Origin of the sequence: Pseudoclavibacter helvolus (genome assembly GCF_014191305.1) — a bacterium.
In the GTDB taxonomy this organism is placed as follows: Bacteria; Actinomycetota; Actinomycetes; order Actinomycetales; family Microbacteriaceae; genus Pseudoclavibacter; species Pseudoclavibacter helvolus.
The window spans coordinates 454,724-685,409 of record NZ_JACHWJ010000001.1 but is presented as its reverse complement, the minus strand read 5'-3'; the positions used below and the strand labels follow the sequence as shown (position 1 = coordinate 685,409).

202 protein-coding genes, 1 tRNA gene and 5 pseudogenes (2 of these 208 cut by a window edge) are annotated in these 230,686 nt (G+C 67.0%); 98 read left to right on the top strand and 110 right to left on the bottom strand.

Translation table 11 applies throughout. The features are described from left to right. Positions 1–179 carry the final stretch of a 30S ribosomal protein S1 gene (rpsA, locus tag FHX72_RS03105; RefSeq protein WP_068481838.1) on the top strand. 1,279 nt of this gene lie to the left of the window's left edge, so the window shows 179 of its 1,458 coding nt (coding positions 1,280–1,458); the start codon falls outside the window, past its left edge; its stop codon occupies positions 177–179. A 159-nt stretch (positions 180–338) separates the two neighbouring features. On the opposite strand, the gene FHX72_RS03100 is transcribed toward rpsA, so the two are convergent. Beyond that, on the bottom strand, positions 339–983 hold the full coding sequence (locus tag FHX72_RS03100; RefSeq protein WP_068481841.1) for a DUF4126 domain-containing protein: 645 nt from the start codon (positions 981–983) through the stop codon (positions 339–341). 155 nt (positions 984–1,138) lie between these two features. On the opposite strand from FHX72_RS03100, the gene coaE reads away from it, so the two are divergent. Beyond that, positions 1,139–1,774, top strand: coding sequence for a dephospho-CoA kinase (gene coaE, locus FHX72_RS03095; RefSeq protein ID WP_068481845.1), 636 nt, complete (start codon positions 1,139–1,141; stop codon positions 1,772–1,774). Positions 1,775–1,863: 89 nt separating this feature from the next. Here coaE and FHX72_RS03090 read toward each other — a convergent pair whose 3' ends face one another. Further along, complete coding sequence (locus tag FHX72_RS03090; protein WP_068481848.1) at positions 1,864–2,589, bottom strand: IMPACT family protein; 726 nt, start codon at positions 2,587–2,589, stop codon at positions 1,864–1,866. Between the two features lie 145 nt (positions 2,590–2,734). Between FHX72_RS03090 and FHX72_RS03085 the strand changes: the two genes are divergently transcribed. The 11 genes from FHX72_RS03085 (at position 2,735) to FHX72_RS03035 (ending at position 16,215) form a co-directional block, all read left to right on the top strand. After that, positions 2,735–3,271 (top strand): Dps family protein, encoded by a 537-nt coding sequence (locus FHX72_RS03085; RefSeq protein ID WP_068481851.1) that lies wholly within the window; start codon positions 2,735–2,737, stop codon positions 3,269–3,271. Between the two features lie 91 nt (positions 3,272–3,362). Beyond that, the gene (gene uvrB / locus FHX72_RS03080; RefSeq protein WP_183622965.1) at positions 3,363–5,441 is read left to right on the top strand and encodes an excinuclease ABC subunit UvrB; all 2,079 of its coding nucleotides are present in this window, start codon (positions 3,363–3,365) and stop codon (positions 5,439–5,441) included. A gap of 64 nt (positions 5,442–5,505) precedes the next feature. Continuing rightward, positions 5,506–8,379: an excinuclease ABC subunit UvrA gene (gene uvrA, locus FHX72_RS03075; RefSeq protein WP_183622964.1), complete on the top strand. Its 2,874-nt coding sequence runs from the start codon at positions 5,506–5,508 to the stop codon at positions 8,377–8,379. After that, a complete protein-coding gene (gene uvrC, locus FHX72_RS03070; RefSeq protein WP_068481861.1) occupies positions 8,379–10,301 on the top strand; it encodes an excinuclease ABC subunit UvrC in 1,923 nt (640 codons plus the stop codon). The genes uvrA and uvrC overlap by 1 nt, the downstream gene beginning before the upstream one ends. A 58-nt stretch (positions 10,302–10,359) precedes the next feature. After that, positions 10,360–11,247, top strand: a complete 888-nt coding sequence (gene rapZ, locus FHX72_RS03065; RefSeq protein ID WP_068481863.1) for an RNase adapter RapZ — start codon at positions 10,360–10,362, stop codon at positions 11,245–11,247. A 71-nt stretch (positions 11,248–11,318) separates the two neighbouring features. Continuing rightward, positions 11,319–12,296: a DNA-binding protein WhiA gene (whiA, locus tag FHX72_RS03060; protein ID WP_068481866.1), complete on the top strand. Its 978-nt coding sequence runs from the start codon at positions 11,319–11,321 to the stop codon at positions 12,294–12,296. Between the two features lie 184 nt (positions 12,297–12,480). Then, a complete protein-coding gene (gene gap, locus FHX72_RS03055) occupies positions 12,481–13,482 on the top strand; it encodes a type I glyceraldehyde-3-phosphate dehydrogenase (RefSeq protein WP_068481869.1) in 1,002 nt (333 codons plus the stop codon). A gap of 31 nt (positions 13,483–13,513) precedes the next feature. Then, positions 13,514–14,725 (top strand): phosphoglycerate kinase, encoded by a 1,212-nt coding sequence (locus FHX72_RS03050; RefSeq protein ID WP_068481874.1) that lies wholly within the window; start codon positions 13,514–13,516, stop codon positions 14,723–14,725. Continuing rightward, positions 14,719–15,507, top strand: coding sequence for a triose-phosphate isomerase (gene tpiA / locus FHX72_RS03045; protein ID WP_183622962.1), 789 nt, complete (start codon positions 14,719–14,721; stop codon positions 15,505–15,507). Before FHX72_RS03050 ends, tpiA begins: the two co-directional genes overlap by 7 nt. Positions 15,508–15,588: 81 nt before the next feature. Further along, the gene (gene secG, locus FHX72_RS03040; protein WP_068481882.1) at positions 15,589–15,846 is read left to right on the top strand and encodes a preprotein translocase subunit SecG; all 258 of its coding nucleotides are present in this window, start codon (positions 15,589–15,591) and stop codon (positions 15,844–15,846) included. Beyond that, positions 15,847–16,215 (top strand): RNA polymerase-binding protein RbpA, encoded by a 369-nt coding sequence (locus FHX72_RS03035; protein WP_183622960.1) that lies wholly within the window; start codon positions 15,847–15,849, stop codon positions 16,213–16,215. Between the two features lie 144 nt (positions 16,216–16,359). Here the strand turns inward: FHX72_RS03035 and pgl are convergent, their stop codons facing one another. The 6 genes from pgl to tkt all read right to left on the bottom strand — a co-directional run bounded on the left by pgl (position 16,360) and on the right by tkt (position 24,603). Further along, positions 16,360–17,115: a 6-phosphogluconolactonase gene (pgl, locus tag FHX72_RS03030; RefSeq protein WP_068481887.1), complete on the bottom strand. Its 756-nt coding sequence runs from the start codon at positions 17,113–17,115 to the stop codon at positions 16,360–16,362. Next, positions 17,112–18,095 (bottom strand): glucose-6-phosphate dehydrogenase assembly protein OpcA, encoded by a 984-nt coding sequence (locus FHX72_RS03025; protein WP_068481889.1) that lies wholly within the window; start codon positions 18,093–18,095, stop codon positions 17,112–17,114. Before FHX72_RS03025 ends, pgl begins: the two co-directional genes overlap by 4 nt. After that, a complete protein-coding gene (zwf, locus tag FHX72_RS03020; RefSeq protein WP_068493981.1) occupies positions 18,092–19,633 on the bottom strand; it encodes a glucose-6-phosphate dehydrogenase in 1,542 nt (513 codons plus the stop codon). Before zwf ends, FHX72_RS03025 begins: the two co-directional genes overlap by 4 nt. Positions 19,634–19,741: 108 nt before the next feature. Continuing rightward, entirely contained in the window at positions 19,742–21,328 is a 1,587-nt protein-coding gene (locus FHX72_RS03015) for a glucose-6-phosphate isomerase (RefSeq protein WP_183622958.1), read from the bottom strand. A gap of 11 nt (positions 21,329–21,339) precedes the next feature. Beyond that, complete coding sequence (gene tal, locus FHX72_RS03010) at positions 21,340–22,458, bottom strand: transaldolase (protein ID WP_068481908.1); 1,119 nt, start codon at positions 22,456–22,458, stop codon at positions 21,340–21,342. Positions 22,459–22,512: 54 nt separating this feature from the next. Further along, on the bottom strand, positions 22,513–24,603 hold the full coding sequence (gene tkt / locus FHX72_RS03005; protein ID WP_068481911.1) for a transketolase: 2,091 nt from the start codon (positions 24,601–24,603) through the stop codon (positions 22,513–22,515). 245 nt (positions 24,604–24,848) lie between these two features. Between tkt and FHX72_RS03000 the strand changes: the two genes are divergently transcribed. Next, the gene (locus FHX72_RS03000; protein ID WP_244157503.1) at positions 24,849–25,751 is read left to right on the top strand and encodes a heme o synthase; all 903 of its coding nucleotides are present in this window, start codon (positions 24,849–24,851) and stop codon (positions 25,749–25,751) included. A gap of 79 nt (positions 25,752–25,830) precedes the next feature. Here FHX72_RS03000 and FHX72_RS02995 read toward each other — a convergent pair whose 3' ends face one another. Then, the gene (locus FHX72_RS02995) at positions 25,831–26,796 is read right to left on the bottom strand and encodes a COX15/CtaA family protein (protein ID WP_338110027.1); all 966 of its coding nucleotides are present in this window, start codon (positions 26,794–26,796) and stop codon (positions 25,831–25,833) included. 262 nt (positions 26,797–27,058) lie between these two features. On the opposite strand from FHX72_RS02995, the gene sufB reads away from it, so the two are divergent. The 6 genes from sufB (at position 27,059) to FHX72_RS02965 (ending at position 32,892) form a co-directional block, all read left to right on the top strand. After that, positions 27,059–28,477, top strand: a complete 1,419-nt coding sequence (sufB, locus tag FHX72_RS02990; protein ID WP_068482031.1) for a Fe-S cluster assembly protein SufB — start codon at positions 27,059–27,061, stop codon at positions 28,475–28,477. Next, positions 28,478–29,683 carry a Fe-S cluster assembly protein SufD gene (gene sufD / locus FHX72_RS02985; protein ID WP_183622956.1) on the top strand — a complete coding sequence of 402 codons (1,206 nt, stop codon included), beginning with the start codon at positions 28,478–28,480 and terminating at the stop codon, positions 29,681–29,683. Beyond that, positions 29,680–30,012 carry a non-heme iron oxygenase ferredoxin subunit gene (locus FHX72_RS02980; protein ID WP_183622954.1) on the top strand — a complete coding sequence of 111 codons (333 nt, stop codon included), beginning with the start codon at positions 29,680–29,682 and terminating at the stop codon, positions 30,010–30,012. Before sufD ends, FHX72_RS02980 begins: the two co-directional genes overlap by 4 nt. 3 nt (positions 30,013–30,015) lie before the next feature. Next, entirely contained in the window at positions 30,016–30,780 is a 765-nt protein-coding gene (sufC, locus tag FHX72_RS02975; RefSeq protein ID WP_068481926.1) for a Fe-S cluster assembly ATPase SufC, read from the top strand. A 9-nt stretch (positions 30,781–30,789) separates the two neighbouring features. Beyond that, positions 30,790–31,122, top strand: coding sequence for a metal-sulfur cluster assembly factor (locus FHX72_RS02970; protein WP_068481929.1), 333 nt, complete (start codon positions 30,790–30,792; stop codon positions 31,120–31,122). 171 nt (positions 31,123–31,293) lie between these two features. Beyond that, positions 31,294–32,892 carry an ABC-F family ATP-binding cassette domain-containing protein gene (locus FHX72_RS02965; RefSeq protein ID WP_068481932.1) on the top strand — a complete coding sequence of 533 codons (1,599 nt, stop codon included), beginning with the start codon at positions 31,294–31,296 and terminating at the stop codon, positions 32,890–32,892. 92 nt (positions 32,893–32,984) lie between these two features. Here the strand turns inward: FHX72_RS02965 and FHX72_RS02960 are convergent, their stop codons facing one another. Genes FHX72_RS02960 through FHX72_RS02950 form a run of 3 tightly spaced genes read right to left on the bottom strand, consistent with a single transcriptional unit; the run spans position 32,985 to position 34,382 of the window. Further along, entirely contained in the window at positions 32,985–33,839 is an 855-nt protein-coding gene (locus FHX72_RS02960) for an SURF1 family cytochrome oxidase biogenesis protein (protein ID WP_183622952.1), read from the bottom strand. Beyond that, positions 33,836–34,114, bottom strand: a complete 279-nt coding sequence (locus FHX72_RS02955; protein WP_235812763.1) for an acetone carboxylase — start codon at positions 34,112–34,114, stop codon at positions 33,836–33,838. The genes FHX72_RS02960 and FHX72_RS02955 overlap by 4 nt, the downstream gene beginning before the upstream one ends. Next, positions 34,107–34,382, bottom strand: a complete 276-nt coding sequence (locus FHX72_RS02950; RefSeq protein WP_156475790.1) for a DUF3099 domain-containing protein — start codon at positions 34,380–34,382, stop codon at positions 34,107–34,109. The genes FHX72_RS02955 and FHX72_RS02950 overlap by 8 nt, the downstream gene beginning before the upstream one ends. An 80-nt stretch (positions 34,383–34,462) precedes the next feature. On the opposite strand from FHX72_RS02950, the gene FHX72_RS02945 reads away from it, so the two are divergent. Beyond that, positions 34,463–35,173 (top strand): beta-ketoacyl-ACP reductase, encoded by a 711-nt coding sequence (locus tag FHX72_RS02945; RefSeq protein WP_183622950.1) that lies wholly within the window; start codon positions 34,463–34,465, stop codon positions 35,171–35,173. 82 nt (positions 35,174–35,255) lie between these two features. Here the strand turns inward: FHX72_RS02945 and serB are convergent, their stop codons facing one another. Together serB and FHX72_RS02935 are read right to left on the bottom strand one after the other, a co-directional pair. Next, positions 35,256–35,915, bottom strand: coding sequence for a phosphoserine phosphatase SerB (gene serB / locus FHX72_RS02940; protein ID WP_338110026.1), 660 nt, complete (start codon positions 35,913–35,915; stop codon positions 35,256–35,258). Further along, on the bottom strand, positions 35,912–37,153 hold the full coding sequence (locus tag FHX72_RS02935; RefSeq protein WP_183622948.1) for a glucose-1-phosphate adenylyltransferase: 1,242 nt from the start codon (positions 37,151–37,153) through the stop codon (positions 35,912–35,914). Before FHX72_RS02935 ends, serB begins: the two co-directional genes overlap by 4 nt. A gap of 47 nt (positions 37,154–37,200) precedes the next feature. Between FHX72_RS02935 and glgA the strand changes: the two genes are divergently transcribed. The 3 genes from glgA (at position 37,201) to FHX72_RS02920 (ending at position 39,570) form a co-directional block, all read left to right on the top strand. Further along, complete coding sequence (gene glgA, locus FHX72_RS02930) at positions 37,201–38,385, top strand: glycogen synthase (protein WP_068481952.1); 1,185 nt, start codon at positions 37,201–37,203, stop codon at positions 38,383–38,385. 50 nt (positions 38,386–38,435) lie between these two features. Continuing rightward, positions 38,436–39,221: an ABC transporter ATP-binding protein gene (locus FHX72_RS02925; protein ID WP_068481955.1), complete on the top strand. Its 786-nt coding sequence runs from the start codon at positions 38,436–38,438 to the stop codon at positions 39,219–39,221. Between the two features lie 88 nt (positions 39,222–39,309). After that, positions 39,310–39,570 carry a type B 50S ribosomal protein L31 gene (locus tag FHX72_RS02920; protein ID WP_068481959.1) on the top strand — a complete coding sequence of 87 codons (261 nt, stop codon included), beginning with the start codon at positions 39,310–39,312 and terminating at the stop codon, positions 39,568–39,570. Positions 39,571–39,708: 138 nt separating this feature from the next. Here FHX72_RS02920 and FHX72_RS02915 read toward each other — a convergent pair whose 3' ends face one another. After that, positions 39,709–40,404 (bottom strand): exonuclease domain-containing protein, encoded by a 696-nt coding sequence (locus FHX72_RS02915; RefSeq protein ID WP_068481962.1) that lies wholly within the window; start codon positions 40,402–40,404, stop codon positions 39,709–39,711. 106 nt (positions 40,405–40,510) lie between these two features. Here FHX72_RS02915 and FHX72_RS02910 point away from each other — a divergent pair, with 106 nt between their 5' ends. Beyond that, entirely contained in the window at positions 40,511–41,458 is a 948-nt protein-coding gene (locus FHX72_RS02910; RefSeq protein ID WP_183622946.1) for an alpha/beta fold hydrolase, read from the top strand. Beyond that, a complete protein-coding gene (locus FHX72_RS02905) occupies positions 41,455–42,534 on the top strand; it encodes a glycosyltransferase (RefSeq protein WP_183622944.1) in 1,080 nt (359 codons plus the stop codon). Before FHX72_RS02910 ends, FHX72_RS02905 begins: the two co-directional genes overlap by 4 nt. 15 nt (positions 42,535–42,549) lie before the next feature. On the opposite strand, the gene FHX72_RS02900 is transcribed toward FHX72_RS02905, so the two are convergent. Beyond that, positions 42,550–43,425 (bottom strand): Sir2 family NAD-dependent protein deacetylase, encoded by an 876-nt coding sequence (locus tag FHX72_RS02900; RefSeq protein ID WP_183622942.1) that lies wholly within the window; start codon positions 43,423–43,425, stop codon positions 42,550–42,552. Between FHX72_RS02900 and FHX72_RS02895 the strand changes: the two genes are divergently transcribed. Beyond that, positions 43,424–44,263 (top strand): TrmH family RNA methyltransferase, encoded by an 840-nt coding sequence (locus FHX72_RS02895; RefSeq protein WP_183622940.1) that lies wholly within the window; start codon positions 43,424–43,426, stop codon positions 44,261–44,263. The genes FHX72_RS02900 and FHX72_RS02895 overlap by 2 nt on opposite strands. Here the strand turns inward: FHX72_RS02895 and FHX72_RS02890 are convergent. Beyond that, positions 44,253–45,059: an SGNH/GDSL hydrolase family protein gene (locus FHX72_RS02890; RefSeq protein ID WP_183622938.1), complete on the bottom strand. Its 807-nt coding sequence runs from the start codon at positions 45,057–45,059 to the stop codon at positions 44,253–44,255. The genes FHX72_RS02895 and FHX72_RS02890 overlap by 11 nt on opposite strands. 97 nt (positions 45,060–45,156) lie before the next feature. Between FHX72_RS02890 and FHX72_RS02885 the strand changes: the two genes are divergently transcribed. Both FHX72_RS02885 and FHX72_RS02880 read left to right on the top strand, forming a co-directional pair. Next, the gene (locus FHX72_RS02885) at positions 45,157–46,335 is read left to right on the top strand and encodes an acyl-CoA dehydrogenase family protein (protein ID WP_183622936.1); all 1,179 of its coding nucleotides are present in this window, start codon (positions 45,157–45,159) and stop codon (positions 46,333–46,335) included. 58 nt (positions 46,336–46,393) lie between these two features. After that, complete coding sequence (locus tag FHX72_RS02880; RefSeq protein WP_068481973.1) at positions 46,394–48,223, top strand: DEAD/DEAH box helicase; 1,830 nt, start codon at positions 46,394–46,396, stop codon at positions 48,221–48,223. Between the two features lie 66 nt (positions 48,224–48,289). On the opposite strand, the gene FHX72_RS02875 is transcribed toward FHX72_RS02880, so the two are convergent. The 3 genes from FHX72_RS02875 to FHX72_RS02865 all read right to left on the bottom strand — a co-directional run bounded on the left by FHX72_RS02875 (position 48,290) and on the right by FHX72_RS02865 (position 49,966). Next, positions 48,290–48,991 (bottom strand): VTT domain-containing protein, encoded by a 702-nt coding sequence (locus tag FHX72_RS02875; protein WP_183622934.1) that lies wholly within the window; start codon positions 48,989–48,991, stop codon positions 48,290–48,292. A 106-nt stretch (positions 48,992–49,097) separates the two neighbouring features. Then, positions 49,098–49,646, bottom strand: coding sequence for a flavin reductase family protein (locus tag FHX72_RS02870; RefSeq protein ID WP_068481977.1), 549 nt, complete (start codon positions 49,644–49,646; stop codon positions 49,098–49,100). A gap of 234 nt (positions 49,647–49,880) precedes the next feature. Then, positions 49,881–49,966 (bottom strand) — tRNA-Leu (locus FHX72_RS02865). A 149-nt stretch (positions 49,967–50,115) separates the two neighbouring features. Here FHX72_RS02865 and FHX72_RS02860 point away from each other — a divergent pair. From FHX72_RS02860 to FHX72_RS19870, 6 genes and pseudogenes are all read left to right on the top strand, one after another. After that, positions 50,116–51,426 carry a M20/M25/M40 family metallo-hydrolase gene (locus tag FHX72_RS02860; RefSeq protein ID WP_183622932.1) on the top strand — a complete coding sequence of 437 codons (1,311 nt, stop codon included), beginning with the start codon at positions 50,116–50,118 and terminating at the stop codon, positions 51,424–51,426. A 161-nt stretch (positions 51,427–51,587) separates the two neighbouring features. Continuing rightward, on the top strand, positions 51,588–52,430 hold the full coding sequence (locus FHX72_RS02855) for an undecaprenyl-diphosphate phosphatase (RefSeq protein WP_068482016.1): 843 nt from the start codon (positions 51,588–51,590) through the stop codon (positions 52,428–52,430). 63 nt (positions 52,431–52,493) lie between these two features. Continuing rightward, on the top strand, positions 52,494–53,813 hold the full coding sequence (gene mshC, locus FHX72_RS02850; protein ID WP_183622930.1) for a cysteine--1-D-myo-inosityl 2-amino-2-deoxy-alpha-D-glucopyranoside ligase: 1,320 nt from the start codon (positions 52,494–52,496) through the stop codon (positions 53,811–53,813). A gap of 274 nt (positions 53,814–54,087) precedes the next feature. After that, positions 54,088–54,603: pseudogene (locus FHX72_RS19875) on the top strand (FAD-dependent oxidoreductase); the annotation flags it as partial. A gap of 132 nt (positions 54,604–54,735) precedes the next feature. After that, the gene (locus FHX72_RS02845; protein WP_244963966.1) at positions 54,736–56,181 is read left to right on the top strand and encodes a hypothetical protein; all 1,446 of its coding nucleotides are present in this window, start codon (positions 54,736–54,738) and stop codon (positions 56,179–56,181) included. Positions 56,182–56,183: 2 nt separating this feature from the next. After that, positions 56,184–56,477: a DUF3850 domain-containing protein gene (locus FHX72_RS19870; RefSeq protein ID WP_183622926.1), complete on the top strand. Its 294-nt coding sequence runs from the start codon at positions 56,184–56,186 to the stop codon at positions 56,475–56,477. Between the two features lie 218 nt (positions 56,478–56,695). Here the strand turns inward: FHX72_RS19870 and FHX72_RS02835 are convergent, their stop codons facing one another. After that, on the bottom strand, positions 56,696–58,015 hold the full coding sequence (locus FHX72_RS02835; protein ID WP_420892888.1) for an ISL3 family transposase: 1,320 nt from the start codon (positions 58,013–58,015) through the stop codon (positions 56,696–56,698). Positions 58,016–58,151: 136 nt separating this feature from the next. Here FHX72_RS02835 and FHX72_RS02830 point away from each other — a divergent pair, with 136 nt between their 5' ends. After that, a complete protein-coding gene (locus FHX72_RS02830; RefSeq protein WP_183622924.1) occupies positions 58,152–58,298 on the top strand; it encodes a hypothetical protein in 147 nt (48 codons plus the stop codon). A gap of 45 nt (positions 58,299–58,343) precedes the next feature. On the opposite strand, the gene FHX72_RS02825 is transcribed toward FHX72_RS02830, so the two are convergent. Beyond that, entirely contained in the window at positions 58,344–59,468 is a 1,125-nt protein-coding gene (locus FHX72_RS02825) for a proteasome assembly chaperone family protein (protein WP_338110023.1), read from the bottom strand. An 86-nt stretch (positions 59,469–59,554) separates the two neighbouring features. On the opposite strand from FHX72_RS02825, the gene FHX72_RS02820 reads away from it, so the two are divergent. Genes FHX72_RS02820 through lnt form a run of 11 tightly spaced genes read left to right on the top strand, consistent with a single transcriptional unit; the run spans position 59,555 to position 70,949 of the window. Beyond that, the gene (locus FHX72_RS02820) at positions 59,555–60,295 is read left to right on the top strand and encodes an HAD family hydrolase (RefSeq protein WP_167349066.1); all 741 of its coding nucleotides are present in this window, start codon (positions 59,555–59,557) and stop codon (positions 60,293–60,295) included. Beyond that, positions 60,292–61,362 (top strand): tRNA (adenine-N1)-methyltransferase, encoded by a 1,071-nt coding sequence (locus FHX72_RS02815; RefSeq protein WP_183622920.1) that lies wholly within the window; start codon positions 60,292–60,294, stop codon positions 61,360–61,362. The genes FHX72_RS02820 and FHX72_RS02815 overlap by 4 nt, the downstream gene beginning before the upstream one ends. Beyond that, the gene (locus FHX72_RS02810; RefSeq protein ID WP_183622918.1) at positions 61,359–62,354 is read left to right on the top strand and encodes an FKBP-type peptidyl-prolyl cis-trans isomerase; all 996 of its coding nucleotides are present in this window, start codon (positions 61,359–61,361) and stop codon (positions 62,352–62,354) included. The genes FHX72_RS02815 and FHX72_RS02810 overlap by 4 nt, the downstream gene beginning before the upstream one ends. 49 nt (positions 62,355–62,403) lie before the next feature. Further along, entirely contained in the window at positions 62,404–63,321 is a 918-nt protein-coding gene (locus tag FHX72_RS02805) for an FKBP-type peptidyl-prolyl cis-trans isomerase (RefSeq protein WP_183622916.1), read from the top strand. A gap of 9 nt (positions 63,322–63,330) precedes the next feature. Next, positions 63,331–64,368, top strand: coding sequence for a WYL domain-containing protein (locus FHX72_RS02800; RefSeq protein WP_183622914.1), 1,038 nt, complete (start codon positions 63,331–63,333; stop codon positions 64,366–64,368). Continuing rightward, a complete protein-coding gene (locus tag FHX72_RS02795) occupies positions 64,365–65,336 on the top strand; it encodes a helix-turn-helix transcriptional regulator (RefSeq protein ID WP_068479699.1) in 972 nt (323 codons plus the stop codon). The genes FHX72_RS02800 and FHX72_RS02795 overlap by 4 nt, the downstream gene beginning before the upstream one ends. A 30-nt stretch (positions 65,337–65,366) precedes the next feature. Then, the gene (locus FHX72_RS02790) at positions 65,367–65,759 is read left to right on the top strand and encodes an Asp23/Gls24 family envelope stress response protein (RefSeq protein ID WP_156475696.1); all 393 of its coding nucleotides are present in this window, start codon (positions 65,367–65,369) and stop codon (positions 65,757–65,759) included. 4 nt (positions 65,760–65,763) lie between these two features. After that, positions 65,764–66,093, top strand: a complete 330-nt coding sequence (gene tatA, locus FHX72_RS02785; protein ID WP_183622912.1) for a Sec-independent protein translocase subunit TatA — start codon at positions 65,764–65,766, stop codon at positions 66,091–66,093. A gap of 1 nt (position 66,094) precedes the next feature. After that, positions 66,095–66,961 (top strand): twin-arginine translocase subunit TatC, encoded by an 867-nt coding sequence (gene tatC / locus FHX72_RS02780; protein WP_244157559.1) that lies wholly within the window; start codon positions 66,095–66,097, stop codon positions 66,959–66,961. Next, positions 66,958–69,408 carry a DEAD/DEAH box helicase gene (locus tag FHX72_RS02775; RefSeq protein WP_183622910.1) on the top strand — a complete coding sequence of 817 codons (2,451 nt, stop codon included), beginning with the start codon at positions 66,958–66,960 and terminating at the stop codon, positions 69,406–69,408. The genes tatC and FHX72_RS02775 overlap by 4 nt, the downstream gene beginning before the upstream one ends. After that, on the top strand, positions 69,405–70,949 hold the full coding sequence (gene lnt, locus FHX72_RS02770) for an apolipoprotein N-acyltransferase (RefSeq protein ID WP_183622908.1): 1,545 nt from the start codon (positions 69,405–69,407) through the stop codon (positions 70,947–70,949). Before FHX72_RS02775 ends, lnt begins: the two co-directional genes overlap by 4 nt. 117 nt (positions 70,950–71,066) lie before the next feature. On the opposite strand, the gene FHX72_RS02765 is transcribed toward lnt, so the two are convergent. Together FHX72_RS02765 and FHX72_RS02760 are read right to left on the bottom strand one after the other, a co-directional pair. Continuing rightward, positions 71,067–71,435 (bottom strand): RNA polymerase-binding protein RbpA, encoded by a 369-nt coding sequence (locus FHX72_RS02765; RefSeq protein WP_068479689.1) that lies wholly within the window; start codon positions 71,433–71,435, stop codon positions 71,067–71,069. A gap of 99 nt (positions 71,436–71,534) precedes the next feature. Next, a complete protein-coding gene (locus tag FHX72_RS02760) occupies positions 71,535–72,305 on the bottom strand; it encodes a glycerophosphodiester phosphodiesterase family protein (RefSeq protein ID WP_068479687.1) in 771 nt (256 codons plus the stop codon). A gap of 52 nt (positions 72,306–72,357) precedes the next feature. Between FHX72_RS02760 and FHX72_RS02755 the strand changes: the two genes are divergently transcribed. After that, positions 72,358–73,134: an SDR family oxidoreductase gene (locus FHX72_RS02755; RefSeq protein WP_183622906.1), complete on the top strand. Its 777-nt coding sequence runs from the start codon at positions 72,358–72,360 to the stop codon at positions 73,132–73,134. Between the two features lie 102 nt (positions 73,135–73,236). On the opposite strand, the gene FHX72_RS02750 is transcribed toward FHX72_RS02755, so the two are convergent. Together FHX72_RS02750 and FHX72_RS02745 are read right to left on the bottom strand one after the other, a co-directional pair. Further along, complete coding sequence (locus FHX72_RS02750) at positions 73,237–73,701, bottom strand: SRPBCC family protein (RefSeq protein WP_068479686.1); 465 nt, start codon at positions 73,699–73,701, stop codon at positions 73,237–73,239. Positions 73,702–73,721: 20 nt separating this feature from the next. Further along, positions 73,722–73,901, bottom strand: coding sequence for a hypothetical protein (locus FHX72_RS02745; RefSeq protein ID WP_068479684.1), 180 nt, complete (start codon positions 73,899–73,901; stop codon positions 73,722–73,724). A 307-nt stretch (positions 73,902–74,208) separates the two neighbouring features. On the opposite strand from FHX72_RS02745, the gene FHX72_RS02740 reads away from it, so the two are divergent. From FHX72_RS02740 to FHX72_RS02720, 5 genes are all read left to right on the top strand, one after another. After that, complete coding sequence (locus FHX72_RS02740) at positions 74,209–75,078, top strand: GyrI-like domain-containing protein (protein ID WP_183622904.1); 870 nt, start codon at positions 74,209–74,211, stop codon at positions 75,076–75,078. Positions 75,079–75,224: 146 nt separating this feature from the next. Beyond that, on the top strand, positions 75,225–76,274 hold the full coding sequence (locus FHX72_RS02735; protein ID WP_183622903.1) for an LLM class flavin-dependent oxidoreductase: 1,050 nt from the start codon (positions 75,225–75,227) through the stop codon (positions 76,272–76,274). A 117-nt stretch (positions 76,275–76,391) separates the two neighbouring features. After that, the gene (locus FHX72_RS02730) at positions 76,392–78,407 is read left to right on the top strand and encodes an AarF/UbiB family protein (RefSeq protein ID WP_183622901.1); all 2,016 of its coding nucleotides are present in this window, start codon (positions 76,392–76,394) and stop codon (positions 78,405–78,407) included. Between the two features lie 93 nt (positions 78,408–78,500). After that, entirely contained in the window at positions 78,501–78,908 is a 408-nt protein-coding gene (locus FHX72_RS02725) for a hypothetical protein (protein WP_183622899.1), read from the top strand. A 3-nt stretch (positions 78,909–78,911) separates the two neighbouring features. Beyond that, positions 78,912–79,853 carry a DUF222 domain-containing protein gene (locus FHX72_RS02720; RefSeq protein ID WP_183622897.1) on the top strand — a complete coding sequence of 314 codons (942 nt, stop codon included), beginning with the start codon at positions 78,912–78,914 and terminating at the stop codon, positions 79,851–79,853. A 36-nt stretch (positions 79,854–79,889) separates the two neighbouring features. Here FHX72_RS02720 and FHX72_RS02715 read toward each other — a convergent pair. Together FHX72_RS02715 and FHX72_RS02710 are read right to left on the bottom strand one after the other, a co-directional pair. Continuing rightward, positions 79,890–81,141, bottom strand: a pseudogene (locus FHX72_RS02715) (IS3 family transposase). Positions 81,142–81,262: 121 nt separating this feature from the next. Further along, positions 81,263–82,726 carry an amino acid permease gene (locus tag FHX72_RS02710; RefSeq protein ID WP_183622895.1) on the bottom strand — a complete coding sequence of 488 codons (1,464 nt, stop codon included), beginning with the start codon at positions 82,724–82,726 and terminating at the stop codon, positions 81,263–81,265. Positions 82,727–82,813: 87 nt separating this feature from the next. Between FHX72_RS02710 and FHX72_RS02705 the strand changes: the two genes are divergently transcribed. Beyond that, the gene (locus FHX72_RS02705; protein WP_082774965.1) at positions 82,814–84,757 is read left to right on the top strand and encodes a potassium transporter Kup; all 1,944 of its coding nucleotides are present in this window, start codon (positions 82,814–82,816) and stop codon (positions 84,755–84,757) included. Here the strand turns inward: FHX72_RS02705 and FHX72_RS02700 are convergent. The 6 genes from FHX72_RS02700 to dhaK all read right to left on the bottom strand — a co-directional run bounded on the left by FHX72_RS02700 (position 84,754) and on the right by dhaK (position 89,842). Beyond that, positions 84,754–85,245, bottom strand: a complete 492-nt coding sequence (locus tag FHX72_RS02700; protein WP_183622893.1) for a hypothetical protein — start codon at positions 85,243–85,245, stop codon at positions 84,754–84,756. The two genes, FHX72_RS02705 and FHX72_RS02700, sit on opposite strands and share 4 nt — an antisense overlap. Before the next feature lie 94 nt (positions 85,246–85,339). After that, complete coding sequence (locus tag FHX72_RS02695) at positions 85,340–86,815, bottom strand: flotillin family protein (protein WP_183622891.1); 1,476 nt, start codon at positions 86,813–86,815, stop codon at positions 85,340–85,342. A gap of 90 nt (positions 86,816–86,905) precedes the next feature. Beyond that, the gene (locus tag FHX72_RS02690; RefSeq protein ID WP_068476327.1) at positions 86,906–87,373 is read right to left on the bottom strand and encodes an NfeD family protein; all 468 of its coding nucleotides are present in this window, start codon (positions 87,371–87,373) and stop codon (positions 86,906–86,908) included. Between the two features lie 139 nt (positions 87,374–87,512). Beyond that, positions 87,513–88,208, bottom strand: coding sequence for a dihydroxyacetone kinase phosphoryl donor subunit DhaM (gene dhaM, locus FHX72_RS02685; protein WP_068476328.1), 696 nt, complete (start codon positions 88,206–88,208; stop codon positions 87,513–87,515). Beyond that, positions 88,205–88,837, bottom strand: a complete 633-nt coding sequence (dhaL, locus tag FHX72_RS02680) for a dihydroxyacetone kinase subunit DhaL (RefSeq protein ID WP_068476330.1) — start codon at positions 88,835–88,837, stop codon at positions 88,205–88,207. Before dhaL ends, dhaM begins: the two co-directional genes overlap by 4 nt. 3 nt (positions 88,838–88,840) lie before the next feature. Beyond that, the gene (gene dhaK / locus FHX72_RS02675) at positions 88,841–89,842 is read right to left on the bottom strand and encodes a dihydroxyacetone kinase subunit DhaK (RefSeq protein ID WP_183622889.1); all 1,002 of its coding nucleotides are present in this window, start codon (positions 89,840–89,842) and stop codon (positions 88,841–88,843) included. Between the two features lie 188 nt (positions 89,843–90,030). Between dhaK and FHX72_RS02670 the strand changes: the two genes are divergently transcribed. Beyond that, positions 90,031–90,816 carry an aquaporin gene (locus tag FHX72_RS02670; RefSeq protein ID WP_183622887.1) on the top strand — a complete coding sequence of 262 codons (786 nt, stop codon included), beginning with the start codon at positions 90,031–90,033 and terminating at the stop codon, positions 90,814–90,816. 154 nt (positions 90,817–90,970) lie between these two features. Beyond that, entirely contained in the window at positions 90,971–92,485 is a 1,515-nt protein-coding gene (glpK, locus tag FHX72_RS02665; protein WP_068476334.1) for a glycerol kinase GlpK, read from the top strand. A 102-nt stretch (positions 92,486–92,587) separates the two neighbouring features. On the opposite strand, the gene trpD is transcribed toward glpK, so the two are convergent. Next, on the bottom strand, positions 92,588–93,646 hold the full coding sequence (trpD, locus tag FHX72_RS02660; RefSeq protein ID WP_068476336.1) for an anthranilate phosphoribosyltransferase: 1,059 nt from the start codon (positions 93,644–93,646) through the stop codon (positions 92,588–92,590). Between the two features lie 106 nt (positions 93,647–93,752). On the opposite strand from trpD, the gene ctaE reads away from it, so the two are divergent. From ctaE to qcrB, 4 genes are all read left to right on the top strand, one after another. Next, positions 93,753–94,385 carry an aa3-type cytochrome oxidase subunit III gene (ctaE, locus tag FHX72_RS02655; protein WP_235812562.1) on the top strand — a complete coding sequence of 211 codons (633 nt, stop codon included), beginning with the start codon at positions 93,753–93,755 and terminating at the stop codon, positions 94,383–94,385. Positions 94,386–94,407: 22 nt separating this feature from the next. Beyond that, positions 94,408–95,241, top strand: coding sequence for a cytochrome bc1 complex diheme cytochrome c subunit (gene qcrC, locus FHX72_RS02650; RefSeq protein ID WP_183622885.1), 834 nt, complete (start codon positions 94,408–94,410; stop codon positions 95,239–95,241). A gap of 72 nt (positions 95,242–95,313) precedes the next feature. Then, positions 95,314–96,393 (top strand): cytochrome bc1 complex Rieske iron-sulfur subunit, encoded by a 1,080-nt coding sequence (qcrA, locus tag FHX72_RS02645; RefSeq protein WP_183622883.1) that lies wholly within the window; start codon positions 95,314–95,316, stop codon positions 96,391–96,393. Beyond that, positions 96,377–97,981, top strand: a complete 1,605-nt coding sequence (gene qcrB / locus FHX72_RS02640) for a cytochrome bc1 complex cytochrome b subunit (RefSeq protein ID WP_183622881.1) — start codon at positions 96,377–96,379, stop codon at positions 97,979–97,981. The genes qcrA and qcrB overlap by 17 nt, the downstream gene beginning before the upstream one ends. A gap of 574 nt (positions 97,982–98,555) precedes the next feature. Here qcrB and istB read toward each other — a convergent pair. From istB to FHX72_RS02605, 7 genes are all read right to left on the bottom strand, one after another. Next, complete coding sequence (gene istB / locus FHX72_RS02635) at positions 98,556–99,368, bottom strand: IS21-like element helper ATPase IstB (protein WP_068476904.1); 813 nt, start codon at positions 99,366–99,368, stop codon at positions 98,556–98,558. Next, positions 99,365–100,672, bottom strand: coding sequence for an IS21 family transposase (istA, locus tag FHX72_RS02630; protein WP_478219663.1), 1,308 nt, complete (start codon positions 100,670–100,672; stop codon positions 99,365–99,367). Before istA ends, istB begins: the two co-directional genes overlap by 4 nt. Before the next feature lie 857 nt (positions 100,673–101,529). Then, positions 101,530–101,952 carry a cytochrome c oxidase subunit 4 gene (locus FHX72_RS02625; protein ID WP_068476343.1) on the bottom strand — a complete coding sequence of 141 codons (423 nt, stop codon included), beginning with the start codon at positions 101,950–101,952 and terminating at the stop codon, positions 101,530–101,532. Next, positions 101,949–103,670, bottom strand: coding sequence for an aa3-type cytochrome oxidase subunit I (gene ctaD / locus FHX72_RS02620; RefSeq protein WP_068476345.1), 1,722 nt, complete (start codon positions 103,668–103,670; stop codon positions 101,949–101,951). Before ctaD ends, FHX72_RS02625 begins: the two co-directional genes overlap by 4 nt. A gap of 11 nt (positions 103,671–103,681) precedes the next feature. Beyond that, complete coding sequence (gene ctaC / locus FHX72_RS02615; protein ID WP_183622877.1) at positions 103,682–104,635, bottom strand: aa3-type cytochrome oxidase subunit II; 954 nt, start codon at positions 104,633–104,635, stop codon at positions 103,682–103,684. Between the two features lie 128 nt (positions 104,636–104,763). After that, a complete protein-coding gene (locus FHX72_RS02610; protein ID WP_068476349.1) occupies positions 104,764–105,129 on the bottom strand; it encodes a HesB/IscA family protein in 366 nt (121 codons plus the stop codon). Positions 105,130–105,229: 100 nt separating this feature from the next. Then, complete coding sequence (locus tag FHX72_RS02605) at positions 105,230–106,648, bottom strand: dipeptidase (RefSeq protein WP_068476351.1); 1,419 nt, start codon at positions 106,646–106,648, stop codon at positions 105,230–105,232. 41 nt (positions 106,649–106,689) lie between these two features. Here FHX72_RS02605 and FHX72_RS02600 point away from each other — a divergent pair, with 41 nt between their 5' ends. Next, a complete protein-coding gene (locus FHX72_RS02600; protein WP_183622875.1) occupies positions 106,690–107,274 on the top strand; it encodes a DUF3043 domain-containing protein in 585 nt (194 codons plus the stop codon). 165 nt (positions 107,275–107,439) lie between these two features. On the opposite strand, the gene FHX72_RS02595 is transcribed toward FHX72_RS02600, so the two are convergent. From FHX72_RS02595 to FHX72_RS02480, 24 genes are all read right to left on the bottom strand, one after another. Then, on the bottom strand, positions 107,440–108,471 hold the full coding sequence (locus tag FHX72_RS02595) for a quinone-dependent dihydroorotate dehydrogenase (RefSeq protein WP_183622873.1): 1,032 nt from the start codon (positions 108,469–108,471) through the stop codon (positions 107,440–107,442). Further along, positions 108,468–108,977 carry a transcriptional regulator NrdR gene (gene nrdR / locus FHX72_RS02590; RefSeq protein ID WP_068476357.1) on the bottom strand — a complete coding sequence of 170 codons (510 nt, stop codon included), beginning with the start codon at positions 108,975–108,977 and terminating at the stop codon, positions 108,468–108,470. The genes FHX72_RS02595 and nrdR overlap by 4 nt, the downstream gene beginning before the upstream one ends. Next, positions 108,977–110,281, bottom strand: a complete 1,305-nt coding sequence (hisD, locus tag FHX72_RS02585; protein ID WP_183622871.1) for a histidinol dehydrogenase — start codon at positions 110,279–110,281, stop codon at positions 108,977–108,979. The genes nrdR and hisD overlap by 1 nt, the downstream gene beginning before the upstream one ends. Positions 110,282–110,342: 61 nt before the next feature. Then, positions 110,343–113,852, bottom strand: coding sequence for a DNA polymerase III subunit alpha (dnaE, locus tag FHX72_RS02580; protein WP_183622869.1), 3,510 nt, complete (start codon positions 113,850–113,852; stop codon positions 110,343–110,345). 76 nt (positions 113,853–113,928) lie between these two features. Continuing rightward, positions 113,929–114,855 (bottom strand): RluA family pseudouridine synthase, encoded by a 927-nt coding sequence (locus tag FHX72_RS02575; protein WP_183623970.1) that lies wholly within the window; start codon positions 114,853–114,855, stop codon positions 113,929–113,931. Then, positions 114,855–115,406 carry a signal peptidase II gene (gene lspA / locus FHX72_RS02570; RefSeq protein WP_235812564.1) on the bottom strand — a complete coding sequence of 184 codons (552 nt, stop codon included), beginning with the start codon at positions 115,404–115,406 and terminating at the stop codon, positions 114,855–114,857. Before lspA ends, FHX72_RS02575 begins: the two co-directional genes overlap by 1 nt. A gap of 10 nt (positions 115,407–115,416) precedes the next feature. Then, positions 115,417–116,055, bottom strand: a complete 639-nt coding sequence (locus tag FHX72_RS02565) for a DivIVA domain-containing protein (protein WP_183622867.1) — start codon at positions 116,053–116,055, stop codon at positions 115,417–115,419. A 288-nt stretch (positions 116,056–116,343) separates the two neighbouring features. Then, positions 116,344–116,628 (bottom strand): YggT family protein, encoded by a 285-nt coding sequence (locus FHX72_RS02560; protein ID WP_068476366.1) that lies wholly within the window; start codon positions 116,626–116,628, stop codon positions 116,344–116,346. Between the two features lie 119 nt (positions 116,629–116,747). Further along, positions 116,748–117,254 (bottom strand): cell division protein SepF, encoded by a 507-nt coding sequence (locus FHX72_RS02555; protein WP_068476368.1) that lies wholly within the window; start codon positions 117,252–117,254, stop codon positions 116,748–116,750. A gap of 33 nt (positions 117,255–117,287) precedes the next feature. After that, positions 117,288–118,007, bottom strand: a complete 720-nt coding sequence (locus tag FHX72_RS02550; RefSeq protein ID WP_068476369.1) for a YggS family pyridoxal phosphate-dependent enzyme — start codon at positions 118,005–118,007, stop codon at positions 117,288–117,290. Between the two features lie 7 nt (positions 118,008–118,014). After that, positions 118,015–119,241, bottom strand: coding sequence for a cell division protein FtsZ (gene ftsZ / locus FHX72_RS02545; RefSeq protein ID WP_068476371.1), 1,227 nt, complete (start codon positions 119,239–119,241; stop codon positions 118,015–118,017). A 266-nt stretch (positions 119,242–119,507) separates the two neighbouring features. After that, a complete protein-coding gene (locus FHX72_RS02540; RefSeq protein ID WP_183622865.1) occupies positions 119,508–120,230 on the bottom strand; it encodes a cell division protein FtsQ/DivIB in 723 nt (240 codons plus the stop codon). Then, the gene (murC, locus tag FHX72_RS02535) at positions 120,227–121,636 is read right to left on the bottom strand and encodes a UDP-N-acetylmuramate--L-alanine ligase (protein WP_183622863.1); all 1,410 of its coding nucleotides are present in this window, start codon (positions 121,634–121,636) and stop codon (positions 120,227–120,229) included. The genes FHX72_RS02540 and murC overlap by 4 nt, the downstream gene beginning before the upstream one ends. Before the next feature lie 89 nt (positions 121,637–121,725). After that, positions 121,726–122,811, bottom strand: a complete 1,086-nt coding sequence (gene murG / locus FHX72_RS02530; RefSeq protein WP_068476377.1) for an undecaprenyldiphospho-muramoylpentapeptide beta-N-acetylglucosaminyltransferase — start codon at positions 122,809–122,811, stop codon at positions 121,726–121,728. Further along, complete coding sequence (ftsW, locus tag FHX72_RS02525) at positions 122,808–124,088, bottom strand: putative lipid II flippase FtsW (protein WP_183622861.1); 1,281 nt, start codon at positions 124,086–124,088, stop codon at positions 122,808–122,810. Before ftsW ends, murG begins: the two co-directional genes overlap by 4 nt. Further along, positions 124,048–125,559, bottom strand: coding sequence for a UDP-N-acetylmuramoyl-L-alanine--D-glutamate ligase (gene murD / locus FHX72_RS02520; RefSeq protein WP_183622859.1), 1,512 nt, complete (start codon positions 125,557–125,559; stop codon positions 124,048–124,050). Before murD ends, ftsW begins: the two co-directional genes overlap by 41 nt. After that, positions 125,556–126,653 (bottom strand): phospho-N-acetylmuramoyl-pentapeptide-transferase, encoded by a 1,098-nt coding sequence (gene mraY, locus FHX72_RS02515; protein ID WP_183622857.1) that lies wholly within the window; start codon positions 126,651–126,653, stop codon positions 125,556–125,558. The genes murD and mraY overlap by 4 nt, the downstream gene beginning before the upstream one ends. Beyond that, a complete protein-coding gene (locus FHX72_RS02510) occupies positions 126,650–128,068 on the bottom strand; it encodes a UDP-N-acetylmuramoyl-tripeptide--D-alanyl-D-alanine ligase (protein ID WP_183622855.1) in 1,419 nt (472 codons plus the stop codon). The genes mraY and FHX72_RS02510 overlap by 4 nt, the downstream gene beginning before the upstream one ends. Positions 128,069–128,072: 4 nt before the next feature. After that, positions 128,073–129,605, bottom strand: coding sequence for a Mur ligase family protein (locus FHX72_RS02505; protein ID WP_183622853.1), 1,533 nt, complete (start codon positions 129,603–129,605; stop codon positions 128,073–128,075). A gap of 23 nt (positions 129,606–129,628) precedes the next feature. Next, entirely contained in the window at positions 129,629–131,398 is a 1,770-nt protein-coding gene (locus FHX72_RS02500; protein ID WP_183622851.1) for a penicillin-binding transpeptidase domain-containing protein, read from the bottom strand. A gap of 36 nt (positions 131,399–131,434) precedes the next feature. Then, a complete protein-coding gene (ftsL, locus tag FHX72_RS02495) occupies positions 131,435–131,998 on the bottom strand; it encodes a cell division protein FtsL (protein WP_183622849.1) in 564 nt (187 codons plus the stop codon). Continuing rightward, complete coding sequence (gene rsmH, locus FHX72_RS02490; protein ID WP_068476391.1) at positions 131,995–132,996, bottom strand: 16S rRNA (cytosine(1402)-N(4))-methyltransferase RsmH; 1,002 nt, start codon at positions 132,994–132,996, stop codon at positions 131,995–131,997. The genes ftsL and rsmH overlap by 4 nt, the downstream gene beginning before the upstream one ends. 191 nt (positions 132,997–133,187) lie before the next feature. Continuing rightward, complete coding sequence (mraZ, locus tag FHX72_RS02485; protein WP_068476394.1) at positions 133,188–133,619, bottom strand: division/cell wall cluster transcriptional repressor MraZ; 432 nt, start codon at positions 133,617–133,619, stop codon at positions 133,188–133,190. 349 nt (positions 133,620–133,968) lie between these two features. After that, positions 133,969–134,352 (bottom strand): DUF3040 domain-containing protein, encoded by a 384-nt coding sequence (locus FHX72_RS02480; protein ID WP_183622848.1) that lies wholly within the window; start codon positions 134,350–134,352, stop codon positions 133,969–133,971. 87 nt (positions 134,353–134,439) lie between these two features. Between FHX72_RS02480 and FHX72_RS02475 the strand changes: the two genes are divergently transcribed. Then, positions 134,440–135,522 (top strand): polyprenyl synthetase family protein, encoded by a 1,083-nt coding sequence (locus tag FHX72_RS02475; protein ID WP_183622846.1) that lies wholly within the window; start codon positions 134,440–134,442, stop codon positions 135,520–135,522. Positions 135,523–135,576: 54 nt separating this feature from the next. On the opposite strand, the gene FHX72_RS19585 is transcribed toward FHX72_RS02475, so the two are convergent. After that, a complete protein-coding gene (locus FHX72_RS19585; protein ID WP_183622844.1) occupies positions 135,577–135,921 on the bottom strand; it encodes an Rv2175c family DNA-binding protein in 345 nt (114 codons plus the stop codon). Positions 135,922–136,055: 134 nt separating this feature from the next. Here FHX72_RS19585 and pknB point away from each other — a divergent pair, with 134 nt between their 5' ends. Then, positions 136,056–138,056 (top strand): Stk1 family PASTA domain-containing Ser/Thr kinase, encoded by a 2,001-nt coding sequence (gene pknB, locus FHX72_RS02465; RefSeq protein ID WP_183623968.1) that lies wholly within the window; start codon positions 136,056–136,058, stop codon positions 138,054–138,056. 165 nt (positions 138,057–138,221) lie between these two features. Here pknB and FHX72_RS02460 read toward each other — a convergent pair whose 3' ends face one another. Both FHX72_RS02460 and FHX72_RS02455 read right to left on the bottom strand, forming a co-directional pair. Continuing rightward, entirely contained in the window at positions 138,222–139,607 is a 1,386-nt protein-coding gene (locus FHX72_RS02460) for a class II 3-deoxy-7-phosphoheptulonate synthase (RefSeq protein ID WP_183622842.1), read from the bottom strand. A gap of 132 nt (positions 139,608–139,739) precedes the next feature. Continuing rightward, a complete protein-coding gene (locus tag FHX72_RS02455; protein WP_068478256.1) occupies positions 139,740–140,459 on the bottom strand; it encodes a lysophospholipid acyltransferase family protein in 720 nt (239 codons plus the stop codon). Positions 140,460–140,633: 174 nt separating this feature from the next. Between FHX72_RS02455 and FHX72_RS02450 the strand changes: the two genes are divergently transcribed. Further along, positions 140,634–142,454 carry an AMP-dependent synthetase/ligase gene (locus FHX72_RS02450; protein ID WP_068493306.1) on the top strand — a complete coding sequence of 607 codons (1,821 nt, stop codon included), beginning with the start codon at positions 140,634–140,636 and terminating at the stop codon, positions 142,452–142,454. A 126-nt stretch (positions 142,455–142,580) separates the two neighbouring features. Here the strand turns inward: FHX72_RS02450 and def are convergent. The 3 genes and pseudogenes from def to FHX72_RS02435 form a co-directional block, all read right to left on the bottom strand. Continuing rightward, positions 142,581–143,069: pseudogene (gene def, locus FHX72_RS02445) on the bottom strand (peptide deformylase); the annotation flags it as partial. Then, positions 143,066–144,472, bottom strand: coding sequence for a mycothione reductase (locus FHX72_RS02440; protein WP_068478252.1), 1,407 nt, complete (start codon positions 144,470–144,472; stop codon positions 143,066–143,068). The gene FHX72_RS02440 and the pseudogene def, both read right to left, overlap by 4 nt. Next, the gene (locus FHX72_RS02435; protein WP_183622837.1) at positions 144,465–147,887 is read right to left on the bottom strand and encodes a pyruvate carboxylase; all 3,423 of its coding nucleotides are present in this window, start codon (positions 147,885–147,887) and stop codon (positions 144,465–144,467) included. Before FHX72_RS02435 ends, FHX72_RS02440 begins: the two co-directional genes overlap by 8 nt. A 78-nt stretch (positions 147,888–147,965) precedes the next feature. Here FHX72_RS02435 and FHX72_RS02430 point away from each other — a divergent pair, with 78 nt between their 5' ends. Next, positions 147,966–148,829, top strand: a complete 864-nt coding sequence (locus FHX72_RS02430; protein WP_183622835.1) for an AAA family ATPase — start codon at positions 147,966–147,968, stop codon at positions 148,827–148,829. 31 nt (positions 148,830–148,860) lie between these two features. Here the strand turns inward: FHX72_RS02430 and FHX72_RS02425 are convergent, their stop codons facing one another. The 3 genes from FHX72_RS02425 to FHX72_RS02415 form a co-directional block, all read right to left on the bottom strand. Next, positions 148,861–149,403, bottom strand: coding sequence for a MerR family transcriptional regulator (locus FHX72_RS02425; protein ID WP_068478247.1), 543 nt, complete (start codon positions 149,401–149,403; stop codon positions 148,861–148,863). 272 nt (positions 149,404–149,675) lie between these two features. Beyond that, positions 149,676–150,365, bottom strand: a complete 690-nt coding sequence (ftsR, locus tag FHX72_RS02420) for a transcriptional regulator FtsR (protein ID WP_183622833.1) — start codon at positions 150,363–150,365, stop codon at positions 149,676–149,678. A 2-nt stretch (positions 150,366–150,367) separates the two neighbouring features. Continuing rightward, positions 150,368–150,868: an FHA domain-containing protein gene (locus FHX72_RS02415; RefSeq protein ID WP_068478243.1), complete on the bottom strand. Its 501-nt coding sequence runs from the start codon at positions 150,866–150,868 to the stop codon at positions 150,368–150,370. 256 nt (positions 150,869–151,124) lie between these two features. Between FHX72_RS02415 and FHX72_RS02410 the strand changes: the two genes are divergently transcribed. Further along, positions 151,125–151,940 carry a DUF3097 family protein gene (locus FHX72_RS02410; protein WP_068478303.1) on the top strand — a complete coding sequence of 272 codons (816 nt, stop codon included), beginning with the start codon at positions 151,125–151,127 and terminating at the stop codon, positions 151,938–151,940. Here FHX72_RS02410 and FHX72_RS02405 read toward each other — a convergent pair. Further along, positions 151,912–152,484 (bottom strand): CDP-alcohol phosphatidyltransferase family protein, encoded by a 573-nt coding sequence (locus FHX72_RS02405; protein WP_068478241.1) that lies wholly within the window; start codon positions 152,482–152,484, stop codon positions 151,912–151,914. The genes FHX72_RS02410 and FHX72_RS02405 overlap by 29 nt on opposite strands. Positions 152,485–152,561: 77 nt before the next feature. On the opposite strand from FHX72_RS02405, the gene FHX72_RS02400 reads away from it, so the two are divergent. The 3 genes from FHX72_RS02400 to FHX72_RS02390 all read left to right on the top strand — a co-directional run bounded on the left by FHX72_RS02400 (position 152,562) and on the right by FHX72_RS02390 (position 157,245). Beyond that, positions 152,562–153,713, top strand: coding sequence for an exonuclease SbcCD subunit D (locus FHX72_RS02400; protein ID WP_183622831.1), 1,152 nt, complete (start codon positions 152,562–152,564; stop codon positions 153,711–153,713). Continuing rightward, positions 153,710–156,709, top strand: a complete 3,000-nt coding sequence (locus tag FHX72_RS02395; protein ID WP_183622829.1) for an AAA family ATPase — start codon at positions 153,710–153,712, stop codon at positions 156,707–156,709. Before FHX72_RS02400 ends, FHX72_RS02395 begins: the two co-directional genes overlap by 4 nt. Positions 156,710–156,816: 107 nt before the next feature. After that, positions 156,817–157,245 (top strand): RNA-binding S4 domain-containing protein, encoded by a 429-nt coding sequence (locus FHX72_RS02390; RefSeq protein WP_068478234.1) that lies wholly within the window; start codon positions 156,817–156,819, stop codon positions 157,243–157,245. 487 nt (positions 157,246–157,732) lie between these two features. On the opposite strand, the gene FHX72_RS02385 is transcribed toward FHX72_RS02390, so the two are convergent. The 8 genes from FHX72_RS02385 to FHX72_RS02350 form a co-directional block, all read right to left on the bottom strand. Further along, on the bottom strand, positions 157,733–158,521 hold the full coding sequence (locus tag FHX72_RS02385) for a DUF1684 domain-containing protein (RefSeq protein WP_183622827.1): 789 nt from the start codon (positions 158,519–158,521) through the stop codon (positions 157,733–157,735). Further along, positions 158,448–160,490: an FAD/NAD(P)-binding protein gene (locus FHX72_RS02380; RefSeq protein WP_221186690.1), complete on the bottom strand. Its 2,043-nt coding sequence runs from the start codon at positions 160,488–160,490 to the stop codon at positions 158,448–158,450. The genes FHX72_RS02385 and FHX72_RS02380 overlap by 74 nt, the downstream gene beginning before the upstream one ends. After that, positions 160,487–162,157 carry a dipeptide ABC transporter ATP-binding protein gene (locus FHX72_RS02375; protein ID WP_183622825.1) on the bottom strand — a complete coding sequence of 557 codons (1,671 nt, stop codon included), beginning with the start codon at positions 162,155–162,157 and terminating at the stop codon, positions 160,487–160,489. The genes FHX72_RS02380 and FHX72_RS02375 overlap by 4 nt, the downstream gene beginning before the upstream one ends. After that, positions 162,154–163,125, bottom strand: a complete 972-nt coding sequence (locus tag FHX72_RS02370; protein WP_183622823.1) for an ABC transporter permease — start codon at positions 163,123–163,125, stop codon at positions 162,154–162,156. Before FHX72_RS02370 ends, FHX72_RS02375 begins: the two co-directional genes overlap by 4 nt. Continuing rightward, on the bottom strand, positions 163,122–164,159 hold the full coding sequence (locus FHX72_RS02365; RefSeq protein ID WP_068478226.1) for an ABC transporter permease: 1,038 nt from the start codon (positions 164,157–164,159) through the stop codon (positions 163,122–163,124). Before FHX72_RS02365 ends, FHX72_RS02370 begins: the two co-directional genes overlap by 4 nt. Before the next feature lie 4 nt (positions 164,160–164,163). Further along, positions 164,164–165,765, bottom strand: a complete 1,602-nt coding sequence (locus FHX72_RS02360; protein ID WP_183622822.1) for an ABC transporter substrate-binding protein — start codon at positions 165,763–165,765, stop codon at positions 164,164–164,166. A 119-nt stretch (positions 165,766–165,884) separates the two neighbouring features. Then, positions 165,885–166,532 carry an alpha/beta hydrolase gene (locus tag FHX72_RS02355; RefSeq protein WP_068478222.1) on the bottom strand — a complete coding sequence of 216 codons (648 nt, stop codon included), beginning with the start codon at positions 166,530–166,532 and terminating at the stop codon, positions 165,885–165,887. Next, complete coding sequence (locus FHX72_RS02350; protein ID WP_183622820.1) at positions 166,529–167,413, bottom strand: VOC family protein; 885 nt, start codon at positions 167,411–167,413, stop codon at positions 166,529–166,531. The genes FHX72_RS02355 and FHX72_RS02350 overlap by 4 nt, the downstream gene beginning before the upstream one ends. A gap of 60 nt (positions 167,414–167,473) precedes the next feature. On the opposite strand from FHX72_RS02350, the gene FHX72_RS02345 reads away from it, so the two are divergent. After that, entirely contained in the window at positions 167,474–168,172 is a 699-nt protein-coding gene (locus FHX72_RS02345; RefSeq protein WP_082775131.1) for a MarR family transcriptional regulator, read from the top strand. Positions 168,173–168,210: 38 nt separating this feature from the next. On the opposite strand, the gene aceB is transcribed toward FHX72_RS02345, so the two are convergent. Then, positions 168,211–169,872 carry a malate synthase A gene (gene aceB, locus FHX72_RS02340; RefSeq protein WP_183622818.1) on the bottom strand — a complete coding sequence of 554 codons (1,662 nt, stop codon included), beginning with the start codon at positions 169,870–169,872 and terminating at the stop codon, positions 168,211–168,213. A gap of 89 nt (positions 169,873–169,961) precedes the next feature. Then, positions 169,962–171,272, bottom strand: a complete 1,311-nt coding sequence (aceA, locus tag FHX72_RS02335; RefSeq protein ID WP_183622816.1) for an isocitrate lyase — start codon at positions 171,270–171,272, stop codon at positions 169,962–169,964. Positions 171,273–171,406: 134 nt separating this feature from the next. Between aceA and FHX72_RS02330 the strand changes: the two genes are divergently transcribed. Next, a complete protein-coding gene (locus FHX72_RS02330; RefSeq protein ID WP_183622814.1) occupies positions 171,407–172,858 on the top strand; it encodes an XRE family transcriptional regulator in 1,452 nt (483 codons plus the stop codon). Here FHX72_RS02330 and FHX72_RS02325 read toward each other — a convergent pair. Together FHX72_RS02325 and FHX72_RS02320 are read right to left on the bottom strand one after the other, a co-directional pair. Continuing rightward, entirely contained in the window at positions 172,822–174,219 is a 1,398-nt protein-coding gene (locus FHX72_RS02325) for an NtaA/DmoA family FMN-dependent monooxygenase (RefSeq protein ID WP_068493291.1), read from the bottom strand. The genes FHX72_RS02330 and FHX72_RS02325 overlap by 37 nt on opposite strands. Continuing rightward, positions 174,216–175,487: an LLM class flavin-dependent oxidoreductase gene (locus FHX72_RS02320; RefSeq protein WP_183622812.1), complete on the bottom strand. Its 1,272-nt coding sequence runs from the start codon at positions 175,485–175,487 to the stop codon at positions 174,216–174,218. Before FHX72_RS02320 ends, FHX72_RS02325 begins: the two co-directional genes overlap by 4 nt. Before the next feature lie 192 nt (positions 175,488–175,679). On the opposite strand from FHX72_RS02320, the gene FHX72_RS02315 reads away from it, so the two are divergent. Next, complete coding sequence (locus tag FHX72_RS02315) at positions 175,680–177,386, top strand: cation:proton antiporter (RefSeq protein WP_183622810.1); 1,707 nt, start codon at positions 175,680–175,682, stop codon at positions 177,384–177,386. 85 nt (positions 177,387–177,471) lie between these two features. Here FHX72_RS02315 and FHX72_RS02310 read toward each other — a convergent pair whose 3' ends face one another. Then, positions 177,472–178,602 (bottom strand): baeRF11 domain-containing protein, encoded by a 1,131-nt coding sequence (locus FHX72_RS02310; protein WP_183622808.1) that lies wholly within the window; start codon positions 178,600–178,602, stop codon positions 177,472–177,474. 110 nt (positions 178,603–178,712) lie between these two features. Between FHX72_RS02310 and FHX72_RS02305 the strand changes: the two genes are divergently transcribed. The 3 genes from FHX72_RS02305 to FHX72_RS02295 are packed head-to-tail and all read left to right on the top strand — an operon-like array spanning position 178,713 to position 183,390. After that, the gene (locus tag FHX72_RS02305) at positions 178,713–179,735 is read left to right on the top strand and encodes a 3-oxoacyl-ACP synthase III (RefSeq protein ID WP_183622806.1); all 1,023 of its coding nucleotides are present in this window, start codon (positions 178,713–178,715) and stop codon (positions 179,733–179,735) included. After that, positions 179,729–182,398, top strand: a complete 2,670-nt coding sequence (locus FHX72_RS02300) for an alpha/beta fold hydrolase (protein ID WP_183622804.1) — start codon at positions 179,729–179,731, stop codon at positions 182,396–182,398. Before FHX72_RS02305 ends, FHX72_RS02300 begins: the two co-directional genes overlap by 7 nt. After that, complete coding sequence (locus FHX72_RS02295; RefSeq protein WP_183622802.1) at positions 182,395–183,390, top strand: NAD-dependent epimerase/dehydratase family protein; 996 nt, start codon at positions 182,395–182,397, stop codon at positions 183,388–183,390. The genes FHX72_RS02300 and FHX72_RS02295 overlap by 4 nt, the downstream gene beginning before the upstream one ends. A gap of 16 nt (positions 183,391–183,406) precedes the next feature. Here FHX72_RS02295 and FHX72_RS02290 read toward each other — a convergent pair whose 3' ends face one another. After that, complete coding sequence (locus tag FHX72_RS02290) at positions 183,407–185,959, bottom strand: helix-turn-helix transcriptional regulator (protein ID WP_183622800.1); 2,553 nt, start codon at positions 185,957–185,959, stop codon at positions 183,407–183,409. Between the two features lie 339 nt (positions 185,960–186,298). Next, a pseudogene (gene mgtE / locus FHX72_RS02285) lies at positions 186,299–187,642 on the bottom strand (magnesium transporter). 110 nt (positions 187,643–187,752) lie between these two features. On the opposite strand from mgtE, the gene FHX72_RS02280 reads away from it, so the two are divergent. Then, complete coding sequence (locus tag FHX72_RS02280; RefSeq protein ID WP_183622798.1) at positions 187,753–190,002, top strand: ATP-binding cassette domain-containing protein; 2,250 nt, start codon at positions 187,753–187,755, stop codon at positions 190,000–190,002. An 11-nt stretch (positions 190,003–190,013) separates the two neighbouring features. Here FHX72_RS02280 and FHX72_RS02275 read toward each other — a convergent pair whose 3' ends face one another. Next, positions 190,014–190,964 (bottom strand): DUF4031 domain-containing protein, encoded by a 951-nt coding sequence (locus FHX72_RS02275; protein ID WP_183622796.1) that lies wholly within the window; start codon positions 190,962–190,964, stop codon positions 190,014–190,016. Positions 190,965–191,007: 43 nt separating this feature from the next. Between FHX72_RS02275 and FHX72_RS02270 the strand changes: the two genes are divergently transcribed. The 3 genes from FHX72_RS02270 to FHX72_RS02260 all read left to right on the top strand — a co-directional run bounded on the left by FHX72_RS02270 (position 191,008) and on the right by FHX72_RS02260 (position 194,184). After that, a complete protein-coding gene (locus FHX72_RS02270; RefSeq protein WP_068478192.1) occupies positions 191,008–192,093 on the top strand; it encodes an S-(hydroxymethyl)mycothiol dehydrogenase in 1,086 nt (361 codons plus the stop codon). After that, positions 192,090–192,731 carry an MBL fold metallo-hydrolase gene (locus tag FHX72_RS02265; RefSeq protein ID WP_183622794.1) on the top strand — a complete coding sequence of 214 codons (642 nt, stop codon included), beginning with the start codon at positions 192,090–192,092 and terminating at the stop codon, positions 192,729–192,731. The genes FHX72_RS02270 and FHX72_RS02265 overlap by 4 nt, the downstream gene beginning before the upstream one ends. Before the next feature lie 67 nt (positions 192,732–192,798). Further along, positions 192,799–194,184 (top strand): dihydrolipoyl dehydrogenase family protein, encoded by a 1,386-nt coding sequence (locus tag FHX72_RS02260; RefSeq protein WP_338110069.1) that lies wholly within the window; start codon positions 192,799–192,801, stop codon positions 194,182–194,184. 203 nt (positions 194,185–194,387) lie between these two features. On the opposite strand, the gene FHX72_RS02255 is transcribed toward FHX72_RS02260, so the two are convergent. Continuing rightward, on the bottom strand, positions 194,388–194,966 hold the full coding sequence (locus tag FHX72_RS02255; RefSeq protein ID WP_068478190.1) for an MOSC domain-containing protein: 579 nt from the start codon (positions 194,964–194,966) through the stop codon (positions 194,388–194,390). Positions 194,967–194,973: 7 nt separating this feature from the next. Beyond that, a complete protein-coding gene (locus tag FHX72_RS02250) occupies positions 194,974–195,390 on the bottom strand; it encodes a DUF5997 family protein (RefSeq protein WP_244963964.1) in 417 nt (138 codons plus the stop codon). A gap of 30 nt (positions 195,391–195,420) precedes the next feature. Between FHX72_RS02250 and FHX72_RS02245 the strand changes: the two genes are divergently transcribed. From FHX72_RS02245 to FHX72_RS02235, 3 genes and pseudogenes are all read left to right on the top strand, one after another. After that, a complete protein-coding gene (locus FHX72_RS02245) occupies positions 195,421–196,230 on the top strand; it encodes a substrate-binding domain-containing protein (protein WP_183622790.1) in 810 nt (269 codons plus the stop codon). A gap of 1,162 nt (positions 196,231–197,392) precedes the next feature. Next, positions 197,393–198,704 (top strand): annotated as a pseudogene (locus tag FHX72_RS02240) (ISL3 family transposase). Between the two features lie 117 nt (positions 198,705–198,821). After that, entirely contained in the window at positions 198,822–200,132 is a 1,311-nt protein-coding gene (locus FHX72_RS02235) for an ISL3 family transposase (RefSeq protein WP_183622788.1), read from the top strand. Here the strand turns inward: FHX72_RS02235 and FHX72_RS02230 are convergent. After that, on the bottom strand, positions 200,120–200,536 hold the full coding sequence (locus tag FHX72_RS02230) for a hypothetical protein (RefSeq protein ID WP_183622786.1): 417 nt from the start codon (positions 200,534–200,536) through the stop codon (positions 200,120–200,122). The genes FHX72_RS02235 and FHX72_RS02230 overlap by 13 nt on opposite strands. 157 nt (positions 200,537–200,693) lie before the next feature. Between FHX72_RS02230 and FHX72_RS02225 the strand changes: the two genes are divergently transcribed. Beyond that, positions 200,694–201,257: a dihydrofolate reductase family protein gene (locus FHX72_RS02225; RefSeq protein WP_068478184.1), complete on the top strand. Its 564-nt coding sequence runs from the start codon at positions 200,694–200,696 to the stop codon at positions 201,255–201,257. Positions 201,258–201,276: 19 nt separating this feature from the next. On the opposite strand, the gene FHX72_RS02220 is transcribed toward FHX72_RS02225, so the two are convergent. After that, positions 201,277–202,320: an LLM class flavin-dependent oxidoreductase gene (locus FHX72_RS02220; RefSeq protein WP_183622784.1), complete on the bottom strand. Its 1,044-nt coding sequence runs from the start codon at positions 202,318–202,320 to the stop codon at positions 201,277–201,279. A 276-nt stretch (positions 202,321–202,596) separates the two neighbouring features. Between FHX72_RS02220 and FHX72_RS02215 the strand changes: the two genes are divergently transcribed. Beyond that, positions 202,597–203,016 carry a dihydrofolate reductase family protein gene (locus FHX72_RS02215; RefSeq protein WP_244963963.1) on the top strand — a complete coding sequence of 140 codons (420 nt, stop codon included), beginning with the start codon at positions 202,597–202,599 and terminating at the stop codon, positions 203,014–203,016. On the opposite strand, the gene FHX72_RS02210 is transcribed toward FHX72_RS02215, so the two are convergent. The 3 genes from FHX72_RS02210 to FHX72_RS02200 form a co-directional block, all read right to left on the bottom strand. After that, a complete protein-coding gene (locus tag FHX72_RS02210; protein WP_183622782.1) occupies positions 203,001–204,467 on the bottom strand; it encodes a hypothetical protein in 1,467 nt (488 codons plus the stop codon). The two genes, FHX72_RS02215 and FHX72_RS02210, sit on opposite strands and share 16 nt — an antisense overlap. Beyond that, entirely contained in the window at positions 204,457–205,116 is a 660-nt protein-coding gene (locus FHX72_RS02205; protein WP_183622780.1) for an ABC transporter ATP-binding protein, read from the bottom strand. The genes FHX72_RS02210 and FHX72_RS02205 overlap by 11 nt, the downstream gene beginning before the upstream one ends. 105 nt (positions 205,117–205,221) lie before the next feature. Next, entirely contained in the window at positions 205,222–206,400 is a 1,179-nt protein-coding gene (locus FHX72_RS02200; protein WP_183622778.1) for an aminotransferase class I/II-fold pyridoxal phosphate-dependent enzyme, read from the bottom strand. A 95-nt stretch (positions 206,401–206,495) separates the two neighbouring features. Between FHX72_RS02200 and FHX72_RS02195 the strand changes: the two genes are divergently transcribed. Further along, positions 206,496–207,404 carry an NAD-dependent epimerase/dehydratase family protein gene (locus tag FHX72_RS02195; RefSeq protein ID WP_082805513.1) on the top strand — a complete coding sequence of 303 codons (909 nt, stop codon included), beginning with the start codon at positions 206,496–206,498 and terminating at the stop codon, positions 207,402–207,404. Between the two features lie 97 nt (positions 207,405–207,501). Here the strand turns inward: FHX72_RS02195 and FHX72_RS02190 are convergent, their stop codons facing one another. Continuing rightward, positions 207,502–208,098, bottom strand: a complete 597-nt coding sequence (locus FHX72_RS02190; RefSeq protein WP_183622776.1) for a hypothetical protein — start codon at positions 208,096–208,098, stop codon at positions 207,502–207,504. 201 nt (positions 208,099–208,299) lie between these two features. On the opposite strand from FHX72_RS02190, the gene FHX72_RS02185 reads away from it, so the two are divergent. The 4 genes from FHX72_RS02185 (at position 208,300) to FHX72_RS02170 (ending at position 211,584) form a co-directional block, all read left to right on the top strand. Continuing rightward, positions 208,300–209,136 carry an AfsA-related hotdog domain-containing protein gene (locus FHX72_RS02185; protein ID WP_183622774.1) on the top strand — a complete coding sequence of 279 codons (837 nt, stop codon included), beginning with the start codon at positions 208,300–208,302 and terminating at the stop codon, positions 209,134–209,136. Between the two features lie 67 nt (positions 209,137–209,203). After that, a complete protein-coding gene (locus FHX72_RS02180; protein ID WP_082775302.1) occupies positions 209,204–209,878 on the top strand; it encodes a ScbR family autoregulator-binding transcription factor in 675 nt (224 codons plus the stop codon). 131 nt (positions 209,879–210,009) lie between these two features. Next, positions 210,010–211,074 (top strand): DNA alkylation repair protein, encoded by a 1,065-nt coding sequence (locus tag FHX72_RS02175; RefSeq protein WP_244963962.1) that lies wholly within the window; start codon positions 210,010–210,012, stop codon positions 211,072–211,074. A 9-nt stretch (positions 211,075–211,083) separates the two neighbouring features. Continuing rightward, complete coding sequence (locus FHX72_RS02170; RefSeq protein WP_068492386.1) at positions 211,084–211,584, top strand: SRPBCC family protein; 501 nt, start codon at positions 211,084–211,086, stop codon at positions 211,582–211,584. Here FHX72_RS02170 and FHX72_RS02165 read toward each other — a convergent pair. After that, on the bottom strand, positions 211,554–212,600 hold the full coding sequence (locus FHX72_RS02165; protein ID WP_183622770.1) for an NADP-dependent oxidoreductase: 1,047 nt from the start codon (positions 212,598–212,600) through the stop codon (positions 211,554–211,556). The two genes, FHX72_RS02170 and FHX72_RS02165, sit on opposite strands and share 31 nt — an antisense overlap. Before the next feature lie 92 nt (positions 212,601–212,692). On the opposite strand from FHX72_RS02165, the gene FHX72_RS02160 reads away from it, so the two are divergent. Then, a complete protein-coding gene (locus FHX72_RS02160; protein WP_183622768.1) occupies positions 212,693–215,395 on the top strand; it encodes a phosphoenolpyruvate carboxylase in 2,703 nt (900 codons plus the stop codon). Positions 215,396–215,505: 110 nt separating this feature from the next. Here the strand turns inward: FHX72_RS02160 and FHX72_RS02155 are convergent, their stop codons facing one another. Together FHX72_RS02155 and FHX72_RS02150 are read right to left on the bottom strand one after the other, a co-directional pair. Further along, complete coding sequence (locus FHX72_RS02155) at positions 215,506–215,934, bottom strand: YchJ family protein (protein WP_338110018.1); 429 nt, start codon at positions 215,932–215,934, stop codon at positions 215,506–215,508. Then, positions 215,931–216,230 (bottom strand): DUF4287 domain-containing protein, encoded by a 300-nt coding sequence (locus FHX72_RS02150; RefSeq protein ID WP_068492380.1) that lies wholly within the window; start codon positions 216,228–216,230, stop codon positions 215,931–215,933. Before FHX72_RS02150 ends, FHX72_RS02155 begins: the two co-directional genes overlap by 4 nt. 440 nt (positions 216,231–216,670) lie before the next feature. Between FHX72_RS02150 and FHX72_RS18755 the strand changes: the two genes are divergently transcribed. Continuing rightward, positions 216,671–217,024, top strand: coding sequence for an alpha/beta hydrolase family protein (locus tag FHX72_RS18755; RefSeq protein WP_244963961.1), 354 nt, complete (start codon positions 216,671–216,673; stop codon positions 217,022–217,024). Positions 217,025–217,166: 142 nt separating this feature from the next. Then, a complete protein-coding gene (locus tag FHX72_RS18750; RefSeq protein ID WP_244963960.1) occupies positions 217,167–217,544 on the top strand; it encodes a hypothetical protein in 378 nt (125 codons plus the stop codon). Positions 217,545–217,695: 151 nt separating this feature from the next. On the opposite strand, the gene FHX72_RS02140 is transcribed toward FHX72_RS18750, so the two are convergent. Beyond that, positions 217,696–219,423, bottom strand: a complete 1,728-nt coding sequence (locus FHX72_RS02140; RefSeq protein WP_338110017.1) for a long-chain-fatty-acid--CoA ligase — start codon at positions 219,421–219,423, stop codon at positions 217,696–217,698. A 184-nt stretch (positions 219,424–219,607) separates the two neighbouring features. Between FHX72_RS02140 and FHX72_RS02135 the strand changes: the two genes are divergently transcribed. Next, positions 219,608–220,309 (top strand): YceI family protein, encoded by a 702-nt coding sequence (locus FHX72_RS02135; RefSeq protein WP_068492372.1) that lies wholly within the window; start codon positions 219,608–219,610, stop codon positions 220,307–220,309. A gap of 286 nt (positions 220,310–220,595) precedes the next feature. Here the strand turns inward: FHX72_RS02135 and FHX72_RS02130 are convergent, their stop codons facing one another. Both FHX72_RS02130 and FHX72_RS02125 read right to left on the bottom strand, forming a co-directional pair. Further along, positions 220,596–222,047: an RNA polymerase sigma factor gene (locus tag FHX72_RS02130; protein WP_183622765.1), complete on the bottom strand. Its 1,452-nt coding sequence runs from the start codon at positions 222,045–222,047 to the stop codon at positions 220,596–220,598. Between the two features lie 34 nt (positions 222,048–222,081). Next, positions 222,082–222,510 carry a YciI family protein gene (locus FHX72_RS02125; protein ID WP_183622763.1) on the bottom strand — a complete coding sequence of 143 codons (429 nt, stop codon included), beginning with the start codon at positions 222,508–222,510 and terminating at the stop codon, positions 222,082–222,084. A gap of 173 nt (positions 222,511–222,683) precedes the next feature. Between FHX72_RS02125 and FHX72_RS02120 the strand changes: the two genes are divergently transcribed. Then, positions 222,684–223,163, top strand: coding sequence for an SRPBCC domain-containing protein (locus FHX72_RS02120; protein WP_183622761.1), 480 nt, complete (start codon positions 222,684–222,686; stop codon positions 223,161–223,163). Next, positions 223,160–223,600 (top strand): VOC family protein, encoded by a 441-nt coding sequence (locus FHX72_RS02115; RefSeq protein ID WP_183622759.1) that lies wholly within the window; start codon positions 223,160–223,162, stop codon positions 223,598–223,600. The genes FHX72_RS02120 and FHX72_RS02115 overlap by 4 nt, the downstream gene beginning before the upstream one ends. A gap of 82 nt (positions 223,601–223,682) precedes the next feature. Here FHX72_RS02115 and FHX72_RS02110 read toward each other — a convergent pair whose 3' ends face one another. Both FHX72_RS02110 and FHX72_RS02105 read right to left on the bottom strand, forming a co-directional pair. Further along, a complete protein-coding gene (locus FHX72_RS02110; RefSeq protein WP_183622757.1) occupies positions 223,683–224,465 on the bottom strand; it encodes a hypothetical protein in 783 nt (260 codons plus the stop codon). A 122-nt stretch (positions 224,466–224,587) separates the two neighbouring features. Further along, positions 224,588–225,193, bottom strand: a complete 606-nt coding sequence (locus FHX72_RS02105; protein ID WP_183622755.1) for a hypothetical protein — start codon at positions 225,191–225,193, stop codon at positions 224,588–224,590. 96 nt (positions 225,194–225,289) lie between these two features. Between FHX72_RS02105 and FHX72_RS02100 the strand changes: the two genes are divergently transcribed. From FHX72_RS02100 to FHX72_RS02090, 3 genes are all read left to right on the top strand, one after another. Then, entirely contained in the window at positions 225,290–225,646 is a 357-nt protein-coding gene (locus FHX72_RS02100) for a hypothetical protein (RefSeq protein WP_338110016.1), read from the top strand. Positions 225,647–225,932: 286 nt separating this feature from the next. Next, positions 225,933–226,775, top strand: coding sequence for an alpha/beta fold hydrolase (locus tag FHX72_RS02095; protein ID WP_183622753.1), 843 nt, complete (start codon positions 225,933–225,935; stop codon positions 226,773–226,775). 413 nt (positions 226,776–227,188) lie between these two features. Beyond that, complete coding sequence (locus FHX72_RS02090) at positions 227,189–228,397, top strand: IS110 family RNA-guided transposase (protein WP_068483986.1); 1,209 nt, start codon at positions 227,189–227,191, stop codon at positions 228,395–228,397. Between the two features lie 249 nt (positions 228,398–228,646). Here the strand turns inward: FHX72_RS02090 and FHX72_RS02085 are convergent, their stop codons facing one another. Together FHX72_RS02085 and FHX72_RS02080 are read right to left on the bottom strand one after the other, a co-directional pair. Beyond that, positions 228,647–230,191, bottom strand: a complete 1,545-nt coding sequence (locus tag FHX72_RS02085; RefSeq protein ID WP_183622751.1) for a DUF222 domain-containing protein — start codon at positions 230,189–230,191, stop codon at positions 228,647–228,649. Between the two features lie 296 nt (positions 230,192–230,487). Then, positions 230,488–230,686, bottom strand: the 3' end of a protein-coding gene (locus tag FHX72_RS02080) for a TrpB-like pyridoxal phosphate-dependent enzyme (RefSeq protein WP_338110015.1). 1,112 nt of this gene lie beyond the right edge of the window; the window shows 199 of its 1,311 coding nt (coding positions 1,113–1,311); the start codon falls outside the window, past its right edge; its stop codon occupies positions 230,488–230,490.

Here is a 230,686-nt window from a genome sequence, read left to right as displayed (position 1 = left end):
AGACTCGCTGGGAAGCGCACAAGAAGCAGGTCGCTTCGGCAGCCGAGATCGAGCAGAACGTCAGCGCCGTTGCGCCGTCGAGCTCCTCGAACTCGTTCACGAGCGAAGCAGCTGGCGCAGGAACGCTTGCCGACGACGAGTCGCTTGCAGCCCTCCGCGAGAAGCTCGCTGGGAACTAGTTCCCAGCAGCATTCGCTGCACCGAAGGCCGGTCCCAACTCTGGGGCCGGCCTTCGGCCGTATGTGGGCAAGTCCTGCGTCGGTCACCAGGCACCAGCAACAACGCCCGGCCACACAGTGACCGGGCGTTGTTTGGTTGCCACGACGGCTGACGTGGAGTCAGGCGGTGAAGCCAGGGGCCGGAGGAACCGGGGGAGCGGCGGACTTGCCCTTGGCGGCTCGCGCATCTCTCACGCGCTTGAAGCTCCTGAAGAGGAACCAAGCGAGCACGCCCAGCATGGCGAGCATCACCAGGACAAAGAGCGGCACGAGGATCGCGGAGAAGAGCAGCCCGACGCTGATTGCATCCTCGCCAACGCTGAGCACCGGGGCAGCGGCGCCGGCCGTCACGACGTTCGCGGCGGCACGTGTGCTGCTCTTCGTGAGGTGAGTCAGCAGTGCGATGCCGATGCCTATGACCACCGGCACCCAGGCGTTGCTCGTGAAGAAGGACGCCGGGTCCTGGATCGCCGCGGTCGAGCTCGCCGTGCCCGCGCCGAAGACGATGCCGCCGGAGGTCGGGCGGATGACCGTCTGTATCCAGTCGTTGACGTGGTCGAGCGCGGGGATCTTGTCGGCGACGAGCTCGAGCACGAGCAGGACGCCGACGATGATGAGCACCCAGTCGTTGCTCAGCCAGGCCCAGCCAGCTGGGAGCGTGATGAGGTCCGTGAAGCGGGCGAGAAGCCCGATGCCCAGCAGGGGGATGAACGCGTTCAGGCCACTCGCCGTCGCGAGCCCCAGGCCGGTCAGAATTTCAAGCATGTGTCTAGTGCCTCCTGCGTCTCAGTCTGGCACGCGAGGTGCGCTCAAGCAGGTCGGGAATGCCGCAGGGCGCTCACGGCCTCCGCGCAGTAGCGTTGGCCTCAACCAAGATGCCCAAGTGAGCAAGGCATCCGCAGACGAGAGGACGGCACATCATGGTCACCATCGCTCTGACCGGGGGGATCGGATCCGGCAAGACGACCATCGCGAAGCGCCTGGCCGAACTCGGCGGCGTGATCCTCGACGCCGACGTCTTCGCGAGGGAGGCCGTCGCCGTCGGCTCTCCCGCGCTCCGACAGATCTCCGCGCGTTTCGGGGAGGACCTGATCCAGGCCGACGGCACGCTCGACCGCCAGGCACTCGGCGCGCTGGTCTTCGGTGACGACGAGGCACGCAGCGCGCTCAACGACATCGTGCATCCCGAGGTGCGCCGCATCACCGGGGAGCGGCTCGAGGAGGTGCTGGCCGAAGACCCGACGGCCCTGGTTGTTCACGTCATACCGCTGCTGGTCGAGTCGAAGAGCAATTACGACTACGAGGAGATCTGGGTCGCGGATGCACCGGCCTCCGTCCGCGAGGAACGTCTCGTGGAGGGCCGTGGGATGTCGCTGGCGGAGGCCAGGGCCCGGATTGCGTCGCAGGCGAGCGACGAGGAGAGACGACGCATCGCGGACGTGCTCATCGACACGAGCGCCCCGCTCGACGAGACACTCGAGCAGGTCGATGCAGAGTGGCGCCGACTCGCCGGGGCGGCCCTGCGGGCCCCCGAGACGCAGACCTACGGGGTGTGACCCGGGCGACCGCGGTGCGGCGCACGCATCCGTCGGGGCCGGTCGGGCAACTCAGTCGAGGTCTTGTTCCCCAGGCTTGATCGGGCAACTCAGGCGAGGTCGACCCACTCGGTGCCGAGCGCGACGAGCGAACCTCGACCTGCCGTGACGGCGGCGACCTCGGAGGAGAGCCGTGCGCGGGAATCGGCCGAGTCCGGCACTGCAAGACTCAGCAGGGCCGAGGCGCCTGCGTACTCTGTCCCAGACACGAGAATCCCGCGTGCGCGAAGTTCGTTCTCCCACCGGCCCGCCGTCGCGTGTGGGGCCTCGAGGCCGTAGATCGCCCTCGCCTCTCGAGTCACGACCCGCGCGAGCTGCAGCGTCGACGAAACGGATTCCGAGTACGCACGGACGAGGCCACCCGCGCCGAGCAGGACACCCCCGAAATAGCGCGTGACCACCGCGACCACATCGCTGAGGTCCGCCGCCGCTTCCGCCCCCTCTCGCGGGCGCTCGGCGAGCACCAGGGCGTCGAGCATGGGGGTGCCCGCCGTGCCCGCGGGCTCGCCGTCGTCGTTCGAGCGCTGGATGCCGCGCCCTGCGCCGATCGCGAACGCGCTGCAGTGGTGGCGCGCGAGGCGGTGAGCTGCGCGCCGGCCGGCGATGACGTCCCTCGCTTGCGCCTCGCTCTCGACACGCTGCAGGCGGCAGATGAACCTGGACCTGCGGATCTCGAGCTCGTGGTCGATAGGGGCGGACTCGGCAAGGACCCCGTAGCTCTGCGCGACCGCGGAGCGAGCGTCAGGCTCGGGACCCTCTGACCGTTCGGCGCGCATCCTGGCATTCTACGGCGGGTGCAGTACGGGCCGGTCCGCGCTCCGATCAAACGTTCAGATCTGGCTGACATGGTTGACGTTCCCCCGATACGCATGGGGTTCATTGACCGGGAGACGCGTCACGCGCTCCCAAGAGAGGACTGACATGACCACGACAGCCTCAAGCCAGCAGACAGAGAACGGCGAGTACACGGTTCCCGGGCTCTCGCTCGACAAGGGCCACGAGATCGGCGAGCTCCTCCAGCTCCGCCTGCACGCGCTCAACGACCTGCACCTCACCCTCAAGCACGCGCACTGGAACGTCATCGGGCGCGACTTCATCAGCGTTCACGAGATGCTCGACCCGCAGATCGAGCTCGTGCGCGGCTATGCGGATGAGGTCGCCGAGCGCATGGCGACGCTCGGAGTTCCCCCGAACGGCCTCCCGGGCGCGCTCGTGGAGGCTCGCACCTGGGGTGACTACGAGGTGTTCCGCGCGGGCACCCGCCAGCACCTCGAGGCGCTCGACCACGTCTACGTTGGTGTCATCACCGACCACCGCGAGGCCATCAAGCGGCTCGACGACCTCGACCTCGTGACCCAGGACCTTGTCATCGGCCAGGTCTCCGAGCTCGAGAAGTTCCAGTGGTTCATCCGCGCCCACCTCGAGAACACGCAGGGCGTTCTCTCGAGCGAGAACTAGTCCGCGAAGACTGCAAATCGGGGCCTTCGTGATCGCGCAGAGCGCATCACTGAGGCCCCGAAATGTCGCAGCCTGCACGTACACTTGTTCTATGCAAGCAACACGCAGCGTACGTCCCTTCGAAGTCGTCAGCGAGTACACGCCGAGTGGCGACCAGCCGAAGGCCATCGAAGAGCTTGCGAGCCGAATCAACGCGGGCGAACCGGACGTCGTCCTGCTCGGCGCCACGGGAACCGGTAAATCGGCGACAACCGCCTGGCTCATCGAAAAGCTCCAGCGCCCGGCGCTTGTCCTCGCGCACAACAAGACGCTAGCGGCCCAGCTCGCCACGGAGTTCCGCGAGTTGATGCCGAACAACGCCGTCGAGTACTTCGTTTCCTACTACGACTACTACCAGCCTGAGGCATACGTCCCGCAGACCGACACCTTCATCGAGAAGGACAGCTCGGTCAACGAGGAGGTCGAGAGGCTCCGCCACTCGACGACGAACTCGCTGCTGAGCCGCCGCGACGTCATCGTCGTGTCCACGGTCTCCTGCATCTACGGGCTCGGCAAGCCGGAGGAGTACTTCAACTCCATGCTGGCCATGCACGTCGGCGACCGCATCCCGCGGCAAGAGCTGCTCAGGCGCTTCGTGACGATGCAGTACCAACGCAACGACGTCGCCTTCCAGCGCGGGACGTTCCGGGTGCGCGGCGACACGATCGAGATCATCCCGGTCTACGAAGAGCTCGCGATCCGCATCGAGATGTTCGGGGACGAGATCGAGGCGCTCACCGCGCTCAATCCGCTCACTGGTGACGTCGTCCGCTCGATGGACTCCGTCAGCGTGTTCCCCGGTTCGCACTACGTCGCCGGCGCCGATGCCATGCAGCGCGCGATGGGGCAGATCCGCGACGAGCTCGACGACCGCCTCGGTGTCTTCGAGCGCGAGCAGAAGCTGCTCGAGGCCCAGCGACTGCGGATGCGCACGTCCTTCGACCTCGAGATGATGGAGCAGATCGGCTTCTGCTCCGGCATCGAGAACTACTCGCGCCACATGGACGGCCGCGCGCCCGGTGAGGCCCCGCACTGCCTCATCGACTATTTCCCAGACGACTTCATCACCGTCATCGACGAGTCGCATGTCACCGTGCCCCAGATCGGCGCGATGTACGAGGGCGATGCGTCCAGGAAGCGCACGCTCGTCGACCACGGCTTCCGCCTGCCGAGCGCACTCGACAACCGGCCGCTCCGCTGGGACGAGTTCAGCGACCGCGTCGGCCAGACGGTCTACCTTTCCGCAACACCCGGCAAGTACGAGCTCGCCCAGGCCGACGGCTTCGTCGAGCAGATCATCCGCCCGACCGGACTCGTCGACCCGCAGATCGTCGTCAAGCCCTCCAAGGGACAGATCGACGACCTGCTCGAGGAGATCCGCGTGCGGGCCGACCGCGACGAGCGAGTCCTCGTCACGACCTTGACCAAGAGGATGGCAGAGGAGCTCACCGACTTCCTCGGCGAGAACGGCGTGCGAGTGCGCTACCTGCACGCGGACGTCGACACGCTCCGCCGGGTCGAGCTGCTCTCCGAGCTTCGGGCAGGCATCTACGACGTCCTGGTCGGCATCAACCTCCTGAGGGAGGGCCTCGACCTTCCAGAGGTCTCGCTCGTCGCGATCCTGGATGCTGACAAGGAGGGCTTCCTGCGCTCGAGCACGTCCCTCATCCAGACGATCGGTCGAGCGGCCCGAAACGTCACCGGCGAGGTACACATGTACGCCGACCGCATCACCGACAGCATGGCGAAGGCGATCGAGGAGACTGACCGGCGTCGCGACCGGCAGCTCGCGTACAACAAGGAGCACGGCATCGACCCGACCCCGCTGCGCAAGAAGATCGCCGACATTACCGAGTCACTGATGCGCGAGGGCCAGGACACGGAGAAGCTCCTCGCTGCCAGAGGCAAGGGCGACAACAAGCGCCAGACGACACCTAAACTCAAGCGCGAGGGACTCGCCGCGTCCGGCGCAAGGGAGCTCGAGAACATGATCTCGGATCTCAACGCGCAGATGCTCGACGCCGCCGCCGAGCTCAAGTTCGAGCTCGCAGCGCGCCTCCGCGACGAGCTCTCAGCACTCAAGCAAGACCTGCGGACCATGGAACGTGCCGGGCACGTCACCAAGGGCTGACCACGGCCGCCCGCAGAACTCGGGCGCACAGAGCATCCACACGAATAGAGAACCCGAAAGAGCTATGGCCGTCCTTCCTCCTTCTTCACAGCTGCGCGTCCAAGGCGCCCGCGTGCACAACCTCAAGAACGTCGACCTCGAGATCCCACGCGACAGTCTCGTGGTGTTCACCGGCCTCTCCGGGTCAGGCAAGTCGTCACTTGCGTTCGACACGATCTTCGCCGAGGGGCAGCGCCGCTACGTGGAGTCGCTCTCGGCGTACGCGAGGCAGTTCCTCGGGCAGGTCGATCGCCCAGACGTCGACTTCATCGAGGGCCTGAGCCCCGCTGTCTCGATCGATCAGAAGTCGACCAACCGGAACCCTCGCTCGACCGTCGGCACGATCACGGAGATCTACGACTACCTGCGCCTCCTGTGGGCGCGCATCGGCGTACCGCACTGCCCGGTCTGCGGTGAGGTCATCCAGCGACAGACCGTCCAGCAGATCGCGGATCACCTCATGGAGCTCGAGGAGGGCACGCGGTACCAGGTCCTCGCACCGGTCGTCCAGCAGAAGAAGGGCGAGTTCGTCGACCTCTTCCAGTCGCTCTCCGGTCAGGGCTACGCCCGCGCGATGGTCGACGGCGATCGGGTCCAGCTCACCGACCCACCGAAGCTCAAGAAGTCCTTCAAGCACGACATCTCCGTGATCGTCGACCGCCTCGTCGCCTCCGACGACGTCCTCGGTCGCCTGACCGACTCACTCGAGACGGCGCTGAGGCTCGCGGACGGCCTCGTCCAGATCAACTTCGTCGATGCGGAGGGCGACGATGCGTGGACCACGTTCTCCGAGCAGCTCTCCTGCCCGAACAACCACCCCATCGCGCTCACTGAGATCGAGCCGAGGACCTTCTCCTTCAACGCGCCGTTCGGCGCCTGCCAGACGTGCGACGGGTTGGGAACGCGGATGTCCGTCGACCGTGAGCTCCTCATCGGCGACCCCCTCGACTCGATCGCAGACGGGGTCATCCTGCCGTGGAGTGGGCAGGGCAAGAGCCTGTACCAGTACTACGAGCGCCTCCTGCTCGGTCTCTCCGAGCAAATCCAGTTCAAGCTCACAACGCCCTGGAAGAAGCTCCCGGAAGAAGTCCGCGAGGCGATCCTCGAGGGGCGCGAGTACGAGGTCAGAGTCAAGTACCGCAACCGTTTCGGGCGGCAGATGACCTACAGCTCCGGCTTCGAGGGCGTCATGCCGTACATCGAGCGCCAGTACGCAGAGGCCGAGACCGACGCCACGCGTGCCCGTTGGGCACAGTACCTGCGCGAGATCCCCTGCTCCGCCTGCAACGGTGCGCGACTGCGCCCAGAAGTGCTCGCCGTCAAGGTGCACGGTCGTTCCATCGCAGACGCCACGGCCCTGAGCCTCGCCGACTGCCTCGACTTCATGAACACCGTCGAGCTCACCGACCGCGAGGCCAAGATCGCGGCGCAGGTGCTCCGCGAGATCCGCGCTCGCCTCGACTTCCTCATCGAAGTCGGCCTCAGCTACCTCGACCTCGCGCGGGCCGCCGGCACGCTCTCAGGCGGGGAGGCGCAGCGCATCCGCCTCGCGACGCAGATCGGATCCGGGCTCACCGGAGTGCTCTACGTGCTCGACGAGCCTTCCATCGGACTCCACCAGAGAGACAACCGCAGGCTCATCGAGACGCTCATCAAGCTGCGCGACCTCGGCAACACGCTCATCGTCGTCGAGCACGACGAGGACACCATCCGCACCTCGGACTGGATCGTGGACATCGGTCCAGGCGCAGGCGAGCACGGGGGAGAAGTCGTGCACAGCGGCTCCGTCGCCGACCTCGAAAAGAACACCAAGTCGATCACTGGCGACTACCTCTCGGGGCGCGTCGGCATCGAGACACCGAAGAAGCGCCGAAAGTACGACAAGAAGCGCGAGCTCACCGTCGTCGGCGCGCGTGCCAACAACCTGCAGAACGTGCAGGTCAGCTTCCCACTCGGCATCCTGACGGCCGTCACCGGAGTCAGCGGGTCCGGCAAGTCCTCACTCGTGAACGACATCCTTTACCGAGTGCTCGCTGCCAAGCTCAACGGCGCCCGCGCCGTTGCAGGCAAGCACACTCGCATCACGGGAGTCGACCAACTCGACAAGGTCATCCACGTCGACCAGAACCCCATCGGCCGCACGCCCCGCTCGAACCCCGCAACGTACACGGGTGTGTTCGACCGCATCCGTACGCTCTTCGCCGAGACAAGCGAGGCGAAAGCCCGCGGCTACCTGCCAGGCCGTTTCAGCTTCAACGTCAAGGGCGGTCGCTGCGAGGCCTGCTCGGGCGACGGCACACTCAAGATCGAGATGAACTTCCTGCCGGACGTCTACGTGCTCTGTGAGGTGTGCGGTGGGTCGCGCTATAACCGCGAGACACTGAGCGTGCACTACAAGGGCAAGAACATCGCCGAGGTCCTGCAGATGCCGATCGCGGAGGCCGCGGACTTCTTCGAGCCGATCACGGCCATCCACCGCTACCTGTCGACGCTCGTCGAGGTCGGGCTCGGCTACGTGCGCCTTGGACAGTCTGCAACGACCCTCTCTGGCGGCGAGGCGCAACGAGTGAAGCTCGCCACCGAGCTGCAGCGGCGGTCAAACGGGCGCAGCGTCTACGTGCTCGACGAGCCGACAACAGGACTGCACTTCGAGGACGTCCGCAAACTCCTCACGGTGCTCGGCGGACTGGTGGACAAGGGCAACACCGTCATCGTCATCGAGCACAACCTTGACGTCATCAAGTCGGCGGACTGGCTCATCGACATGGGGCCGGAGGGTGGTTCCGGCGGCGGAACCGTCGTCGGCGTCGGCACGCCGGAGAAGATCGCCGGCATCGCCGAGAGCCACACCGGCCAGTACCTCAAGGAGATCTTCGAGCGGGAGGCAGCTGCGCGCTGATGGCGAACGTCCTGCCATACCGCCCCGCGACGAGCGACATTCCGACGGCCCCGGGGGTCTACAGATTCCTCGGGGATGACGACCGTGTCCTCTACGTCGGCAAGGCCAAGAACCTCCGCGCGAGGCTGAGCAACTACTTCGCTCCGCTTGAGCGACTCCACGAGCGCACCCGTCACATGGTGACGACGGCGACTCGCGTCGAATGGACCGTCGTGCGCACGGAAACCGAGGCGCTGCAGCTCGAGTACACCTGGATCCAGGAGTTCTCGCCGCCCTTCAACGTGAAGTTCAAGGACGACAAGAGCTACCCGTTCATGGCCGTGACGCTCGGCGACGAAGCGCCCAGAGTGCTGGTCACGCGCAACGCTCGTATCCGAGGCGCCCGCTACTTCGGCCCATATCCCAAAGTCTGGGCGGTCAACGAGACCATCGATCTCATGGTCAAGGCGTTCCCCATCCGCACGTGCAATGACTCGAACTACACACGGGCCATGCAGAGCGGTCGCCCATGCTTCCCCGGTCAGATCGGCCGCTGCGGCGGCCCGTGCAGCGGGCGAGTGACGATAGGAGAGCACCGTCAGATCGTCGACGAGTTCGTGCGATTCATGGAGAGCTACGATCGCAGCCTGCTGACGACGCTGCAGGACGAGATGAAGCTCGCGGCCAGCGAGATGAGGTTCGAAGACGCGGCCAGGCTTCGCGACCGCATCGGGGCTCTCGAGAACGTCTTGGAGAAGAGCGCCGTCGTGCTTCCCGACAACGTCGACCTCGACCTCTTCGGCGTCGCAGAGGACGAGCTGAGCGCTTCCGTCCAGCAGTTCACGGTGCGCGGCGGGCGCATCCGCGGCGTGCGCAACTGGGTCCTCGACAAGGAACTCGACACAGATCTTGGAACGATCATCGATCAGACCATGCAGCGCGTGTACGGCAAGGAAGGCCTCTTCCCTCCAGGCGAGATCATCGTGCCGGCCCTCCCGGACGACTCCGAGGCACTCTCCGAGTGGCTAGAGGCAACCAGGCAGGCCAAGGTGAACCTGCGAACGGCGCAGCGGGGGCCAAAGTCCGAACTGCTCAAGACCGCGACCATCAACGCCATGGGGTCGCTCGCGCAGTACAAGCTCAAACGCAGCAGCGACTATGTCGCTCGCTCGGACGCGCTCACCGAGCTGCAGAACGCGCTGGGGCTCTCTGAGGCCCCACTGCGCATCGAGTGCTACGACATCTCGCACCTTCAGGGCACCGGGATCGTCGGGTCGATGGTGGTGTTCGAGGACGGCCTCGCACGCAAGTCCCATTACCGGCGCTTCAACATCGCGTCCTCGACGGACGACACCGACTCCATCCACCAGGTGCTCACCCGCCGACTGGCTTACCTGCGCGATGATGCGACACCTGCGGACATCGCCGAAGACGCGGCGCTCTCAGCTGACCCCGCCAAGGCAGCGGGCCAGGAATCGACGCGCGCCAAGTTCGCCTATCGCCCGCAGCTCCTGCTCATCGACGGCGGCGTCCCACAGGTGAATGCCGCGCAGCGAGCCCTGGAAGAGTCAGGCGTCCGTGGGATCGCGGTGGTCGGCATCGCCAAGCGCCTCGAGGAGCTCTGGCTCCCGGACGATGACTTCCCGGTCATCCTCCCTCGCGGCTCCGAGGCGCTTTTCCTCGTGCAGCGGCTCCGCGACGAGGCCCACCGCTTCGCGATCCGGCATCAGCGCACGAAGCGCAAGGCCGACATCAGTACCGTACTGGCAGACATCCCCGGCCTCGGGCCGACACGAGTGGCCGCGTTGCTGAAGAAGTTCGGTTCGGTCAAGCGCCTCAGGGCCGCCACCGTCGACGAGCTGACAACCGTGCAAGGTATCGGGGCAGCAACTGCAACAGCTATTTCCGAGCGATTCGCGCGAGAACAATCGGCGGAAGAGTGAGAGACGCTCGCTCCGGCTATGTAGGCTGGTGTTTTAGTCCATGGGAGGTGACCTGCGCATGAGTTCGGCGGAGATCGACGGCGAAGGACGCCAGCACATCATGATCGTCACTGGCATGTCCGGTGCGGGACGGTCGACAGCTTGTAAGGCGTTCGAAGACCTCGACTGGTTCGTGGTGGACAACCTGCCCCCGCAGATGATCAGGCCCCTCATCGAGGTCGCTGGCAAGGCTCGTGACTCGCTCCCGAAGCTCGCCGTCTCGGTTGATGTGCGCGGCGGTCACCTGCTGGAGGAATTCACTGCCCTCGTCGGTGGTCTGCGCGAGACACACGAAGTCGACGTGCTCTTCCTGGACGCCACTGACGGAACGCTCGTCCGGCGCTTCGAGGCCGTGCGCCGCCCGCACCCGCTGCAGGGCAACGGGACGATCCTCGACGGCATCGCGCGCGAGCGCAGCCGCCTCCAGGAGATCCGCGAGGCGAGCGATATCGTTATCGACACCTCGGAGCTCAACGGGCACCAGCTCGTGACCCGCATCGTGAAGCGCTTCGGGGAGGCTGACCAGAATAAGGTCGCCGTGACGGTGCAGAGCTTCGGCTTCAAGTACGGGATCCCCACGGATGCCGACCTCGTCGTCGACATGCGCTTCCTCCCCAACCCCTTCTGGGAGCCGGAACTCCGCGCCTTCAACGGCCGAGACAAGCGCGTTTCCGACTACGTCTTCGACCAAGAAGGTGCAGACGAGTTCCTGACCCACTACATTGAGATGCTTGACCCCGTCCTGCGGGGTTACGAGCGAGAGAACAAGCGGCACGTCACGCTCGCCGTCGGATGCACCGGCGGCAAGCACCGCTCGGTCGCCATGACCGAGCGCATTGCGAGCCTGCTGCGCGAACGCGATGACACGATCATCAGCGTGCGCCACCGCGACCTCGGTCGCGAGTGACTCTCGTTCCATCTCGCACCCGCGACGACGCTTCGTCGCGCCCACTCACTCTGATCCATGGAGGTACCCCGGTGACGCTCACCGCCGATGTCAAGCACGAGCTTTTGCGCACGCGCGCAGCCACAACCCAAGCTCGTGCTGCCGAGGTCGCGTCGCTCCTGCGGTTCGCGGGTGGTCTGCAGCTCATCTCGGGGCGTATCGCCGTCGAGGCCCAGCTGGACTCTGAGATGCTCGCCCGTCGACTCGGTCGCGAGCTGCTCGAGTTGTACGGCGTGCGCGCCAAGATCTCCATCGTCGCCGGTTCCGGCGCAAGGCCGGGGGAGAGCTACCTTCTTCGCGTGCTCGAGAACGGCGAGACGCTCGCCAGGCAGACCGGACTCATGGACGCGCGCAGGCGCACGGTCCGCGGCCTCCCGAACCGACTCACGACGGGAAGCCAAGACGACCTGACGGCCGTCTGGCGCGGCGCATTCCTGGCCGCCGGGTCGCTCACGGATCCCGGCAGGTCCGCCTCGCTGGACATCATCACGCCGAACTCGGAGACGGCGATGGCGCTCGTCGGGGCCGCTGGTCGCCTCGGGGTCTCCTCGAAGGCGCGTGAGGTGCGCGGAGTGCACCGCGTCGTCATCCGCGACGGGGACGCCATCAGCGCCATGCTGACCGTCATCGGCGCGCACGCGACCGTCGAGAGCTGGGAGAGCCTGCGTCAGCGCCGCGAGACCCGCGCTACCGCAAATCGTCTCGTGAACTTCGACGACGCCAACCTGCGTCGCTCCGCTCAGGCGGCCGTCACGGCCTGCACGCGCGTCGAGCGTGCTCTTGAGATCCTGGGCGAAGGGGCCCCCGACCACCTCAAGTACGCAGGACAGCTGCGCCTCGCCCATCGCGAGGCCTCACTTGACGAGCTCGGCCGCTACGCGGACCCGCCCATGACGAAGGACGCGGTCGCCGGCCGCATCCGCCGCCTACTCGCCCTCGCGGACAAGCAGGCTTCGGACCGGGGCATCCCTGGTACGGAGTCGAATCTGCCCGTCCTCGACGAGCTCTGATTCCGGCACAGATCACCTCATTCCATTTAGTCACCTCGGTGACCTTCCATGGGACTAGGCTGACGATGTTGAACGGGCTCGCCGCGCAGACCGTTCCCACGAACTCGGTGCGATGGTGCACCCGGCCCCCAGTGGCCAAACAGTCCTGTCAAATCGGAGAAACAACAGGAAAAAGGAGCATCACGTGACGAAAATCGCCATCAACGGTTTCGGACGCATCGGACGCAGCTACGCACGCGCACTGCTGCAGGATGACAACAACCTCGAGCTCGTTGCTATCAACGACCTCACCGACAACAAGACGCTTGCACACCTCCTCAAGTACGACTCCACTGGTGGCAAGCTGAAGAACGACATCTCGTACGACGACGACGCCATCTACGTCGACGGCAACAAGATCACCGCAACGGCAGAGCGCGACCCCGCGAACCTGCCTTGGGCTGAGCTCGGCGTCGAAATCGTCATCGAGAGCACGGGCCACTTCACGGATCCAGAGAAGGCCCGCGCGCACATCGCCGCAGGCGCCAAGAAGGTCATCCTCTCGGCCCCCGCTTCCGGCCCGGCCCCGACGTTCGTCTTCGGCGTCAACCACACCGAGTACGACCCCGAGAATGACGACGTCATCTCGAACGCCTCGTGCACGACGAACTGCCTCGCGCCGCTCGTCAAGGTCTTCAACGACAAGTTCGGCATCGAGTCTGGCCTCATGACCACGGTTCACGCCTACACGTCAGACCAGAACCTGCAGGACGGCCCCCACAAGGACCTCCGCCGCGCACGCGCAGCAGCCCTGAGCATCATCCCCACCTCGACGGGTGCTGCGAAGGCTATCGGCCTCGTCATCCCAGAGCTCGCGGGCAAGCTCGACGGCTTCGCGCTTCGCGTCCCCACCGAGACCGGCTCGATCACCGACCTCACCGTCGTCTCCAAGACGCCAGTGACCGTCGAAGAGGTCAACGCCGCTTACAAGGAAGCCGCAGAGGGCGAGTTCAAGGGCCTCCTCATGTACAACGAGGAAGACATCGTCTCGCGCGACATCGTCGGCGAGAACCACTCGTCGATCTTCGACGCGCCCCTCACGAAGGTCATCGGCAACCAGGTCAAGCTGTCGTCCTGGTACGACAACGAGTGGGGCTACACGGTCCGCCTCGTCGACCTGACCGAGTACGTCGCGAGCAAGCTCTAACCACTTCGGCAAAAGAGGAAGGATCGCCAATATGGCGCTTCGCACAATCGAGAGCCTCGGCTCCCTCACGGGAAAAAAGGTCATCGTCCGCTGCGACTTGAACGTGCCGCTGAAGGAGGGCGGGATCACCGACGATGGTCGGATTCGCGCTTCCCTCGGCACGCTCCGCCTCCTCCTCGACCAGGGTGCGCAGGTCATTGTGATCTCGCACCTTGGTCGGCCCAAGGGGGCACCAGAACCGCAGTACTCGCTCGCTCCTGCCGCCACGCGGCTCGGTGAGCTCCTCGAGATCGATGCCCCGCTTGCTGCCGACACGGTCGGTGAGGATGCACAGCGCCTTGTTGCCGGTCTCGAAGACGGTCAGCTCGTCGTGCTCGAGAACCTCCGCTTCAACCCGGGGGAGACGAGCAAGGACGACGCAGAGCGTCGTGCCTTCGCGGAACAGCTTGCTAGCTTTGCGGACGCGTTTGTCTCGGACGGCTTCGGTGTTGTGCACCGCAAGCAGGCGTCCGTGTACGACCTGCCGCAGATCGTCCCGAGCGCCGCGGGACTCCTCGTGGCGAACGAACTCGAAGTCCTCGAGCGGCTGACGTCCGCGGTCGAGCGCCCCTACGCGGTGGTGCTCGGCGGTTCGAAGGTCTCCGACAAGCTCGGCGTCATCGAACACCTCCTCCCGAGGGTCGACTCGATCCTCATCGGTGGAGGAATGCTGTTCACGTTCCTCGCGGCGCAAGGCCACAAGGTCGGATCCTCGCTGCTGGAGTCCGATCAGCTCGACACCGTGCGCGGCTACCTCGCGGATGCCGAGAAGCGCGGCGTCTCGATCGTCCTGCCGACGGACGTCGTCGTCGCAGCGTCGTTCTCGGCGGACGCAGAACACGAAGTCGTCCCAGCAGACGGCATCGAGAGCAGCGCGTTCGGAGCTTCCGGTATCGGGCTCGACATCGGGCCCGAGACCGCCAAGGCCTTCGCCGCGGTCATCAACGACTCGAAGACCGTGTTCTGGAACGGCCCCATGGGCGTGTTCGAGTTCCCCGCGTTCGCGGAAGGAACTCGCGCCGTTGCTGGGGCCCTGACCACTGTCGAGGGCCTCTCGGTCGTCGGCGGCGGTGACTCCGCTGCGGCCGTGCGCACGCTCGGCTTCGCGGATGACCAATTTGGCCACATCTCTACTGGTGGCGGTGCCAGCCTCGAGTTCCTCGAAGGCAAGCAGCTGCCCGGATTGCAGGTTCTCGGATGGTAACGACTCGCACCCCGCTCATGGCGGGCAACTGGAAGATGAACCTGGATCACCTCCAGGCCATCGCGTTCACGCAGAAGCTCGCTTGGGCACTCAAGGATGCGAAGCACGACTACGACGACGTCGAGGTCGCGATCTTCCCTCCTTACACGGCCCTTCGTAGTGTGCAGACGCTCGTGGATGCCGACAAGCTCTCGCTGAGCTACGGCGCCCAGGATGTCTCTGCTCACGACTCCGGTGCGTACACGGGTGAGATCTCAGGTGCATTCCTGAGCGCTCTGGGCTGCAAGTACGTCATCCTCGGGCACTCCGAGCGACGCACCCTGCACGCAGAGAGCGATGAGGTTGTCGGAAGCAAGGTCAAGGCTGCGCTCAAGCACGGCCTGGTTCCGGTGCTGTGCGTCGGAGAGACCTCCGAGGATCTCGAGAAGTTCGGCGCAAGTGCCGTCCCCGTGGCTCAGCTCAAGGCTGCGCTCGACGGAGTAGAGGGCACTCCGGACCTCGTCGTCGCCTATGAGCCCGTCTGGGCCATCGGTTCCGGCCAGGCTGCCACGCCCGAGCAGGCGCAGACCGTCGCTCACGCTCTCCGTGCCGCGCTCGAGGAACTCCTCGGCGAGGAAGTGGCTGCAGCGACCCGCATCCTGTACGGCGGTTCGGTGAAGTCGGACAACATCGCGGGCTTCATGCGCGAGCCCGACGTTGACGGTGCACTCATCGGAGGCGCAAGCCTCAAGGTCGATGAGTTCAGCGCCATCGCTCGGTTCCGACAGCACGTCGGTTCCTAGCCGCGAACCCCAACCATCTATACTCGGACGTGGCCTGTTCACTCAGGCCACGTCCGAGTCCGTTCATCTGAAAGGGATTCCGTGGATATTCTCCTCGTCATCCTGCAGGTCGTGCTGGCCATCACCAGCGTCCTGCTGATCCTGTTCATCCTGTTGCACCGCGGACGAGGCGGCGGACTCTCCGACATGTTCGGTGGGGGCATGGGATCGAACCTCGGCGCGTCAGGCGTTGCCGAGAAGAACCTGAACCGCATCACGGTGACCCTCGCGGTCATCTGGCTGCTCGCTATCGTTTCGATGGGAATCATCACTCGCATTCAGACCGTCGTGGTGAGCTAGGTGGCGCAGGGGGGCTCTGCGATCAGGGGATCGCGCGTAGGCGCTGGACCGATGGGGGAGTTGGACCATGGCGTGCATGCTGCGCGCCTCACCATCTCCTATTGGGACGCGCTCGGCAACGAGACGGTCAGGCACTACTCCGCAGAACTCGCAGAGGAAGACATCCCTGATCTCATCGACTGCCCGATCTCCGGGCTTCCGGCGGGCCGCGACCGGGAGAACCCGCCGGCTGCCGTGAAGAACGAGCCTTACAAGACGCACCTTGCTTACGTCAAAGAACGACGGACAAGCGAGGAGGCGGAGCGCCTCCTCGACGAGGCGCTCTCGAAGCTCCGCGAGCGTCGCAGCAAGACGACCTCCAAGCGCTGACTCCGTCTTCTCGGCCCGGCGCCGCGATCGAAGTTGTCACGCGCAAAGCAAGCGGCTCCGGTCGTGAACCAGCCCCATCGAGGGCCTGATTCACGACCGGAGCCGTTTCCGTTTCCGCCGGAGGAGCATCCGCCGGAGCAGCAGCTAGCCGAGCGCTTCTGCCGCTGCGGCATCGAGCAGCAGCAGCGTCTCGAGTCGGCCGGTTGCGGCGCCAAGGGGCGATTCCTCCGCGGTCACACCTTCGGTGGCTGCGAGCCGCACGGCGTCGGCTTTCTCAGCACCTGTCACGACGGCCCAGACGCGTGCAGCCGCTCGAATGGCGGGGAGTGTGAGCGTCACTCGTTCTGGAGGCGGCTTCGGAGAGTCGCGGATGCTCGCGACAAGCGCAGACCCTGTCTCGAGCCCCGGCCGGCCGGGGAACAGCGAAGCAGTGTGCCCGTCACCGCCAGCGCCGAGGAGCACGAGGTCGAGCGAGGGGACTCCGCCCGGCACGCCGTCCGCGGGAGGAACGAGGGCCCGCAACTCAGCCTCGTAGGCGACGGCGGCATCGTCGAGGGACTCGCCGCTGTCGCTCGCGAGCGTTGCGTGCAGGCGCGCCTGCTCGAAACCCTTGGCCCCCTTGAGCTCCTCGGCGACGGCCACGACGTTGCGATCGTCGTGGCCGGTCGGCACGAAGCGCTCGTCCGCGAACCAGACGTGCACGCGCTGCCAATCGAGTCCGGCGTCCTCAACGGCCGCCACGAGCGCGGGGAGCACCTTGGTGGCGACCGAACCTCCGCTCACCGCGATGTGCAGTTCCGCGGTGGTCGAACCGACGAGCCCCGCGAACCGCCGGGCCGCGTAGTCCGCGACCCCGGCGACCGAGGGCTCGACGTGCCTGACCCGAGTGGCCTGCGTCATGCCTGCTGCTGCTCGTCGTCTGGGGTCGTTGCCGTCGGAGATTCCTGTGCTTGGGCTTCCGCCTCCGCGGCTGCCGCGAGCACGTCGCCGAAGACCCGGTCCGGCCCGAGCGAGCGAAGCTCCTCCGCGAGGACATCGGGAAGGTCCCTGACTGGCATGGGGATCTTCTGCTCCGGCTGTCCCGGCTGAGTGAGCACAACCGCCGTGTCGCTGACGCGCTCGAACGAGACGATTCCGCTCGGGCGCGTGAGCTTGATCGCGCGCAGCTGGGCGCGCCCGAGTTCGCGGTCGGTCGCCTGAGAGAGTCGCACGGGCACCTGCAGCGCGAGCTGCAGCCAAGCCGCCATGAGCAGCGTCGAGGTCTGGGACGGACGCCCGATGACCTCTACTTCCTGGATCGGCTCGTACGGCGGCTGATCGAGGACAGCGGCGATCTGCGCGCGCCAGCTCGTGAGTCGCGTCCACGCGAGGTCGCTGTCCCCGTCGCAGAAGCCCGCCGCGAGCTTCGTGACCGTCTCCTCGCCGTTGGTCGAGCTCCCGGAATCCACGATGCGCAGCTGGGCGATGCGACCGAGCGATGATGCGCTCGGCGCTCCGAGCGCGGAGTCGGGCCACCAGGCGACGACAGGCGCGTCGGGGAGGAGCAGCGCCTGCACGAGGGTCTCGGGGTCGTCGGCCGCTGGCCCCGAGACGTGGAGCACGATGACCTCACTCGCACCGGCGTCTCCGCCGACGCGAATCTCCGCATCCATGTTGGAGGTCTTCGCATCGCGATCGACCACGTGGATGACGATGACGCGCATGGGGTGCTCGCCGGACGCCGAGTTCGCGGCCGCGATCGCAGCCTCGCCCCGGCGCTCGCCGGTCGAGATGACCAGCGTCAGGACGCGGCCGAGAGCGACGGCCCCGCCCTCTTCACGCATTGAGACGAGCCGCTTTGAGACGGCCGAAGTCGTGGTGTTGCCGAGTTCGATGATCACGGGCGCCTCCAGGTGCGGCCATCGCGGGCGAGCAGGGCAGTGGCCGAGGCCGGTCCCCAGCTGCCGGGTTTGTAGAGTTCGGGCTGGCCCTGCGTCGCCCAGTAGTCCTCGACCGGGTCGAGGATCTTCCAGGAGAGCTCGACCTCCTCATGCCGTGGGAAGAGGGGTGGGTCGCCGAGGAGGACGTCAAGGATGAGACGCTCGTACGCCTCCGGGCTGGATTCGGTGAACGCGTGGCCGTAGCCGAAGTCCATCGTCACGTCACGAACGTGCATACCGGACCCTGGGATCTTCGAGCCGAAGCGGATGGTGACACCCTCATCCGGCTGAACACGGATGACGAGCGCGTTCGGCCCGAGCGAGGTTCGCTGGGCCTCGTCGAACAGGTACAGCGGCCCCTGCTTGAACGTGACGGCGATCTCCGTGACGCGGCGGCCGAGGCGCTTGCCCGTGCGCAGGTAGAACGGCACTCCCGCCCAGCGGCGCGAGTCGAGCTCGACGCGAAGAGCCGCGTAGGTCTCGGTCGTCGACTGCGGGTTCATGCCGTCTTCTTCGAGGAAGCCGCGCACGAACTCGCCGCCCTGCCATCCAGAGCCGTACTGGCCACGGGCGGAGGCGAGTGACAGGTCGCGGGGGAGACGGACGGCCGCGAGTGCCTTCTCCTTCTCCTGTCGCAGGTCCTTGGCGTTGAAGGAGAGCGGCTCCTCCATCGCGGTCAGCGCGAGGAGCTGGAGAAGGTGGTTCTGAATGACGTCGCGCGCTGCGCCGACACCGTCGTAGTACCCGGCGCGGCCGGATACGCCGATGTCCTCAGCCATGGTGATCTGCACGTGGTCGACCGTGTTGGCGTTCCACAGCGGCTCGAACATGGAGTTCGCGAAGCGCAGCGCGAGGATGTTCTGCACCGTCTCTTTGCCGAGGTAGTGGTCGATGCGGAAGATCGCGTCGCTCGCGAAGACTGACTCGACGATGCTGTTCAGCTCGCGCGCCGAGGCCAGGTCGTGGCCGAACGGCTTCTCGATGATGACGCGGCGCCAGGAGTCCTCGCGCTCCTCCGCGAGTCCGGAGCGGCGCAGCTGCGTCGTCACCTCGGGGAAGGATCGTGGGGGGATCGAGAGGTAGAACGCGTGGTTACCTCGGGTGCCCTGGTCTTCGTCCAGTTCTCCGAGGGCGAGCTTAAGCGAGTCGAACGACTCGTCGTTGTCGAACTCTCCCGAGACGAAGCGGATGCCCTTGGCAAGCTGGGTCCAGACGTCCTCGTTGAAGGGGGTCCTGGCGTGCTGCTCGACGTTCTCCTTCACGAAGGCCCGGAACTCGTCGTCAGACCACGGCCGTCGAGCGAAGCCGACGAGTCCGAACGATGGCGAGAGCAGGCCGCGGTTCGCGAGGTCGTAGACCGCCGGCAGGAGCTTCTTGCGGGAGAGGTCTCCCGTTACTCCGAAGATGACGAGGCTCGACGGTCCGGCGATGCGACTCAGGCGCCCATCGTCGATGGACCTGAGGGGGTTGTTGTCAGCGCTGATGTCGACTGGCGTCACAGCGTCGCCTCCTTACTTTCTAGGCACGGGTGTTGGTGTCCCCGTGTATGTCCTGCAGACACGAGCGCGGGGATGCGAAGGTGTTCGCATCCCCGCCCCGCTGATCGATCAGCGCGAGATGGCGCCGAGGAGTGCGTCGAGACCACGACCGGATTCGCCGAGGTCGATGCGCAACACAGGCTGCGCGTGCGACTCCAGCACGGATGCATCGCCGGCAGCCTGCGCCGAGATGAGCGTGCCGAAGGTGAAGGGGCGCTCTGGGATCTCCAGATCATTCGGCTCGGCCGAGGTGATCTGCAGGAACGCGCCCACCTTCGGGCCGCCCTTGTGGAACTGTCCAGTCGAGTGCAGGAAGCGGGGACCCCAGCCGAAGGTGACCGGTCGCCCTGAGCGCTTCGCGAGCTCGTCGCGGAGCGACTCGAGAGCGCCGAAGCGGTTCCGGTCGACGTATGCCTGCACTGACAGGTAGCCGTCGGCGGGGATGAGCGCCACGAGCGCGTCGATCGCGCCGCTGAGCGTGCTCTGCCCCTCGACGACAGCCCCGGTGCCGCGAACTTCCACGCCGTCAACGGCAAACGCTGCTGGAGTGGGCTCCGGGGTCGCTTCGAGCAGTCCGCGGGCGGCGATCTTGGCAGACTCGACGTCGGGCTGGTCGTACGGGTTGATGCCGATAACGGCCCCGGCAACGGCAACGGCCGTCTCCCAGAGCACGAACTGGCCGCCAAGAGTGCCGGATACCGAGATGTCATCGCCGCTGGCCGGGGTTGCTTCGGCGTCGGCGACCACGCGGACGAGCTGCATGTCAGCGGGCCGCGAGTCGATCTCCGGAGCGTTCGATGTGAGCACGACGGGCAGGATGCCGAGGTCGTCCTTGCCGGTCGACTCCGCGATGAGCTGCTCGACCCAGTCGCCGAAGCCCACGATGGAGGTGCCGTCGTCCACGATTCCAAGGAAGCGCTTTGCGGCGATGGCGGCGCCGAGGACAAGAGCTGGGTTGCTCTCGTCGTCAAGGGCGACTGCTGTCGCAGCGACGCCTGCGTCGTCGAGGAGTCCAGCGATGTCGACGCCGGCGAGCCCGGAGGGGACCAGGCCGAACGCCGTGAGCGCCGAGAACCGGCCGCCGACGTGGGGGTCGGCGAGGAACACCCGGTAGCCGGCCTCACGCGAGGCGGCCTCCATGGGCGAACCCGGGTCGGTGACGATCACGACTCGGCCGGCCGGCTCGATGCCCGCCGCCTCGAAAGCGCTCACGAAGGCGCGGCGCTGTGAGTCGGTCTCGACCGTCGAGCCGGACTTGGAGGAGACGACGATCGCGGTGCGTTCGATGCCCTCTTCGACAGCGGCGCGAACCTGTGCCGGGTCGGTCGAGTCGAGCACAACCAGGTCGACTCCGGCGGTCCGAGTGATGACCTCGGGAGCGAGTGAAGAGCCGCCCATGCCGCACAGCACGAACCTGGTCACGCCAGCCGCGGCGAACTCGTCCCGAAGCGAGACGATGCCCTCGACGAGTTCCCGGGAGACCTCGTGAGCACGCGTCCATCCGAGCCGGATGGACGACTCAGCTTCGGCCGCTTCGCCCCAGAGCGTTGCATCCTGCGCGAAGAGGCGCGAGGCGAACCGGTCGGCGACGAGGTCGCCGACCTTTGCTGCAGCTGCTGAGCTCGCGGCCCCGGCAGCGCTGACCTTGATGCCCATGGCGGTGACCCCTAGGCCTTCGCCGCGGCAGCCTGGAGCTGCGAGTCGACGGTTGCCTTGAGTTCCTGCCAGGAGACGATAAATTTGTCGACACCCTCGGTCTCGAGCTGCTCGGTCACCTCGACGTAGCTCACACCGATCGCTTCGAGCTCATCGAGCGTCGTGTTGGCGGCGTGCGCCGTTCCGGCAACCGTGTTGCCCGTGATGACGCCGTGGTCAGCAACTGCCTCGAGCGTCTTCTCCGGCATGGTGTTGACGGTGTGAGGCGCGACGAGCTCCGTGACGTAGAGCGTGTCGGGCAGCGCCGGGTCCTTGACCCCCGTCGAGGCCCACAGCGGACGCTGGACGTTGGCACCCTCCGCGAGCAGGAGCTTCGCGCGCTCGCTCGAGAACTCCTCCTCGAAGGCGGCGTAGGCGAGGCGTGCGTTGGCGAGGGCCGCAAGGCTCTTGAGCGCGATCGCCTCGTCGCTTCCGACGGCCACGAGGCGCTTGTCGATCTCTGCGTCGACACGCGACACGAAGAACGAGGCGACGGAGCGGATCGTCGACAGCTGGTGTCCACGCTCGCGAGCCTGCTCCAGGCCCGAGAGGTAGGCGTTGACGACCTCGCGGTAGCGGCTCAGGCTGAAGATGAGCGTGACGTTGACGCTGATACCAGAGGCGATGACCTCGGTGATGGCGGGGAGCCCCTCGACGGTCGCCGGGATCTTGATCATCGCGTTCTTGCGATCGACTGTGGCCCAGAGACGCTTGGCCTCGTCGATCGTCGCAGCCGTGTCACGAGCGAGCTCGGGGGAGACCTCGATCGAGACTCGCCCGTCGAGGCCATCCGTGGACTCGTAGATCGGCAGGAACAGGTCGCAGGCAGAGCGCACATCGTCCGTGGTGATCTCGAAGATCGCCTCGTCGACGCTCGCACCGCGAGCCTGCAGCTCGGCGACCTGCGCGTCGTAGGCCTCGCCCTTGCTGAGGGCGCCAGCGAAGATCGTCGGGTTGGTCGTGACGCCGACGATGCCGCGCTCGGCGATGAGACGCTCGAGAGCACCAGATTCGAGGCTTGATCGTGAGAGGTCGTCGAGCCAGATGCTGACGCCGGCCTCGGCGAGTGCTGCTGTTGGTGTTGAAGTCATTGCTGTTGTTCCTTCGTGTTGCTGATGAAGAAGAGCTTGGGTGTGGTGCGCGCTCTACAGAGCGAGCGACTCGAGCGCCGCGTCGACGACTGCCTCTGCGGTGATTCCGTAGGCCTTGTAGAGCTCAGGCTGGTCCGCGGACGCGCCGAACGTCTCGATCGAGATGCTGCGTCCCTTCGGCCCGACGAACTGGAGCCATGGAAGAGCGAGGCCGGCCTCGATGCTCACGCGAGCCTCGACGGCAGCGGGGAGCACGTGCTCGCGGTACGCGGCGTCCTGCTCCGCGAACCACTCGAAGCTCGGGACGGAGACAACCCGAGTCGGGTGTCCCTGTTCCTGGAGCGTCTCGCGGGCCTCGAGTGCGTACTGCACCTCGGAGCCGGTCGCGAGCACGATGATCTCGGGTGCGCCGCCGGCAGCTTCCGCGAGCACGTACGCGCCCCGCTTCGTTCCGGCCGCTGAGCCGAACTCCTGCTCGTTCGCTTCTCCGGACCCGCGCGCGATGACCGGGAGGTCCTGGCGGGAGAGGATGAGTCCGGTCGGGCCACCCCGGCGGCTCACGACCTCAAGCCACGCGGCGGCCGTCTCCGGTCCGTCGGCGGGGCGGACGACCGCGAGGTTCGGGATCGCACGGAGCGCGGTGAGCGACTCGATCGGCTGGTGAGTCGGCCCGTCGCCACCGAGGGCGATCGAGTCGTGCGTCCACACGAAGATCGAGGGGATGTTCATGAGGGCGGCAAGACGCACCGATGGGCGCATGTAGTCGCTGAACATGAGGAAGGTCCCGCCGAAAGCACGCGTCTTGCCGTGCAGCGTGATGCCGTTGAGGATCGCGCCCATTGCGTGCTCACGGATGCCGAAGTGGAGGACTCGCCCGTAGGGGTTGCCCGTCCAGCTCGAGGTCGAGAACTTCTCGGGGATGAACGACGCCGCGCCGTTGATGGTCGTGTTGTTCGAGCCCGCGAGGTCGGCTGAGCCGCCCCAGAGCTCGGGGAGCTGCGCGGCGAGCGCGTTGATCGCGTCCCCAGACGCCTTGCGGGTCGAGACCTTGGCGACGCCCGCGTAGTCGGGGAGAGCATCCGCGATGTTCTCCGGCAGCTCTCCGGCTTCGAGACGGTCGAACAGCTCGGCGCGTTCCGGGTTGTTGCTCTTCCAGGCGTCGAAGCCCTGCTGCCATTCGGCGCGCACTGGGGCGACGCGGTCAGCGAGTCCGCGGGTGTACGCGAGGACGTCGTCCGCGACCTCGAAGCTCTGCTTCGGGTCGAAGCCGACGAGGGTCTTGACGGCTTCGAGCTCGGTCTCGCCGAGCGCGGAGCCGTGGATGGCGCCCGTGTTCTGCTTGTTCGGGCTCGGCCAGCCGATGATCGTGCGGAGCACGATGATCGAGGGGCGACCAGTCTCAGCCTGCGCTGCGAGGGTCGCGTCGTGGAGGGCCGCGAGGTCCTCGTGGTACTGCTCGCCCGCCGTCCAGTCGACCGTCTGCACGTGCCAGCCGTAGGCTTCGTAGCGCTTGGCGACGTCCTCGGTGAAGGCGATGTCAGTGTCGTCTTCGATGGAGATCTGGTTGGCGTCGTAGAAGACGATGAGGTTGCCGAGCTCCTGGTGTCCGGCAAGCGAGGAAGCCTCGCTTGTGACGCCTTCCTGGAGGTCCCCGTCGCTGGCGATGACATAGACCCTGTGGTCGAAGGGGCTCTCGCCTGCTGCCGCCTCTGGGTCGAAGAGTCCGCGCTCGAAGCGCTGCGCGTAGGCGAACCCGACCGCGGATGCGAGGCCCTGGCCAAGCGGCCCAGTCGTCATCTCGACGTGGTCCGTGTGGCCGTACTCGGGGTGCCCCGGCGTCTTCGAGCCGAACTGGCGAAGCTGCTTAAGGTCGTCGAGTTCGAGGCCGAAGCCGCCCAGGTAGAGCTGGCAGTACTGCGTCAGCGAGGAGTGCCCCGCCGAGAGGATGAAGCGGTCTCGCCCGATCCAGTTCGGGTCCTTCGGGTCGACCCGCATCACGTGCTGGTAGAGCAGCGTCGCGAGGGGAGCGAGGCTCATCGCCGTGCCTGGGTGACCACCCTTCGCCTTCTCAACTGCATCTGCCGCCAAGATCCTTGCTGTGTCGACTGCACGTCGATCGAGCTCGGACCACTCAAAATTCGTCACACTGCGTCCCGTCGTCGTTGGGAAAGGGCCGCCTAACAGCCTATCGCCACGAGTGGTCCGCGCGGGAGGAACGGCATCCACTTCCTGGCCATGTTTCTCATTGCGACGAGTGTCACGGTTCAGCTCGCGTGCTGTGACGAGCGAACCCGCGCGCCGAATGGGGAGCCGTTCTCGGCCAGAGCAGATAGAATTGACAGGAGATTTCGAGCGAAGAGGACTTGGTGGCTTTGTCTGTCGATGAACTAGTGGCTGTCGCACCCCCGCAGCGGACGTCTTTCGGACGCAAGGCTCGGGCATATGTGGCGCTGACGAAGCCCCGGATCATCGAGCTCCTGCTCATCACGACGGTCCCGACGATGTTCCTCGCCCAGGGTGGCGTGCCGAACCTCTGGCTTGTGCTCGGCGTGGTGCTCGGCGGTGCGATGTCGGCGGGGAGCGCAAACGCGTTCAACTGCTACATCGACCGTGACATCGATCGCCTCATGAAGCGCACGGCGAAGCGACCACTCGTCACGGGTGAGCTCTCTGACCGCGAGGCGCTCGTCTTCGCGTTTGCCCTCGGCATCCTCTCGACCGTTGTCCTGTGGCTCGTCGCCAACCCGCTGACCGCGGCGCTCTCCGTCGGGGCGATCCTGCTCTACGTCGTCTTCTACACGATCGTGCTCAAGCGCCGTACCGAGCAGAACATCATCTGGGGCGGAGTGGCAGGCTGCATGCCGGTGCTCATCGGCTGGGCTGGAGTCACCAACTCGCTCAGCTGGGCTCCGTTTGTGCTCTTCGCCATCATCTTCCTCTGGACGCCAGCCCACTACTGGCCGCTCTCGGTCAAGTACCGCGACGACTACGCCAAGGCGAGTGTTCCCATGCTCTCCGTCACCGAAGGCGAACTCTCCGTCTCACTGCAGACCGTGCTCTACGCGTGGGCGACGGTCATCTGCTCGCTCCTGCTTGTTCCGATCGCGGGCATGGGCTGGCTCTACACCTCGGTAGCCCTGCTCTCTGGGGGCTGGTTCCTCTACGAGGCCCACGTGCTCTACTACCGCACGATCACGGGCAAGGGTGGCAAGCCCATGAAGGTCTTCCACCTCTCGATCACGTACCTCACGCTCGTCTTCGTCGCCGTGGGCATCGACCCGCTGCTCTCCTAACTCTGAGCACACAGCAATCAGCCCCGACGAGAGATTCTCTCGTCGGGGCTGAGCTGTATCCGGTTCGCTCTCGCGTGCCTCAGACGCGTCCGGGGCGCCCCTCGCGGCGGATTGTGGCGACGGCGGTGGTCGCGACGGCGATCGTCGTGACCGAGAGCACCACGTGCACGATCACGAGCCCGATTGGCAGCCCCGTCCGAGCCTGCCAGATGCCGACGACCGCCTGCGCAAATATGAGACCGAGGAGCCAGAACGAGACCCCGCGCGTGGCGGTGAACCCGCGGACGGCGGAGAGCACAACGAAGGCGAGCGTGCACGCGAGCAGGATGTATGCGGGCCACGAGTGGACGTGCTGCATGATCACTGGGTCGAGACCGTTCCTGGCCGAACCGGAGTCACCCGCGTGCGGGCCGGATCCGGTCGTGAGCGTGCCGACGAAGACCGTCACCCAGACCCAGACGTTCACGACGACACTCAGCGTGAGCACGAGGCCCGCCCGGCTCACGTCGAGGCGAGTACCCACTTCAGGGACCGGCACGCCGCTGCGCACGCGGAAGAGCAGGACAGCCGCGAGAGCGACCATGAGTCCGGAGATGAGGAAGTGGAACCCGACGATGTCGGGGTTGAGGCCCGTGAGCACGGTGATGCCACCGACGATCGCCTGGACGATGATGAGCACGCCGATCGCGAAGGCGGGAACGGCGAGGCGCATCCCGTGCGGGCGGGCACGGAGGACCGCGAGGAAGAGCAGGAGCGCGATGATGGCAAGGACGCCCGTCAGCGTGCGGTTCCCGAACTCAATGATGCCGTGGATGCCCATCTCGGGCGTGTTGATGAGGGACTCATCCGTGCAGTACGGCCAGGTGGGGCAGCCGAGCCCGGAGCCCGTGAGCCGCACCAGGCCGCCGGTGCCGACGATGGCGATGTTCGCCACGAGGCTCGCCCACGCGAGAAACCGCGTGTACCTCGTGATGCTCGTCGGCATCAGTCGCGCGCGCAGTGCCTCCGCGCGTGGGGGACGGACGGGAGCGACTTGCGCGGTCACGATTGCCTTTCAGACGCCGAGGTTGTCTGGCGTAGGATAGAAGTTGTTGTCTTCGCTCGGGACGTGCGCCCGAATCGCGGCGCAGGGAACAATGGAGGCCCCTCGCGGGTTCCATTCTACGAGAGGTAGACGCACGCCGTCTGCCGGAGCAGCCGCGGGCCCACCGGCCGAAGACCCCACGCGCGAGACGATCGAGGGCGACAAGCCAGAGATGCAGCCGTGCGTGCAGAACGACTTCAGAGATGAGAGAGACGAGGCAGACATGTCAGATGTCCTGATCGATCGCCCAGAACTCGAGGGCCTTGGCCGTTACGAGTTCGGCTGGGCTGACTCCGACGTAGCGGGATCATCCGCGAAGCGAGGCATCAACGATGCCGTCGTCGCCGATATCTCACGCTTGAAAGACGAGCCGGAGTGGATGCTCAAGACGCGTCTCAAGGGCTACAAGATGTTCGAGCGCAAGCCGATGCCGAACTGGGGAGCTGATCTCTCCGGCATCGACTTTGACAACATCAAGTACTTCGTTCGTTCGACGGAGAAGCAGGCCCAGACGTGGGAAGACCTGCCAGACGACATCAAGAACACGTACGAGAAGCTCGGCATCCCTGACGCTGAGCGCCAGCGCCTCGTCGCAGGCGTCGCGGCCCAGTACGAGTCCGAGGTCGTCTACCACCAGATCAACGAAGAGCTCGAGAAGCAGGGTGTCATCTTCATGGACACCGACACAGCGCTCCGCGAGCACCCGGAGTTCTTCGAGGAGTACTTCGGCACGGTCATCCCTTCGGGCGACAACAAGTTCGCGGCGCTCAACACAGCGGTGTGGTCTGGTGGCTCGTTCGTCTACGTGCCGAAGGGCGTCCACGTCGAGATCCCTCTGCAGGCCTACTTCCGCATCAACACGGAGAACATGGGTCAGTTCGAGCGAACGCTGATCATCGCCGACGAGGGCAGCTACGTGCACTACATCGAGGGCTGCACGGCTCCCATCTACAAGTCCGACTCCCTGCACTCGGCGGTCGTCGAGATCATCGTGAAGAAGAACGCACGCGTTCGCTACACGACGATCCAGAACTGGTCGAACAACGTCTACAACCTCGTCACGAAACGCGCGATCGCCGAAGAGGGCGCGACGATGGAGTGGGTCGACGGCAACATCGGCTCCAAGGTCACGATGAAGTACCCGTCGATCTACCTGGTCGGCGAGCACGCCAAGGGCGAGACCATGTCGGTGGCCTTCGCTGGTCCCGGCCAGCACCAGGACGCCGGCGCCAAGATGATCCACATGGCGCCGTACACGCAGTCGTCGATCACGTCGAAGTCGATCGCGCGAGGTGGGGGACGAGCCGGCTACCGAGGCGAGGTCCGCATCGATGCCAAGGCGCACCACTCCTCGAACAGCGTGGTCTGCGACGCACTGCTTGTCGACACGCAGTCGCGCTCCGACACGTACCCCGCGATCGACATCCGGGTGGACGACGTCCAGCTCGGCCACGAGGCGACCGTCACGAAGGTGTCGGAGGAGCAGCTCTTCTACCTCATGAGCCGTGGCCTCCCTGAGACCGAGGCGATGGCCATGATCGTGCGCGGGTTCATCGAGCCCATCGCGCGAGAGCTGCCGATGGAGTACGCGCTGGAACTCAACAAGCTCATCGAGATGAGCATGGAAGGATCGGTCGGCTAGATGACGACGCAGGTGACGAGCGAGCAGATCAACCCGCTCGGTCTCAACAAGCACAGCCACGGGCCAGGCTCCGAGGTCCCGGTGCAGACGAGGTCGGAGCGATTCACCTCCTTCGACTTCGCCGACTTCGCGCCGCTCAGCGGCCGCGAGATCGAGTGGAAGTACACCCCCGTCGCGAAGCTCGACGCGCTTATCAACGGCGAGCTCGTAGCAAGCCATTCCGAACTCGAGTTCGCGGAGACCGACGGTGTCACCGTGAGCTGGATTCCTCGTTCGGATGCGCGGATCGGCTCTGCCGGCAAGCCAGAGGACCGCGCGTCGGCCAATGCCTGGACGAACTTCGAGGAGGCGCTCCTCGTCGAGGTCTCTGGTGAGGACGACAAGCAGTTTGTCCTCGACCGCAAGGGCTTCGGCTCGGCGGCTTCGGCCGCCCACGTCGTGGTTGACATCAAGCCGCACGCCAGGGGCCTCATCATCCTGCGCCACACGGGGGAGGCGACGGTCGCCGAGAACGTCGAGATCCTCGTGGGTGACGGCGCGAACGTCACGGTCGTCTCCATGCAGGAGTGGGAAGACTCGGCACAGCACCTCTCGACGCACTTCGTCTCGGTGGGCCGGGACGCGTTCATCAAGCACATCGTGGTCTCGCTCGGAGGCGGCATCGTCCGCCTGAACCCGACGCTTCAGCTCAACGCGCAGGGCGCCGACGGCGAGCTCTACGGCCTCTACTACTCAGATGCGGGGCAGCACCTCGAGCACCAGGTCTTCGTTGACCACAACGCTCCGCACACTCGCAGCCGCGTCAACTACAAGGGCGCTCTGCAGGGCCAAGGCGCCAGGGCCGTGTGGATCGGGGATGTCCTCATCCGCCGCAACGCGCCTGGCACCGACTCCTACGAGCAGAACCGCAACCTCGTGCTCTCCGAAGGCACCCGCGCCGACTCCGTCCCGAACCTGGAGATCGAGACCGGAGACATCGAGGGGGCTGGCCACGCTTCCGCCACGGGTCGCTTCGACGACGAGCAGCTCTTCTACCTGATGAGCCGCGGAATCTCCGAGGCCATGAGTCGCCGACTCGTCGTGCACGGCTTCCTCAACGAGATCGTTCAGCAGATCGGCAACGAGGAGATCGCCACCCACCTGCGGGACGCGCTCGAACGCGAGCTCAACGAGGGTGCAAGCCCTCTGCTCGTCGCTGAGCGATGACCTCGGTGCGTCTCTGCGCGGCAGACGACGTGAAAGTCGAGGCGCCTCAGCGCTTCGAGATCGAGGGTCAGGCCATCTGCGTCGTCCGAGACTCGGCCGGTGAGCTCTTCGCTCTCGGGGACCGGTGCTCGCACGGAGACATCTCGCTCGCCGAGGGCTTCGTGGAGGACGACTCGATCGAATGCTGGGCGCATGGCTCTCAGTTCTCGCTCAAGACCGGTTGGCCCCGCAGCCTCCCCGCCTACGAACCAGTGCCCGTGTACCGCATCCAGGTGCAAGAGGGCGACATCTACATCGACCCCACTCCAATCTTCGAGGAGAAGAGCTAGCACATGTCCACGCTGCAGATATCCGACCTCCACGTCACGGTCGAAACCGACCAGGGCACCAAGGAAATCCTCCGCGGTGTCGACCTGACGATCAACAAGGGTGAGATCCACGCCATCATGGGGCCGAACGGCTCCGGCAAGTCGACTCTCGCCTACACGATCGCGGGCCACCCGAAGTACGAGGTGACCAGCGGCTCGATCACGCTCGACGGCGAGGACGTCCTCGAGATGTCCGTCGACGAGCGCGCCAAGGCTGGGCTCTTCCTCGCGATGCAGTACCCCGTCGAGATCCCGGGTGTCACGGTCGCCAACTTCCTCCGCACGGCGAAGACCGCCGTTGCGGGCGAGGCTCCGCCCCTGCGCCCGTGGCTCAAGGAGGTCAAGGCGTCCATGGCTGCACTCCGCATGGACCCGGTGTTCTCCGAGCGCAACGTCAACGAAGGCTTCTCCGGCGGAGAGAAGAAGCGCAACGAGATCCTCCAGCTCGAGCTCCTCAAGCCGAAGTTCGCCGTGCTCGACGAGACCGACTCTGGCCTGGACGTGGATGCGCTGCGCATCGTGTCCGAGGGCGTCAACCGCGTCAAGGAGAACACCGGCCTCGGTGTGCTTCTGATCACGCACTACACGCGCATCCTCCGCTACATCAAGCCGGACTTCGTGCACGTGTTCGTCGCGGGCAAGGTCGCAGACCAGGGCGGACCCGAGCTTGCCGACCGCCTCGAGAACGAGGGCTACGACCGCTACCTCGCGCAGCAGGTCGAGGCGTAGGATTTCGCCATGGCACTGACGACACTCGAAGCGACACGCTACGACGAGATCGAAGAGGCGCTCAAGGAGGTCGTTGACCCGGAGCTCGGCGTCAACATCGTCGACCTGGGACTCATCTACGACCTGAACTGGGACGACGACTCCGACGCGCTCGTCATCTCGATGACGCTCACTTCGGCGGGTTGCCCGCTTACCGACGTCATCGAGTCCGAGACGGCACAGGCACTCGATGGCGCGGTTGAGCGTTTCGTCATCAACTGGGTCTGGATGCCGCCGTGGGGACCTGAGAAGATCACGGACGACGGGCGCGACATGATGCGCGCACTCGGCTTCAACATCTGACCGACGCCCTGACTGCGAAGAGCCCCGCCCCGGCGGGGCTCTTCCGCGTCTCGTCTAGACTAGGGAGGTTGTCGGTTCCGGGGCAGCCCCGGTTGCTTCCGAGGCCAGACCCGATCGTCCTCGGCTCCTCACCACAGAACTCTCCCGCACCCCACCGAATGGACTCACTTCTTGCTCGCCGTACATGACCTCGAAATCACCATGGGTGCCCGCACCCTCATGTCGGGAGTCGACTTTCGTGTTGCCGCTGGCGACAAGATCGGCCTCGTTGGCCGAAACGGTGCCGGTAAGACGACGCTGACCAAGATCCTGGCGGGGGACACCTTGCCGACCGCTGGCAAGATCGAGCGGCGTGGAGAGATCGGCTACCTGCCGCAGGACCCGCGCAGCGGCGACCCGACGCAGACGGCTCGCACGCGCATCCTTGACGCCAGAGGGCTCGGAGAGCTCCGTCTCGGCATCGACGAGGCAACGGTGGCCATGGCGGAAGGCAGCCCCGCCGAGCAGGAAGCCGCGATGAAGAAGTACTCGCGCCTCGACGATCGCTTCCTCGCGCTCGGCGGCTACGCTGCCGAAGCCGAGGCCGCCGCGATCGCCAGCAACCTGAAGCTGCCTGACCGCATCCTCGACCAGGAACTGCAGACACTCTCCGGTGGACAGCGTCGACGCATCGAACTCGCGCGCATCCTGTTCTCCGGCGCTGAGACGATGCTCCTCGACGAGCCCACGAACCACCTCGACATCGACTCGGTGATCTGGCTTCGCGAGTTCCTCAAGGGCTACTCGGGCGGGCTCATCGTGATCTCCCACGACGTCGAGCTCGTGGGGGACACCGTCAACCGCGTGTTCTACCTCGACGCCAACCGGCAGGTCATCGACGTCTACAACATGGGCTGGAAGCACTACCTGCGCCAGCGGGAGGCCGACCAGGAGCGCCGCAAGAAAGAGCGCGCGAACATCGAGAAGAAGGCGACAGTGCTCCAGCAGCAGGCCGCCAAGTTCGGCGCCAAGGCAACGAAGGCCACCGCGGCGCACCAGATGGCCCGACGCGCCGAAAAGATGCTCTCTGGGCTCGAGGAGGTTCGCGTCGCAGACCGCGTCGCAAAGCTCCGCTTCCCGACGCCCGCCGCGTGCGGCAAGACGCCGCTGCGCGCCTCCAACCTCTCGAAGTCGTACGGCTCGCTCGAGATCTTCACCGCCGTCGATCTCGCCATCGACCGCGGATCGCGCGTCGTCATCCTCGGCCTCAACGGAGCGGGAAAGACGACGCTCCTGCGGATGCTCGCCGGCGTCGACGAGCCAGACACGGGTGCGCTCGAGCCAGGGCACGGCCTCAAGATTGGCTACTACGCCCAGGAACACGAGACGCTCGACGTCGCCCGCAGCGTGCTGCAGAACATGGTGAGCGTCTCAAGCCATCTCACGGAGACCGAGGCGCGCAAGGTGCTCGGCTCGTTCCTGTTCTCGGGAGACGACGTGCACAAGCCCGCGGGCGTCCTGTCCGGAGGGGAGAAGACCAGGCTCGCGCTGGCGATGCTCGTCGTATCCAGTGCCAACGTGCTCCTCCTCGACGAGCCCACGAACAACCTGGACCCGCTCAGCCGAGAGCAGATCCTCGACGCCCTCGCTCACTACGAGGGCTCTGTCGTGCTGGTCAGCCACGACGAGGGCGCCGTTGCGGCGCTCAACCCCGAACGTGTGCTCATCATGCCGGACGGCGTCGAAGACCACTGGACGCCCGACTACTTCGACCTCATCACGATGAACTAGCCGGTACCTGCCACGGCTCCGCGCCGCAGCACGAAGCGCATGCTCCCACTCGGGGCATGCGCTTCGCTGTATGCGCGGTTGCCCGCGCCGGTTCAGCCGCCAGCGCGGTCGAGGAGCTCGTCCTCGATCTCGGCGTCAGTCTTCCGACGCTTCCCGGCTCGCTCACGTTCGCGGGCAATGGCCTGGCGGACCTTGGGATCATCGGGGTTGCGGTCGCGGTACTCGGCGCGCAGTCCGAAGATGAGGCCGAGCAGCGCGATGATCGCGAAGATGATCCACTGGAACGCGTAGGAGAGGTGGTTGCCCTCCGTCAGCGCGGGCTTGGCCGTGAGCGCGCCGGTCTCCGTCGCTGGGCGCTCGGCGGACAGCAGGCCGTAGGCGCCCGTGTAGACGCGGTCGGTGCCGAGCTCATCCGCGAACTGCGGCAGGTGGATGGTCGCGATCTGACCGGCGGGGGCGCTGCGGCCTGGGATCTCCGGCTCGCCAGGCTTGAGGCGCGCCACGACCGTGACGTCCCCTGCAGGGGCCGCTGGCACGTGATCGGGGGAGTCCTGCGCGTCGCCCGTCGGGATCCAGCCGCGGTTCACGATGAACACGCGGCCGTCCTCGGTCTCGAACGGCGTCAGGATCTCGAAGCCGGGGAGGCCGTTGTGCGGGCGTGACCTCGCGAGCAGCTGCTCGTCAGTGAGGTACCTGCCCTCCATCAACACGGGCGTCCACTCCTGATTGATCGTGAAGTCGTCGAGTGCGGCGAGCTCGTCCTCGAGCGGCACGGGTTCACGGTCGAAGTTGCCCGTGATGCGAGCGTTCTCGGAGACGCGCTCGTCGCGACGCTCGAACTGCCAGTGGCTCAGGAAGCCGCACGCTATGGCGAACACGATGAGCAGCCCGAGGTAGCCGAGCCAGCGCTTCGAGAATGCGAAACGCCAGCGACGCTCGCCGCTCACGCGTGCCCGTCCACGTCATCGAGAGGGCCAGCCGAAATCGGGGAGGCCGCTACCGGGAAGTCACGCTGGCGGAGGAACCCCTCCAAGTAGCCAGCGTGCTCGTCGCACGCGAGCCAGACCTTGCGACGCGACTCGTCGTGGATGCGAGGGTTCCGCCACACGAGTCGAGTCGTCGCGTCAGCGCCGCACGCCGCGCGCGAGCAGCGCGGCTCTGCCTCGACGGCGCCAAGGCCGCCGCTCTGCAGCGCGCCGAGCAGGTCGAATCCGTCACGCATCCGGCTTACCTCGGCGCTGCAGGAAGTTGGGCCGCTCGACCTTGCGCGTGCGGCGCTGAGTCGCGGCGTTGGCGATGACGACGGCGAAGTAGGGCAGGAAGATGGCACCGGCTGCGAAGACGAACATCCAAGGTCCCCGCACCCAGATGAGCGCGACGAAGCAGGCCACCCTGATGAGCATCATGATGGTGTACTTCTTCATGCGGGCGGCGCGCTCGTCGTACTCGCTGACCGCCATGGAGGTGACGTTCGTTGTAGTTGATCGCACGGTGGCAGGTGCTCCTCTCGGCGATCTGATCAGCTTACTCCTCGCCCCTAGACTGGAGCGAACCGTCTCAAGGGAGCAGCATGACCCAAAGAACCGTCCTCGTCACGGGAGGAAACCGCGGCATCGGCTTCGCCATCGCCGCACACTTCGTCAGCCTGGGGCACCGCGTCGCGGTGACCTCGCGCTCGGGGGAGGGCGGGCCGGAGGGCTCCCTCACCGTGCAGGCCGACGTCACTGACTCGGCTAGCGTCGACGCTGCCTTCAAGGCGGTCGAGCAGGAGTTCGGCGCCGTCGAGGTGCTCATCGCCAACGCCGGCATCACGAAGGACAACCTGCTCCTCCGCATGTCCGAGGATGACTTCCAGCAGGTCATCGACACCAACCTCACCGGCGTCTTCCGCGTACTGAAGCGCTCGTCGAAGGGCATGCTCAAGGCACGCTTCGGTCGCGTCATCTTCATCTCGAGCGTCGTGGGGCTCTTCGGCTCACCGGGCCAGATCAATTACTCCTCCGCGAAGGCGGGCCTCGTCGGCATGGCGCGTTCACTGACCCGTGAACTCGGTTCGCGCGGCATCACGGCCAACGTCATCGCCCCCGGGTTCATCGAGACAGAGATGACCGCCGTGCTCCCCGAGGAGACGAAGAAGGAATACCTCTCGCAGATTCCGGCCGCGCGCTACGGCAGCGTCGGCGAGATCGCGAAGACGGCAGCTTGGCTCGCGAGCGACGACGCGGGGTACATCTCAGGTGCCGTCATTCCGGTCGACGGCGGGCTCGGCATGGGGCACTAGCGAGCGGCGTCTCGCCGAGAGCACAGACGAAGGGCCGACCGGATGCGCGCATCCGCGCGGCCCTTCTCCTGTCGTTCTTGCTTCAGCCTGCCAGACCGAGCACGTGCAGCACTTGCCGCATGTCACGGTCAGGGAGACTCACATGAGCTTGCTCGCGCACCACGGGCTTCGCGTCGAACGCAACCGAGAGTCCTGCGGCCGACATCATCCCGAGGTCGTTGGCCCCGTCGCCGATCGCGACCGTGCGCGATGGGTCGACACCGAGTTCTTCCGCCCATTCGAGCAGCGTCTCGCGCTTCGCCTCACGGCCGATGATGGGACCGGAGACCCGACCTGTGAGCTTTCCGTCGGAGATCTCGAACCGATTGGCGCGCCACCGATCGAGCCCGAGCCTGTCGGCGAGCTCATCGAGGATTTCGTGGAACCCGCCCGACACGGCTGCGATGTACCCCCCGGCATCGTGTACGCCGGCAACGAGCTCTGGTACGCCCTCGGTGACGACGACCCGATCGACGACCGACGCGACGTCAGCCGCGGAGACGCCCTCGAGCAACGCCACGCGATGACGCAGGCTCTCCTCGAAATCGAGTTCGCCAGCCATGGCCCGCTCGGTGACCTCGGTCACCTCTGCGGTCACACCGGCGTAGTCGGCGATCAGCTCGATGACCTCGTCCTCGATCAGGGTCGAGTCCACGTCGAGGAGCACCAGGAACGGGGCGCGAGCGGCCGTGCCCGACGTCACGGCTCGACGATCCCGAACTTCTCCACGACCGTGAGGCCAGAATCGGTGACCGTGAACCCGCGGCGAAGGTCGTGCTCACGGTCGACGCCGACAGAGGCGCCTTCCTTGACGATGACGTTCTTGTCCAGGATCGCGCGCCGCACCACGGCACCTGCCTGCACGTTCACTCGGTCGAAGAGGATGGAGTCGACGACTGCGGCCCCAGACTCGACCTTGTCCCACGGCCCGAGCACGCTTCGCTCGATGTGCGCACCCGAGATGACCGAGCCGAGCGAGATGATCGAGTCGATCATGGTTCCCGTCGAGCCACGGCTGTCGCGGACGAACTTCGCGGGTGGCGAGTTCAGCTGCTGCGCGAAGATCGGCCACTTCTCGTTGTACAGGTTGAAGATCGGCAGCGTGGAGATGAGGTCAATGTGCGCGTCGTAGAACGAGTCGATCGTGCCGACGTCGCGCCAGTAGTCGCGGTCGCGCTCGGTGGATCCGGGAACGACGTTGTCCTTGAGGTCGTAGACGCCGCAGTCACCCTGAGCGACGAAGCTCGGGATGATGTCACCGCCCATGTCGTGCTTCGAATCCTCGAGCGTGGAGTCGCGGATGACAGCCTCGACGAGCTTGTCTGCCGTGAAGACGTAGTTGCCCATTGAAGCGAGGATCTCGCCTGGGCTGTCGGGGAGTCCCTGCGCGTCCTCCGGCTTCTCGAGGAACTCGCGGATGAGCGTGCGGTCGTCCGGGTCGACGTCGATGACACCGAACTGGTCGGAGAGGGAGATCGGCTGCCGGATTGCGGCGACCGTCGCGCTGCGCCCTGACGCGATGTGCGCGTCGATCATCTGCGAGAAGTCCATGCGGTAGACGTGGTCTGCGCCGACCACGACGACGATGTCTGGCGACTCATCGTTGATGAGGTTCAGGCTCTGCCTGATGGCGTCGGCAGAACCGGAGAACCAGCGCTTGCCGAGCCGCTGCTGCGCCGGCACGGAGGCGACGTAGGAGTTGAGCATCGCAGGGAGGCGCCACGTGTGCGACACGTGTCTGTCCAGCGAATGGGACTTGTACTGCGTCAGGACGACGATCTTGTGAAGCCCGGAATTCACCAGGTTCGAGAGCGCGAAGTCAATGAGTCGATACTGGCCTGCGAAGGGCACAGCGGGCTTTGCCCGGTCTGCAGTGAGCGGCATGAGCCGCTTCCCCTCACCGCCAGCGAGAACGATGCCGAACACCTTTGCCTGTGACATGACTCAAGCTTAGGGGTTCACAGCCCCGCTGTACTACCGTGTAGCCCGTGAGAGTAGATCTGGTAACACGCGAGTATCCACCGGCCGTCTACGGCGGGGCAGGAGTCCACGTCACCGAGCTCGTCAAGGCGATGAGGCGCGACATCGATGTCAACGTCCGCTGCTTCGGCGAGGCCCGTGACGAGCAGCAGACGTACGCCTACACGACGCCACCGGCGCTGCGTTCCGCGAACCCCGCGCTCGGCTTCCTCGGCACCGACCTCGAGATCGCGAACGACATCGAGGGCGCCGATCTCGTGCACTCGCACACGTGGTACGCAAACGCCGCAGGCCATGTGGCGAAGCTCCTGCACGGCATCCCGCACGTCATCACCGCGCACAGCCTCGAACCGCTGCGTCCATGGAAAGCCGAACAGCTCGGCGGCGGATACCGCCTGTCAAGTTGGATCGAGCAGGTCTCGTACGAACACGCGGACCGCATCATCGCGGTGAGCCACGGGATGCGAGCCGACATTCTCCGCGCATACCCGAACCTCGACCCGGAGAAGGTCGAAGTGGTCTACAACGGCATCGACCTCGACACCTGGCAGCGAGTGGAAGATCCCGACGCGGCGCGCGAGCTCGGCATCGATCCCGATCGTCCGGCTGTTGTGTTCGTCGGCCGAATCACTCGACAGAAGGGGTTGCCGTACTTCCTGCGCGCCGTTCGGGAACTCCCACCAGAGGTACAGGTCATCCTGTGCGCCGGCGCTCCTGACACTCCGGAGATCGAAGCTGAGGTCTCCGGCCTCGTGGAGCAGCTCCAGACCGAACGCGATGGCGTCGTCTGGCTCGCACGGCACCTGAGCAAGCGAGAGATCATGACGGCCCTCTCCGCATCCACCGTGTTCGCCTGCCCGTCGATCTACGAGCCGCTCGGCATCGTGAACCTCGAGGCCATGGCTTGCGGCACCGCCGTCGTCGGCACCGCGACCGGTGGCATCCCCGAGGTCGTCGACGACGGCGTCACGGGACGGCTTGTGCCCATCGAGCAGGTCACCGACGGAACGGGAACGCCCGTCGACCCCGACAAGTTCGTCGCCGACCTCGCGAGAGTCCTGACGGAGGTCGTCAGCGACCCCGAGACGGCGGCACGCTACGGCAAGGCCGGACGGGAACGCGCCGAGCGCGAGTTCACGTGGCGCCGCATCAGCGACGAGACCATCGCGATCTACGACCAGCTCGTTGGCTGACGCGGTGCGCCGCCGAAGCCTGCACGTGAGCCGCGTTTAGGCTTAGGCATATGGCAACGGTTCTCGAATTCAACGACGCAACAGTCGTTCGCAACGGTCGTCCGATCCTCGACCATGTCACCTGGAACGTCGACGAGTCGGAGCGCTGGGCGGTGCTTGGCCCCAATGGGGCAGGCAAGTCCACGCTCCTCTCGCTGGCCTCTGCGACCCAGCACCCGACAACGGGGCAGGTCGACGTGCTCGGCGAGCGTCTCGGACGCACGAACGTCTTCGAGCTGCGCCCGCGCATCGGCGTCGCGTCCAGCGCCATGGCGCGCCGCATCCCGGGCGACGAGCGAGTCATCGACGTGGCACTCACCGCCTCCTACGCCGTCACGGGCAGGTGGAACGAGGACTACGAGGAGATCGACGAGCGGCGCGCGCAGCGGGTGCTCGAAGAGTGGAACCTCGGCGAATTCGCCGAGCGCGACTTCGGCACCCTGAGCGACGGCGAGCAGAAGCGCACGCTCATCGCACGGGCGATCATGACCGATCCCGAGCTGCTTCTGCTCGACGAGCCGAGCGCGTCCCTCGATCTCGGTTCGCGGGAGAACCTCCTCGCGGCGCTTTCCAGCTTCGCGCAGAGCGTGTACGCGCCAGCCATCGTCATGGTCACGCACCACGTCGAAGAGATTCCAGTGGGCATCACCCACGTGCTGCTGCTGCGCGAGGGCAAGGTCGTCACCGCTGGACCCATTGCCGAAGTGCTCACGAGCGCGAACCTCGAGACTACGTTCGGTCTTCCCCTGCACGTCACGAACGCGGACGGCCGTTACGCCGCCCGCGCGTCGAACTGACACCCACTCGTCCTCATCTGCTAAAGTTGTTCTTTGGCTCAGGACCCGTGGTCCGATTCTGCTCATCAAACTCGTTGAAGGAACCCTTATGAAGGCTGACGTCCACCCCACCTACAACACGGTGGTGTTCAACGACCTCGCATCGGGGGAGAAGTTCCTCACCCGTTCCACGGTCTCGAGCGCCAAGACGATCGAATGGGAAGACGGCAACACGTACCCAGTCATCGACGTGGAGATCTCCAGCGCTTCGCACCCGTTCTACACGGGCAAGCAGCGCATCATGGACTCGGCCGGTCGTGTCGAGAAGTTCAAGAACCGCTACGCAAAGTTCGGCGGCGGCAGCAAGTAGTCTCTCTGCATCGCAGACGAGCACCTGCTCACGCGAAAGGGCGGCACCGATTCGGTGCCGCCCTTTCGCGTCTCCTGCCGACTGCCGCGCGTCCCGCCGACCGGCCGACTTGAGCCGCAGTGCGGACGTGCCAGAGGCTCAGGGAGCCGTGCGCACGGGCCACGCGCCGTCGGCGGTGAAGTCTGGGTCGCGGTTCGCCCGCATGTAGGCCTCGAAGTCCCGAGCCTGATCTGCCGCCCACGTGATCTGCTTCGTGTGCAGCTCCGGCAGCGGGATGCCGAGCTCGGACGGGTACTTCGCGGCGAGGGCAAGCGCGAGCTGACCAGCCGCGACGGCGTCGTCACCTGCGGAGTGGGCGTCGATGAGCTCGATGCCGTAGAAAATCGACGTGTCCGTGAGCGTCCGCTTTCCCTTTCGGTAGCGGTCGAGCGCGCGGTCGATGACCAGAGGATCGACGACCTGCTCGGTGAACACGACCGGCTCGATGCCGTGACGCGCGCACTCCCGAGCGAACAGAGTGAGGTCGTATGGTGCGTTGTAGATGACCAGGGGAACCCGGTGCCTCGCTATCCAGTCGAGGGCTGCACGAAGCTCCGTGACGACTTCCAGAGCTGGGCGACCTTCGGCCTGCGCGATCTCCGTCGTGATGCCGTGCACCGCGGCGGCGCGCTCCGGGATGGGCATACCAGGGTCAGCGAGCCAGTCCGTTCCGCGCTCGACGGTGCCTTCGCCGTCGATCAGGCCGACGAAGGCCGTGACGATCCGGTCATTCTCGACGTCGATGCCCGTCGTCTCGAGGTCGAACACCGCGATCCGCTTCGTCCACTCGGTCATTGCTTCCTCATCCCACCTCGAAGTCATCTTGCAGACGCAGGTTCCCCGCCGGAGCACGGACGCGCCTGAGCACGGCCTCCCGCCCTGCTCGGTACACTCTTGCACGATGCCTTCCTCAGCTCTCGCAGCCACTCCTGAGTCCCCGTCGCTCGCCCACACGACGCACGTCCTCGGCTCAGAGTGCGCCTGGTGGGAGATCGGCCCCGCCGCCGCTGACGCAGCGGCGACCGTCGTGCTGGTGCATGGCTTCCGGGGCACCCACCACGGGCTCCTTCCGGTCGTCGAGCGACTCCCGCGGGTTCGCTTCATCGCGCCCGACCTGCCAGGGTTCGGCGCGTCGGCACCGCTCGAGCGTGGCCACTCGCTCGACGACTACTCGGCCTGGCTCGAGGCCTTCCTCGAGCAGGTCGACCCCGCGGGCGACGCGATCGTCCTCGGTCATTCGTTCGGCTCGCTCGTGATCTCCCGCAGGCAAGCCGCCATCGGCGAGCGTCGCCTCGTCCTGGTCAACCCCATCGCGTCGCCCGCCTTGGAAGGACCGCAGGCGATCCTGACGAGGCTCGCGATTTTCTACTACTGGCTCGGCTCCCGCCTCCCCGCGCCTGCCGGTCAACTCCTCCTGTCCCATCCGCTCATCACGCGCGTCATGAGCGAGGTCATGGCCAAGACCAAGTCGAAGCCGCTGCGGGCCTGGATCCACGCCGAGCACGAGCGCCACTTCTCTGACTTCTCCGACCGGGACACGCTCCTCGCGGCCTTCAGAGCATCCGTGTCCGATTCCGTGCTCGCGCATGCAACCGAGCTCCCGTCATCCACCGTGCTCATCGCAGGTGCGCTCGACGACATCGCGCCGCTCGAGGCGCAACTCGAGCTCGCCCGGGTCGCGGACCTGCCGCTGCATGTCATCGCGGGCACGGGCCACCTCGTGCACTACGAGACTCCCATCGCTGCGGCCCGCCTCATCTCCACCTTCATCGACGGCGAGACAGGCATCGACGGCGAGACAGGCATCAACGAAGCACGGGTCGAGGACGACGCGGAGCGGACGAGGTGAAGCTCCTCTTCGACTGCCGCTACGTGCGCATAGACCGCCACGACGGCATCTCCCGATACTCTGCAGAGCTCGTTCGAGCGCTCTCCGCCCTGCACCCAGTGACCATGCTCATCTCGGACGAACGGCAGCTACCGATGCTGCCCGACCTGCCACACGAGCTCATCAGCGCGCCCACCTCGGCCGTCGAGCCGCTCGTAGCCAGACAGGTGAACCGCCTGGACCCTGACGTCGTCGTGAGCCCGATGCAGACGATGGGCTCGATCGGGCGCGACTACGGCCTCATCCTGACGATCCACGACCTCATCTACTACGAGCACCCGAAACCGCCGCAGTTCCTGCCCTGGTACGTCCGGGCACTGTGGCGCGTCTACCACCTGTCCTTCTGGCCGCAGCGGCTGCTCCTGCGAGGCGCCGACCAGGTGGCGGTCGTCTCGGCGACAACCCGCGAGCTGTTGCGCGCCAACAGGCTGACTCGAAAACCGATCCCGCTCGTTCCCAACGCACCCGACCCCGCGTTCGCCTCCGCCCCCAGATCGACGCCCCCGAGCGAGCCGAACCTCGTCTACATGGGTTCGTTCATGCCGTACAAGAACGTGGAGACGCTCGCTCGCGCCATGCGGGACCTGCCTGGCTGGCGCCTCCACCTCTGCTCGAAGGCGGATGCACGCACGCTGGCCGAGCTCGAGGCGATCGCACCCGCAGGATCGATCGTCGCCCACCAGGGAGTCAGCGACGAAGAGTACCGGTCGCTCCTCCACGGAGCGACAGCGCTCGTGACGGCCTCGAAGAGCGAGGGCTTCGGGCTCCCGCTCGTGGAAGCGATGTCTGCGGGCACGCCCATCCTGGTGAGCGACACCCCGATCTTCAGAGAGGTCGGCGGAACCGCGGCCCGGTACTTCCCTGCGGACGATGCCGGTCTGCTGGCCACCATGGCCAGGCGGCTCCAGAACGATCCCGCGGCGTGGAGCGCCGCGTCGGAAGCAGGAGTGGGGCGGGCGGGGGAGTACGCGTGGGAGCGCTCGGCCTCCGAGCTGCTCGAGGCGTGCCGACAGGTAGCCGAGCTGCGCCGCGCCTGACAGCTCGGCGCGTTCCTAGGACTCCGAAGTGAGCCGCGCAGCGAGGTCGGCGAGCGACTCCGAGGTTCCACCTTCGACGTAGACGGACGCCAGGTGCTCGATGGCGGCGTCGCCGCGATTGAACAGCACGACTGGCTTGTTCGCGGCGACAGCGCGGTGGACCAGCCTGCGCCCGGTGTTGACGACGAGGGACGTGCCCGCGACAAGCAGGGCGTCTGCCCCGTCGACGAGCTGTCTGGCGCGCTCGGCGACGTCTGGGCGCACGACGTCGCCGAACATCACGACGTCAGGCTGCAGGATGCCGCCGCAGACGGGGCAGGACGGCAGCGTCTCGATCTCGGTGCCGCTGGCGTCGGCGTCACCGTCGGGTCGGCTGCTTGCGTCCGCGGCGAGCTCGGCGATACCTGGCGAGGATTCGAGGATGTCCGCGAGCAGAGCCGCCCTCGAGATCTCATGGCCGCAATTGGTGCAGCTCGCAGTCCGCATGCTGCCGTGCAGCTCGACGACGTTTCGGCTCCCAGCGCGCAGGTGGAGCCCATCCACGTTCTGGGTGGCGACACCCGTGGCGGCCCCATGCTGCTCGAGCTCGACCAGCGCGAGGTGGCCTGCGTTCGGCTCGGCTCCGGCGAATCGAGCAGCACCGACTGCAGCGCCCGCCCAGTACCGCCGGCGAATCGACTCGTCCGACATGAACTGCTGGATCGTCATAGGCGAGATCCGCGGCGCCTTGCCGTCGCCGCGGTAGTCCGGGATGCCGGAGTCGGTCGAGAGGCCAGCGCCCGTCAGCACGGCGAACGTGCGATCCGTGAGCACGTCGGCAGCACGAGCGAGCCCTTCTACTCGCGACCGCGCCGCCCCGGCTCCGCTCGCTTCTGACAGGATTGCCTCCATGCGCCTGACCCCTCTCCAGCCGACCGATTGGCCACGTGCGGCCCCATCCGTCCGCTCACTCGAACAGTCTGGACTCGACGACTATTCCCGGCTGACCGACGTCGCGCTTCGCAGGCGGCTCGAGCCAGAGGGCGGCCTCTACATCGCCGAGTCGCCGAAGGTTATCGAGCGAGCCCTGCGCGCCGGACACACGCCGCGGTCGCTCCTGCTCATGGAGCAGTGGCTGCCGACCGTCGAGCCGCTGCTCGAGCCCTTCCCTGACGTCCCTGTCTTCGTCGGCACCAGCGAGCAGCTTGAGCAGCTCACGGGCTTCCGGATGCACCGGGGAGCGCTCGCCTCCATGCACCGCCCTGCCCTCCGCGACCCGGCCGAGCTCCTCTCCGGGGCGAAGACCGTGGTTGTCCTCGAGGATCTCGTCGACCACACGAACGTCGGCGCTGTCTTCCGCGCCGCTGCGGGCCTCGGCGCGGACGCCGTGCTGGTCACCCAGGAGTGCGCCGACCCGCTCTATCGACGAAGCGTGAGAGTCAGCATGGGCACTGTCTTCCAGGTGCCCTGGACGCGCCTCCCAGCCTGGGGGGAGGCCGCAAAGCTGTTCGCCGACGCCGGTTTCGACGTCGCTGCGCTTGCCCTCGACGACAACGCGGTCTCGCTGCGCGAGTACGCCTCAAACCGACCCGACCGCGTCGCGATCATGCTCGGCACCGAGGGGGACGGGCTCAGTCGCGGCGCACTCAGCGCGGCGACGACCACCGTCACGATCCCCATGCTCCACGGAGTCGACTCGCTCAACGTCGCAGCGGCGAGCGCAGTGGCGCTCTACGCGCTCACTGGGTAGGCGTGTCGTCCCTGCCGAAGGAGAAGGGTTCCGCGAACGGGCGCTTGGCGATCACGTTATCGCCGGACGACTCGTTCCGGAGTCGGCGGAGCACCCAGGGCACCAGGTGCTCGCGTGCCCAGACCATGTCCTGAGCGCGCGCCTCGCGCCACCTGGCGGGCCGCGCGGGGGCTGGCTGCATAGCGACGAGCTCGTTCTCGACGTTAAGCGCGTCGAGCACCATTCGCGCCACCTCGTGGTGCCCGTACGAGTTGAGGTGCAGTCGGTCGCTGACCCACATGCTCGGCCTCTGGATGGCCCGCAGTGCCCACTGGTCCGCGACGATGCAGTCGTGGTACTCGGCGATGCCGCGGATGTGCTCGTTGTAGATCGCGATCTTGCCACGCATCGAGGAGAACACTGGCGCGAACTTGGTGTCGACCCCAGTAAAGACGACAACCGTTGCACCTGATTTGCGCAGCGAGCCGACGAGCCGCGAGAAGCGCGCGGCGATCGCGTCTGGATCGGCTCCGGGGCGGATGATGTCGTTGCCGCCAGCGGAAATCGTCACGAGGTCCGGCTTGAGCTCAAGAGCCGGTTCGAGCTGCTCCTCGGCGATCTGATCGAGCAGCCGCCCGCGGACGGCGAGGTTCGCGTAGGCGAAATCGGAGCGGTGCGCGGCGAGTTCTTCGGCGACACGGTCGGCCCAGCCTCGAAGGCCGCCAGGAGCAGTGGGTTCCGGGTCTCCGACGCCCTCCGTGAAGGAATCGCCGAGGGCGACGTAGCGGCTCCAGGGAATGAGTTCGCGTTCTGACATCTCGCTGTTTCTCTCCTCGATCGGAACTGAAGACTAGACCCTCGTCGGCCGCGACTTCTTCATTGAGGTCGAAGCACTGACGAGTAGCGTGGTGGACATGCCAGCTTCAGACCCGAGATCCATTTTGGCCGACGACCTGCTCGAGGTGCTCAACCAGCGCGCGAGCCGCCACGACGCGGAGAATTCGTTCCCCACCGACGATCTCGAGGCCCTGCGCGATACGGGCTACCTCCGCCTCCTCGTTCCCCGCGACTTCGGCGGCACGGGAGCATCGCTGGAGCAGACCGTCAAGTGCCAGGCGCGACTCGCTGCTGCAGCGCCCGCGACCGCGCTCGCCGTCAACATGCACCACGTCGTCTCGGGTATCGCTCGGTCGAGGCACGAGTCGGGTGATGACGCTCTCGACTGGATGATGCGCGAGATCGTCGCGGGGGAGACCTACGCCCTTGCGATCTCTGAAATTGGCAACGACGCGGTGCTCTACGACTCGAACGTCCGCGCGGAACCGCAGAGCGACGGCGGCTATCGGCTCCACGGCATGAAGATCTTCACGTCCCTCTCGCCTGTCTGGACGAGGCTCGTCACGTTCGGCCGTGACGACACGGGCGATACTCCAGCGCTCGTGCACGGCGTGCTGCGGCGCGACGATGACGGGGTGCGCATCCACGACGACTGGGACACGCTCGGGATGCGCGCGACGCAGAGCTGCTCCACGTCGCTTGAAGGCGCGCTGATCCCGCCGGAACGAGTGATTGCTCGTCTCCCCGTCGGCCCGAACGGCGAGCCGCACATCTTCGCCGTGCACTCGAATTTCCTGCTTCTCGTCGCCTCCTGCTACGTCGGGATTGGCGACCGGGCGCTCGAGCTGGCGATCGATGCCGCGAAGCACCGGACGAGTTCGACGCAGGGCGGGATCCGGCTCGCCGACGACGTGCAAGTTCGAGAAGAAATCGCCAGAATGAGCATTCGACAGCTCGCAGCGCGTACCCTCGTTGAGTCCATCGCTCGCGATGTCGACGAGGGGGCGCCACACGGCGACGCCTGGTTCGCGCGCCTGACGATGGCGAAGTATGAAGCGGTCGCCGCCGCGACGGCCACGACGCACGACGCGCTCGGGATTGTCGGTGGCAGCGGCTACCGTTCCGGACACGAGCTCGCGCGCCTGTTGCGGGACGTGCTTGCGGGCGGGCTGCACCCGTCCAACGAGCGGGCCGTCCGCCGGCTGCACGCGGGCCACCGGCTCGGCCCCATCCAAGATCCACCACAAGTCCGCTAGAACGGCGGAAGCCCTGAGCGGCTAGGCCCCCAGGCTTCGAAAGGAACGCACAGCAGTTATGACCGAACGCGAGGCCGTCCAGGAAGCGCACTCCTCCAGCCACGACGGCTCCCGCTACGGTCACCAGGTCGGCACGTTCGCCGCGGAGCACCTCTCCCCGTCGTTCCCGCAGCGCGCCCCGTGGGGCACGGCCGGAAGGCTGCGCGCCTGGCAGGCAGAGGCCCTCGATGTCTACTTCGAGTCCGAGCCGCGGGACTTCCTTGCCTCGGCGACTCCGGGTGCAGGCAAGACGACCTTCGCGCTGCGCCTCGCGACCGAGCTCCTCCAGCGGCGTGCCGTCGACCGCATCACGATCGTTGCCCCGACCGACCACCTCAAGACGCAGTGGGCAGAAGCCGCTGCACGCGTCGGCATCCGGATCGACCCTCGCTACGGCAACAACCAGGGCATCCACTCACGCCAGTTCCACGGCGTGGCCGTGACCTACGCGCAGGTGGCGATGAAGCCGAGCGTGCACAGCCATCTGACGGCCTCCGGGCGAACGCTCGTGATCCTCGACGAGGTGCACCACGGCGGAGACGCGCTGAGCTGGGGCGACGCGATCCGGGAGGCGTTCGGCCACGCAGACCGCCGCCTCTCGCTCACGGGCACTCCGTTCCGGTCCGACTCGGCCCCGATCCCGTTCGTCACGTACGCGCCGAATGAAGACGGCATCCGCACCTCGCTCACCGACTATTCGTACGGCTACGGGCGGGCGCTCGAGGATGGCGTGGTTCGCCCGGTGCTCTTCATGTCGTACGCAGGCAATGTGCGCTGGCGTGACACGCAGGGCGAGGAGATGTCTGCAGGCCTGGCCGAAGACAACACGAAGGACATCGTCTCGCAGGCCTGGCGCACGGCACTCGACCACGAGGGGCAGTGGATCCCGCAGGTGCTCCAGGCCGCCGACCAGCGCCTCAGCGAAGTGCGCCAGGAAGTGCCAGACGCTGGCGGCCTCGTGATCGCGACCGACCATGCCGCGGCCAAGGGCTATGCGGCGATCCTGAAGACCATCACAGGCACGAAGCCCGCGCTCATCCTCTCCGATGACAAGGGGGCGTCCGACCGCATCACCGAGTTCTCGACAAGCGACGAACGTTGGATGGTCGCCGTCCGCATGGTGTCAGAGGGAGTCGACGTGCCGCGCCTTGCGGTGGGCGTCTACGCCACCAACGCCTCGACGCCCATGTTCTTCGCGCAGGCGATCGGCCGTTTCGTCCGCGCCCGCAAGAAGGGCGAGACGGCGACGGTCTTTGTCCCGAGCGTGCCGCAGCTCACGAAGCTCGCGCACGCCCTGGAGATGGAGCGCAACCACGCGCTCGACAGGCTCGCAGACGCCGATGACTCGAGGGCTCCTGAGGAAGACATGATGGCGGCCGCCGAGCGGCCGGACAAAACCTCAGACGAGCTCGGGAAGTTCACCTTCGAGGCCATCTCCAGCGAGGCGCTCTTCGACAAGGTCCTGTACGACGGAGGCGACTTCGGCTATGCCGCGGAGGTCGGCAGCGAGGAGGAGCTGGAGTTCCTCGGGCTGCCTGGCATCCTCGACGCCGACCAGGTGCGTTCCGTCCTCTCGCAGCGACAGGCCAAGCAGGGGCGCATCCAGGAATCCCGCGTCAAGGCGGGGCCGCCCGCACCCGCACCGCCGCAGGCCCTGCACCGAACGCTCAAGGAGCAGCGCACGCTGCTCAACAGCCTCGTCTCCGTCTACTCGAAGCAGTCGGGGGAGCCACACGGCATCGTCCACGCCGAGCTGCGTCGCAGCTGCGGCGGGCCAGCAGTTGGGCAGGCCACCGTCTCGCAGATCCAGGCACGCATCGACGTTCTCCGCCGACGTATGCGCGCCTAGGACGAGAGACACGAGAAGAGGACGCCAGCTCGTCGCGGGCGTCCTCTCGGGCTTGCAGGCAGCGCCTCAGGCGGAGTGACCGCCCCGCTGCACGCGACCGCGGATCTTCACGACGAGGAACCAGATGATGGCGCCCGCGACGAGGGCGTACACGAGGTACTTGAGCGCATCCGCGTAGATGAGGATCTGCTCCCACGAATCGCCGAGTAGGTAGCCGGCCATGACGAAGACGGTGTTCCAGATCGCGGAACCCGCGAGCGTCAGCAACCCGAACTGGAGCGCCGGCATCCGCTCGATACCGGCCGGAATCGAGATCAGGCTGCGGAAGATGGGCAGGAACCGGCCCAAGAAGACGGCTTTCTTGCCGTGCTTCTTGAACCAGTTTGTCGTCTTGACGACGTCGGCCGCGTCGACGAGCGGGATCTTCCGCGCGATCCACACCATGCGGTTGTGGCCAAGCCAGCGGCCCAGCCAGTACAGCGCGTAGGCGCCGACGACGGAGCCGATCGTGGTCCAGATGATCGCCTCGATGACGGTGAACTTGCCCTGGTGCGCGGCCAGCCCCGCGAGCGGCAGGATGATCTCCGAGGGGATCGGCGGGAAGAGGTTCTCGAGCGCCACGGCGATGCCTGCGCCAGGAGCGCCGATGGTGCCCATGATGTCGATCGCCCAGTCGGAGATGACCCCGAAGATTCCGCCTGTCGCTTCTTCGACGGCGCCCCCTCCCGAACTAGCGGCGTGCAGGACGGCTGTGGCGAGGCCAGGCATGGTTCGAGGAGATCCTTCTCGGTCTTGGAGCGTCGAAGCAGTTCACGCGCGAATGCTCGGCGCTGTGCTGCGACCCCAAACTACCCGACGGGCACCCTCCGACCTGTCAGCTGTGTGGAGCGCCGAGCTTGCGCCAGACGCGATTGCGGTAGACGACACCCGTGTCCTCCGGTGCGGACTCGGCGCTTCCGTCCCGTGCCTCGACAACGTCGAGCACAACCAGCACGGCCCCGTCGACGTCGAGCGTGCTGCGGACGCTGCCTCTGGCCCAGCGCTGGACGGCCTTGTAGTGCGGCTCACCGCTCGGCAGGTAGCCCCAGCTGTCCCGGTCCGCGAATCGGTCGACGCCGCTCGTCGAGGCGACCTGCGCGACGGCAAGCGACGCCTCGTCGATGAAGTGCACGAGGATGCTCGACGACGAAAGGATGCCCGGCGTTGCGGAGGACGCCTTTGAGAGCGAGAAGGCCACGAGGGCTGGGGAGGCATTCACCGACGTGAGCGAGGTGATCGTCATCGCGACAGGACCATCTGCGCTCTCAGCCGTGAGCACCGCGACACCCGAGGGGTGCTGGCGGAACAGGGAGCGGAAGCTCTCGGAGAGCTCGGTCTGGTCGATCTGCGCGTGGTTCACGAGCGACGTGGTTTCAGCTGACACTGGTGCACTCCTGTGATGACGGGGGATGGGCAACCTCGAGCGTCACGCGCCGGCGGCTTCCTTGCAAGCCAACATTGCCGAGTGTTTCCCTCCGCGGCACCTCACTACGTGGTGAGTCAGTCGAGGAAATCGAGTCTTCGCGCCGTCGCTGGATGCACGCGCGCTGCGGGGAGCCGTCACCTGCAGCAGAAAACACGAAAGGCCCGGGAGAAAACTCCCGGGCCTTTCAACCTGTGCGCGAGGGGGGACTTGAACCCCCACGCCCTAATACGGGCACTAGCACCTCAAGCTAGCGCGTCTGCCATTTCCGCCACCCGCGCAGGTTGTGCTGTTGAGCACGAGGAGAAACATTACCAGGATTCCGGCGAAACGCGAATCGAGGCCGAAATGCGTGCATCCCGGGCGCGTCGCGAGGACATCCAGAGTGCCTTCGCGACGGCAGAGTTGGCCTCGGAGGTAGCGTTGGGGCATGGCTGACTCCCTCGAACTCGACCCCACCGTCACAACCACCCAGGACCTCATCCGGCTCGACACCACCAACTACGGCGAAGGCCGATCAAAGGGTGAGACCGAGGCCGCGCAGTACCTTGAGGCCCGCCTTCAGGCGCTGGGGCTCGACGTGACCACGATCGAGGCCGCGCCGGGACGCCCGAGCATCTTCACACGCATCCCCGGGCGCAACACCGACAAGCCAGCACTCGTTGTGCACGGCCACACGGACGTCGTTCCCGCCGAGGCCGGCAACTGGAGCGTCGACCCGTTCGCGGGAGTCATCAAGGACGGCCTCCTGTGGGGGCGTGGGGCCGTCGATATGAAGAACATGGACGCCATGATCCTGACCGCCGTCGAGGAGATCCTCGGCGCAGGGGAGCTCCCCGAGCGCGAGCTTGTGCTCGCGTTCTTCGCCGATGAGGAAAACGGCGGCCAGTTCGGCTCGGAGCCCATCGCCCGCGACCACCCGGAGCTCTTCGCCGGCGCGACCCAGGCGATCTCCGAGGTCGGTGGCTACTCGATCACGGTCGGCGGCAAGCGCGCCTACCTTCTGCAGACGGGGGAGAAGGCGCTCCTTTGGCTTCGCCTCCACGCGAAGGGCCGAGCGGCACACGGCTCACGAGTCATCCCCGCAGCCGAGAACGCCGTAACGCGGCTCGCGCAGGCGATCGCGAAGCTCGGTTCGCACGAGTGGCCGGTTCTTCTGAACGACACGACCACGTCGATGATCACCGAACTGGCGCGGCTCCTCGACGTCGACCCGCAGGAGACGACGCCTGGCGCGATCGTCCTGGCGACGGGTAGCGCGTCCGGCTTCCTCACGGCCAGCCTCCGGTCGACCACGAACCCAACCATGCTCAGCGCCGGCTACAAGCACAACGTCATCCCGGAGTCGGCGAGCGTCGCCATCGACGCACGCCCGTTCCCCGGCGCCGAAGACGAGCTGCTCGCGGAGATCCAGGCGATCGTCGGTGACGACATCGAGATCGAGACGGTGTTCCGCGGCATCGGTACGCAGGCGCCCGTCTCCGGTCCGATCGTCGATGCCGCGACTTCGGCGCTCCAGCGCCACGACACAGAGGCGGTCGTGGTCCCGTACTTCCTCTCGGGCGGCACCGACAACAAGGCGCTCGCAACACTCGGCATCGAGGGCTACGGGTTCGCCCCGCTACGCCTGCCGGAGGGCATCGATTTCCCGGCGATGTTCCACGGCGTCGACGAGCGCGTCCCGCTCGAATCGCTGGTCTTCGGGCGCAAGGTGCTCGGCGACTTCTTGCGCAGCTACTGATCGGGTGGCGGGCCCGCCGCACCGCGTGGGCCCGCCACCGCATCCCGAGCACCCCGGGGTGCCCTCCGCGGCTGCCACTCGATTCGTGTTAGCGTGCGCCGGGCCCGAAGCGAGTGCTCTCGCGCGCCCGCAACTGGAACTCTCTCGAAAAGGCAGTGGTAATGAGCTGGTTTGACGCCGTGATCCTCGGACTCGTACAGGCGCTCACGGAGTTCCTCCCGATCTCCTCGAGCGCACACATTCGCATCGTCGGCGAGTGGATCGGGGTCCAGGACCCCGGCGCGACCTTCACCGCCATCATCCAGTTGGGTACCGAGGCCGCCGTCCTCGTCTACTTCTGGGGCGACATCAAGCGCATCATCACGCGCTGGTTCGCTTCGCTGCGCGGCAGCGTCCCCCGCAACGACCCGGATGCGCGCATGGGCTGGCTGATCATCTTCGGCTCGATTCCGATCGTCGTCCTCGGCTTCCTGCTGCAGAGCCTCATCCGAGACCAGTTCCGCTCGCTGTGGATCGTGGCGTTCACGCTCATCATCTTCGGTGTCATCCTCGGTCTCGCCGATATCTTCGGCAAGCGCGCGAAGGCGCTGAAGGACCTCAACACGAGGGACGGCATCGTCTACGGCTTCGCTCAGGCGCTCGCGCTCATCCCGGGGGTCTCCCGTTCTGGCGGCACCATCACGGCCGGGCGCATCATGGGTTACGACCGCCCGTCCGCGGCGCGGTACAGCTTCTTGCTCGCAGTTCCCGCGGTCTTCGGCTCGGGCTTCTACGAGCTCGTCTCCGCCTTCGGGGAGGCCGAGGGCGCAGAGGCCCCGGTTGTCGGCACGATCATCGCGACGATCATCTCGTTCGTGGTTGGGCTCGTGGTCATCAAGTACCTCATGGCCTACCTCAACAAGGGCAGCTTCCTGCCCTTCGTCGTCTACCGGATCGCGCTCGGCACCCTCATCATCATCCTGCTCTCGTTCGGCCTCATGGACCCGACCGGCGGATCTGCGTGACCCTGACACGCTGACGCGGTCTCGCGAAGCGAGCGAGGCTGGGGCGCGACATAGGATGTTCCGGTGCGAACCGTTCCCTCGTGGCCCATTCCTCCCGTCCCCTCGGTAAGTGGCAGCGGCGGTGGTGCGATCCGGGTCTACGACTCCGCGAGCGGTCGCGTGCAGGACACCGTCACCCCAGACGGCGTCGCGACACTCTACGTCTGCGGTATCACGCCATACGACGCGACGCACCTGGGGCACGCGGCGACCTATGTCGCCTTCGATACGCTGGGCCGCGCCTGGCGGGACGCGGGCCTCGAGGTCCGCTACGCGCAGAACATCACCGACGTCGACGACCCACTGCTCGAGCGTGCCGCGAAGACGGGGCGCGACTGGCAGGAGATCGCCACATCGCAGACCGACCTCTTCCGCTCAGACATGGCAGCGCTGCGCGTACTCCCTCCGGACTCCTACGTGCGGGTGCAGGACACGATCGTCGAGACCGGTGAGGCGATCGCGGCGCTCATCGAGTCCGGGCTCGCCTATCGGGTCGCGGTCGCCACTGACGCGCAGCCAGCGGCCGTCACCGAGCTCGGCGACGTGTACTACGACGTCGCGGCCGCCGAGGCGGCAAGCGACTGGACCATGGGCGACGTGTCCGGCTACTCGGCCGCGGAGATGGAGGCGGCGTTCGTCGAGTTCGGGGGAGACCCTGACCGCGACGGCAAGCGCGGCGCTTTTGACCCGCTGCTCTGGCGCAGCGCTCGGGCGGGGGAGCCGGCCTTCGAGAGCGCAGTCGGCCTCGGCCGCCCCGGCTGGCACATCGAGTGCTCGGTGATCGCGACGCGGGCCCTCGGGGCACCCATCTCGGTGCAGGGCGGCGGACGCGACCTCCGTTTCCCGCACCACGAGCTCTCGGCTGCGCACGCAATGTCGCTCGTCACCCCTGGCGGGAGCGGCTCGACCTCGGACTTCGCGCGGACCTACGCGCACGCCGGTCTCATCGCCTACGACGGCACGAAGATGTCGAAGTCCCTCGGCAACCTGGTGCTCGTCTCTCGGCTGACGGCCGATGGCGTCGACCCGATGGCGATTCGCCTCGCACTGCTCTCCCACCACTACCGCAGCGACTGGGAGTGGACCGACGAGGAGCTCGCACGCTCCAGCGTCCGCCTGCAGGAGTGGCGAGAGCGGGCGGCCCGATCCGTTGAGGGCACGCTCCCGGCTGAGCAGAACTCGTTTGTCGTGCGGATGCGGGAAGCCATCGCGGACGACCTCGACACGCCTCGCGTCGTCGCGATCGTTGACGAGTGGGTCTCGACGCCCCCTGCCGCGGGCGACACCGACGTCGTCGCGCTCGTCGACGCCCTGCTCGGGCTGGACCTCACGAGGTCCGAGTAGATGGTTCGGGTCTGAAGCCGCCGGCTTGCAGCGCCGAACCTCAGAATCAGACGTTCTGCACTCAGCTCTCTGATGAACCGGGTCTCTTTCGACTTCGGTCGGATCACAGATCGGCAGTCGAGGAACACACTCGACGCATGTGATTAAACGATGAGGGAAGCATCGAGTATCAGCGTCAGCGCCCTCAGCCAGCCGGACCCCCTGCAGATCTGCTGATCGTCGCGTCCTTCCACAGTGCAGGTCGGCAGGCGAGATTCCACGCTAGAGTCGACTGATGGACCCGAGAAGTGCCGAACCGAATGCTGCCGCAGTGCTCGACACGTACCGTCTCGACGCGGGACTAAATGTTTTCGCGATTGGCTTGTCGGACAGCTCGGTGACTGTCCTTTCGCAACAGACGCGTGCACTGAACCTTGCCTGGGCGCTAACCGAGACCGGAATCGTCAACATCGACTCAACCACACGAATTGCGATTATTGGAGCAGGATTCGCGGGCCTAACCGTTGCCGCTGGCCTGATCAGCAAAGAAGCCAATGTGGAAGTCACACTATTGGAGCAACGCGACTCAGTGTTGCCCCTTCAGCACGGTAACGATACACGCTGGCTTCATCCGCATATCTACGAGTGGCCACGTGACGGTAGTTCGGCCCATAGTGCTGGACTGCCGGTTCTTAATTGGACGGCCGCGCGAGCGAGCGATGTGGTGGTTCAAGTCAAGACCGCGTGGGAGGATCTCGAGAAGGACGCTGGATACGCTAAGGTTCGCCTTTTCTGCAACACAGCCCCCGTTAAAGTCGACGTTCAGGAACAAAGTGGCCGCACTGCACTTGCGGCCGAATGGATCGGTCAGCAACGAAAGACTTGGAAACCATCAGTACCGGAGGGCAACCGCCCTCAACGAGGACTGCGAGAAGAATTCGACGTGATCATCCTCGCCGTTGGTTTCGGAGTTGAGACCGACGGAGCCATGTCTTACTGGAGAAATGAAACTCTGGCTCAGCCCGCTCTGCGTCGTCGGCGCCGCACGTACGTTGTCTCCGGAGCCGGAGACGGTGGGTGGATCGATCTGTTCCGAATTAGAATTTCGGATTTTCGCCAGGATCGAATCCTCGGTGAGCTCTTCGGTCGCCAGCCTGCACTACTGAGCGCGCTCCAAGGCGTACAGCAGACTGCCATCGAGGGCGTGTCCGTAATTTCCGAACTACGGCGAGTTTGGTCCGAGCATCCGGATGAAGGTGAGCGTGTCATTGCCGACATGGACGAGCGACTCCGCCATGACACCGATGCTATTTTGCATTTGAGGAAGAATGGCGACTTTGAGTCCCTTTTCAATCGGCGCGTCTCCTTCCAGAACCAGCTCCTAGGGTGGGTGCTTTACGCATCAGGCGGCTTCAGTATCTGGCACGGCGAGATGGATCATCTGATCCAAGAAGAACACGTGAGTGACAATGCCGTTGTGATACGACACGGACCACGGCCAGATCTCGGCATCAAGCGTGTACTAGGCCCGGCTTTACAGGCGCGCTTGGAAAAGGGGAAATCAACTTCAGAGAGATTCGGCTCAACATCTCCCCAGTCGACAAAGAATTACTGGCTGCCAGGCTACTTTGGAACGACTTTACGACCCGCGAACGAGGAAACAAAAAAGTACTGGCGACGCGAGTACCTTCCACCCTCCACAGAGATCGTATCTGCAACACTTTGCGGCGCTATCGCAGGCGCCCTCTCGCTCGAACACCCCGAGCGGGAGCGATTGCGCATAACCTTGCATCGAGTCGTACAAATAGGCGACAGGCTCGTATTTCAACAGTGTTGTGACTACAACGGTTCTCAGGTCAGCAGCGAGCGCATGACTGCAGGACGAACTTTTCCACTAACGCTTGCGACTATCGGACATGCTTATCTAACTAGCAAGATAGTAAGGAGTCGCCCTGGCGCGGACACGAAGGATCTACAGAGCGACATGCTCGTGGCTCACCTTACAAAGGATGCCCGCGAGATGTCAGGCGAGGTTACGTCAGTCCTAGCTCTTCCCCTACTCGGCATAGCAGAGGGCTCCAACATAAATCCGGTCGTGGCCGTGCTCTACATCGATAGCGACGTCCGAGACTTCTTTGGAGATACGGACCGCATACGCCGCATTGCCCAGATGTGTGTCGGCTCTTTGGATGCAGTTTCTGCCGAGCTACAGAGGACGAGGGCCGTCTCAAACACGGCTTTTCCTGTGTCGGCACCGCCACTTCGCAGCTCCGAGACGCCATCACCGAAGCCGAGCTTGGAGGTCCTGGACAGCGAGCCAATCCCCCAGGTGCAGCTAAGAAGGCTTAACCTGGACCAGACGACCTTCCTCGAGACTGAGAGTCCATAAGAATGTCCACACCACGACCACCCGTAGAGCATCAGCTCAAGAGCTGGACGCGCTTCTTCGGCCCGATCGCAGCTGGCGATCGAGTGCATGAGCTGCGACGTAACGATCGTGACTTCAGAGTGGGCGACATCATGTGTTTGTTGGAGTGGGATCCCCAACTCTCTGAGGCAACCGGGCGGCAAGTCAGCGTCGAAATTACGTCGATCACGTCGGATGATGTGCCGTGTGCGGTGTCCGATGTAGGTCTGACGCCTGGGTTCTGCATACTCTCCGTCCGGCTGCTCCCCAATCGGTAGCAGCAACGCTAGTCACGGCTCACCGCGGCCGGGGTCGCCCCCGGTGCGATCCGGCTCGCGCTGCTCTCGCACCACTACCGCAGCGACTGGGAGTCGACCGACGAGGAGCTCGCACGCTCGAACGTCCGCCTGCAGGAGTGGCGCGGGCGCGCGGCTCGGTCGTCTGACGACACGGTGGCACCCGAGCGCAATGCGGCTCTTGGGACATTCGGTGGGGGTCAGGGGGTGAGGCCGCCGGCGGCGAGGAGCATGCGTAGTCGGTAGTTGTGGCGGTTGCGGTAGCCGCGGGCGAGTCGGCGGTGGAGTTCGATGATCCCGTTGATCGCTTCGGTGCCGCCGTTGTTCGCGCGTGCGGTGGTGAAGTAGTTGAGGAACGCGTCACGCCACCGTCGTAGTGTGCGCCCCAGGCGGGCGATCTCGGGGATCGGGCAGGTATGGAACGACTCGGCGACTTTCACGGCGATCCGCCGCCCCTCGGCCAGGTCCTTCGCGCGGTAGGCCGAGCGGAGTTCCTGCGCGCACTGCCACGCGATGAACACCTCGATGTGGGCGGGGTCGGCCCCGATCGCCGTGTCGAGGCGGGCTCGTTGCTTCTCGGTCAGGTTCTCCTCTCCCGCGCGGAGGATCGTCTGAATGCCGTAGAGCGGGTCTCCCTTTCTCCCGCGATGCCCGAGGGTGTCTTGCTGAACACGGCGGCGAACCTCGTCGACGGCGGCGGTGCCGAGCTTGACGACGTGGAACGCGTCAAGGACCGCGGTCGCATCTTCGAGCTGGTCATCGATCGCGCTCATGTATCCGGCGAACGGATCCAGCGCTGCCACCTGCACGTTCTTGCGGAACGCGTCCCCGCGCTCAGCGAGCCAGGTCGCGTAAGCCTTCCCGGAACGACCCGGCACGAGGTCGAGGAGCCTAGCCCGCGTCTTTCCGCGGTCATCTCGGGTGAGATCGACCATCCCGGTCAGCTCCTTCGGGCCACGCCTGCGGGGGTCGACGTGATGCCAGATGTGCTCATCCACCCCGAGTGTGGTGACGTTCTCGAACCGGGACTCATCGGCCGCGAGACGCTGAAGTTCGGGCTCGATGGCACGCCACACCGTCTTCCACGACGTCCCGAGTTGGCGGGCAAGACCTGCGATCGTCGCGTGCTCACGCCGCAACTGAACAATCGCCCACACCACCGCCCGCTTCGTGATCGACCCCCGCGGAGCGACGAGCGTCGAGACCTGCTCCACGAACGTCTTCCGATCGCAACTGCTATCGATGCACTGCCAGATGCGTTGCCGCCACACGATCCGCACCCGCCCAACACTGGGGACATCGTGCAGGACCCGACGCCGCCTGCCACGACCGATCGCGACGACCCCGCACGAGGGACAACCCGTCGGCACCGTCGGGCTCGAGACCGTGACCGTCAGAACCCCGTCGTCCCGCTCGACAGCCTCAACATGGACCCCGTCGAGGCCGAGCAACAGGTCACAGCGCGAGCAAGGGCAGGCAGTGGAGCGCGCAGAAGCGCACCCCGAAGTAGGGTGAAACACGTCGAGGTCCTCGGAATCGATCAGACAGTTAGCGCTACTGATCCTCGGGGACCTCGACCCCTACCCGCCAACCATCACCCGGCGCGCCTCACCCCCACCGAATGTCCCAAGAGCCCGCAATGCCGTCGTCCAGCGGATGCGCGACGCCATCGCCGACGACCTCGACACGCCTCGCGTCGTCGCTATCGTTGACGAGTGGGTCTCGACGCCCCCTGCCGCGGGCGACACCGACGTCGTCGCGCTCGTCGACGCCCTGCTCGGGCTGGACCTCACGACCGACTAGCGGCGGCTGGATGCGCGCGCGGCGGTCCGCCGTGCGCGTGGCCGCCTAGGCCGGACGCTCGTGGCCGTCGTCGGCGTCCTGGTCGTCAGCTCCGCCATCGCCCGGCTCGGGATCCTCGTCGGGCCTCGACTCGGTGTCCGATTCGACCCCCTCGTCGTCGGCTGTGGTCCGTCGGTCGACGCCCATCGGTCGCTGCGCGGTGCCGGACAGATCCGTGGGGAACGCTGCGGGGCCCGGCTGCGGCTTCTTGCCCGCCGCCTGCTCGAGGAAGCGCTCGAACTCCTGGGCGATCGCCTCGCCTGACGCTTCTGGTGCCTCGACCATGTCGCGCGTCCGCTCGAGGTAGCCGACGTACTGAGCGATCTCGTCGTCCTGAGCCGTCGCCTCGGTGACCTCGGCCTCCCACTCGGCCGACTCCGTCACGAGGTCGCCGTGAGGAATGGAGACGTCGACGATCTCGGTCAAGCGGTCGACGAGCGCGAGCGTCGCCTTGGGGGACGGGGAGTGGTGCGCGTAGTGCGGCACCGAAGCCCACAGCGAGAGCACCCGCATGTCCCGCGAGCGGGCTTCCTCCCCGATCGCCGAGAGCACGCCGGTCGGGCCCTCGTACTCGCTGCGATCGATATCGAGCTCGTCACGCACAGCGGCATCGTCGCTCGACATGAAGATCGTGATCGGTCTGGTGTGGGGCACATCCGCGAGCAGCGCGCCGACCAGCACGACGCGCGTGATTCCCTCCCGCTCGCAAAGATCGATGACCTGCTTCGTGAAGCTCCGCCAGCGCAGCGTCGGTTCCGGGCCGATCAGCACGAACACGTTCTCTCCGTTGTCGGAGCTGACAGACAGGCCGGCGTCAGCAGCAAGCTCCGTGCTCTCGGCTGGCGCATCCACCGTCTCGGCCTCACGGAGCGGCGTGCCGCTGAACGACACGCTGGGCCACTGGATCTTCCGGACGCCCTCGGTACCGGCCCTCATGACGGGCCGGTGGATCGAGTAGTCGAAGAACGACTCGTCGTCGATGTCCTCGATGAGCCGGTCGGCTCCGATGGCCTCCTGCAGCGCGCGGACGGCGCTCGACGCGGCGTCCCCTGCGTCGTTCCAGCCGAGCAGGGCGACCACAAGCAGTCGGCCTCGCGCAAATGGTGTGGTGGCCTCGCTGTGATCCGTCACCGTGCTCCTCGCCATGGATGAAGTGTTGTCCAAGGATACGCGCCGGGCGTCGGTGGCCGTCCTGCCGCCCCGTAGACTGTCGCCCCGTGGCTCCTTCGAAACTTCCCGCCGCCGTCCTGTGGGACATGGACGGCACCATCGTCGACACCGAGCAGTATTGGCAGACCGCCCAGCTCAACCTGCTCGCCGATCACGGCCTGCCCCCGCTCACCGAGGAGCAGGAGCTTGGAATGGTCGGGTCGAGCATGGCGGACGCGGCCGAGTTCTTCGCGGGCCTGGGTGTTGAGCTCAAACCCGGCGAGATCGTCGACCACATGAATGCCACGGTCATGGCGAGCATCCTCAAGGAACTCGACTGGCGACCTGGTGCGCTCGAGCTCCTCGAGGCGCTGCACGCGGCGGGCGTGCCGAACGCACTCGTCACCAACTCGACGCGCATCCTCGCCGACGCGGTCGTCTCAACTCTCGAAGACCCACTGTTCACGATCGTGATCGCCGGCGACGAGGTCGAGAACGGCAAGCCGCATCCTGAGCCGTATCTCCGCGCCGCAGAGCAGCTCGGCGTCGCACCCGATCGCTGCGTCGCCGTCGAAGACTCGCAGCGCGGCCTGGAAGCCGCTCGTGCGGCCGGATGCGCGACGATCGGCATTCCACACGGACAGACACTCGAGGCCCACCACGCGCACCTCGTCACGACGACCCTCGAGGGAATCACGCTCGAGAGACTCGGCGACCTCGTCGAGCAGGTCGCGGGCGAGGCGGAACGGCGCGAGAGCGCACAGACGGCCGACGACGCCGCCAACTCAGAAAGCGGAGCACAGCTATGACCGAGACCGACATCGGCGGACCCTTCCGCGCCGGAGACCGCGTGCAGCTGACAGGCCCCAAGGGCCGCGTGAGCACGCTCTACCTCGAGCCGGGCAAGCGATACTTCATGCACAAGGGCATGATCGACCACGACACCATCATCGGCGTGGATGAGGGCTCCGTGATCTCCGCGACCGACGGAGGGCAGTACCTCGCGTTGCGCCCACTGCTCGAAGACATCGTCATGTCGATGCCCCGCGGCGCCGCCATCATCTACCCCAAGGACGCCGCCGCGATCCTCGCGAAGGCAGACATTCGTCCGGGTGCTCGCGTCATTGAAGCTGGAGTCGGCTCTGGCGCGCTCTCGCTCTGGATTCTTCGCATGCTCGGCGGCACGGGCTCGCTCACCTCGTTCGAGCGACGCGAGGAGTTCGCCCAAGTCGCCGAGGGCAACGTCATCAGTGTCATGGGCGAGAAGCCCGACAACTGGAATCTGGTCCTCGGAGACCTCGCTGAAGCGCTTCCCGAGCAGCACGCCGATGGGTCGGCCGACCGTGCGGTCCTCGACATGCTTGCCCCTTGGGAATGCCTCGACGTCGTCGCTGACGCGCTCAAGCCAGGCGGGATCCTGCTCTGCTACGTCGCGACCGTCACGCAGCTCTCCCGCGTCGCCGAGGCGATCCGCGCAACGGGGCTCTTCACCGACCCGAACGCCGACGAGACCATGGTCAGAGGCTGGCACGTCGAAGGTCTCGCCGTTCGCCCAGACCACCGCATGATCGCGCACACGGGCTTCCTGCTGACTGCGCGCCGCCTGGCAGACGGCGCCGTTCTGCCGAACCTCAAGCGCCGCGCGTCCAAGTCCGACTTCAGCGATGAGGACGTGGAGATCTGGACGCCTGGGTCGCTCGGCGACCGCCAGGTGAGCGACAAGGTACTGCGCAAGCGCGCTCGCCTCGCGCAGCGAGGAGCCGCGATCACGGCCGAAAAGGGGCGAGACCAGACCGGCCCGGAGACAAGCCAGACGCCGGATGCATCGGATGCAGCCGTGGACGCCGGCTCAGAACCACAGGGAGAGAGCGAATGACACGCACACGCATGCGACTCGCGGGAGCCGCACTGACTGCGGCCGCGGTGGCGGTCGCCCTCACCGGCTGCGTGAGCTGGCCGGAGAGCGACCTCGATGCAGGGGCCTGCGAGCTGCCCGGCGTCGATGGCGCCGCGACTGCCAGTGTCTCCGCAGCGGGAGCTTTCGGGGAGATCAGCGGGGCGACGCTCGCGCATCCACTCGCCGTCACCTCGCTGGAGACCACGCGTGACGGAGTCGGTACCGGCGACCCGGTCACGCCGTCCGGCGTCGTTCGAGCCAACTTCGAACTGCTTGACGGTGCCGGAGGGGAAGTCCTCGTCCCGTACAGCCCCACCGTCGCCGACTCGTCTGGTGCCGCGGCGCCCACAAGCGTCGCGACGATCGCGAACACCTTCCCTGGACTCGCGCAGGCGATTGAATGCTCGCAGACCGGGGAACGCGTCATCGCCGTCATGCCCGCGAGCGTGTTGTTCGGTGAAGCAGCCACCTCGGTCGGGGTCGACCCGGCAATGACAATCGTCGCGATCGCGGACGTGCTTGACGTGTACCCCTCGAGCGCCGGCGGTCGGATCGCCGCGCCAGAGGACGGCGTCCCCGCCGTCGTCACCGCGCCGAACGGCACGCCAGGCGTCACGATGCCGGCGCAGGACCCGCCGACTGCACCCAAGCGGCACGTCCGAATCGAGGGCTACGGCTCCCCGGTCGCCGAGGGCCAGGTCGTCACGATGCAGCTGTCGGCGTTCGACTGGACGACGGGCGAGCAGGTCGCCTCGACCTGGACTCCGGGCAACAACGTCCTCCAGGTCACGACGGCACCGACAGATGGCCTCTTCGGTCTGAGCGAGGAGATCGTCGGAACGCCCGTGGGCTCGCAGCTCGTCGTGGTGCTCCCGCCCGAGCGGCTCGCATCCCAGCCTGGCCCGCTCAACGCGGCTGCGACGCAGGGCAGCACCCTCGTCTTCGTGATCGACATCCTCGCCGCCGAATAGGCGCCGACTCCACCACCAACGCTTCTCCCACTCAACGCAAGGCGGATTCATGCAACGACGTCTCCCCGCGATCGCCGCGGCCGTCCTCCTCTCTCTCGGACTCGCCTCGTGCGCCGGCAGTTCCACGCCAGTCGCGACCGGCGATGCGCTCAAGGGCGTCGAGGTCACCGGCGAGTACGGCGCGGCCCCGACGATCACGATCGCCGACGTCTCGGGTCTTGGCGAGGAGATCGAACGCCGCGTCGACATCGAGGGGGACGGCGAGGAGATCACGGTCGACTCGACGGTTGCAGCGAACCTCACGGTCTACGACGCTGGCACCAAAGCAGAGCAGAGCCCATACAGGCCGCTTGGACAGGTGCTCGACCTCAGCGCTGAAGGCATCCCCGAATACCTGACCGGCCTCTTCGAAGGGGTGGCCTCCGGGTCGCGCGTCGTGGCGCTCATCCCATCGGCTCTGCTCCTCGAGGGGACCGCGAACGCGGGAGCTACGGACACACCTCCCGCGCTTGTCGTCGCCGACGTCATCGAGGTGCCTGAAACGCGTGCCGTGGGAGCTGAGCAGGAATCGACGCAGTCCCTCGTCACGGTGACGGACGCAGCTGAGGGAGCCCCTCAGATCTCCATCGTTGAGGGCGCTGCCGCCCCCACCGAACTGGTGCTGGAGACCCGGAAGCTCGGAACCGGCGACGTCGTGGCAGAGGGGAGCTCCGTCGTCGTCCAGTACACGGGCGTCCTCTTCGCTACAGGCGAGAAGTTCGACAGCTCTTGGGACCGCGGCACGCCAGCCCAGTTCTCGACCACCGGAGTCGTGGACGGCTTCGCGCAGGCCCTCGTCGGCCAGACGGTCGGCTCGCAGGTCGTCGCGGTCATCCCGCCTGCGCTCGGTTACGGCGACCAAGCGAGTGACACGATTCCTGCAGGCTCGACGCTTGTCTTTGTCGTCGACATCCTCGGCACGATCTAAAGTCGAGGCGTGACGCACGAGCGAACATCCCGAGCGAAGGCTCCCGCCGCTGCGGAGCGCCAGTTCTCGCTGATTCTCGCGCTCTTGACCACCGAGCGTGGTCTGACGAAGAGCGACGTCTTCGAGACTGTCCACGGCTACGCGGACGACAGCAGGGACCCCAGCACCGTCGGCGCGGCCGCGGCCCGCGAGAAGCGTTTCGAGCGCGACAAGGCGGAACTGCGAGACCTGGGTGTCCCCGTCGAGGTCATCGACGATCCATCCGCCCCCGGCAACAACCAGCTCGTGCGCTATCGAGTGCCGCGCGGTGGCTTCGCCATGCCGGCCGGGCTCGAGTTCGACGCAGACGAGACGGCCCTGCTGGCGCTGGCGGCTCAGGTCTGGCGTGAGGGTTCTGTCTCGCAGGAGTCGAGGCGAGGGCTCATGAAGCTTAAAGCGCTCGGCGCCCAGACCCGCGACGACCTCATCGGTGTCGCACCACGCCTGCGCGCGCGCGACGCCGCGTTCGAGCCGCTTTCGACGGCAATCGAGGAGCGGCGGCTCGTCTCCTTCTCCTATTCGAAGCCTGGCGACAACGAGGCGAAGGTCCGCCGTGTCGAGCCGCTCGCGCTCGTGTTCGCCGACGGGAACTGGCTGCTCGTCTCCTACGACCTCGATCGATCATACGAGCGCATGTTCCTGCTCTCGCGGATCGTCTCGCCACCGCGACAGGTCGGAGACGTGGATGCCTCGCGCTACCAGGGCGTGAGTCCAGAGCGTCACGCAGCAAGAGCGCTCGATGAGCTTGCTGAACTCGCGAGCAGGCAGCGCGCCACCCTCGAGGTCCGAGAGGGCTCCGACGCGGAAGTCCGTCTCTGCAGCGGCACACCAACGAGCACCGGCACCTGGCGCCCAGTGGAGCTCGGGTACACCGACCTGAGCCTCCTCGCTGACCGCCTCGCAGCGTTCGGGCCTGAGATCAGAGTCACGACGCCACCGGAGCTCAAGCAGCTGGTCACCTCGCGGCTGACCAAAGTCGTGGCCGCGCACGTGGAGCGCACCGCATGAGCGCGTTCGTCTCCGCGGACCGCCTCGCGCTGCTCGTGTCGCTAGTGCCGTACCTCCGCCAGCAGGAGGAAGCTGTCCCAGTCGAGACCGCGGCATCGCACTTCGGAGTCAAACCCAAGCAGGTGCGAGACGCTGTACGACTCATCGCGGTCTCGGGGACCCCGGGCGAGGCTGGCGTCTACAGTCACCTCGACCTGTTCGACATCAACTGGGACGCGCTCGAGTTGCACGATCTCATCGAGGTCACCCACTTCGTCGCCCTCGAAGAGGCTCCGCGCATGTCCAACCGGGAGGCTGCCGCCGTCATCGCGGGCCTCGGGTTCCTCAGAAGTCTGCCTCGCCTCGTCGACGAGTCTCGGATCGACGAGCTTCTTGCAAAGCTTGGTGCGAGCGGAGCGACACCGCACTACGCCTTCGGGACAACGGGGGAGTACCCGGCGGCGCGAGACGCGGTCGCGACCGCCATCGCGACTGGCCGGCGGCTCCGCTTCCGGTACCGCCGCGAAGACGGCGAGGAGAGCGTGCGTCACGTCGACGCACTCACCCTTGAGACGCTCGGCGGCGACCTGTACTTACACGGATGGAGCCTGGAACGCGGCGCTGCGAGAGTCTTCAGGCTCGACCGCATGCGCGATGCTGTTGTCACGGATGTGTCTGCCGAGTCGCATCCGGAATCCGAGCGTTCACGACCCATTTTCACGCCGAGCGACGACCACCAGCTCGTCACCTTGGAGGTCGGGGCCGCCGCCTTACCGCTCGTTCGCGACTACCTGCCCGCGGGGGAGTCGGCGCCTCAGGCCAACGAGCACGGCCGCGCCATCGTAGAAATCCGCATCGCCTCCCTGCAGCACCTGGCCAGACTCGTGTCAGGAAACGCCGCGGAGATGCGAGTCATCTCACCAGAATCCGCGCGAGGTGCGGTCGCGGACTGGGCTGAAGCGGCACTCCGTGAGCACGGGAACCACTGAACCTGAAAGTAGGGCAAGAACGGTGGCCTGGTGATTCACCTGAGACCAGGTATCGTTGAGATCACTATGCCGTGGTGGAGTTGGGTTCTGATCTGGGTGGGCCTCGTGCTCATCCTCCTTGCAGTGCTCGGCACGCTCGGCTACTGGCTCTTCAAGAAGGCCGTCCTCCTGCAGGGCGAGCTGGCGAGTCTCGAGGTTCTCCTCGAGGCGTTCGAGAAGCGTGCGCAAACGCTCGTCTCGTTCACGCCACCACGGAGCAACGCGATCGTTCGCGGTCTCCGCGAGGTCCAGGTCGAGCGGGGTGCGCTGAGAGAAGCGCTCGACGAAACCAAAGAACAGCGTCGCGAGCAGCGCCTTCAGCGTGGCCGCGACCTGACGACGGCAGACCCGTCTCAATTTGAACACCTTGTGAAAGGCAACTGACACCATGCCGAATCTGACTGGCCCACACCTCATCATCATCCTGGTGATCGTCCTGTTGCTCTTCGGTGCTCCGAAGCTCCCAGGCCTCGCGAAGAGCATCGGACAGTCGATGCGCATCTTCCGCGGCGAGGTCAAGAACATGAAGAAGGACGACGAGGTCGACGTGCCTCCGGCTGCCGACGTCTACTCGCAGCCCGCCGCCTCGAACGCTCCAGCCGCACCGCAGACTCCCGTGACCCCGCCCGTCCAGAACTCCGCCCCGGCAGCGCCAGCACCAGAGGCACCCGCCGCGCCGAGCACGGACGCCAGGGGCACCGCTGGTCCATCCAACTGACGTGACCGTCGAGCCAGGCGAGGGCTCGTCTCCGGTTGAGGACCCGAAGACGAAGTCGAAAGCGAAGAAGTCGCGCAAGCGCGACCCTGACGGGCGCATGCGCCTCGCAGAGCACCTCATCGAGTTCCGCAACCGTCTGATCATCTCGGCCATCGGGATCGTCATCGGCATGGTGGGAGGTTTCCTGCTCACCGACTGGGTGTTCAACCTCATGGCGGCACCCATCCACGACATCGCCGAGACTCGAGGCCGTACGGCCGACCTGAACTTCCAGAGCGTCACGGGCGCCTTTGACCTGCGTCTCCAGATCTCGCTTGGACTCGGCGTCATTCTGTCCTCGCCGGTCTGGCTCTACCAGATCTGGATGTTCATCGTCCCAGGGCTCAAGAAGAACGAGCGATGGTACGCGATCGGGTTCGTGGGAACCGCAATTCCTCTGTTCCTGGCGGGTGTCTGGGTCGCTTGGATGCTCATGCCTCGCATCGTCGAGGTCATGGTCAGCTTCGCTCCAGAAGACAGCTCAAGCCTCATCAGTGCCGGCGACTACTACAAGCTCATCATGACGCTCTGCATCGCGGTGGGCATTGCGTTTGTCCTTCCTGTCGTACTGGTCATGCTGAACTTCGCGGGTATCATCACGGGTTCCGCGATCCTCAAGGGCTGGCGCACAGCCGTCCTGCTCGTGGCTCTGTTCGCCGCCATGGCGACGCCTTCGGCGGACGTGCTCTCCATGTTCTTCCTCATGGCCCCGATGCTCGGCCTGTACTTCCTGGCCGTCGGCATCGCCATGATCAACGACCGGCGGCGGGCTCGCAAGCACAAGAAGTTCGAGGCCGAGCTGGCGGCAGCCGAAGCGTCGGCTGCATGACCCAGAGTCCGTCCGAGCGCTTCGCCGCGAGTAGGGCCCGCGCCAAGCTGCAGCAGTTCGAGCTGTTCCGGCGCGAGCTGAGCTTCGATCTCGACGAGTTCCAGATCGCCTCGTGCGCAAGCGTCGAGGCGGGACGAAGCGTGCTCGTGGCAGCTCCGACCGGCGCGGGCAAGACGGTTGTCGCCGAGTTCGGCGTGTTCCTCGCGATGCGCCAGCCGAACGCGAAGATCTTCTACACGGCGCCCATCAAGGCGCTGAGCAACCAGAAGTTCAGTGAGTTCGTGCGCCGCTACGGCGAAAGCGAAGTCGGACTCCTCACAGGCGACGTCAACATCAATCCGCGGGCCCGCATCGTCGTCATGACGACCGAGGTACTGCGCAACATGCTCTACGCGGGCAGCGACCTCCTCGACGATCTCGCCTACGTGATCATGGACGAGGTGCACTACCTCGCAGACCGCTTCCGCGGGGCCGTCTGGGAAGAGGTCATCATCCACCTCCCCAGCGAGGTGCGCCTCATCTCTCTCTCGGCAACCGTCTCGAACGCCGAGGAGTTCGGAGACTGGCTGCAGACCGTGCGCGGCGACACCGACGTCATCGTCTCCGAGGAGCGCCCGACGCCGCTGTTCCAGCACGTGCTTGTTGGCCACCGCCTCTACGACCTCTTCGAGACGCGCGACGGCGACATCGCCGATCGAGTGAACCCCGATCTCGTTCGGGCTACGCAAGGTGGGGGAGGCAGGCGTGAAGACGGCCGCGACCGCGACCGCGTCGGGAGGCGCGGACGGGGGAGCAGCTGGAAGGAACAGCGCTTCCAGGCGCCCCGCGCCGACCGTGCGGGCCTGACGAAAATGCTCGACGACGCGGACATGCTGCCCGCGATCAACTTCATCTTCAGCCGCAAGGGCTGCGACCAGGCTGTCTCGCAGGTCCTGCGCGCCGGCGTCTCTCTGACAACCAGGGAGGAACGCGACGAGATCCGCTGGATCGTCGAGGATCGTTGCCGCAACCTGCTCGACGAGGACCTCGCCGTCCTCGGCTACTACGAGTGGACGGAGGGCCTCGAGCGAGGCATCGCCGCACACCACGCGGGCCTGCTGCCAGCCTTCAAGGAGGTTGTCGAGGAGCTCTTCCAGCGCAAGCTCGTGAAGCTCGTCTTCGCCACCGAGACGCTCGCGCTCGGCATCAACATGCCCGCCCGCACCGTCGTCCTCGAGAAGCTCGAGAAGTTCAACGGCGAGTCGCGCGTGCCCATCACTCCTGGCGAGTACACGCAGCTGACGGGCCGGGCCGGACGTCGCGGCATCGACGTCGAGGGCCACGCGGTTGTGCAGTGGGTCGGCGGGATGCACCCTCAGGCGATCGCCTCCCTCGCCTCCCGTCGTTCGTACCCCATGAACTCGAGCTTCAAGCCGACGTACAACATGGCGGTCAACCTCATCGACCGCTTCGGGCGCGCCCGCACGCGCTCCGTCCTCGAGTCGTCCTTCGCGCAGTTCCAGGCCGACCGTGCCGTCGTGGACCTCGCCAAGCGCGTCCGACAGCAGGAGGAAGCACTCGCCGGCTACGAGGACGGCATGAATTGCCACCTCGGCGACTTCTTCGAGTACTCGCGCATCCGACGCGAGCTGAACGACCTCGAACGCAAGCGCATCCCGCACGACGAGGCGCACCAGCATGCCGCGCGCGAGCGGCGCCAGGGCAAGCTGACCCAGCTGCAGACCGCCCTCAAGCGCCACCCGTGCCATGTCTGCCCTGACCGCGAGCAGCATGCCCGTTGGGGCGAGCGGTACTGGAAGCTGAAGCACGAGAACGACAAGATCACTCGGCAGATCGAGTCCCGCACCGGTGCCGTCGCGCAGGTTTTCGACCGGATCACCGAGCTGCTGCTCGAGCTCGGCTACCTGGCTCCCGCCGAGAGCGGCGACAAGGACCTCGCAGTAACAGCGCACGGACGCACCCTCGCTCGCATCTACGGCGAACGCGACCTGCTCATCGCCGAGTGCCTGCGACGTCAGGCCTGGAACGAGCTCAACCCCCAGCAGCTCGCGGCGATGGCGGCCGTGCTCGTCTACGAGCCGCGACGCGAGGAGGAGAGCCTCGAGGAGTACCAGCTGCCACGCGGCGCCTTCCGCGAAGCGATGAAGACCACCGAGAAGTACTGGGAGGGGCTCGACGAGCTCGCAGAGCGCTTCCGCGTGCCACGTGCCTCTCGACTCGCGACGAACCTGGCCCCCGCGATCTTCCACTGGGCGCATGGCGCCGAGCTGGAACGTGTGCTCGACGAGTCCAACCTCGCGGCCGGCGACTTCGTGCGCTGGTGCAAGCAGGTGCTCGACGTGCTCGACCAGATCGAGAAGGTGGCAGAGGGCAAGTTCGCGACGACCGCTCGTCAGGCGGCGAACAGTGTGCGCCGCGGGATCGTCGCCTATTCGGGGGTTGGGTGAAGTCGATCTGGCTCTCGCTGCTCGCTGCCGTCGCCGGGGGCCTGCTGCTGAGAGCCGCGTTCCCCGGACCCGCACTGTGGCCGCTCGCCTTCGTTGGCATCGGCCTTGTGCTCTGCTCGCTCATGCATCGTTCGGCCGGTGTGGCGTTCCTCGTGGGCCTCGCATCCGGCCTCTCGTACTACTTCCCCCTCATCGCCTGGGCATCCCTGTTCCTCGGACCCGTGCCGTGGAGCGCCCTGAGCATCCTCTCGTCGCTCTTCTGGGCCGGGGGAGCAGTGCTCATCGCTCTTGCCTACAGGCGCTCGACTGCACGGTGGGAGGACGGCGCCAAGCGGCTGCTCTTCGTCCCCGCCGCGGTGGCCGGTCTCTGGACGCTGCGCGAGGCGATCTATTCGGCGTGGCCATACGGCGGCTTCGCCTGGGGCCGCGTCGCGCAGTCACAGTCAGCGAGCCCGTTCGCTGAGCTCGTATCTTGGCTCGGGCTTTCCGGTATGGGCTTCCTCATGGTCTTCCTCGCGGCGTTTGTCCTCGAGCTCGGACGCTCGAGGGTCCGCCCGATCGTCTGGGCAACCGCAGCCGCCGCTGTTGTTGTCGTGGCGGCCGTCCCGATCTTCCCGACGAACACGATCGGATCTGCGCGAATCGCGGCTGTGCAGGGGGACACGCCAGAGGCCGCGTACTTCGTCGACGGCGAGCCAGGCGACGTCTTCCTCGGCCACGTGGAGGCGACGCGGACGATTCCGGACGACGCCGATGTCGACGTGATCCTGTGGCCGGAAGGCTCGATCGATCTCAACCCGCTCGCATCGCCCGGCGTTCGCCGCACCCTCGATCAGCTCAGCGCGACCTACGACGCGCCTGTCGTCGCCAACACGGTGACGATCGAGCCGGGGGAGACCGAGTCCGAGGACCGCTTCTTCAACTCCCAGTTCGTGTGGGATGCGGAGACCGGCTGGGGGGACCAGTACGACAAGAAGCACCCGATTCCGTTCGGCGAGTACGTCCCTGACCGAGACTTCTGGTACTCCCTCGCCCCTGACCTCATCGGCATGATCGGTCGCGGCTACTCGCCGGGGGAGCGCGACAGCATCCTGGAGATCGGGGACATCCGGGCGGGCACCTACATCTGCTACGACATCGTCGACGATGTGCTGATCAGGGACGCGGTTCTCGGGGGCGCGACCGTGCTCTTCGCCCCGAGCAACAACGCTGACTTCGGGAAGACCGACGAGCCGGCCCAGCAGCTTGCCTTCGCGCGCCTCCGATCCATGGAGACGGGGCGCTCCATCGTCCAGGCATCGACGGTTGGCATGAGCGCCGTCTACTCGCCAGAGGGCAGAGTGCTCGCGGAGCTGCCCTGGTACGAGCCTGGCGTCATGATCGTCGACGTTCCCCTCGCCGACGGGCTCACGCCGGCCGTGCTCTTCGGACGGGGCATCGAGGTCACGCTCGGGATGCTCGGGCTCGGTCTCCTCATCGGCGCCGGCAGCTCCAAGACCCAGCGGATGAGCGCGTCAGCGCTGCGCATCCCGAGTCGGTAAGCGGCACCTCCACATGGGCGGCGACCGCTGCCCCCGGGCCTGCACCACGAAAGGGACGAAGCCGTTGGCTTCGTCCCTTTCGACGTTCATGGTCGCTCGCCGAGCGACCTGCGGGGGTCAGACGTCTTTCGCGCCCTTGGTTCCGCGCCGTGAGCGCAGGAACGTGAGTCGCTCCTGAAGGACCTCTTCGAGTTCCTCCCGAGTACGACGCTCGAGCAGCATGTCCCAGTGAGTGCGCTGGTGCTTCTGCTCCGGCGCCTCGTAGGCGACCTGCTCGCCGCCTTCATCCAACAGACGACCCTCGTTGCCGCTCTTCGGCGATGCCCAGACTTCAGGCACCTCCGCTTCAGCGGCAAAGGTGACGGCGAAGCGCTCACCCAGTGTCGTCTCGTACGTTCGCACCTGGCGGTCGACAAGGACAACGCCCTCGTCACTCTGCAGGCTCTGTGCGCCGAGCCGCATTCCGCGCAGACTCCGATCAGCCATTGCTGACCTCCTCTCCTCGTCAGTGCGGTTCTACTTCTATCGTCCCAACGTGCGATTGTGCCGAGGTATTCCCGCGCGTTCCCGCTTTTCCTCGAAAACTCATAGATTTGTGTGACTTCTCACAACCTCGACGGCGAGATCGGCACGGTCGGTGACAAGTCCGTCGACTCCTCGCTCGAGGAGCTCACGCATCGTCGCGGGATCGTTGATCGTCCACACGTGCACCTCGGGCACATGTCGGTGGAACGCACGCAGCCTCGCGGGGGACAGGAGATCGAGCCCGCCGGCCCGTTCGGGGATCTGGACGGCCGAGGCTCCGCGGAGGGCCCGGTGCAGCATCCGCCCAGAGCGGAGGTACATCGCGACAAGTGCCGCAGCGATACCGGGGCTCGCTACGCCACGGGCCGCGTCGGGGAGCAGCCTGGCGGCCCGCCCCAAGCGGAGCGCCGAGAACGAAGTCACGAGCACGCGGGATTCGGCTCCCGTTCGCCTAACGGCTTGCCCGACGGCCGCCACGGCAGCGCCAGACTTCACATCGATGTTGAACCTCGCAGTGGGGAACGCGTCGAGCGCCACGTCGAGCGGAAGCAGCTCGGCGCCAGGAGTCGACCCGGTTGACCTGAGGCCGGCCAGCACTGACATGGGGGAGTCACCGACGAGTCGGGTGCTGCCGTCGAAGCCCTCGAGCGTCTCGTCGTGCCAGAGCACCGCCCGCCCGTCGCTCGAAGCGCGAGCATCGGTCTCGATGTGCGTTGCCCCGGCGTCGATCGCCGCGCGGAACGCCTCCACCGTGTTCTCGGTCGCGCTCAATGCAAGACCCCGGTGAGCGAGGACACGCGGGGGAGCACCGTCAAGGAAGGGGTGAAGCATGCATCCAACGCTAGTGCGCCTGCACCACCTCGCGCCCAATAGAATCGGAGGCATGGCTGAACAGATTCTCAACCCGCTGGCCGCCGGAGCACTCGAAGGCAAGCGCGCGCTTGTCACGGGTTCCTCCCGCGGCATCGGCGCGGACACCGTCAAGTTCCTTGCGCAGGCCGGCGCGAAGGTCGTCGTGAACTACCGCAACAAGGAGGCACGCGCCATCAAGCTGGTCGACGCGATCGCAGCCGATGGCGGCACGGCGATCGCAGTCGGCGCCGACCTCACCGACGAGGCGAGCCGTCAGGAGCTCTTCGCGACCATCGACCGCGAATACGGCGGCCTCGACGTGCTTGTTCTCAACGCATCCGGCGGCATGGAGTCGGGCCTCGGCGAGGACTACGCCCTCAAGCTCAACCGTGACGCGCAGGTCGAGACGCTCAAGGGCGCCCTCGAGCTGATGCGGGACGGCGGCCGAGTGGTGTTCGTCACGAGCCACCAGGCGCACTTCATCCGCACCACGCCAACGATGCCGGAGTACGAGGCCGTCGCCAGCTCAAAGCGGGCCGGCGAAGACGCCCTGCTCGCGCTCGTTCCAGAGCTGAGCGAACGCGGCGTCGAGTTCGTTGTCGTCTCCGGAGACATGATCGAGGGAACCATCACGGCGACTCTGCTGGATCGACTCAACCCCGGCGCGATCGCCGCCCGCCGCGAAGAGGCAGGGAAGCTCTACAACGTGCCGGAGTTCGCCGCAGAGGTGACGAAGGCCGTCGTCGAGCCAGTCCCGACGGACAACCTCCGACTTATCGGCGACACCTCAGGCTTCATCAGCGAGTAGCGACTCGACTCGCCGCATCGCAGCCCCTGAGGCGCAGCAACGACGATGCCCGGACCGCGAGGTCCGGGCATCGTCGTAAGTACGCGTCGCGGGGGAGCGGCGTCAGGAGTGCTTAAGCGAGTTGGTCGCGAGCTTGCGACCCGGGCCATCCTCGAACAGCTCCTGGAGCTGGAGGAGGTGCTCACGCCAGCCGTCGCGATACTTCGCGACGTGGATCTCCGCGTAGTCGCCGCGGGGGAACCCCTGCTCGAGCACTCGGACCTTGCTTTTCTTGTCTTTCTGCTGGACGACGACGAGCACTACGTTGGTCTCGAAGTCGCCCGCCTTCGTCTTCCACGTGAAGTGGAGTTCCTCTGGGGCGTCGATCTTGGTAATGTTTCCCGAGGTGATACGGGGTTTCTTCTTACCGGGACGCAGCGAGCGGGCCGTGATCTTGGCGCCGCGCTTGATCTTGAACTCGGAGTCGGCCCACCAAAGCTCACGGAGATCCTCATCGACGAGGGCCTGCCAGATGAGCTCAGCAGGAGCTTTGATGCGAACGCTGATGTCGATGCTGGGGGTGAACACCGCGCGTGGAGCTTTGGTCGCTACTTGCGGCTCTGGCCCACGAGCTGCCACGGGATGAACAGCGCGAGCGAGTTCAGCAGGATGCCAGCCAGGAACACCAGAAGGCGAAGCGTGTCGCCGTCCACCTGGAAGGCCAGGCCGTAGCACCAGATGCCGGCGCCGAAGATGATGATGCAACCGATGGCAATCAGAACGCTCACGAGTGTCGGCTCCCAGGATCTCTCAGTGATACAACAACGACAAGGTGGCACGAGCCACGAAGTCTGCCACGGCAAGGTACTCACCGTGCACTCACAGCCTACTTGATGACGAGCACCAAACTTGCGCACGCCGAGCCCGGTTCCACTACATCCGATAATGCACATTATGACATTACGAGGTGATTGCCCGCTCCTCCCGGTGGAACTCCGGTCGATTCGCCGCGCCAGCGCGCGATGATCGGATCTGACCACGATGATCGGGTGCGCACGTGCCGCTCCTGCAAGGATCGTTCGCGAAGGACGAACCGTGATCTCGATTCTCAACCGCATCGTCGAGCACATCGACGCGCATCTTGGCGACAGCATCGACATCGGCGAGCTCGCCAGCTCACTCGGCACCACCGAGTACCACGCGCGCCGGATGTTCTCGTCACTGGCGGGCATGCCACTGAGTGACGACATCAGACGGCGCCGCATGACGGTCGCTGCCGCGGATGTGCTTGGCGCTGACGAGTTGCTCGACGTCGCGACGCGGTTCGGCTACGGCTCGACCGAGGCGTTCGGCCGGGCGTTTCGCGCCGTGCATGGCTCGAGTCCCGGCGAGGTCCGCCGCTCAGGTGGCCCCCTCCGCTCACAACCGCACCTCAGGTTCCGCCTGACCGTCGAAGGGAACTCCCCCATGGACACTCGCATCGTCGAACGCCCTGACTTCGCACTCATCGGGCATACGGCCCGCGTCCCGCTCATCCACGTGGGCGCGAACCCGCACATCCAGGCCCATATCGCGGCCCTGCCGGCAGCGGAACACACGAGACTCAAGCAGCTGAGTACCGGCGAACCGAACGGCCTACTCCAGGTGAGCGTGGACGTCGACCCGGATTACGCAGAGGGCACTCCCCTCACGTATCTCCATGGCGTGGCCGTCGGCCAGAACGCCGAGCTTCCCGAGGATCTCGACACCATCAAGGTCGAGGCGGGCACCTGGGCGATCTTTACGGTCGCCGGGAACTACCCCGATGCACTGCAGGGGCTCTGGGCTGCGACGGCGACTGACTGGTTCCCATCGAACCCATGGCGCCTGCGAGTCGGCCCGTCGATAGTCGCAGTCCTCGACCGCTCCCCCGACTTCAGCACGTCGACGTGCGAGCTCTGGCTCCCCGTCGAACGGAGTGCGTAGCACAGAGCCCCAAAGTGCCTTTAGATCTTTGATATCCTCACTGCCGAGCATCGCCCGGAGCATCCCTTTCGTCGTCTTACCGGCGCTTACGCCGCGTGACGAGGGCGACAGGTGGAATGCTGCGGCGGCGGGATGCTGAGGGCATCATGAGCGATTCCGTCACGCAGCCAGTTTCCAGCGCCCCGAAGCGCCTTTCCTTCCTCGCGTTTGTCGAGCACACGAGAGTCTCCTCGGACCACTCTCTCGGGCTCCAGGAAGGGCTCGAGCTCTTCGAGTACGCGGAGGACCTCGGCTATGACACGGGCTACGTGCGTCACCGCCACCTCGAGACCTACCTGTCCTCTCCCTTCACATTCCTCGCTGCGGCAGCGCAACGGGCGCAGCGAATCCGGGTCGGCACAAGCGTCACTCCCCTGCGCTTCGAGCAGCCCGTTCGACTGGCAGAAGACGCCGCGACCCTCGACCTGCTGACCGGGGGTCGGCTCGAGCTCGGCCTCAGCTCCGGGTACGCGGCGACGGAGTCGACGTTCGCGCAGGCCTTCGGCAAGATCGAGGGCGACGACGTGCGCGCCCTGGTCGACGCGCGGCTCGACACCTTCCTCGCAGCAGTCGAGGGCCGGACGATCGCGACGGCCGAGACCGATCTCTCCTTCGCGCAGGCGGGCGCCGAGCTGACGGTGCAGCCACACAGCCCGGGGCTCAGGGACCGCGTCGCGTACGGGGCAGGCGGTGGAACCAGCGCGACGAAAACCGGCAAGCGCGGGCTGCGACTCCAGCTGTCGACACTGAACACGGAGATCGGCGAGCTCGGCTTCGAGGAGACCCAGGCAGGGTACATCCGCTCCTACCGCGACGAGCACGCCAAGGCGAGCGCCGGCACCTCGTTCGCCTCAGTCAGCCGAGCCATCGTGCCCTTCGACACGCCATCCGAGCGCGCCGAGCTCGAGTGGCTGCTCGAGAGAGACGCTGAGCGGGCCGCGAACGTCGGCGGCGGCCCGCTGCCCTTCCAGTTCGGACGGGTGGCGCATGGAACAGGTGAGGAGATCGCCCAAGCGCTTGTCGACGACGCCGGCATCCACGCCGCAGACGAGCTTGTCATCGCGCTCCCCTTCGACTACCCCGCGGAGACGCAGCGGCGCATCCTGCGCCAGTTCGCCGAAGGTGCGGCACCGCACCTGCCCTACCTGAAGCGCTGACGCACGCCGGCGCCGCACCCTCGCAACCGGGGGCGCGGTGCGATGTCCGCGGAGGATGGATTGACCGACGGCGTTGCCGCTAGCCTGGGGCGAGTCCCCCACCCCTTGAGGAGCGCAGTGTTCGCCAATGCCCTGCTGATCGCCGTCGCCATCCTCGCCGCGATCTTGGTCGGCCTCGTGGCCCGTCGAGTGCTCGGAGTCCCGATCGGCTACATCCGGGCCATCATCGTCGGGGCGCTTGTGGTCGTCTCCTCGATCCCGTTTGGCAACTGGATCATTCGAGAGACCGGCGTCGACAGGCTCGAGAACGGCGAGACCAACTACACGGTGGTCGTCGTCGTCGTGCTCCTCGCCGTCTCCTGGATCTTCGCCCTCGGCGTGCTTGTCCTGGTCGCGCTGGAGGCCACGATCCCAACGAGGGCCTTCCCGAATCCCATCGAGTTGGTTCGCTCAGCGATTCGGCGACGCAGCCGCACCAAGCGCTACTTGCAGATCCTCACGATCGCCTCCCGCGACGGCGCCGGCTGGCTCCTGCACGGGCGTCGCACCCCCACGACCGAGGGACGCACGACCTCGCAGCAGCGAGCGGATGCTCTTGTCACCACCATCAACCACGCGGGCGTCACCTTCGTGAAGCTCGGCCAGGTGCTCTCGACGAGGCGCGATCTCGTCCCAGAGCCCTACCTTTCAGCGCTCGCGCAACTGCAGTCAAATGCCACGACGGTGCCGTGGCCTGAGATCGAGGCGGTGCTGAAGAGCGAGCTTGGCGTGCCACTCGACACGATCTTCGGCGAGATCGACTCCACTCCCCTGGCGGCCGCGTCCGTCGCGCAGGTGCACCGGGCGCGCCTTGTCGACGGAACACCGGTGGTCGTGAAGGTGCAACGACCGGATGCCCGCGCCCAGGTCGAAGCTGACGTCGACATCATCGGACGCCTCGCGGACCGTGCCGAGACCCACACAGCGCTCGGCAGGGAGATGCGCCTCTCCGCCATGGCCGCCGGCTTCACGACCACGCTCGAGGAGGAGCTCGACTACCGGGTCGAGGCCCGGAACGTGCACATGATCGAGAGCACGATGCGCGACATCCACGCAGGCTCCCCCGAGCTCCAGGAGATCGCGATCCCGGCCGTCTACTCCGACGCCAGCACCCGCCGGGTCCTCACGATGGATGTGATGGACGGCACCCCGCTGAGCTCCGCGGGTGACCGCCTCGAGACGCTGGGCGCAGAGGCGAGGCACCAGCTCTCCCAAACGCTCATGGAAACCGTGATCGAGCAGATCCTCGTGTACGGGGTCTTCCACGCCGACCTCCACCCTGGGAATGTGTTCATTCGGGACGACGGGACACTCGGGCTGATCGACTTCGGGGCGATCGGGATCGTGCAACGGAGCCAGCGTGAGCACCTCGCGGCGTTCCTGCTCTCGGCAGCGAGCGACGATGACGTTTCCGCCGCAGATGCGTTGCTGCTCATCGTCGACGCCCCAGAGGACCTCGACGTCGATGCGTTCCGTCACGACATCGGGATCGCCCTGACCTCCGTGCAGCACTGGCCGCGCGGCGAGGGATCGATCTTCACGATGATGCTCGACGTCATCCGCAAGCACCACCTAGCGCTCCCCTCGACGCTCGCATCAGCATTCCGCAGCTTCGCGACGCTCGAGGGCTGCCTGCGCGTCATCGAGCCAGACTTCGACTTCGTGCAGCGCGCGCTTCCGTTCGTGCCGAAGCTCCTCAAACAGCTGCTCGCGCTCAAGCGGGTTGTGGGCACCGCGCAGGCGAAGGCCGCCGTCGCCGCCGCGTACGCGGCCCGCATGCCCAACCGCATCGACACGATCGTCTCCAAGCTCGAAGACGGAGAGCTCAGCGTTCGGGTCAGCCCCTTCTCCGATCGCCAGGACCGCAGCTGGTTGGGAGGACTCGTGAGCCGGGGCATCGATACGGCCGTCGCACTGACCGCGGTCATCCTCGCGATCGTCCTGGTTGTCGCAGGCGGCGGGCCGACACTCGCCCCTGGCCTGCAGCTGTTCAACCTGCTCGGCGCTGTCATCGGCTTGCTCGGGTTCTTCGGGATCCTGCGCGCGATGCTTCGCTCGATCGTCGGGGCGAGGGGCCAGTCACTGACCGACTAGCGCTGCGGAGAGGACGCGCCTGCGCATCTGGGTTTTTCTTGGCTTGCTGCGACGTGGACGTGGATTGTCGGTGGTCCGGTCCAAGCTGTGGTCATGAACGACTTCGACGACGATGGTGAACCGCTGAAGGTTTTGGGGCTTGATCCTCACGACCCGGCGTCGGTCGTGGTGTGGCGAGAGTTCCTGTTGGATTGGGATGCGCATCTTGCGGTGATGGCGGCTGCGGTCGCGGCCGATCAGGTGCGGGTGCGGGCGAAGTTGGCTGAGATGGCGTCGGTGCTGGATGCGTTGGAGGGCACCACCGACCACGCCATGCATGTGCAGTCGGTCGCGGCGGAGGTCGCGTTGATCGAGCAGATCGGGCAGTCGGCGGCGGAGGGCGCGTTGTCGGACGCGGGGATCGCGGTGCGCGAGTTCCCCGGCCTCGTCGATGCGCTTGGCGAGGGGAAGCTCAGCGAGGAGCAGCTGCGGGTCCTCACGGGGGCTGGCTTGTCGGTGTGACACGTGGATGCGGTGGAGCAGTCCGCGCGGCGGGGCGAGTTCGTGCGGGTCATGCTCGCCGAGCTCGATTCACGAGTGTTGCCGCCGAAAGCGCTGCGCATGGCCGCGGCCCGGGTCGCGGAGTCACTGACCGAGGAGTCCGTGTCGGAGCGACACGAGCGTGCCCGAAAGACGAGGTACGTGTCGGTGACGGCCACCGAGAATGGCATGTGCTTGTTGCGCGCTCGGCTGCCACTGATCGAGGGGAAAGCGATCGCGGATCGGTTACGGAAGCAGGGGAAAGCGCTCGTCACGGCGCGCCCGAAACCCGCGAACGCGAAGCCCACCGGAACGAGCGCGACGAGCCGTCCGTGCGGGCCAGGTGCGGATGACGTTGCCGATGCAGAGGCAGAGGCAGAGGCAGACGCGCCGGATGAGCGCACCATGGACGAGGTCAAGGCTGACCTGTTCGCGGACATGCTCCTCACCTCCGACCCGATGTCCTGCGCCGCGGCGGCCGGTATCCAAGCGAGCGTGCAGTTCACGATCCCGATCCTCACCGCTCTCACCAAACTCGGCGGCAGCGGGGCCGGGTCGTCTGCTTCGGCGAGCCGTGTTGGTGGCGCAACCCGCCTCACCCCAGCACCGGCACTGCTCGATGGCATGATCCCGATCCCGCTCGAGGACGCGATCCGCCTCGCCGGCACCGCAACCTCCTTCGTGCGAATCCTCACCCACCCCATCACCGGCACCGTCGAAGCCGTCGACACCTACCGACCCACCGCAGCCATGCGCGCCTACCTGACCGCCCGCGACATCCACTGCCGCTGGCCCGGCTGCCGACAACCCGCCGCCACATGCGACCTCGACCACACCCACGCCTGGGAACACGACGGCACCACCACCCTCGAAAACCTCTGCGGCCTGAGGCTGTCGCACGAATCCGGCCATGAGTTCGCACCCTGACTCGCCCCGGCATGTCCGGAGAGCTGTTTGCTGGTGTCAGCCGGCTCTTTCAACCGGTTCGTTGCGAGCGTAGTCGAGTTGCTCGACCTCGAGGGGTGTGAGGTCGTCGATGGAGCCGTGGGTGCGTTCGGTGGTGAACCAGAGCACCCAGGATGCGGTCGCCGCCTCGACCTGATCGACGTCACGCCAGGGACCTTGGTGGTGGATGAGTTCGGACTTGTAGAGCCCGATCTGCGATTCCGCGAGAGAGTTGTCGTAGGCGTCGCCGACGGATCCGACGGACGGGTCGATGCCTTCGTCGACGAGCCGGTCGGTGAAGGCGATTGACGTGTAGTCGCTGCCCGCGTCGGTGTGATGCGTGAGCCCCGCGAACCCGGTGATGCCTTCGCGGCGGCGGGTGAAGAGAGCCATGTCGAGGCAGTCGAGCACGAGCGGTGTGGTCATGCTCGTCGCGGCGCGCCAGCCGATGATGCGGCGGGAGTGCGCGTCGAAGACGAACGCGACGTAGACCGATCCAGACCACGTCCACACGTATGTGAAGTCCGCGACCCAGAGCTGGTTCGTGCGGAACCGGGCGAAGTGTCGGTCGACGAGGTCCGCGGGGCGGGTCTCGCGCGGATCCGTGTCGACGGGACGCTTCCGCTTCCCGCGGAGCACGCCGGCGATCCCAAGCTCACGCATGAGGCGCTCGACCGTGCAGCGCGCGATGTCGTGACCGTCACGGCGGAGCCGCAACCAGAGCTTTCGGGCCCCGAGCACCTTGCGGTGCGCCTGCCACGCCGCCAGGATGATCGGCTTCCACCGCTCATCCGACACGGCCTGGGATGACGGTCCGCGCCCGCGGGCGTCGTAGTAGGTCGATGGGGCGATCTTCACGCCGTGCTGGGTGAGCACAGCGAGATCGACTCGACACCCCATCGGAGCCCGCCCTCGGTGCGGTCCTTGTGTTCGTCGATGAAGGCGACTATCGCTTGTGTGGCCGGTCGAGTTCGGCCGCGAAGAAAGCTGAAGCCGCCTTCAAGATCTCGTTCGCCCGCCGCAGCTCGGCGTTCTCCCGCTTCAGGCGCTTGATCTCCACCGCCGCGTCAGTCGTCACACCGGGCCGGTCTCCCGCGTCGACCTGCTCCCGACGGATCCAGGTGCGAATCGTTTCCGGCGACCCGATGCCGAGCATCTGCGCGACCGCGGTCATCGCCTGATACTCGCTCGGATAATCGGCCCGCACCTCGACGACCATACGGACAGCGCGCTCACGAAGCTCGCGCGGATACTTACTGGGACGTCCCATAAGACAGATCCTTCCAAGGAATCCTGTCTCCGGACACACCGGGGCGAGTCACCCAAGTCTTGGACCAGGAGGAGTCTGCGTTACATTTCGCCCACGCCTAATCCAAAACCCCGCCTGAGCTCTAGGAATGCTCTACGCGCTCCACGAGCTCGTCGAGCTCCTCCGCCTCGCGGCGCGCAACGCGTTTGCTGATGACGAAGCGCCACATGAGTCCGAGGCCGATGAACCAGAACGGCAGAACGATGAGGCCAGCTCTGGTGTCCTCCCCCATGAAGAGCGCGTAGAGGATGAAGGCGAAGAACGCCAGAATCACCCACGGCATGAAACGCCCGCCGGGCATCTTGAACTTCGAAGCCTCGTGGAGCTCCGGACGCTTCTTCCTGAACATGATGTAGCTGACGAGGATGATCGTCCAAGTCGCGATGAAGTTGAGCGAGCTCACGGAGGTCACCACCGTGAAGGCCGCCATCACGTTGTCGCCGAGAGCGAGCACCGGCAACGCGGCGAAGAGGAACGCGGTCGTGAAGAACACGCCCTGAGTCGGGACGCCGCGCGAGTTCAGAAGGCCGAACCGCCTCGTCGCCTGACCGTCCTTCGCGAGGCCGTAGAGCATCCGCGTCGACGAGTAGAAGCCGGAGTTTGCGCTCGACGCAGCCGAGGTGAGCACGACCAGGTTCACGACGATCGCCGCGGCAGGGAAGCCGATGAGCTCGAACATTGACGTGAAGGGGCTCACGCCAGGCTGGATCTGGTCCCACGGCGTGACCGACATGATGATGACCAGCGCGCCGACGTAGAAGACAAGAATGCGCACAACTACGGAGTTGATGGCCTTCGGCAGGTTCTTCTCCGGGTCCTCCGCCTCCGCCGACGCAGTACCGACGAGCTCGATGCCCACGAACGCGAACACGCCCATCTGGAAGCCCAAGATGAACCCGCTGATCCCGAACGGGAACATTCCGCCGTGATCCCAGAGGTGCGAAACCGACGCCGTCACGCCATCCGCACTCGTGAAGCCGGTCACGAGCAGGACGATGCCAACGGCGATGAGCGCGAGGATCGCGACGACCTTGATGATGGCGAACCAGAACTCCGTCTCGCCGAAGGCCTTGACCGGTTGCAAGTTGAGCAGCAGCAGGCCGATCGCCGTGGCGATCGCCGGCGCCCAGGCGGGGATCTCGTCGTTGAAGAACGCGACGTAGCCGGTGATGGCGACGATGTCGGCGATGACCGTGATGACCCAGGCCAGCCAGTACGTCCAGGCGACCACGTAGCCAGCCCACGGGCCGATCAGGTCGGCCGCGACGTCGCCGAACGTCTTGTGGCCGAGGTTCGAGAGCAGCAACTCCCCCAGCGCGCGCATGACGAAGAACAGCGCCAACCCGACAATCGCGTACACGAAGATGATCGACGGCCCAGCCAGGCTGATCGTCGTGCCTGACCCGAGGAAGAGGCCGGTGCCGATCGCGCCGCCGATGGCAAGCAGCTGCAGATGCCGCGCCTTCAGCCCACGGCGCAGCCCGGCGTGCCCTGCCCCCTCGCCCTGCGGATGCTGCGCTTCGGTCTGGACTGAACTGCTGGTCACCGGAACCCCCTCGATACTGCTCGATGCCGAACCCACGAATTCTAGTAGCGGCGCGGGACGGTCGAGAACCGGGTCTACATTGGTCGCATGCACGATCTGCGCACCGCGCGACCCGAGGTTGCCGCCGCCTCCCACACCCGAACGAGCGGCACCCTCCTGGCCCGGACAGCCGTCGGCGTCGCCGCCATCGGCATCGTCTTCGGCGACATCGGCACGAGCCCCCTCTACGCGCTGCGGGCCGTGTTCTCCGAGCACGACGGCATCGTTCAGCCGAGCACCTCGCACGTCTACGGGCTGATCTCGCTCATCATCTGGGCAGTCACCCTGCTCGTGACCGTCAAGTACGTGCTGTTTGTGCTGCGCGCCGACCACGAGGGTGAGGGTGGCATCCTGGCGCTCTCCACGCTCATCGGGCGCCGCCTCCGCGGATCGAGGCGGGCCATGGCGGCCACGACGCTCGTCGGCATCATCGGCGCGGCCCTGTTCTTCGGAGACAGCGTCATCACGCCAGCCGTCTCCGTGCTCTCCGCGGTCGAGGGACTCGAGATCGCACTACCTGGCACCGAGGCGCTTGTTGTGCCGATCGCTCTCGCCGTGCTTGTTGGGCTGTTTGCCCTTCAGCGCTTCGGCACGGCCGGCATCGGCCGCCTCTTCGGCCCGATCATGCTGATCTGGTTCGTCACCCTCGCCCTCCTCGGCGTGCCTCACATCCTCGCGCATCCCGAGATACTCGCCGCGTTCTCCCCGCACCACGCGATCGGCTTCATCATCGGCGAGCCGCTCATCGCGGGAGTTGCCCTCGGTGCAGTGGTGCTTGCCGTGACCGGTGCGGAAGCCCTCTATGCCGACCTCGGCCACTTCGGCCGCTCCCCCATCTCGAAAGCCTGGCTGTTCGTCGTCTTCCCAGCACTGACGATCTGCTACCTGGGGCAAGGGGCGCTTGTCATCGAGGATCCGTCGGCCATCGACAACCCCTTCTTCCGGATGGCACCGACCTGGGCGGTGCTGCCCCTCATCGTCCTCGCAACACTCGCCACCGTTATCGCCTCACAATCGGTCATCTCAGGCACCTTCTCGGTCGCGAGGCAGGCCATGCGGCTCGGCTTCCTCCCCAACCTCAGCGTCAAGCACACCTCCCGCGCCGCCATCGGCCAGATCTACATCCCCGTCGTCTCGACGCTCCTCCTGGTCTTGATCATCGGTGTGGTCCTCGGATTCCGGAACTCGGAGAACCTCGCCGCGGCCTACGGCCTCGCGGTGACGACAACGTTCCTCCTCACGTCGTCGCTCTTCATCGTGTACCTGCGCATCGTGTGGGAGTGGCCCTGGTACCGAGTCCTCCTCGTGACCGTTCCGATTGTCCTGCTCGAACTCGCCTTCTTCGTCTCCGGTCTCGTAAAGTTCTTCGCGGGCGGCTGGCTGCCCCTTGTTCTCGCGGCGGCCCTCATCCTCACGATGCTCACGTGGCGACGTGGGCGCGAGATCGTCACGGGCAGGCGCGAGCGGCTTGAGGGGACGCTGCAGGAACTCATGAAGCGACTCCTGTCGGACGAGCCGACGCGCGTTCCGGGCTGGGCCGTCTACCCGCACGGGGGCGCACGCACTGCGCCTCTGGCGCTTCGCCTCAACACGAGGGTCAACCACGCACTGCACGAGCACGTACTGCTGGTGCGTGTCGCGACGGCCGACGTGCCGCACATCCCCGAACGCAAGCGGTGCGGGATCGACGACATCGGACCAGCCCCCGAGGGGCTCGTCCACATCACGTTGACCTACGGCTTCCTCGACCGGCGGGATGTGCCGCTCTCGCTCCGGGATGCGCGGCTCGCGGGCACGGTTTCGCAGTTCGACAACGAGAGCGCCATCTTCTTCCTCTCCCGGATAGCCCTCCGACCGGGTCACGCAAGCGGAATGGCGACGTGGCGAGCCAAGTTGTTTGTGCTCATGTCGCGCGGGGCCTCGTCTCCGGCCGCGCAGTTCGGGCTTCCGCCAGAGCAGACCGTTGAGATCTCCCCGCAGGTACTGCTCTAGCCGCGTTCGGCCTCGGCGCGCGCGAACCCCGTCAGGTACGCGGGCACCAGCACCGACGCCGTGAACAGCAGCGTGAGCACGAAGGTGCAGGTCAAGACCGTGAGCAGGTCGTAGGCTCCCCCGGAGATCCAGAAGCTGCAGAACGTGGCACCAGCCGCGGCGAGGATGGAGTGCCCGAGCGCGAGCGGCAGAATCCGCCTGCGCGTGTAGAGGCGAAGACCTGTCGACACGCCACGTTCCGCGGCGAGCGCCGCGACGGCCCCGAGGATGCACAGCACGAGCATCGCGATCCAGCCGAGAAGCATCTGGAGGAACCCGCGGTCGTCGAGCTGCACTCGGCCGGCTTCGGTGAGGAGCGCGAAGCCGAAGAACGCGACGAGGCCAACCACCAGCAGCGTCGGGACGAGTCGACCAAGCACCTCGCGCTGGTCCGGTCGGAACGCTGCGAGGGAAATCGACGGGGAATCATCTTCACGGGCGGCGCTCACGCCGGTCAGTGTAGCCGCCGGAGACGACGAGACGGGGCGACCCCGATGGGGCCGCCCCGTCTCAGGATGCGGTGCGCGCGGATTCGACTCGCGGTCAGACTCCAGGAGTGGCGTCGCCCGGAGTGCCCGTCATGTTGAGGCCGCCCTGCTTGGAGAAGGAGCCGACAAGCTGCTGAAGGTCTATACCCGTGAGCGTCTTCAACACCTCGGTGCCCTCGCCGAGCACGGAACCGACCGTCTTCGTGACGGCGCTCGCGCCATCCGTCGAGATGACGGTGAGCTTCTCGATGTTGCTGATCGGGTCGGCCGCCGCACGGACGATCTCTGGCAAGCGCGAGATGATCTCCTGCGCGATAGCCGCTTCGCCGTACTTCTGCAGCGCCTGCGCCTTGGCGTCGGTCGCGGCGGCCTCTGCGAGACCCTCGGCCTGAATCGCGGCAGCACGGGCGTCACCCTCGGCACGGATACCGGCGGCGAGCGCGATCTGGCGGTCACGGTCGGCCTCTCCGGAGTAGCGAACGGCGGCGGCCGCAGCCTCGGCGTCCTGCACGGCCGCGACCTTGTTCGCCTCTGCCGTGCGGGTGCGCTTGTAGACCTCGGCGTCGGTGGCCGCGTTCTCCGTGTCGCGGATAGCGTTTGCCTGCTGGACCTTCGCGTAGGCGTCTGCCTCAGCAGGCTTGCGGATCTCGATGTCGAGTCGCTCCTGCGTCACGAGCGCCTGCTCGATGAGCGCCTCGCGCTCCTGCTGTGCAACGAGACGATCCTGCTCGGCGCGGGCGAACTGTCCAGCGGCCTCAGCCTCGGCGTTTGCGCGGTCGGTCTCGGCCTTGATGGACGCCTGGCGCAGGCGGAGTTCCTTCTCACGCTCTGCGATGCGCTCGGATGCCTCAATCTTGGCGAACTCGGAAACGCGGGCGGCCTCGGCCTCACTGACCTCAGCGACCTGGCGGGCACGGGCCGACTCGGAACGCCCGAGGTTCTGCAGGTAGTCGCTGCCGGGCGTTGAGATGTCAGAGATGTTGAGGAGGTCGACCTGCAGACCCTGCTCGATGAGGTCGGCCTTTGTCTCGGAGACCACACGGTCGGAGAGGCTCTTGCGGTCCGAAATGATCTGCTCGATCGTCATGTCGCCGACGATCGAACGAAGCGAGCCTTCGAGCGACTCGCGGATGATGTCGGTGAGCGCCTCCTGCTGGTCGAGGAAGCGCTGGGCAGCGCGCCGCACCCCCTCCTCAGTGCCGGACACCTTGAAGTTGATGGACGCCTTGATGGCAATCTTGATGCGGTTCTTGTCGACACCCTCAACCTGGATGCCGATCTGGCGCTGCTCGAGCGAGAGCGCGAAGCCCTGCTGCAGAATCGGCCAGACGAACGTGCGGCCGCCGATGACGACGCGTTGCCCGGTCATGTCGCTCTGGGCCTTCTGGCCCGCGCCACGACCGACGATGATGAGCGCCTCATTCGGAGGGACGCGTCGGATGCGTGACGCGATGAAGACGCCGAGCGCGAGCAGCGCGATGATGATCGCGATGACCCCGATCACGGAGACGTTGGCAGCTATCAAGTCCATATGGGCTATTTCCTGTCCTGGAGGTCGTGGATGTTCATGCTGTGGTCTGGTCGCACCCGCCGAGCTGAATCCTCAGCCTGTTGCAGGCGGTCAGTTCGATTCGCGCTCGACTTTGACGCGTGATCCGAGGTGCTGCACGACGCGGATGCGCGCGCCCTGCTCGATCTCTCCGTCGGCGAATGCGAGTCGGCGCTCGATCTCGTGCGACCCGTCGAGGGCTACTTCGCCGCTCGAGTTCGTGATGCGAGACATGGCCGTCCCTGTGTCGCCAGTGACGTCACGGGGAACGCCGTCGCTGCTTCGCGAGAGGTTTCGGACGAGGAGGGCGGCCCCGACGTACGCGATGAGGCCGATGACGATCGCCACGATGTAGGCCCAGAACTGCGGGAGCCCCATGCTGTCCGTGATGGCACCGGATGCGCCGAACACCACGAGCGCAACGGCGAGGCCCGGAACCGAGAGCAGCCCGCCCGCATCCACGTCGAGGATCTCACCGAAGAAGAGAGAGAAGACCAGGAGCCCGAGGCCGATCGCTCCGATGATGATGAAGACGGTCATGTCTGTGAGAGCTCCCTGGTGGCGCTGCGTGCGGCGGAGTCTGCCGCCGCCTGGCCTCTGAGTCTACCGATAGCAACGGCGCCGCCGCTCGGGAACTTCTCCCCTCGCGACGGCGCCGGACTCTGCGGATGAACTCGGTTCAGGCCTCCCCGAAGCCGGAGCTGATGAGCGCGGACAGTTCGCGCACGGCCTCGTCGGCATCGGTCCCGGTCGCAGCGACCTCGATCTCCTGCCCCTTGGATGCTCCGAGGGAGATGATGCGCAGGAGGCTCTTCGCGTCCGCCCCGCCGATCGTGATCTGCGCCTCGAACCGGCCAGCAGCTGACACCAATTGCGCAGCAGGCCTTGCGTGAAGCCCCTGCTCGTTGATGATCTCGACCGTCGTGCTTGCCTCCGGACCGGCCACCTCAGCCGCCTCGGCGACCGTCGGCGCCGACTCGGCAAGCTCATCCTCGCCGCGTTCCCACGCGGACCGGCCTGCGGCGGCGACCTCCTCGAGTGACGCACCACCGGCGGCGGCGACCGCCGCTGCGACGGTCCCCTCGACAAGCGGCGCATCCACAAGGCGCACCTCTCCCGCTTCGTCGTCAAGCATCTCGAGCACCGTCTCTGCGGTCAGCACGGCCGACCCGAGATCCGCAAACACGGCGACTCCCGCACCTGACTGCGCCTTTTCGATGGCAGCCTCGATGAGTTCGAAACTCGTGCCGATGCGACCGTCGTCGGTGCCGCCCGCGGGGACGATCGTCACGTCCTCGGCCATCTGTGCCGCCAGCTCCACGAGTCCCTCAGCGATTCGCGAGGAGTGCGAGACGACAACAATGCCGACCGTCACGAGGCCGCCTCGACGGCGGCGCCAAGCAGGTAGGCCGTCGACTGCGCACCGGGGTCGCGGTGGCCAGCGCTGCGTTCACCCAGGTAGCTCGCCCTCCCCTTCCTGGCCACGAGGGGTTCCGTTGCGGCAGCTCCTTCGACGGCGGCAAACGCGGCGGCACGAAGCACCGCCACCGCATCTTCACCAGCTTCCGCGGCCTTGCCCGCTGCGGCAGCGGCGGGAGCCCACGCGTCGACCATCGTCTTGTCCCCCGGCTGGGCCTTGCCGCGCTGCTGGAGCCCGGCGGAGGCCGCTTCGACGAACGTCGCCACGTCCTCAGGCGCCAGTTCAGGCTTCCCCTTGAGCGCGACGGCTCCCTTGAGGAAGGCAGATCCGTAGAGGGGGCCGGCCGCTCCGCCGACGGTCGAGATGAGGGTTGTCGCCAGCAGCTTCAGTACGTCTGCCGGTGTCGCCTCGGCGTCGAGCGTCGTCAGCTTGCCGAGCGCGGCCTGGAAGCCACGATCCATGTTCTCGCCGTGGTCGCCATCGCCGATGTTGCGATCGAGATGGATGAGTTCGGTGCGGTTCTCCGCCATGGAGGCGGCAGCAAGCTCCACCCACCTGCGGGCCCAGTTTCCGTCGAGCACCATGTTCTACCTTCCCCACCGAAGCGCAGCAGTGTGCACCGGCGCATCCCACAACTGCGTGAGCTCGTCGTCGAGTTTCAGAACGGTGATCGAGCACCCCTGCATCTCGAGGGATGTCGTGAAGTTTCCGACGAGGTGCCTCTTCACAGTGATTCCGTGTTCCTTGAGGACCTCAGCGGCTCGCCGGAAGACGATGTAAAGCTCGATTTCTGGCGTGCCTCCCATTCCATTGACAAGGAGGAGAACACTGTCACCGGATGAGACAGGGAGGTCTTCGAGAATCGGCGCAAGGAGACGGTCCACAATCGCGTCAGCTGGCTCGATCCCGATTCGAGCCCGGCCCGGCTCTCCGTGAATACCGATCCCAATCTCGATCTCATCTTCTGCCAAGTCGAAGCTCGGCTCCCCAGCGTGCGGGACCGTGCAGGCCGACAGCGCAACCCCCATCGATCGTGTGTTGGCGTTGACCCTCTCAGCGAGGCCAGCCACGGTGTCGAGGTCGTCCCCCCGCTCTGCTGAGGCGCCCGCGATCTTCTCCACCAGGACTGTGCCAGCAACGCCTCGGCGTCCGGCCGTGTACAGGGAGTCCTTGACCGCGACGTCGTCGTCGACGAGCACGGTGCGCACCTCGATGTCCTCGGCGAGCGCGAGGTCTGAGGCGGTCTCGAAGTTCAGTACGTCGCCCGTGTAGTTCTTGACGATGTGGAGAACCCCACGACCAGCGTCGACCGCCTTCGTCGCCTCCAGGATGGGGTCGGGCGTCGGCGAGGTGAACACCGGGCCGGGCACAGCAGCGTCCAGCATTCCGAAGCCGACCAGTCCCCCGTGCATCGGCTCATGTCCTGAGCCACCGCCGGAGACGATTCCGACCTTGCCTTCGACCGGCGCGTCATTTCGCACGAGAAAAGCGGGATCCGGAGCTACCCGGAGAATATCCGCGTGGGCCAGGGCCATGCCCTCAAGTGCTTCTTTGACAACGTCCTTCGGATCGTTGATCAGCTTCTTCACGGTCATCCTCTCGACGAGATTTTGGCGACAACATTGCAACCACGCACAGCCTAGTGCCGTGGCCTTGTCACAATTCGGGGAAATACCCACTTAACACGCGCGTGTTAGTGCTCCCTGTGTCTAGGGTGAAGAACCGCTCAATCGCGGCACGGGCTCGCCCGTTTCGAACTTCGCAGAAAGGCAATCCCGTGGATCTTGGATCGATCTTCTTGGCCGAGCTGGTGGGCACCGCAGTGCTCATCCTCCTCGGTTGCGGTGTAGTCGCCAACGTCGTCCTGAAAGGCACCAAGGGCAACGGCGGCGGCTGGCTTCTCATCAACTTCGGCTGGGGCTTCGCCGTCTTCATCGGCGTGCTCTCGGCAGCCGCATCAGGCGGCCACCTCAACCCAGCAGTGACGCTGGGCCTCGCGGCCAACAACCTCGTCAACGGCGAGCCGATCGACGGCGCCGAGATCGGACTCCGCATCCTCGCCCAGCTCATCGGTGCCATCCTCGGTGCCGTCGTGACGTGGCTCGCCTACAAGCTGCACTTCGACGACGAGCCGGACCCCGCATCGAAGCTCGCTGTCTTCGCGACTGGCCCCGCGAAGCGCAGCCTCGGCTGGAACACGGTCACCGAGATCATCGCGACCTTCATCCTCGTCCTCGCAGTCATCGCGTTCTCGAACTTCCCCGGAATCCTGGGAAGCGACCTCGGTTCCACGGCTCCGGACTCCACGAGCCTCGGAAACCTCGCACCGCTCGCCGTCGCGATCGTCGTGGTTGCCATCGGCGCCAGCCTCGGTGGCCCGACCGGCTACGCCATCAACCCTGCGCGCGACCTCGGGCCGCGCCTGGCGCACGCCTTCCTCCCCATCAAGGGCAAGGGCGGCAGCGACTGGGGCTACTCGTGGGTTCCGATCGTCGGTCCGATCATCGGCGGCATCCTCGCGGGCCTCGTCGGCACCGCGATCCTGCCGGGCGTCACCGCCTAGCACTCGCGAGCACATCGTGACGCTTTCAGGGCCGGACTCTTCACAGTTCCGGCCCCGAAACTGTCTGCATGCCACCACCCGCGATGCTCGCGCCAGGCCCGCATCGCAGCACCACCCACTGGCACATCATCATCTCTGACAAGGGAGTCATTCCGTGAGCAAGTACGTCATCGCCATCGACCAGGGCACGACCTCATCGCGAGCCATCGTCTTCGACCACTCCGGGTCGATCGTGTCAACGGGTCAGCTCGAGCACGAGCAGATCTTCCCGCAGGCTGGTTGGGTCGAGCACGACCCGAAGGAGATCTGGAACAACACGCGCGAGGTCATCGGCCAGGCGCTCTCGAAGGCGAACATCACCAGGCACGACATCGCCACCATCGGCATCACCAACCAGCGCGAGACCGCGGTCGTCTGGGACAAGACCACGGGTGAGCCCGTCTACAACGCCATCGTCTGGCAGGACACCCGCACCCAGGCGATCGTTGATCGACTCGCCGCCGACGGCGGCGTCGAACGCTTCAAGGACACCGTCGGGCTTCCGCTCGCCACCTACTTCTCCGGCACGAAGATCGTCTGGATCCTCGAGAACGTCGACGGAGCGCGCGAGCGCGCGGAGGCCGGAGACCTCATCTTCGGTACGACGGACAGCTGGGTCCTGTGGAACCTGACGGGTGGCGTCGACGGCGGCGTGCACGTGACGGACGTCACGAACGCCTCCCGCACGCTCTTCATGGACCTCAAGACGCTCTCCTGGGACCAGTCGATCCTCGACGCGTTCGGCGTCCCAGCCTCGATGCTCCCCGAGATCAAGTCGTCCTCCGAGGTCTACGGGCACGCGAGCTCGCAGTCGCTGCTCCGCGAGGTCCCCATCTCCGGCATCCTCGGCGACCAGCAGGCGGCGACCTTCGGCCAGACCGCGTTCTCGTCCGGCGAGGCGAAGAACACGTACGGCACGGGTTCCTTCCTCATCTACAACACGGGCGAGAAGATCGTGAAGTCCGAGAACGGGCTGCTCACGACGCTCTGCTACAAGCTGGGCGACGCTGCACCGGTCTATGCGCTCGAGGGCTCCATCGCGGTCACCGGCTCGCTCGTACAGTGGCTGCGCGACAACCTGGGGCTCATCGACTCCGCCCCGGAGATCGAGGAGCTCGCGAGCAAGGTCGAGGACAACGGCGGCACCTACATCGTGCCAGCGTTCTCGGGCCTCTTCGCACCGTACTGGCGACCGGATGCACGTGGGGCCATCGTCGGCCTCACACGCTTCGTGAACAAGAACCACATCGCGCGCGCGGCCCTCGAGTCGACCGCGTACCAGACACGCGACGTGCTCGAGGCATCGAACGCCGACTCGGGCGTGCCCCTTGCCGAGCTCAAGGTCGACGGCGGCATGGTCGCCAACGACACCCTCATGCAGTTCCAGGCCGACATCCTGAACACGGATGTCGTGCGTCCGGTCGTCACGGAGACGACAGCCCTCGGCGCCGCCTACGCGGCCGGTCTCGCGGTCGGCTTCTGGAAGGACCTCGACGAGGTTGCTGCCAACTGGCAGGAAGACAAGCGCTGGACTCCGCAGATGCCGGAGGAGGAGCGTGAGCGCCTCTACCGCACCTGGAAGAAGGCCGTCTCGAAGACCCTCGACTGGGTCGACGAGGACGTCAAGTAGCCCGCTCAGCCCAGACATACGGAGACGAGGCCCTCGGCAGAATTCTGCTGAGGGCCTCGCCTTCTCCGTCGCGACCGACTCCCGTCGCCGTCAACCTGGCTGTCAGGCCGCGCGCGTGGCGGCTACCCAGGCGTCGAGGGTCTCGATGGCCCGGCCGCTGTCGATGCTCTCGGCCGCGTCCGCAATCCTCGCCGACAGGCGCTCACGAAGGGGACGCTCTGCGGCCTCCGGGTTCTGCGCGAGGTCGTAGGCAACAAGGCCAGCGGCTGCGTTGAGAAGCACGATGTCACGGACCGCGCCGTGCCGCTTCCCAGTGAGCACGTCCCGAGCGATCGCTGCGTTCTCCTCAGGCAGTCCACCGAGGAGCTCCTGCATGTCGTACGTGCCGAGGCCCACATCGCGCGGGTGCAAGTCGTGTTCCGTGATGGCCCCGTTCGAGACCTCCCAGATATGGCTGTACCCGGTGACGCTCAGCTCATCGAGCCCGTCGTCACCGCGGAAGACGAGCGCCGTCGCACCCCTGGTCCGGAAAACTCCCGTGATGAGCGGAATGGCGGCCTGACGGGCGACCCCGACGGCGGAGGCCTCGGGGCGTGCCGGGTTGGTGAGTGGGCCGAGCAGGTTGAACACCGTCGGCACTCCGAGCTCGCCACGAACCTTCCTCGCGTGACCGAACCCCGGGTGGAACTGCGCCGCGTAGACGAAGGTCAGTCCGACTTCCTCGAAGATGCGCCTCACACGGACCGGGTCCGCTGTGTGCACCGCACCGAGCGCGGACAGCACGTCGCTCGAGCCAGACTTCGCGCTCGATGCGCCTCCTCCGTGCTTGACGACTGGAATTCCGGCGCCGGCGCAGACCATGGAAGCCATCGTTGAGACGTTCACGGTCCCGACCATGTCGCCGCCGGTCCCTACGATGTCGAGAGCCATGGGCGGCACGTCAAGCGGCACGGCGTGCTCGAGAATGGCGTCCCTGAAACCGACGACCTCCTCGACCGTCTCCCCCTTGGCGCGGAGGGCGACGAGGAAGGCTGCGAGTCTCGCCTCGCTCACGTCCCCGCTCATGACCTGGCGCATGGCCCACGTCGCCTGCGCGACGCTGAGGTCTTCACCGCCAAGCAGCTTTTCGAGCAGTCCGGGCCAGGTCTCGGTCGAAGTCATGCAGGAAACGATAGCCGTCCACCACCCAGGCACACCTAATCGATCGCGACCCGCCGAGCGGGCCCGCGTTGTCTCGGGAACCTGGGATATCGGTCATAATGGTCAGGTGACTGCTGCAACTTCCGCTCAGGCCGTGCACACGGTCCATCGCCCCAATACGACTGCCATCGGCGTCATCGTTTGGCTCGGTAGCGAAGTCATGTTCTTCGCAGGGCTCTTCGCGATCTTCTTCACGCTGCGCTCAATGGCGCCGGAGCAGTTCGCCGAAGGCCACAGCGTGCTGAACGTGCCCTTCGCGACCGTCAACACGCTCATCCTCGTGAGCTCGTCGTTCACGTGCCAGTTCGGCACGTTCGCGGCAGAACGCGAGCAGGCGCGCGCCACAGGCAAGAGCCCCAAGAACTGGGGTGCCATCGAGTGGTTCTACCTCACGGTTGTTCTCGGCGGCATCTTCGTCGCTGGACAGGTCTGGGAGTACGCCACCCTCGTGAGCGAGGGCTACGTGCTGAACCTCAACGCGTACACGAGCGCCTTCTACATGACGACTGGCTTCCACGGCCTCCACGTGACCGGCGGACTCGTCACGTTCCTCCTCGTCATCGGCCGCATGTACTCGGCTCGCCGCATGGGCACCCGCGAGGTCAGCAGCGCACTCGGCATCTCCTACTACTGGCACTTCGTCGACGTGGTCTGGGTTGCGCTGTTCTTCGTCATCTACCTGCTGCCCTACTTCTCGTAGCCCGACCCTGGAGAACACACAAATGTTCCGAACGACCGAACCACGGACTGCGAAGACGGCGACCCGCAAGACGGCTCGCCGCCGCACCCCCCTCGCGACCGCGGCCCTCCTCGGAGCCGGCCTTCTCCTCACGGGTGGCGCGTACACAGCGATCGACTCCGCGACAACGGCAGCAGCCGCGGAGGAAGCAGCTCCCGCCTCCGCCGCAGAGATCGAGAACGGCGCGGCCCTCTTCGGCGCCAACTGCGCGACCTGCCACGGCATGAACGCAGCAGGCACGGAAAACGGACCGAGCCTCATCGGAGTCGGCGCAGCAGCCGTCGACTTCCAGGTCGGCACCGGCCGCATGCCAATGCAGGCAAACGCGGCCCAGGCCCCGGCGAAGCCCGTCCAGTTCGACGAGCAGGACATCAACGACCTGGGCGAGTACGTCGCTTCGTTGGCTCCCGGCCCCGCAGTTCCAGACGAGCGCTACCTCCAGGCCGACGGCGACGCCGCCCGCGGTGCAGAGCTCTTCCGCATCAACTGCGCCATGTGCCACAACGTGGCTGGCGCGGGTGGCGCACTGACCGAAGGCAAGTTCGCCCCAGAACTCATGACGGTCGAGCCAGTTCACATCTACGAGGCAATGATCACCGGCCCGCAGAACATGCCGGTGTTCAGCGACGCGAACCTCACCCCGCAGGACAAGGCCGACATCATCACGGCCATCCGCTGGCAGACCGAAGTCACCGGAACGATCGGCGGCATCAGCCTCGGCTCGCTCGGTCCCGTCTCTGAAGGCCTCTTCATCTGGATCTTCGGAATCGGTGCTGGCGTCGCGATGGCGGTCTGGATCGCCACCCGACCGAACTAGTGCCGGGCGAAACTTGGCTCAGGCCTTCACGACTTACTGCAGCTGAACAGACACACCCAGAAAGGGATCACCATGGCTGATGGCGAACACGGCGGAGAGCTTCGCACTGCTCCTTCGTCGGAGCGGGCGCCTCACATCGGGACCGCGATCCTTCCCAAGGACGGCTTCGAGAACCCTGGCATGCCGGCGCACCGCGACCGGATCACCGACGCAGACCCAGCGCAGGCGAAGCGCACCGAGCGCATCCTCGTCGCGTTGTTCGTGTTCTCGGCACTCGCCAGCATCTTCGCGGTCGTCGCCTACTTCGTGTGGCCGATCAGCCGCGAGGACATCTCGACGGTTCGCGCCAACAACATGTTCCTCGGCATTGGCATCGCACTTGCGATGCTCGCCATCGGAATCGGCACAGTCGCCTGGTCGAAGTACCTCATGGCCGACCACGAGATGGCGGAAGCACGCCACCCCGGGAAGGGCTCCCCTGCCACGCGTTCGCGTGCAGTAGAGATCTTCGCGCAGGCCAACGAAGAGTCCGGCTTCAGCCGCCGCAAGCTCCTCCGTAACTCGCTCATCGGCGCACTCGTTGCGATGCCTCTGCCTGGAATCGTGCTCTTCCGAGACCTCTACAACGGCAACAACCCGGACCCAGTCGAATTGCTCTCCCACACCATGTGGGAGGAAGGCACCCGCCTGGTCCGCGACCCTACGGGGACCCCGATCCGCGCCGCCGACGTCACCTACGGCTCCGCGTTCCACGTCATCCCCGACGGCCTCATCGACCTCGAGCACCACATGCTCGAGGAGAAGGCCAAGGCCGTTGTGCTGCTCATGCGTCTGCCAGCGGACCAGCTCAACGAGCGCGAGGACCGTGCAGGCTGGTCGTACGACGGCATCGTCGCCTACTCGAAGGTCTGCACGCACGTCGGCTGCCCGGTTGCTCTCTACGAGCAGCAGACCCACCACCTGCTCTGCCCATGCCACCAGTCGCAGTTCGACGTCAAGAACCACTGCGAGGTCATCTTCGGACCGGCCGGTCGCCCGCTCCCGCAGCTGCCGATCGCCGTCGACAACGAGGGCTACCTGATCGCGCAGAGCGACTTCACTGAACCTGTCGGACCGAGCTTCTGGGAGCGACGCCATGACTACAACGTATAAAGCTCCGGTACGCGAGGGCGGCTTCATCGCAGGCGCCGCCAACTACCTCGACGAGCGCACCACCATCTCCGTTGCGGTCAAGGAGTTCGGTCGCAAGATCTTCCCGGACCACTGGTCCTTCATGCTCGGCGAGATTGCGCTCTACAGCTTCGTCGTCATCCTGCTCTCAGGCACCTTCCTGACGTTCTTCTTCGATCCGTCGATGGCGCACGTCGAGTACGAGGGCTCGTACCTTCCGCTGAAGGGCATGGGCATGTCGGCCGCTATGGCGTCGACACTCGACATCTCCTTCGACATCCGCGGTGGCCTCCTCATGCGCCAGGTGCACCACTGGGCGGCTCTGCTGTTCGTGGCCTCCATCGGCCTGCACATGCTGCGCGTCTTCTTCACGGGAGCGTTCCGCAAGCCACGCGAGCTCAACTGGGTCGTCGGATTCGTGCTCTTCATCCTCGCGATGGCAGAGGGCTTCACCGGCTACTCGCTCCCCGATGACCTGCTGTCCGGCAACGGCCTCCGCATCATCGACGGCATCATGAAGGGCATCCCGCTCGTGGGAACCTGGGTCTCGTTCCTCTTCTTCGGAGGCGAGTTCCCGGGAACCGAGATCGTCGGACGCCTGTACTCGCTGCACATCATGATCCTGCCCGCGATGGTCATCCTCTTCATCGCGTTGCACCTGGCGCTCATGGTCATCAACAAGCACACGCAGTGGCCTGGTCCTGGACGCACCAACGGCAACGTCGTTGGAAACCCGGTCCTCCCGGTCTTCGCCGGCAAGGCAGGCGGATTCTTCTTCCTGATCTTCGGCCTCATCTTCCTCATCGCGTCGTTCTTCTCGATCAACCCGGTCTGGAACTACGGCCCGTACGACCCGTCGCCCGTTTCCGCGGGAACCCAGCCTGACTGGTACATCGGTTTCGCTGACGGCATGCTGCGCCTCATCCCGCCGGGCTGGGAGGTGTACTGGTTCAACCACACGTGGTCGTTCGCGATCCTGACTCCGCTGATTCTCATCGGAATCTTCATCGTGCTCGTCGTGGTGTACCCGTTCATCGAAGCCTGGATCACCGGTGACAAGCGCGAGCACCACCTCCTCGACCGTCCGCGCAACGCGCCGACCCGCACCGCCATCGGCGCTGCAGGCGTCACGTTCTACGCGGTCATGTGGGCGGCGGCCAGCTCGGACCTCATGGCGACGCACTTCCACCTCGCCATGGAGCACGTCATCCACTTCCTGCAGGTGATGCTGTTCCTCGGTCCAGTCATCGCGTACATCGCCACGAAGCGCATCTGCCTCGGTCTGCAGAAGCGCGACCGCTCGCTTGCCCTCCACGGCGTCGAGTCAGGCCGAGTGCTGCGTCTCCCCCACGGCGAGTTCGTCGAGGTCGAGGTGCCCCTCGACAAGTACGACCGCTGGGAGCTCGTCTCCTACAACGAGCAGGCGCCGATCATGCTCCGTCCGAACGCGGACGGCAAGATCACAGCACCGATGCGCCTCCGCGCGGCCATGTCTCGCTGGTTCTTCGAGGATCGCGTCGAGCCGGTCACCAAGACGGAGATCGAGCAGGCACACCACGGCCACCACTAGGCCGTAGCAACTCCTGGCCCTTATCGGGCAGAGCAGGGGCTGCCAGATTCGCGAAAGCGGGTCTGGCAGCCCCTTTCCTGTGTTCTGAGTGAGCATCGTTCGTTGTCCCCGAAACGGAGCAGAACGACTCTCCCGAGAGTCTCCCGTCAGAGAGGACGCAGCGCATCCCGCTCCGGTCCACGGTCTGTTTCTTGTCCACGGCAGTACATCGACGGCCGGGTGGGCTGCGTGGCGCCCCTCGACCAGCCGCGTCTCGCCTCACTTCCGACTAGAGGAAGAGTTCACCGGCCTGGGCTCCCCCGGCGACGAGTTCCCGGACACGAGCCCCCGGCGACGAGTTCCCGGACACGAGCCCCCGGCGACGAGTTCCCGGAGACGAGTTCCCGGAGACAATGTCAGCGGAAGCTCCTCCCCAGACATGGGCTCAGCAGAAGCTCCTCCACCGAGGACGGGTTCAGCGGAAACCCGTCGAGCGAAAGCGGGTCGAGCGAAAGCGGGCCCAGCGGAGCCGTGATGGCGCTCATCGAAATTCCCCAGAGTTGCTCATCGGAATTCCTCAGGTCGCGTGGTCAGGTTAGCGCAGGTTCGTGCCGGTCGTGACGCGGCGGAGTTCGTCTGCGGCGGTGGCGTGGTGGCGGAGCCGGTAAGAGGCTCCATCGAGGGTGATCACGACGGATCGGTGCAAGAGCCGGTCGAGCATGGCTGCGGCGACGGTGGTGTCGCCGAGGATCTCGCCCCAGGCTCCGACCGGCCGGTTCGTGGTGATCACGATGGAGGTCTTCAGGTAGCGCTGGTTGATGACCTGGAACAAGGCTGAGGCGGCCTCGCCGGGTAGTGGCAGGTAGCCAAGCTCGTCGATGATGAGCAGGGTCGGACCGGCGAAGAAACGCATCATCGTCGACCACTTGCCTTCGATCGCGGCGCGGTGGCAGCGGGCGGCGAGGTCGGCGGCGGAGGTGAAGTAGACGCGGTAGCCGGCGGTGACGGCGGCGTGGCCGAGGCCGGTGGCGATGTGGGTCTTCCCGACGCCGGGCGGGCCGATCAGGAGCACGTTGGTGGCGGTGTCGATGAACCGGCAGGTGCCGAGCTCGGCCAGCAGCGACCGGTCGATGCCGGATGCGGCGTCGTGATCGAAGTCGTCCAGGGTCTGCCCGGTGGGGAGGTTCGCGAAACGGAACCGGCCAGCCAAGCGGCGGGCGTCGGTGGCGGTGACCTCGACTCGCAGTAGGTGCTCGAGGGCCTGCGTCAGGGTCCATCCTTCGGCTTGCGCCTGGTCGAGGACGGCGGGGAGGGCGTCCGCGGCGTCGGCGAGTTTCAGGTCGGTGAGGTGGCCGCGCAGCTGTTGATAGACGCTCGCTGCCGTCGTGGTGGCTGTGGTTGTGGTCATCGGAGGGTGTTCCTGTTCTTCGCGGCCTGCTCGTAAGCGGCCAGGCTGATCACGGTCGAAGGCTGCGCTGCAGCGCTGGTGAGGGCTGCGGCAGCGCGCAGCGCGGCCCTGCCGGGTGGGATGCGTTCTTTGCGGCGGTGCGGGCGTCCTGGTGTCGCTGACGCCATCGCGATGGCCTCCAGTGCGGTGACATGGCCGCTGTCGCGGATCGTGACGCCGAGGCCGGGTTCGGCGACCTGGTGGCGGGCGACGACCGTCCCCGATGCGGTGGCGATGTCGATGATGTCCGCGCCGAGCCGCTGCCGGACCTCGACTTTCGCGGCGGCGAGTTCGGGCGGGACGGAGTAGCGATTCCCGCGCCAGTCGATCAGCGCTTGCCGGGTCGCGGTGCGCTCCTCTGTGATGATCACAGGGAACACAACCGCAGGTAGCGGTCTGAGCCGCTCGTTCACGAACAGGGCGGACGCTGTCGTCGTCCCGAGCTCGCCCTCACGCCGCCGGTCGCCCTGCCCTGCGGCGAACGTGTTCAGGCTGGCCTGCGCTTGCTCGAGGGTGAGGTCGTCGGGCAAGGTCCGCCACCAGCGTTGCGCGGCGGTGTGATTGTTCTTCTCGACCACGCCCTTCCTGTTCCCCGACCTCGGCCGGCAGACCACCGCGGTGACGCCGTGGTGCTTCGCGAACGCGGCGAACTGCGGGACCAGGTCGCCGGTGCGGTGGTCCAGGACCGTCCGCATCCGGTCGAACCGCCAGGTCTTCGTGAGCCCGCCCAGCAGGGCGAGCAGGGTCGTCATCGCGGCGAGCAGGTGCGGGGTGTCCATCGACGGGGAGATCACGCCCCGCCAGACACCCGAGTGCGCGAGCGACCCGACCAGGACATACGCGGTCTTGCGTCCGAACCCCCAATGCGCGGGCGGGTCGGGCATCTCGACCCAGTCGAACTGGGTCTCCTCCCCGGGCGGGTGCTCGATGACCGCGTTTGCGCGTTTGGTGACGTGCGCGCACGCGGTGCACGCCGGACGCAGCCCGCGGGCACGAATCTGCCGCGTCAGCGTCGGATACGACCCCTCGTAACCGAGCGGTCGCAGCTCGTCGAGCAGCGCCACCGCCCACAGGTGCGGGTCCTCGGTCAGTCTCGCGGTGGCGTAGTCGACGAACGCGTCGAACGAGTCCGGGATGGTGCGCTCACGCATCCCGGGCTGGCGTTCACCGTTCAGATACGCGCGGATGGTCTTGCGGTCATGGTTAGTGCGGCGGGCGATCTCGCTGATCGTCATCCCCTGCCGTTTCAGAGCGTGGATGTCCACGCTGCTCCTCTCTGAGAGCATGAGAACAGGGCCTTCCTCGGGCTGGTGTGTGGTCAGAGACCACCAGCATCGAGGAAGGCCCGCCTCATGCGGCGGAGCGACCCAGAGTGGGGAATTTCGATGAGCAGAACCGAGGAATTTCAGTGAGCGCCGTCAGCCGCTCCGCGAGTCCGCCTGAGCAGCGAAGCGAGGACTTCGCGAGACACTCTGCAGCGCGCGCCGGAGCTGACTTGTGGTCGCCTCAGGTGCCCCATGGCGACCACAACACCGCCCTCGGCGATCCGGGGGCGGTGTGGATGTCACCGACGCCGACGCCGCTCATCCTGCGCGTCCGAGATCTCAGACTCGTCGAGCGCTCCATCTTGTCGCGACCGAGGGCCACGTCGAGCCAGCTGGGCCTCTGGTTACGACAACAATCACGTGAAGACACCGCGCCGAATCCGCGCAGCGCGCGGGGCACGCGCGGCACGTCACGGACATATGCTCGCCGGCTCGCCGGCTTGCTCGGCTTGCTCGGCTTGCCGTGAGCGCTTCGTGGCCGGCTGCCCGCAGTTCGTGTTGCCGTTGCGGTCCTCTTGGTCCTGGGGGCCTCGCGCCTATGCTCACAACTCCATGAAGGGCCAGGCCACTCTCGACGACGCCGTCCCCGTGCGCACCCAGCACGTCGTCGCTCGGCCTACCGTGGTCGTCGCTCGGCCTACCGTGGACGTGGCGACGTGGCTTCGCCCCGCCGAGGCGTGCGTCGCTCTTTCCGCTCTCTCGACCGCTCCTGCCGCAGTCCACGTCCAGTTCCACCACAGCACAGCAAAAGGCCCGCCCCTCGGAAGAGGGACGGGCCAGAAGCCTTCAAACGGGGCCTAGTGGGCGTAGCGTCCGCGGTAGTACTCGAACACCCAGCCGACGATCGCAATGATGAACAGCGGCGCGGAGAAGTACGCGAACCACCATCCGCCGATCGAGATGCCCAGGAAGATCAGCCCAACCGCGAGGGCCAGGACAAACGGCCACCAGCTCTGCGGCGGGAAGAACCCGAGCTCGGGGTCTGCGTCAGCAATCTCACCGTCGAGGCGGTCCTCCGGGAGGACGTGAATGCGGAACGGCTTGGCCGAGCTGCCCAGGTAGAACGCGACGAACGCCACGAAGATGCCGGACAGCGCCAAGGTGACGATGCCGACCCACTCGTAGTGCCCGAGGGCAGCGTGCGTCCAGAGGGTGTAAACGACGGTCACAACCGCGTAGAAGACGGCGAGGACCCAGAGAAGGCGGGCTGAGGTCTTCACTCTCGTTCTCCGATCTTGTCGTTGACTGGCGTCAGGTCACGATATCCGTGCGGTGCAACCTCAGGGTGGTTGAGGTCGAACGCGGGGCGCTCCGAGCGGATGCGCGGGATGGACGTGAAGTTGTGGCGCGGCGGCGGGCAGCTGGTAGCCCACTCGAGCGAGGAGCCGTAGCCCCACGGGTCATCAACCGTGACCTTGGGCGCGTTGCGCGCCGTGATGAACACGTTGAAGAAGAACGGCAGCAGCGAGATCGCGAGCACAAACGCGCCGATCGTCGACAGCTGGTTCATCCACGTGAAGTTGTCCTCAGGCTGGTACGTCGCGTAACGACGGGGCATGCCCATGACGCCGAGCCAGTGCTGGATGAGGAACGTCATGTGGAAGCCGATGAACAGCAGCCAGAACTGGATCTTGCCGAGACGCTCGTTGAGCATCTTGCCGGTCCACTTCGGCCACCAGAAGTAGAAGCCGGCGAACATGGCGAAGACGATCGTGCCGAAGATCACGTAGTGGAAGTGCGCGACCACGAAGTAGGTGTCCGACACGTGGAAGTCGAGCATCGGCGAAGCCAAGATGACACCGGTCAGACCACCGAACACGAACGTGACGAGGAAGCCGAGCGAGAAGAGCATCGGCGTCTCGAACGTCACCGATCCCCGCCAGAGCGTGCCAAGCCAGTTGAAGATCTTCACACCCGTTGGCACAGCGATCAGCATCGTCATGAGCGCGAAGAACGGCAGCAGAACAGTGCCCGTCACGTACATGTGGTGCGCCCACACGGATGCAGACAGGGCTGCGATGGCGATCGTCGCGTAGACGAGCGTCTTGTAGCCGAAGATCGGCTTCCTGCTGAAGGCAGGGAAGATCTCAGACACTATGCCGAAGAACGGCAGCGCGAGCACGTAGACCTCTGGGTGTCCGAAGAACCAGAACAGGTGCTGGTAGAGGATCGCTCCGCCGGCCTCGACGTCGTAGATGTGCGTCAGGAACACGCGGTCCATGAGGAGACCGAACCAGGCGGCCGCGAGGACCGGGAAGGCGAAGAGGACGAGGATCGACGTGATCAACGCGTTCCACGTGAAGATCGGCATGCGCCACATGGTCATGCCGGGGGCACGCATCGTGATGATCGTCGTGATGAAGTTCACGGCACCGAAGATCGTCGCGAAGCCCGTCGCCGCGAGTCCGGCAACCCACAAGTTGCCACCGACTCCCGGTGAATACGTCGTCGTCGACAAGGGGACGTAGGCCGTCCAGCCGAAGGATGCCGCACCTCCCGGCGTGAGGAAGCCGCCGACCGCGATGAGCGCGCCGAAGGTGAAGAGCCAGAAGGCGAAAGCGTTGAGTCGCGGGAAGGCGACGTCGGCCGTGCCAATCTGCAGGGGTACAAGCACGTTCGCGAAGCCCGAGAACAGCGGAGTGCCGAACATGAGCAGCATGATCGTGCCGTGCATCGTGAAGAGCTGGTTGTACTGCTCTTTCGTGTCGATGATCTCCATGCCCGGCTCGAAGAGCTGAGTACGGATGACCAGCGCCATGACACCGCCGATGCAGAACCAGACGAAGCTGGAGATCAGGTACATGTACCCGATGGTCTTGTGGTCCGTCGAGGTGATCCAGGTCACGAGGACGTTGCCCTTGCGCTCAGCAGAGCGGCTCGGAGCCGTGGTCGCCTCGGAGACCGGGGTGATGCCTGGACGGTTCAGCGTTGACGTCATTTTCGTCGCCCCTATTCCGACTCGTGGTTGAACTCGGGAACTTCGGTGCCCGGAAGGTTCTGGTTGCGGTTGTAGTCGTCACCGTGGGTGCCGACGTTGCCCGCCGCGCGAAGCTCGGCGATGTAGGCGTTGTACTCGGCCTGCGAGACGACCTCGACCTGGAAGAGCATCATCGAGTGGTACTCACCGCAGAGCTCGGCGCACTTGCCCATGTAGGTGCCTTCGCGCTCTGGCACGAACGACATGGTGTTGGTGTGACCGGGGATGTTGTCGATCTTGTAGTGGAAGTCGACGATCCAGAAGGAGTGGATGACGTCACGCGACTTGATGTCGAGCGTTACGTTCGCGCCAACGGGGAGGACGAGCTTGGGCAGTGCCGCCTCGTCGATCTCACCGGTAGCGGCGCCGCGCTCACCATCCTCGGACGGCTCGCGGAGCTCCTGGGCCTGGATGCCCTCGTAGTAGACACCGGAGTCGTACTCGGTGTTGCTCGTGGGCAGGTAGTTGAAGTCCCACGCCCACTGCTTGCCGTAGACCTCGATCTTGACGTCTTGATCTTCTTCGGCGAAGTTCGCGACGACGGATGCCTCTTCGCGCACGGTGAAGGCGAAGAATCCGGCAACCAGGATGATCGGGACCACGGTGAAGAGGATCTCGATGGGCATGTGGTAGCGCAGCTGGGCCGGCAGGCCCTTCTCGCCCTTACGGCGGCGGTACATCACGGACGCCCAGATGATGAGTCCCCAGGTGATCCCGCCCACGACGAGCAGGATGATCCAGGAGTTGACCCAGAAGTTGGTGAAGGCGTCGGAATGGTTGGTGACGCCGGGGTCACCGGGCATGTAGCCCCGTAGTTCTTGCGACGTGCAACCAGCCAGGATCAGAATCAGGGCTGCTGCAATCGGAGCGGCGAACCACTTCACGCGGCGGGTGTCTCGCACGGCAAACCTTTCGAGGTGACGCATACAGGTTGCTGTCAGTCTAGTGGGAATCTCGGCGTCGGATGACTCGCGGCGCGCTGAGACGACGAAACGGCGCGGTCAAAGACCACGCCGTTTCGGGTGTGTCGCGGGATGCCCTCCCGCGTGTCGACTCAGTGGAAGGAGTCGCCACACGCACAGGAACCCTGCGCACTCGGGTTGTCGATCGTGAAGCCCTGCTTCTGGATCGTGTCTTCGAAGTCGATCTTCGCGTTGTCAAGGTAGGGCACGCTCATCGGATCGACGATGACTTCCACGCCGTCGAAGTCGACCGTCGCGTCGCCGTCGAGAATGCGCTCGTCGAAGAACAGCTGGTAGATCAGGCCTGAACAACCGCCTGGCTGGACGGCGATGCGCAGGCGCAGCCCGCCTTCGCTCTCCTGGCCGATGAGGTTCTTGATCTTGTCGAGTGCCGCCTGCGTCAGGGTCACGGAGTGCGTGGCCTCGCTCACGGTGATGCCTTCAAGAACTGCGCTCATAGATTCTCCTCGTGCTGCTGGGCGGGACGACCTGCCCCCGCGCTCTTCACGTCGATAACGGCGTATCCCCCAAGGATATTCCTCCCCGGCGGGAATCGCATCAGGCGGTCTCTGGTGCCGGACGGGCGAAGCGCAGCAGGAAGAGGGCTTCGGCCGAAATGGCACGGCGCAGAACGCCGAGGTCCTGGGACTCGTTCGGGCTGTGCGCCATCGTGGCCGGGTCCTCAACACCCGTCACGAGGATCTCCGCGTCCGGGTAGACCTCGGCCAGGGCGGCGATGAAGGGAATGGACCCGCCGATGCCGGTCTCTGCTGGCTCCTGCCCCCAGCCGTCTCGCATCGCCGACTTCATGAGCCCGACGGCGGGGCCGGCCGTGTCGACGAGGAACGGCTGCCCGAGGTCGGGCTGGGTGATGTCGACATGGGCACCGAACGGGGCGTGCTCCCGTAGGTGGCGCTCGATTGCCGCGTAGGCCCGTGCCGCGTCGTCTCCTGGCGCGATTCGGGCAGAGAGACGAACGGAGACCACGGGCAGGAGCGTGTTCGAAGCCTCGCCCACGCTGGGCGCGTCGATACCCGTGATCGTGATCGCGGGCCTGTTCCACAGACGATCGTGGATGCTCCCGGTACCGATCGTAGATACGCCCTCGAGCAGCTCGGCGTCGCGGCGCACGTCGTCCTCGTCCCCGCCCGCCGGTCCCCCGGCGCGCGAGCCGAGTCCCGCGACGGCCACAGAGCCCTGGTCGTCCCACAGCGTGTCGAGAAGGCGGACGGTGGCGAGCATGGCGTCGGGGACGGCCCCGCCAAGCATCCCGGAATGCGAGGCATGCCCCAGGGTGCGCACGGTGACCTTCATCGTCACGTTTCCCCTGAGCGAGGCCGTGAGCCCAGGGATGGTGGTTGAGGGGTTGTCGCTGTCCGCCACGATGATGGCGTCGGCGCCGAGCGCGGCGCTGTGCTTCTCGAGGAAGGCCGCGAAGCTGCGCGAGCCGTTCTCCTCCTCGCCCTCGATGAAGACCGAGATGCCGATGCCCGGCTTGCCGTCCGTGGCAACGCCGAGAGCTTCGAGGGCAGCGACGTGCGTCATCACGCCGGCCTTGTCGTCACTTGCGCCGCGCCCGTAGAGGCGGCCGTCGCGCAGCGTCGGCTCGAACGGCGGCGTCCGCCAGTCGTCGGCGCTTCCCTGCGGCTGCACGTCGTGGTGCGCGTAGAGCAGGACCGTCGGCTGGCCGGGCTCCGCCGCCTTTGTCGCGATGACGGCCGGCTGGCCTTCGTAGCCGTCGGCAGTCTCGACTCCGTCGATCTCGACAGAATCGAAGAGCGCGACCTCGCGGAGCAGCTCGGCGGTGCGCTCTGCGCTTCGCCTCACGTGCACTCGGTCAAACGCATCCCACGACACGGAGGGGATGCGAACGAGTCCGGACAGTCGGGCGATCGTGCTGGGAAAACGGTCCTCGATCGCGCCGAGGAGGCGGTCTTCCTGGCTATGTGCATCGAGTGGAGCTTCGGGGAGAGTCATAGCGGTTAGGCTAAATCACACCAGAGTTCTTGAGAGGCATCATGTCGAAGCACGAGTCCAAGAGCGCCGAGACAGCATCGCTTCCCGCGAAGAGTCAGGCCAAGAAGCAGAACCCGACCCCCACGCGGCGCGAGCGCGAGGCGCAGAATCTGCGTCCCCTCGTCCCCGAGGACCGCAAGCAGGCCAAACGCGAGATGCAGGCGAAGGTGCGCATCGAGCAGGCCAAGGCACGTGAGGGGCTCGCCAAGGGCGACGATCGCTACCTCCGGCCGACCGAACGCGGCCCGCAGAAGCGCTTCATGCGCAACTACATCGACGCGAGGTATTCCATCGGCGAGCTCCTGCTCCCGATGATGTTCCTCGTTATCTTCGCGACGTTCATCCCGAGCCAGTCCATCGGTATCTGGGCGATGAGCTTCATCTGGGCATTCCTCGCCGTCTGCGTGCTCGAGGCTGTGATGATCGCCAACATCATCAAGCGCCGCATCGCCGCCGTCGTCGGCAAGGACAAGGTCGAGAAGGGCATCATGATCGGCACGATCGCTCGCAGCCTGCAGTTGCGCGTCATGCGCATGCCGAAGTCGCAGGTCAAGCGCGGCGCGAAGATCGAGTTCACGGGCAAGTAGGCCCACCCGCGGCCACCCGGCCACGCAGAAAAATTCGAAGGCCCGAACGGTATTCCGCTCGGGCCTTCGCTTTTCACAATGTAGACCGGCGGGGTTACCCGAAGGTGTCAGCTGCCTGAGAATCAGGAAAACAGCACAAATCGTGACCTTAAGAGACCGCTCGAGTCAGCGCTTGAGGCGAGCGAGTCCTCGGTTGATGCTCGCGGCCCACCCCGGACCCGCGTAGAGGAACTCGGTGTAGCCCTGCACGAGCGTCGCGCCGGCGTCGAGCCTGCGCTTGGCCTCGGCGGCGTCGCCGACGCCACCGACGGAGATGATGCAGAGACGCTCCCCCGCCGTCTCCCTGACGACGCGGAGCACGTCGAGCGAGCGCGCGGTGAGCGGGCGGCCAGAAAGACCTCCAGCTCCGAAGGCCTCGACGATTCGCGGCGACGTCCGCAGCCCCGACCTCGAAATGGTGGTGTTCGCCGCGATGATGCCGGCGAGCCCTTCGTCGATGGCAAGCTGCGTGACCTCGCGGATCTCCTCGTCGGTGAGGTCAGGCGCGATCTTGACCAGGAGGGGCACTCCCGGTGCCGCATCGCGGGCTGCGCGCAGGATGGGCGTCAGCGATTCCAGGGACTGCAGGCTGCGCAGCCCCGGCGTGTTCGGTGAGGAGACGTTGACCACGAGGTAGTCGGCCACACCGCGCACGGCCGCAGCGGCCGCCGCGTAGTCGAGGTGCGCGTCTTCGGCCTCGGTCGTCTTGTTCTTGCCGATATTGACGCCGACGATGACCGACGTGTTGCGGCGTGCGGCGATGTTCGCCGCCGCGAGCTCTGCGCCTCGGTTGTTGAAGCCCATGCGGTTAATCAGCGCGCCGTCGGCGACGAGCCGGAAGAGCCGAGGACCGGGATTGCCTGGCTGCGGTCGGGGCGTCACCGTGCCGACCTCGACGTGGCCGAACCCGAGCGCGGCGAGGCCGTCGATGTCCTCGGCGTCCTTGTCGAAGCCGGCCGCGAGCCCGAATGGCGACGAGAAGCGGAGGCCCATGGCCTCGACGGCGAGCGCCGGCGGCGGTGCCGTGAAGGGCGCCACGATCGCAGCGGGGCCTCGCCGCCCGAGCGCGCGAATCACGCCGGACGCGAGGCCGTGCGCGCGCTCCGGGTCCATCTTGGACAGGACGTGTCTGAAGAGCAGTCGGTAGGCGGCGTTCATCTGGTCTCCCCCTCGAGGTTGGACTCGCCGTCGGCCGACTCCGTGGCGTACTGCGCCCGGATGCCGTCCTCGTGCATCTGGTCGATCGCCGCCCTGAAGTCGTCGAGGCAGGCGAAGCCCTGGTAGACGCTCGCGAACCGCAGGTACGCGACGTCGTCGAGCTCGCGGAGGGGCGGCAGGATGGCGAGGCCGATGTCGTTCGCCTCGATCTGCGAGACGCCGGTCGAGCGGATGCTCTCCTCCACGCGCTGGGCGAGCAGAGCGAGGTCGGTGTCCGTAACTGGCCGCCCCTGGCAGGCCTTGCGAACGCCTGCCATGACCTTGTCCCTCGAGAAGGACTCGACGACGCCGTTGCGCTTGATGACGGTGAGGCTCGCCGTCTCTGTCGTGGAGAAGCGACGCCCGCATTCGGGACACTGCCTCCTGCGACGGATGGCGAAGCCGTCGTCGCTGGTCCGAGAGTCGATGACCCGCGAATCGGGGTGGCGGCAGAACGGGCAGTGCATCAGCTGAACCTCGCCGTCACTGCCTCGCCGTGCGCCGGGAGGTCCTCGGCGACGGCGAGCGCCACCACGTGGCCGCTCACGGCGCGCAGCGCCTCCCTGTCGTAGCGGATGATCTGCTGCGGGCGAAGGTACGTGTGCGCCCCAAGACCAGGCGTGTGAGCGGATTGGCCGCCCGTCGGGAGCACGTGGTTCGACCCAGCGAGGTAGTCGCCGAGGCTCACGGGCGAGTTCGCCCCCATGAAGATGGCGCCGGCGTTGTGGAGGGTCGCGAGGACCGCCTCCGGCTCGCGGGTCTGCACCTCGAGGTGCTCGGGCGCGTAGGAGTTCGAGACGCGCGCCCCGGCCGCGAGGTCGTCGACGAGGATGACGGCGGACTGACGGCCGCCGAGCGAGACCCGCACGCGTTCCGCGTGCTTCGTGGACGCGGCCCTCGCCTCGACCCGCTCGACCACTCGCTCGGCCCAGGCCGCATCCGGCGTGACGAGCAGCGCGGAGGCAAGCTCGTCGTGCTCGGCCTGGCTCACGAGGTCGGCCGCCACGTGGTCGGCGTCGGCGGAGTCGTCGGCGAGCACGAGGATCTCGGTGGGACCGGCCTCAGAGTCGATGCCGACGAACGACTGGACGATGCGCTTGGCGGCGGCGACGTAGACGTTTCCGGGCCCCGTGATGACGTCGACCGGTTCGAGGCCGATGTCGGCGACACCGTGGGCGAGGGCACCAATGGCTCCCGCACCGCCCATGGCGTAGACCTCAGTCACCCCGAGCAGCCCGGCGGCACCCAGGATCGTGGGGTGTACCCGCCCGCCGAAGTCCTTCTGCGGTGGGGAGGCGATCGCAATCGAGGCCACCCCTGCCGCCATCGCCGCGCAGACGTTCATCACGACACTCGAGGGGTAGACGGCCTTGCCGCCGGGAACGTAGAGCCCGACGCGGGAGACGGGGTGCCAGCGGAGCTCAACCACAGCGCCGTCGGCGAGAGTCGTGAGCTGCGGGGCGGGCACCTGCGCAGCAGAACCCGCACGCACTCGCTCGATCATCGCCTCGAGGGCGGCACGGACCTGCAGCTCAAGCCCAGCCGTCGCCTCGTCGATCTCCTCCTGCGGGACGCGCAGATGCGGCGGCTCGACGCCGTCGAGTCGCGCGGCCTGCTCGCGCAGCGCCGACGATCCCTCGTCGCGCACGGCGGAGATGAGCTCGGCCGCCGTGCCGAGCGCGCGCCCGACGTCGAGCTCGGCGCGAGGGAGGATGTTCCGAAGCTCGGATGCGCTGAGCGCAGAACCACGCAGATCGATGAGTTGCATCATGGTGTCTCCATCGTAGTCAAGCGGGGGTACCGGGCGACGCCCGGACGATGTCGAGGAGCGGCTACTCGAGGCAGCTCGGGCCGAGCAGCGCCTTGAGCTCCCCGTAGAGGTCTTGCGTGATGCGCACGCGGTGGGGCAGCTCGAATCGGCGAATGACACCCGGCGTCCGTAGTCGCAGCCGGACCTCGCTCTCCCCCGCGTGCCGCCGCAGCACTTTGCCGAGCTCATCCACGACGGGCTCGGTCGCCCGCGTATCCGGGATCGTGAGCGTGAGCGTGCCCGCGTCTTCCGCGGCGGAGACCTTGGGCAACGTCAGCCCCTGCGCGTGCAGGTTCATGCCGTCGTCGCGCTTCGAGACTCGGCCCTTGACCGCGACGATCACGTCGCCCTGCAGCTGCGTCTGGAACTCCTGGTACGTCTTGCCCATGAACATGACGGTCATGGTGCCGCCGAAGTCCTCGACCTCGATCATCCCGTACGGGTTTCCGGAGTTGCGAGCCACGCGGTGCTGAACGCTCGTGATCAGGCCCGCGATCGTGACCTGCGAGCCGTCCTCGAGGTTCTCGGCTTGTGTGAGGTCCAGGATGCTCGTCGTGGCGAGCTTCGCGAGGTCGCGTTCGAGGCCCGCAAGCGGGTGGTCTGACACGTAGAGGCCAAGCATGTCGCGCTCGAAGGCGAGCTTGTCGCGCCGGTTGAACTCGGGCCGGACCGGCACGTCATCTTCCTCGGCCTCGAACTCGTCGAGACCGGCGAACAGGTCGACCTGGCCGTGCGCTTCGTTCCGCTTCCGGGACACCGCGACATCGATAGCGTTCTCGTGCACCTCGACGAGCGCCCGGCGCGTGTTGCCGAGCGAGTCGAAGGCGCCTGCCTTGATCAGCGACTCGACCGTGCGCTTGTTGGCGACCGTCGTCGGCACCTTCTTGAGGAAGTCGTGGAACGACGTGAAGGCCGTCTTGGATTCCCTCGACTTCTGGATCTCCTCGACGACGTTCGCGCCGACGTTGCGCACGGCGCCGAGACCGAAGCGGATGTCCTCGCCGACGGCCGAGAAGTTCACGAACGACTCGTTGACGTCGGGAGCGAGCACCGTGATGCCCATGCGACGGCACTCGTTGAGGTACATCGCGAGCTTGTCGCGCGAATCTCCGACGCTCGTGAGCAGCGCCGCCATGTACTCGGCCGGGTAGTGGGCCTTGAGGTACGCGGTCCAGTAGGAGACGACCCCGTAGGCCGCCGAGTGGGCCTTGTTGAAGGCGTAATCGGAGAACGGCAGCAGGATGTCCCAGAGCATCTTCACGGCCTCGTCAGAGAAGCCGTTGGCGTGCATGCCGCCCTGGAAGCCGGCGAACTGCTTGTCGAGCTCCGACTTCTTCTTCTTGCCCATCGCTCGGCGCAGGATGTCGGCCTGACCGAGGGAGAACCCTGCCACCTTCTGCGCGATCGCCATGACCTGCTCCTGATAGATGATCAGGCCGTAGCTCGTCGAGAGGATCTCCTTGAGCGGTTCCTCGAGCTGGGGGTGGATCGGCGTGATCTCCTGCTCGCCGTTCTTGCGCAGCGCGTAGTTGATGTGCGAGTTGGCACCCATGGGGCCCGGGCGGTACAGCGCGATGACGGCCGAGATGTCTTCGAAGTTGTCAGGCTTGAGCAGGCGCAGCAGGGAGCGCATCGGCCCGCCATCGAGCTGGAACACGCCGAGCGTGTCGCCGCGCGTCAGCAGCTCGTAGGCGCCGACGTCGTCGAGCTCGAGGTCTTCGAGGACGAGGTCGATGTTGCGGTTCGCCTTGATGTTCACGAGCGCGTCGCTCACGATCGTGAGGTTGCGCAGCCCGAGGAAGTCCATCTTGATGAGCCCGAGGGACTCGCTCGCCGGGTAGTCGAACTGCGTGACGATCTGGCCGTCCTGCTCCCGCTTCATGATCGGGATGATGTCGATGAGCGGGTCGCTCGACATGATGACGCCGGCCGCGTGCACGCCCCACTGGCGCTTCAGGTTCTCGAGGCCGCTTGCGGTGTCGAACACCTTCTTCGCGTCGGGGTTGCTCTCGATGAAGGCGCGCATCTCGGCAGCCTCGGAGTAGCGCTTGTGTTCCTTGTCGAAGATGCCGCTGAGCGGGATGTCCTTGCCCATGACGGCGGGAGGCATGGCTTTCGTGAGCTGGTCACCCATCGAGAACGGGTAGCCGAGCACGCGCGAAGCGTCCTTGAGCGCCTGCTTCGCCTTGATCGTGCCGTAGGTGACGATCTGCGCGACACGCTCGGAACCATACTTCTCGGTCACGTAGCGAATGACCTCCGACCTGCGGCGATCATCGAAGTCGACGTCGAAGTCGGGCATGGAGACGCGGTCGGGGTTGAGGAAGCGCTCGAAGATGAGGCCGTGACGCAGCGGGTCGAGGTCGGTGATGCCCATGGCGTATGCCGCCATCGAACCCGCACCTGATCCACGGCCTGGGCCGACGCGGATCCCATTGTCCTTCGCCCAGTTGATGAAGTCGGCGACCACCAGAAAGTAGCCAGGGAAGCCCATCTGGTTGATGACGCCGATCTCATAGTCGGCCTGCTTGCGCACGTCGCTCGGGATGCCGGCCGGGTAGCGCTTGCCGAGGCCCGTGTCGACTTCCTTGACGAACCAGCTGCTCTCCGTCTCGCCCTCTGGCACGGGGAAGCGCGGCATGTAGTTCGCGGACTCGTCGAACTCCGCCGAGCAGCGCTCTGCGATGAGGAGCGTGTTGTCGCACGCCTCCGGGTTGTCACGGAAGATCGAGCGCATCTCGGCGGCAGACTTCAGGTAGTATCCGGTGCCGGAGAACTGGAAGCGGTTCGGGTCGTCCATGGTCGACCCGGACTGCACGCACAGGAGCGCGGAGTGGCTGTCCGCGTCGTGCGAGTGCGTGTAGTGGAGGTCGTTCGTCGCGACGAGGGGCAGACCGAGGTCCTTCGCGAGCTTGAGAAGATCAGGGATGACTCGACGTTCGATGTCGATGCCGTGGTCCATGATCTCGCAGAAGTAGTTCTCTGCGCCGAAGATGTCGCGGAACTCGGCAGCTGCGGCCCGTGCCTCGTTGTACTGCCCGAGTCGCAGGCGCGTCTGCACCTCGCCCGAGGGGCACCCGGTGGTGGCGATGAGCCCCTTCGAGTACGTGTTCAGCAGCTCGCGGTCCATACGAGGCTTGAAGTAGTAGCCCTCCATGGATGCGCGGCTCGAGAGCCGGAAGAGGTTGTGCATGCCCTGCGTGGTCTCGCTGAGCATCGTGATGTGCGTGTAGGCGCCGGAGCCGGAGACGTCGTCTCCCCCGCCGTTGCCCCATTTCACTCGCGTGCGGTCCCCGCGGTGCGTTCCCGGAGTCAGGTAGGCCTCTGTGCCGATGATCGGCTTGATGCCGTGCTCTTTCGCGGCCTTGGCGAACTCGTAGGCCCCGAACACGTTGCCGTGGTCGGTCATCGCGACGGCGGGCATGCCCTGCTCGACCGCGGCCTTCATGAGTTCGCCGATCCGGGCGGCCCCGTCGAGCATCGAGTACTCGCTGTGGACGTGGAGGTGGGCGAACGAGTCAGCTGAAGGCAATGTCTCTCCGGGAAGAAGGGTGGATCGGCGCACCCATCTTAGATCGCTCGGGCGAGTCCGCGAGCGAGCCGGCTCGCTACAGGTTGCCCTCGCGGAGGAGCTCGAGCGAATGCGCCAGGTCGTCCGGGTAGTCGGTTGTGAACCGCACAGGCTCACCGGTTCTTGGATGCGCGAAGCCGAGTTCCTTGGCATGCAGCCACTGGCGCTTGAGGCCGAGCTTGGCGGCGACCACTGGGTCAGAACCGTACAGCGGGTCCCCGATGCACGGGTGCCGCTGAGCCGCCATGTGCACCCGGATCTGGTGCGTGCGCCCCGTTTCGAGGTGGACCTCGAGCAGCGCACCGCGGCGGAACGCTTCGACGGTCTCGTAATGGGTGACGGACGGCTTGCCGTCGCTCGTCACGGCGAACTTCCAGGACGATCCGGGGTGACGGCCGATGGGAGCGTCGATCGTGCCGGACAGCGGATCAGGATGGCCGTGCACGACAGCGTGGTACACCTTTTCGACCGTGCGGTCGTGGAAGGCCTTCTTGAGCTCCGCGTAGGCCAGCTCGCTCTTGGCGACGACCATGAGACCGCTGGTCCCCGCGTCGAGGCGGTGCACGATGCCCTGGCGCTCCGACTGACCTGACGTCGAGATCGTGAAGCCAGCTGCGGCGAGCGCGCCGAGCACGGTGGGGCCGTCCCAGCCGATGGAGGGGTGCGCCGCGACGCCGACGGGCTTGTCGATGACAACGAAGTCGTCCTCGTCGTGGACGATCTTGAGGTCGGGAACCGCGATCGGGACGACCTCAACGGGACCAGCCTGCTCCCATTCGACGAAGATGATGGCACCGGCGGTCATGCGGTCGGATTTGCCGACCTGCTTGCCGTCGATCGTGATCCCACCCGCCGCCGCGATATCGGCGACCTGGGTCCTGCTCAGTCCGAGCAGCTTCGACACGCCAGCGTCGACGCGCGCGCCCTCGAGGCCGTCAGGGATCGGGATCGTCCTGGATTGCATCACGCGTCCTTCTTCGCCTTTGGTCGGCGCTTTCCGTCGAATCCGATGTCGAACAGGGTGAGCAGCACAAACGCCGACATCCCCACGACGATGCACATGTCGGCGACGTTGTAGATAGCCGGGAGCATCCACGGTGTGTAGATGAAGTCGATGACGTGACCTGTGCCGAAGCCAGGCTCCCGGAAGAGCCGATCGAACAGGTTCCCGAGCGCCCCACCGAGCACCAGCCCAAAGACGGCACCCCAGAGCTTCGATCCGAGCCTGCGAGCCACGACGATGATCACGATCACCATGAGCGTCGAGACGCCCGTGAAGATCCAGGTGGAGCCGGCGGCGAACGAGAATGCAGCTCCGGGGTTGCGCACGAAGTGCCACTGCAGGAAGCCGCCAAGGGCCTCGATGGTCTGGCCCTCGGTCATCGAGGAGACGACAAGCGCCTTGGTGAGCTGGTCAAGCGCAAACGCGCCGACGGCGACCGCGGCGAGCATGGCAAGAATGCGGATGCTCGGGCGCGATCGCCGTTCGGTGGTCTGCAGAGGTGTGTCCTCCACGTTCCGAGTGCTACTGCCCCGCTGGAGCGGAACCTTCGAGGACGTCGCTGGCCTGACGGTTCAGGTCGTTGAGCTGGCCTTCGATGTAGGAGCGGAGGTTGTTGCGGTACTCGCGCTCGAAGATGCGGAGCTCCTCGATGCGAGCCTCGAGCTTCGTCTTCGCCTCTTCGAGGCGACCGATCGTCTCGCGTTCCTTGGCCTCGGCCTCGGTGACGATCGTGCGTGCACGACCCTCGGCCTCGGCAATGATCTCGCGAGCACGGGTCTCACCCGTCGCGATGATCTCGTCGCGCTTGCGCGTTCCCTCCTGGACGTGCTCATCGTGGAGGCGGCGTGCGAGGGCGATGAGCGAGCTGCTCGTCTCGGCCTCGTCTGCACCCTGAGCGACAACCGGGGCGGGGGCTGCGGGCTGAGCGAGCGGCGCGATGGGCTCCTCGACCGGGGCGGGAGCTGCAGCTGCTGACGCACTGTCGGCGCGAGCCTCTGCCTCTGCGAGCTGCTGACGGAGCTGCTCGTTCTCCCCTACGAGGCGGCGCATTTCTGCAACGACCTCATCGAGGAAGTCGTCGACCTCATCTTGGTCGTACCCCTCGCGGAACTTGGTCTGCTGGAAGCGTTTGTTGATGACGTCCTCAGGAGTGAGTGCCATGTCGGCCACCTTTCGACTCTCTCTGCGATTGGTCTGTATCTGGTATAGACACTCGGTCTTGGTTCAAGACTGTGTACTTGATTCAGGACTTTGGGTCTGACTTGACAACACTAGCGTTGCCCAGATGTGCGCGCAGAACGTTGCTGTGCTGCGCAGCACATAGGTCACATTACGGCACTTGGGTCCCGTGCGTTACATTCTGTCGGGAAAGTCGCCATTCACCTAATGCAATCCGGAGATGTCACACCATTGGGAGAAGCCGCGAGACTCCGAGCGGGGTGATTGCGCTTAGAGGAGGCGAACGAGATTGGAAGTGATGACGAGGGCGAACATGACAATGATCCAGGCCAGGTCAAGCGCGATGTTGCCGATGCGAAGCGGAGGCACAACCTTGCGCACAGCACGAAGGGGCGGATCCGTCAGGGAGTACACGCCCTCGCAGAGGACCAGCACGAAACCCTTCGGCTTCCAGCGAGGAGCGAACATGCGCGCGTAGTCGAGGATCAGCCTGCCCCACATGACCATGATGTAGAGGCCAATGAGGAAGGCGAGGATCGCGCCGAGGATATTCATTCGTTTCCTGAGATGTTGTCGCACAGACACGGCGACGGTGCACCCTCAGGATGCACCGTCTCACCGTTCGCGCGAAAGCGGGCCGACCTACCTCACGGCAGAGCCTGGCTGGATGGGGTCTACTGGAAGAACGAGGCTTCCTTCTCCGCCTCGACCTTGCTCGACTCACCGTGGACGGCGATGTGCTGAGGCGAGAGCAGGAACACCCGGCTCGTCACGCGCTCGATCTTGCCATAGAGGCCCTGGGAGAGGCCGCTCGCGAAGTCGATGAGGCGACGCGCCTCGGCTTCGTCCATCTCGGACAGGTTCATGATGACGGGGACACCATCGCGGAAGTTCTCGGCGATGACCTGCGCGTCTTTGTTGTAGGCCTTCGGGTGGACCGTGAGGATCTCGTTCATTTCCGCCATCGCCGGGGTAGAAGTGTGCTTGGGAGCTTTGGTGATCGGGGTCACAGGCGCCGGCTTGGGGCGCTCGGTGATCACCGGGGAGAGCTGCGGCGCAGGTGCCGCCGTGGGCGACTGCCTCTGCTGCTGCTGCGCCTGGGGCGTCTCGTCGTGAAGATTCTGCTCGTCTTCGTCAGCAAGGCCCAGGTAGACCATGGCATTGCGCAGCGGGTTGGCCATTGTGCTCCTCCGTGTGTTCGGCGTGCGTCCACGCTACGTCCGGTCGGGGCGCTTTCCCGTGATTGCCGCGCCGATCCTAAGGTGTGTCGCACCGTTTTCGATGGCTTCTCTGAAGTCGTTCGACATCCCCATCGAGAGTGCCGTCGCCATCGGAGCGATGGTCTGGATGCGCACGCTGAGTTCGCGGAGCGCGGCGAAGGACACGCGAGGCTCACCCCCGAGCGGAGCGACGCACATGAGCCCTTCGAGTTCGAGAGCCTGGGTTGCAAGCACGTGCTCGACGAGCGCGTCGAGCTCGTCCGGCTGAACGCCTCCCCGCTCGGGGTCAGGAGTCATGTTGACCTGCACGAACACCGGCAGCGGATGCTCGCGCTCGATCGACGACAGCGCGTCGACAAGGCCGGCCCGGTCGATCGAATGGATCGCATCCACGTACTGCGCGATCTGTCGCGCCTTCTTGGTCTGGACCTGGCCTACGAAATGCCATTCGAGGTCTTCAGCGCGCACTGAGAGCGCTTCCGCCTTATCCCGAGCCTCAGGGTGCCTGCTCTCCGCGAAGCGGCGCACACCGAGGTCCACGAGGCCCTCGACCAGCTCGGGCCCGTGGAACTTCGTGACGGGAATGAGGGTGACTTCCGAGGCGTCTCGACCCGCGCCGCGGCAGGCGTCCTGAATCTGGGACTGGACCGCCGAGAGACGCTCGGCCAGCGTCGAATGACCCTGGCCGAGCGCCTCTCCTGCATGCTCTGGCATGCGCGCCCTACTTGAGGAAGTCCGGCACGTCGAGGATGTCCTCGGCGTCGTCGTACGCCGCCTCGGGCTCGCGACGAGGAGCGATCGTCGGCGCCTCAGCCGTCGACCAGGCAGGAGCCTGGGTAACGGGAGCAGGCGCCTGGACGGGCTCGCGCTCGACGGGCACTGAAGGTGCCGAGGCGACCGCAGCCGCGGCGGCGCCGAGACCGATGGCACCCGTGTTCGCCTGCTGGACGGGAGCCGCCGCGACGGCCGGTGCGGCCTGCTGCTCCTGGATCGTCTTGGGCTCACCCCCGGCGAAGCCTGCCGCGATGACCGTGACGCGCACCTCGTCACCCAGGGTGTCGTCGATAACGGCACCGAAGATGATGTTGGCCTCCTGGTGGACGGCCTCCTGCACGAGCTTCGCGGCGTCGTTGATCTCGAAGATGCCGAGGTTCGAGCCACCCTGGATGGAGAGCAGCACGCCGTGGGCGCCCTCGATGCTCGCTTCGAGGAGCGGGGAGGCGACAGCGAGTTCGGCCGCCTTGATAGCGCGGTCGGCGCCGCGCGACGAGCCGATACCCATGAGTGCGGAGCCCGCGCCCTGCATGACCGACTTCACGTCAGCGAAGTCCAGGTTGATGAGGCCGGGGGTTGTGATCAGGTCGGTGATGCCCTGGACACCGGCGAGGAGCACCTGGTCTGCCGTCGAGAAGGCCTCGATCATGGAGATGCCGCGGTCACTGATCTCGAGGAGGCGGTCGTTGGGGACGACGATGAGGGTGTCGACCTCTTCCTTCAGCGTCGCGACGCCCTGCTCGGCCTGCTGCATGCGGCGGCGGCCCTCGAAGCTGAACGGCTTCGTGACGACACCGATGGTGAGCGCGCCGATCGACTTCGCGATTCGTGCGACCACGGGCGCGCCACCTGTACCTGTGCCACCACCCTCGCCGGCCGTGACGAAGACCATGTCGGCTCCCGCGAGAGCCTGCTCGATCTCTTCGGCATGGTCCTCAGCCGCGCGGCGGCCGACCTCGGGGTCTGCCCCGGCGCCGAGGCCGCGGGTCAGCTCGCGGCCGACGTCGAGCTTCACGTCGGCGTCGCTCATGAGCAGCGCCTGCGCGTCGGTGTTGATCGCAATGAACTCGACGCCGCGGAGGCCGAGTTCGATCATGCGGTTGACTGCATTGACGCCGCCGCCGCCGATGCCGACGACCTTGATGACGGCGAGGTAGTTGTTGGTGTTCGACACGTGTCCGGCCCCTCGTTGGCGTGTGGTGTGGTGGAAGAACGGAGTGCACACCTCGGCGAGTTGCCACTGGTGAATCCGCACGAGCTTCAACCTCTACTTGAAGCTCAGAGATATGCTTTTTCCTGATTGCTTACTTCGACGCTAGGTCGCGAACGCCGCCCCATCCGGTCAGTCCGCAGGTGTGTTGCGTTTTGCGCGCCGAATGGACGCGAGTCGCTTCAACCCAAACTTGAAGGTTGACGGCCGAGCACGGCCCGAGCCGAAGCTCAGCGGGTGACGGGCGTCTCGGGACTCGAGACGTCGTAGCTTGAAATGGACTGCTCACTCGTGGCGGTGACGAGAGCCGCGAGCACCTGGGCCTTGCGGTCCGAATCCTCCGCGCTCCCCCACACAACCTCGGCGCCGCTGCGCATCGTGAGGCGAACGTCATCGATGCTCTTGGCCGTTACCGTCGCGACGCCAGAACGGCAGGCCACTGGCAGCGCGAGTGACACGGCGGCGGCCGATGCGAACGCCTCTGAGCCGACGCCCTGCCCACCCAGGTCGAGGGTCGGGATGTCGACGGCGGGCTCAGACTGGGTCCAGAGGACAACGCCTGCGGCGTCCATGACGTCGTAGCCGGTCGGCGTCTGCACCGTGCCGATGGGCGAGCGCTCGACGATGGTCACGACGAGACGACTCGGAGGCTCGACGCGGATCGAGTAGCTCTGGACGAGCACGTACGACTGCAGCCGGCTCTCGACATCGTCGTTCGTGACGAGCGCGAGCGGCTGCCCGTGCAGGTCGGCGAGGGACGCATCCAGCTGCGCCTTGTCGACGCGCTCCACTCCGGTGACGACGATCTCGCGGACCGACATGATGGGACTGTAGACGGCGGTCGCGACGAAGGCCACGAGCGCCGCTACCACCGCTGCGACCCAGATCAGGATGCGGCGGCGGCGCCTCGCGCGCCAGGTGAATCGGCGCGCGTCGTCGCCGAGCACGCTCACGACTGGCCTGGCTCCTTCGTGCCGAGCGCCTCGAGGAGCTGGGGCACGATGAGGTTGACGTCTCCGCAGCCGAAAGTGATGACGAAATCGCCCTCCCTGGAGATGTCCGCGACCGTGTCGGCGGCGTCCTGCCAGTCCGGCCGGTACGCGACCTTGCTTCGGTCGACAAACGCTTCCTCGACAAGTGCCCCCGTGACGCCGGGGATCGGGTCCTCGCGCGCGCCGCACACGTCGAGCACGACAGTCTCGTCGGCGAGGCGCTCGTAGACCTCGGCGAACACGTCGCTCATGGCCTGCGTTCGAGAGTAGAGGTGAGGCTGGTGGACGGCGATGAGGCGACCTGTGCCGACAACAGTGCGTGCCGCCGAGAGCGCGGCTTCGACCTCGGCCGGGTGATGAGCGTAGTCGTCGTACACACTGACGCCGCTCACGGTGCCGTGGAGCTCGAAGCGGCGCTTCGTGCCGCCGAACTTCGAAAGCGCCTCGAGAACGGCCGCGGGCTCGAAGCCGAGCTGCACGAGGACAACGAAGGCGCCGGTCGCATTGAGGGCGTTGTGGATGCCGGGCACGTGTAGCAGTGCCGGGTAGGCGGTGCCCTGCCAGGTGACGGTGAACCGCGTCTCCCCGCCGACAGACTCGATGTCGGAGATGCGCGCGTCCGCCGACTCGGCTTGGCCGAACGTCAGTACGTGGTCGTGCGAGAGCTTGGCAGTCAGTTCGACGGCAAGCGGGTCGTCGCTCGAGATGACAACGGCCTCACTCGCCGCGTCCGCGAACTGGACAAACGCTGCCTCGAACGCCTCGACGGTGCCGTAGTGGTCGAGGTGGTCGTTGTCGACGTTGGTGATGAGCGCTACGGCCGTGTCGTAGAAGAGGAAGGATCCGTCCGATTCGTCGGCCTCGACGACAAAGGCCTCACCCGCGCCGACGGCCGAGCTCGTGCCAAGCGCCGAGATAATCCCGCCGTTCACGAAGCTCGGAGCAGCGTCGAGGGCGTCGAGGGCCGTCACAACCATGCCGGTCGACGTGGTCTTGCCGTGGGCGCCAGCGACCGAGACGAGTCGGCTGCCCCGCGTGAGCCAGACCAGGGCCTGCGAGCGGTGCAGGATGTTGAGCCCGCGCTCCTTCGCGAGGACAAGCTCGGGATTGTCCGGCCAGAGGGCGCTCGTGACCACGATCGTGTCGGCGTCACCGAGGTGTTCCGCTGCGTGACCGATCTCGACGCGCGCGCCGCGATCGCGCAGCTCCCGCGTCGCGTAGTTCTCGGTGCGGTCGCTCCCGGAGATCGTGAGGCCGCGGTCGAGCATCATGCGCGCGATGCCGCTCATGCCTGAGCCGCCGATGCCGATGAAGTGCACTTTCCCGATCTCGTCGGGAATCTGCGCGGTGGCGTCTGGATTGATCATCTCTGCTCCTGGGTTCGCTCGGTCTGCGAGCTGCGCGGCCTCTGCCGCGTCGATGGTCGAGGGTACTCCGCCTGCACGGTCGGATGCCCCTATCCGGTCTGAGAGTCCTGCAGCGCCTGGTCGAGGAGGGCGACGACGCGCGAGGCTCCGTCTCGCTGCGCGGATGCGAGCGTGGCCCGCTCCATGCGGGCGCGGCGCTCGTCGTCCCTGGCGAGGGCGACGAGTTCCTTCGAGGCCCACTCTGGCGAGAAGTCGGCGTCGGTCACGCGGAGGGCGCCGCCAGCCGCGAGGACCGAGCGGATGTTGGTGGTCTGGTGGTCGCCTGTCGCCGCCGGGTACGGAATGTACACGGCGGGGAGTCCGACGACGCCGAGCTCGCTCACCGTGGATGCACCCGCGCGGGCGACAACCAGGTCCGCGGCGGCGAAGGCCAGGTCCATCCGGTCGCAGTACTCGAGCACGTGGTAGCCGTCGGTCGCTTCGTGCTCGAACTTGGAGAGGCCGCCAACAAGGTGCAGAATCTGCCAGCCCTCGGCGACCAGCGCCGGGACGATCGCCCTGACGGTCTCGTTGACGCGCCTCGCGCCGAGCGACCCGCCGGTTACGAGGAGAGTGCGCCGTGCCGGGTCGAGACCGAAGAACGAGTTGGCCTCTTCGCGCTTCGCAGCCCGGTCGAGGTGCTCGATCTCAGCTCGGAGCGGCATCCCGACCGTCACGGCACCACGAAGCGGCGTGCCGTCGAAGGCAACGCCGACGCGCTTCGCCCAGCGCGCGCCGAGCTTGTTCGCCATGCCTGGCAGTGCGTTGGCCTCGTGCACGACGATCGGCACGCGACCCCTGGCCGCGAGGTAGGCCGGTGCTGCGGCGTAGCCGCCGAAGCCGGCAACCGCATCGATGTTGTGCTCGTCGAGCATCCGCCGGACGGAAGCGACGCTCGCGCGGAGGCGAGGCAGGAAGGTCAGCACTTGCGAGTTCGGACGGCGCGGGAACGGCAGCTTCGGGATGGTGAGCAGCTCGTAGCCGCGGGCGGGCACGAGCCTGGCCTCAAGGCCCTCCTGGGTGCCCAAGACCAGGATCTTCGACGCTGGGTCACGGTCGCGCAACGCGTCGGCAACCGCGAGGAGCGGGTTGACGTGGCCGGCCGTGCCGCCGCCGGCGAGCAGGTAGTTGGTCACGTACGGGACTCCGATCGCTTGGGGTTTCGGGCGATCGACAAGACTATGCCAATTGCGAAGAGCGTCGTGATGAGCGCGGAGCCACCGGAGGACACGAGCGGCAGCGGCACCCCGAGGACCGGCAGGAACCCGATCACTACCGCGATGTTCACGAACGCCTGGAAGATGAGCCAGGTCGTGACGGCACCGACGATGGTCTTCGCCGTCCAGTCCTCCGCCTCGTGGTAGATGCGCACGAGCACAACCGCCAGGAGCACGAAGACGCCGATGACGATGAGCGCCCCGACGAGCCCAAGCTCCTCGCCGATGATAGCGAAGATGAAGTCGTTGTCAGCCTCAGGGAGCCAGGACCACTTGGCCTTCGAGTTGCCGAGTCCCGCACCGAACAGGCCACCGGCGGCAAGGGCATAGAGCCCGTGAGCGCTCTGCCAGCCCCAGGTCTCATAGTCGACGTCGCCGCCGAAGAAGTTGGTGATGCGGGCCATGCGGTTATCGCTGAAGACGGAGAGGAGCAGCGCGGCAGCAACCGCGATGGCGCCAGCGAGCCAGAGGAACTTCGAGGCGACCCCGCCGAAGTAGAGCGCGCCGAGCACCAGGGCCCCGACGACGATCATCGTGCCGAGGTCCTTGCTCAGCGCCATGACCCCGAAGCTCAGACCGAGCACGGGGAGGATGGGGACCGCGACTTCCTTGCCGATGTGCAGCTTGCCCTGCTTGCGGCCCAGGATGAGGCCGAGCCAGAGCACAAGCGCGACCTTAAGCGCCTCCGCTGGCTGCATGGTCGTGAACCCGAGGTCGATCCAGGCCACGTTGCCGTTGACCTCAACACCGAGAGGCGTGAAGACGAGGCCTTGGAGGATCACCGCTCCGATGAGGGCGGGCCACGCGATGCGCTTCCAGAAGCGCAGGGGCATCCTCGAGGCGAAGAGCATGAGCGGGATGCCGAGTGCCGCGAACGTGGCCTGGCTCACGAACCGGCCCGAGACGGAATTTCCGCCCGCGAACTCCTCGACCGAAGAGCTCGAGAGCACCATGACGATACCGAAGGCCACCAGGAAGAGCGTGATCGAGAGCAGGAGCACGAAGTTCCTGTTGACGCCCCGGATGCGCTTGCCAAGCGAGACGACGACCGCGGTCGAGGAGTTCTTGCGGGTGCCGCCAGCCTGCGCCGAAGTCCCGCTGGAGGCGCGCCCAGTTGCCGCGCCCGCCCCGCGCTGTGGCCCCCTGCCTGCTGCGCTACTGGGCGCGGGAGTCCGGGGAGCCTTCTGTCTCGGCATGCTGGCCCCCTTCAAGGTGCGACGCGACGGCAAGCGCGAATCGCTGGCCCCGGTCGCTGTAACTCACGAACTGATCCATGGAGGCGGCCGCCGGAGCGAGCAGCACGGTGTCACCGTCCTGCGCGAGCCGGGCGGCTTCAGCCACGGCGCGCCCCATGATGGAGTCAGTTTCGCTCACGTCGATCTCGATGAAGGTGACCTCGGGCGCGTGTTGCGCGAACGCGTCGGCGAGCTGAGACCGAGAGGTTCCGAGGGCAATCGCGCCACGCAATCTGCCCGCGTGCTTCGCGACGAGCGGAGCGATGTCGACTCCCTTGAGGAGCCCGCCGACGAGCCAGACCACGCTGCGGTGCGCCGTGAGCGAGGCGTCCGCGGCATGCACGTTCGTCGCCTTGGAGTCGTCGACCCACAGGACCCCCGACTCCTCGGCGACGACCTCGTGGCGGTGCCGGTCCACGGAGAACGTCGCGAGAGCCTCGGAGATGGCCGGGACGGGAACGCCGACGGCACGCACAAGCGCGGCAGCCGCGAGGACGTCTTCCACAAGGTGCTTCGAGGAGAGTCCGCGTAGGCGCAGCTCGTCGAGCGTCGTGAGCTCCAGCGCGGTGCGCGCGCGGTCGTCCAGGAAGGCGCGGTCGACAAGGATGCCGTCGACGACCCCGAAGTCGCTCGGGCCAGGCACGTCGGTGCCGAAGCCGATCGCGCGGCAGCCCTCGATGACGTCGGCCGCCTCGACGAGGTCGAGCGTCGCCTCGTCACCCTTGTTGTAGACGCAGGCGATCTGGGCGCGCTCGTAGACGCGGCCCTTCGCGGCACGGTAGGCCGCGGCACCGCCGTGCCAGTCGAGGTGGTCGTCAGCGATATTGAGCACCACCGCGGCGTGCGCCGACATCGAGTGGAGGGAGTGCAGCTGGAAGCTCGAGAGCTCGACGACCAGGAGCTGGAACTCTACGGGATCGCGGAGCACGTCGAGCACCGGCACGCCGATGTTGCCGCATGGTGCCGTGCGGATGCCGGCAGCGAGTCCCATATGCGCCGCCAGCTGCGTTGTCGTCGTCTTCCCGTTCGTTCCGGTGACTGCGAGCCAGGGAGCAGGCTCGCCGAACTTGTCGCGCAGGCGCCAGGCGAGTTCGACGTCTCCCCAGACTGGCGCGTCGAGTGCCTCTGCGGCCGAGATGAGCGGGTGGCTCGGGGCGAAGCCGGGCGACGCGACGATCAGGTCGGCACCGAGCGAGTGGAGCGCCGCAACCGCGGCCTCGTCGTCCTCATCGATGGTGACGGGGACATCGAGCACCTCGAGGATGCGTTCCCGTTCCTCGTCGTGTGCCTGCGCGATGACGTGCGGCTTAGCACCGAGCTCGGCCAACGTGTCGGCGACGGAGAACCCCGTCTTCCCGAGACCGAGGACCGCAACGGTGATGCCGTTCCAGTCGTCGTGCCAGCTGCGCAGGGCTTCCACATCGCGCGTCACGTCGTGACCCCCCACTCGGCGTAGAACAGGCCGATGCCGAGGGCGGCGCAGAGGCCGGCGATGATCCAGAACCTGACGACGACCGTCGTCTCGGCCCAGCCCTTCAGCTCGAAGTGGTGGTGGATGGGGCTCATGAGGAAGATCCGCTTGCCCTTGGTGAGCTTGAAGTAGATCCGCTGCACGATGACGGAGCCCGTCGTCATGACGAAGAGACCACCGATGAGGACGAGCAGGAGCTCGGTGCGCGTGATGATAGCGAACGCGGCGATGGCCCCGCCAAGACCGAGCGATCCTGTGTCACCCATGAAGATCTGAGCCGGCGAGGTGTTCCACCAGAGGAAGCCGATAAGCGCGCCCGCGATGCCGGCCGCGACGATCGCCACGTCGAGCGGTGCGTACGCCGTGTAGCAGGCCGATTCGAGGGACTCGGCGAGGCGCTCGGTGCCACACGCTTGGTTGAACTGCCAGTAGGCGATGATGCCGTACGAGCCGATCGAGATGATCGAGGCGCCCGTCGCGAGGCCATCGAGGCCGTCCGTCACGTTGACCGCGTTCGACGTCGCCGTCGTGATGACGACGATCCAGATAATCAGCGCGATGGTGCCCGCGATGGCGCCGAGGGCCATGAAGTCAATCGGCAGGTCGCGGATGAACGAGATGTGGGTCGAGAGGACCGGCACGCCGTCCGCGTTGCGGTACTGCAGGCCGACGACAGCGAAGAGCCCGGCGACGACGACCTGGCCGACGATCTTCGACCATCCGCCGAGCCCAAGGGACTGCTGTTTGCGGACCTTGAGGAAGTCGTCGATGAAGCCGATGACTCCGAGGCCGACCATCATGCCGAGGATGAGGAGCCCGGCTGCCGTGACCTGGTCACCCGTCGCGAGCGTTGCGAGGAAGTAGGCGATGACGGAGCCGACGATGAAGACGATGCCGCCCATCGTGGCGGTCCCCCGCTTGGAGTGGTGAGCCTGGGGCCCGTCCTCGCGGATGAACTGTCCCCACTCGAGCTTATGGAACAGGCGGATGAAGAGCGGCGTCATGAACAGCGTGAACGCCAGTCCGACACCCCCGGCAATAAGGATCGCAATCACGCGAAGTGCCCCCTGAGGTGCTCGGCGAAACGGTCCCCGAGGTGTCGGAGGCCCGCTGAGTTCGAAGACTTGACGAGGACGAGGTCTCCTGGGCGAGTCTCACGCACGAGCAGCTCGTAGGCCTCGTCCATGGACTCGACGAAGATGGACTCGCCATCCCATGACCCCTGGGCGATTGCACCCAGGTGCAGCGCGCGCGCGTCGCGCCCGACGACAACAAGTTGGTCGATGCCGAGGCGCACGGCCAGGAGTCCGAGGCGGTCGTGCTCCTCGATCGAGGCGTCGCCGAGCTCGCTCATGGCGCCGAGCACCGCGACGGTGCGCGATCCGCTCGGGGCGATCTGGGCGATGGTCTTGAGCGCGGCCGCCATGGAGTCGGGGCTCGCGTTGTACGCGTCGTTGATGAGGTTGACAGAACCCGCGTGCTGGAGCTCCATGCGCCACTGCTCGGCTCGCGTCACCCGTTGGAGGGCATCCCGGATCTCAGTGGCGGGCACACCCTGCGTGTGCGCTGCGGCTGCCGCGGCGAGCGCGTTGGTGACGTGGTGCTCTCCGATGACGCTGAAGCGCACGGCGACGGGTTCCTGGTCTGGCAGGTGGAGGGTGAACTCCGTGCCCGCGAGGCTCGTCGAGACGTCGCTCGCGCGAACATCCGCCTGCTCGCTCCTGCCGAACCAGAGCAGGTTCGCCGCTGTCTTGTCGGCCATGGAGGCGACCCGTGCGTCGTCGGCATTCAGCACCGCGGTGTCGCCCGCGACGAGTCCCTGCACCATCTCGGTCTTCGAGGTCAGCGTGACCTCGATGCCGCCGAACTCGCCTGCGTGGGCGAGGCCGACGGTCAGCACGATGCCGACGTCAGGCTTCGCCATGGCGATGAGCCGGCTGATCTCGCCAGGCGCGCTTGCGCCCATCTCGGCGATCAGGGTCTGCGTACCCTCCGTGAGCTTGAGGAAGGTGAGGGGCGCGCCCACTTCGTTGTTGAAGCTCGCGACGGGGGCGACGGTCTCCCCGCGTGCCGAGAAGATCTCGCGCAGGAGGTTCTTCGTCGTGGTCTTGCCGTTGGAACCGGTCACCGCGATGGTCACGAGCGCGCCGCGGGACTTGACGCGCGTCACGACCTCGGTCGCGAGGCGGCCGAGAGCGAGAACGGCGTCGTCGACGACGACCTGCGTGACGGGCAGGTCGAGGGCGCGTTCGACGAGGAGGAGCGAGGCCCCGTTCTCGACGGCCTTGGGCGCGAACAGGTGCCCATCGGTGACCTCGCCGGGCTTGGCGACGAAGATGTCTCCGGGACGAATGAGCCTGGAGTCAGTGTCGACGGTGCCGGAGAAGGCGGTCTCGAGGGTGTCGTCGCCAGCTGGGAGAGCCTCTCCCCCGGTGATCTCAGCGATCTCACGAAGTCGGAGTTCGATCATCCGCTCACCACCCTGCTTCCCTGAGTGCCGCTCTGGCCTCGTCTCGCGCCGAATACTGGATCTTGCTGCCTGCGACCTCGGTGTAGCTCTCGTGGCCAGGGCCGGCAATGAGGATAGTGTCATCGGCCCCCGCGAGCGAAACCGCCTTGCGCAGCCCAATGCTGGCGTCAGCGATCTCATGCAGCTCCCGGTCTGGGTAGTTGGCCTTCACGCTCTCGACGAGCACCCGCCTGATCTCGTCAGGGTCTTCCGTGCGCGGGTTGTAGTCGGTGATGATGACGACGTCGCTGCCTGCCGCCGCGACGCGAGCCATCTCGGGGCGCTTCGTGCGGTCCCGGTCGCCGTCTGCGCCGAAGACCATAAACAGGCGGCCGGTGGTCATCTCTCGGAGCGCGCCGAGCGTCTGCTCGAAGGCGTCCGGCGTGTGGCCGTAGTCGACGTAGAGGCGCGGCCCCTTGTCGCCGGAGACGAGCTCGAGGCGGCCGGGCACAAATGCGTCGATGCCGCCGTCTCGCTCGAGCACCTCGGCGATCTCGCCGAGGTCGTAGCCGGACTCGACGAGCATCGCGATCGCGAGGCCGGCGTTTGCTGCTGAGAACCAGCCTGGCATCGGGATGCTCGAGTGCAGGACCCGGTCGTCGGGGCTCGTGAGCGTGAAGCTTGTGCTGCCGCCCTTGGCACCGGTGACGACCAGGTTCCAGTCGGCCTCGACGCCCGGCTTGGAGGAGATCGTCGTGACCGGGATACGGGAGTCCTCCACGACGCGCGCGCCCCATTCGGAGTCGAGCGAGACGACTCCGCGGCGCGCGCGCTCCGGCGTGAAGAGCTTGAGCTTCTCGCCGAAGTACGTCTCGAAGTCTGCGTAGTCGTCGAGGTGGTCGTGCGAGAGGTTGATGAAGCCAACGACGTCGAACTCGATGCCGTCGACCCTGTGCCGGGTCACGGCCTGCGCGGAGACCTCGATGCTTGCCGCGTGCACTCCTACCTCGCGCATACGCGCGAGCAGGGCGTGGAGCTCGCTGGCCTCCGGTGTTGTCAGGCTCGCTTCGATGCGTTCTTCGCCGATGCGGCGTTCGACCGTCGTGGTCAGGCCCGTGACGACGCCGAGCTGCAGCAGGAGGCCGTCGAGGATGTACACGACAGAGGTCTTGCCGTTGGTGCCCGTGACGCCGAAGAGCTTCGGCTGGTCCGGGTCAGTGCGGTAGATCCGCGCGGAGACGTCGCCGAGGGCCAGACGAGGCTCCTCGGTCACGAGCACGGGTACCCCGAGCTCGCCGGCGAGCTCGGCCCCGGCAGCGTCGGTGAGGATCGCGACTGCCCCGGCCTCCTCGGCGTTCGCCGCGTAGCTGGCACCGTGCACTCGCGCACCCGGCAGCCCCACGTAGAGGTCGCCGGCTTCGACGTCCAGCGAAGAGATGGAGACGCCGGTCACCTCGACCTGGTCAACACCCTCCGGGGCGTCGAGTCCGAAGTGCGCGCACAGCTCAGAGAGCGAGCGCGGCACTGGATGGGATGGACGGATGCTTGCTGCGGGCATGACTTCCTGTGCAGTAGTGCGGATCAGAACGTGGTCGGGATGGTCGGCCACGGGCTCGGAGAGGGGGCCACCCGGTTGGATTGGAGAACGTACGCCATGACATCGTGCCATGCGGGCGCGGTGGCGGCGCTGCCCCTCATCGTAGTTGGGTTCATGATCGAGACCGTCACGACGTACTTGGGGTCGTCGATCGGGGCGACACCGGCCATCGAGGTCATGAAGCTGCCCGCAACGTACTGGCCCTGTCCGTCGGAGACCTCCGCGGTGCCCGTCTTGATGCCGACGCGGTAACCAGGGATCGCAACCTCGTTTGCGAGGCTCCCGCTCTGCGCCGTGGCCTCGAGCAGCGTCAGCGTGTCGGCGGCGGCCTTGGCCGAGACGACCTGGCGTGGCTCGCCCGGGTCGGTCGGCACGAAGCCGTCCTCGGTCTCGCAGCCCTCGACGAGCTGGACGGGGAGTCGCTCGCCGCCGTTCGCGATCGTGGCGTAGGCGCTTGCCATCTGCGGGGCCGTCACTTGGAGGCCCTGGCCGAACATCGTGGCGTAGTTGGTCTGCGGATCCCACTCGTCGTATGGGCGAACCGTGCCGGACTCCTCACCGAGGAAGTCGGCCTCCGTGTCGGCGTTGAGCCCGAAGTCGAGCATGTAGTCGTAGCGCTCGCCGGCGCTCAGGCGCTGGCCCATCATGGCGATGCCGATGTTGGACGAGCGCGTCATGATGCCCGCTACGGTCCACCGCTCGTCGCCATGCGCCCAGTCGTCGCCGAAGCTCACGTCGGTCTGCTCGAAGCGGCCTGGCACCGTGATCTGCTCGCTCGGGGTTGAGAGGCCCTTGTCGAAGACCATGGCCGCCGTCAGGGCCTTCATGGTCGAACCCGGCTCGAAGGGCGCGGTGAACGCGCGGGACCCGCGCGCTTCGGTCGCGGTCGCACCCGGATCGTTCGGGTCGACAGACGGCCAATCCGCGACGGCGCGGATCTTGCCAGAGTCGACCTCGGTCACGATGACGTGCCCCCACTGGCCGCCCATCGCCGTGACCTGCTGCGCGAGCACCTGGAGTGCGTAGTACTGGAGATCCGCGTCGACCGTGAGCTTGAGCGTGCCGCCCTGCTTAGCCTCGGTCAGCGTCACCTCGGTGCCGGGGATGCGCACGTTGTCCGCGCTGCGCTCGTAGGTCTCCTCGCCGTCGACACCGGCGAGGCACTCGTTCTGCGAGAGCTCGAGGCCTGCGAGGGGCTCCCCGTCTGCGCCGAGGAAGCCCGTGAGGTTGCCTGCGACCTGGCCGTTCGGGTAGACGCGGGCGGCCTCGCGCTTCGGGTAGATCCAGGGGATCTCGAGTGCGCGGATCTTCTCGTAGGCCGCGAGCTCGAGGCCGCGGCTGAGGTAGGCGAAGTTGCTCTCCGGGTCGATCGCGAGCGCCGCATCCACGACGCCGACGAGCTCTGCCTGCTGCTGCCCGGTGACGGCCGCGATCTCGCCGAGGGCCTGTTCCCTCGAGACCTCGACGATCTTGCCGTCGTCGCCCTTGCGGTCGAACTCCCTGACGTTCACGGGGGCGACGGTGAGGTCGAAGCGGTCGGCAGAGTCGGCGAGGATCTCGCCGTTCATGTCGACGATGGAGCCGCGTTCGCTGAAGATCGTGCTGGAGACGCCACGCTTCGACTCGGCATCGGCGTTGATGGTCGACGCGGAGACCAGCTGCACGTCGATCAGGCGGACCCCGAAGGCGATGAGCACTGCGGTCACCAGGATGATGACAAGGCCGGCCCTGCGCCTGGACACTTTTGGTGACACGGTGGTCCTCCCCCTTGGGCTCTGCTCTTGGTGGATCTACCTCGTGGAGGGAGAGCGCAACTCGGTGACTGACGGTACTTCAGGCGCTGCCGCTGGCTGCGCTGAAACTCCGTCGGGGGCGGGAGCCGGTGCCGCGGGCTGAGTGATCTCGTTGGTGACGAGCCCCGTGTTGATGGGTGCCGAGGTGCCCGTCGAGCCCGCATCGGTCGCGAGGGACGCGCTTCCGACCTGGAGGAACGCCTGCGAATCAGTCGGGACCATGCCGAGCTTCGTGGCTTCGACCGCGAGGTTCTGGGCGGACGACATGGCACTCAGCTCCTCGAGCGCGGCCGATTCGGCCCGCTGCAGTTCAGTCTGACTCTGCTCGAGGCCGCTGACCTCGTAGGCGCCCTGCGAGATCGCGATGCTGAGCGCGAGTTGCGTGACGAAGACGCCAGCGAGGATGCCGAGCGAGATCATGACGGAGCGGAAGCTCCAGAGGCTCCGGATACGCGGGGCCTCGACAAGGCGCAGCCGCGGGGACTGCGCCTGCTTCTCGGGAGCCGCCTTCTGGCGACGGGGTGCCGTGGATCCTCGGAGGATGCTCGTCGCTGCCGTCATGCCCGTGGGCTCCTTACTCTGGCCACCGCGCGCAAGCGCACGGGAAGGGCTCGTGGGTTGATCTCGCCTTCGTCGGCTCCCGCACGCTCGGCTCCGCGCACGAGGCGCTGGAACTCGGGCTTGTGCTCGGGGAGCTCGACGGGCAGTCCGCTCGGGGCGGTCGAGGTGGTCTTTGTTTCGAAGAGACGCTTCACGAAGCGGTCCTCGAGCGACTGATAGGCCTCGACGACAACGCGGCCGCCAACGGCGACCCGGTTGAGTGCCTGCGGAAGCGCACGCTCGAGCGCGCCGAGCTCGGCATTGACCTCGATGCGCAGCGCCTGGAAGACGCGCTTCGCTGGGTGGCCGGCGTCGCGCTTGGCAGCAGGCGTCGCGCGCTGGAGGACATCGACGAGCTGACCGGTCGTCTCGATGGGCGACTGGGCGCGCTCTCGCACGATCCAGCTCGCGTAGCGGGGCGCCAGCTTCTCGTCGCCGTAGCGATAGAAGAGTTGCTTGAGCTCTTCCTCGCCGTACGAGGCGACGATTTCAGCCGCTGTGACGCCCTTCGTGGCGTCCATGCGCATGTCGAGCGGCGCATCCTGGATGTAGGAGAACCCGCGGCTCGCCTCATCGAGCTGGAGCGAGGAGACTCCGAGATCGAACAGGACCGCGTCGACCGTGTCGATCCCAAGCTTGTCGAGCGAGGACTCGAACTCGTCGTAGACAGCGTGCACAAGCGTGACGCGGTCGCCGAAGCGCGCGAGGCGGCGAGCGGCGAGGCCAAGCGCCTCAGAGTCGCGATCAAAGCCGACCAGGCGGGCGTTCGGGCAACGGTCGAGGACAGCCTCGCTGTGCCCGCCCATCCCGAGAGTCGCGTCGACGTAGATGCTGCCGGGAGCCTGGAGCGCGGGCGCGAGGAGCTCGACACAGCGCTCGAGGAGCACCGGCGTGTGAAGCGAGGCGGGGTCGCGTTCGCCGCCGCTCTCTGGCCGAGTTGTCTGACTGTTTTCTGTCATGCGATGTCCGGGTTCCTCCCTGATCACTGATTCCCATCCGTTCTCTCTCCTCGCACGGTGCGAGGGGAGCGAAGTGGAGATTCCTTCTGCCGCCGGGGAAGTGGCTTCAGATGGAGCTCCGGTTGTGGTGCTGTGCTCTGCTGCGAGGGAAGGCGCTTCAGGGCGGAACGGCTGAGAATCGGCGGTCAGGGTCAGAAGAGTCCCGGGATCACCTCCTCGGCGGTTTCGGAGAAGGCTGACTCGTTGGCCTCGACGTATGCGTTCCAGGCCTCGGCATCCCAAATCTCGGCGCGGGTACCGGCCCCGATGACCGCGAGTTCGCGATCGAGCCCGGCGTACTGCCTGAGCTGCTGCGGGATCGTGACCCGGTTCTGGCGATCTGGCGTCTCGGCGTGCGCGCCCGAGAGCAGGAGACGCAGGTAGTCACGCGCCTGCTTGCTCGTGACCGGGGCCTGGCGGATGCGGTTGTGCAGTTCCTCGAACTCGCTATTCGAGAAGACGTAGACGCAACGGTCCTGCCCACGCGTCAGCACGACGCCCTCCGCGAGCTCGTCGCGGAACTTGGCCGGAAGGATGAGCCGCCCCTTCTCGTCGAGCTTGGGCGAGTACGTGCCAAGGAACATGCACGCCCCCCTCCCAGTCGCTGAACTCCCACAGGTTCCACTTTACTCCACAACCAACCACACATCTACTGAAACGCGGCAATTTGCGCCTGGGAATGCAGAAAGAGGCCAGTAATTTACTGGCCTCAGCGAGGTGGAGGGAAATGGAGCCATCTGGGGCACTTTCGGGCACAAAAAACGGGACCGGCCAGGTGGCCGGTCCCGAAGTGTGAGGAGGTGGTGGTGGAGGGTGGAGCGTGGTGGGGCACGTTAGGGAGCTACTCCCCCGCTTGCCCGACCCGCGGTCTACAACCCCTGTGGACTACAAACCCTGCTGGTGAGTGCCCGTGTTGGCCACTCGCCCTGAAGGTTACTCGCCCTGCTGCCGCTTGTCCCAGCGGTTGCCGAGCTTGTCCATGAAGGACCCGTCGGACGACTCGCCGCTCTTCGGTGAGGGGCGCCCCGTCGGCAATGGATCGGACTGCGACGCCGACCCCTTGGGGGCGGCGAACGCGTAGACGACTCCGGCGAGCATCAGGACGAACCCGACGACCCCGAGGACGGGGATGTTGGTGGCGACGCCGGCAACGACAACGCCGATGCCAACAGCGACGGAAAGAAACGCGACGACAACGGATCGCGTGGTGACCGCAACACCGCTTCTCGGCGATGTGGACACCACGTCCGCATCGTTCTGGTAGAAGCTGCGCTCCATCTCATCAAGCAACCGCTGCTCTTGCTCAGATAGTGCCATGTTGACCTCGTGCTCAAGGGGCGATCGGAGCCCCGCTCCGAAGTATTGCGCCCATTGTAGGCGCGTGCACCTGGGTAGAGTGGTGTCGTGTCTGAGAGTTCTGCGCTGTCCTCCAAAGTCCAGCGGCGTCTGGACGCCACAATTGCCGAAAACCTGCGAGTTCTGGGGCCCATCGGGGTCGATGTGCCCGCCTTCCTCACGCAGGCCGCGGCGTTCACGACTGGCGGCAAGCGGCTTCGAGCGGCGTTCTGCGCGGCTGGCTACAGCAGCGCGGCACGCACGTCGGATCCCAGCGAGGCTATCGTGCTGGCCGCCGCTTCCATTGAGCTCTTCCACGCCGCCGCACTGGTGCACGACGACATCATCGACCGGTCGGACACGCGCCGCGGCGCCCCTTCCACACACCGCGCGTTCGCGAAGCACCACAGGGCTTCCGCTTGGGCGGGCGATGAAGAGCACTTCGGGCTGAGCGCCGCCATCCTCCTCGGTGATCTCCTCCTCGTCTGGAGCGACCAGCTCTTTGTGGAGGCCTGCGCCCTGGTCTCCCCCGAGAACGCAGTCCGTGCGCGAGCGGAGTTCAGCAAGATGCGCGGTGAGGTGACGATAGGCCAGTACCTCGACCTCGTCGAGGAAGTTGCCTGGCCCGTCGTTCCTATCGACGCTCGCGCCGCGAGGGCGACGACGATCGCGATCTCCAAGTCAGCCAGGTACAGCGTCGAGGAACCACTTGTGCTCGGCGCACTCCTGGGTGGCGCATCCGACGCGCTTGTCGAGCAGATCCGCGCGTTCGGCTTGCCACTCGGCCTCGCGTTCCAGCTCAGAGACGACGTCCTCGGCGTCTTCGGAGACGAAGCAGTGACGGGTAAACCGAGCGGCGACGATCTGCGCGAGGGGAAGCGCACGCTCATGATCGCGGCCGCTCAAGAGCTTGCGACCCCCGAAGACTCCGCGCGACTCGACGAGCTGCTCGGCGACCAGGGGCTCACGGACGCCGACATCGTGTGGATGCAGGAGCTCATCACGAACTCGGGCGGGCTGCAGCGCACGGAGGAACTCATCAGCTCCTCGCTCAGCGAGGCGCTCGCCGGACTGCAGGAGCTGGAGCTCGACGACGCATCGCGCACGCTCCTCGAGCGGCTCGCCGAGCGAACCGCCCACCGCGAGCACTAAAGGGCCCACCAGGCGGACTAAACCTACTGGGACAGACCGGCGGTCAGGTCCGGGCTAGATCTCGAGCAGCTGGACGGCGTGGCGCACCTGGGTCTTGCGACCCTGCACGAGCGCGTCCAGTGGGGCGACGCCGAGCGTCTCGTCAACGCTCAGGAGCCACACCATCTGGTCGTGAGCGCTGAGCCCGGCGTCGCCGAGCAGGAACAGCGTTCCGCGCAGGCCGGCGAGGGGCTCTCCGTCCTTGATGAACTCTTGAGGGATGCGCGGCTCGCGTTCGATGCGGAACGACAGAAGCTGCTTGTCCTCGATCAGGGTCGACACGCGCCCCGTCGAGACGCCGAGCTCGGCTGCGGCCTGGGGAATCGTGTACCACTCACGGGTACTGAAGACGTCACTCACGCCTCACATGGTCGCAGACCCGGCCCGCCGATGCGAGCTCGAATGATTCCTGGCCGCCGTGCGGTGTTTCATCCGGGAGGCGCCCGCCTCGTCGGGCTATCCTGCACGACGTGAGTCCCGTTGGTCCCGACGACATGATCGGCCGTCTGATCGACGGCCGATATCAAGTGCGCTCTCTGATCGCCAAGGGCGGCATGGCTACGGTCTATGTCGCCACTGATCTGCGCCTCGAACGCCGCGTTGCAATCAAGGTGATGCACGACCACCTCGCGGCCGATGAGCGCTTCCGTGAGCGGTTCATCCGCGAAGCGCGGTCCGCGGCGAAGATCACGCACCCGAATGTCGTGAACGTCTACGACCAGGGCGACGACGAAGTCTTCGCGTACATGGTCATGGAGTACATCCCGGGCATCACGCTGCGCGACCTGCTCCACGACCACCACAAGCTCACGCCGGAGCAGTCCATCGACGTCATGGACGCCGTGCTCGCGGGCCTTCAGGCCGCGCACAAGCTCGGCATCGTGCATCGCGACCTCAAGCCGGAGAACGTGCTCCTCGCGGACGACGGCCGCATCAAGCTCAGCGACTTCGGCCTGGCTCGCGCTGCGAGCGCCAACACGGCCACCGGCCAGGTCCTCCTCGGCACGATCGCCTACCTCAGCCCCGAGCTCGTGACGAAGGGCACCGCGGACGTCCGAAGCGACATCTACTCACTCGGCATCATGCTCTTCGAGATGCTGACCGGCGAGCAGCCGTACCGCGGCGACCAGCCGGTGAACATCGCCTACCGGCACGCGAACGAGACTGTGCCGGCCCCGAGCGAGGTCAACCCGAACGTGCCGCACGAGCTCGATGAGCTTGTCGCCTGGTCCACGGAGCGCGATCCCGAGCTCCGTCCGGCAGATGCCGGCGTCATGCTCGAGGCGCTGCGCCGCGCAGAGGCGGAGCTCGGCCAGTCCGTGCGCCCGGCCCCGGCGACTGCCGTCCTCGCGACGGCCTCGGACGAAGACATCGAGGACACCGATCCCACCGAGCTGGCCCTCATCACGAGTCAGCTCTCGTCGGCCTCCTCACCTCCTGACTTCGCGGGAGGGCACGTCGAGCCGTTTGCTCCTGGCGCGGCCCCGACGACGGTCACCGCTCCACCCTTCTCAGAGCAGTCTTCGAGCGAAGTCGCGTCACCACTCCCACCGGCGACGACGACGGCCGAGACCGGCGCGCGAAAGCGGCGCCGCTTCGGCGCCGTGATCGCCGTGCTGCTCATCGCCGTCGTCGCCGCGGCGGGCGGCGTCGGCTGGTGGTTCGGCCTCGGGCCAGGTTCCTACGACACCGTCCCAGAGGCGGTCTCACTCACCCAGACAGACGCCGAATCCGTCATCACGGCCGCGGGCTTCACTGTCGGCGAGGTGACTCAGGAGTTCTCGCTCGAGGTCGCCGCAGGGACCGTGATGGACATGGACCCGCAGGCAGGTACGTCGCTGGCACCAGAAACGCCGATCTCGCTCGTCGTCTCCGCCGGCCCCGAGATGCTGACCGTCCCTCCCCTCGAAGGCCTGACGCTCGAGGAAGCCGAGAGCGCCATCACTGAGGCCGGTTTCACCTACGACCCTGCGACAACCCTGCGTCAGTTCTCCGACGAAGAGGAAGATGTCGTGCTCTCGGCGACCGACAACAACGGCGCCCCCCTCCCCTCCACCCTCGCGGAGGGCCAGCCGATCCGTCTGGTCGCCTCAGCCGGAGTGGTGCCGAACGTCGCGGGCGAGACGCAGGCGAACGCCACGAAGCAGATCGAGGACGCCGGCCTCGTCGTCAATGTCTCGAGCACCGAGTTCTCGAGCGAGGTCGCGGCTGGTGTCGTGATCGCCTACTCGACGACGACCGACCCGGTTGTTCCCGGTGACACCATCAACATCTCCGTGTCTAAGGGCCCAGAGATGGTGAGCGTGCCGAACGTCGTGGGTCAGACCGCCAGGCAGGCGATCGCAACTCTCGAAGGGGCGGGCTTCACCGTCAGCCACCTCGTGCCCTCCGATGCCTTGCTTGACCTCTTCCGCGTGACGCAACAAACGCCGGCCGCGGGCCAGCAGGCAGAGAAGGGTTCACGCGTCACGATCACGACGGGCGCCTCGTACTGACCCTCGAGCCCTGACGCGCTCGCTCTCCCGCGTCCCTCGGCCGCCGGCCACACTTGCTGACACCGCCCGCACTTGCTGACACCGCCCGCACTCGGAGCCGCCCGCACGACAGAAGAAGGCGCACCCCGTTTCCGGGGTGCGCCTTCTTCTTGCTCGTGTCGAGCGCTAGCGCTTCCCGGCGCGGAGCTCCTCCGCGACGAGGAACGCGAGCTCAAGCGACTGCATGTGGTTGAGACGCGGGTCGCAGAGCGACTCGTAGCGCGTCTCGAGCGTCTTCTCGTCGATCTGCTCTGAGCCGCCGAGGCACTCGGTGACGTCGTCACCCGTGAGCTCCACGTGGATGCCACCCGGGTGCGTTCCCGCGGCGCGGTGCGCTTCGAAGAAACCCTTGACCTCATCGACGACGTCGTCGAAGCGACGCGTCTTGTAGCCGTTCGGGGTCGTGATGCCGTTGCCGTGCATCGGGTCGGTGATCCAGAGCGGCTGCGCGTCGCTGCTCTTGATGGCCTCGAGCAGGGGTGGGAGCGCGTCGCGGATCTTGCCAGCACCCATTCGCGTGATGAACGTCAGGCGTCCAGGCTCGCGGTTCGGGTCGATCTTGTCGATGAGTCGCAGCATCGTCTCGGGTGTCGTCGACGGCCCGAGCTTCACACCGATCGGGTTCTTCACTCGACTGAAGAAGTCCACGTGCGCTTCGTCGAGGTCGCGCGTGCGTTCGCCGATCCAGATGAAGTGACCTGAAGTGTCGTACGGCTGACCCGTGCGGGAGTCGATGCGGGTCATGGGACGCTCGTAGTCCATGAGGAGTCCCTCATGGCCGACGAAGAACTCGACGTCGCGCAGCGCGTAGAAGTCTGCGCCAGCAGCGGCCATGAAGCGCACCGCGCGGTCGATCTCAGCGGCGAGCTGCTCGTAGCGTGCATTCGCCGGGTTCGCGGCGAAGCCCTGGTTCCAGGAGTGCACCTCACGCAGGTCGGCGAAGCCGCCCGTCGTGAACGCGCGCACGAGGTTCAGCGTCGATGCTGCGGTGTGGTAGCCGCGGAGCATCCGCTCGGGGTCCGGCGTGCGTCCCTCTTCCGTGAAGTCGAAGTCGTTGACGATGTCGCCGCGGTAGGCGGGGAGGGTCACGTCGCCGCGAGTCTCGTTGTCGCTCGAGCGGGGCTTCGCGAACTGGCCAGCCATGCGACCCATCTTGACGACCGGCATCGAGGCGCCGTACGTCAGGACGACGGCCATCTGCAGGATCGTCCGCACGCGGGCGCGGATCTTGTCCGCGGTCGCACCCGCGAAGGTCTCCGCGCAGTCACCACCCTGGAGGACAAACGCCTGACCGGCGGCAGCCGTCGCGATGCGATCGCGCAGCCGGTCGACCTCGCCTGCAAAGACGAGCGGCGGCAGCGACGCGAGCTCACCGGAGACGCTTGCGACCTTGGTCGCGTCGCCCCACTGCGGCTGCTGCCTGATCGGCAGGTCACGCCAGGCGTCGAGGCCCTCGAGCACGCCGGCGGGCGTCGGAATCGACTCGGTGCGGGTGGAAGTGAATTCGTTCATGCTCGCTTCTCTGATCTCATGTCTCTGATCTCATGCCGACAGCTCGTTGGCTGCGGCACTGGTGGTTCTGAATCTCACGCTGAACTGCCCCGACGATACTCGGGGCAGCTCACGCAGTGCAGGTGTGATCGCTCAGGGCTTCTGAGCGGCGACTAGCGCCTTGGCGTCTGCATCCATCTTGTTGCGGATGGACGAGGCATAGATGTCGCGATAGTCCTGGTTGCTGAGGGCGTGCAGCTCGCTCATGATCTCATCCGTGATGGATCGGAGCACAAAGCGGTCGGCGGCCATGCCCTCGTAGCGGGTGAACGTAAGCGGTTCACCGAACACCATTCCGACCTTGCGGAGCCGGGGCACCTTCGCGCCGATGGGCAGCACGCGCTCGGTGTCGACCATGACAACGGGGACGACGGTGACCGGCTTGTCAGCCTGCATGATCATGCGCGCGATGCCTGTTCGGCCTCTGAACATGCGGGCGTCCGGGCTCCGTGTCCCCTCGGGATAGATACCGAGCACCTTGCCCTGGCTCAGCACTCGCAGGCCCGTCTGCAGCGATGCCTCGCTGGCAGCTCCGCCGCCACGATCGATGGGGAGCATCCCGGTGCTCTTGAAGAACTGCGCGGTCAGCCAGCCCTTGATTCCCGTGCCGGTGAAGTACTCCTTCTTCGCGAGGAAGAAGACGCGGCGGTCGATCGAGAGCGGCATGAAGAAGGAGTCGATGACCGAGAGGTGGTTCGACGCCAGAATGACCGGACCCTTTGCGGGAATGTTCTCGACGCCGCGCACCCAGGGGCGGAAGGTTCCGCGCACCAAGGGACCTGCGAAGAGATGCTTGAGCACCCAATACAACATGCGTGGCCTCCCGATAGGCGATGGCACATCAGTGTACTCGGGACATGCCCACCCCGTTGCGCCGCTCGCCGTGTCCGAAACGGTAGGGTTGAGGACCACTGAACGTGAAGCTGGATACCCCAGACCCATCTACGTTCAGGCGGCTCACGACCAGGAAGATACTCAGGAGTTGCAATGAAGCTATCCGAGACCCCCGCCGTAGTCAGCCCGGAGCCGAGCTGGAACACCACAGACCTGCTCCAGTACCGGCTGCGAGAATCCCCGGACCTTGCTCTCTTCGGGCTCCCGGAGGGCGATCGTTGGCGCGATGTCTCCGTTCGGGACTTCCACGCCAAGGTGAATGACCTCGCCAAGGGGTTCGTGGCCGCTGGCGTCGAGCCCGGCGAGCGCATCGCGTTCGTGGCGAAGACCAACTACGAATGGACGCTCGTCGACTTCGCCCTCTGGTACGCGGGCGCGGTCATGGTGCCCGTCTACGAGACAAGCTCGTCGGCGCAGATCGAGTGGATGCTCGAGGACTCCGGGGCAGTCGGAATCATCTCGGAGCTGCCCGAGCACGACGACAAGCTCGAAGAGATCGCGGAGACCGTCTCGACGCTTCGAGTGCGCTACGCACTCCACGCCGGGGCCATCGAGGAACTCATCCGCCTAGGGGCTGGGGTCGACGATGCGGAGATCGAGCGACGCCGCGGCCTCGCGAACGGCGATGACATCGCGACGCTCATCTACACCTCCGGCTCCACGGGACGCCCGAAGGGCTGCGTCATCACGCACTCGAACTTCGTCGAGCTGTGCCGCAACGTGAAAGATCCCCTCGGCGCGCTCATCTACCCCGGCGCGTCCACCGTGCTCTTCATCACGCTCGCGCACGTCTTCGCTCGCTTAATCTCGGTGCTCTGCATCTACGGCGGCGTGAAGGTCGGCCACCAGCCCGACACGTCGAAGCTCGTCGAGTCGCTCGGCACCTTCCACCCGACGTTCCTCCTCGCCGTGCCGCGTGTCTTCGAGAAGGTCTACAACTCCGCGGAGCAGAAGGCAGAGGCTGGCGGGCGCGGCAAGATCTTCCGCAAGGCGGCCGACGTCGCTGTGCGCTACTCGGAGTCGCAGGATGCGGGCAGGACGCCCTTTGTCCTCGGGCTGCAGTACAAGCTCTTCGACAAGCTCGTCTACTCGAAGCTTCGTGAGGTCATGGGCGGCCACGTGAAGCACGCCGTCTCCGGCTCTGCACCCCTCGGCGCTCGGCTCGGGCACTTCTACCGCGCCATCGGCGTGAACATCCTCGAGGGCTACGGCCTCACCGAGACCACGGCGCCCGCCTCCGTGAACCTCGCCGAGAAGTCGAAGATCGGCACCGTCGGACCTGCGCTTCCCGGCGTCTCGGTCCGCACCGACGAACACGGCGAGCTCCAGGTCAAGGGCATCAACGTCTTCCGCGAGTACTGGAAGAACCCAGAAGCCACGGCCGCCGCGTTCGACGGTGAGTGGTTCAAGACGGGTGACCTCGGTTCGATCGACGAGGACGGGTACATCACGGTCACCGGCCGCATCAAGGAGATCATCGTGACCTCCGGCGGGAAGAACGTCTCCCCCGCCGCGCTCGAGGACCCGATTCGCGCCAACTCGCTTGTCGGCCAGATCGTGGTCGTCGGTGACCAGCGGCCGTTCATCTCGGCGCTGGTCACGCTCGACCCCGAGATGCTCAAGACCTGGCTGGCCAACAACGGCGAGGACCCGAACATCTCGGTCGCTCAGGCCGCAGAGCACCCCAAGGTGCTTGCCGAGATCCAGCACGCCGTCGACCGCGCCAACACTCGCGTCTCCCGGGCCGAGTCGATCCGCAAGTTCGTTGTGCTCGACGGAGAGTTCACGGAAGCCAACGGGACACTCACGCCCAAGATGTCGATCAAGCGCCATGTGATCCTCGAGAAGTACCGAGGGATCATCGAGGGCATATACAACGCCGCCCCCGCCACTCAGGGCATCACACTCAAGTAGCGGAGCAGGCCCCACGCGGCACGCAGCCAGCGCCTTCTGTCAGCCTCGTCAGCGAGACGAGCGGCCGAAGGCGCTGGCTTTTGCTGCCCTTGCCGCCCCGGCGCTAGAAGCGGCCGTCGCCGGCGCGAACCACTCACTGCTGCGGATCTCGCGCATTGCAGCCTTCCGGTGCTCCGGCGCGAGCGTGTCGATGTAAACGACGCCTCTGAGGTGGTCAGTCTCGTGCTGCAACATCTGCGCCATGAGGCCGGACCCTTCGAGCACGACGGGCTCACCGTCGAGGTCGATGCCCGTAACCCGCGCGTGCTCGTACCGTGGCGTCTGGTTCCAGAGCCCCGGTACGGAGAGGCAGCCCTCGTCGATCTCCTCGAGCTCACCCCACGTGCTTTCGAGCACGGGGTTAAGGACGTAGCCCGTCTCCCCGTCGATGTTGTACGAGAAAGCCGCGAGCCCGACGCCGATCTGAGGGGCGGCGACCCCCGCCCGCCCCTCGATCGCGGTCGTATCCAGTAGGTCGGTGACCAGGCTCCGGATGCGGTCGTCGACAACCGTGATCTGCTCGACCGGGGTGCGGAGCACCGGGTCTCCGTAGTAGCGGATTGGGCGAACGGTCACAGTTCCTCCTCGGCGCGCAGCAGCGCGTTCTCGACCACCTCGCTAGCCGCGGGGTGTGGCCAGTACTGGCCGCGCGCGAGGCCCCTGATGGAGTGCCCGAAGCTCGACGCGAGGACGAGGGGCTGGAGCAGGACCGCCGCGTCCGGGCCAATGATGTGCGCCCCGAGGATGGTCGCGCTCCCACGCGCGATGACGAGTTTACAGAAGCTGCGCTTGTCTTCGAGCGCCCAGCCCCACGCCGTCGACCCGTATTCGTGCACAACCTCGAAGGCGTCGTAGCCGAGCTGCTCTGCACGTTCGAGCGTGACCCCGAAGCTCGCGATCTGTGGTTCGGTGAAGACGACGTCTGGCACCGGCCCGAGCGTGTTCTTCATGAGACGGCGGCCAGGCTCGGCGGCGATGTTGTGCGCGACGACTCGCGCCTCGTGGTTCGCGACGTGCTTGAGCTGGTGCTCGGAGTCGATGTCACCGAGCGCGAACACACCGGGAACCTGGTGGCCGTCGCGGAGGACGCGCTGGTAGGCGTCCACTCGAAGCCGCCCGTCGTCGTGGTGGTCGAAGCCCACCTCGAACGTGCCGAGCGTATCCGTGTTCGGGATGCGCCCGATCGCGACGAGTACGGCGTCGACCTCGAGCTGCTCCCCCGTGTCTGTCGTGAGCGTCGCGACGCCGCCCTCGTCGGAGAACCCGACGACGGCGGTGTTCGTCTCGACGCGCCAGCGCTCTCGAGCGGCCTCCGTGAACGTCGCCGCCACGTCGGCGTCGAGCGACGAGAGCACCCGGCCGCGCACGAGCTGGGTGACCTCGGAGCCGAAGGCGTCGAACACGTGCGCGAACTCGGACGCGATCGATCCGCCTCCGATGATCGCCAGGCGGCGAGGGACAACGTCGACGCGCATGATCGTGTCCGAGGTGTGCACGAGCGCCGAGTCGAGTGGGACGACGTCGTGCTGACGAGCCCTGCTACCGGCGGCGATCACCAGCGTGTCCGCACGGAGACGCCGCCCGGACGCGGTCAGCACCTCTCGGTCGCCGAGCATCTCGACGCGCTCGCGAACGAGCGTGACCCTCGGGTTTCCACTCTCGCGGTAGTGCTCGCCGCTCTCGCTGATGTGGTCGATGCGACCGAAGACCCGGTCGCGCACCTCCGGCCACGAAGGGCGCAGGCGCACGTCGTGAACACCGAGGCGCTCTGCATCCCGTGCGTTTCGAACCACATCGGCCACGTGCACGAACATCTTCGTGGGGATGCACCCCACGTTGAGGCAGGTTCCGCCGAAGTGTTCGCCGTCGTCGACGATCGCGGTCGTCGGCCCGCTCTCATCTCCCGGCGGGAGGGTGTTCCCCGACCCGGCCCCGATGATGAGCAGGCCGAAGTGCTCGGCTTCTGGGAGCTCAGTCATCTGCGCTCTCTGGCCCTGGGCGCACAACCACGAGCAGGTCGCCGTTGCCAACCTCGAGCGAGGAGGAGATGGCGAGGCGCTCGACGGTGCCGGCAACGGGCGCCGTGATGCCCGCCTCCATCTTCATGGCCTCGATGGTCGCGACCGTCTGCCCCTGGGCAACACGCTCTCCGACCTCGACGCGAAGCGTCACGACACCGGAGAACGGCGCGGCGACATGGCCCGGGTTGCCGCTGTCCGCCTTCTCCCGCTCAATCGTGTCGACCTTGATGCTCCGGTCACGCACGAAGACGGGACGGAGCTGCCCGTTGAGCGTGGCCATGACGGTGCGCATGCCGTCCGCATCCGGCTCGCCGATGGCCTCCAGCCCGACGAACAACTGCACGCCCTTGCCGATGTGGATCACGTGCTCTTCGCCGGGCTCGAGCCCGTACAGGTAGTCGAGGGTGTCGAGCACCGACAGGTCGCCGAAGAGGCGGACCGTGTCCTCGTAGCTCGCCGTCGGCTGCGGGAAGAGGAGCCGGTTGAGCGTGCGCCTGCGCTCCAGGCTGTCGCCCGCGAGGCCCGCCTCGTCGGCGGCGGAGAGCGGGGTGACCTCGATCTTCACGTCGCGGCCTTCGAGCACCTTGCTGCGGAAGGGCTCAGGCCACCCGCCTGGAAGCTCGCCGAGCTCACCCGCCATGAAGCCGATGACGGAGTCCGGGATGTCGTACTTGCCAGGGTTCTCGGCGAAATCGGCCGGGTCAGCGCCGACGGCCACGAGATGCAGCGCGAGGTCACCAACGACCTTTGACGAGGGCGTGACCTTCGGAATGCGGCCAAGGATCTTGTCGGCGGCGTCGTACATGTCCTCGATGCGCTCGAACTCGTCGGCGAGGCCAAGCGCGATGGCCTGCTGGCGAAGGTTCGACAGCTGACCGCCCGGGATCTCGTGCTTGTAGACGCGCCCTGTCGGGCCCGGCAGGCCTGACTCGAAGGGACGGTAGACCAGGCGAACGGCCTCCCAGTACGGCTCGAGGTCGGTCACGTTCGTGAGGCTTATGCCGGTGTCCCGCTCGGTGTGCTCGAGCGAGGCGACAAGGGCCGAGAGGCTCGCCTGGCTTGTTGTGCCGGACATCGGAGCGCTCGCCACGTCGACCGCGTCGACTCCGGCCTCGCTGGCGGCGAGGATCGTTGCGAGCTGCCCGCCTGCCGTGTCGTGCGTGTGCAGGTGCACGGGCAGGTCGAAGCGGTCCCGCAGGGCCGTCACGAGCTTCGAGGCGGCCTGTGGCCGAAGGAGCCCCGCCATGTCCTTGATGGCGATGATGTGCGCGCCCGCGTCGACGATCTGCTCCGCGAGGCGCAGGTAGTAGTCGAGCGTGTAGAACGGTTCGTCCGGGTCGGCGAGGTTGCCCGTGTAGCAGAGGGCGACCTCGGCAACCGCTGTGCCCGTCTCGAGGACCGCGTCAATGGCTGGGCGCATCTGCGACACGTCGTTGAGCGCGTCGAAGATGCGGAAGATGTCGACCCCCGTCGCGGTCGCCTCGTGCACGAATGCCTTCGTCACCGCCTCCGGGTACGGCGTGTAGCCGACCGTGTTCCGACCGCGGAGCAGCATCTGGAGCGGGATGTTCGGCACGGCTTCCCTGAGGCTCGCGAGGCGCTCCCAGGGCTCCTCGCCGAGGAACCGGAGCGCGACGTCGTAGGTCGCGCCGCCCCAGGCCTCGATGGAGAGCAGCTCAGGCGTGAGCTTTGCCAGGTACGGTGCCGCCGTCACGAGGTCGCGCGTGCGGACCCGTGTTGCGAGGAGCGACTGGTGCGCATCCCGGAAGGTTGTGTCGGTGACCGCGAGGCGTCGCTCCGAGCGCAGCTTGGCGGCGAACCCGGCAGGGCCGAGGTCGACGAGCTCCTGGCGGCGCCCGGCGGGCAACGGCGACGCGCTGTCGAGCGCTGGCAGCTTCGTGCGTGGCTCGACGGAAGTCGGCCTGGCACCGTGAGGCGCGTTGACCGTGACGTCGGCGAGCCAGTTGATGATCTTCGTGCCCCGGTCGCCAGGGCGGCGGTACTCGAGCAGGCCAGGGCGCTTCTCGATGAAGTCCGTGGCGACGTCGCCGCGCTGGAAGTCGGGGTCGTCGAGCACGCCGAGGAGGAACGGGATGTTCGTGGCGACGCCGCGGATACGGAACTCGGAGAGCGCGCGGCGTGCGCGCCGCACAGCTGCGGGGAAGTCGCGGCCGCGGGCCGTGAGCTTCATGAGCATCGAGTCGAAGTGCGGCAGCACCTCGGCGCCCGTCGCGATCGTGCCACCGTCGATGCGGATGCCGGAGCCGCCCGCGGAGCGGTACGTCGTGATGACGCCGGTGTCCGGTCGGAATCCCTGCGACGGGTCCTCCGTGGTGATGCGACACTGCAGCGCGAAGCCGTGCAGCTCGAGCTGGTGCTGCTCGAGCCCCATGTCGTCGAGGCGCTCACCTGAGGCGACGCGCATCTGCGCCTGCACGAGGTCGACGTCGGTGACCTCCTCGGTGACCGTGTGCTCGACCTGGATGCGCGGGTTCATCTCGATGAAGACGTGCTGACCCGCGCGGGGCCCGGCGGTGTCGAGGAGGAACTCGACGGTGCCGGCGTTGACGTAGTCGATGGACTTCGCGAAGGCGACCGCGTCGGCGTAGAGCTTGTCCCTGACGTCCTGCGACAGGTTGGGGGCAGGTGCGATCTCGACGACCTTCTGGTGGCGGCGCTGCACGCTGCAGTCGCGCTCGAAGAGATGCACGACGTTGCCGTGCTCGTCAGCGAGGATCTGCACCTCGATGTGGCGAGGGCGCAGCACCGCCTGCTCGACGAACATCGTCGGGTCGCCGAAGGCGCTGTCCGCTTCCTTCATGGCCGACTCGAGGGCTTCGCGAAGGTCCTCAGGGCGCTCGACGCGGCGCATCCCGCGCCCGCCGCCGCCTGCGACGGCCTTGGCGAAGATCGGGAAGCCGATCTCCTCGGCGGCTGCGCACAGCGCATCGAGGTCGGTGGAGGGCTGGCTCGAAGCGAGGACGGGCACACCGGCGGCGATCGCCTGGTTCTTGGCCGTGACCTTGTTGCCCGCGGACTCGAGCACGCGCGGGGGTGGCCCGATGAAGGCGATTCCCGCCTCGTGGGCAGCGCGCGCGAGTTCTGGGTTCTCGCTCAGGAAGCCGTAGCCCGGGTAGATCGCGTCTGCGCCGGACTCCTTCGCAACACGCAGGATCTCTGCGACGTCGAGGTACGCGCGAACCGGCTGCCCGACGGTCCCGATCTGGTACGCCTCGTCAGCTTTCAGGCGGTGAAGGGAGTTGCGGTCCTCGTAGGGATACACCGCGACCGTCCGCGCTCCAAGCTCAACTGCGGCGCGGAATGCGCGAATCGCGATCTCGCCACGATTCGCGACCAGGATCTTCTTGAACACCGGTGTTCCACCTTCCGACAACAACGACAGGGGCATGCAGCAACGTGACGCCAAGCCTAGTGAATGTAGCCTGGGCAGGTGTTCGTCCTCAGCATCAGTTCTCTCAAGGGCGGCGTCGGCAAGACCACGGTGACCCTTGGCCTCGCTTCCGCCGCCTGGGCCCGTGGGCTCAGAACCCTCGTCGTCGACCTGGATCCCCAGTCCGACGTCTCCACCGGCCTCGATGCCAGAGCCAAGGACGGGGCGACGATCGCCGACGTCCTGCGCTCCCCCAAGCCGAGCACCGTCAGGGCCGCAATCGCTCGCTCCTCATGGGGCGAGGGGAGCCACGGGGTGATCGACCTCATGGTCGGAAGCCCCGCCGCGTTGAGTTTCGACACCCCGAACCCGTCGATCCGCGAGATCTGGCGTCTGGAGGAGGCCCTGGCCGTCGTCGAGGCCGACTACGACCTCGTGCTCATCGACTGCCCGCCGTCACTCAACGCACTCACCAGGACGGCGTGGGCCGCTTCAGACCGCGTTGCGGTCGTGACCGAACCTGGACTCTTCTCCGTCGCCGCCGCTGACCGCGCCCTCCGCGCCGTCGACGAGATCAGGCGCGAGCTCTCACCGAGGCTCCAGCCGCTTGGCATCATCGTCAACAGGGCCAAGCATCAGTCGATCGAGCACCAGTTCCGGCTTGGCGAGCTGCGCGACATGTTCGGCCCGCTTGTGCTCTCACCAGCCCTGCCCGAACGCACGTCGCTGCAGCAGGCCCAGGGTGCCGCGAAGCCCGTGCACCTCTGGCCGGGAAGTTCGGCGGAGGAAATGGCTGCGAGCTTCGACACGCTCCTCGAGCGCATCATGCGTGCAGGCCGCCTCGGCGCCTACACAGAAGCCGCCGGCGCAGACGACGAAGCCCCGGTGACGCGTGGGCGTCAGCGGGGCCGGTCGAACAGCTAGCGTTCGCCTTTCGGCTTGCGGGAGGCGCGACCTAGCTTGCGCGGTTCGCGCGGCGGGCCGCCAGCTCGTCAACCGGGTCGATCGTCTGCTGTTCGAAGTCGACGAGCGTCGACTCGACCTCGCGGAGGACCTGTCCGACGAAGATGCCGAAGACGCCCTGACCCCGATGCACGAGGTCGATGACCTGGTCGTTCGAGGTGCAGAGGTAGACGCTCGCGCCGTCGGACATGAGGGTGGTCTGGGCGAGGTCGACGACTCCGGTCTCGTGGAGCTGGTCGACTGCAGTGCGGATCTGCTGGAGCGAGATGCCCGTTTCAAGCAGACGCTTCACGAGCTTGAGCACCAGGATGTCGCGGAAAGAGTAGAGCCGCTGCGACCCAGACCCCTTGGCCCCACGGACGGTCGGCTCGACGAGCCCCGTGCGTGCCCAGTAGTCGAGCTGGCGGTACGTGATACCGGCGGCACGCGCGGCGACGGCGCCGCGGTATCCGGAACCCGGATCGAGGTCCGGAATGCCGTCGGTGAAGACCAACTCGCCGCCGGTTGGCGCGTCGCCCTGTCCCTGCTCGCTCATGCCTGCACCTTTCACACGTTTTCGACTGGCTCAGCACCCAGGTCTCCTGGGGCGTAAGCGCTGGGGCTTACCACAAGGGAACTTGAGGTAAGTCCCGAGCCGTCTTGGTCGATTCTATTGGAGCGCATGCGCCGCGGCTACTTCCGAACGACAACGATGTGGTCCTTGCCCTGACTCGCCCCGAATTTCGGGCATCCGGGCAGCCCTGGCGGCGTGTCGCGACACGGGTGTGGCCCGCCCGAATCCACTTAAAGTTCAAGTGGAGGATGAACCTATCTCCGACCCCGCACGGCCTGACGGATCAGCGACCTGCGGACAGACTCGAGGTGCTCGGCCAGCTCGTTCGCGCGCTCACTCGTCTCACCGCCAGAGCGGGACCGTCGTGAGCTGGTGGAGAGGGCCTGCTCGATGAGGCCGAACTCATGATGCGCAGCAGCGCGGAACGGCCTGAGGTGGCGAGGTTCGATGCCCACCTTCTCGAGCTCAACAAGCGTGCTCAGCATCGTGAGCTCGTCGTCCTGGTACCGGCTCGCAGCCGGGATGAGCCCGGCGCTCACGGCCTGCTCGAGCAGCGCGGGCTTCGCACCCGAACGTTCGAGAAGCTGCGCGCGGTCGAGCACGGTGCCGGCAGGCAGCATCGTCTGTCGCTGAGGAGCCCTCGATCCCGGAAGCTCGGGCTCGAGACCTCGGTCGAGCGCGTCGAAGTACTCGGCGATCACCTTGAGGGGCAGGTAGAGGTCGCGCTGCATCGTGAGCACCTCGCGCAGGCGAGCGACGTCGCCTGCGGAGAACTTACGGTAGCCCTTCGGGGTGCGCTCCGGATGCACAAGGCCCTTGTCCTCCAGGAAGCGAAGCTTCGAGGGGCTCAGCTCAGGGAACTCGACGTTCAGGCGCTGCAGGACCTGACCGATGCTGAGCGTGCGGCCCTGCCCTCTGGAAGAAGCCGCCGCGATAGCGGCCACGTTCAGTTCCCGGCAGACGCGGAGGTCAAGCTCGTGTCGAGCGGAGAGCTGTAGAAAGTGAGGCGGAACTTACCCACCTGCACCTCTCCACCGTTCGTGAGCACTGCGGAGTTGATGCGCTCGCCGTTGTAGTAGGTGCCGTTGAGCGACCCGAGGTCGCGCATGTGGAACTCGCGGCCGTGCCTCGTGAACTCTGCGTGGCGGCGCGAAACCGTGACGTCGTCGAGGAAGATCTCCGCGTTCGGGTGCCGCCCTGCGACCTGCAGGTCGGTGTCGAGCAGGAACCTCGCGCCGACGTTGGATCCGCGACGCACGATCAGGAGAGCAGAACCGGAAGGAAGCGCGCTGATGGATTCCATCTCCTCCTTCGACACGCCGCCAGCGATGAGCGCGGCGAGCTGCGCGCTGAAATCGCCCGTAAACGACATCGTCGAAGACTGCGTCTGCTCATCGACAACGCCGTCGCCTTCAGGGGTCCGCGCCTCAGCGTCAGAACCAGCCATATTTGCCTCCTCGAGTCGGTGCTCAAGCGTAGCGGAATCGGGGGTGCCCGAATTCCGGTCGGTTAACTGCACAAGCACCGCCAGCCATTGTGCGTCAGACGACTGAGTGTTGTCGAAACGAGAGAGGAAATCGTTCCGCCTTTCTCCCTGGGCGAACAATTCGCCCTCGACGTACACTGCCTGGGTGCTAGACCTGTCTGCTTCCGGCGATCGCGCTGACTTCGAGGATCGATACGGCGGTGATCCCATCGCGCGAATGCGAGAACGGAAGTCGGCGCCGCTGACCCGCAAGGTGCCGATGGCGAGCGGGATGTGGCTTGAGGATGCGGCCACCGGCTTCTATGGGCGCCTCGCGTCTGCCAACAAGCAGACGGTGACGCTCCAGGACTTCGACGGGCAGCGCAAGGCGTTCCCCGCCGACTCGATCTTCCTGCTCGAGGACGAGCCCGTGCTCCTCGGCCCGCCCACAGCGAAGCAGCCGACCGGGCGCGCGCGGAGCGCCTCGGGCTCGTTCCATGTCGCCGATGCGAAAGCCCGCACTGCACGGTCGGGCCGCATCTTCGTGGAGGGCAAGCACGACGCCGAGCTCGTCGAGAAGGTGTGGGGCCACGATCTCCGCATCGATGGGGTCGTCGTCGAGTTCCTGCAGGGCGCCGACCACCTGGCAGAGGTGCTCACGGTCTTCGGCCCCAGCCCGACCCGGCGCGTCGGCGTGCTGCTTGACCACCTCGTCAAAGGCTCGAAGGAACAGCGCATCGCGGACGACATCACGAGACGCTTCGGCGCGTCGCATGTCCGCGTCGTCGGTCACCCGTACGTCGACGTCTGGCAGTCGGTCAAGCCGGAGCGCCTTGGGCTCAAGGCGTGGCCCGTCATCCCTCGCGGGCAGGACTGGAAGAAGGGCATCTGCCGCGCGCTCGGCTGGCCGGCAGAGGAGCAGGCGGACACGGCGAGAGCCTGGCAGCGAATCCTGGAGCGGGTCCGCGACTATCGCGACCTCGAGCCTTCGCTGCTGGGCCGTGTGGAGGAACTCATCGACTTCGTCACGGAGCCTGGCGACGCAGGTACCTGACGGCGTACACCGCACCTGCCGCGACGTGCAGCACCGTGCCGATCAGGAGCATCCACCAGGTGATTCCGCGCAGCGGTTCTGCCGGCACCTGAGCCGCGTACGACAGCAGGTGCAAGGGCATCGCGACCATGATGAACGCCGACCTCGCCTTCCCGAGAAGATTGACGCGGCCCTCCCTGACCCGCTCGAGGCGTGTGAGGCCTATGACAAGCAGCGCCGCGTCGCACAGGAAGATCGTGATCAGGACGAACCACGGGAAGTAGCCGAGGAGCGCGAGTCCGAGCCCGATGATGATGATGCCGAGCCGGTCGGCGACGGGGTCGAGGATCTCCCCGACGCGGGAGACCTGCCCGAGGCGCCGAGCGAGGAAGCCGTCGATCCAGTCGGTCGCACCGAACGCGGCAAGGCTCAGCGTGGCCGCGAGCTCACGTCCCTCGGCCGCGAGCCAGATGGTCAGCGGGACGAAGACGAGCAGCCGGGCCACCGAGATGGCGTTCGGCAACGTCGCCCATCGCATCGGGGCCTTCCGCTGCTCTTGTCCCATGCGCACATCCTCTCAGCGACTCCCCCTCCTGGGCTGGGGAGACCAGCGTGTCGGTGGATGTTCGTAGGCTGTCCTCGATGAGACTCCTGCACACTTCCGACTGGCACATCGGGCGCACCTTCCACGGCCATTCGACGCTCGAGGCGCTCGGCGGCGTGCTCGACACGATCCCCTCGATCGTGCGCGAGCACGGCGTCGACGCCGTGCTCGTCGCGGGCGACGTGTTCGACTCGGCCACCCCGTCCCGGGCTGCCCTCGAGTTCCTCACGACGGCAATCCGAGCGATCCGCGAGGCCGGTGCCGTCGTGATCCTCTCGAGCGGGAACCACGACTCGGCCGCAAGATTAGGCTTCCAGTCAGAGTGGGCGGCGTTCGGCGGCGCGCACGTGCGTGCCGACCCCGAGGCCCTCGCCGAGCCGGTGCTGCTGACCGATGAGCACGGCGAGGTCGCCGTGTACGGCATCCCGTATCTCGAGCCGCTCCTGGTTCGGCGAATGCTCCCGGAGGGAACCCCCGGCACGCAGGCCGGTGTGCTCGGGGTCGCGATGGACGCCGTGCGGGCTGACGCGACCCGGCGCGGGGCGCGCTCGGTGGTGCTCGCCCACTGCTTCGCGGGGGCGAGCATGGCAGAGGCGGAGGGGCTCGAGCGCGACATCACGGCGGGCGGGCTCGACATCGTGCCGACCCTGACGTTCGAGGGTGTCGACTATGCAGCGCTCGGGCACATCCACGGCAGGCAGACGCTCGAGGAGTCCATTCGGTTCTCCGGTGCTCCCCTGCACTACACCTTCGGTGAGGGCGGGAAGCCTCGAGGCGGCTGGCTCGTCGACCTCGACGCCGACGGGCTCGAGCAGGTCTCCTGGGTCGACCTGCCGGTGCCCCGCGAGATGACCACGCTGACGGGCACGCTCGACGAGCTGCTCGCATCGCCCGCGCACGCCGCCGCCGAGCAGGACTGGGTGCGAGCGGTGCTGACGGATAACGTGCGGCCGCTCGACGCGATGCGCCGGCTGCAGGAGCGCTTCCCGTACTGCGCGCTCATCGAGTTCGCGCCGAGCGCCCCCGAGCAGTACGCGACGGCAGGCTACGCCGCGAGGGTGGGCACAGGCAGGAGCGACGCGGAGCTCGTCGACGGGTTCCTTACGTTCGTCCGGCGCGGCGAGGGGCTGAGCGACGACGAGCGCGAGCTGGTCGAGCGGCAGCTCGCGGAGATGGGGGCAGACGCATGAGGATCAGCGCACTGAGGATCGCAGGGTTCGGCCCGTTCCGGGGCGAGCAGCAGGTCGACTTCGACCAGTTCGCCGGTGACGGCGTCTTCCTCATCAGCGGGAAGACGGGTTCCGGGAAGTCGAGCGTGCTCGATGCCATCGTCTTCGCACTCTATGGCAGCGTGCCACGCTACGAGGGGCAGAGCGCGCACGGCATCCGCAGCCACCACGCGGCACCGGAGGATCCGAGCTACGTCGAGCTGGAGTTCGAGCTCGGCGACATCAGGTACCTCGTGCGCCGCGAGCCCGACTACGAGCGGCCCAAGCGGCGGGGCTCCGGCACGACGAAGCACAACGCCGCGGCGCAGCTCTCGCAGCGGGTCGACGGCGAGTGGCACGGCATCGCTGCGAAGCCCGTCGACGTCGCGAAGGCGCTCGCCGAGGTGCTGCCGCTCTCCAGGGCGCAGTTCCTGCAGGTCGTGCTGCTCGCGCAGAACCGCTTCCAGGAGTTCCTGCACGCGTCCACGGGCGAGCGGCAGGCCGTACTGCGGGCGCTGTTCGCCACCGACCGGTTCAAGCGCCTCACGGCGAACCTCGTGGATGCGCGGCGCGAGGCCGTCGCCACCGCGGAGTCGGCGTCCGCCGCCGTCGCGCGCATCACTCTCGAGATCGAGGGCCTGACGCCGGCGGAGGTCACCGAGGGGCACGCCCCCGCGTCACCACTCTCGCTGTCCGACGCCGAGCGACGCCTCGGCCTCGCGACGACGGCCGCGGCCCGCGCAGCCGAGGAGACCGCGACGACGGCCGCCGCGCAGCAGCGCGCAGAGGCGTCGCTCGGCGAGGCCAAGAGGGTGCAGGAGCTGCAGAGCCGCCGGCAACGGCTCCTCGACGAGCAGGCCAGGCTCGCGGCAGAGGCCGAGGCAGTCGCGGCGTCTCGGCGCCAGCTCGAGCGCGCACGCGCCGCGGCGCCGCTGGAGTCCGGGCTGCAGCTCAGCGATTCGACCGCGACCAAGCTCAGCCGCCTCAGTGCCACCCGCGCCAAAGCCTCGGAGGAACTGCTCGGGCACCTCCGGGAAGCCCCGGGCGGCGCCGGTGAACAACCCCCTCAGCGCGGCGAGGCACTCGCGGGGCTGGTCGACGAGTCTGCCCGCGTGCTCGGAACGCTCGAGGAGCTCCTGCGACTCGAGAAGGCGTTGCCAAACGAGCGGAGAACGCTCGAGGAGCTTCGATCCGCGCGCACGGAGAACGGGGCGCGGCTCGAGAAGGTCAACGCCGAGCTGGCGCTGCACCCCGAGCGACGCGCGCTGCTGCACGAGCACATCACCGGCAGCGAGGTGCAGGCCGCGGCCCTGCCAGGCGAGGAGGAGCGGCTCGAACGAGCCACCCAGCTCATCGCCGTCTCGACGGAGCGGGCTTCCCTCGTCGCCGAGCAGCTCGCTGCGCTCGAGCGCAGCGCTCGCCTCGCGGAGCTCGCAACCGCCGAGTCCGCCGCGGAGCGCGCCCTCATTGCGCGTCGACTTGCTTCCAGCGCTCTTGTGCTCGCGCACGAGCTGACCGACGACGCCCCGTGCCCTGTCTGCGGGAGCCGGGAGCACCCGGCCCCGGCCGAGGGCGACGACGTCGACGACGTGAGCGACGCTGCGCTTGATCGCGCGCGCACCTCTGCGGCGAAGGCCAACGACACGCACGCCGAGGCGCAGGTCGCGCTCGCGGCCCTCGTTCAGCGGGCAGGCGCTCTTGACGCTCGCCTCGACGGCCGCGCAGCGGAGCAGCTCGAGGCCGAGCTTGTCGAGGCGAAGCAGCGTGTGGGGCTCGGCCGCGACGCCACGAAGGCGCTCGCGCAGCACAGGAAGCAGCTTGCCGACCTCGAGGAGCGCGAGCGCACGCTGCTCGTGGAGCAAGCGAACGCGCGGTCGCGCGACGGCGAGCTCGCGGCCGAGATCAGCGCACTCGACGCCCGCCTCGGCGCCGACGCCGCCCGGGTCGACGCCGGACTCGGCGGCTTCGCCTCCATCGCGGCCCGCGCCCTCCACGTTCGGCGCACGCACGAACTCGCGGGGGCGCTCGACGACCTCACCCGCGACCTTGACGCCGCCAGAACCGCAGCAGAGGAAGCCGAAGCGCGGCTCTCGGCCGCGCTCGAGAACTCGTCGTTCGCCGACCGGGAGGCCGCGGCCGCCGCCCTGCTCCCCCAGGCGGCCGCCGCGCAGCTCGACGCGCGCATCCGCGCCCACGAGCAGGCCAGCGCGTCGGCCGAGTCGGCCCTCGCAGACCTGAACCTGCAGGACGTGCCCGCCGAGCCCGTCGACGTCGCCGCTGCATCAGAGGCCAGGGCCTCCGCGGGGCGCGCCCACGACGCGCAGGTCGCGACGCACACGCGCCTCGGTGAGCTGGCCACTCGCCTCGGCGGACTCGTGGCGAGGCTCGGCACGGAGCTCGCGACGAGCGAAGAACTGCTTGCGCGCGCGGAGACCCTGCGCGTGCTCGCCGGCACCCTGTCGGGGCAGGAACCGAACGAGAAGCGCATGAGCCTCGAGGCTTACGTGCTCGCGGCGGAACTCGAGGAGATCGTGGCCGCCGCCAACGCACAGCTCGCGCGGATGACCGCCGGCCGCTACAGCCTCGAGCACGACGACGGCCTTCAATTCCGCGGCGCCCAGTCAGGCCTCGGGCTGCGCATCGTCGACGCCTACACGGGCCGATCGCGGGCGACCGAGTCGCTCTCGGGCGGCGAGACGTTCCTCGCCTCGCTCGCGCTGGCGCTCGGCCTCGCGGAGACCGTCACCTCGAGGGCGGGCGGGGTTCGCCTCGACACGCTCTTCATCGACGAGGGCTTCGGCTCCCTCGACGGCGAGACGCTCGGCACGGCGATGGCCACACTCGACCGCCTGCGCAGCGGCGGTCGGACGATCGGCGTCATCAGCCATGTCGAGGCCATGCAGGAGCAGATCACGTCGAAGCTCCAGGTCACGGTCGACGCCCACGGTGAGAGCAGGGTGCACGCCAGGACCAGCTAACCGGCACGCGCGAGCCGGCAGACAGAAGCCGGCAGACACAGGCAGGCAAGCCACAAGCCGTCGAGCGCCACAGGCGGCCCGCGCGGACGACTCGATACGATCAGCGGATGGATCGAGACGAGCACGGCTACCACCAGCCAGGACCAGCGTCGGTGCGCGTCGACGTGTGGCTGTGGGCCGTGCGCATCTACAAGACGCGCAGCGCGGCGACGGCCGCCTGCAAGGCAGGGCACGTGAAGATCGACGGTGAGCGGGCCAAGCCGGCACAGCGCATCCACGTCGGCGACGAGGTGCGCGTGCGCACTGACCGCGATCGCATCCTCGTTGCCCAGGAGCTGCTCAAGAAGCGGGTCGGCGCGCCGATCGCGGCGAAGGCGCTCATCGACAACTCGCCGCCGCCGCCCCCGCGCGAGTTCACAGCCCCGATTGGCTTCCGCGACCGCGGGGCGGGACGACCCACGAAGCGAGAGCGTCGCGAGATCGACCGGATCCGCGGTCGCGAAACTGAACCTGAGCCCTGGGACGCGGGCGACTGACGGGGCCGACGAAGAACGGTGGGCCCCGGTGAGCCCCGGCAGCCCAGAGTGTGGTCACCGCAACCTCGAGTCACCGCAAGAACAGCTCATCACTAAGACCAGGCCCTCACAAAGACCAGGTCCTCACTAGGATCGCGCCAGTGAACGATCAGGCCACCGCAGGCGGAGGCCATGTCAGGCGCCGGCCACCCCAAGATCAGCAGACGTCAAGATCAGTAGACCTCGAGATCGGGCCACAGCACGCGCAGGGCATGCCGGGCGCCGGTCACCCGAAGATCAGTACACCTGAAGATCAGACCACCTCAAGTTCAGGCGACCCCAAGATCTGGCCACCAAGGGGGCCCGATGCCACGACATCGTGCCGCCGTAGGGTGAGGCGCCAACGCGGCGCCAACGCGGCGCCAACGCGGCGCCAGCTCGACGTCAACGCGACGTCAACGCGACGTCAGCGCGACGTCAGCGCGACGTCAGCTCCGAGCCTTGAGCCCTACGCCTTCATGGCGTTGCGCTCGCCTGCGCGGACAGGCACGGTGAGGCGGTTGTCGGCGGCGGGCGTCGGGCAGACGAACTGGTCGCTGAACGCGCACGGCGGCAGGTAGGCGCGGTTGAAGTCGATCGTCGTCGTGCCGTCAGCTCCCGGAGCCTGGACAGTCAGGAACCGGAACCGGTAGCTCTCGTCGCCGCTCGTCGCGTCCGCGAAGACGACCTGCAAGCCAGCCTCCGAGTGGTCGGCGTCAATGGAGAACGCTGAGCCGCCGAGCTCGAAGTCGAGCTTGCCACCGAGGTCCTTCCTGGAGACGTAGCCATCTGCCTGGAGCACGTCGACCTGCTCGGAGGACGGGCGGAAGGTGGCAGCGACGACATAGTCGTCACCCGGCGCGTAGCTGTCGATACCAAGCAGGGACGAGCGTCCGGGCGACTGAGGGTCAAGAACGCGGAGCGCACGCTGGTCGTCGCGAGCGAAGGCGCGGAGGATGCGATCGCCGTCGTGCAGTTCCTCCCCTGTCGTGAGCGTGACCCTGTCGCTGATCGCGGAACCGGATGCGTCGGTGTAGCCGCTCGCGGCGAGTCCGGTGCCAACAACGGCCCCGTCCTCGATCGTCCAGGACCCCGCTACGCCTTCGAGCTCCAACCCGATGCCGTCGGCAAGCCAGTTCGTCGCGACGAGAGCCGCTGGCCCGTACGGAGCTCTGACGGCACGCTCACGACTGTCGTGCCAGGCCGCCCAACGCTCGCCGAACTGGTCTCCGGTAGTGGTGCTCTGCTGCGTGCTCATGCTGCTCCCTCTCCTCGTTCTCTCTGCTGATCTCGCCGATGAGTCTCAAGGTACTCAAGGCGACTGCGTCGTTCTCGCGGAACGACACGGCGTTGGTCTTCGGGCGTGAGAACGCCCCGACAAACGGGTTGGACGTGTAGGGGCCGACCGCGAAGCGGCGCGGATGCACGGACCCATCCGCCCTCACGACGCGCGAGTCGGCGCGGCGCACCTCGATGACACCGGTCGCGAGGCTTCCCTCCGGCGTGGCCGCAACTCGTTCGCGGCCCTCGCCGGAGTCGATGAGCTGACGAAGCGCCTCGTTGTCGGTGTGCGCGACGTCGGAGTCTGGCAGCCAGGCGTCGATGAGCGCGCGGGCCGAGACCTGGCGCTCGAGGGTCGTGCCCTTTGCGCGGAACAGCCCGGCCTGCTCGTCCTCCCACACGCGGAGGTCGCCGCCGAGGAAGTGGACGACTCCGGCTTCGCTCAACGCCAGGAGCTCGTCGAGGCGGTGCCCTGGGGGGCCGGAGGCGACGTAGCTGAAGAAGCCCTTCCACCAGACGCGGACGTCGCCCGCGAGCGAGGCCGGCGACCAGTTGGGCGCATCCTGGAACTCGACGAAGGTCATGAAAGAGAAGAGCAGCGCAAGGAAGAGTCCCTGGCTCTCGCTGTTCCCCTGGCTGTTCCGCCGGCGCAGGTCTTCGCGGATGTAGTCGTGCAGGACGACGGACACCGAGCCGACGTCGGTCGCGGCGGCACCGCGCAATGGGTGGTCGAAGGTCTCGATGTCAAGCTCGTCGCTCGGGTCGACGAGTGCGGCGATGACTGCGTCATGGAGTTCTGGCGACTGGGCGCCGAAGCGGTCGAGGTCGGCCCGGAACTCGACCCAGGAGACGCGCACGCGCTCAGGGTGGCCTGTGAAGAGCTCGCGGTAATAGCCGTGCAGCATCTCCTTCGCGAGGAGCGGCCAGAAGTGGGTGCGGAAGTCGAGGATCTCGTGCTGCGCTACGACCTCCCTGGCGATGTCCGCCGTGAAGTACCGGGTTTCGAAAGGCTCACCCTGCAGGACGCTCGTGACCTTCGAGTGGTAGGGCACTCCCCGCCTCGAGCCGACGAGGATGCGTGGCTCGCTCCCCGACGGAAGGTACTTGAGGCGTCCCTCTTCCGCGCTCGGCACGAACGTTCCACCGCGGCCCTCAGTGAGGAGCACAAGCAGGTCGACGGCGGCAAGGCCGAGCCCGCGGACGATAACGGGCTCGCCGGCCTCGACGGCGCTGAAGTCAGCGTCTGCCGTGAACGAGGGCGGCACGTAGGCGAGGTCGTGGCGCGCGGCGAAGTCACTCAGCTCGGAGGTTCTGGTTCCCTCGTGGACGAGGGTGCCAGAGTGCCCGAGCGCGTAGACGACCACGTTGACAGTGAGGCCGTCTCCCGTGTCGAGCTCGACTCGCTGGGAGCCGTTCTCGAGCGTCGTGACGCCCGTCACCTGCGCCGTATGCACAAGCACGGTCAGCCCTTCTGGCGCGGCGTCGACTGCTTGCTCAAAGAACCAGCCGAGGTACCGGCTCTGGAGCCGACGCGTCGGGAAGCTCGCGGGTCCGAGCGTTCGCACCTCTGCGGCAACCTGCGCGTCCTCCTCGTCGAGGTCGTAGCCGGGCAGCTCACCGTTCGTTGCCTGCTGCGCCCATTCGACGAGCGATGGTCCTTCTCGGACCGGCCCTTCTATTGTGCTCGTCTCGTCGGTGAACATCGTGACGTCGGCTGCGAGCGAGTTGAGCTTGAGAAGGCCAGACTGGGCGTCTCGCCAGATGCGACCAGCGCCTGGCGGGTGGGGGTCGATGAGGTGCACGACCAGCGGACCGGTGTCGTCGGCCACGTAGTTCGCGACGATTCGTTCGAGGAGTCCGGCGCCCCTCGGGCCCGCGCCGAGCACGGCAATGCACCGAGCCCCCTTGCTGCTGTCGGCGTCGATGAGCCTGGTTGCTGACGTCATGCGATTGCCTCCAGGACACGCTCCGTGGGCCGTCCGCCCGGGATCGCGTCGACGAGCGCCCGCGTGTACTCGTTGGTACTGCGCTCGAAGACCGCGTCGACCGTGCCCTCCTCGAGGAGCTCTCCCCTGCGGAGCACGCCGACGCGGTCCGCGATCTGCCGCACGACCGCGAGATCGTGGGTGATGAAGAGGTAGCTCAGCGAGTGCTCCGCCTGGAGGTCGACCAGCAGCTGAAGGATCTGAGCCTGCACGGAGACGTCGAGCGCAGACACTGCCTCGTCGAGCACGATGAGCTCGGGGTTGAGCGCGAGCGCGCTGGCGATGGCGACGCGCTGGCGCTGCCCGCCGGAGAGCTGCGTCGAGCGCCGCTCGGCGAAGCTCGCGGGGAGCGCGACGTCGTCGAGGAGCTCGAGCACGCGTGCTCGCCTCGATACCTTGTCGCCGACGCCGAAGGCGCGCAGGGGCTGTTCGATGGAGTCGGCGACGGTGAAGCGCGGGTCGAGCGAGGAGTACGGGTCCTGGTGCACGAGTCCCGTCCTGCGCCGGAAGGCCCTGAGCGCGCTGCCCTTGGCGCCTGCCACCTCGACGCCGTCGAGGCGGATGCTGCCCTGGTCGGGCCGCTCGAGCAGCAGCGCGAGCCGCGCCGTGGTGCTCTTGCCTGAGCCGGATTCTCCGACGAGCGCGTAGCTCTCGCCGCGAGCGATCGAGAACGCCACGTCTTTGGTCGCGTCGACCCGTGCCCCGCCGGGGAGGCGGAATGTCTTGCTGAGGCCGGAGACCTCGAGCACCGGCCTGCTCGGGTCGATGGCGAGTGCGCCATGCGCCGGCACGAGCCTGGTCGAGATCCTCGTCGGTGCCGCCGCGACGAGTCGCTTCGTGTAGGGGTGCTGAGGGTCCTCGAGCACCTGCGCTGCTGGCCCGGCTTCGACGATGACGCCGTGTTGCATGACCAGGATGCGGTCTGCCCGGTCGGCTGCCACTCCCAGGTCGTGGGTGATGAAGAGCACCGAGGTCGAGGCGACGGCGGCACGTTCCGCGATCAAGTCGAGGATCTGGCGCTGCACCGTCACGTCGAGGGCACTCGTGGGCTCGTCGGCGATGATGAGGCCGGGCGAGGCGGCGAGCGCGGCCGCGATGAGGACCCGCTGCCGCATGCCGCCGGAGAACTGGTGCGGGTACTGCGCGGCTCGCTTGGCGGCGTCCGGGATGCCGGCATCCGCCAGGAGCTCGACGGCCCGCGCGCGGGCGTCCCGCTTCGTCGCGAGGCCATGGATGAGAAGGACCTCCGCGACCTGCGCGCCGACCGTCTGCAGCGGGTTGAGCGACGCCGAGGGGTCCTGCGGGATGAGGCCGATGCGCGCGCCGCGCACGGCGCGCCACTCGAGTGGGGTGAGGGCTGTGAGATCGAGGCCGTCGTAGCGGAGCGCATCCGCGCTGACTTCAGTGCTCGACGGGAGGAGGTCGACGATCGACTTCGCGACGCTCGTCTTGCCGGAGCCGGACTCACCGACGATCGCGACCTGCTCGCCCGGGTAGACGTCGAAGGAGACGCCGGCGACGGCGAGCGTCGTGGCGCCCTTGTACGCGAGCTGGAGGCCGCGCACGGAGAGCAGGGGCTGGGCGGGATCCTGCGCCTGTCCCACGGTAGGTGACTGCGTTGAGGTCATGAGCGGTCTCCTCGTTCTTGGAGCCAGCGGGACAGGCGGGCCGTGGAGAGCACCACCGCGACGATCACGAGGCCGGGCAGCGTCGTGAGCCACCAGGCGGCCTGCAGGTAGTCGCGTCCCTCGGAGATGAGCGCGCCCCATTCCGGTTGGGGCGGCGGGGCCCCGAAGCCGAGGAAGCTAAGCGCGGAGATGGCGAGCACGGCTGCGCCGAATTCGATTGCGGCGAGCGCGAGCACCGGGGTGATGGCGGCGGGCAGAACCTGGCGGAAGATGATGCTGGGCCAGCGCGCGCCGGAGAGCTTCGCGGCCTCGATGTAGCCGGCGGTCGCGACCGAGAGCACCTGCGAGCGCATGATGCGCGCGAACGCCGCCGTCGACGCGAGGCCGACCGCGATGGCGATGTTGAGCGTCCCGAAGCCGAGTCCCGTGATGATCGTGAGCGAGAGCAGGAGCGCCGGGATCGCGAGGATGACGTCCATGAAGCGCATGATCGCCTCGTCGACGAAGCCGCGCAGGTAGCCGGCGAGCAGGCCGAGGAGCGCCCCGGTACCGAGGGCGATTACCACGGCGAGCCCGGAGGCCAGGAGCGTGGTCTGCGATCCGTAGATGAATCGAGCGAGCGTGTCGCGGCCCAGATTGTCGGTGCCGAACGGGTGCGCGGCGCTCGGTGGCTGGAGACGATCGAGGAGCGTTCCGTTGACGGCGTCGTACGGCGTGAAGACGGACGGGATGATCGCCCAGGCGATGACCGTGGCGAGCACGGCGATCGCGAGGATGAGGGACGGCAGGCGCAGCAGACCGCTGAAGCGTGCGAACGACGACGGCTTGACCGCCTCTGGCACGGGCTGTGGCGTCCGCTCGGCGGTGCCCTGACTGTCCGGGTTTCCGAGACTGCTTGGCGCGACGTAGCGCTCCGTCCGGCTGAGCGGGGTGAGGCCCGGCACCGTCTCGAGGAGAGGCTGGCTCATGCTGGGACCTCGTTCTTCGCTGCCTTGGCTGGCTCGGTCGGGGCGAGCCCGGGTGTCAGCGTCGACGTTGAGCGACCCTTCGACGAGGGACGCTGCTGCTTCGTGGAGTGCGTCAGGCGCGGGTCGATGAGCGGGTAGAGCGCGTCGACGATGAGGTTGGTCACGACAAACACAACCGCGGCGAACACAACCGCGATCATGACGAGCGGGATGTCGCGGTTGGCGACGGCCGTCACGATCATGCGGCCGACGCCGTCACGGGAGAAGACCGTCTCGGTGACGACGGTGCCCGCGAGGAGCTGACCCACGAGCACTCCGCCGATCGTGAGCGTCGGCAGGGCTGCGTTGCGCAGAGCGTGGCGGATGAGGATGCGCGTGTCTCCCGCGCCCTTCGCCCTGGCCTGCTCGACGAACGGCCTCGAGAGCGTCTCGTGGAGGCTGCGGGTCAGAACTTGGGCGAGGTAGGCCCCCGTCGGAATGGACAGTGTGAGCGCCGGCAGGATGAGCCCGACGAAACCGGTGCTCCCGAAGGCCGGCACCCAGCCGAGCTGGAACGAGAAGACCTGCAGGAGGAGAAGTCCGAGCCAGAACGTCGGGACGGCGATGGCAAGCGAGGGCAGCGACTGGAGGATGCCGCGGAGCCACGACGATCGGACGAGGTTGCTGACGAGCGCAAGGCCGACACCCCCGACGACAGAGAGGACAAGGGCGGCACCGGCGAGTGTGGCTGTGGAGGGCAGCGCGCGGGCGAGCACCTCCGTCGCGGGGATTCCGTTCTGCACGGAACTGCCGAAGTCGAGGACTAGCGCACCGCCGAGGGCCGCGAGGTACTGCTCGTGGAACGGGGCGTCGAGTCCGAGCTCCGCGCGCAGGGCCTCGATGGCGGCAGGGTCGGCGGCGCCCTCGCCTCCCCCGGCGGCGGCCACTGCGGCCGCATCACCGGGGAGGAGGTAGAGCAGGAGGAACGAAAGCGTGAAGGCCGCCCAGAGGACCAGGATCCCCAGGGCGAGCCTCCACGCGAAATAGCGGACCATAGCGCTACTCCGCGGCCTTCCAGGCTGCCGAGAAGTCGAGTCTGCTCGAGGCCTCGAACTGGGCGCCCTGGACGCCTGGCGCCTGGACGAGGTTCGTCGACAGCTGGATGACGGGCACAGCATAGCCCTCTTCGAGCAGCTGGGTGACGGCCGCGTCGACCTCGGTCTGGCGTGCATCCGCGTCGATGATCGCGGCCTGCGAGTTGAGGACCTCGTCGATCGGGCCTACCTCGCGGTAGTTGTACTTGTTGCCGCCCTCGGCCGAGAAGAACACACGGAGCGCGTCGGGGTCGGCGCGCGTGATGTTGGCCCAGGTGAACGGCTGCGTGCCGTCGTTGATGGCGGTGACGTCGGCGATCGCACCCTCGCGGAGCTGCAGGTCGATGCCAACGGCCGCCAGCTGCACCTGCACCTGCTCGAGCACGTTGGTGGTGGGCTGCCAGTAGTTGAGCTCGAAGCTCAGCTTCTGGCCGTCCTTCTCGCGGACTCCGTCTGCGCATTCGGTCCAGCCGGCCTCATCGAGCAGCTTGGCCGCGTCCTCAGGGTTGAACTCGAGGATGTCGCTCTTGTCGCTGTAGTACGGCGTCGAGGTGGCGAGCACGCTCGTCGCGGCGCTGTCCTGCGGCGTCAGGAGCGCGAGGAGCTCCTCGCGGTTGATGCTCTTCTGCACGGCGAGGCGCACCTTCTCGTCGGAGAGGATCGGGTGCGACGCGTTGGGGATGAGGTTGTAGACGACGCCGGGGTTTGCCCGGTTCTCGACCGTCGCCCCTGCACCCTCGAGGGCCGCGAGGTCGACGATCGACACTTCGGTCGACACATCGAGCTGACCAGACTGGAGGGAGCCGGTGAGCGTCGATGCCTCAGGGATGACGGAGTAGGTGATCGTGTCGAGGTACGGGCGCTCGGTGTTGCCCGTGGTGGATGCGCCCCACGCGTAGTCCTCGCGGGCGGCGAGGACGGTCTCGGAGTTCGGCGTGTAGCTCTCGACCGTGAAGGGGCCGGAACCGACGTAGTCGCCTGCGCAGCGCTGTTCCTGGCTGAGCTTCGTGCTCTCGGTGGAGACGAGGCCGAGGGTGAAGGTCGAGGTTGCCTGCAGGAACTGCGCGGAGGGCTCGGCGAAGGTGTAGGTCACCGTCTGCGGGTCGACGACGGTCACCGACTCGAGTCCGGCGAGGTAGAGGTTGCCGAGCGCGGACTTCGCGCCAAGCGCCTGGACGCCCTCGGCGTTTGCTTTGACGGCCTCCGCGTCGATCGGGGTGCCGTCGGCGAAGGTCGGGCCCTCAGCGAGCTTGAAGGTGAACTCCTTGGCGTCGTCGGAGATCTCCCACGACTCGGCGAGCCACGGCAGCACCTCTCCAGTCTCGACGTCCTGCGCCGTGAGCGACGCGACGGTCTGACGGGCGATGTTGACGTTGTTGTTGTTGCTGACCTGGGCGGGGTCGATGCATCCGATGTCGCTGAGGATGCCGACACGCAGGTTTCCGCCCTGAACTGGGTCCGCATCCGCCGCCGGAGTCGCCCCAGACTGCCCGGCACACGATGCCAGGGCCATCATCCCGACCGCAGCGAGGGCGGCAGCGGAGAGCGATCTGGTCGAGCGGGTCATATGGACTCCTTCATGGTGGGGAATGTCCCGAGACTAAGAAGACGGCCGCCCGCGGAAGCGGGCGGCCGAAACTTCAGGTACCAGGAGGACATGCGGGGTCACATTGCTGGGGCGAGCCGTCAGGACAGGAACGCAGCGAGGTCCTGGAGCTCCTGGGGCGAGATGCCGTGTGCGAGGCCCTCGTAGAGCCGCTCGGTCGCGGTGGCGTGACCCGCGAGCCAGCCAGTCGTGCGCTCGAAGGTCCCGTCGCTGATGATCTGGTCCCGGTCGCCCCGCCCGAAGTACACGGCGGGGCGGATGCGGGCAAGCTCCGCGTCGCCCGGCTGCTCGCCTTGCAGGGAGAAGCCGGAGAGCACGGCTCCCCGCTCGAAGCGCTGCGGGTCGCGCCGCAGGAGCTGGGTCACCATGAGCCCTCCCTGCGAGAAGCCGATGGGGATGACGTTCGCTGCCGGCGGCGTGTGTTCGTCGAGCCAGGCGAGCACCGCGTCGGTCGCGGCAGAGGCCTGCTCTGGGTCGGGCAAGCCCGGACGGTCGATGGGCACCCACGCGTAGGAGCCAACCTCGGCCGGCGTCTGCTCGCGCAGGACAAGCGGCGCGCGCAGAGAGGCCCAGTCGAAGTGGGAGCCGAGTGCGGGCAGCAGGCTCGTGAGGTCGTCCTCGTGCGAGCCGTAGCCGTGCATGAGCAGCAGGATCGGCCGGTTGCCCGGCTCGCGGGCGGCTGCGCCACCGAACGAGGAGAGTGCCGTCGTGATCTTGAGGCGGCTCATGCGGCCACCGCCTGCCGGCGCGTACGGAGCACAACCTCGGAGTTCCACGGGTCGAGGACCGTGATTGCTGCACCGTCGTCGGCGAACTGCAAGCCGGCGCTGCGCAGCCGGTCGGAGACCGCGTCGAGCTCGGAGCGCGCTGGCACCTCGATCGTGAGCTGGCCGAGCCCGAGGGTCGCGGCCCGTGGGCCGGCGCCCGCGCTGTTCCACACGTTGAGGGCGACGTGGTGGTGGTATCCGCCCGCACTCACGAAGAGGGCGCCAGGATAGGTCGTCGTCGTCTCGAAGCCGAGGGTGTCGACGTAGAAGCCCTTCGCGGTGTCGACGTCACCGACCTGCAGGTGCACGTGGCCGACGTCGGCCCCGGCGCTCTGGGGCGCATCCGCCGTCGCTTCGACGAGGTTGGCGCGAAGATAGGCGTTCGGGTCGAGGTACTCGGTCGCCATCGCGATGCGACCGGAGGCGTCGAGCCACGTGTCGCGGGGGCGGTCGGTGTAGAGCTCGATGCCGTTGCCCTCTGGGTCGGTGAAGTAGAAGGCCTCGCTCACGTGGTGGTCGGAGGACCCGACGAACTGCGAGCGATTGTGCTGCGCCGCCCGGTACACGGTCGCGGCGAGGTCGCTCGGAGTCTCGAAGAGGAGAGCGGTGTGGAAGAGGCCTGCGGCGCGCCGCGACGGGACGGGGAGGCCTGGCGTGTGGCGGAGGCGCACCAGCGGCACGGCTCCTCGTCCGAGGGTGATCTCGCCATCGGTCTCGGAGATGGGGTCGAGCGCGAGCGCGGTTCGGTAGTACTCGGATTGCGCGGCGAGGTCGCCGACGTGGAGGGAGACGAGGCCCATGCCTGTGCCTGCGTCGAGCTTGTCGCCATCTGTTGTCGTCATGGCAGGAACCGTAGCACTCAAAAACTTGCATCTACAAGTAAAAGACACGAGAATGGCTGCATGACCGAACCCAGATGGCTCTCCGCCGACGAGCAGCACTCCTGGCTGCACTTCATCGGGGTCGTCGAGCTCCTTCCCGGCGCGCTCGACACGCAGCTCGGCAACGACGCCGGCATCACGCACTATGAGTATCTCGTGATGGCGGTGCTCTCCGAGTCACCGGGTCGGAGCCTGCGTATGACCGACCTCGCGACGCGCACGAACGCCACGCTCCCCCGCCTGTCGCGGGTTGTCCTCGGTCTCGAGCAGCGCGGCTATGTCGAGCGCACGAGCCACCCCGGTGACCGAAGGGCGAAGATCGCGAAGCTCAGCGACGGGGGCATGTCATTCCTCGAGGACACGGCGCCTGGCCACGTCGCCAAGGTCCGGGAGCTCATCGTCGACGCGCTCACGCCCGAGGAGTTCAGCACGCTCGGCCGGATCTCCCAGAAGCTGCTCGGTCGGATCGACCCCGAAGATCGCTTCGGCGTGCACCGAATTGCAGCGGACGCCGCACCTGGCGACTCCGAGCCGCTCGCACGGCTGGGCATCGGCGCCCCGGCGACTCGCGCGCTTGCGGAAGTCGGTCAGACGCTCCTCGGTGACGTCGCGGGCGCAAGCCGCGAGCACCTGCTCTCCCTCCACGGCGTCGGACCGCGTGCCGTCGGCATCCTCGAGGGGGCCCTCGACGCCCGCGGACTCTCACCGCTCGAGCGCTGAGGGCCAGGCAGGGGCCTGACCCTCAGCACCTTTGACGGCTACGCGGCGGCGAGGTGCGCCTCGCGCTCCACTCTGGGCGCGACCGGACGCTCGCACAGGTGATGCGCGTAGGCGGGGATCGTGAGGAACGTCGGGAACTCGTCCTCGAGCGCCACTCGTCGGAGGATCTCTGCCGCGGCGGAGAAGCGGTCGCCCTCGAACCGGGGAGCGTCGCTGAGTGCCCCCTCGAGCAGTGCGCCGACGAGGCCCCGCGTGACCCGGGTACCTGAATCCGTGACGGTCTCCTGCGCGATCCACTGCCAGAGCTGTGATCGCGAGATCTCTGCCGTTGCCGCGTCCTCCATGAGGTTGTCGATCGCGACCGCACCGACGCCCCGAAGCCAGCTCTCGATGTAGCGCAGCGCGACGGACACGTTGGCGCGAACCCCCTCGTCGGTCACGTGCTTCTCGAGCGAGCGAACGTCGAGCAGCTGAGCTGCGGTCACCTCGACGTCTGAGCGGTCCCGGTCGAGCTGGTTCGCGGCACCGTCGAGCACGGCATCGAACTCGGCACGGGCGACGTCGATGAGACCGGGATGCGCGACCCACGAGCCGTCGAACCCGTCGGCAGCTTCCCTCGACTTATCGGCCCGCACCTTCTCGAGCGCGCGGGCCGTGACCTCCGGCTCGCGAGAGTTCGGGATGAAGGCGCTCATGCCGCCGATGGCGTGCGCGCCGCGTGCGTGGCAGGTCCGCACGAGCAGTTCCGTGTAGGCGCGCATGAACGGGACCGTCATGGTGATCCTGTCGCGGTTGGGGAAGACGTACTGGGGGCCGCGCGAGCGGTAGTGCTTGATGAAGCTGAAGATGTAGTCCCATCTCCCCGCGTTGAGGCCGGCGCAGTGCTCGCGCAGCTCGTAGAGGATCTCGTCCATCTCGAACGCCGCTGGGAGCGTCTCGATGAGCACGGTCGCCCTGATCGTGCCGTGGTCGATACCGAGCGCCAGCTCCGAGAAGGTGAAGACGTCGTCCCAGAGGCGCGCTTCGAGGTGATTCTCGAGCTTGGGCAGGTAGAAGTACGGGCCGCGGCCGCGGTTGATGAGCTCCCTCGCATTATGGAAGAAGTACAGCCCGAAGTCGACGAGGGATCCGGAGGCGGGACGCTGCTGCCCAGAGCGGTCGGTGTAGCTCAGGTGCTTCTCGACGAGGTGCCAGCCTCTGGGGCGCACGATGATCGTCGGCGTCGACTCGGCCGTGACCGCGTACTCCTTGCCTTCTGGGCTCGTGTACTCGATGCGATCCCTGACAGCGTCGAGCAGCGAGACCTGGCCGCCGACGATGTTCTGCCACGTCGGACTCGTCGCGTCCTCGAGGTCGGCCAGCCAGGCGTTCGCCCCGGAGTTGAGGGCGTTGATCGTCATCTTGCGGTCGGTGGGCCCGGTGATCTCGACGCGACGGTCCTCGAGGCCGGGGCCTGCCCCCGCGACCCGCCAGGTGCGGTCCTCTCTGATGGCGGACGTCTCGCTGAGGAAGCGGAAGTCGCGTCCGTTCTCGACAGCCTTGCGGCCGTCCATCCGCGCAAGGAGTCGCTCGTGGCGTCTGCCGGCGAACTGGTCGTGGAGCCGGAGGACAAATTCGAGGGCTTCGCGCGTGAGGATCTCGTCGAAGCGGTCGCCGGTGGGTCCCGTGACCTTGAGTCGTGGCTCTGGAATGGTGTTCATGGTGGTGGCTGCTTTCGTGTCTTGGGGCAGTGAGGTCTGCGAGGTCGGTGAAGTCTGCGAGGTCGGTGAGGTCAGCGAAGCCGCGGGGTTCAGTGGAACTGCTCTGACTCGGTGGAGCCGACAAGCGCGAGGGTCGAGCTGCTCCGGTTGAGACTCGAGGACAAGCGGTCGAAGTAGCCGGTGCCGACTTCCCGCTGGTGCTTGGTGGCGGTGTAGCCGTCTGCTTCGCTCGCGAACTCGGCCTCCTGCAGGTCGACGTAGGCGCTCATGTGGCGGGCGCTGTAGTCGCGGGCGAGCGTGTACATCGAGTGGTTGAGCGCGTGGAACCCAGCGAGGGTGATGAACTGGAACGTGTAGCCCATCGCCGCGAGCTCCCGCTGGAACGCCGCGATCTGCGCGTCGTCGAGGTGACGCTTCCAGTTGAACGAGGGCGAGCAGTTGTAGGCGAGCTTCTTGCCGGGGAACTCTGCGTGGATGCTCTCCGCGAAGGTTCGAGCGAGCTCGAGATCAGGCTCGCCGCTCTCGACCCAGAGCAGGTCGGCGTACGGCGCGTAGGCGTGGCCTCGCGCGAGCACCGTCTCGATGCCGGGCTTCGTCTCGTAGAAGCCCTCCGCGGTTCGCTCCCCCGTCAGGAACGCCCGGTCGCGCTCGTCGACGTCGCTCGTGATGAGGTTGGCGGCGAGCGAGTCGGTTCTCGCGATGATGACGCTTGGTACCCCAGCGACGTCGGCGGCGAGGCGCGCGGCGTTGAGGGTGCGGATGTGCTGCTGGGTCGGCACGAGCACCTTGCCACCCATGTGCCCGCACTTCTTCTCGCTCGCGAGCTGGTCTTCCCAGTGCACGCCAGCGGCACCGGCCTGGATCATGGAGGCCATGAGCTCGTAGGCGTTGAGCGGGCCGCCGAAGCCGGCCTCCGCGTCGGCGACGATCGGCGCGAGCCAGTCGCGGCTCGGCGCCCCGTCCTCGGCCGTCTCGATCTGGTCCGCCCGCAGGAGGGCGTTGTTGATGCGACGCACGACGGCCGGGACGGAGTTCGCCGGGTAGAGGCTCTGGTCCGGGTAGGTCTGGCCGGAGAGGTTCGCGTCCGCCGCGACCTGCCATCCCGAGAGGTAGATGGCCTTCAGGCCGGCTCGCACCTGCTGCACGGCCTGGTTGCCGGTGAGGGCGCCGAGAGCTGCGACCCAGCTCCCGTCCTCGCCGTTCACCAGGTCCCAGAGACGCTCGGCGCCTCGCCTCGCGAGCGTCTGCTCCTCGACGACGCTCCCCCGGAGCGCGACGACGTCCTCGGCGGAGAAGTCGCGGGTGATCCCGCTCCAGCGGGCCTCGGTCTTCCAGGCCGTCTCGATCGCCGCGGCCTTCGCCTGCGCCGCCTCTGGCGCCTGGTGGGTCGTCTCGTTCATGGTGAGCTCCTTTGCTCGAAAAACTGTGGATGTGTTGATCCTGTGCCGAATCAGCCACCAAATCAGGAGATTCTCGCTAGAAATCTGCCAATTCTTCTAGCGCACAGAAGGATGCGTGTGGCACGGTGGCCTGCATGGACATCGACGTTCTGACCCTCGGCCGACGCATCCGCTCACTCAGACAGGAGCGGGGCCTCACCCTCGAGACGCTCGGGACTGCGATCGAGCGCGCGCCGTCACAGGTCTCCGCGATCGAGACCGGGAAGCGGGAGGTTCGACTCTCGGAGCTGCAGGCGTTTGCGCGCCTCTTCGGCGTGACGGTCGACGAACTGCTCTCCGACGCCCCGCTCTCGAAGCGAGCTGCCCTCGAGGTGGAGCTCGAGCGGGCGCAGGCCGGGAGGATCGCGCTTGCCCTTGGACTCGAGCCACTTCGCATCCGTCGCGCGCTGAGCGACGAGGCCATCGAGACGATCCTGGCGCTCTACCGCGAGCTCGCGAGGATCGACTCGGAGCGGGCGGCGACCCCGGAGGAGGCGAGGCGAGCGAACACGGAGCTCCGCCTCGCCATGCGCGAACGGGACAACTACTACCCGGAGATCGAGGAGCGGGCGGCCGCGCTGCTCGCGAGCGTCGGGCACGACGACGGCCCGCTCTCGCAGCGCACGGCAGCCGATATCGCGGCGCATCTGGGGCTGACGCTGCACTACGTGCGTGACCTCCCCGTCTCCACCCGCTCGGTGATCGACCGGAGACACGGGCGCATCTACGTGCCGCTCTCCCAGTCTCCGGATGCGGACCCGCGATCGATCATCCTGCAGACCATCTCGAGCTACGTGCTCGGCCACGAGGCCCCGCGCGACTACGCAGAGTTCCTCCTCCAGCGGGTGGAGACGAACTACTTCACGGGCGCGCTCCTCATCCCGGAACACGGCGCGGCCAAGCTCATGTCCGGGGCCAAGGAGCGCCGCGCCCTCTCCGTCGAGGATCTGCGCGACGCCTACGGCGTGAGCTACGAGACGGCCGCCCACCGGTTCACGAACCTCGCAACCCACCACCTCGGCATCCCGGTCCACTTCCTCAAGGTGAGCGAGTCCGGCGTCATCTCTAAGGCGTACGAGAACGACAGCGTGAGCTTCCCCACCGACGCGCTCGGGGCCGTCGAGGGCCAGTTCGTGTGCAGGCAATGGAGCGCGAGGCGCGTCTTCGACGTCGAAGACCGCTTCAGCCCGTACCACCAGTACACCGACAAGCCGGTTGGCACCTACTGGTGCACCTCCCGCATCCAGACGACCCCGCGTGGCACGTTCTCGGTGAGCGTCGGCACGGCATTCGAGCACGCGAAGTGGTTCTCGGGCCGCGAGACGCCGCGCAGACACACGTCGACGTGCCCGCACGGCGACTGCTGCAGACGCCCGCCCGAGTCGCTCACCGCGAGGTGGGCCGGCGCCTCGTTCCCGAACGCCCGCCTGCACACCTCACTGCATGCGGCGATGCCGACGGGAGCGTTCCCCGGAGTCGACGAGGTCGAGGTGTACGAGTTCCTCGAGCGTCACGCCCCGGCGACGCCGCCAGTTCCGAGCAGCTGACCGCTCGATGCCTCGGCCGACGGCGGTTCGACCGGCAGGCCCAACGTCTCGCGAAGAGTCGCGCCAGGCGTGTAGTCCTCGCGGTAGACGCCGCGCTCCTGCAGCTCGGGGATGACCTCGTCGACGAAGCGATCGAGGCCGTTCGGGATGAGGGAGGGGACGATGACAAAACCGTCGGACGCCCCGCCCTGCACGTAGCGGGAGATCTCGTCGGCGATGTGCGACCCGGTGCCGACGAAGGTGTGCCGGGTGTTGAGCTTCACCATGAGCTCCCGCACGCTGAGCGACTCGCGCTCCGCGATCTCCCGGAACTTCGAGATCTGAGCGCGCTGCTTGGACAGGTCGTTGGCCTGACCGGCGCGGATGAGCTCGTCGCCTGGCTCGAGGTCGGGAAGCGGGCCGTCGGGGTCGACGCCGGACAAGTCTCTTCCCCACACCTGTTCCAGCATCGCGATTGCCGTCTGCGGGCTGACCTGGGCAAGCGACTCCTCGCGGGAACGCTCACGCGCATCCGCCTCGGAGTCGCCGACGACAAACGTCGCTGCCGGCATGATGAGCAGCGAGTCCCTCGAGCGCCCGACGGCTGGCAGGCGCCCCTTGACGTCGTCGTAGAAGCGCTTGCCGTCCTCGAAGGCGGCGTGGAGCGAGAAGATGATCTCGGCGTTGGCGGACGCGAAGTCGCGGCCCGCGGGCGAGTCGCCCGCCTGCACGATCACGGGGTAGCGCTGCGGGCTGCGTGGGACGTTCGAGATTGTCTCGATGTCGAAGTGCTTGCCGACGTGGTTGACGCGGCGCACGCCGTCCGCGCGGAGGTACTCGCCGCGGCCAGGGTTCGCGGCGATCGCGTCGGCCTCCCACGAGTCCCAGAGGCGCTTCGAGAGCCGGACGAACTCCTCAGCACGCTCGTATCGCTCCGCGTACTCGAGGAAGCCACCTCGGCGGAAGTTCTGGCCGTGGAAGGCGTCACTCGAGGTGACGACGTTCCAGCCGGCCCGCCCTTCCGAGAGGTGGTCGAGCGTCGCGAGCTGCCTCGCGAGGTCGGTCGGCTCGTTGAAGGTCGAGGAGAGCGTGCCGACGAGCCCGATGTTCGTCGTGATGCTCGCGAGGGCGGCCAGGATGATGAGCGTGTTCGGGCGTCCCACGACGTCGAGCTCGTGGATGCGGCCCTTGTGCTCCCGCAGCCTGAGTCCCTCGGCGAGGAACAGGTAGTCGAACCTTCCACGCTCGGCGGTCTCCGCGAACGCGCGGAACGAGGCGAGGTCGATCTGGCTCCCCGCGTCAGGATCCGTCCAGATGGTCGTGTTGTTGACCCCCGGGAAGTGGGCTGCGAGGTGGACCTGCTTGAGTGGGGTTCCGCTCATGCGCGCTGCGCCTTTCTTGCGTTGGCCGAGCCACCGTTGACCGAGCCACTATTGACCGAGCCACCGCGGGTGCCAGGTCGCTCTGCGTGGGATGCGGCGAACCGGTTCGCGGGGCGTGGAACGAGCCCAAGCGTCTTGCGCAGGCTCGGAGACTTCTCCCGCGGGTTCGGGGGTGCGACGATGCCGCGCGCCTCGAGCATGGGCCGGACCCGGTCGACGAACTCCGCGACGTCGCCGTGGGTGAGGGGGCGGACGCGCACGCCGTCGAGGCCCGCATCCGCGTACTTGGCGATGAGCTCTGCCGTCGTGACGTTCGAGCGAACGACGACCCTCGTGTCGCTGCGGTACCCGGAGTCGACGCGGACGCGCTCGTCGAGGGCCCTGAAGTGCTCCTCGGTGGACCCGTCCTCGTCGCCGAGGAAGATCTCGAGGTCGGCGACGATACGGAGCGGCTCGCCCGTACGCCCGACGCGCTGCTCAGCCTCCCTGATCGCCGCGACGAGCTCGGCGACCGTCGAACGGCCGGGGGTGACAAACACAACGTCGGCCTGCCGCGCGGCAAAGTCGAACGACTCCTCGGTCTGTGCAAGCGCGAAGACGGGAGGCTGGCCCTGCGGTGACCGCGGCACGATCGACGGCCCCTTGACGCTGAAGTGCTCCCCCTCGAAATCGGCGTAGTGCAGGCGGTCGGCGTCGATGAACCGCCCGGTCTCGGGGTCGCGGATGACGGCGTCGTCCTCCCAGCTGTCCCAAAGTCGGCGGATCGCCTCGACGGAGTCCGTGCCCTCGGCGAAGATCGCGTCGAGGCCGAGCGAGCTCTTGCGCCCGAAGCTGGCCGCCTCCGCTGCGCTCGCGCTGAGCTTCGCCCGCAGGCCGGCGCGCCCAAGCGAGACGTGGTCGAGGGTCTGGATGCTCGTGGCCGCGTGGAAGGGCTCCGCGTGTGTCAGCCCGATCGTCGGGACGAGTCCGATGCGCTTCGTCCGTGGCGCCAGCGCGGCGGCGAGGAGGGTCGCGTCGAGCGAGACCTCCGCCAGCTCGCGCGAGGCCTCCCAATCTGGGGCGCTGCCTTCGATCTGGAAGGCGTCCTCGAACGTGACGTAGTCGATGCCGGCTCGCTCGGCGTGCTGCACGAGGTCTCGCCAATAGCCGAGCTCGGAGAGCCTCGTCCCGTCGCCGCGCGGCAGGACTGTCCATGCCGCTGGGTGCCAGCCCGCGCCCTGCAGCGCGATTCCGATCGTGAAGCGTCCGGGGCCTTGGCGTCTCGACATGGTGCCTCTCTCACGGGATCGGGGGCCCGGATTCGGCTGAGCGCAGAGGCCTGCATCGTTCCGGGTTGCCCGATCGTATGGCGCAGGGGCGGCACAGGAAGCCCGTCGACGTCACCCGCCGAAATGGAGTGCAACATTACGACGCGCGAGGGGCATCCGCCTCCCATCCCTCGCCGATTAGTTTGCTGTTCCATGGAGCTCGAACTCGCAGTCTTCGGCGTCGCGGCGGTTCTCATCATCGTCGCGGTCGCCGCCATCGCCCCGAGGCTCGGGGTGGCAGCCCCCATCCTTCTTGTCCTCGTGGGCATCGGCGTCGGGTACCTGCCGGGCGTACCCGACTTCGAGTTCCCGCCAGAGTTGATCCTCACGATCGTGCTCCCGCCCATCCTGTACTCGGCCGCCGTGAATGTGCCCCTGACCGACTTCAGGCGCAACCTGCGCTCCATCACGGGCCTCTCCGTACTGCTCGTCATCATCTCGGCGTTCGGCAGCGGGCTCCTCCTCTTCGCGCTCCTCCCCGACCTCAACTTGGCGGCCGCGATCGCCCTCGGCGCAGTCATCAGCCCACCAGACGCGGTGGCCGCGACGGCCGTTGGCAAGCGCCTCGGACTTCCACCTCGCCTCGTGACCGTGCTCGAGGGCGAAGGACTCGTCAACGACGCGACGGCCCTCGTCATGCTGCGCAGTGCCATAGCGGCAACGGCAGGCGCGCTCTCCTTCTGGGGGGCCGTCGGCGACTTCGTGCTCGCCGTCACGCTTGCCGTCGTGCTCGGGGCCGTCGTCGGCGCCGTCACCGTCTACATCCGCTCGAAGCTCAACAGCGCCGTGCTCACGACGGCGATCTCGTTCACGGTGCCGTTCCTCGCCTACGTGCCGACCGAGGAGGTCGGTGGCTCCGGCGTGCTCGCGGTGGTCGTCGCCGGGCTTATCACGGGCCACGCCAGCGCGAGCCGCTTCAGCCCGCAAGACCGCATGAGCGAGCGAACCAACTGGCGCACGGCGCAGCTCCTGCTCGAGAACGGCGTGTTCCTGCTCATGGGCTTCGAGCTGTCGGCGCTCATCGAGTCGGTCGACGGTGACGCGGACGGCATCGGTCTCCTGCACGCGGTCGGCATCGGGCTGCTCGCGACGCTCGCGCTTGTCATCATCCGGGTGCTCTTCGTGATCCCGCTTGTGCTCTCGCTCCGGAGTGAGCAGCGTCGTGCAGAGCTGGTGGCCCCGCGGGTGGAGCAGTTCCTCAAGCGAGTCACCGCTCCTGGCCTCGAGGGCGCCAAGCCTCGGATCGTCGATCGCGCCAAGCGAGCGAGCGCGGATATCGCCTTCTACCGCGACGAAGGGCTCGGGTGGCGGGGCGGTGCCGTGCTCGCCTGGTCGGGCATGCGCGGCGTCGTCACGCTCGCGGCGGCGCAGTCGCTGCCGGCGGACTTCCCCTACAGGCCACAGCTCGTGCTGATCGCGTTCACGGTCGCCATAGTGACGCTTGTCGTCCAGGGCGGCACCCTCCCGCTGCTCATCAGGAAGCTCGACGTGACAGGCACCGACGCCGACGCCGACGCGCGGGAGCTCGCGAGCCTCGCCGACGAGGTGTTCGACGTCGCCAAGGAGTCACTCGCGAACCCCGATCTTCGCCGAGCGGACGGCGGCGAGTACGACCCGGAGGTGCTCGAGAACGCGCGAGCCGTCGCTTCTCGAATGGGGCGGATCCTGTCGAAGCCCGTCGATCTCGACGAAGACGCTGAGGACACGCACGTCCAGCGGCGGGAGCTGACGCGCATCCTGCTCGAGAACGCCCAGCTCGCGCTGCTCGACGCACGATCGTCCGGCAGCTACTCGTCACGGACGATCGAGCAGGCGCAGCACCGCCTCGACGCCGAGGCGCTGCGCTTCGGCGGCGCGTGACGCGCACAGACGAATCCCGGCGCGAGGGCGGGGCGCCGGCTCGCCTTGAGCCAGCGCCCCGCCGGTTCGGTGCGTGCTGTGTCGGCTAGGCCGTCGCCTCGAGCGGGTAGCGCAGAGTCGCGGCGACCTCAGCGCCGTCGACAAGATCACCTCGCCGCACGGCCCTCACCTTGGCGCCGTGCTTGAGGGCACGCGCGGCGACCTCGTCGACGATCGCGTACGTGTGCGGGCCAGGCACGTCGGCTCGCGTGAGCTTGCCGTGCTCGTCGAGCTCGCCTTCAAGGGTGGAGTCCATGTCGAAGTAGAGTTCGGCGATCGCGCCCTGCGAGGCGGCCTTCGCGACCTCGTTGATCGACGTCGTCGCATGCCCATTGCTTCGCTTGGTCCCGAACTCCTCCCGCCACGAGTTGATCTCGCCGCGGTAGTGGTCGTCGAGGATGCCCCTCGCCTTTGCGTCGAGCTCACCGGCAGCCAGCGAGCCCGGATGCGCGCCGATGCGCTGCTCGAGGAGCCCCTGGTACTCGTTCACGGCACGATAGGCGGTGTCGAAGTCTCCCGTCGCGGCGAGGATGAGCGGAGCGCCCGACTCTCGGAGGATCGGTATGACCTGCTCCTGCACGATCCGCGCGAAGCGCTCGTGGCCGATGCGGTCGCCCGTCGTTCCCTGCGCACGCTGCCGGTCGAAGCGCCCGCCCGTTGTCGCGTGCTCGAGCACCGAGGGGAGGTCGTCAGGGAGCCCCTCGATGGGGAGCTGGCGCGGCTTGGCGTCGGCGAGTACCTCGAAGAGCGTCACCTCTCCACGCGAGAGCCCGAGCACGAACCCGCAGTTGGGGAACGTCGTGGCGCGCAGGAGCGCGCCGACATCGAATCGATCGCCCACGGCGACGTGCTGACCGAGACGATTGGCGAGGCGGAAGGTGCGGAAGCGGTCGGGAGAGGCGAGGATGACGAGCGAGCGGGACTGCGCCCGCCAGAACTCGGGATCGGATTCGAGCTGCTTGGCAGGATCGAGGATCTTCGCGATCTGAGACTTGTCGAGACCGAGCTGCTCGAGTTCCTTCGCGGCCTGGCTCACTGCCGCGCGCAGCTCCAGTCGCAGGGCCTCCGACTCGTTCGGTGCGCTCGAGGCCGGGATGGCGATGCTGACGCTGCCCTCGCCCCGGTACTCGGTGAGTTCAAGCAGATCTTCATGGGTAGGAATATCACTTGGCAACATCTCTGCACGCTATTGATCCGGCCTGAGAGTTCGGTCATCGTGGTGCGCCTAGACTGACCTGGTTAGGCCCCTCCACACTCTTTGCACGGCTCAGGACGCAAATTACATCTATGACAGGTAACGCGACTACTCGCTTCCACAACGTCTCGCTGCTGTCGGTTGCGAGCCGCCTCCCGTCGAGGGCCACGGCTTCCTCCGACATCGAAGGCAAGCTCGCCGTCGGCTTGAGGCGGCTGAAGCTGCCAGGCAACCTCCTCGAACGTGTGGCTGGCGTCACAGAGCGAAGGAACTGGGCGGTAGGCGAGTCGTTCACCGAGGCGACCGTCGCCGCCGGCCAGGAAGCGCTCCGGCGAGCCGGGGTCGACGCGAGTGACGTTGGCCTCCTCATCAACACCTCCGTGACGCGGACGCACCTTGAGCCCTCCGTCGCAGTGCGCATGCACCACGGTCTTGGCATGCCGAGTTCCGCCGTCAACTTCGACATCGCGAACGCGTGTCTCGGTTTCGTGAACGGCATGACGCTCGCCGCGCAGATGATCGAGGCTGGCCAGATCCGCTACGCCATCATCGTCAACGGCGAGGACGCCGACGAGATCCAGGTCAACACCATCAACCGCCTCCTGCGCGACGACATCGGCCGCGAGGACTTCATGAGCGAGTTCGCGAGCCTCACGCTCGGCTCGGGAGCGGCTGCGGCCGTGCTCGGCCGCACCGACGAGCATCCGGAAGGCCACCAGATCCTGGGCGGCGTGACGCGGGCAGCCACGCAGTTCCACGAGCTGTGCGTGGGTAGCGTCCAGGGCATGTTCACCGACGCCAAAGCGCTGCTGCGCGGTGGCCTCGACCTCGTCGTCTCCGCCTGGAAAGAGGCCCAGACCGACTGGAACTGGTCGTCGATGGACCACTACATCACCCACCAGGTCTCCCGCGTGCACACAAACGCGATCGTGAAGGCAGTTGGGCTCGATTCGAAGCGCGTGCCGACGACGTACCCGACGCTCGGCAACGTGGGGCCGGCTTCCATCCCGATCACCCTCGACCTGCAGTCGAAGACCCTGAAGCGAGACGACCGCGTCCTGCTGATGGGCGTGGGCTCCGGCCTCAACACGGCCATGATGGAGCTCAAGTGGTGAGGTCGGCGACGCGCCCAGCGTCCGGCCTCCCCGGACTTCAAGAGCGGCTCAGCCGCATCGTCGAGACGCCGGGCGTCGGCGAGGACGCGGGATCCCGACGCGGCTCGCACCTCCTCGACACGGGGGCTGCGCTCTCGGAGCTCGGCATCGAGCCAGTCGGCACGATCCTCGCCGTGCACGGCAACCCCACGTGGTCCTACCTGTGGCGCTCGCTGGTCAACGAGTCGCTCGCTGCGGCCGAGGCCGGCGGAACGGCCTGGCGGGTCATCGCCGTCGACCAGCTGGACATGGGCTTCTCGGAGCGCACCGACGTGCGCCGCACGCTCGAGCAGCGCATCCTCGATCTCGGCGCGCTGACCGATGAGCTTGCCCTCAGCGGCCGGGTCGTCTCGCTCGGCCACGACTGGGGCGGCGTCGTCGCCCTTGGCTGGGCGGTCCGCCACCCCGAGCTGCTCTCCGCCGTCGCCTCGCTCAACACCGCCGTCGACCAGCCGAGCGACCTGCCCATTCCGGCGGCACTCCGCCTCGCGCGCTTCGGTCCGGTCCTCCGCGCCTCCACGTCGACGAGCCCGGCGTTCCTCAAGGCGACGCTCGCCCTCGCGAACCCTCCCCTCACCACCGAGGTCAAGGCCGCCTACTCCGCCCCGTACCTCGACCGGGCTTCTCGCCTCGGCATCGAGCAGTTCGTGGCCGACATTCCAGTCGACGAGGGCACGAGGAGCTACGACGCGCTCCAGGCTGTCTCCTCTGGCGTCGCCTCGCTCGAGGTCCCTGCACTGCTCCTCTGGGGCCCCCGCGACCCGATCTTCACCGACCTCTACCTCGGCGACCTCATGCGACGACTCCCCCACGCAGAGGTGCACCGCTTCGAGGGTGCAGGCCACCTCATCGCTGAGGACGTTCCCTACGCGGGCCACCTCCTTGCCTGGCTCGACGACGTCGCAGCCGGCAGCGCGCGCCGTCGCAACCAACCGACGCTCGGCGCCTCGACGGAGACGTCCGCGGAGCCAGCGCCGATGTGGGCAGCGCTCGACGAGCACAGGGATGACCCTGCCGTGGCCGCGCTCGAAATGGGCCGCGGGCCAGGCGGCCAGCCGCTCAAGGTCTCCTGGCGCCAGCTCGCGTCGCGCGTCGACGAGATCGCCGCGGGCCTGAGCGCCGTCGGCGTGCGCCGCGGCGACCGCGTCTCTCTGCTCGTCCAGCCCGGTGTCACGCTCACCGCCATCGTCTACGCGTGCCTGCGAATCGGGGCCGTCGTTGTCGTCGCGGATGCTGGCCTCGGCGTCAAGGGGCTCTCGCGAGCCGTCCGCGGCGCGTGGCCAGACGTCATCATCGGCCAGGTGCCTGGCTTGACGGCGGCGAAAGCGCTCGGCTGGCCTGGCCTCCGGATCAGCGCTCCGAGCATCCCGGCGAGCAGCCGCGCCGCGCTCGGCGTCGCGCACACGCTCGCCGAAGTCGCCGACCTTGGTCGCGGGGCCGCGCTCCCCGAGGCGCCCGGCCCTGAGGACCTCGCGGCAGTGCTCTTCACGTCGGGCTCCACCGGTCCGGCCAAGGGCGTCGTGTACACGCATCGTCAGCTGCAGGCCGTCAGGGATACGCTGCGCGACACCTACGGCGTAACGGCCGAGTCCGGCCTGGTCACGGGGTTCGCTCCGTTCGCCCTCCTCGGACCTGCCCTCGGAACCCGCTCGGTGACTCCTGACATGGATGTCACCTCCCCCCGCACGCTGACCGCGACCGCCGTCGCCGACGCGGTCGTGGCGGCGGATGCGCGCATCGTGTTCCTCTCGCCCGCCGCGATCCTCAACGTCGTCGCGACCCGTGACGCCCTCGACGCGTCGCAGCGCGAGGCTCTGGGCCGGGTCGAGACGTTCCTCTCGACCGGAGCCCCCATCGGCGCGAGGCTGCTCGAAGATGCGTGCGCGCTCATGCCGAACGCTGAAGCGCACACCCCGTACGGCATGACCGAGTGCCTGCTCGTGACGGACATCGACCGAGACGGCATCTCGTCCGCGGCGCTCGCGCCAGACGACGGCGTGTGCGTCGGAACCCCCATCGGCAGCAACGTCGTGCGCATCAGTGCGCTCGACGGCTCCGGCGCTGCGAACGGGGCCCCGTCGGACGAGCCCGGAGTACTCGGCGAGATCATCATCAGCGCCCCGCACCTCAAGGAGCGCTACGACAGGCTCGCGATGACTGACCGCGCGGCTGCGCGCAACCTGCCGCTGGACGACGTGGCGTCGGAGGGCCGCTGGCACCGCACCGGCGATGTCGGGCACCTCGACGCTGACGGCCGCCTCTGGGTCGAGGGCCGGCTCCCCCACGTCTTCGTGACGGTGGACGGCCCGCTCGCCCCTGTCGGCACCGAGCAGGACTTGGAGACGCTCCCCTGGGTCCGTCGCGCCGCCGTCGTCGGCGTGGGCCCCGCAGGGACCGCGCAGGCCGTTGCCGTGCTCGAAACCCGAGAGCCCGCCCGGGGCGTGCGCGTCGCCGAGGCGGCCCTCGCCGACGCCCTCCGCGCCTCCACGACGCAGCCGCTCGCGGCCGCCCTGATCGTGCCCGAACTCCCGACAGACATCAGGCACAACTCGAAGATCGACCGGTCTGCGCTCGCCAGCTGGGCTGAGCGTGCGCTGTCCGGGGAGCGGGTCTCGGCTCCGTGAGGGTCCTCGTCACCGGTGCGAGCGGCATGCTGGGGCGTGCCGTCGCAACGCAGCTACGCGACGAAGGCCACGAGGTCACGACGATGCAGCGCGGCGCCAGTGGAATCGACGGTGTGACGGATGCGCTCGGTTCGATCACCAACGGGGCCGCGGTCGCGCGTGCCGTCGCCGGAGCTGAAGGTGTGGTCCACCTTGCGGCGAAGGTGTCGCTGAGTGGCCAAGAGGCCGAGTTCGAAGCGGTCAACGTCGCCGGCACGAAACGACTCCTCGCGGAGGCCAGGGACGCTGGCGTCACGCGGTTCGTGATGGTCTCGTCTCCCTCGGTCGCGCACTTCGGTGCGGCCATCCACGGGGCAAGCGCCGACCCGGCCAGCCCCGAGCTCGCTCACGGAAGCTACGCGCGCACGAAGGCCAAGGCAGAGCTGCTGGCACTGGCAGCGGATGCGCCGGGCTTCGCCGTCGTGGCGGTGCGCCCCCACCTTGTCTGGGGGCCGGGCGACACGCAGCTCATCGCCCGCATCCTCGACCGCGCCACGAGGGGAACCCTTCCGTTGCTCGGCCGAGGGGCCGCCCTCATCGACTCCTGCTACGTCGACAACGGCGCTTCGGCGATTGCGGCGGCGCTCCGGCGCGCCCCTGCCGCTCACGGCAGCAGCTACGTCGTCACGAACGGCGAGCCCCGGACGGTGGCAGAGCTCATGGAGGGCATCTGCCGTGCAGGCGGCGCCCCACCGCCGCGCCTCCGTGTGCCTGCCGGCCTCGCGCGCGCCGCTGGGTCGATCATCGAAGGCGTGTGGCGCATCCGCCCCGGCCAGGATGAGCCGCCCATGACCAGATTCCTCGCCGAGCAGCTCTCGACGGCGCACTGGTTCGATCAGCGCCGCACACGACAAGACCTCGACTGGGAACCGTCGGTCTCGCTGGAGGAGGGTCTGCAGCGCCTCGCCGACCACACGGCGGCGGCCTCCGGCCAGCGAGGGGTCCGCTCGTAGCTCGGCTCGCGCCCGGCTAGTCGAGGAGTCCGCGCCGTTCGGCGGCGGCCACCGCCGAGCGACGATCGCTTGCGCCGAGCTTGCGGAACACGCTGCGCAGCTGCGCGCGCACGGTGTGCACGGAGACGAAGCGCTGGGCCGCGATCTGGGCGTTGGTCCAGTTCCTGCCGACGAGGCGCAGGACCTCGATCTCGGCGCTCGAGAGCTCCTCGCCGACCGTGGAGTCTGAGAGCGGTCTGGAATCGTTGGCCGAGACAACGAGCAGGCTGGCGATGCGCTTCGGCAGCTTGTCGTTGATGGAGAGCATGAGGGCGGCGTCGCTTGTTGTCGCGAAGCGCAGAGCGAACCTCGCGTTGCGATCGTCAAGGCACTGCGTGGCCGTGGTGGCGATGCGGTTCGCGGCCGCGTCCAGGTTGCCGAGACGCAGCATGGAGAGCGCCGCAAGCGTGCGGCCGATCGAAGCGAACCGTGGGGCGATCTTGTCATCCGCGAGGGAGGCCTCTGCGTGCACGAGGGCCTCGCCCGGACGCCCGTTGGCGAGCTCAACGAGCGCGCGCGAGAGGCTGATGTAGCAGTCGCCCTCGGCGCCGGCGTAGTCGGCCGCTTTCTGCGCGCGCACGCTCTGGCCACGCGTGATGTAGAAGGTCGTGGCGGCCAGGGTGAGCAGAGTCGACGGCAGCCCGTCGCGCCAGGATGCTGCGCTCAGCTCGAGCAGCTCGTCGACCTCAGCGATCGGGTCCTCGTCGCCGACGAGGGCCTCCATGAGGATGCGGACGCTCGCCCCGGTGTCGTGAGGGAGCACGGCGCGCGGAAGGTCGCGCAGCTGTCTCGCGAGGTCGCGCGCGGTCGCCTCCTCGCCATTGTCGAGCAGGTCGAAGCAATCGGCGAAGCCGGGCAGGCTTCCTCCCGTGAGCTTGTCGGAGTCGGTCTGCCGCACTCCGCAGATGACACCGATAATCTCGATGTGCCTGAGCGCGTCGCGGTCGGTGCGGTTGTAGCTCTCGCCGTGCTCGGCGGCTATCTCTGCGAGCTCGAGGGCGAAGGGCAGGTCGTCGGCGAGGGTCGCCGCCCAGATCAGCACGAGGCAGTCGGCTGCGAAGCGCCCTCTGGCGATAGGCGAACTATAGAGGGCGCCGAGCAGCTTCCCCTCAGCGTCGCGGATGAGGGTCTTGGCGTCTCGGAGGCAGCGCTCGGCAGCTACCCGGTCTCCGCCGAAAGCGGTTGCGAGCGAGTGACTCGTGACCTGCGAGAACAGACCAACGGGGTCGCTCGCAGCGATCCTCGTCGTCGCGATGCTGGACTCGCGGAGGCTGTGGAGCACACCCCTCGTCGAGCCGAAGCGACGCCACCGGAAGAGCGCGATGAGGAGGTGCGTGCTCACGAGGCGCGTGAGAACGCTGGCCGGGGCCTGCAACATCTCCTCGACGGTCTCCCGTGGGGCGTATTCGTAGATGGTCCTGAAGTGACGCTGGGCGATCGACTCGACTTCGCCCCAGGTGCGGGCGCGGAGAGCGAGGAAGAGCCTCTGCATGACGTTTCCCTCACCAAGGAAGGAAGCAACAGCTCGCGCGGCGAGTGCCCTGACTTCCTGGGGCGAGCGCTCGGCACTGAGGCGCCCGAAGGTGTCGGCGTGCCAGACGAACTCCACGTCGAGTGAGATCGGGTTGATCTCCGTCGTGCCGTAGGGGGACGACGCGAGCTGGTCGAACCAGTGGTCTCCGGTGATCTCTGGGGCGAGGAGGTGGAGGTCCTCCCTCGTGAAGCGGCGCAGGACGCTCATGGCGCGCATCATCCGCACGCCGTCGACCCGTTCGAGCTCGACTGGATCGAAGCGACGCAGCTCCTGCAGGGTTATCGCGGCGCTTGAGGTGCCACTCACGACGGACCACCCTTCCGCGTTGGCACCGGCTCGGAACCGTTCGAGGGCGATGCGGGTGGTCAGCGGGTGGCCAGCGAGCACGTCGAGAAGTTGCATCCGCAGGGCTGCCGGCGCGCCTGGCTCGTTAAGCGCGAGGACTTCGCTGATCTCGGAGGCGTCGAAGGCAAGCTCACGGGGCAGGATGACGACGCCGTTCCTTCCGAGCGTGTACGCCCAGTCCGGCATGGACAGCGAGGAGATGAAGAAGCGCACGCCGCTGGGCTCGCGGTTCGCTTCGGCAGCGGTGCCGGTGTTGGAGTTGGTGTCCGTGTCGGTGTCAGCGCCGGTGCCAGCGTCGGTGCCAGCGTCAGAGGGGAGGCTGACGAGTTTGACCTGCTCCCAGAGCTCGTCATCCTGCGCGACGATGACGTCGTCGAAGAACACCGCGAGACGCTGGGGGTCGCTGCCGTCCGCAAGATCGGCGAGGACCCGCTGCAACTCCGATCGCGAGGCGCACCAGCGGATCGCTTCTCCCGTTGCCTCGAGCTTGCCCTGCATCTGTCGCAGGAGCGTGGTCCGACCGCTTCCTGGCATGCCGACGACGAACGTCATGGCATGCCCGTCCAACGCGAGGCTCGAAAGCCGGCTGCGGTCGGCGATTTGCCACGGCTCTCCCACGCGTTGGTCGCCGCTGAGCGTGCTGCTGGACATCGTTCTTCTCTCCTGCTGATTCTCAGCGCCAGGCGCTGCAGACTCCCCCCCCCAGAGTCCTGCGCGCTACCGAAAGTCGCCCTCCGGCGTCGCGCCTCCCTCTCACGATACGGTTTTGGGGACAAACGCGTTGTATATGTTCACCCCTCAATTTGGTCGGTACACCGCATTCCATTAATCCGTGGGTCTTTTCTTGCCCCATTTCTCCTATTTCCGACTGAGAGCCACGGGAACGACCATGAATTCACCGGACATTTCGGACCGAGGCGTCGGTTGACGGGAGCTTCCGCTCGGGCGTGTCCCCGCAGGACCTCGCCTCCTTGGCCGCAGCCGGGACAATCAGATGCCGAGCACTGACTTGGCGATCGAGAAGTAGACGATGAGCCCTGTCGCGTCGCAGAACGTCGAGATGAAGGGCGTCGAGAAGACAGCAGGATCCACCTGAATAGACTTCGCGACCAGCGGCATGACACCGCCTACGGTCGCTGAAATGGTGCACACCGAGAGCAAGGTGAGGCCGATGACCGTGCCGATGCCGACGCCGTAGAAGATCGTCGCGACGGCGAAGGCGACGGCCCCGAGAGTGACCCCGAGCACAACTCCGGTCCTCAGCTCCTTGAGGGCAACTGGCCCTGCGTTCCTCGGCCGCACCTCCCCCATGGCCAGGGCCCTCGTGACGGTCGTCGCGGCCTGCGACCCTGTGTTGCCGCCGATGCCGGTGAGGAGCGGGATGAACAGCGCGAGGGCTACCTGCTGCTCGAGAGTGGCCTCGAAGAGCTCAAGGACGCTCACCGTCAGGATGGCAGAGACGGCGAGTACGAACAGCCAGACGATACGCGATCGCACGACGGCGAGGACCGGGGTCGTCAGGTAGGGGCGTCTCAGCGGCTCGGAGGCCCCCGCGTGTGCCTCGTCCTCGTCACGCGCGGCCTCGACCATGCGGTGGGCGTCGTCCCCCGTCAGCAGCCCGAGCAGTCGGTTCTCGCTGTCCACGATGGGCATGGCGAGCACGCCTCTATCGACGAGGGTGCGCGCCGTCACCTCCGCATCGTCATCGGCGTGCGCGTAGAGGGCGGTCGCCATGTGCTCCTCGACCGTCCCGTCGGGGGACGCGAAGAAGAGCTCCCGAAGGCTCACGACGCCGAGCAGGTGTCGACCGTCATCGATGACGGGGATCGTCTCGGCGTCTCCGCCCCGCTCCTGGATGCGCTCGAGCGCGACCCCGACACGCTCCTGCGGGTACACGTGGACGTAGTCGGGAGTCATGCGCCTGCCGACGGAACCGACCGGGTAGCCGAGGATCACGGCGGTCTCGCCGCGTTCATCCGCCGGCAGCTCCTGCACGAGCCGTTTCGCGATCTTCGCCGGGAGCTCATCCATCAGGGCGACCCTGTCGTCGGGGTCGAGCTCGGCGAAGACCCGCGCAACGTCGGCGTCGGAGAGCTACGCGACGACCTCTCGCTGCGCGGGCGCGTCCATCCGCTCGAAGACGGTCATGGCCTCGTCCTTTGGCAGCAGGCGGAAGGCGACCCCAGCCTCGCGCGCCGGGAGCCGCTCGAGCAGGACCGCGACGTCGGGCACCGGGGCGCTCACCAGTGCTGTCGCGGCCGCGCTCAGGTCGCCGCGCGAGAGGTGGTTGCTGACGAGTTCGACGAGATCGTCCAGGAAGTGGATGGGGGGCATGAGGGAATGCAAGCACACTCAAGCGTCCAGGTCGTGGCCCGCGCCGCGACGCCTCGCCACGAACCCAGGTTCGCTCGCTGCGGAACGCACTTTGCTCGCTACCATCTGGCATGCATGAAAAAATCCGCGTTCGCGGCGCTCGTGAAAACAACCTCAAGGGCGTCGACGTCGACATCCCCAAGCGCAAGCTGACGGTCTTTACCGGCGTGTCCGGTTCCGGCAAGAGCTCACTCGTGTTCGGGACGATCGCGGCCGAATCCCAGCGCCTCATCAACGAGACCTACACGGCCTTCGTGCAGTCGTTCATGCCGAGCCTCGCGAGGCCGGACGTCGAGGTGCTCGAGGGGCTGAGCGCCTCCATCGTCGTCGACCAGGACCGCATGGGCTCGAATGCGCGATCGACGGTCGGCACGGCCACCGACGCGCACACGATGCTGCGCATCATCTTCTCCAGACTCGGGACCCCGTCCGCCGGCCCCGCAGGCCACTTCAGCTTCAACCTCGCCGAGGGCATGTGCCCGCGCTGCGAGGGGATCGGCCGTGTCACGGACCTCGACCTCGACGAGGTCTTCGACCGTTCGAAGTCCCTCAACGAGGGTGCCATCACGATCCCCGGCTACAAGGTCGACGGCTGGATGGTGCGCGGCTACTCGGAGGCCCCGTTCCTCGACGGCGACAAGAAGATCGCGGATTACTCCGACGAAGAGCTGCAGGACTTCCTCTACAAGGAAGCCACGAAGGTCCACGTGCCCGCCCTCAACATGAACATGACCTACGAGGGGCTCATCCCTCGCATCCAGAAGTCGATCCTGTCGAAGGACCCGGAGGCGGTTCAGCCGGCGATCCGCGGATTCATGGACCGCGCTGTCACCTTCACGGCGTGCCCAGACTGCGAGGGAACCCGTCTCAACCAGGCGGCGCGCGCCTGCCGCATCGACGGAAAGAACATCGCTGACTGCTCGTCGATGCAGATCAGCGACCTCGCCGTCTTCATGTCGAGCGTGCAGGACCCGCAGGTCGCGCCTGCCATCGCGACGCTCCAGGAAACGCTCGACTCGCTCGTGAACATCGGCCTCGGCTACCTTAGCCTCGACCGCGAGTCAGGCAGCCTCTCCGGTGGGGAGGCGCAGCGCGTGAAGATGGTGCGCCACCTCGGCTCGAGCCTCACCGACATCACCTACGTGTTCGACGAGCCGACGGTCGGGCTCCACCCGCACGACATCCAGCGGATGAACGAGCTGCTCCTGCGGCTGCGCGACAAGGGCAACACTGTGCTCGTCGTCGAGCACAAGCCGGAGACGATCGCGATTGCCGACCACGTCGTGGACCTCGGCCCCCGCGCGGGCTCTGGCGGCGGTGAGCTGCAGTTCGAGGGCGCTGTCGAGGGCCTGCGGGCCTCCGGCACGCTCACTGGCAAGCACCTCGACGACAGGGTCTCGCTGAAAGCGGAGACGCGCGCGTCGAAGTCGAGCCTCGAGGTGCGCGGGGCGACTCGCCACAACCTCAAGGACGTCGACGTCGATATCCCGCTCGGCGTCCTGACGGTCGTGACCGGGGTGGCGGGTTCCGGGAAGAGCTCGCTCATCCACGGGTCCGTCCCGAAGTCGGCGAACGTGATCGTCGTCGATCAGACGGCGATCCGCGGCTCGCGGCGCAGCACGCCTGCCACCTACACGGGGGTGCTGGATGCGATCCGTGCCGCTTTCGCGAAGGCCAACGGTGTCAAGCCCGGCCTGTTCAGCGCGAACTCCTCCGGGGCTTGCCCGAAGTGCAACGGTCTCGGCGTCATCTTCACTGACCTCGCGATGATGGCCGCGGTCTCCACGGTCTGCGAGGAGTGCGAGGGCAAGCGCTTCCAGGCGGAGGTGCTCGCCTACACGCTCGACGGGAAGAACATCAGCGAGGTGCTCTCGATGTCGATCGCGGAGGCGCACAAGTTCTTCTCGACGGGCCCGGCCAACAAGGTGCTCGCGCGCCTCGTCGACGTTGGGCTCGGCTACCTCGGGCTCGGGCAGCCGCTCACGACCCTCTCTGGCGGCGAGCGCCAGCGGCTCAAGCTCGCGATCCACATGGCCGAGAAGGGCGGCATCTACGTGCTCGACGAGCCGACGACGGGCTTGCACCTCGCGGACGTCCGGCAGCTGCTCTCGCTGCTCGACAGGCTCGTCGAGTCCGGCAAGTCGGTCATCGTCATCGAGCACCACCAGGCAGTCATGGCGCACGCGGACTGGATCATCGACATCGGCCCTGGGGCAGGGCACGACGGCGGGTCGGTCGTCTTCGAGGGCACACCGGCACAGCTCGTCGCCGACTCCTCGACCCTCACGGGCCAGCACCTGGCGAGCTACGTGGGCGCGTAGCTCGGGCCGCCTCAGCTGACGAGCCCAGCGAGCTCGCTCTCCAGGTTGCGTCTCGCTCGCGTCTCCCAGTCTTCTGGGACTGCCGGCGAGACGAAGAGGCGCGGCGATGCCAGAAGCGTGTTGAGCACGGAGGCCCGGCCGAGGCGCCACTGCTCGTCCGGCACGTGGGCGTAGTCGCGCCTGACGAGGGCCACGTAGCGGGCGTAGCCGTCCTCGGAGCGGGCGAGGACGGCGAGGTCGGCATCCATGAGCAGCTCGCCTGCCCGGTCGCCCGCTTCGACCCGGTGGTCGATCGTGGCGAGTACGAGCCGCTCGACGTCGGCCACGAGGGCCGGGTCGACGCCGAGAGAGCCGAGGCGCTCCACGGCGAGGGCAGCGCTGGCTCGCTCGTCCTCGCCCGCGACGCCCTCGTAGACGGCGTCGTGGAACCACGCGCCGAGCCTGGCCGTGAGGAGCTCTCGCTCGCTCAGCGGCGATTCGATCTCGGATGCTCGGAGCCGCATGATGTCGATGGCATCGAGCACCGAGAGCAGGTGGGTGGCGTCGTGGTAGTGCCGGGGAGGGGCCGACCAGGCGTCGAGGAGGTCGTCACGGAGCGCATCCGTCGCCAGGGTCTCGCCCGTCACCTCTGGCGCGCTGCCGGACGCGGGAAGGTCGAGTTCGGCCCAGCGGCGAAGCAGCGTCAGTCGGGCGCGCTTCGGGCGATCGCGAGCAGGTACGCGCACTCCCCCTGCGACGAGGCGCCGCACGAGTTCCGACCCTGCAACGGGCGTTGCGCCGAGGGCCACGAGCTCGGCGTACTGCTCTGCGGGGACGTCGTAGTGGTCGACGTCGAAGGCGCGGCTCCGAATGCCGGCTCGGGCGGCGAACTCGTGCAGCTCCTCGACGGCCGAGTCAGACACGAGGTGCGAGAACATCGTGCCGTGCGCGGGCCAGACGGGTGGATCGATCAGGATGACCATCCGTGAAGAATACGTCGAGGGAGACTGCGACTACCATTGCCACATGGTCTCCCGTGTCAAAGGTGCAGTTGTCCGTGGCAAGAACGAACCGGTGTCGATTGAGACGGTGCTGGTTCCCGATCCGGGGCCAGGCGAAGCCGTGGTCGACATCATCACGAGTGGCGTCTGCCACACCGATCTTCACTACCAGCAGGGCGGGATCAGCGACGACTTCCCGTTCCTGCTCGGCCACGAGGCCACGGGCCGCGTCTCCGCGATCGGTGAAGGCGTGACCGAAATCGAGGTCGGAGACAGGGTCATCCTGAACTGGCGCGCGGTCTGCGGGGAGTGCCGGGCCTGCGCCAAGGGGCAGCCTCAGTACTGCTTCAACACACACAATGCGACCCAGAAGATGACGCTGGAGGACGGCACGGAGCTCTCCCCCGCGCTCGGCATCGGCGCGTTCATCGAGAAGACGCTCGTGGCGGCTGGCCAGTGCACCAAGGTCGACGAGGAGTCGGACGCGGCGGCGGTCGGCCTCCTCGGTTGCGGTGTCATGGCGGGCATCGGCGCGGCCATCAACACCGGCGAGGTACAGCGCGGCGAGTCCGTCGCGGTCATCGGGTGCGGCGGGGTCGGCATGGCCGCCATCGCCGGGGCGGCCCTTGCCGGGGCAACGACGATCATTGCCGTCGACATCGACGCCGCGAAGCTCGAGCGTGCGGCGCACTTCGGCGCGACACACACGATCAACTCCCGAGAAGAGGATGTCGTCGAGGGCGTTCGGGCCCTCACGGGTGGGTTCGGAGCCGACGTCGTCATCGAGGCCGTCGGGCGTCCCGAGACGTACAAGCAGGCGTTCTACGCTCGCGACCTCGCGGGTCGGGTCGTGCTCGTGGGCGTGCCGACTCCTGAGGTGACGCTCGAGCTGCCACTCCTCGACGTCTTCGGTCGCGGCGGCTCGCTCAAGTCGTCCTGGTACGGCGACTGCCTCCCCAGCCGCGACTTCCCGATGCTCGTCGAGCAGTACCGCCTCGGCAGGCTGGACCTTGACGCCTTCGTCTCGGAGCGCATCGGAATCAACGACATCGAGGCTTCGTTCGCGCGGATGAAGGACGGCACCGTTCTCCGATCGGTGGTGGAACTATGAGCGGCTACGGCAAGGTGCGCATCGACCGCATCGTGACGAGCGGCACGTTCTCGCTCGACGGGGGCACGTGGGACGTCGACAACAACGTGTACCTCGTCGGCGACGACGAGGACGTCGTGGTGATCGACCCGGCGCACGACGCGCAGGCAGTTCGGGACGCTGTCGGGAGCCGCCGGGTTCGCCGGGTGCTCCTGACCCACGGGCACGATGACCACATCGCGGCGGCGCAGGAGTTCGCGACCCTCGTGAACGCGCCCGTCGCGCTGCACGGCGCTGACCGGATGCTCTGGGATGCGGTCCACCCTGACGTGGCGCCCGACATCGAGCTCGCGGACGACGACCGCATCGTGATCGACGAGATCGACCTGCAGGTGCTCCACACGCCGGGGCACTCCCCTGGATCGGTGTGCTTCTACGCGCCGGCTCTCGGAACGCTCTTCAGCGGTGACACGCTCTTCAGCGGTGGACCCGGCGCCACGGGACGAAGCTTCAGCGACTTCGGGACGATCATCCAGTCGATCTCGGAGCGCCTGCTCACCCTGCCGGCTGAGACGACCGTGCTCACGGGTCACGGCGACGCGACGACGATCGGCGCGGAAGCGCCGCACCTCGAGGAGTGGATCGCGCGTGGCCACTGAGCGCGCTGAAGGCGCTGATACCGCTGTAGCTTCTGAGGGCGCGGAGGTCTCGACGACGTTCGATGTCATCGTGATCGGTGCCGGGCCGGTGGGCGAGAACGTCGCGGACCGCACGGTGAAGGGCGGGCTCAGCACGCTCATCGTCGAGAAGGAGCTCGTCGGCGGCGAGTGCTCGTATTGGGCGTGCATACCGTCGAAGGCGCTCCTGCGCAGCGGTTCGGCGCTTCGGGCGGCTCGCGTGGTCCCTGGTGCCCGAGAGGCCGCGACTGGCGACCTGGACGTCGCGGCGGTTCTCGCTCGACGCGACTCGTACGTTTCCAACTGGAGCGACGAGGGACAGGTGAAGTGGCTTTCGGGCGCGGGCATCGACCTGGTCCGCGGGCACGCCCGTATCTCTGGCGATCGAGAGGTGACGGTGGGCGACACGAGGTACACGGCGAGGGTCGCAGTTGTCGTGGCAACAGGTTCCGCCGCGCTCCTTCCCGACATCCCTGGGCTCGCGGCCGCCGCCCCGTGGACAAGCCGTGAGGCGACGGCTGTCAAGACGATCCCCGAATCGATCACGATCATCGGAGGCGGCGTCGTCGCTGTCGAGATCGCGACCGCGTACACGGATCTCGGCGCGAAGGTCACGCTCGTCGCGAGGAGCCGCGTGCTCGGCGGGTTCGAGCAGTTCGCCGGCGAGGCCGTCGCGAAGGCGCTCAGCTCTCGCGGTGCGACGATCATCACGGGTGCCTCCCCGTCGAGCGTCGCCCGCGACGAGGCTGGCCGGGTCACGGTGACGCTCGACGACGACCGCGTACTCCAAAGTGAGGAGCTTCTGGTCGCTACGGGCCGAGTCCCGCGTACCGAGGATCTCGGGCTCGAGGTCGCCGGGCTTGAGCCCGCCTCCTGGATCGACGTGGACGACACGATGCTCGCGCGCGGCAGCGACTGGCTGTACGCGGCGGGCGACGTCAATCATCGCGCGCTGCTGACGCACCAGGGGAAGTACCAGGCGAGGGCGGCGGGCGATGCGATCGCTGCACGCGCTGCGGGACGCACCCTCGACGACGGACCGTGGGGAGCCCATGTCGCGACGGCCGACCACTCGGCGGTGCCGCAGCTCGTCTATTCGGATCCAGAGGTCGCGGCGGTCGGTTTGACGACCGCGGCGGCGGAGAAGCTGGGCCTGCGGGTGCGTTCGGTCGATGTTCCGATCGGCAACGTGTCCGGCGCTTCGCTGCACGCGGAGGGCTACGAGGGCACGGCACGGATGATCGTGGACGAGGACCGCGGCGTTGTTGTCGGGTTCACGATGGTGGGCCCCGACGTGGGAGAGCTGCTGCATGCGGCAACGATCGCTGTGGTCGGCGAGGTGCCACTCACTCGGCTCTGGCACGCGGTGCCGTCATTCCCGACGATGAGCGAGTTGTGGTTGCGCCTGCTCGAGGCCTACGGGCGGCCCGACTAGGAGCGAAGCTTCGGGGCCGGCGCGCGAGCAGCGATCGCCGGCCCCTTGCGCATGACGGCCGGCCGACTGGCGCCCGCACCCCCGAACCGGGGCTGACGCGTCGGTGAAGGCCTCACCTTCAACGGTCGGGTCGCGCTCGATGGTCGGGTCGCGCTCGACGGTCGGGACGCGCTCGACGGTCGGGACGCGCTCGACGGTCGGGCTCAGGCGTGGGCGCCGGTGAACACGTCGCGCACGGTGGGTGCGTTCGGATCGTGCGTGACGATCTCGACGAGGTCGCCGGCTGCTATCTTGCCGGTCTTCGCGACGCTCAGGTAGGCGCCGACGCGGCCTGCCGTGCTGAAGCGCTTGACCCAGCCGCGCTCATCCGCTCCCCCGACCCATCTGGCGAAGGTCTGGCAGGGGACGCGCGGGGCGGTCACGACGAGTTCCACGACGCGGGACGAACCCGCGGCGTTCGGGTCGCCCACTCGGAGGGTGTCGCCGATGTGGAGCTCGTTGACATCGAGGCCGTCGATGCGCAGGTTCTCACCGAAGAAGCCGGGCGCGAGTGGGCGGCCGAGTTCGCCGGCCCAATACTCGGCGTCGGACTGCGAGTAGGCGTAGACGGCCTGGTCGAGGCCGCCGTGGTGCTTCCGGTCGGCTTGCACGTCGCCGTAGACCCCGTAGCGCCCCACTTTGACTGCGCCCTCGATGGGGCGCTTGTCGATGGCGGTGACACCGACGCTGCCGGGGTCGTGGCGGAGCTGCGCGACTGCGCAGATGGCGAGCAGTTTGGCCAAGGCTGGCTCAGTCGGCGCGCTTGGCGTTCTTGGCGTGCAGTGCTACGACGCGGGTGTTCTCTTCCCGAACCTTCGCCTGTACGCCTCGCTCGTGGGAGAGCCAGGAGGGGGCCTGCTCGAGGAGCTCTTGGATCTGTGCCGTCGTCAGAGCTTCGGTGACGCCGCCCCTGGCCAGGCCGGAGTTGGTGATGCCTAGCTTGCGGGCGACGATGTCGCGCGGGTGGGGGCCGGTCCGGCGCAGCTCCTGGAGCCATTCCGGCGGCGTTTCCTGCAGTTCGAGGAAGGCGCTTCGGCTGAGCGGGGTCTCCTGGAAGGCTTCGGGGGTGGCCGGCAGGTAGATGCCGAGCTTCTTTGCGGCGGTTGCCGGCTTCATCGTCTGTTCCGACCCGCGGTCCGCGGCGGTCTGGTCCTCTGATTCACTCATTTGAGCATCGTACCCAGTAGCCTTGCGGGCATGGAGACTCCGACGCACCTCACGGTCGCTCTCGCCCCCGGCATCAACCCACGCAAGTGGTCTCGAGTGTGGGAGGAGCGGCGAGCTGAGACGCCACTGGAGTTCGCGACGCTGCACGCTGCCGAGGCCCGCCAGCTCGTTCTCGACGACGGCGCGCAGGTCGCGTTCGTGCGACACCCCTTCGAGCTCGAGGGCTTGAACGCGATCGATCTCTTCGCCGAGGACGTTGTGGCCGTGGTCGCGGTGGAGTCGGATCTCGACATCGACGAGCCTTTGCGGCTCGAGGAGCTTGACGACTGGCAGTTGGTGCTCGCGGCTTGGACTCCCGACTGGGCAGAGGCTGCGGAACGTCTGGGGCTCGACTCCGGTGCGTCGGCTATGACTACTGATCCGGCGGATGCGATGGAGCTCGTCGCCGGAGGCGCGGGGGTTGCGATCGTGCCGCAGTCGGTGGCGAGGCAGCATGCGCGCAAGGACGTCACATACCGGGTCATCAGCGACCTCCCCCGAGTGCCCGTGTCGATCGTCTGGGCCGCTGAGGATGACCGTCTCGACACGGAAGAGTTTGTCGGCATCGTTCGAGGACGGACCGCTGGAAGCTCTCGGGGACGAACCGGGGCGAAGTCGGCTGCGCTGCAGCGCGAGGAACAGCAGGCGCTCGCCGAGGCTGAGCGTCGTGTCAAGGAACAGCAGCAGAAGAAGGCAACCGCCAAGCGGATCGGCACGTCGTCTGGCACGAGTCGCGGAGCCCAGTTGGCCGCAAAGCGCGCCAAGGCGGGCGGCTCAGGCGGGAAGCGCAAGCGCCGATAGGCCCATCCACCCGGCAGAAACCCGGCTCACACGCCGCATCGGAGCCAGTAGTCCTCGTTTGGTGAGATCTCGTTCGATGGGATCTCGTTCGGTGGGATCTCGTTCGGTGGGCTCTCGATCGGTGGGCTCTCGATCGGTGGGCTCTCGATCGGTGGGCTCTCGATCGGTGGGCTCTCGATCGGTGGGCTCTCGATCGGTGGGCTCTCGATCGGTGGGCTCTCGATCGGTGGGCTCTCGATCGGTGGGATCTCGATCGGTGGGATCTCGATCGATGGGATCTCGATCGATGGGATCTCGATCGGCCAGATCTTGATCGGTGGGATCTCGATCGGCTAGATCTCGATCGGTGGGATCTCGATCGATGGGATCTCGATCGGCCAGATCTTGATCGGCCAGATCTTGATCGGTGGGATCTCGATCGGTGATCCGGTTCGGCGAGATCCCGATCAACCAGACCTCGCGCGACGCGCAGCATTCCCGGGCAGCTTGGCCGTGCCGCCGCTTGTCCGTCCACCTCGACGGTGCGCCCCGGGCCCTCCGCCGCACGCCCTGCCGATTTGCGTCGCCGGGCGTCTCCGTCCGGCCTCGCGCAGCGTCCTCGGACGTTTCCGTACGCCATCGCGCAGCGTCGTCGCACGTTGCCGCTCGGCATCACCCAGCGTTGTCGGATGCTCCCGTAGAGCCTCGCCGGGGGCCGGGCATCGCCTGCGCTCCGCGACGGTCCGGCCTCGGTCAGAACGGAGCGTCATCTGCAGCCGACCTCTTCGAAGGCTCAACGGCGGGCGGGCTCGCCCCACTACTCCAGGACGATGGCTCCAATGGCCCGAGATTTTCGTCGTTGGGTGTGAAGTGGACGTCGTGGTGTTCGGGTCGGTCGGTGATGATTTTGCCGCTTGGGGTGCGGAGTTGCATGACGCCGCCGGGAGTTGGGTGGCGGTCCAGGCGGTGGCGTGATTCATGACGTGGTGGTGTCTGCAGAGGCGAGGCTGTCGCACGAATCCGGCCATGAGTTCGCAACCCTCGATTATTCGCGTGGTTTGTTGGATAATTAGTGGCTCTTCGCAGATGAGGGTGTAGTCAGGATGCGCGCGGCGATTGGTGGATAGGGGTCGAGGTCTTCCAGGATGGAAGTTCCTACGCTGTCCACCGGAAAGACCTCGACGTGTTCCACGCTACCTTTGCCGCGCCCGATCTGACTACCTTCTGTCGCCTTGACGAGCTCGGCCTGCAAGCTGTCGGGCAGCGCCTGGAGCCGGATCGGGCGGTGATCGAGTGCCGGGCCGTTGAGGCTGATCCGTGGTGTCGGGGGGTGCGGCGCCGAGGGCGTCATTCGGGATACGGTGATTCGTTGTCTTGCGCATGAGCCGTTCGGTCACCGGCCCACGACGCTGCAGGTTCGGGTTCGTCGATACCGGTGTGATCATTGCAAGCGCACCTGGCGGCAGGACATGTCGAAGGCATCGTCGCCGCGGACGAAGATCTCCCGAAGCGGGGTGCGGTGGGCGTTGGAAGCTCTCGTGGTCGACCATCTCACCGTCTCTCGTGCCGCCGCCGGGCTTGGGGTGTCCTGGCATACCGCGAACAGCGCGATCCTCGCCGAAGGCAAGCGACGTCTAATCGATGACCCTCACCGTTTCGACGGCGTGAGCACCATCGGTGTCGACGAGCATGTCTGGCGTCACACGCGCAAGGGCGACAAATACGTCACGGTCATCATCGACCTCACCCCCGTGCGGGACAAGACCGGCCCCGCGCGACTGCTGGACATGGTCGAGGGACGCTCGAAGGCAGTGTTCAAGCAGTGGCTCGCGCAGCGGCCGAAACAGTGGCGAGATCGGATCGAGGTCGTCGCGATGGACGGGTTCAGCGGCTTCAAGACCGCCGCCGCCGAAGAGCTGCCCGACGCGGTCCCCGTGATGGATCCGTTCCACGTCGTCCGCCTCGCCGGCGACGGGCTGGATCGGTGCCGGCAACGCGTTCAGCAGGCCACGCTCGGGCATCGAGGCCGTTCGGGCGACCCGCTCTACAAGGCCCGCCGCACCCTGCACACCGGCGACAGCCTCCTCACCGACAAGCAACGCGCACGCCTTCAAGCACTATTCACCGGTGATGATCATGTTGAGGTTGAAGCGACCTGGGGAATCTACCAGCGCATCGTTGCCGCCTACCGTGAACCGGACAAGACCAAGGGCAAGCAGATGATGCAGGCCGTCATCGACGCCGTCACCAGCGGTGTTCCCACCGCGCTGATCGAGATCCGCCGCCTCGGCCGAACGTTGAAACAGCGCGCCGCTGACGTGCTCGCTTACTTCGACCGCCCCGGCACCAGCAACGGCCCCACGGAGGCGATCAACGGTCGCCTCGAACACCTCAGAGGCTCAGCGCTCGGCTTCCGAAACCTGACGAACTATGTTGCCAGATCGCTACTCGAAGCCGGAGGATTCAGATCCCACCTACACCCTCGATTGCGATGAGCCAACCCGGCTCATCGCGTTTGAGAGTGTAGGAGTGGGGTAGCGCGTCTTTGCGCTGGTAGAGGTCGGGGTCTCCCAGGATGGAAGTTCCTACACACCCATCCGAGAGACCTCGACATGCGTAACGCTACCCTCCAGTCGCCGAACCTCACGACCTTCTGCCGTCTTGACGACCTCGGGCTGGAGGTGACCGGGCAGCTCGTGACGCACGAGCGAACGGTCCTCATGTGCCGGGTCGTTGAGGCCGATGACTGGTGTCACCGCTGCGGCAGCCAGGGGAGGCTGAGAGACTCGGTGACGCGCAGGCTCGCGCACGAACCTTCCGGATGGCGACCTACTGTGCTCCTGCTCCAGGTGCGCCGCTACCGGTGCGAGCACTGCAAGCACGTTTGGCGGCAAGACACGACCGCCGCGGCCGCACCTCGCGCGAAGCTCTCCCGAGCCGCGCTGCGATGGAGTCTGGTCTCGCTCGTGTGTCAGCATCTCTCGGTCGCGCGAGTCGCTGAAGCGCTTGATGTGTCTTGGGACGCCGCGAACCGCGCCGTCCTGGCCGAAGGGCATCGCTTGCTCATCGACGATGAGCGCCGTTTCGAGCACGTCACCACGATCGGGGTCGATGAGCATGTCTGGAGACACACGCGACACGGAGACAAGTACGTGACCGTGATCATCGACCTCACCCCGATCCGCGCCAAGACAGGCCCATCCCGCCTTCTGGACATGGTCGAGGGCAGATCGAAGGCCGTGTTCCGGGACTGGCTCGAAGCCCGCCCCGACGCATGGCGCACCGGTGTCGAGATCGTCGCGATGGACGGGTTCACGGGCTTCAAGTCCGCCGCGGTCGAACAGCTCCCAGACGCGGTCGAGGTCCTCGATCCGTTCCATGTCGTGAAGCTGGCCGGTGACGCCCTCGATACCTGCCGGCAGCGAGTCCAGCAAGCAACGACCGGACACCGCGGCCGCACGAGCGACCCGCTCTACGGCGTCAGGCGAGCGTTGCGCACCGGGACGACGCTCCTCACTGAGCGTCAGATCGGGCGTCTCGAGAGCGTGTTCGCGAACCCCGAGCATGCCGAGGTCGAGGCTGTCTGGACGATCTATCAACGCGTGATCACTGCCTATCGAGAACCCCGGAAGCAGCTCGGGAAGACCGCGCTGCGCGCCGTGATCAATGCGCTCGCCGAGGCTACCGCGAAGACGGTCCCGGAGCTGGCAACGCTCGGCACCACGTTCAAGCGCCGGGCCGCCGACATCCTCGCGTTCTTCGATCATCCCGGGAGCAGCAACGGCCCGACCGAGGCCATTAACGGGCGCCTCGAGCACCTCCGCGGTATCGCGCTCGGCTTCCGGAACCTGACCCACTACATCGCAAGATCACTCCTCGAGACCGGAGGATTCAGGCCCTATCTACACTCTCAAACGCGATGAGCCGACAACCCAGCCCCCGTGAGGACCCGCAGCTGCTCCTCGCTGAGCTTCCCGTCACCGAGCGCGTCCACGAGGCCGGGGAACTCGCGCACCGCGATACCCGCGTCCGACAACGCGCCCTCGGCCGCCGACTGCCCGATCTGCTCGATCAACGCGACCTCCGCCGCGACCGACTGCACATGCATGGCGTGCTCCGTGGTGCCCTCCAACGCATCCAGCACCGACGCCATCTCAGCCAACTTCGCCCGCACCCGCACCTGATCCGCAGCCACCGCTGCCGCCATGACAGCAAGGTGCGCATCCCAATCCAACAGGAACTCTCGCCACACCACGACCGACGCCGGGTCGTGAGGATCAAGCCCCAAAACCTTCAGCGGTTCACCATCGTCGTCGAAGTCGTTCATGACCACAGCTTGGACCGGACCACCGACAATCCACGTCCACGTCGCAGCAAGCCAAGAAAAACCCAGATCCTTAGGCGTGTCTCGCTGGTCCGCCCCTACCTTCGTGCGCGTCGATTCCCGGTGGTAGGTTCAGATTCTCGAACAAGGAGGTTCGGTCATGCGCAAGGTCACCTACTCCCTCGCCCTCACGCTGGACGGCTACATCAAGGATGAGGACGGCCACTTCGACTGGGGTGACCCAAGCGAGGAAGTCTTCCGTCTGGCGACCGATGAGGTCCGCGGCGCCGACGTGCATCTCATGGGCCGGCGCCTCTACGAGACGATGGTCTACTGGGAGCCGGGTGCCGAGGAGCAGGACTGGGGCGAACTCGAGCTCGGGTTCGCCGAGCTCTGGCGTGCCCTCCCGAAGGTCGTCTTCTCGAACTCAATCTCGGAGGTCGTGGGCAATACCCGACTCGCGGGAGCCAGCCTCGCCGACGAGATCGCGCAACTGAAGGCCGAACCTGGCGATGGCACAATCGCGATCGGCGGCGCCGAGCTCGCTCATCAAGTGGCCGATCTGGACTTGATCGACGAGTACTTACTCCGCGTCTGCCCCGTGCTCGTCGGCGGCGGCACCCCGTTCTTCTCGCGTAACAACCGACGCACGAAGCTCCAGCTGCTCGACTCCCGCACGTTCGAGTCCGGCGTCGTGCATCTCCGCTACGGCGTCATTCGATAGGCGAGCCAAGCGGCGGCGGCTAGGCCTCCCGGGACCAGCCGATCGACGGAGCGATGTGCTCGGCGATCGTTGCGAGCATGCGGGTGTTGTACGCCACGCCAAGTTGATTCGGCACCGTCAGAAGCAGCGTGTCGGCCGATTGGACGGCCGCGTCTGCCGCAAGCTCTTCGGCGATGCGGTCGGGCGTGCCCTGATAGGTGCGCCCGAATCTGGAGCGCATACCTTCCAGCATGCCGACCTGGTCCCCCTCGCTCCCGCCGCGCCCGCCGAAGTAGGTGACGTCTTCGTCGGTTGTGATCGGAATGACGCTTCGGCTCACGGATACCCGCGGTTCTCGTGCGTGGCCGGCGGCCGCCCACGCATCACGGAAGCCCTGGATCTGCTCGGCCTGCAGCTGGTCGAACGGCACACCGGTGTCCTCAGTGAGCAGCGTCGAACTCATGAGGTTCATGCCCTGCTCCGCCACCCAAACTGCGCTCGCGCGGCTCCCTGAACCCCACCAGATTCGGTCGTCGAGCCCCTGAGACTGCGGCTGGATAGGAAGCGGAGCTGTGGACCCCGTCATCTGCGGGTTGCCCGCTACGAGTCCGGCACCGTTGATGGCTGCGCGGAAGAGCTCGGTTTTGGCGCGCGCCAGCTCGTCGTCGGTCTTGCCCTCGGGCGGGGTGAACCCGAACGCATGAGCACCGTCCTGGGCCGGCTCGGGTGACCCACGGCTCAGGCCGAGCTGCAGTCGCCCCACACCACCGGAGTGCGCACTGATGAGGTCGGCCGCGGCCGCCTCTTCTGCCATGTACAGCGGGTTCTCGTAGCGCATATCGATGACGCCCGTGCCGATTTCGATGCGACTCGTCCGAGCCCCGACCGCTGCTAGCAGCGGGAACGGCGCGGCGAGCTGCCGCGCGAAGTGGTGGACCCGGTAGTAGGCGCCGTCGATGCCCAGCTCCTCGGCGGCGACGGCCAGCTCGATCGACTGCACAAGCGCGTCACCTCCGGTACGTGTTCCCGACTGCGGAGACGGGTGCCAGTGACCGAACGAGAGGAAGCCGATTTTCTTGCGCATGCATGTCACAGCGCCTGGGATGCGCCCGGCATTCCCAGAGTCAGTCGCGTGTCGGATTCCGCAGTGCCGCGTCTTATCGGTTCCAGTTCGGCGCTCTTCGTCTTTGTCGGTGGTCGGGGTTAACTTGCTCGCATGACTCACGTGATCTACAACACCGCCACCACCCTCTCCGGCTTCATCGCGGACGACAACAACTCGCTCGACTGACTCTTCGTAGTCGACCAGCCGGAAGACAACGCCTTCGGCGCGTTCCTCGACGGCATCGGCGCCCTGGTGATGGGTTCCACAACCTACGAGTGGGTCTACGCCCACGAGGGGCTCGACGAGCATCCGGACAAGTGGCGTGCGTCCTACGCCGACCGCCCCACGTTCGTGTTCTCCACGAGAGACCTTCCCGTTCCTGATGGCCTCAACATCCGGGTGGTTCGCAGTGCAGTCGACGACCACTTCGACGACATTGCGGCCGCCGCTGGCGAGGGCAGCGTCTGGGTTGTTGGCGGTGGAGACCTGGCCGGGCAGTTCTACGATGCAGGTCGACTCAACGAACTGCGCCTGTCGATCGCGCCGGTCACCCTCGAATCTGGGGCCCCCGTTCTTCCCAGACGCATCGAATCGGAGGCTCTCCACCTGACCTCAGCTCAGGCCCATGGCCAGTTCGTGGAAGCACACTACGAGGTTCGCTACCCGCGACTCTGACGAAGCCGCACGCGTGTCGCGAGAGCAAGCACCGAGGCTCCCGCTCCGAGTACCGCAAATGAGAGGACGTGAAGCCCGGCAGACCAGGACAGCATGGTCGCCGCGCCGAGCCCCGCCGCGATGAGCACCGAGTCAAACTGCCAGACAAGGCGCGCCAACGCCGAAAGGTCGCCGATCTCACTCGGCATGGGCGTCAGCAGCAGCGGGGGCAGCGAACCGCGCGCGGCCTCGTACGCGCGCACCGCGACCATGGCGAGACCGCCAAGGAGAGGGGCAAGGCTGCCGCCGGAGGGCATCGCCGTGACCCCGACCGTAAGAACGACCAGGAGCACGGGGAACACGGCATGAAGTAAGAACTGCTCCCCCACTGGGGTTCCAAAGACCGCGGGGCCGGCCGCCGCCTCGGCGGCCTGCCTGAACCCGTCACTAAAAGCGCCGAGCGAAAGGTAGACCGCAACCGAACCGAGGGCGGCTGCCACCGCGGCGAACGTGCCGACGCCACCCGGGCCCTGCGTCACTCCGAGCAGCAGCAGGGCGCACGCCAATCCGGCGACACCGAGCACCGTTCGCTGCGGCGTTCGGAGTGCGCCCACCGCGTCACGCACCAGCATGGCAACGGCGCGGGGCCCGCCGACAACCGCCGGCAGCCGCCGACCGATCGTCGGTGGCTCGCGGTACGGCGCTGCCGCATCCGACAGCTCGCCAGTGGCCACTGCCATCTGGGCAGCCTCGCGGCGCCTGGCTTGCATGAGCAAGACATCACCTCGCAGGCGGTCAAGAAGCGCGGGAACACACGCCAGCGCAAGAACGGCAGCTGCAGCGAGACAGAGCACGCCGCCGAGTCCTGCACCGCCGGTGCCCGCGGGCACCGACCCGCTTGCGGCGGCCCCAGCCGACAAGTCTGCCCAAGTCGAGGACAGCCACGCCCCGATACCGATCGGGGACAGTCCGAAGGCGCCGAACAGGGCCGCCGCTCCCCACGCCCGCGCGCTGCCCAGCAGCTCGCCCACAAGGGCCGCCACGACACCGAGGCAGGCCAGCGTGGCGGCAGCGGCCACCAAGTTCAGTGCGGCAAGCGGTGAACCGGCGGCCCCCACAACAAGTGCACTTCCGAGGAGGACAGCCAGCCCGACGGCCGCAACAGAGACCACCAGAAGGGTCCGCTGGAAGGCACGGCGGAGCGTCACACGCCTTGGTAGGTGGTTGGAAGCGAGCGTCACGGTGGCGAATGGCGACAGGAGTGCCGACCCGCGGACCGTACCGACGATCAGGCCGACAGGCACCACCGCCGCCGCAAGCAGGTGCACTTGCCCCGCGAAGTCCCCTGAGGAGAGCCAAACAAGCGACGAAGGCTCCAAGAGGGCGAGGAACAGCATCCGCACCAGCGGCGCCACCGCAACCAGGCCGACAGCTACAACCAAGTACACACGGTAGGCGCCGTCACGCCGCACGTTGACGCCCCTCACCATCTTGCCGACCGAGGTCGAACTCCGACGCCTGCAGCTGATCGAGGAGCGACTGGCTGTGAGTCGCGATGACAACGACCGCTCCGCGCTCACGTTCCTCAGAGAGAATGCGCGCGAGCAACTCGCGCCGATTAGCGTCAAGGCGCTGCTCTGGTTCGTCGAGCACCAGCACTTCGAACGGGCGCGCCAGCACCGTAGCCAGGGAGAGCAACTGGAACTGCCCGGAGGAGAGCTCGTGCGGGAAGCGCTCAGCGAGCTGATCGAGACCGAGCCGACTCAGCACACGGTCGGCTGTGGCCTTCGCGTCGGTAACGCTGGAGCCCCAGGAAGAGGAGACCGCGATCAGATGCTCCCTGGCGGTCAGGGTGAGGGAAAAGGGAACCGAACCGACCAACGCGGCGAGCCTGCGCCGGAAGGCTGGACTTCGCTCATCCACTGGCTCACCAGCAACGAGGATTCGCCCCGCACTTGGCTGCACAACGCCAGACAGCGCGCGCAACACGGTTGTCTTGCCCGAGCCATTCGCCCCCGTGAGGCACAGGGCCGACCCCTCCGCCACGTTGAACGTCACCCCTGCGAGCACCAGCACGCCGCCACGATTGAAGGACGCGTCTTCGACGAGGACTGCTACCATGCAGCTATCCTCCCCGCCCACGTGGAGACGAGCAAGTCTCGCCGACCAGCACCACCCAATGGCCCGCAGCCTCTGCCTCGGCGGATCGTGAGCAGCCAGGTGACCTCAGTCGCGCAGCTCCCGCACGAACTTGCCGAGCCTGCTCAGCCCCTCCACGAGCTCGCTCCGGGATGCAGCGTAAGAGAGCCGCACGTGCGTCTCACCAGTGTTGGACCCGAAGTCTCGCCCGGGGGTGAGGGCGACGAGCTCCTCCTCGAGGGCGCGGCGGCAGAATTCCCACGCCGTGAGCCCTGTGCCTGCCACGTCGAAGTACACGTAGAAGGCACCGTCAGGCAGCACGGGAACGGGCAGTCCGATGGCTTCGAGTCCGTCCAGCACGACCGCCCGCCGAGCGGCCAGTTCGAGTCGGCGTTCCTCGCAGACCGCCAGCGACTCTGGCGTGAACGCTGACAGTGCCGCGATCTGCGCCGGCGCGGAGGCCGAGAGGAAGTAGTTCGTCGCGAGCTTCTCAGCGGCCGGAACAAGCACCTCTGGCAGCACCGCCCAGCCGAGTCGCCACCCGGTCATGCCGAAGTACTTCGAGAAGCTGTTGATGACGATGGCGTCCGGATCTACACTCAGGATGCTCCGCGGCGGACTGCCGTCCGAACCTGGGTCGGACAGGTTCAAGTAGATCTCGTCGATAATGCGCCAGGCTCCTCGCTCGCGGGCGAACTCGCAGATCGCGGTCAGTTCGTCGAACGGGACCGAAGTGCCCGTCGGGTTCGAGGGCGTCGCGACCATGAGCGCCGACGTGCTCTCGGTCCAGGCCTGCTCGACGCTGCGCGCATCGATCTGGTAGCGCGATTCGACGGTTGTCGGCACGCTGACCACGCGACCGCCGAAGCTCTGCACGAGCTGACGATTGCAGGGGTACGACGGGTCGGCCATGATGACGTCGTCGCCCGTGTCGGTTGTCGCTGCCACCACGAGCAGTAAGGCAGCGGACGCGCCCGAAGTCACGACGATGCGCGCCGGATCGACGTCGACCCCGTGGCGGAAGCGATAGAACCCACTGATCGCCTCACGAAGCGCTGGCAGGCCGAACGCCACCGTGTACGGGAGTGGCCGACCGTCCATGGCGTCGCGCATCGCCTCGCGTACGGCCGGGGGCGCACCGAAGTCCGGCTCCCCCAGTGAGAGCTTCACAACACGGTGTCCGTGCGCCTCGAGCTCGGCGGCACGCTGCCCGAAGGCCATGGCGTGGAACGGCTCGACTGTCTGGGCGCGGTGCGAGAGCTTCATGGATCAAGGATGTCAGTGCCCGACCGTCGTCGGGCGCCGGCACTCGCGGTTTCCTGCAGATACGCTGATCGGAACGGTACAGAGCTGGGGGCGGCATGAAGGTACTTCTTACTGGAGCAACAGGGTTCGTCGGCGCGGCCGTGCAGGAGCAGCTGCAATCGATGCCAGATGTGTCGGGGGTCCGACTCCTGGTCAGGAGCCCAGGTTCCGCCGCGCCGGACAGCAAGACCGAGATCTTCCGCGCCGATCTGACGGACCCGTCGAGCTTCGAGGGACTCACCACCGGAGTGGACGTTGTTGTCCACGCCGCGAGCTACGTCGGCGCGGACGCGAGCGTCGCCACTGCCGTGAACGACCTCGGAACGGCAGCTCTCGTTGGCGAGTGCCGGCGCACGGCAACACGAATCGTCTACGTGAGCACAACCGCTGTCTACGGCCCTGGCCCACACCGGCTCGCCCGGGAGGGCGAGCTCTCCGCACATCCGATGTCCGTAGCAAGCGCCTCGCGGAACGAAGGCGAGTCCCACGTCTTGGAAGCAGGGGGCAAAGTGGTCAGGGCAGCACTGACCTACGGCCCTGGGGATCGCTGGTTCCTACCGACAGCGCTTGCTGGGGTGCAGGCAGTTAGCGGCTGGGTGGGCGGCGGCGGCGCACGGCTGTCGACGATTCACGTCTCCACGCTGGCAGCACAGGGCGCGGCCCTCGCGATCGGGTTCGACACGATCGAGGAATCCGTCTTCCACGCAGCAGACCCCGCCCCGGCTACATTTCGAGAGATCCTGACGCTCGTCGCCGACCAGCTCGGAATCACGCTCTCCGACCGTGACACCCCCATCGATCACCCACTCCTGGCGCAGGTCCCCGCTCAGCTCCTGCAGCGCGCCTACGTCGACCACAGCTACAGCGGCGAGCTGCTCAGCAGCCGCACGGGCGTGCGCGCGAAGGAGGGCGTCCGGCTGACCCAGGCTGACCTCGACTGGTACGCCGCCACACTGCAGGCCTGACGCAGGAAACTCCAGCGGCGCACGCACCGTCCGGCGCGCACAGCGTCCGGCGCCGCCGGTGGTGCCGTCGCCCGCGCGGGCCATCCGGCGTGCTGGGTCAGCTCGGCCGACTTGCGCGCGCAGTCCCCGCCGCGGCGACGGCGCGAACGCGAGGGATGGCGCCGGTATTCGTATGCAGCCACATCCCCGTCGGGACAGTCCAGAGCGGCATCCAACCGACTCTCTCCTGCCGATCGTCACCCTGTGGGTCGCGCCCCTGACGTTCGCCACCGAGCGCGAAGATATCCATGAGGAGCCCACGGTCGTCGCTCACGAACGCCACTGAGCCCTCTTCCACCCACACGGCTCGCTTCTGCCCCGCGAGTGCCCCCTCGACGCGGGTCTCCCCCGCTTCGTCCTTCGCGATCACGATCGTCGATTCCGGGAGCAGCATTTGCAGGTCATCCAGCTCCTCGAGTGTCCGCCGCCCCTGCGCCAGCAGCACCACCGCGGTTGCCGTCTCGCCGTCAAGGTGACTAAGGATGACGATATCGAGGTGCTTGGTGCGGACCTCCGTGAGGGTGCGCTCCCAATGACGCGCGAGGAGCCAGGGATGGCCCGAGCGATGGTTCGAGACGGCACGCAACCGTCCGTCATCAAGCGCCCGCTGCACCGCGGGGTGCACTTGTTGGTCCGGATGAACGAGCACTCCCATGACTCCCCCGTCACTTCTTGACCACTGATGTTTAGATGCCCCCTTCGGGCAAGGTAACATACAGGACGCTCTGTTTGTGGGCATTCGATGACGAAGCCCTCTTCACATCCAGCGAGACGCACGTTGACGCGTCAAGCCGGGGAGCGGCTTCCCCGATGAGAGCCGCGTTCGTGCCCGAAGAGCGAATCCGAAGGAGCAGAGATGCGTGTAAGTCGGGAACTTGTGCACAAGGACAGCGAGGAGACGATGCTCGTCGCGACTGTCGAGGAGGTGCGACCAGACAACTACCGCGCGAGGCTTCGTGCCGTGGTCGAGCCGATTCAGACAGCCGCTGAGGGAGTCGGCGGGAGAGGCAGGCTGCACGCCGTAACGTCGCCGACTCTGCTCGGCCTCGAGGTCACGCGCCAGCTGGGCCTCCTCATGGGCCACCGGGCAGGGGGCATTCCGCTGGATTGGGCTTTTCTTCTCAACAAGCTGAGCTTCCAGGGTTCGGAGCCCTTCGCACGCGCGATCGCCACTCGGGCCTCGGAGATGACCGCTGCCGTCCACATCAGCAATGCCCGAGTGCACGCAGGCCGCTGCGACGAGATGACCGCCCATGCCGTGTTCGAGCTCGAAGGCGAAGAGGTGGCGACCGGCTCCGGATCGTTCCGGTGCGTACCTCGGCGCACGTATGAGGCCCTCCGGCGTCGAAACCTTCGGGTGCCGCGTCAAGCTGATCCCACAACCGACGACGCGCTCGACGAAGTGTCCGTGGACGGCACTGACCTCCAGGCGCACCTCGGCTGGCCTTCGGCGAACCGCCTCATCTTCGACCACGACGTCGACCACATTCCCGGCATGCTCTTCGCACAAGCTGGCATTGAAGCGCATGAGCACCTCACTGGGGAGCCTCCTCACAACGTGTCGCTTGTGTGCCCTCGCTTCGCGGAGATCGGCGAAGTGGTCTCCATCAGCGCCAGACGCTTCGGGAAGCACGTCGCGACGGCGGCCGCTCAGGCCGAGGAGAGCGTGGCCGAAGTCAAGTGTGCTTCGTGAGTTTGGGCGACCACTCGCCGCACGACTGCGCAGGTAGCCGACCCGATCGTCACTACACTCACTGGCTATGAGTGCCCTCCCCCGTCCTGCCGGCGCGCCGCAACAGCAGCGCAGCGTCGAAACCAGGAGCCGCTTGGTTCAGGCGGCCGCCATGACGTTTGTGGAATACGGCTTCGCGGGATCGACGCTTGCGCGGATCCGCGCGAACTCCGGTGTGACGAACGGCGCTTTCTACCACCACTTCGCGACGCGAGATGCGGTTGCCGAGGCCGTCCTGGCTGAGTACGCAGCTCGCGCCACGCAGACCGTGACGGATGCAACGGGCACGGCGACCAGCGGCATGGAGGCACTCCTCAAGGTCTCGGTCGCCTTCGCTGAGCTCCTCCGCACGGACGTTGTTGTCCTCGCGGGAGTGCTGGTGACGACGGAGATCGGTTCGAACTTCCTCGCCTACGGCCCGTACCTCGACTGGCTTGCCCGGCTCAAGCCGCTGATCGAGATCTGCCAGCGTGAGGGAAACCTGCGCCGAGAGTTCAGGGCGGCCGACCTCAGTTCGCTGCTCGTGTCGACGTTCACGGGCACACAGCTGCTCTCGGGCGCGGTCAGCAAGCGTCAGGACATCGTTGATCGCGTTGCCCTGCACTGGCGGATCATCCTGCCTGGCCTCGCACCGCCCGAGAACGCTGAGCGCGTCACGTCCCTGCTCGACGCCGTCTTCAGCGAGTATGTGGTGAACGACTGAAAATCGTCGCCGCGCGCCGCCGCCTTGACTGCGGCGCTCGGGCGAGCCGGCCGCGCGAGTGACATCGCGCCGGGAAGAGATGGCACATGCCTTTCGCTGACGAACTACTGGGACGCCCGCAGGCAACGGCCATGACAGACCTGTTCGAGTCGGTCTCAGACGGGCGTTCGCTTGCAGCAACCCGAAGCGCGACCGCGGAGCTCGATGACCTCGCCCTCGGCGCTCGGAGCTCACACCTCGCGTCTTCCCTCGTGGCGGACCTGCCCGTGCCGTATTCGGAGTTCGCCGCGATCGTGCGGCGTGCGCTGCAGTCGCCGACGCTCACCGGGTGGATGGTGTGGCCCGTCTCGAGCGCCGTCTCGGCTTCATCCATTGCAGATGGCAGTGACGGCGCGTTCGATGATGGCATGAAGCTGCTCGCCGAACTGACCCCTCGGCTCACGTGCGAATGGGCGGTGCGGGCCATGCTGCGCGCACGACTCGAGCGGACGCTGGAGATCATGCTCGAGTGGACCACGAGCGACGATGAACACGTGCGGCGCCTCGCGTCCGAGGGGACCCGCCCCTACCTGCCGTGGGGCACCCGTGTGGCGGCGATCACTCGCGATGCTCGACTGGCGGCGCCAATCCTGGATGCGCTGTACCGAGACGAGAGCGAGTACGTTCGCCGGTCGGTCGCGAACCACCTCAACGACATCAGCAGGCACGACTCGGCGCTTGTGTGCGAGATGGCCGCCGCCTGGCTCTCGGACGGGGACGAGAACACGCCAAAGCTTGTGCGCCACGCCCTCAGGACGCTCGTGAAGCGCGGCGATCCCGTGGCTCTTGGCCTTCTCGGCTTCGGCTCCGCCGAAGTTGTTGTTGACGGCCCGACGCTGGACCGCACGAGCATTGTCCTCGGCGAGGAACTGCTCATCGGCGCGGTCGTCAGCAACCGCGGCGAGACACCAGTGAACCTCGTTGTCGACTATGTCGTGCACCACGTCAAGGCCGACGGGAGTCGGACCCCGAAGACCTTCAAGATCTCGACGACGACGCTCGCGCCCGGCGCATCCCTCACCATCTCGAAGCGCCACTCCATCAAGCCGATCACGACGCGCCGCTATCACCCGGGCACGCACGCGGTCGAGCTGCAGGTCAACGGCGTTCGACACGGCTTCGCGGAGTTCGACCTGCTTCCCGAAGACGTGTGCTGAGATACCCCCATGTCTGAAGAAACCTCCGCCGCTGCCGGCACTGAGTCGATCCGCATCGAGCGCACCGTCGCGGTATCTCGAGAAGAACTGTGGCCGTGGCTGACGCACAGCGACAAGACCGCGCAGTGGATCGGCCCTTGGCACTACATCGACGAGAGCGCCGGCCAGATCGGCCTGCAGCTCGTCGCCGAGGAGGGAGCCCCCGCAAGCGGGGCGACGATCCGACGCTGCGAAGCGCCGAGCGTGCTCGAGGTCACGACCGAGGATGCCGCGGGTTCGTGGCATCTGCGGATCACGTTGGAGGGCCCTGCCTCGACCGCTAACCCACCCGCTGACCAAGTTGCTGACGCGACGCTGCTGATCTTCGAGCACTTCGATGTTCCTGTAGCCATGCTGAAGGACGTACTGGCCGGCTGGAACTTCTACCTGGACACGATGCTCGCGGCGAAAGACGGGCTCGAGAAGCCCGTATTCGAGGACTACCTCGAGAGCCCGTCCTCCGAGGCGTGACCCCTGACCGCGGGAGAGCCCCGGTTACCCGACCACCAGAATGACCTTGCTGCCGGCCCGACCACTCGCCACGAGAGTGAGGGCTTCTGCCGCCTGCTCGAAGGGGAACGTCGCAGCGATGGGGAACGAGATCGCCCCGTCGCGAGCGATCGCAGGAGCCCCGGCCGTGAGGCGACTCGCACCTCAGCGGCGGGCTGCTCTGGCCTGCCGTCGATGGGGACGATGCCCGAGTCGAGGCGCGCGAAGCCGGCGATCGTGAAGACCCGCCTGGGGTCGCCGACGAGCGCGAGCGACACGTCGATGGCTTCGTTGTTGCCGACGGTGTCGAGGGCGGCATCGACGCCGTCTGGCGAGATGTCGCGCACACGCTGTTCGAGGCCCTCGCCGTAGGAGACGGGCTCGACACCGAGTTCGCGCAGCCCCTCGTGGTGCTTGGGAGAGGCGGTGCCGATAATGCGCGCGCCGTCGGCAATCGCCAACTGCGCTGCGAGGCGCCCGACCGCACCGGATGCGCCGTGGATGAGGATCGTCTGCCCCTCGATCGGCGCTGCTGCTGCGACCAGCTGGGCCGCCGTTCCGCCGACAACAACGAGCCCGGCGGCCTGCTCGAACGTCAGGTCGCTCGGCTTGTGGAGCAGCCCCGCCGCGTCGCGGTTGACGGATGTCGCGTAGGCCCCGCTCGACATGGCCGACACTACCTCGTCGCCGATCGTGAAGCTTCCGTCAGCGGCGATCTGGTCGCCGACCGCGGTGATGACGCCGGCAAGCTCGAGGCCTGGCACGAGCGGCAGGGCCGATTCGTCACGCCCGAACACCCCTGACAGCATTTTTGCGTCGAAGCCGTTGACCCCGATCGCACGCGTCTCGATCGTCACTTCGTTGGCGGCCGGCGCCTCAAGGGAGCCTTCAACGACCCTCAGGTCCTCCGGGCTCCCGTACCGAGCGGCCTGGGCCGTGCGGACTCGGTCGGCACCCTGCGATGCCAAGTGTGCTGTTGACGACGTTGCTGAACCCATGCGGAAGGCAACTTCACTCGCGCAAATGTCATTCCCGGTCATGATCGATGACGTGTCACATTGTCGATACACAGCGTCGGTAGCCTGTGTTCATGCTCGAAGCCCCCACGAACTCCCCCGCCAGCCGCACTGAGGCTGGCGCTGAACTGCCAGATGAGCTGCGCTCTGACGTGCACCTCCTCGGCACCCTGCTCGGCCAGGTCCTCACTGAGACGGGAGGCGCAGACCTCCTCAGCGACGTCGAGCGGCTCCGTCGCCTGACGATCTCGGCCTACGAGCATGGCGGCATATCCGCGGACGACGACTTCGCATCCGCCGAGGAGCTCGTCGATACGCTGTCGCCGGCCCGGGCCGACGAAGTCGCCAGAGCCTTCACCTGCTACTTCCACTTGGTGAACCTCGCCGAGGAGCACCACCGTGTCCGCGTTCTACGTGCCCGCGGGGCATCACCCGCGAAGCAGCAGGAGGACACGATCTCGCAGGCCTTCGCGCGCCTGAGCGAAGAGATCGGCGCGGACGGTGCCGCCGAGCGGGTGCGCGCGCTCCGCTTCCACCCGGTGTTCACGGCGCACCCGACGGAGGCTCGCCGACGCGCGGTTTCGTCGGCGATCAGGCGCATCAGCGACCTGCTCGAGGAACGCGACGAACTGCGCCTGCTGGGAGGTGCATCCGAAGGCAGCCCGGCCGCTCAGGAGCTCACGCGTCGCCTGCTCGAGGAGATCGACCTGCTGTGGCGCACCTCGCCGCTGCGCAGCGACAAGCCGACACCCGTCGACGAGGTGCGCACCGTCATGGCTGTCTTCGACGAGACGCTCTTCACGACCGTGCCACGCGTCTACCGCCGCGTCGACGAAGCGCTGCAGGGCGCGCTCTCGGGCACCGCTGCGCCCATCGCGGAGCCGTTTGTGCGAGTCGGCTCCTGGATCGGTGGAGACCGCGACGGCAACCCGTTCGTGACAGCGAAGGTCAGCCGTCAGGCAGCAGTCATCGCCTCCGAGCACGTTCTGCTCGGCCTCGAGCGCGCATCCGCTCGCATCGGTCGCACGCTCACGCTCGGTTCAGACACGACCCCCCTTGACGCTGCTGCGGCAACCCTGCTCGCGCGCCTCGGCAGCGCCGACGAGGCGGCCGCCGCCGAGATCGCGCAGCGCTCACCTGGGGAGCCACACCGCCGGGTCCTGCTGCTCATCGCGCGGCGCATCGAGGCCACCCGACGCCGCAATGCTGACCTGGCTTACAAGGTGCCGGACGAACTGCTGCGCGAGCTGCGCATCCTGCAGGCCTCGCTCGTAGCGGCCGGCGCGGGGCGCCACGCCTACGGTGAACTGCAGCACCTCATCTGGCAGGTGGAGACCTTCGGCTTCCACCTCACGGAGCTCGAGGTGCGCCAGCACTCCCAGGTTCACCGCAAGGTGCTTGCCGAGCTCGCGGAGCAGTCCTCGGATGCTGAGCCGAGCGAGCTCACCGCCGAGGTGCTCGACGTGTTCCGTTCGATCGCGTTCATCCAGGAACGCCACGGGCCTCGCGCCGCCGGCCGCTACATCGTGTCCTTCACGCAGTCGTCGGAGGATATCGCCAACGTCTACAAGCTGGCGGTTGCGGCCACGGGGCCGGGCGCGACGCCGCCAGCCCTCAACGTGATCCCGCTCTTCGAGACGTTCGCCGACCTGCAGGCGGCACCCCGCATCCTCGCCGAGATGCTCGAGCAGCCTGAGGTCGTCGAGCTGCTCGCCGCGAACGGCCGCAAGCTCGAGGTTATGCTCGGCTACTCCGACTCGTCGAAGGACGTCGGCCCCGTCGCCGCGACGCTCGCCCTCTACGAGGCGCAGAGTCAGATTGCAGCCTGGGCGCGGGAGAACGGCATCGAGCTGACGCTCTTCCACGGCCGCGGCGGCGCCCTCGGCCGCGGTGGCGGACCGGCGAACGTGGCGATCCTCGCGCAGCCCCCACACTCGGTCGACGGCCGATTCAAGCTCACCGAGCAGGGCGAGGTGATCTTCGCCAGGTACGGCGACCCGGACATCGCCGCGCGGCACATCGACCAGGTCATCTCGGCGACGCTCCTCGCCTCTGCTCCCTCGACGGAGTCGCGGAATGCCGACGCCGCGGAGAAGTACTCCAGCGTCGCGGCAACGATGGATGCGGCTTCCCGCGAGCGATTCTTCGCGCTCGTCAAGGCGCCGGGCTTCGCACCATGGTTCGCTCGAGTCACCCCGATGGAAGAGGTTGGCATGCTCGCGCTCGGCTCACGCCCAGCGCGCCGCGGCCTCTCGGTTGAGTCACTCGAGGATCTTCGTGCCATCCCGTGGGTGTTCGCGTGGACGCAGGCACGCATCAACCTCACCGGCTGGTTTGGGCTGGGTACTGCCCTGGAGGCGGTCGGAGACCTCGACCAGCTGCAGGCCGCGTATGCGGAGTGGCCACTGTTCCGCTCGATGATCGACAACGTCGCGATGAGCCTCGCGAAGACGGATGCGCGCATCGCGCGCCGCTACCTCGAACTGGGCGACAGGCCTGAGCTCGCCGAGCTCGTGACGGGCGAGCTTGACCTCACGGCAAGCTGGGTCACCCGCATCACGGGCGGTGCGGAGTTGCTCGAACGCAAGCCTGTGCTGCAGCGCGCCGTGAAGATGCGCAGCCCGTACGTAGACGCGCTCTCGCTGCTCCAGCTGCGGGCGCTGCGCCGACTTCGCGACGACGCCAAGAAGCCGGACGCCGACGAGGCGGCCGAACTCCAGCGGCTCCTGCTACTCTCCGTCAACGGTGTCGCGGCTGGCCTGCAGAACACGGGCTGACGCCAGGCTGCTTCGCAAACAAAGCTAGATGGTCGTCATCCGAGCCCGATGACGACCATCTCTGCGTGCTCGCGCCGAGAAGTCCACGGCTCGAGACCAGCCGGTACGACTTAGCCGAGGATCTCGCCGTCGACGTAGACCCAGCGGCCGCTTTCGCGAACGAAGCGGCTGCGCTCGTGGAGCAGACCACCTCCGTCGGAGTCGCGATAGGACGCGCGGAACTCGACGATGCCCGCCTGCGACCCCGCCCCGCCATCGACCGTGTCGACGATCTGGAGGCGTCGCCAGACGGTGCCGTCGTTGAGATCGATCTCGTCGGGCCGCGTCTCGTCGGCCCAGGTCTCAGCAAGATAGCCGGGCAGCCCGAGTGCGAACGCCGAGTAGCGGGACCGCATGAGCGTCTCGGCCGTCGGCGCGGGGAAGCCATCGTGGAAGACTCCGCAACACGCGCCGTACCCGAGCCGGCTCCCGCAGGGGCAGGGCCCGTCCGACGGCGAGCCGTCGACGCCGCTGCCTGTCGCTGCCGTCGGCGAGGTCACTCCCCCGCCGCGGGCTTGCTGGCCACACCGTCGAGCCACAGCGTGTCGGATTCATCGCCGTGCGCCCCCGGCTTGCCGACGTGCTTGTCGCTGATCTTCGGGCCGTTGTTGATGACGTGCACGAGGGCCATGCCGTGGCCACGCCCCAGGTCGTAGTCCTCCTTGAGCCAGGCGAGGATGACGCCGGCCTTGGTGTCCTGGGCGTCGAAGCCCTTCTCCTCCGCGATCGCGATGAACTGACGCGGCGTGAGGCCCGTCTTGCCCTCGATGTTGTCGAGGTACGACTGGAACGACATGGATGCACCCTCCCTGGATTCGCCGCTGGTCGGCGACCGTGCTGGCATCCTAGCGAGCCGCCATTCTTTCAACTCCCTGCGGATCGGGTTCGACGCACGACGACGGGAGGATGATGTGGTTATGTCGCACCATCCAGCACTGTCGCGGCCCTTGTTCCACGACGCAGACCAGAATTTCGAAGCCAAGATAGTCCTCGGCTCGGTCGGCGCGGGTGCCGGTGACCTTGGCGAGATCTTCGCGACGCTCGCCGCCATCGAGGATGGCAAGCGGGAGTCGTGGATCAGGGCCTGGTTCGCGAGAGCCCAGGCCACGCTGGAGCTCGCGGAGGTCTCGACGAGCAACGGCCGCAACGTGACGGCGTCCGCCCAATGGCTCCGCGAACGCGTTCGCCATGCACCGCGCAGCCTGGGATCGACACGCGAGACTGAGGCGCGTCCCGTTGGAGCACCTCTCGATCAGGTATGGCAAGGGCGGCCTCCCCGGTTACCTGCAGCGGCCGGATGCGCCTGCGTCAGACGGTGGCGCGCCGCTGCTTGTTCTCGTCAACGGCAGCGACGGGACGCTGACGGACCTGTACGCGACCATTGGCGCGTCGGCCGCGGCTCGCGGCTACGCCGTTCTGTACTTCGACGGGCCGGGCCAGCAGAGCCAACTCGTTGCGGGGTCGCACTTCAGGCCTGACTTCGAGGCCGTGCTGACGCCGGTTCTCGACCACGCCATGGCCCTGCCCGGCATCGACGCATCGCGCATCGCGGTCTATGGCGTGAGCCAGGCCGGGTACTGGGTGCCGTGAGCACTCGCCTTCGAGCACCGAGTGGTGGCGGCGATCGTCGACCCCGGCGTGACGGACGTCTCGACTTCCTGGGTCAAGCACCTCCCCTCGCCGCTGCGACACGAGCTCGAAAAGGGGTGACTCCAAGCACTTCGACCAGTACATGAAGCTCGGCCTCGGCCACAGCGCAGCAGAGCGCGCAGTCTGGAGCTTCCGCGCGAAGCCCTACTCGAGCACCGGCTACTTCGCGGTCTACCGCGAGGTCGGGAAGTACCGTCTGACGCCGGAGCTCGCGAGCTCGATCTCGACGCCGCTGCTGGTGACGGCGCCGGAGAACGAGCAGTTCTGGCCCGGCCAGTCAGAGCAGCTCGCCGCTCTCGTTCCCGAATCGGAGCTTGTGCACTTCACGGCGGTCAACGGTGCCGACTCGCACTGCGAGCCGCTCGCCCGCACAGCGGTGAACGAGGTGCTGCTCGACTGGCTCGACGCGCGCCTTTCGCACACCGAAGCTACCGCCATGGCCGGCGCTGCGACCGCCTAGCGTTCAGCATCAGCCGACAGCCAGCTGCCGCCCGCCGACTGCCGCCTCTAGGCCTCCCGGTTTGCGCGCTTACGAGCGCAGACCAGAGGCAGGACGAGCGCAGACCGGAGGCACAACGAGCGGAGACCGCGCCGCTCGGCGCCCCCGCCGCCTACTCGCCGCGCTTGGCCACGAGCCCATCGCGAACCTGTCGGCGGAGGACCTTGCCGATGAGCGACTTCGGCAGCTCGTCGACCAGGACAACCCGCTTCGGCACCTTGTAGGAGGCGAGGCGCGACCGACAGAAGTCGCGGAGAGCGTCGGCGTCGAACGTCGCCCCGTCGCGGAGGACAACGGCGGCGGTGACATCCTCGCCGCCGGACGAGCGCGGGAGGCCGACGACGGCAGCTCCCTCGACATTGGGATGAGCGGTCAGCGCTTCCTCTACCTCAGAGGGCGACACGTTGAAGCCGCCCGTGATGATGAGTTCCTTCTTGCGGTCGACGACCGTCACGAAGCCGTCTTCGGAGACGGTGACGATGTCGCCGGTCCGGAGCCACCCGCCCACGAGCAGCACTTCGCGGGTCTCGTCCGGGCGCTTCCAGTAGCCCTGGAAGACCTGCGGTCCGCGGATGAGTAGCTCGCCCGCTTCTCCGGCGGCACGGTCGACGCTCGGGTCGTCCGGGTCGACGACACGGATGTGCGTGCTCGGGAACGGCACGCCGACGGTGCCGGGGCGGCGGGTCGGGCCCACGGGGTTGCCGAGCGCGACGGGCGACGTTTCCGTCATGCCGTATCCCTCGACGAGCAGCCCGCCGGTGACCTCTTCCCAGCGCTCCACGGTCTTCACGGGAAGGCTCATGGCGCCGGAGATGGCGAAGCGGATGCTCGTGAAGCTGACGCCCTTGCGGGAGGCGGCCCGCGAGAGGGCGTCGTAGATGGGCGGCACGGCTGGCAGGAACGTGGGAGGTGACGTCTTGGCTGCCGCGACCACGAGGTCGACGTCGAACTTCGGGAAGAGCACGAGCCTCGCACCGATGCTCATCGCGAAGGTCAGGCATAGCGTCATCCCATAGGCGTGGAAGAGCGGAAGGACACCGTAGAAGACTTCACGCCCCTCAGTGAGGCCGGGGACCCAGGCCCGCCCCTGCGCCGCGTTGGCGCGCAGGTTGCGGTGGGTGAGGATGGCGCCCCTGGGGCTACCCGTCGTGCCACTCGTGTACTGCAGCAGGGCGACGTCGTCCAGGGCGGGGCTCGGCACTCGCTTCGAGATGCGCTTGGCGTTCGCGACTCGCTCCCACTTGAGCACGCGGCGGTCCGAGGGGCGTGCCGTCAGAGCGTCGCGGGAGTCTCTCGCCTTCGCGACGGGCAGGCGCAGCGCGAGCCGCTTGCCGAAGGGCAGCGCCGTGGTCATGTCGACGGCAATGACTTTCTCGGGAACCACGTCGCTCGGCAACTCGGAGATGAGGTCGGCGACTTTGTCCCACACGATCGCGATCTTCGCGCCGTGGTCCTCGAACTGGTGCCGCAGCTCGCGGGCCGTGTAGAGCGGGTTGTGCTCGATCACGATGGCGCCGAGGCGGAGAGCGGCATAGAAGGCGACGACGTGCTGGGGGCAGTTGGGGAGCACAAGCGCGACCCGGTCGCCAGCGCCGACGCCCAGCTTTCGCAGCCCCTCAGCAGCACGGGCGACCTGGTCCCCGAGCTCGCCGTAGCTCGTCTCGGCTCCGAAGAACTCCAGGGCAGGGCGCGAGCCGAATCGCTTCACGGCGTTGTCGAGCAGGTCAACAAGGGACTCTCGCACCTCGGGGATGTCGTGCGGGACGTCGTCCGCGTAGGCGGCCAGCCAGGGCCGGGCCGCGAGGGCGGAGCTGTTGCTGGTCTCGTTGGCGTCGTTCACCAGGGTCCCTTCGACGATCACGGCTGCGCGCACAGCTGTGCGCTCGAAGCCTAGGACGAGCCACTTGTGTTGGAGCCGTGCGTGTCGCCGCGTCGCTGTGCGGACCCGGGTGTGCATCCGGTCCCAAACACGGGCGAAGTCAAACCCATAGGCCCTCAATAGAAAAGTGCTTCAAGCTACAACCATGAAGAAGCCATCGAAGAAAGCCACCATCGGCATCGTCATCGCGGCTGTCGTCGTGGTGATCGGCATCGTCGCCGCAGTGTTCGGCCCCATGATCTACCGCGATGTCATCGCCGAGCCCGCCGCCGAAGCTCCTGCCCTCGAGATCGAGTCGACGACACCGAGCACCGGCGACGCCAGCTCGCTCGCCGGTTCGTGGACCGTCGCCGCGGGCTCCTACGCCGGCTACCGCGTCGACGAGGTCCTCAACGGCACGGACGTAACCGTCACAGGGCGCACCGAGACGGTCTCGGGCACCCTCACGACCACCGAAACCGAGCTCACGGCGGCGGACATCACGGTTGACGTCGCCTCCATCGCGACCGACGAGGAACGCCGCGACGAATACTTCCGCAGCTCAGCCCTCGACACCGCCACGAACCCGGAGGCGACCTTCACGCTCGACGAGCCGGTCGCCGCGCTCGAGGGACTCGCCGAGGGCACACAAGAGACGATCCCCGCCACCGGCACGCTCACCCTCAACGGCGTCAGCCAGCAGGTGAGCATCGACATCACGGCTGGCATCGATGGTGACAACGTGCAGGTCGCTGGCAGCATCCCCGTGACCTTCGCCGACTACGGCGTGGAGGCCCCGAACCTCGGTTTCGTCTCGGTCGAGCCGACCGGCGACGTCGAGTTCCTTCTGGTGCTCGAGCGCGCGTAGGAGTTCTCCCCGCGGTTGATCCTCCGCGGTTCATCCTCCCAGCGCCGCTGACCAACTTGCGTGACGAAACCGGCTGGTCCAGCCGGAACTCGGCCGAGACCGTTCGTCTGTCACGCAAATTGGTCGGCGGCGCTTCGGTGAGGTGAGGTGTCGCCCCGAGCGCAGGGCGCAGGGCGCGGGGCGCGGGGCTCAGGGCTCAGGGCGCGGGGCGCGGGGCGCGGGGCGCGGGGCGCGGGGCGCGGGGCTCAGGGCGCACGACTCAGCACTCAGCGCTCAGCGCTGAAGATCAAGCTCCTGAGTCGAGCGCGTCGAGCTTCCCTTGCAGCACGCGGCGCTGCTGCTCGTTGCCCGTCAGCTCGACGGCGACGCTCAGTTCCGACCTGGCCTCGTCGGTCCTCCCGAGCTGCGTCAGCAACTCTCCGCGGACGCTCGCCAGCAGGGGGCCTCGGCCGAGTGCACCGGATGCGCCGAGCCGGTCGACGATCGCGAGGGCAGTCGCGGGCCCGGTCGCCATGGAGACGGCGACGGCGCGGTTGAGTTCGACGATGGGGCTGGGAGCCAGCCGCCCAAGCACCTCGTAGAGCAGGACGATTTGAGGCCAGTCGGTGTCTTGCACGGATGCGGCGACCGCGTGGCGTTCGGCGATGGCGGCCTGCAAACAGTAGCTGCCTCGCCCCCTGCCGAGCGCATCCGCTTTCGCCAGCAGGGATCTTCCGCGGAGGATCGCAGAGCGGTCCCAGCGTCGCCTGTCCTGGTCCGCGAGGAGGGTCGGCGTGCCGTCCGGGGCTTCCCTGGCTGCGAAGCGTGAGCTCTGCAGCTCCATGAGCGAGAGAAGACCGAGCACCTCGGGCTCGCGCGGCAGCATGCTGCTGAGGGTTCGACCGAGACGCAGGGCCTCTGCGGCGAGGTCGGACCGAAGCCACCGGTCGCCTGAGCTGGCTGCGTAGCCCTCCGTGAAGATCAGGTAGATCAGGTAGATCACGGCGAGCACGCCGCCGAGCCGCGCCGACCACTCATTCGGGTCCGGCGTCTCGAACGGCACCTTGGCGGCGGCGAGGCTCTTCTTGGCGCGCACGATGCGCTGTTGCACGGTCGCGACGGGGACCAGGAAGAGGCGCGCGATCTCGTCGGTTGTGAGGCCGCCGACGATGCGGAGGGTGAGCGCCACCTGCGCTTCCCTCGAGAGAGCAGGGTGGCAGGCGACGAAGACGAGGCGAAGGACGTCGTCGCGGATCGGCTCCCAGGTGTCGTTGGCCGCGGCATCCAGCTCGCTGAGGTCGCGGGCGATGGCGCTGTAGCGGTCGTCGAGCCGGTCGCGGCGGCGCCAGCCGTCGATGGCCTTGCGTTTGGCGACGGCCGTGAGCCAGGCACCAGGGTTGACCGGGACGCCCGATGCCGGCCACTGCGCGAGCGCGTCGGGGACAGCCTCTTGCGCGAGGTCCTCGGCGAGGCCGACGTCGCCCACCACTCTCGTCAACGTCGCAACGATGCGGGCGCTCTCGATGCGCCAGACGGCCGCGACGGCCGCAGCGGACGCGGGCCGGCCGGGCGACGCGGGCTCATCAGGCAACGTGAACGGGCCCTCCGACGTGGGCTCGCCAGGCGACGCGATCGTACGCGGCGATGCGAGCCCGCCCGGCGAGACGGGCGTGGGGCGTGAGCCGGGATGGTCAGACAAGCTCGGTGAGCGGGCGGCGACCTCGTCGCCCGCTTCACCGCCTCGTTGTGGGGCATTCATGGCCGTAGCCGGTGTTTCGGATGCAGCTCGAGGCTCAGGCGCCCGCCTGCTGTTCGCGCCAGCCTTCCTCCTTGCGGAGGAACTCGTTGTCTTCGTGCCCGGCGAAGTCGCTCATGTCGGTGACCCGGCGCACTTCGAGCTTCGAGCCTGGCCCCTGCAGCAGGGCGCGTGATGCCCACTGTATGGCCTCGTCGCGGGTGGCCGTCTCGATGATCCAGAAGCCGTTGAAGAGCTCGTGCGTCTCACCGTATGGGCCGTCGGTGACGACGGGCTGCTCCCCCGTGAAGTCGACGACGAATGCGGTGCTGAGATCGTCGGCGAGGCCCTCGCCTGCCAGCAGGACGCCGGCTTCCATCATGGACTCGTTGTACTTGCCCATGGCGTTGATGATCTCGGCGAAGTCGGCGTTCTCGTAGGCGGCCTTAGCTTCGTCGGTGGCGCGCATGATGAGCATGAACTTCATGATGATTCGCCTTGTTTGCGGCCCTCGTGGGCCGGTTTCAGGGTGCCGATCAGCACCCGTCTCCTATGGCGTCGAACGGCGACCGGGGAACTCGACACGCGCCGTGAATCTTCTTGAGAATCTTCTCTGGGGCCGGTCGGCGCATTCTCGAGTCGGCTTGCTAGCGTCCCGGCATGACGAGCGATTTCGAACCACGCGTCGACCGCGTCTCACGGGTGTTGCCGGCGACCGCAGCCAAGATCTATGGGGCGCTGCTCGATCAGGGGGCGCTCGAGTCGTGGCTGCCTCCGGCGGGGATGACCGGCAGGTACACGCGCTTTGAGCCGTGGGTGGGCGGGAGCAGTGTGCTCGAGCTCACCTATTCGGAGGTGCCGCCTGGTGGCGGGAAGACGACCGAGTCGCTGGACGTGTCGGAGTCGGTGCTCGTGGAACTCGTCGAAGGCGAGCGGATCGCGCAACAGGTGGTGTTCGAGTCGGATGATCCGGGATTCTCGGGCACGATGACGATGGTGTGGGAGTTGGCGGAGTTTCCCGGCGGTACCCTGGTGACGGTGACTGCGTACGACGTGCCAGGCGGCATCAGTCAGACGGATCATGTCGACGGGATCTCCTCGTCGCTCGACAACCTGTCGACGTTTGTGGGTCGCTCATGAAGCAGCAGGTGAACTTCGTGACCTTCGCGACGCGTGACCTCGATGCTGCGCGGCGCTTCTACGTTGGGGCGCTCGGGTGGGAGCCTCTGTTGGATGTGGAGGGTGAGATCGTCTTCTTCCAGCTCGGGGCCGGGCAGGTGCTCGGCTTCTTCGACGCGGACAAGTTCAACCGTGATCTCGGGACAGGGGAAGATCGCTCGCGGGTCTCCGGGGTGACGCTGGCGCACAATGTGGGTAGCCGCGAGGAGGTTGTGGCAGTGGTTTCGGCGATGGCGGCGGGCGGAGGCCGGATGCTCAAGGTGCCGCAGGACGGCGACTTCGGCGGGGTCTTCCATGGGCTGGTCGAGGACCCGAACGGCGTGATCTGGGAGGTCGCGCACAACCCGGGATGGAGTGTGCTCGCCGACGGCACCGTCGTGTTCGGGCAGGAAGAGTAGCGAGCGGGTCGAGGCCTCCAGGACCGGGTCAGGGCGTCCCGGACCGGGTCGGAGCGAGGGCCAGAGGCGCGTCCGGGTCGGTTCAGCATCTCGGTTGCTCCGGATGCTCGTTGCAGTCGCCGACGGTGATGACGGTGTCGGCGTTGAAGAGTTCGAGGGCGACGGTGGTGGACGCTCGGTTGAGGGTCCCTGTCACCGGGATGCTGGCGCCGCTCGCGAGGGTGACAACAGCCGTGTAGACGACGGTGACGGAGGCGTTGACCGTTGCCTTCTCTGCGTAGACGTGGCTTGTCGAGGTGGCGCTGAAGTCGTCTTGTCCGAGGGCAGCCCAGGATGCGCCGGGTGTTGCGCTCTCCGCTGTGGTTCCGTCGCCGTAGTCCCACCGGTAGGTGATCGGGGTGAAGGTCACGGTGACGGGGTGGCCGAGGACGCTCCCGGAGGCGCTGTGCTTGGTGGCGGCCGTGTAGAAGTTTGTGTGGGAGCCGACGATGCTCCAGGTCGAGGGTTCCGCGGTGAGCGTCACGGATGCGGGCGCGAGCGTGAGGACGTCGCTGATCGTGAAGCTCGTCGGGGGTCGCGGAGGTGTCGTGGAGGGGCCGCCTCCGCCTCCCCCGCCGGCGTCGCAGGCACGGCACAGGACGGGAGTGAGGAGGGAACTCATCGGCGAGGCGAGCGCGCTGGCGCTCGGCGTGAACGGCGGCGGGCCGCCACTCGCGTCGCCGCCCGATCCTCCGCCGTCTGCACCCTCTGCCCAGCCGTCGTCTGAGGTGTAGCCGTCGCCGCCCGATCCCCCGCCGTCAGAGGAGTCGTAGGAATCAGATGGGCCGGGGTCGCCCACGTAGGTCTCCTCCACGTTGATGCTCACGCTGTCGCCGTCAGTAGACGCGGAAGGGCAGTCATCCCAGGCTGTTGTTCCAGCGGAGCAATTCGCTCGAAACGATGGGGCGTCTCCCGGGGCTATCGAAAGGTGGGCAGCAACTAGGCAGATCAACAGGAGTAAGCGCCGGGCCATGCTTCGTACCCTTCAACTTGAAACGTTCCTTCCAAACCCACGGCGGTCCCAACGATCGCAAACCGGGTCGCTGCATCAGGCCCTCTGACCGAATTGCCTTCCGCGTTCAGGGCGTGGTAGTTGCTCCTGTCCAGGCAGGCGTAGAAGGAGATGATGCTTGCGACGGCACCCGGATCGTGCTGAATGCTTTGAATTGCGAATGTGTCGGCGGTAGGTGCACCGGATATGACGTATCCAGACGATTGAGCTTCCCCGCGCGCCTCTTCAAACTTCAACACCAGCGCCTCCGTTGCCAGCGACTTGAAGGACTCACGATCAGTAGTACCCGATAGAAAAGCACCCTCAGCAGCCAGCACTTTCGGCACCAGCTCCTCCACGATCGCCAGCGCTTCCTCGTTAGTGGGAAGCGCTGGCGTGGTAGTCACCGAGGTGGGGCTGGGGGTCGGGGGCGGCGTGGTTTCTTGCGGCGTGCATCCGATCACCCCAACCGCCGCGCCGAAGCCGAGCAGAACAAGAATCAGGGCACCGATAGCCCCTCTGCCCTTCTTCGTTGAACGCTTGAACCTCTCCCCTGACTGCATGGGCGTCAAGGTAGCGGTTCCGGAGAATCCGCGCAGAAGTTATCCACAAGTCCACGCCAGTCGGCACCGCGGGCGCGTGCTGACTAGCATCGAGGGGTGACTATTCCGAGCGAATGGATCGAGCACCGACGCGGCGACGGCGAGCTGCTCGGCTGGATGCGCCCCGATGGCGAGGATTTTGTTGTGATCGACCTTCTCGGTCGCGAGCTCTCGGCGCCTCTCGACTGGTTCGAAGCGGAAACGCTACTGGAGACGACGGGCATGAGCTACCTCGCTGACGCCTACGAACTGTGCCTTGAAGACGGCGAGTGGACTCGGGTGCGGATCACTGAGGTGTCCGCGAACCGCGTTCGAGTGAAGCTCGAGGACTGGGGCGACATCACTGTGCCGACACGCGAGTACATCCTCCCGTTCCCGCCGACTCAAGATCTGCGGGTCTTCGGCGGCAACTGACACCCGCTGACTCGCCACGTTCTCGCGCGATCCACCGCGGATTTCACTCTCGGACTCCGCTGTCGGACTCCGCTCTCGGATTCCGCTCTCGGATTTCGCTCTGGGGTTCGCTCTCGGTTTCCCTCGTGGCTTCGCTCCCGAGGTCGCTCGGAGCCTTCTGGCGTCACAGTCTCGGTTCAAGGTCAGGCGCGTGTCTTTGTATTGAGCTCGCGACGCCGCCACGCCCTCGTTTGAGGTGGCGACTGGCCGGGTCCGTCGCTGTCGCCACCAGGAAGGGATCACGTCTATGGGCTACACCAAGGTCGGTACGCAGAACAGCACGGACATCGAGCTCTATTACGAGGACCACGGCGCGGGTCAGCCAGTGGTGCTCATCCACGGCTACCCGTTGAACGGCGCGAGCTGGGAGCGGCAGACGCGTGAACTCTTGGCGGCGGGATACCGAGTGATCACCTACGACCGTCGCGGTTTCGGGCAGTCGAGCAAGGTCACCGAGGGGTACGACTACACCACGTTCGCGAACGATCTGCACGTTGTCCTGGAGACGCTGGATCTCCGCGACGTAATCTTGGTTGGCTTCTCGATGGGCACCGGAGAACTGGCTCGCTATGTCGGCCAGCACGGGCACGAGCGGGTCGCGAAGCTGGCGTTCCTGGCGTCGCTCGAGCCGTTCCTAGTGCAGCGGGACGACAACCCGACGGGTGTTCCGCAGGAAGTGTTCGACGGGATCTCCGAGAACGCGAAGGCCGACAGGTTCGCGTGGTTCACGAACTTCTACAAGGACTTCTACAACCTCGACGAGAACTTGGGGTCGCGCATCAGCCAGGAAGTTGTGGACGCGAACTGGACGACGGCTACCCAGTCAGCGCCGGTCGCCGCCTACGCCGTCGTGCCTACGTGGATCGAGGACTTCCGCGACGACGTTGCTGCGGTTCGCGCAAGTGGGAAGCCGGCGTTGATCCTGCACGGGACGAGCGACAACATTCTGCCGATCGATTCCACGGGGCGTCCATTCCATGCGGCGTTCCCTGAGGCCGAGTACGTCGAGGTCGAAGGTGCCCCGCACGGTCTCCTCTGGACGCATGCCGAAGAGGTCAACGAGGCGCTGCTGAAGTTCGTCAAGGCTTAGACCGCAGGTCGGTTCGGGCCGGGACCGCAGCTCCAAGCCGCGGTCCCGGCCCTTCATCGGTTCATGCCGAGCGCGCCTGTCGCCATTGAGGGGCGAACGGCGAGCGGCGAGCGAGCGGCGAGCGCGCTGCGGCGTTGCCGCACTGGGCGGCGCCCCGTTACCTTCTTCATACCCAGTTCGGGGAGTGATCCTTGGAGGGTGTTGGCCATCCCGGGCTCGGCATGACTCTGTGCCCCCTGTCGCTGTTCATGATCTGGGGGGTGTTGTCACCGAGTCCCGGTTTGGCGGCTTGTGATCGCTGATAGGGACAGGGCCCGGACGTGTTCCGAGTGTCGTTCGTAACGTGGATGTCGAGACTCGCCGCTTCTTGGTTCGGCCAACGCTGGAACCGAAATTTGAGAGGGGAAGGGCTGATGGAAACAAGCATCACCGGACACGACAGCGTCGACGTGTTCATCGGTGTCGATGTCGGCAAAGGCGAGCATCACGCGGTCGCGATCGACCGCACGGGGAAGAAACTCTTCGACAAAGCGCTGCCCAACGACGAGAGCAAACTCCGCGCGCTCATCGATGGGTTGAAGGACCACGGGACGCTACTGTTCGTCGTCGATCAGCCTGCCACGATCGGCGCGCTGCCGATTGCGGTCGCGCAAGCCGCGGGAGTCCTCGTCGGCTACCTGCCGGGGCTCGCGATGCGCCGCATCGCGGACCTCCACGCGGGCGAAGCGAAAACCGACGCGAGAGACGCGGCCATCATCGCGGAAGCCGCCCGGACCCTCCCGCACGCCCTCCGATCGATCCAGCTCGCGGACGAGCAGGTCGCGGAACTCTCGATGCTCTGCGGCTTCGATGACGACCTCGCGGGACAAGTGACCGCGACGAGCAACCGCATCCGCGGCCTGCTCACGCAGATTCACCCCGCGCTCGAACGAGTCCTTGGCCCGCACCTCGATCACAAGGCCGTCGTTGATCTCCTCCAGCGTCACCCCGCGCCCGCGGATCTCGCGAAGCTCGGCCCGACACGGCTAGCCAACCGACTCGTAAAGCTCGCTCCCCGCATGGGCAAACGCCTCGCGGCCGAGATCATGCAGGCGCTCTCCGAGCAGACGGTCGTGGTCGTCGGCACGAACGCTGCCAGCCTCGTCCTGCCGCGCCTCGCGAAACAACTCGAAGACCTCCGCACCCAACGGGCCGAGATCGCGGTCGAGGTTGAACGGCTCGTCGATGCGCACCCTCTTCACCCGGTCCTGACGAGCATGCCAGGAGTCGGCGTCAGGACCGCAGCGAGACTCCTCACCGAAGTCGCCGGGAAACAGTTCGCGACCGCAGGTCACCTCGCGTCCTACGCCGGACTCGCGCCCGTCACGCGACGCTCCGGCTCTTCCATCCGGGGCGAGCACGCCTCCCGACGCGGGAACAAGATCCTGAAACGGACTCTGTTCCTCTCCGCGTTCGCGGCACTGAAAGACCCCGTCTCGCGCACCTACTACGACCGGAAACGCGCGCAAGGCAAACGCCACAACCAAGCCCTCATCGCACTCGCCAGACGACGCTGCGACGTCCTCTACGCAATGCTCCGAGACGGCACCATCTACCAAACCCCGACACCCCAAAACCCTTGACAAAACCATAGGGACCCCCCCCCGCGACCGGCCCAACTCGACGGTGCAGGTTCTGCGGATCCACTCGCGTTCCGCGGTTCCGTACTCGCAGGATCCACTCGCGTCCCGCGGGTCCGAGCTCGCAGGATCCACTCGCGTTCCGCGGGTCCAAGTTCGGTGACTCCACTCGAGTTTTACAGGTCCACCTTCTGCAGCCCTGGTCTCGTTCCGCGGTTCCAAGTTCGGCGGCGCCACTCGCGTTCCACGGTTTCAGGTTCTGCGGTTCCACTCTGGACGCGCGACATTGGAGCGCTCAGGTATGCGGCGGCGCGGGGTCCGGCGTCGGACGTAGTGGCCGACGGTCGCGACGACTCTCCATTGTCCGCCGGGGTCGAGTACGAGCGAGAGTCGTCCGCGGTGCACTTCGTGGTGGTGGAACGAGCACAGCAGAATGCCGTCCTTCACGTCGGTTGGTCCGCCCTCGATCCAGGGCAGGGCGTGGTGTGTTTCGCACCACCGTGCTGGCGCCCGGCATCCGGGTGCTCGGCAGTGTCGGTCGCGGACGAAGATCGCACGCCGCTGCGCCGTGCTGAAGAGCCGGCGGCGCCTGCCAAGGTCGAGGATCTCCCCCTTCGACCCCTGGCGAGCGATCCGGATGAAGCCGTCGCACATGACCTTCGCCGCGAAGGACGGCGGTACCGGCTCGCCGGTGTGCTCGAAGTGAGGCATGTCCTCAGGCCGCACAGCGTTTCCCTCGATCCCAGCCTCGGTTGACACGACGACGAGCGTGGGCGCTTCCCCGCCGATGCGGGGCGAGTCGGTCGATTCGGCGTAGGACGTCAGAATCGAGGCGAGCGCATCCATGCGCCGCTGCGGCTGCGTGCGCAGGTCCAGCAGCGGAACCTCCACCTCGCGACCCTCGCCGCCGACGTTATTCGTGCGTGCGCTTGTACCTGCACCCGTTTCTGCGCCTGCGCCTGCGAGGTCACTGTCGCGCGGATCGCCGTCTGCGCCGAGCGCCGCGGCGGGCGGCTCTCCGCAGCTCGTCGCAGCGGGGAACTCCACCGCCCGGTGCGGCGAGAGGAGCGCGTCGATATCCAAGATCAACTGCTCACCCTGCTCCGGTGTCGCGACGAACTTGCCCGTGATCGCCCCATCAGCGCGCCGCGACCACCACAAGCCCCGCTCCGCCGCGATCTTCTCGGACCTCGGCTCGTCACCGTCCGGATCCAGGTACGACACCCACATCGCGGCCTGCACCTCGAGCACCTTCGGCACCGCCGGCTGCTCGTCTTCGGGGTTCACCCCGCACGCCGACGCGACTAGCTCTGCCTCGGCGCGCGCGAGATCTTCCACGTCGATGCGGTCGCGCGTGTGATCAAGGCCCTTCGTGATCGCGGCCGCCTGCGCGACCGTCATCACTCCCGACGAAACCGCCTTGGACACCGCTTCGTACTTCGCGGGAATCGGCTCGCCCGTCATCCCCATCCGCTCACGCGTCGCGGAAGCGACCCTGACAAGCGTGTTCGCCTCGAACGGCTTCACGCCGAGCACCTGCTCGGCCATGCCGGCGAGATTCCGGAAGCCCGCCTTTCGCGCGACCGTCTCCGACCGCGGCGACTCATCCTCCCGACGCAACATCTCACCAGCAACTTCCACGAGCGCCGCGTCAAGCACTCGCCGACGAGCAGCCAACTCATAGAGAACGACCACGATCTCCGCGTCAGGGACTCCGGAGAGTTGGGTTCGGGCCTCGAGGAGCGCATCCACAACAGCCGTCTCACGAGACGAACTTCTGAATGACTCCGATGCCACGGTAACCTCCCCCCAAGATCACCACCAGCCTACCACTGGACCCAGAGAACAACCAGTCGTAGACCAGGCTTTTTCCGCGTATCTAGTACTTAGATTCGACATGATGCGATGCGCGCGAAACCCCAGATGGGCAGAGTGAATCCGCTCCGCCACACCCAGGTCCGCGCACGAGTCACATATCAAAGATCTAAAGGGACTGCCTCGACGACGGACCCACTCAGACAGCCGGCCGCCAACCAGCGGTCGACGACCAACCGCCAGTCAGCAGCCAGCCGTCGCGGACCGCCAGGCACCCCCTACACGTACTGCGCGTACGCCGGAAGGTCGAGGACGCCGTTGCCGGAGAGCCCGAGGACGATGACTTCCCCGTCCGCCGCCTGGCGGGCGTGCGCGATCGCGCCGGCGACCGCGTGCGTCGATTCGGGCGCCGGGATGATGCCTTCGCTGCGTGCGAAGAGGAGGCCAGCTTCGAAGGCGGCGTCCTGCTCGATCGCG

Bases quoted from the DNA above. Each gene is read 5' to 3' on its own strand.
- FHX72_RS03100 (WP_068481841.1), bottom strand. From the start codon at position 983: ATGCTTGAAATTCTGACCGGCCTGGGGCTCGCGACGGCGAGTGGCCTG.
- coaE (WP_068481845.1), top strand. From the start codon at position 1,139: ATGGTCACCATCGCTCTGACCGGGGGGATCGGATCCGGCAAGACGACC.
- FHX72_RS03090 (WP_068481848.1), bottom strand. From the start codon at position 2,589: ATGCGCGCCGAACGGTCAGAGGGTCCCGAGCCTGACGCTCGCTCCGCG.
- FHX72_RS03085 (WP_068481851.1), top strand. From the start codon at position 2,735: ATGACCACGACAGCCTCAAGCCAGCAGACAGAGAACGGCGAGTACACG.
- uvrB (WP_183622965.1), top strand. From the start codon at position 3,363: ATGCAAGCAACACGCAGCGTACGTCCCTTCGAAGTCGTCAGCGAGTAC.
- uvrA (WP_183622964.1), top strand. From the start codon at position 5,506: ATGGCCGTCCTTCCTCCTTCTTCACAGCTGCGCGTCCAAGGCGCCCGC.
- uvrC (WP_068481861.1), top strand. From the start codon at position 8,379: ATGGCGAACGTCCTGCCATACCGCCCCGCGACGAGCGACATTCCGACG.
- rapZ (WP_068481863.1), top strand. From the start codon at position 10,360: ATGAGTTCGGCGGAGATCGACGGCGAAGGACGCCAGCACATCATGATC.
- FHX72_RS03050 (WP_068481874.1), top strand. From the start codon at position 13,514: ATGGCGCTTCGCACAATCGAGAGCCTCGGCTCCCTCACGGGAAAAAAG.
- tpiA (WP_183622962.1), top strand. From the start codon at position 14,719: ATGGTAACGACTCGCACCCCGCTCATGGCGGGCAACTGGAAGATGAAC.
- pgl (WP_068481887.1), bottom strand. From the start codon at position 17,115: ATGACGCAGGCCACTCGGGTCAGGCACGTCGAGCCCTCGGTCGCCGGG.
- FHX72_RS03015 (WP_183622958.1), bottom strand. From the start codon at position 21,328: ATGGGCATCAAGGTCAGCGCTGCCGGGGCCGCGAGCTCAGCAGCTGCA.
- tal (WP_068481908.1), bottom strand. From the start codon at position 22,458: ATGACTTCAACACCAACAGCAGCACTCGCCGAGGCCGGCGTCAGCATC.
- sufB (WP_068482031.1), top strand. From the start codon at position 27,059: ATGTCAGATGTCCTGATCGATCGCCCAGAACTCGAGGGCCTTGGCCGT.
- sufD (WP_183622956.1), top strand. From the start codon at position 28,478: ATGACGACGCAGGTGACGAGCGAGCAGATCAACCCGCTCGGTCTCAAC.
- FHX72_RS02980 (WP_183622954.1), top strand. From the start codon at position 29,680: ATGACCTCGGTGCGTCTCTGCGCGGCAGACGACGTGAAAGTCGAGGCG.
- sufC (WP_068481926.1), top strand. From the start codon at position 30,016: ATGTCCACGCTGCAGATATCCGACCTCCACGTCACGGTCGAAACCGAC.
- FHX72_RS02970 (WP_068481929.1), top strand. From the start codon at position 30,790: ATGGCACTGACGACACTCGAAGCGACACGCTACGACGAGATCGAAGAG.
- FHX72_RS02955 (WP_235812763.1), bottom strand. From the start codon at position 34,114: ATGCGTGACGGATTCGACCTGCTCGGCGCGCTGCAGAGCGGCGGCCTT.
- FHX72_RS02945 (WP_183622950.1), top strand. From the start codon at position 34,463: ATGACCCAAAGAACCGTCCTCGTCACGGGAGGAAACCGCGGCATCGGC.
- FHX72_RS02935 (WP_183622948.1), bottom strand. From the start codon at position 37,153: ATGTCACAGGCAAAGGTGTTCGGCATCGTTCTCGCTGGCGGTGAGGGG.
- FHX72_RS02925 (WP_068481955.1), top strand. From the start codon at position 38,436: ATGGCAACGGTTCTCGAATTCAACGACGCAACAGTCGTTCGCAACGGT.
- FHX72_RS02920 (WP_068481959.1), top strand. From the start codon at position 39,310: ATGAAGGCTGACGTCCACCCCACCTACAACACGGTGGTGTTCAACGAC.
- FHX72_RS02915 (WP_068481962.1), bottom strand. From the start codon at position 40,404: ATGACCGAGTGGACGAAGCGGATCGCGGTGTTCGACCTCGAGACGACG.
- FHX72_RS02910 (WP_183622946.1), top strand. From the start codon at position 40,511: ATGCCTTCCTCAGCTCTCGCAGCCACTCCTGAGTCCCCGTCGCTCGCC.
- FHX72_RS02895 (WP_183622940.1), top strand. From the start codon at position 43,424: ATGCGCCTGACCCCTCTCCAGCCGACCGATTGGCCACGTGCGGCCCCA.
- FHX72_RS02900 (WP_183622942.1), bottom strand. From the start codon at position 43,425: ATGGAGGCAATCCTGTCAGAAGCGAGCGGAGCCGGGGCGGCGCGGTCG.
- FHX72_RS02890 (WP_183622938.1), bottom strand. From the start codon at position 45,059: ATGTCAGAACGCGAACTCATTCCCTGGAGCCGCTACGTCGCCCTCGGC.
- FHX72_RS02885 (WP_183622936.1), top strand. From the start codon at position 45,157: ATGCCAGCTTCAGACCCGAGATCCATTTTGGCCGACGACCTGCTCGAG.
- FHX72_RS02880 (WP_068481973.1), top strand. From the start codon at position 46,394: ATGACCGAACGCGAGGCCGTCCAGGAAGCGCACTCCTCCAGCCACGAC.
- FHX72_RS02875 (WP_183622934.1), bottom strand. From the start codon at position 48,991: ATGCCTGGCCTCGCCACAGCCGTCCTGCACGCCGCTAGTTCGGGAGGG.
- FHX72_RS02860 (WP_183622932.1), top strand. From the start codon at position 50,116: ATGGCTGACTCCCTCGAACTCGACCCCACCGTCACAACCACCCAGGAC.
- FHX72_RS02855 (WP_068482016.1), top strand. From the start codon at position 51,588: ATGAGCTGGTTTGACGCCGTGATCCTCGGACTCGTACAGGCGCTCACG.
- FHX72_RS19870 (WP_183622926.1), top strand. From the start codon at position 56,184: ATGTCCACACCACGACCACCCGTAGAGCATCAGCTCAAGAGCTGGACG.
- FHX72_RS02830 (WP_183622924.1), top strand. From the start codon at position 58,152: ATGCGCGACGCCATCGCCGACGACCTCGACACGCCTCGCGTCGTCGCT.
- FHX72_RS02815 (WP_183622920.1), top strand. From the start codon at position 60,292: ATGACCGAGACCGACATCGGCGGACCCTTCCGCGCCGGAGACCGCGTG.
- FHX72_RS02810 (WP_183622918.1), top strand. From the start codon at position 61,359: ATGACACGCACACGCATGCGACTCGCGGGAGCCGCACTGACTGCGGCC.
- FHX72_RS02805 (WP_183622916.1), top strand. From the start codon at position 62,404: ATGCAACGACGTCTCCCCGCGATCGCCGCGGCCGTCCTCCTCTCTCTC.
- FHX72_RS02795 (WP_068479699.1), top strand. From the start codon at position 64,365: ATGAGCGCGTTCGTCTCCGCGGACCGCCTCGCGCTGCTCGTGTCGCTA.
- tatA (WP_183622912.1), top strand. From the start codon at position 65,764: ATGCCGAATCTGACTGGCCCACACCTCATCATCATCCTGGTGATCGTC.
- FHX72_RS02775 (WP_183622910.1), top strand. From the start codon at position 66,958: ATGACCCAGAGTCCGTCCGAGCGCTTCGCCGCGAGTAGGGCCCGCGCC.
- FHX72_RS02765 (WP_068479689.1), bottom strand. From the start codon at position 71,435: ATGGCTGATCGGAGTCTGCGCGGAATGCGGCTCGGCGCACAGAGCCTG.
- FHX72_RS02760 (WP_068479687.1), bottom strand. From the start codon at position 72,305: ATGCTTCACCCCTTCCTTGACGGTGCTCCCCCGCGTGTCCTCGCTCAC.
- FHX72_RS02755 (WP_183622906.1), top strand. From the start codon at position 72,358: ATGGCTGAACAGATTCTCAACCCGCTGGCCGCCGGAGCACTCGAAGGC.
- FHX72_RS02735 (WP_183622903.1), top strand. From the start codon at position 75,225: ATGAGCGATTCCGTCACGCAGCCAGTTTCCAGCGCCCCGAAGCGCCTT.
- FHX72_RS02725 (WP_183622899.1), top strand. From the start codon at position 78,501: ATGAACGACTTCGACGACGATGGTGAACCGCTGAAGGTTTTGGGGCTT.
- FHX72_RS02705 (WP_082774965.1), top strand. From the start codon at position 82,814: ATGCACGATCTGCGCACCGCGCGACCCGAGGTTGCCGCCGCCTCCCAC.
- FHX72_RS02695 (WP_183622891.1), bottom strand. From the start codon at position 86,815: ATGGACTTGATAGCTGCCAACGTCTCCGTGATCGGGGTCATCGCGATC.
- FHX72_RS02690 (WP_068476327.1), bottom strand. From the start codon at position 87,373: ATGACCGTCTTCATCATCATCGGAGCGATCGGCCTCGGGCTCCTGGTC.
- dhaL (WP_068476330.1), bottom strand. From the start codon at position 88,837: ATGGTGCTCGACGGAAACTGGGCCCGCAGGTGGGTGGAGCTTGCTGCC.
- trpD (WP_068476336.1), bottom strand. From the start codon at position 93,646: ATGACTTCGACCGAGACCTGGCCCGGACTGCTCGAAAAGCTGCTTGGC.
- qcrC (WP_183622885.1), top strand. From the start codon at position 94,408: ATGTTCCGAACGACCGAACCACGGACTGCGAAGACGGCGACCCGCAAG.
- qcrA (WP_183622883.1), top strand. From the start codon at position 95,314: ATGGCTGATGGCGAACACGGCGGAGAGCTTCGCACTGCTCCTTCGTCG.
- qcrB (WP_183622881.1), top strand. From the start codon at position 96,377: ATGACTACAACGTATAAAGCTCCGGTACGCGAGGGCGGCTTCATCGCA.
- istB (WP_068476904.1), bottom strand. From the start codon at position 99,368: ATGACCACAACCACAGCCACCACGACGGCAGCGAGCGTCTATCAACAG.
- ctaD (WP_068476345.1), bottom strand. From the start codon at position 103,670: ATGACGTCAACGCTGAACCGTCCAGGCATCACCCCGGTCTCCGAGGCG.
- ctaC (WP_183622877.1), bottom strand. From the start codon at position 104,635: ATGCGTCACCTCGAAAGGTTTGCCGTGCGAGACACCCGCCGCGTGAAG.
- FHX72_RS02610 (WP_068476349.1), bottom strand. From the start codon at position 105,129: ATGAGCGCAGTTCTTGAAGGCATCACCGTGAGCGAGGCCACGCACTCC.
- FHX72_RS02605 (WP_068476351.1), bottom strand. From the start codon at position 106,648: ATGACTCTCCCCGAAGCTCCACTCGATGCACATAGCCAGGAAGACCGC.
- FHX72_RS02600 (WP_183622875.1), top strand. From the start codon at position 106,690: ATGTCGAAGCACGAGTCCAAGAGCGCCGAGACAGCATCGCTTCCCGCG.
- FHX72_RS02595 (WP_183622873.1), bottom strand. From the start codon at position 108,471: ATGAACGCCGCCTACCGACTGCTCTTCAGACACGTCCTGTCCAAGATG.
- nrdR (WP_068476357.1), bottom strand. From the start codon at position 108,977: ATGCACTGCCCGTTCTGCCGCCACCCCGATTCGCGGGTCATCGACTCT.
- hisD (WP_183622871.1), bottom strand. From the start codon at position 110,281: ATGATGCAACTCATCGATCTGCGTGGTTCTGCGCTCAGCGCATCCGAG.
- FHX72_RS02575 (WP_183623970.1), bottom strand. From the start codon at position 114,855: ATGCAATCCAGGACGATCCCGATCCCTGACGGCCTCGAGGGCGCGCGC.
- FHX72_RS02565 (WP_183622867.1), bottom strand. From the start codon at position 116,055: ATGGCACTCACTCCTGAGGACGTCATCAACAAACGCTTCCAGCAGACC.
- FHX72_RS02560 (WP_068476366.1), bottom strand. From the start codon at position 116,628: ATGAATATCCTCGGCGCGATCCTCGCCTTCCTCATTGGCCTCTACATC.
- FHX72_RS02555 (WP_068476368.1), bottom strand. From the start codon at position 117,254: ATGGCCAACCCGCTGCGCAATGCCATGGTCTACCTGGGCCTTGCTGAC.
- FHX72_RS02550 (WP_068476369.1), bottom strand. From the start codon at position 118,007: ATGCCAGAGCATGCAGGAGAGGCGCTCGGCCAGGGTCATTCGACGCTG.
- murC (WP_183622863.1), bottom strand. From the start codon at position 121,636: ATGATCAATCCAGACGCCACCGCGCAGATTCCCGACGAGATCGGGAAA.
- ftsW (WP_183622861.1), bottom strand. From the start codon at position 124,088: ATGCCGAGACAGAAGGCTCCCCGGACTCCCGCGCCCAGTAGCGCAGCA.
- FHX72_RS02510 (WP_183622855.1), bottom strand. From the start codon at position 128,068: ATGATCGAACTCCGACTTCGTGAGATCGCTGAGATCACCGGGGGAGAG.
- FHX72_RS02505 (WP_183622853.1), bottom strand. From the start codon at position 129,605: ATGCCCGCAGCAAGCATCCGTCCATCCCATCCAGTGCCGCGCTCGCTC.
- ftsL (WP_183622849.1), bottom strand. From the start codon at position 131,998: ATGACGGCAGCGACGAGCATCCTCCGAGGATCCACGGCACCCCGTCGC.
- rsmH (WP_068476391.1), bottom strand. From the start codon at position 132,996: ATGACAGAAAACAGTCAGACAACTCGGCCAGAGAGCGGCGGCGAACGC.
- mraZ (WP_068476394.1), bottom strand. From the start codon at position 133,619: ATGTTCCTTGGCACGTACTCGCCCAAGCTCGACGAGAAGGGGCGGCTC.
- FHX72_RS02480 (WP_183622848.1), bottom strand. From the start codon at position 134,352: ATGGCACTATCTGAGCAAGAGCAGCGGTTGCTTGATGAGATGGAGCGC.
- pknB (WP_183623968.1), top strand. From the start codon at position 136,056: ATGATCGGCCGTCTGATCGACGGCCGATATCAAGTGCGCTCTCTGATC.
- FHX72_RS02460 (WP_183622842.1), bottom strand. From the start codon at position 139,607: ATGAACGAATTCACTTCCACCCGCACCGAGTCGATTCCGACGCCCGCC.
- FHX72_RS02455 (WP_068478256.1), bottom strand. From the start codon at position 140,459: ATGTTGTATTGGGTGCTCAAGCATCTCTTCGCAGGTCCCTTGGTGCGC.
- FHX72_RS02450 (WP_068493306.1), top strand. From the start codon at position 140,634: ATGAAGCTATCCGAGACCCCCGCCGTAGTCAGCCCGGAGCCGAGCTGG.
- FHX72_RS02440 (WP_068478252.1), bottom strand. From the start codon at position 144,472: ATGACTGAGCTCCCAGAAGCCGAGCACTTCGGCCTGCTCATCATCGGG.
- FHX72_RS02425 (WP_068478247.1), bottom strand. From the start codon at position 149,403: ATGAGCGAGCAGGGACAGGGCGACGCGCCAACCGGCGGCGAGTTGGTC.
- FHX72_RS02415 (WP_068478243.1), bottom strand. From the start codon at position 150,868: ATGGCTGGTTCTGACGCTGAGGCGCGGACCCCTGAAGGCGACGGCGTT.
- FHX72_RS02410 (WP_068478303.1), top strand. From the start codon at position 151,125: ATGCGAGAACGGAAGTCGGCGCCGCTGACCCGCAAGGTGCCGATGGCG.
- FHX72_RS02405 (WP_068478241.1), bottom strand. From the start codon at position 152,484: ATGGGACAAGAGCAGCGGAAGGCCCCGATGCGATGGGCGACGTTGCCG.
- FHX72_RS02400 (WP_183622831.1), top strand. From the start codon at position 152,562: ATGAGACTCCTGCACACTTCCGACTGGCACATCGGGCGCACCTTCCAC.
- FHX72_RS02395 (WP_183622829.1), top strand. From the start codon at position 153,710: ATGAGGATCAGCGCACTGAGGATCGCAGGGTTCGGCCCGTTCCGGGGC.
- FHX72_RS02390 (WP_068478234.1), top strand. From the start codon at position 156,817: ATGGATCGAGACGAGCACGGCTACCACCAGCCAGGACCAGCGTCGGTG.
- FHX72_RS02385 (WP_183622827.1), bottom strand. From the start codon at position 158,521: ATGAGCACGCAGCAGAGCACCACTACCGGAGACCAGTTCGGCGAGCGT.
- FHX72_RS02380 (WP_221186690.1), bottom strand. From the start codon at position 160,490: ATGACGTCAGCAACCAGGCTCATCGACGCCGACAGCAGCAAGGGGGCT.
- FHX72_RS02375 (WP_183622825.1), bottom strand. From the start codon at position 162,157: ATGACCTCAACGCAGTCACCTACCGTGGGACAGGCGCAGGATCCCGCC.
- FHX72_RS02370 (WP_183622823.1), bottom strand. From the start codon at position 163,125: ATGAGCCAGCCTCTCCTCGAGACGGTGCCGGGCCTCACCCCGCTCAGC.
- FHX72_RS02365 (WP_068478226.1), bottom strand. From the start codon at position 164,159: ATGGTCCGCTATTTCGCGTGGAGGCTCGCCCTGGGGATCCTGGTCCTC.
- FHX72_RS02360 (WP_183622822.1), bottom strand. From the start codon at position 165,765: ATGACCCGCTCGACCAGATCGCTCTCCGCTGCCGCCCTCGCTGCGGTC.
- FHX72_RS02355 (WP_068478222.1), bottom strand. From the start codon at position 166,532: ATGAGCCGCCTCAAGATCACGACGGCACTCTCCTCGTTCGGTGGCGCA.
- FHX72_RS02350 (WP_183622820.1), bottom strand. From the start codon at position 167,413: ATGACGACAACAGATGGCGACAAGCTCGACGCAGGCACAGGCATGGGC.
- FHX72_RS02345 (WP_082775131.1), top strand. From the start codon at position 167,474: ATGACCGAACCCAGATGGCTCTCCGCCGACGAGCAGCACTCCTGGCTG.
- aceB (WP_183622818.1), bottom strand. From the start codon at position 169,872: ATGAACACCATTCCAGAGCCACGACTCAAGGTCACGGGACCCACCGGC.
- aceA (WP_183622816.1), bottom strand. From the start codon at position 171,272: ATGAACGAGACGACCCACCAGGCGCCAGAGGCGGCGCAGGCGAAGGCC.
- FHX72_RS02330 (WP_183622814.1), top strand. From the start codon at position 171,407: ATGGACATCGACGTTCTGACCCTCGGCCGACGCATCCGCTCACTCAGA.
- FHX72_RS02325 (WP_068493291.1), bottom strand. From the start codon at position 174,219: ATGAGCGGAACCCCACTCAAGCAGGTCCACCTCGCAGCCCACTTCCCG.
- FHX72_RS02320 (WP_183622812.1), bottom strand. From the start codon at position 175,487: ATGTCGAGACGCCAAGGCCCCGGACGCTTCACGATCGGAATCGCGCTG.
- FHX72_RS02315 (WP_183622810.1), top strand. From the start codon at position 175,680: ATGGAGCTCGAACTCGCAGTCTTCGGCGTCGCGGCGGTTCTCATCATC.
- FHX72_RS02310 (WP_183622808.1), bottom strand. From the start codon at position 178,602: ATGTTGCCAAGTGATATTCCTACCCATGAAGATCTGCTTGAACTCACC.
- FHX72_RS02305 (WP_183622806.1), top strand. From the start codon at position 178,713: ATGACAGGTAACGCGACTACTCGCTTCCACAACGTCTCGCTGCTGTCG.
- FHX72_RS02290 (WP_183622800.1), bottom strand. From the start codon at position 185,959: ATGTCCAGCAGCACGCTCAGCGGCGACCAACGCGTGGGAGAGCCGTGG.
- FHX72_RS02280 (WP_183622798.1), top strand. From the start codon at position 187,753: ATGCATGAAAAAATCCGCGTTCGCGGCGCTCGTGAAAACAACCTCAAG.
- FHX72_RS02275 (WP_183622796.1), bottom strand. From the start codon at position 190,964: ATGGTCATCCTGATCGATCCACCCGTCTGGCCCGCGCACGGCACGATG.
- FHX72_RS02270 (WP_068478192.1), top strand. From the start codon at position 191,008: ATGGTCTCCCGTGTCAAAGGTGCAGTTGTCCGTGGCAAGAACGAACCG.
- FHX72_RS02265 (WP_183622794.1), top strand. From the start codon at position 192,090: ATGAGCGGCTACGGCAAGGTGCGCATCGACCGCATCGTGACGAGCGGC.
- FHX72_RS02250 (WP_244963964.1), bottom strand. From the start codon at position 195,390: ATGAGTGAATCAGAGGACCAGACCGCCGCGGACCGCGGGTCGGAACAG.
- FHX72_RS02245 (WP_183622790.1), top strand. From the start codon at position 195,421: ATGGAGACTCCGACGCACCTCACGGTCGCTCTCGCCCCCGGCATCAAC.
- FHX72_RS02235 (WP_183622788.1), top strand. From the start codon at position 198,822: ATGCGTAACGCTACCCTCCAGTCGCCGAACCTCACGACCTTCTGCCGT.
- FHX72_RS02230 (WP_183622786.1), bottom strand. From the start codon at position 200,536: ATGAACGACTTCGACGACGATGGTGAACCGCTGAAGGTTTTGGGGCTT.
- FHX72_RS02225 (WP_068478184.1), top strand. From the start codon at position 200,694: ATGCGCAAGGTCACCTACTCCCTCGCCCTCACGCTGGACGGCTACATC.
- FHX72_RS02220 (WP_183622784.1), bottom strand. From the start codon at position 202,320: ATGCGCAAGAAAATCGGCTTCCTCTCGTTCGGTCACTGGCACCCGTCT.
- FHX72_RS02215 (WP_244963963.1), top strand. From the start codon at position 202,597: ATGGGTTCCACAACCTACGAGTGGGTCTACGCCCACGAGGGGCTCGAC.
- FHX72_RS02205 (WP_183622780.1), bottom strand. From the start codon at position 205,116: ATGGTAGCAGTCCTCGTCGAAGACGCGTCCTTCAATCGTGGCGGCGTG.
- FHX72_RS02200 (WP_183622778.1), bottom strand. From the start codon at position 206,400: ATGAAGCTCTCGCACCGCGCCCAGACAGTCGAGCCGTTCCACGCCATG.
- FHX72_RS02195 (WP_082805513.1), top strand. From the start codon at position 206,496: ATGAAGGTACTTCTTACTGGAGCAACAGGGTTCGTCGGCGCGGCCGTG.
- FHX72_RS02190 (WP_183622776.1), bottom strand. From the start codon at position 208,098: ATGGGAGTGCTCGTTCATCCGGACCAACAAGTGCACCCCGCGGTGCAG.
- FHX72_RS02185 (WP_183622774.1), top strand. From the start codon at position 208,300: ATGCGTGTAAGTCGGGAACTTGTGCACAAGGACAGCGAGGAGACGATG.
- FHX72_RS02180 (WP_082775302.1), top strand. From the start codon at position 209,204: ATGAGTGCCCTCCCCCGTCCTGCCGGCGCGCCGCAACAGCAGCGCAGC.
- FHX72_RS02175 (WP_244963962.1), top strand. From the start codon at position 210,010: ATGACAGACCTGTTCGAGTCGGTCTCAGACGGGCGTTCGCTTGCAGCA.
- FHX72_RS02170 (WP_068492386.1), top strand. From the start codon at position 211,084: ATGTCTGAAGAAACCTCCGCCGCTGCCGGCACTGAGTCGATCCGCATC.
- FHX72_RS02165 (WP_183622770.1), bottom strand. From the start codon at position 212,600: ATGGGTTCAGCAACGTCGTCAACAGCACACTTGGCATCGCAGGGTGCC.
- FHX72_RS02160 (WP_183622768.1), top strand. From the start codon at position 212,693: ATGCTCGAAGCCCCCACGAACTCCCCCGCCAGCCGCACTGAGGCTGGC.
- FHX72_RS02150 (WP_068492380.1), bottom strand. From the start codon at position 216,230: ATGTCGTTCCAGTCGTACCTCGACAACATCGAGGGCAAGACGGGCCTC.
- FHX72_RS18750 (WP_244963960.1), top strand. From the start codon at position 217,167: ATGAAGCTCGGCCTCGGCCACAGCGCAGCAGAGCGCGCAGTCTGGAGC.
- FHX72_RS02135 (WP_068492372.1), top strand. From the start codon at position 219,608: ATGAAGAAGCCATCGAAGAAAGCCACCATCGGCATCGTCATCGCGGCT.
- FHX72_RS02130 (WP_183622765.1), bottom strand. From the start codon at position 222,047: ATGAATGCCCCACAACGAGGCGGTGAAGCGGGCGACGAGGTCGCCGCC.
- FHX72_RS02125 (WP_183622763.1), bottom strand. From the start codon at position 222,510: ATGAAGTTCATGCTCATCATGCGCGCCACCGACGAAGCTAAGGCCGCC.
- FHX72_RS02120 (WP_183622761.1), top strand. From the start codon at position 222,684: ATGACGAGCGATTTCGAACCACGCGTCGACCGCGTCTCACGGGTGTTG.
- FHX72_RS02115 (WP_183622759.1), top strand. From the start codon at position 223,160: ATGAAGCAGCAGGTGAACTTCGTGACCTTCGCGACGCGTGACCTCGAT.
- FHX72_RS02105 (WP_183622755.1), bottom strand. From the start codon at position 225,193: ATGCAGTCAGGGGAGAGGTTCAAGCGTTCAACGAAGAAGGGCAGAGGG.
- FHX72_RS02095 (WP_183622753.1), top strand. From the start codon at position 225,933: ATGGGCTACACCAAGGTCGGTACGCAGAACAGCACGGACATCGAGCTC.
- FHX72_RS02090 (WP_068483986.1), top strand. From the start codon at position 227,189: ATGGAAACAAGCATCACCGGACACGACAGCGTCGACGTGTTCATCGGT.